This is a genomic window from Marinicrinis lubricantis (assembly GCF_042658665.1).
GTDB classification, from domain to species: Bacteria; Bacillota; Bacilli; order Paenibacillales; family KCTC-33676; genus Marinicrinis; species Marinicrinis lubricantis.
In genome coordinates, this window is record NZ_JBHSQV010000010.1 from 1 (window position 1) to 167,749 (window position 167,749).

A 167,749-nucleotide genomic window follows, 5' to 3' on the forward strand; every position below is an offset into this window, starting at 1 on the left:
AGCGTTCGTCCTGAGCCAGGATCAAACTCTCCAATAAAGTTTGTCTTGCTCATTTCGATGCTAAGCATCATTTGTTCCGAATGGTATTCGGGGTTCCCTTAAGGGAACGTAATAGACTTATTCGCTCACTGTTCAGTTTTCAAGGATCAATTCGCATCAATTACCGCACCTTCCGATGCTTATGATGCTTCTTTTTCGATCATCGCTTCAGGAGTAATGTCCTTGAGGCGACTTTCATAATATATCACATCTCAGCATTTCTTTGCAAGCACTTATTTTTTCCAATTCAATCTATACCGAAATGACTCAGAAACATNTCGTGACAAGCCGTTTGAAGCGGCGAGATATAATTTATCACAGGGAAGCTGCTCCTGTCAACGCACAAATTCAATCCATATTATGGATATGTTCGAATATACTCAGTGCCTGCCGTCAATAAGCTTTGTTCAGCTTATCATCTGTCGCTGGCTTAATCATTATCAAAGAAGCTTGAAGCGGCATGATCCGCTTCAAGCTTCTTATTTCAACATTAACAATTCAAACACGTGTAACAGATTTCCTTCTCTCCAGATGGCTGCTCTTGCAGAACTTCTTTCAAAATAGATCTCTTCACTAATTTATTCAAAATTAAGGACAACTCCACGTGCACTTCTTCCAAATCAGGGTGCTGCTTCAATTCGGCAGACGTCCATGGTTCCTCCCTTGAAGCGATGACTTGAAGCAGTAAACTGCAGCAGTCTTTCATTTTCGTCATCACCGAAAAGTCACATGCCAGCAACACAAGCTCAACTCTTTTATCCAGCGGCTCTTGGCTAGTAGTCAATTCCTCATACAGCTTATACACCCCTGGATTCAAGCTGTGGATTTGATTCCAAACCGTAATTTCCGGATGCTTGCCGGATTCTATTATAACGATCCGCGCCCAATGATTGATTGCCATTAATACGTGACTATATGCATCTAAGGATTGAGATTGTCCCCAATATTCCTTCGCTAAAAGAAAGCTTCGCAAAAATCGCGAAAACTCAATTAAAAGCTTTTCCTTCCGAAGCTCAACGGGGAAATTCTGAAGGTCCTTTTTAAAAGCCTGCAAAAATGAAGAGCGATCCAGCAATACCGTTCCATCCAGCATCCATTCAATAATATGTCTATTTTGCCCATTTAATATCCAGGTATAAAGTCCAGAGATATGAATCCATCGTTCTTGTACCCGTACATTTTCTTTTATATAATGAGATGTATGATTCGTGGGTTGTTTATCGTTTGTAATAACCAGAAGCAGCAGATCAAAACCATCCGTAACAGGAGCAAACCTGCTCGTATTCTGAACAGCAATCACACTGTTTACACGAGCATCCCTTTTAAATTTATCAATGCTGACAGCCGATTTCGCTGCAATAAAAGACATGATCATAACCTTCCATTTTTAAAAGTTAGTTCGTTCGTGATTAAATATTTCTACAAACAAATTAAAAATCCTTCTTCACTTGAAGTGAATTCACATGTTGGGAGACGAGATGAATGAAGTTTAAATCAGCAAAAATTAATGAGTTTCGCACTTGGGGACTCTTACTGACTTTAGCCGGTATGCTTGTGATGGTGCTGGGCACTGCTGGCGTGTTGCTGTGGGGAGACACAGGCAAGGTGCTGATGTTTTTTTGCATGTTCATCGGGTCCCTGCTTTTAATGGGCAGTATGGGGGTCTATTTTTGGGCAGGTATGATGTCGACGAGCGCATTCATGCTGGAATGTCCGGAATGCGGGAAACAAACAAAAATGCTTGGTAAAACGGATCGCTGCATGTTTTGCCATACGATTTTAACGATGGATGAAAAATACGCCGAAAATTCAAAGCCGCAGGATCTTTCTTAAAAACCAGCTGCTGTACAAAGATGAACGCCCTCTCCGCTTTAAGAGCAGATAGGGCGTTTTTGTTTTGCTGTCTTTCGCCAGAGCCTCAATAACTACTATCTCAATAACTACTATGCTGATACCGAAGTTTGCTGCAGGTGCTTCTGAAGGTGCAGCGTTTCGATGCCTGCCAGCATGACAATTCCGATACCATGTGTATCATTTAAATTCCAGTCCAGTTCGTCTTTATAGTATAACGGGGAAAATGAATATCCTGATCCGCGGCATACACCGTACACATTACCGAAGTGGTCGACGGAGGTTCTGCAAATTCCTTCCCAGCCTCGCATAACCGAACTAACATAAGGATCTGGGGTTTTCAGCCATCCATATCGTACCGCTCTGGCAAATGCATAAATAAACATCGAAGTTGCCGATGTTTCTTCATAGGAATCATGCATATCCAGAACTTGATGCCACAGTCCGTTTTTTCCCTGCTGAGCAAGGTATCCTTCACACAACTCTTCAAAAAAGTTGAGCAGCTCATCCCGCATGGCATGGTCGTCAGGCAAGACTTCAAGCAGCTCCGTTAATGAAAACAACACCCAGCCGTTTCCTCTTCCCCATGCCACTTTTGTTTGTTGATTAAATTTAAAGTCGTATACGTGCGACATTAGCTTGCGCTCGGGCATATATAAATATTTTTTGTACAACAAAAATTGCTGCGCCGCATCATCCAAATACGAACGGTCACTCGTTAATTGATAATATCGGCACAAAAATGGCGTGCTCATATAGAGGTCATCGCACCACATCGTATCCTGCATAAAATCCGTACTGCCATGTACCCGGTACAGCGCACCGTCAGACAAGCGATCCTGCACACCGCCGATATAGTCCGCAATATGATCTGCGGTTTCCTTCGCACCTTTGAGCTTCTTGTATTCATATGCGTAAAGCATCGTCGAAGCAAAAGAACCGCAGTCGTCCAAGCTGTCAATGGCGGATAATTGATGGTTTACTCCGGCAGCCCCAAATTTTATCTTGTCCCATAAGGAGTAAACAAAATATGAAGTACATAATTCGATATGATCCAGTACATACTGAGCATAATCATTTCGTTCCAACGCAGTACCCGTCTTAAGCAATCCATACAGTGTTACGCCAAGCGGATAATTCCACCTGCCGTAATGGGTCGTCTCTATGAATGGACGAACGAAGGTATTCGGCATATCGGCACGCCAATAGGTACCTCCTTCATCATTCTGAAATACGGTATCCAGCGTACAAACCGTTCGAATATCTGGGGTACATGAAGGATCAAAGGTCCCTGCAATCAGCCATTCTCCATGATAGCCGTGTACAGTTACGGGTGCAGACAAATGTATGTCACCTGGAAAGGAAGTAAATTGGAATCCCCATCTCGTTTCGGTACATACGGATCGCACGGCAATATCATGTTCACCGAAGGCAAGAGGCACACGGATTGAGAAAAGTCCCGAATGGTCAGATGAATATTTCAGATCACCATCGATAAAAATCGCTATGGAACCGTGATGAATACCCGTAAATGCAGCCTCTGAATGTTGAAGAGCGGAAACGCTTAGTTTCGACCAAGCCCAAGCCACCCGACCTTGTTCTGTGCCAAGGGTACGCGCAAAACAACCCGCTTCCTGCTCCTCCTGTGTCCAAGCCTGACGCGGCAGCCAGTCCAAGCCTGTATCCTCTTCCGATGTATTCTCGTTGGGAATAACCGCCAGCTCTTCCGCCTGTGGGAGCGTATAAATCCATCCTTCCTGTTCTCCTCGTTCCTCCGTCGGTACAATAAAGTGAAACGGATGCCCTTTTATTGAGCCTGTTCCAAAGCGGCAACCGCAGCCCGTACCTGTTTTAATGAAATGCAATACAAAATGATTCCATCCTCGCTTTAAAGTCAAGCGAAACCAACTGGCGCGGTCAGGAAATACATCTTCTTGTATATTCGAGCGATAGACGCTCTGTCCATTGAGATATATTCGTGTCGGTCCGAAGCAGCTCAGACGAAAAGCTCGCACCTCTTCTTCCTCGCACCAAAGCTTCGCCCAAGCATATACATGATGTCCGTCCTCAATCTGGCCTATTTTGTCATCCACATTTATTTCATAACGATAATCGGAGCTTCTTTTAAATCCCGACGTATTCGATGCCCGAAATACGAATGGCTGCTTCGGCTGATGTCCGATATAGCGATCGCCGATAAGCTGCAATGTGTCGGCAACATCTCCCTGATACAAGTCATAGCTGCTTCGCTGCTGCGGAAAATAAGAACTGGACATATGCCTTCCTCCTCTACTCATATTCTCCACCAGGATATAAGGTTGAACTGTACAGCCGCTTAGACTGTGCGAGGGAATGTCCCGGCTTTCTTGCTTCCAGCGTCATTTTTTCATGCCCAAAAATATAGGCAGAGTCCGCATCATATATGATCACATGTTCAAATCCACATCCTGTCAAATCTGCATGTGCGGTGTATCCATCGACCGGAAAAGTGAGCACGGGATTCATATGCCCGTCATAAAGCGTCGGATGAACTCCTCCCCCGCGGCGGTAAGCTAGAATATAGTCTAAAGAACCGCGATCCCAATGGCGCAGCGTCTCGATAATCGTCAGCCAACCGGGGGTTTGCCTGTCCTCCTTCCACACTTCATTTCCCTTAGCATCCAACAGGAACAAGCCGTCCTTGCCACTTTGGCTGAACGTTCCTCCCGTATCTCCACGAACGATTCGGTCCAGCCCGGCGATTTGCAGACCGGGTAGATCATCGCGGAATTTCCCAAGGGCGATATGCTGCGATTCAATCGAATCTTCATAACGCCAAATTTCATGGCCCCGCACATCGTACATGACCGTAACACTACCGCCGACAACAATGCGAACTTCGTCTGACGCGGGTCCATCTACCTTCCCGAACCATATACAATCAGCATGATCATCCAAGTCACTGCAGGACCAAAGCTTCGTTCCGTCGTGATCCAATAGATCATAACCAGCCATCACTTCATCATGGCCGTCCCCATCGATATCATATACCCACGGAAAATGTCCAGTATTCCCCTCGTGTGTCCATAACACGTTAAATTGATGATCCATTACCCATAGCTTGCGATAGCGGTCTTTCAAAATAATGTCCTGCGGATGGCTGTTGCCGCTCACGTTCGCAATAAGGATACAATCGTGCGCATGTTCTCCAGGAAGACCGAAGGACTGCTTCGTTTGTCCGGTCCGGCCATCGAGTACGAGAAAACGCTTATTCATGACACATAAAATCTCGTTATTCCCATCATGGTCCCAGTCATAAATTTGGGCTGGGTAATCGGATCCCGGTCCCCCAGCGTTAGGATCCGGTGTGCCCACTTGCCACAGCAGTGTTCCTTCTAAATCATAAGCAGTCAAGCACTGTACCTGGTGAGGAACATATCGATCATCAATGCCTCCATCTGCCTGAACCATAACCAATTCCATTCGGCCGTCGCCGTTAATGTCGCCAAGCAGCATTTTGGTACGCAGGCCTGCTTTTGAAATATCTATTTTTTGCAAGAGTACGGGTGAATCGAAGCTGGTATTCAACATTCATGCCTCCTATTGTGTTTGGGATGGAATAAACCTCCAGCACAATTCATACTTATGCTGGAGGCTTTGCTTTAACGACGTGAATTCAAATTAATTTCCTTTAGCAGCCTGATATAATTCGTTGATTTCGGCGACGTAATCGTCACCGCCGTTTTCTCTCCAAAGCTTAAACTGATCCTGCAGCTGATCCTCGTTTATTTGTCCAACGATATATTGGATGCGAGCGTCAGCGATGATATTGTCAAGCTGCTGGCCTTTTAACGCATACACTTCAGAAACAAGCGGCTGGGCTGGATTGCCTACGACAATATCTTCATTGGCTTGATAGACCTCTTCAATTTTTTTATTGATATCTGTTTGCTCCAGTGGAATGAGACGATCATTCGGAATAAACATCAGCATTTGATTCAGCGATTCCAGCTCGCTCACTAACGCCACATCATCCGGTGTGGTCAACGGATTCACATGGCCGTCAACCAATTCATAGTGTCTTCCTTCAATACCGTAGGACAGGAGCATTTGCATTTCCTGATCGTTTAATTTATCTAAAAATTCCAATACACGCTTTAATTCCTCTTCTGTTTTTACGGTCGATTTCGAAATGGCCAGCATGGAGCTGTATCCGGTCGTTGGCATATCCCGATGGCCTTTAGGACCGACAGGCGCTTGGAAAACGTCCATGTAAGACTCATCCCGCTCCGCCTTTTCCTGCATTCTGCCGTCGATTCTTCTGGAAATATCCGCAACGTCTACAATGACTCCTGCTTCCTCATTCACCATTGGATCCATCCAGACCGCTGAATCCATTACTGCAAAGTCGGAGTTGACCAATCCTTCGTCATACAGCTTTCTAAAGAACTTTAAGGCTTCCATATATTCTGGTGTTTCGTGGGCAGGGACCAAGTTACCATTCTCATCTTCTCCCCATCCGTTCGGTGCTCCGAACCAGACCTGCATGATGTCCCAAGGACCTGCATATTTCGTTATGACAATACCATACGTGTCATCTTTTCCATCTTGATCCGGATCTTGTTCTTTGAATGCCTTTAACAGTTCATAAAACTCATCGATGGTTTTTGGCGCATCCATGCCAACGGCTTCCATCCAATCCTTATTAATCGTAACCCCCATCCGGCCCAATGTCCGCGTACGGTATACACCGTAATTCCGGCCATCGATCGAAGAGTTGTTAAGAACGACCGGGTTAGCCATGCTTAAGTTTGGATAGTCATCCAAGTAATCTGTTACGTCCCAAAATGCGCCAGAACGAGCTGCATTAATAAAGCTTGGTGTCTTATCCGCAACCATGAGAGTCGGCATTTGGCCTGAAGATAGTGTAATATTCATTTTGTCCGGGTAAGAGCTGTTCGGTACGAATTGGACTTCAATATCTGTGTTCGTATACTCTTCCAGCTTCTGAATGACCGGGCTGTCGTCATCTGGGAGTTCTGTGTTGAACGCAGGCAGCATGATACTGATTTTCATGGGCTCCTCCGCTTTCGCATCTCCCCCATTGCTCGAAGAATTTCCATTTGTTTCGCTGTTCCCCGAGTTGGCTCCGCCGTTATTTCCGCCATTTCCGTTATTTCCGCCAGAGCAGGCCGTCACGATGGACAGCATGAGGATCAAGGCGGTGAACAATAACATTCCTTTTTTGATCATATTTTCTTTATCCTCCCTTTTTTCTTTTCCGCATCCATTCGCAGATTAATCTATATAGAATTCAGTTCCTTCAGGTCACGCAAAGAGGATCAATGCCTATTCTAAAGAACCGAATATCTACCGTTTCTATTACCCCTTAATAGAACCTAGGAGTACTCCCTTCGCAAAATGCCTTTGCAGGAAAGGATATACGCATAGGATAGGAATGGTACCGACGACAATCACAGCCATCTTTACCGCTTGCTCCGGCGGCTTAACAAAATTCGGATCAACGTTCGACAGATCTCCTACCGAAAGTTGTGAAAGCATGACCATTTCACGAAGCAAAACCTGCAGCGGCCACATGTTATGGTCATTCAAGTAGAGCAAGGCGGAGAAGAAGTTATTCCAATGACCTACAGCATAAAATAATCCGAATGTTGCGATAACCGGTTTGGACAGCGGCAATACAATCCGCCAAAACACGCCGATATCTGTACAACCGTCAATGCGTGCCGATTCCTCCAACCCTGCTGGGAGCTGCTGAAAAAAGTTTTTAATGATGATGAGATTGAAAGCACTGATCGCTCCTGGAAGGATAACCGCCCAATACGTATTGATCAAATGAAGGTCTTTTACGACGATGTAGGTTGGGATCATTCCACCGCTGAACAGCATCGAAAAAATGACTAGATTCATAAACAGGTTTCGACCCCACAGTGTTTTTCGAGATAAGGCGTAAGCCATCGTGAGTGTAAAAGCCAAATTCACCAATGTACCAATAACGGTAATATAGATGGATACTCCAATGCTCCGAAACACAGTGTCAGAGGAAAAAATATATGTGTACGCATTAATCGAAAATTCTCTGGGAATCAGAAAAAAGGCACGTTCTGAAATCTCCGCCTCTGTGGCAAAAGAAGCGGAAATGATATATATGAATGGAATAACGGTTACAAACGCAAACAGTGCTAAAAATAAGTAGTTAAATATATCAAATGCTCGTTCACCGATCGAGTCATACTTTGACCTCATTGCTATGTCCTCTCCTTTCCTAAAGCAGCCGCAGCTTTAAATAATCCCTTCTTGTCCGAATCGTTTGGCGAGCCAGTTGCTGCCGTAGATGAGGATGATGCCGACAACTGATTTAAACAGCCCGATAGCCGTACTGTAACTGAATGCGCCCTGCGTGATCCCAACGAAATACACATAGGTGTCAAATACATCAGCGACGGAACGGTTCAACGAGTTGGTCATCAAGAAAATTTGCTCAAATCCGTTATCGAGGAAATTACCCAGTCTTAGAATGAGCAAGATGACAATCGTACTGCTGATCGCAGGCAAAGTGATGTACCAGAGCCGCTGAAAACGATTGGCTCCATCCACGATGGCCGCCTCGTACTGTTCCAGATCGACAGAGGCCAGTGCGGCCAAGAAGATGATCGTCCCCCACCCAGTTTCCTTCCACATGATTTGCAAGATGATCAACGGTCGGAAATAATCCGGATCAGCTAAAAAGTTAATTTCCCTGCCGGTAAAGTGGGATATCAGTTCATATAAAACACCCCCGTTCGGGGTTAAAAACACATACGTCATACTCGCGACGATCACCATCGATATAAAATGCGGGACATATACCATCGTCTGTACAACCCTCTTGAAGATTGCAATCCGCACCTCGTTCAACAGCAGCGCAATGATAATCGGTGCCGGGAAAAAGAACACCATGTCATAAACCGCCAACATCAGCGTGTTTTTCAGCAGTCGGAAAAAGTCCGGGTTGTTAAAGAAGTTTTGAAAGTGCTCAAATCCAACCCATTCACTATTCCAGAAGCCTAGAAATGGCTGATAGTTTTGAAAAGCGATCAAGACACCCCACATCGGCCAATACTTGAATATTAAGAAATAAATAAGTCCGGGCAGCAGCAGCAAATACATCCACTTATCCTGCAATATTCGTCTTACCCAAGGTCTTTTCTTCGATGACTTGGGTAAGGCTCGGTCCGTATCGTTCTGTTTCAACGCTGTCGTTGAATTCATCTCCCTCTTCCTTTCCTGTAAAATCGAGCTGATCTCTTTTCACAGCCCTTTGGCCAAATCGACCAATCAGGCTGTTCCTTGCGCTCATCTCTTACGCAAAGTATCCATTTTACTGTAAGCGATTTCAATTCTACATTTTTGCAATACAAAAAGCCTTGATATCAAAGGCTTTTTGTACGTGTTGGAACTTTTTAATGGACTGCCGCATTTTTTGCTTGTTGATTCATCTCCCTATACTGACTCGGCGTAAGTCCGATTTGTTTTTTGAAAATTCGATTAAAATACCTCTGTTGATAACCCACCTGATTTGCAATGTCCGAAATTTTGTCATCCGATTCCCTGAGGAGCTTGCTGGCCGCTTCAATACGCGTATTTGTCAACCAATCAATAAAATTAACGCCTGTGACCTGCTTAAACCATTTGCTGAGCGTATAAGAGTTGATGCCCGCCAGATCGGCACAGTATTCCAATGAAATATCCTGCTTCATATATTCCTGTTCAATAAGGTCAACCGTTTGCTGGACAATCTCCTTGATCTGCCAATCAGCTCGTGCCTCTCTCTCATCTAAAAACGGAGCAATGACATGACTTACAAGCCAACTGTGCATATTTCCGGGCTCACGAATTTGCGACAACTCCTCGAACATGTTTCTCCCGTGAAACAGCTTGAACGGATCAATTCCGGATTGGCGAATCATGTGCTGAATACTAGCCAGCAGCTGCAGCATACTTTGCTGCACTTGATTTTCTTTGGCATCCATAGCCAGCAGCTCATGAATAAATTGACTTACTAACCGTACGGCTTCCTGCTGCTTTCCACCACGCATCGCTTGTATAATGTCCAATTCCAAGGAGAACGGATAGTGCGCTTCCTGATTCATCTGCTCGATACCTAAGCGTTCAACATCCAGAATTTGATTTTGATTCACAAATTTCCTAAAGCCCGCTGCACGCTCGACCTCCATGTACATCTCAGCAATGGAAGATACCTTGCTTGTTGGACGGCTCATCGTGAGAGTAATCTGAATACCCAAGATCCGATTAATCATTTGAATGGTTTGCTCCGCAAATTGCCGCATCAGCTCCGGCTCCATCGATTGTGGAGGTGACATGATGAATAACCCGACAGATAGATTTTGAAAATTCATGACACCGAATTGCGGAAAAGCCGATTCCGCTAACTCTTCGACAATATTGGATGCTGCAAAAGTGATGAGTGCCTCCTCCCCTGGCGGAAAGCGATGGGCTAGATCACTGTATCCTGTCAGTTGAATGTGCAAAATTTGATATTGGCAATCGGACACATCCCATCCGTACTGAATCATTTGCTCTCGCAAATCTTTTTCCGTGTAATGGGATAAGTGGCCTTGCAGCAGCTGCAGCAGAAATCCCGTGCGAAGGCTCGGAAGCTGCTCCTTCAATTTCGTTTGTAAATGAACATGTTCATGCGTCGTTTTCGCCCATTGATTTTCAATAAACGCAAATTCATCCAAGCCTTTAAATGCCGGCTCACTCTCCGAACTAAAGCGACGAATGAGTTGATGAACCGGGGAATACACTCGGCCCGTAGCCAGCCACGACAATAGGAGAGCGAACAAAAGGCCAATCGCACTTACCCATAAAATCAGATTGGACAAGACCACGACTGGGGATGTGATTGCCGTTAGCGGAGCGGCCGAAACATATGTCCAGTCCGAATCTAACCGTTTAATCTTTCCGAAAGATACAGAATATTTCTTATCTTTATCCGTCCATACGAAGGTGCCGGTCGTCCTGCCACTCGTCAAAATTTCCTCTTGCAGTCGGTTCATCGGTGTTTTTTCGCTATTATCGGAAAAAATCATTTGACCGCTGTCATTCATTAAAAAGGTCAACCCTTCGTTGTAAGGGGTCATCGTTTTCAGCAAATTAACGACAAGCGATTCATTCAGAGTGATCACAAGTACTCCATAAGGGGAAGAGCTCTCTCCGGGAATTTTATGAACTAATTGGATTTTTTTAGAATCCGAACCCCCGCTTGAACTTCCATTCGACCATCCTGTCCAATAAATATTTCGCTGATGCTCCAGCATTTGACGGTATGTTTCTATGAGCTTTGTATCCTTTAATTTGTAGTATTCCGTTTGAAATAAAACCGGCTCCTCTCGATCAATAAACAGCTTCACATCCTGAATGAGAGGATGTGAACCTTCCAGCACAACAAGTGATTTGGTAATGTCTCTTGTATTTTGGAAGTAATATTCAAAATCCAACCTTTTCAAGTTCTCATTAAACTGTGGATTAAACGCCCAATGGGACAAGTCCATTTCAAGATATGCAAATTGATCATCAATATTGTGTACCCGCTCGTTCATTTGTTTTTTGTGCATTTGGCTCAGGTCACGCTCAATGAAGTTTACACCGAATAAGTAAATGAATACACCGATGATCAGACCCGGGATACTGGCTGTTACTAAAAACAAAATTAAGCTTTTTCGATAATAAATGCCCTTCATTTGCTTAGATCTTTTGATGGAGGAATCATTGTGTCTCCCTTTGCGTACCTTGTTCCTCATTTTATTATCGCCCCCCTACTTATTTTAAAGCGCTTACAATTTGAATGTGTGTTTTGCATCTAATCAGCATTCAGGTTTGGGTTTAACGATAATCCGACTTGTGTCTACTATTATATAAGTTTTATTTCTGCCCGTGTTGCAATAACAAGACAAAATCCATGACTTTTCCGCTTTATTATAATCGTGTTCTATTCTTTTGCTACTCTATCATGGCCCTATAACGTCCGCTCGTTCAATTCCACATTTTTGCCAAAACATCTTACTGATGTTCCACTTTTTTGCGATTGTAGAACTGCTTTGCACATAAAAAAATAACCGCTTTCATCTTCCCTCATTCGAAGTCCTTCATTGGGTCCTACGATAAGGGGAGCAGCGGTTATCCTCTTCTCTCCTCTTCTTAATCCCGTATCCTATTGTAAAGTTAGTTATTATAAATGAAAAAGCCGCCCTATATTTTAGGCGGCTGCGATCATAGAACGCGATTGAATGCGAAACCTAGCTTATTTATTTTAGATATGATTCGATAAAAGGCCATACATTCTGCGATTCAAAGCCTCTTCTCCAGGAGGCGATTCCCGCGAGATTGTATTTATCAACGAGCTGCAATCGATTCTGTATCGAAGTTTCATCCTCGATCCAAATTCTTTTCAATGCGCCCTCTTCCGTATATTCCACATAATTTTGACCTGTTTCCTCATCGTAGACAGGTTTCAGCTGCTTTTCTTCGATAAGACTTTGAATGGTTTCCATCCCGACTGCGGAGGAACTGACCTCCTTTTTCCCATCCACGGTTTCCTCGGTCCAAATCCGCGTATAATAGGGAATTCCTAAAATCATCTTGGATGGCGGTACATCATCCAGAGTCAAGATTTGGGAAATCCCTTTCTCAACCCATGGCAAGGATGCGACGGAGCCCGCAACTGGACTGGATGCCCAATGCTCGTCATAGGCCATAACGATCATGTAATCGAGCACTTCTGCCAATCGTTTGCGATCATAGAACATAGACCACATTTCACTTGTACTGTGTACGGTCACGTCCATCGATATGACGGCGCCCTGTTCATGCAAAAATGGAGTCAGCTCTCGAATAAATTGAGTCAGCCGATCACGATCCTCTAAATATACATTTTCGAAATCGACGTTAATGCCTTGAAGATTATACATTTTCACAAACGCAGTAATCTGCCGAATCACTTTTATTCGTTTATCATAGGTTGAGAGAATTTCGGACGTTTTATCTGGATCTGTAAAATCATTGCTGAACAGCGCCCAAACTTGATAACCTCTTTCATGGGCCCACTTCACATACGCTTCATCCGCCTTATTGGACACATTCCCTTCTGTATCCGCCAGACTGAACCAGGTTGGACTGATTACATCCAAACCGGGCATCGGACCAATTTCAGAGGTATCAGGATTTCTGCTGTATACGTGTTCCCAGGTCATGTTGATTTTCTCGCCGATCGGCTTCCAGGGAATGTATTCCTGCGTATCCGAATGCTGTGTTTGAATCAGCTCCGGTTCCTGAAGAATGACGTGCTTTTTCTGCACATAGCCGATATGTCCGTTATCAAGCTGAATGCGATACCAGCCTTCGGCATTCTCTTCCCAGATCATAAATCGTTCTTCCTGCTTTAAATCATATAAGATTGGCGCTTTTATCGTTGCCTCGGTCCGTACAGGTACCGTGCCCTCCGTATCCGCGGGAGCTGCTCCCCAGTTCACAACATCTGCACTGCGATGGATGACCACCGCTCCCTCACTGGTCTCTTGTGCAACCATCGGCAAAATTTCCCGAATGGGTGTAATCGGGACATAAATTTCACCGCCAACCTTCTCGACGGGAAATCTCAGCTCCATCGGCTTGTCATTGACCATCGCCGTTAGTTGATCCGTTCGCATTTGCACGACTTTTTGTTCCGTCGTAAAAATGATAGAATCCGTCGCTTCATCCAAATATACGTTTGAATCTATCCATTCCTGAATGACGGAAAGCGGAATTTTGAGAGACTCCTGTTCACCTATAGCTGTAACCTGCGCGCTTTCTCCTTTATAAAAAATGGGCTTGTCCACGGAGAATTCCGGTGTGACATGCTCGTTATTCGGACGTTCTGCAATCAGAAATAAAGTAACGCTGACCAGCACTGCAGTCATCATGATCGACATCAACCATAACAATATCCTGCCCTTACGAGATTTTCTTTTTCTGGAGCCATACATGGTTTGCTGCAATATTTTCCCCACACCCTTCTTTCAGTCTAGCGATGCGCTTTCTCTCATTTTGTTATCTTCTAAAATACGACGACAAGCCGATCCGCTAAGTTGTTAAATCACAACCATCATTTCAGAATGCAATGGACGAATGAAATAACCCTTTCATGAAATATGAGCGATGAAGTTCAAAAAAGATCAAAACAAAAAAACGCGACTCCACTGAGTCACGCCCATTATAACATGATTTATTCGAAAAACGCCTTCGGAAAGCGATTAGTAAGTTTTTCTGGCTGCTGCACCATCATGCGTTACGCACAAATTAATGCTTGGTGATAGTTTGGCAATCCTTGCAAAGCCCGTATACTTCCATCCGATGAGAAGTTACTTGAAAACCTGTCTTTTCACTTGCTACTTTCTCTACAGAATGTAACGGTGGGTATTCAAAGTCTTCAATTTTGCCGCAGTTTGAGCAAATCGCATGGTAATGATCTGACATCTCCGCATCAAAGCGGCTCGCCCCATCTCCGTATGGAAGTTCTCGCACTAGGCCGGCTTCAAGAAATACTTTCAAATTGTTATAAATGGTAGCCACGCTCATGCTGGGAAAGTTACCTTCGAGATCACGGTAAATTTCATCTACACTCGGATGCTTTTTGGAATCCACAAGATAGGACAAGATCGCATGACGCTGCGGAGTCATGCGTACTCCAGTCTTTTTAAGCTTTTCCATTGCGTGTTCGATGCGAGTAGACATTCTCCTCACGTCCTTTCTTTATCATTTCGTTCTGTCGATTTATTATTATTTGAGAATCATTCTTACTGAAAATTAAAACCTTACCTCTATTGTAAGACTGTTACAAAATGTTTGTCAATTCGTTCACAATACTTTCCTATTATTCTGTTCGAACTTCATTGACTCCATCAAGCAGCATCATATCGTGAATGAGCTTCAGCAAATCCTTATCTCTTCCCCTTAAGGTAAACCAATAGGTTGCTGGAAACGTATGGATCTGTCCCGACTCGGATGAGGCTTCTCGTACTTTGACCCGCATATTGCGTACTTCCAAGTGATATTTGTCCATCATTTCGTGGAATTGCTCTAATCGCTCAACCGGAGCATCTGACTGCACACGCAGGATGGTATCTTTGCGATTTGTCAGCCATTTTCTTTCCACTTTATTTAATATGAGTAAACTGAACAGTACGAGCACCGTTACCATGACAGCAGGTATATAAAAACCAGCGCCAACGGACAGGCCTATTCCGGCTATCACCCATAAGGAAGCCGCTGTCGTCAGACCTTTTACGGAAATGCCCTTCGTTAATATGACACCCGCTCCCAAAAAACCGATTCCACTGATCACTTGCGCGGCAAGACGGGCCGGATCGAGCCTAACATTCGGTTCATCTGCGAATTCGCTAAAGCCATACATCGAAAGAAGCATGACCAAAGCAGATCCTAGACAGACCAAGATGTGAGTACGGAAACCGGCAGGATGATTGTTCTTCTCACGCTCGAGTCCAATCAATCCCCCCAACACGAAAGCTGCAAAGATACGAAGCAGCATTTCCAGAGGTTCAATGGTCCATGGATCCACGTTTTTCACCTTCCTTCCATTGTATTGATTCAGAATCCTTTACTTTTCGTAGCACTGCAGCCACACCCCCGGCGCAACCTCCTGCTTCATCCTTGGAACAAAGCCGACGCTCCTATACAGCTCACACGCAGGCGTATTCTTTTCTGCCGCCCATACGCTGAAGAGGTGCTCTGGGTAAAGAGCAAATACATGCTGCAGCAATCGTCTGGCCATTCCTTTCCGATGCCAATCGGGATGGACGACCACTCTTGCAATGTCTAATTCATTGTTATCTATAGTATATGACAACGCAGCGATTAATTCTTCTTCCGCAAATATTCCATATACAATTTCTTTACATTTAGAAAGGTCATCCATATTCTCTAAAAGCGGAGGAATTTGATCGAAGCCGATGAGGGCAGCCTCCAATCGATAGGCGATATGCTGAAGGTACCACAGCTGCTCCAATTGATCTTGATCTGTTAGCTGGACCTGTTTTATGGTTATATTCATCAAAATCCCGCCTTCCTTAGAAATGATGCATACAAAAAACGGAGGATTGAATTCTCCTCCGTTTTAGCTCCGTTTACTTGCTCAGGGTGTCCTTGATGAGCTTGTTCACTAGACCTGGGTTTGCCTTTCCTTTTGTTTCCTTCATGACTTGGCCGACCAGGAAACCGATCGCCTTTTCCTTACCGTTTCGGAAATCCTCAACCGATTGAGGATTGCTTGCGATCACTTGATCGACAATGCTTTGGATCGCGCCCTCGTCGGAAATTTGCACCAGACCTTTTTCCTCGACAATCACGGAAGGTTCCTTGCCGGTCTCGACCATTTCCTTAAAGACGGTCTTGGCGATTTTCGAGCTGATCGTGCCTTTTTCGATCAAACCGATCATCTCGCCCAAGCCTTTGCCGCTCAGTTTCGCATCGCCCGGCTCCAGATTGTTGGAGTTCAGATAACCGAGCAGATCCCCCATAATCCAATTGGATACCGCTTTAGCATCCTTCGCATATTGAAGACTCTCCTCGAACAAGTCAGCCAGCTTCTTAGAAGCTGTAATGACCTGAGCATCATAATCCGGCAGACCAAATTCAGATGTGTATCTTGCCTTGCGTGCATCTGGAAGCTCAGGAATGGTAGAGCGCACGCTCTCCTTCCAAGCATCGTCGATCATCAAAGAGACAAGGTCTGGATCCGGGAAATAACGGTAATCATGCGATTCCTCTTTCCCCCGCATGGAGAATGTCTTGCCTTGTCCGTCATCCCAGCGGCGTGTTTCCTGAACGACCTCTTGCCCGCTGCTGAGCAAATCCGCCTGCCGAATTTCTTCGTATTCCAAGCCTCTTTGAACGCCGCGGAAGGAGTTCATATTTTTGAGCTCGGCGCGTGTGCCGAATTCCTTTTGTCCATATGGTCTTAAGCTAATATTCGCATCACAGCGAAGCGAGCCTTCCTCCATCTTCACATCCGATACTTCACAGTACTGCATAATCGCTTTGAGCTTTTCCAAATACGCTTTGGCTTCCTCCGGACTTCTGAGGTCCGGCTCGGATACAATCTCCACTAATGGCGTCCCCACGCGGTTGAAATCAACCAGCGATGCAAATCCACCATCCACATGGGTCAGCTTGCCTGCGTCTTCCTCCAGGTGCAGCCGAGTGATCCCGATCCGTTTCGTCTCCCCATTCACTTCAATATCGATCCAGCCATTCGAGCCGATCGGTTTGTCAAACTGTGAAATCTGGTACGCTTTCGGTGAATCCGGATAAAAATAATTTTTACGGTCAAATTTCGTCTCTGTCGCGATTTCACAATTCAAGGCCATAGCCGCTTTCATCGCAAATTCTACTGCTCGCTTATTGAGTACCGGAAGCACGCCGGGATGCCCTAAGCAGATTGGACAGGTATGGCTGTTAGGAGGCGCTCCGAAGGAAGTAGAACATCCGCAAAATATTTTGGACTCTGTGTGAAGCTCGACGTGAACCTCCAGTCCAATGACGGTCTCATATTGATTTCGTACTGACATCGTTTATCCCCCTAAATCGTATGGAATCCATAACGCAAACGCATCACAAGGATGGCTTTTCTTTATGAAACTCTGTATGCTGTTCAAAGGCGTGTGCCGCCCGCAGCACAGTTGACTCGTCAAATGCTTTACCTATCAATTGGAGCCCGATCGGCAGTCCGTTCGTAAATCCGCATGGAATGCTGATGGCTGGCAGTCCCGCAAGGTTAATAGGGATCGTGCAAATATCGTTCAAGTACATCGTTAACGGATCGTTAATGATCGAACCAATCGCAAACGCAGGGGTTGGCGTCGTAGGTCCTAAAATAACGTCATATTGCTCGAAAATTTGATCAAAGTCCTGCTTGATGAGCGTTCTGACCTTCTGTGCTTTTAAATAATACGCATCATAATAGCCTGAGCTAAGTGCATAAGTCCCCAGCATAATTCTGCGTTTCACTTCCGGTCCGAAGCCCTCGCTTCTCGATTTCGTGTACAGCTCCAGCAAGTTATTCGCATTCTCCGTACGAACACCGTACCGCACTCCGTCATAACGGGCGAGATTGGAGGACGCCTCGGAGGAAGCCAGTATATAGTAGGCAGCCACCGCATATTCGGTATGCGGAAGAGATACTTCTTCCCATACTGCCCCTAAGCCTTCATATACTTTCAATGCATCCATAATGGACTGCTTCACTTGAGGGTCGATACCTTCTCCTAAATATTCCTTCGGTACGCCGATTTTCATCCCTTTAACATCACCGGTTAAGCTGCTCACGTAATCCGGAATATCCACGTTCGCCGACGTAGAATCCATCTTGTCATATCCGGCGATCGATTGCAGCACGTATGCAGCGTCTTCTACGTTTTTGGTCACAGGACCGATCTGATCGAGTGATGATGCAAAAGCAACAAGACCGAAGCGTGATACCAATCCATACGTCGGCTTCAATCCGACAACGCCGCAAAATGCTGCCGGCTGGCGAATCGAACCACCCGTATCGCTTCCGAGGGCAAAATAAACCTGTCCAGCCGCTACCGCCGCTGCGGAGCCTCCGCTGGAACCGCCTGGAACATGATTCAAGTTCCATGGATTGCGTGTTACCTGAAAGGCCGAATTTTCATTGGAGCCGCCCATTGCAAATTCGTCCATGTTCAATTTTCCGATGGTCACGGACTCCGCGCTCCTCAGCTTCTGTACCACGGTCGCATCATAAATCGGATCGTAATTTTCCAGAAAACGACTGGCGCAGGTTGTCTTCAGCCCTTCTGTCACAATGTTATCCTTAATGCCGGCTGGCAGACCGAACAACAAGCCTCTTTCGCCGCCTTCCGCCAATTGTTGATCCAGTCTAGCCGCAGACTTCTGTGCCCCTTCTGCATCTACATTCAAAAACGCCTGTACTTTCCCATCTGTCGCTTCAATTCGTTTCAATGATTCGTTTACCAGCTCCTGAACGGAGACGGTTTTATCCTTTAAACTCGTATGTATGTCCTGTAATCGACTTTGTAACAATGACAACGGAATTTCCTCCTTTTTCAAAACCTCTATGGTTACTCGAGTACTGCAGGCACTTTAAATTGTCCGTCTTCCTCGTCTGGTGCGTTCAGCATCACTTTGTCCATCGGCCAGGAAGGTCTGGATTCATCCTCCCGAACCACATTCATGATTTTCATCGCATGGCTCGTAGGCTCGATATGTTCCGTATCCAGCTCATTCAGCTTGTCCGCATATTTCAATATCGCATTCAGCTGTTCCGTGAAGGTTTGCTTTTCCTGATCGGTTAAATCTAAGCGAGCCAGCTTGGCCACATGCTCTACATCCTGAATCGTAATCGCCATTTGTACACCTCTCCTGAATTATGAAATGTATAGATGATGTGCCTGATAAGACACTTTGTTCATAGGCTTGGAACATGTTCATTATTATATCTTACTCTATTATTGATCTCAATTCTTTAACGAAACGCGAAATCCCCCTGTATATAAGAAAAATATCGTTTCATGACAATAAAAAAGCACGTTCCTTCATCGGAAACGCACTTCAAACTTGTTCACGCTTGCATTAAATCCATGCCCGCAGGTTCACTTGCTTAATAAATTCTTCCCGGCTGAGCGGTTTTTGATGCTCTTCTACTTTTGGCTCTGAATCCAAATCACCATTCATGATCCGCTTGAACAGTTCCTCGTTCTTCGTTGCCAGGGCAAAATCAATTAGCGCTTCTCGCTGAACCTGCTCGGCCGCCTGCTCAAGCAGCATTTCCTCGCTCTCGATGTCACTGGCCGGAACACCGAAATGCTTATTGATTTTCGGAACTCGAATAATATAATCAAAGGCATTATCCGCATTCTTCTCTATGGCAATAATATAGCCGTATTCCCCTACCGGCATGCCCTGCTCAAAGCTATCTTTCATAATATATACTTTCTGTCTGAGCTTAAACATTGATATTCCTCCCCTCTAGACAGAATATCGTTACACTCTATGTTACTAGAAATTGCCCTATATGTCTATCCGCACACGGCCTATACAGTGGATCCCATTACAAGCTTTTCTAAGCTATTCCATATTCGGTATAATGCTTTCAGACACCCTATTTCAAGAAACCGATCCCACTAGAGAAGTTTCTCGACAATATCATCATATTCAATCCTTTACAGAGGTGAAATCATGCTAAGCTTCTATCAAAAATATTGGCGAACTGCTTTTGACATCGGCCTTATCATTTTAACGGTGTTTCTGACGATGTGGCTGTTTAGTTATTTGTATGCCATTGCTGCTCCCATTTTTCTTGCACTCATCATATTTTTCATCATTGAACCGCTGGCCCGCTTCCTCCACCGCAAAAAAATAAAAAAATCTATCGCGACAGGCATTTCTATGCTGCTGTTCATCATGATTATACTTGGAAGCATTATCGGTGCGAGTGTGATCTTCGTAGGTCAAATCACCAATCTTGCAGAACGTATTCCGGAGTACGGGCGCATTCTGCAGGAGCAATTCGGTGTTCAGCTGGAGGATTTGCAGCGTCAAATCAATGCACTGCCGCCGGAATTTACTGACAAAGCGAAAGAATACACTGGTGTCGTCACAGAAAAAGGCTCCGAGATCGCCCAATGGCTGCTAACGTATTTGGTCGGGATGCTAAGCTCCTTCTCAACGTTTATTATCAACTTTGTTATCGCGATCATCCTGGCCTACTTTTTAAGCGTGGAAATTGATTATTGGAAAAGAATCGCAAACGAAAAAACGCCGAGGACGTTCAAAACGGCATTTCTGTTTTTAAAGGAGAATGTGTTAAAAGGAATCGGAGGTTACCTAAAAGCGCAGCTCAAGCTGATCTCGATCACTTTCGTTATCATCTATATTTCGCTGCTTATTCTTCGTGTCGACAATGCCTTTTCCATCGCGGTGCTGGCCGCTGTGTTTGATTTGCTCCCGCTACTGGGCGTTTCAGCTGTATTTATACCATGGATCATCTATTTATTTATCGTTGGCCATATCAGTCTGGCGATATGGCTTTCCGTTCTCCTGCTGCTCGTCATCTTGTTCCGCCAAATTTTCGAGCCCAAAATCACCGGAGACACCCTAGGTGTTTCAGCCTTCACTACGCTGGCATTTATGGTCGTCTCGCTGTCCTTGTTCGGTGTGGCGGGATTAATCTTATCCCCCATCTTAATCATTTTGATTAAGGCATTGTATGATCAAGGCTATTTACATAAATGGATTCGGCTGCCTGAAGACGAATATGATGTATCGGATTCCACGAAATCATGAAGCTGCTGACCCGATTCTTAACGGCTCCCTCTGAATCCCGAGCATGAGTTCCGAGCGTAGGATAGGTGTGGGAAATACCTCCGGGACTCCTTTGCAGCCGTGCTCTTTTCATTAAAACTTGTGGTTATAACACGTCTACAAAAAGTCGCTCCTTCAGCATTTCCCACACCTTCTGATCTACGTTAGAGCAATAGGGTCATCCGCTCATAATCTTTTTCAAAAAAAGAGCGAGATTTCATGACAGCTGGCCATGAATCTCGCTCTTTTGCGCTGAATCAATGACTTTCAGTCATTTGCTTCAGGTACGTCTTAGAACGCCCAGTTTCCGTTGCGGAATACCGCTTCCTTCGTGCCATCCGCTAATTCGCCGTCGATCGAAAGATCGGCGGAGCCCATCATAAAATCCTCATGAATGAGCGAATCGTTGACACCATGTTTGTCTAGCTCCTCCCGGCTCATCTTGCGGCCCCCCTTAAGCGTCGTAGGGTAAGCAGCTCCAATCGCCAAATGGCAGGATGCATTTTCATCGTACAGCGTATTGTAGAAAATTTTGTTCGTGTTTGAAATTGGCGAATCGTAAGGCACTAAAGCAACTTCGCCTAGATAGCTTGCGCCTTCATCGGTAGCGAGCATATTTTTTAAGGCTTCTTCCCCTTTGGCAGCGGAAAACTCGACGATCTTACCATCCTTGAAGGTCAATCTAAAGTCATCGATCAAGCTGCCTCTGTAGTTTAACGGCTTCGTACTGCCTACAACCCCGTTGACACCCGTCTTTAACGGCAGTGTAAACACTTCCTCCGTCGGAATGTTCGGCACAAATGAAGTCCCTTGACCATTCTCGGATTGTGCGGAAAGCCACAGATGATCCTCCGGAAGCTCGATCGTTAAATCTGTGATCTGTGACCGGTAATGAAGCTTCTTATAACGTTTGTTGTTTAGCAGCTCACGGCGTTCCGCCAACACTTTAAGATGTGCTTTCCAGTCTTCGATCGGATTTTCGCCGTCGGCTCTGGCCATCTTAAGCACCAATGCCCACATTTCCTCCATCGCTTCATCCTCTGACAGGTCAGGGAACAGCCGCTTCGCCCATTCAGGCGAAGGGATCGAAATGAGACTCCAGCTAATATCGTCATTCATCATTTTCGTGCGGTAATTTCTCAAAGCCTGCTGCTTCACTTTATTGGCGGCAGCCACTCTGGCTGGATCTACACCTTCATAGAGATCCGGATTCGGAATATAGATCTGCAGCACGGCCGCACCCTCTTCAGCCAGTTCTTCCATCCCTTTGGCACGCCACATCGGGTACCACTCGAAGGCTTCGTCAGGAGCAAGCAAAAATTTGCTTCGGATAATCTCATCGCTGTCGATCCAATCGTTCATGACGACCATTGCGCCGGCTTCATACGCCTTTTTCGTAATTCGTGCGGCAAAAGACGCAGCGGTTACAGGTGCCTGCAAAACCAGCTTCTGTCCCTTCTGTACGTTGGCACCTACTCTAACCGCTAATTCCGCGTAACGGTCCAGCTGTAATTCACTAATACGCTTCATATTGATTCCTCCGCATCCGCATCATGTTTCTGTTACGAAAATATTATATCAGAACGTGACGATGATCCCAAAAACAGTACTGCACGCAGAAACTACAGCTCCCATATTTCTTCAGGCGTGACGGTCAGCTTTTCAAAGCCGTCATCCGTAATCAAGTAGCTGTTCTCGATACCGACAACCCCTTCTCCGGGAAATGTGAATTTGGGTTCTATGGCAATGACCATCCCCGGTCTTAAATCCATTTTAAAGCCCTTGGCGAGCACCGGCCATTCATCGACCTCCAGACCGATCCCGTGCCCGAGAAACTTCACCTGATCTGCGCCATACCCCATAAAATATTGTTTGAGACCTGCTTTCTCCGCTGATTTCAGTGCTTCTACATACAGCTCCTCACTGCACATACCCGGTTTTAGCATGCCTTCGATATCATAAAGAATCGATCTTGCTGTCTCGTAAGCACGTGCCAGATGATCCTTCAACTTTCCCAATACGGCCGTCCGCGTCTGATCGATGACATATCCCTCGATAGTACATCCAATATCCAGCAGGATCGGCTCGTTTCTTCGAATCGGGGAGAATGAAGCGCTTTGCGGAAACGAAGCATGAAGCCCCTTCCCTCCAGTCGGCCCGTCGAAGCTCCCTGGCTCTGTCATTTCCGCCCCCGAACCCAGCATACCGGTCACTAATTCTTGATTAAATCCTCTCATTCGCATTAATCCCAAGTGGCCGTATTGTCTTAATTCGAATTCCAATGCAGCTAACAGCCTCACCTCCGACCAGCCCTCTTGAAGCTGAGGCAGCACTTGCTTTAATGTACGATCCACTGCATGAGCAGCCTTACGGATCCTCTCCACCTCTATTTCTGTTTTAATCATCCGAAGCTCCTTCATCAGCTTGCTTCCATCGGTCCAGCTTGCTCCTACTGTGGTTCTCAATTTCTCATAAAGCTGTACAGGCAAAACATCAAAAGTCGTAGCGATGATCGGTTCCGCCTCGGAATTGAACAGCTTTGGAAAATCTCTATACAGCTGCCTGCCTAAATCTCTCATCGATGACAGCGGCAGGACGGCACAGTCCGATTCTTGAATGGCCCTTGCCACACTTCGCCGTACATAAAACACGGCCTCGCCCTGTGCAGGGATAAATAAAAACCCTGCTTGCATGGATCCGCATAAATAATAGCAATCCACATGTTGTACAATTAAAAAGCCGCCCCATTTTTGCTGCCTCAACATATGCTGTAGAGCCGCTCTTCTTCTGCTCAATTCCGTCATTAGGCCGTCCCCCTAAACGAAAAGATAGCATTGCCTGAACGAAACGAAATGGAATATATTAATAGTTGAAATGATGTGATACACATTCGGATGATTTTGCCGCAGCTAGAAAAGGTGAGACAAAATGAATTTACAAAGCTTGATGTATCAAAGCAAGAAAAAAATGAACTGGCACTGGATGAACCGAGTCCTCTTTATGATGCGTTCGATCTGGTATCCGATCGGCGGCTTATATTATTCAGTTCACCCTAGCTTAGGTAAAGTCCTTCCTTTGTATTTATTTATTCTGTGGCTAACATTAGCGTATGCGATTCCTCTTCTTTTTTGGAGAAAAAAATATATTCAAAGCCACCTATTTGCTTTGAGTGAGCTTCTGTTCAGCGGAGGTCTTACCCTCTTTATCCATGTGCATACCGACCTGAACCCGCTGATGTTTATGATCCCTACCTTGATTGTAGGCTTCTTATCTACTCAGGGCGCGTTGAAATGGACTGCCCCAGTGTTTATGATCGCTTTCCCCTCCCTTCGCGGCATCATCGGAAACCTGCAAGTCTTCGAGACGATCATCACGGCCATGATCAGCAGCATCATGTTTTGTACCGGTTACTGTATCCAGCGAATTGTCATTCTATCGGAGGAAAACCGTTCCCAGCTTCAATTAATAGAAGAAAAGAACAAACTGCTCGAGGAATATTCCAAGAAGGTGGAGCAGATGACCTTATGGGAGGAGCGCAATCGCATGGCTCAAGAGCTCCATGACACAGTCGGCCACACCTTCACAACGGCCATCATGGGCATGGATGCGATTTTGTACACGATGGAGCATTCTCCGGAACAAGCAAGGCAAAATCTATCAAAGCTCGCGGAGATGACCCGCGGCGGTCTCGAAGAGATGAGAAACACGGTACACCGAATGGCAGCCCGGAAAGAGGAGAACGGAATCGATAAAATGTCCGGCATCTGCAGAGCGTTCTCAGAGCATACGGGCGTTGAGGTTGGCTATGTGCCGGATCCTCAAATCAAACTGCTGCCAAACGATATCCAGCATGCGTTCATGCGGTGTCTGCAGGAATCGTTAACCAACGCGACTCGGCATGGGCATGCCACGAGGGTTCAAGTGAGCGTGCATGCCGCGGATCGAAACATAGAACTGCGTATTCAGAATAACGGTAAGCCTATCCCCCACCTGCAGTTCGGCTTCGGTCTGCGAACGATGGAGCAGCGGCTAAAGGAAAAAGGAGGCATGCTAAAAGTGGAATCTGGAAAAACAGAAGGCGTCGTCATTCGCTGCATTTTGCCTATGGGGCATTCCATACGGGAGCAGGCTTAATCAGTGAAAGAAGGTCATGCGTTGATTCCTGCAAATAAAAAAACTCCTATCGGAGTCCTTCTAAGGAGAGCGACTTTTCAAGTTAGCAAAGCAAACGGCTTCGTAAACATTAGCAGAGTCAAAGCCTCAACCTTCATGCATGTCATGAAGGCTGAGGCTTTGTTCAACTGTCAGTATGGGAAAACGAGCTCGGAGGCCCCTTTGATCTCCCACTCAATCGGCTCCAGCAACCGAAAAGCACGAGGATATTGAACCCCGATCACCATCACGACGCCGGGCTTCTGCAGTGTGACCGAGTAATTGTATTCAGGTGCTCTGTACGTATATGGAAAAGAATACGTTTCGTTAATGACTTCAAACAAAAGAAGCTCAACTTCATCCTCCAGCATCGTGCCTGTCAGCGGATGCAGCTGTTCATCGAGCCGAAGATTTTTCTGTAAATACTGCTTGGCGACACGCAGCGCCTCTTCTTCATCAATGGACACAATCCCTTGGGCCAGCTTCGCCTCATCCAACTGTTGAGCCGCTGCATGAGCAGCCCGATTCACTCCCCGCTTCCCTTCAAACAGTACTTGCACGGCGGCTTCCTCATCCGTCTGCAGCGCCATCAGCATCGTCCAGACCACGCACAGCATCATATAAAATATCATTTTATACATAATAGGCTCTTTCCCGCTTTACGGCACATATTCGCTCATCTGCAACCCCGTTGCACTCATGGAGCCGCCGTCATCCGAAGATGATATGCCGATCAGCTTGTCAATCATAAACAATCCATCGTATGGATACGATATGGTCAGCTGAATTCCATCCCCCCTAAGTATAGGGGCAGCTGCATTATCCGCGGGCTGTCCGCTGACTGAAGAAACGACATAGTTCAATTCACTTGGCTCAAATCCGTGACGTTCAAGACGCTCCTTCGATTCATTCAGCATCGAAGCACTAATGTAGCCGTGACTTGCATTCGTCCCTATCTCGAGCAAGTAGTCTACTTCCTTCTGAATCATCGCCTGTCTCATAATAAGCACATGCTTATAAATGGGAGAGAACAGCAGCCAGCAGAGCAGTGCAGAGAATAATACAAAAATTAAAATTTGCTTCACCTGCGATCCTCCTACGGATCAATTTCCATGATCGTCTGCGACATGCTTTTCGATTCATCCGTGATGATCTCTTGCACACTTTCCGGTCCGACCAGCACCGAACCGCAAATGACGACAATCGTAATGATCAAAAGTATGGATATAAGCAGTTGTCTCATCGTCTATGGCGTTAATGAGCTGATTTTTGTTTTTGCATTCGTACCCTGTGTTTGAATTTGCTCCTTCACGCCTCCAGTTCCGGACACGATATTCACAAACAACAAAACTACGACTAAAATCATCATCACCGTCATTAATATGTTTCTCATGAATTTAAACTCCTTTGCATTATGGATTTAGTGAATCAAATAATCGCTGCCCTTCTTGAACCCAAGGGTAAATAAACACTCGAAACGTATTCAAAATCGGAATACCTGCAAGTACAAATAAAATATAAGATCTCGCTTCCTTCTGCTCCTCGCGGTCCAATTCCGTTTTTTCTTTATAGTCATCAATTCTCTCTCTTAGCAGCGAGTAGAAGGAAGGGATATCCTGCAAGTGCATCGCTTTGAGAGTTTCCGCGAAGCTGTGGGCTTCGTTCGTACCCAGTCGATGCTTAAACTGTTCCAGTGCGTCGCTCGCAGAGTAATACCATTCATTAATGAGCTCATACCACTCATTCTTAATCACCCGTGTAAATGGGAGGCACCTGACCAACTTCGTATGTAAATTCAACCTGGACCCTTCATAGTACAATAGGTGCTGGCTGACCTGATACAAATCATAGGCGATTCTTCGGCCTCTCCTTTTGTGCAGGTATTCCAACAGAAGGCGATCACACATTAATAAACCCAGCAGTACTACCGCGAACACAACGCCGAGCCATTTCGTCCAAGTCCCGAACCAAACGACTCCTCCAGGTGCAAGTCCGAGTAGGATCAGTGCGATACCCATCAGCTGCAGCATCCTTCGCATGAGACTGTAAGACATCACTTGAATCGGAATACCCGCTCCTGTGAGCAGAAGCCTGTACTGTTCCATCCACGGACTGTCCGGCGCAGGAATGAATAAGATATGCCTGATCCATGGCGTAAACACCCATTCCTTCCCCCATCCGTTATACCAACGATACGGTGAACGTCGTCTTGCCACCCACATGATCAAAAAATAAGTACAAATGAAAACCATGATGACATACACGCCAAGGATCAAACCGTTCAATACTTCAAGAGGTACGTAAGTCATACTGCTACATCCTTTTCACAGATAAATAAATCCCCATCACAAATGAGGCAAAAATAAGCCACACGGCATCGAGCAGCATCCCCCTGCCGCCAGGATCCAAAAAGTAAAAACGGTACGATTGCTGATCATCCAAATAAAAATTGATGCCAACGAACAAGATCAAAAACAGCATCGGAGAAAAGCTTGCTATTCGAATTTCAAGCAGCCGGTTACGGTCAATCAATGCTGCTTTCTCCGCTTTTCGCATATCGGTAATGAGCTGTTTCAGGTTATCCCTAATGTCCACCCCCTCCTCCAACGACATTTTGAGCATCTGTGCGAAATGCTTCGACCAGGTATGCCCCAGCGAAATTACGAAGATCCGAAAGGCCTCATCCACATGATTTTGGGTCATAAGATCTCTGTACAGCTGCTCAAACATACGCTTCATGGAGAATGTCATATGACCGCCCGAAACTGCTTGATGAAGCGTATTCCTAACATTGCCCGGCATGGTCGTCACATAACATTGATAAAACACTTCCAAGGCGGGTAAAAATTCTTCTTTGCGGCGCATCTGAAAAGAAATCAACCGAACCCTCAATGTCAAATACGGCAAAGAGGTCAGCATGAATGTCAGCAGCAGCGTTCCTTTCAACTGTTGGAACATGAGAATGCCCAAGCTTAATCCTAAGCATGCAAGCACTGCCGTAAGCGTATAAAACCATTTGACGGAGAAGGAACTGTGCACGCTTCTGAGTAGATCGGATATATGCTGAACTGCTTTTTGCTGCACCTTCGAATTTCGCCCAACTGCAGTATCAAGAGTCTGCTGTGATTTCCTTCTGCCTCGGAGCCGGCTCTTCTGCTTATTCTCCCGGTATATTACCAGCATGAGACTGTAAACCGCCGTAAAGGCAAGCAGCAGAAATAGCAATAACAGTGCCGCTTGAAGCAATATGACCATCACTCACACCACCCCAACGCTCGCAGCCGTTCAATCGAATCCGGATGATGCTTGGCAATGCGCTGAATCGCTGCGGCAGATAACGACTCGTTCTGCTTCCAAATTCCTTCCTCATACGAAAAATAAGCAAGCTCCCGAACGTGAATATGTTCAGAAACACATTCATATTCCACCATTCGAAGCACCTTCCGCTGATGACCTACGATTCCCATTTCAACACCAATTTGCGCCACATAGGCTGCGACTCTTTTTCGCAGCCGATTCGGATCCATCCCCCTGCGATCCAGCATGCACATGTCCGTAATCACATCAGGCACATCCTCCAACGTATTGGCATGAACCGTCGTCATACTTCCATCATGTCCTCTAGTACACGCGCGAACGTAGGTATTGGCGTCCTCATCCCTAATTTCAGCATGTATAATCCGTTTCGGCGATTGTCTGAGTGCAAGCTTGAACGCTCTTTTGCTGTCATGCTCCGGATCATCTTCCTCTACCTCGTATTCCACGATGTTCTTGTGCGGAAAATCTCTGCTCAACATCAGTTCAGACCTCGATTCAATCGTCACAATTCGTTCATCGTCCTTCATTTCACGAATCATAGCTTTCATCAGATGGGTCTTCCCTGAATTCGTCGCACCGATAATAATGAAATTGAAGTAAGAACGTATCAATGCCTTCATCAGCGTGAGCATCTTTTGATCCAGCGTGCCGTAGCGCTCATCTGCGAGGGAGGATAAACTGAAATGCTGCAGCGGATAAAAACGGATCGTGATCGTCGGTTCTCTTGTATAACCGTATCCGGTCAACGTAACCCTGGAGCCGTCCACAAAACTGACCTCCGCCCATCTTTTACGCGGACTGAACCGGTCGTTATTGAACAGAACTAAATTTTGCTGAATGCGTTCAACTTCTTCAATCCTTTGAAACGTATATTCGGAGCGATGCGCATATCCGTTTCGAACTTCATAAATTTTAGTTCCTACGACTTGGATTTCCTCAAGTCCCTCCCTTCGCTTGAGTACAGCCTCCAATACGTTCATTCCTACCAATTCAGCGAACAGATCTTCGGCCGTTCTTTTGTAATCACTTGTACCTAACAGATTCTTTTGGAGAAACATTCGTTTGGAAAGCAGCAGTTCTTCGATCATGTGGAGGATGTGCTGCCTTGCTGCAGGATATCCTAACACCGCACGATTGAGCAGCTCGGTATGCGCCGTTTTTTCTTCTTCACTCTTGCCTTTGCTATCCACCAGTTCAGCACGGATCATCTCAGCAAGCTCACGAAAGGCCTCGCCCTTTTCCAGATCGGCGCTGCCTGCAGTGACGTTGGCTTCGCTTTTTTCATTTTGGAGTCCGCGCACATATTCAGCAACAGAAAAACGAGATGGGTGTTCCTCCTGGCTCACCTTTTACACACTTCCCTTCATCTCCTTTTGTTGTTTCATGAACGCCGGTCTTTTTTTACCTATCCATTTGGACAGCTTGGTTCCTCTCCGCTGCTCGTTCACCGGGATCCAGTTCATGAGATGAAACAGCTGCTTCAGTCCGTCCTCCATATATCCTGACCAAGTGCTTTCCTGCACGGCGATGTCTAACTTTCCTTCATGAACAGATTTCGCAAATTTTCGGTTCGCTCGCAGTGCGCCAATCATCGGAATGCCTAGTTCCTTTTCGATTTGCTTCGCACTGTACCCTCCTTCACCTTCAAACGACTGATTCACCCACAGCAATAGCTTCTCTCTCGAGATACTGTACAAGGACACTCCCTGCTCCAACCAACGCTGCACATCCTCTTGAAAGCAAGCCAATTCATCGTTCGTCACCAGGATAGCCCGCCTGCACTCTCTCATGCCAATAATAGTAGCCGCATTGTCCCAATATGCGCTCACATCTAATACGCAGATATCAAAGCATTCACGGGCGGTATCCAGCAGATGTTCCACGTGTTCAGGCATATACAGCTCCGCCTGCTCTCGGAGCATATTGCCGAATAGTACTGAAAGCGAGATTTGCTTATAAGGACGGAAGCAGCTTTCGTATAATTTGGCGGGCGTCAGTGTTCCCGATCGCAAATCAGCCCGAAGCTGATCCAGAGTAACCTCAGGCTCGTCGACCCCTAAGTAGCGATGAAGCTTGGAGCTTTTCAAATTCAAGCAGATGTACCCTACTTTGCTGTTCAACCTTTCGGCCAGCATATAGGCAGCCGAAAATGCGGTCACCGAAGTGCCAATGCGGGGTGTCGAACCGATGAAAGTAATTAAGGTGCCGCGATCATCCTTCATTCGCTGTCTGCCTCCTTCATGCCTTGATCGGTAAACGATGATTGATAAGCAATGACCAGCTTGCTGCTTTCGTCTTTGCACAGATTATCGATCGCGAGCCACTGCTCCTCCGTCAAATTTAAATTGATATATTCGATGCTGCCATTCGGTGTCATCCTTGAGACATATAGCTGCTGTTCATTTCCCTCCGCGATCGAACTTGCCAGCGAGTGCTCTGAATCGTCTACTTCCACATTGGCGGATGTTCTAACGGAAGCGACCGTAACGGGCTGTTCAAATAATCTCTTCGATTCCCCGCCAGGACTTGAGCTGTAAATGATGACCCGATCTCCTGCACGGATTCCGTTAAATACCGACAGCACATATTCTTTAGGAATTTGAAACGTAGACTGATGATGCAGCGGATATAAATGCAGCCGGTTCATTTTCCATGCCAGCAGCGGCTCCCCCTTCCCCAGAGGGATCCAGTTTTCCATTCCCAGCACTTCATCCATGGATGAAACCATCCCCTTCTCAAAGGAGGAAACTTCAATCGGCTTATACTCCAGCATGCTTTCATCGAGCACCGTGCTGGAATCGATAAATTGTGTCGGAACGACAACCTGAACCGTCTCCTGCAGCGCTACATGACGAATTTGAAACCAGTACAACAAATAAGCCATACCGATCGCCACGAATGCAGCGAACAGCGCGATGACCAAATGCTGCTTTTTGCTCATTCACTTCACCTCTTGCTTCAACTCAATCTGAACCTCCATTTGAATCTTGCTGTAGAATACAAAAAAACGCAGTTTACAGGTTCTTCAACCTATAAACTGCGTGCTTCGCAATTTCAAATGTGATGTCATGCTATTGTCGAAAAAAATTATAGCATAACTGCATCTGCGTTGTCTATATCCCTTGTACCGTGTCGAACCTTCCTCGATCATGTAATTTACGGCATTAAATATTGATGCCATTAATGAACGCGAAGAATGATTTTACCTGTATTTTCGTTGTTCTCCATTATTCGATGCGCTTCTACAATGTTCTCCCAATCGATCACACTGTGGATGAGCGGGGTGAAGCTCGAACTGCGGAGGAGACTACCGAACCTATTCTGAAACTGTTCGATCAATGCTGCTTTTCGAGTAATGGGCTGATTTCTGAGTGTACTGCCAAACATGCGAAGACGTTTGGACAGCAGCAGGTTCAATGGAAATTGCTCTGCTTTTGCGCCGCCCATAAATCCGATCACGGCCATTCTTCCGTCCATACGTAAGGCCTTCATATTATCCTGTAAATATGGCGCTCCCACCATATCGAGAATGACATCCACGCCACTGCCGCCTGTCAGCTCTTGAATCCATGGCAGAAAGGAACCGCTGTGATAATTCCATCCGTTCGCAGCTCCCATGCTCAGGCATATATTGATTTTCTCTGTACTCCCAGCTGTAACGTAAGCATCCGCGCCTATCTCCTTTGACAAATGGATGGCGGCAATACCGACGCCGCTCGCCCCGGCATGAATGAGAAGCTTCTCTCCCTTTTTTAGCCCAGCGAGCTCGATGACGTTAAAATAAGCAGTAATATAGGCTTCTGGGATCGCCGCACCCTGCTCGAAGCTCATATGCTCCGGCAGCGGAATGCACATCGCTTCATGAACGACAGCGTACTCTGCGTATCCCCCGCCGGCCAGCAATGCACAAACCCGATCTCCAGGCTGATATTTGCCTACCTCTGTACCGATCGCTTCCACTTCTCCCGAAACTTCCAGCCCCATAATGGGTGAAGCCCCCTGCGGTGGCGGATACAGCCCTCTTCTTTGCTGCAAATCCGCTCGGTTCAATCCTGCTGCTTTCACACGAATTCTCACTTCATGAGGTCCCGGCACCGGTTTGTTTATCTCTTTCATCTTCATCTCTTCCGGACCGCCGTACTTCTCCAGCACGATCGCTTTCATGTGATCCCTCCTTGTCCTGCGCAGTCTCCCTTAGTTCCTATACATAAGGATTATGCTGCTTCTCATAGCCGATCGTTGTACCCGGTCCATGGCCAGGATGAACTACCGTCTCATCAGGAAGAATGAATAATTTGTCGTGTATTGAATCGTAAAGCTCCTTGGAGCTGCCGCCCATCAGATCGGTTCGGCCGACTGACATTCGAAACAGCACATCTCCGCAAAACAGCTGATCGTTCCACAGCAAACTGACGCTGCCGGGCGAATGTCCGGGCGTATGCATCACTTGGAACGTTTCACCGAGAAATGTCAGCGCCTGACCTTCTTCTAACCATACATCCGGCGGATCGGTCGTAATTGGAGGGCCCACCTCCGGCCACAGCAGCGACCCGTTATATTCCGCATTTTCCAGCCATTCCGTTTCAATTTGATGCAAATAAACCGGGCAGCCTTTGCTTTTGCGAATCGATTCGACTCCTCCAATATGGTCAAAATGGGCATGGGTTAAGACAATCGCCTGAATATCCAAATCCTTGATGCGCTCAAGCAGCATATCCGGGTTCATACCGGGATCAATAACGATCCCTTGACCTAGTTCATTGGTTAACAGATAAGCATTGGTCGCCAAAGGCCCCAGCGTAAACTTCTCTATCTTCAGCATCACTTGATCACTCCTTAAAAGGATGAAAGCAGCTCACGAATTTCGGTAACAATCAGCGCTTGGTAGCCTGTACCTTCGCCATACCTCTTCTTGATCTCCTCCCGCGTCTGCTTCAGGTTGTCTTCATAGTCAGCCGCGCTGCGGTCCGGATTGTTCTGCTTAAAGCGGACCATCGGCTCTTGCACGTGAGCTGGTCGCGGCCCCCACTGTCCCAATACATAACCGCCGGTATCTACGAAAATGACAACAGGTATCGATCTTCCGCCCATCGTGAGAAACTGATCCATGACCTCCAGATGCTCCTCCATAATCAGCACTTCGGTCTCAATCTCCGCTGCTTCCATCAGCTTGAAAACAACAGGTACATTACGCACGACATCTCCGCACCAATCGGCGGCCAATATCAAGCATCTCAGATCATCTCGAAACTTCAGCGAATCATAAAATTCCCGGTCATCGTCGGACGGCCAAGCAAATTTTTCATACCCATCCCGAAAGGCCTCCTGATTCTTCGTCATCTGCTTCATAAACTGCTCTAGTTTTAATCCCTTACGTATGTATTGAGATAAATCTTTAGCCACCTGACATCCCTCCATTATCGTTTCTCACATTTTACCATAGTCCAATGCCGATATCGAAATACAGGCAGCGAGTCAAAGACTGGCATCTCTCGTCAATAACAACTTCATAGAAAATGTCCGCAAAGCTTGTTCTGTCGTGACAAGCCCCTGCATAACATGTACCAATAATGAAATCAAAGGAGAATGCATATGACGAAGATTATGATTATTAACCGCAAAAAAATATACTTGTATGTCGGTGCGGCGATCCTGCTGATTGCAGCAGTCATTTATTTCACCCGTCCATCCGCTGAACTGTTCAGTGCCGAGGTTGGCGCTAAGGCGGGTCAGGAAAGAATATTTGAAATGGTAACTGGCGAATTTTCCTCCGAGACGAAGGACGGCCAAAAAATTGAAGCCTACCGCTGGGATCCAGGTACTATCGTCGTAAATGAAGGGGACCTCGTTACATTGAAAATGTACGGAGTCAACGGAAGCAGCCACCCCTTCACCATTGAAGGCTATAACATTCAAGGAAATGTAGTGAAGGGCGAGGAGACCGTCGTCAGCTTCACAGCAGACAAAGAAGGTATTTTTAAAATCATATGTCACACGCATACGGATAACCAATCCAGCGGACCCATGGTCGGTTACTTGGTCGTCCAATAATGTTTTTTCACTAAAAAATGACGTCCCCTTCTTAGGCTGAGCGGCATATGTTGAAGCAGGAGGGGATGTTATGCAGCATGGACCACACGGACAGAAGGAAAAACACCAGCAAGCGCTGCCTTCCGCACGCAAAATCCGCCGAACCTGCAATAAAGAATTATATCGAACCGTCAAGAAGCTGGGGATTTGGATCCCTGCGGATAAGCTCGAGCAGGGCGAACAGCTCTATTTCCGCAAAGTTGCGAGCAATTTGATATGGGTTTTCGAAAACGGAAACAACCGAAAAAAGCTGGCGGATTGGTTCGAGGAAGCCGTCGCTCCTGAACTGGCCGATCTATGGGAAATCGACAAATCGAAGCTATCCGCTGCATTTCGTTCATCTTTCGGAGGATAAACTGCTGATCTTTAGCAGTTTATCTTTTTTTAATGGGTTTGTTTCGGCAAAGGTGACGATCTGGGATTGTTTACATTTTGATAAAGCGTTTTATTTCTTACATATATGAAGCAATTTCATTTGAGATAATGGCAAACTTCTTAAACCGCTGAAATCAAACTATTTTGATTCATTTTCAATTGATTTTCCTCTTTTTTCACGCTGTCTTCTCTCCTCCGCCGTGCTATAATGTGAAAATTGACATTAGAACGGCGGTGCACATCATGAAACAAACTGACCCTAAAAAACTCACATTATTCGCATTAACTTGGCCGATCTTTATCGAAATGTTCCTGCATATATTAATGGGAAATGCCGATACGATCATGTTAAGTCAATACTCGGACAACTCGGTGGCAGCCGTCGGCATGTCCAACCAAGTGTTAAATACGGTCATCCTGGTTTTCAGCTTTATCGTGACTGGAACCAGCGTACTCATCGCCCAAAGCATCGGTGCGAATGACAGACGCCAAGCCGAGGAAATCGCATCCGTGTCCATTACTGTGAACTTCCTTCTCAGCTTCATTGTGAGCGGCTCTCTGCTCCTATTCGGTGAAAGCTTCCTGAAAATGCTGAACACGCCGGAATCATTAATGGATGAAGCGCTTATATATTTGCAAATTATCGGCGGCTTCAGCTTTGTTCAGGCAATCATCATGACGCTGTCTACCGTTATCCGATCTCACGGCTTTACGCGTGATGCGATGTATGTCACGATCGGAATGAATATTTTGAATATTATCGGCAACTATCTCTTTATTTTTGGTCCATTCGGAATGCCAGTGCTCGGAGTGGAAGGGGTTGCCATTTCTACGGTCGTCTCCCGCTCTATCGGCATGATCGTGATGTTTATTTTGTTATATAAAAAAGTAAAGCATCCTTTAGGCATCAAAACGTATTTAAAGATTCCAAAGATACACATCAAGAATCTGCTAAAAATCGGCATTCCGTCCGCAGGGGAGAATTTATCCTATAACCTGTCTCAGCTGGTCATTACCTTCTTCATCACATTGATCGGCTCTGAGGATACGATCTCTGCACGGTACTATACGATGAATCTGATGTTTTTCACCATGATTTTCTCCGGGGCCATCGGACAGGGCACCCAAATATTAGTCGCTTATAAGGTCGGATCCGGGGATAATCAGGGAGCCTATAAAATGGGAATTCGGGGGCTTAAAATCGGCATGGCCTTCGCCCTTGTCATTTCACTGCTGCTCTACCTCAGCGGCGACATCCTTATGGGGTTCTTCACCGACAACCAAAACATTATCGACATCAGTACGTATCTGCTGCTGCTTGCGATTATGCTGGAGCCCGGCCGAACATTCAATATCGTACTTATCAGTTCCCTTCGAGCGGCAAGCGATGTGAAATTCCCGGTTTACATGGCACTCATTTTCATGTGGGGTGTCTGCGTTCCTGCAGCATACTTCTTCGGTATTACATTAGAGATGGGATTAGCGGGAATTTGGCTCGCTTACATCGCGGATGAATGGCTCAGAGGGCTGTTCATGCTGTGGAGATGGAAATCAAGAATTTGGGAGCGAATGATCTTTATTCGCAAACCGAACTCCCCTTCCGCAGAGGCCTGAATCGTCTATATCGCGTTCATGAATGCAGCTTTATCGGTTGACAAAGAAAACCTAGCGCCTCGGCTCTTTCCGAGTGTGATTAGGTTTTCTTTTTGTATGATGCTGCTGGAACATTTCGCTCGCTGAGCACGTCTATAGTGACAACAAAACCATCAAAGATGGAGGAGGTTATTTCTTTGAAAAAAGCTAGGTGGCCTATTATTTTCACGCTTGTTATTGGACTAGCGTTGATCCCTCTCGCCTATTCCCCTTCGAATGCGTCTGAATTAAGCACACCCGTTTACTTGGACGGAGCCGAAATGCCCCACATCGACGCGGTGCAGAAGGAACATGTCATCTATGTGCCGCTGAGAAGCTTCGGACTATTGTTTGGAATGGGCGTCGAATGGAACGCAACAGGCGGGACTACGATCATTGCGAAAGGAACTTTTCGCGCTGTGATCGCCCCGGGGCAGAGTATCGCCCAAGTAAACGGGGTTCAAGAGCCGATGTCCGGTACGGCATTCCTTTCCGAAGGAAAGCTGATGGTGCCGCTAAAATGGCTTGCAGAACATGTAGAAGTGGAATGGACATGGGACCCCGTGCAAAAATCCGTTTATATCGAAACGAATACCGATCCGCTGCCTACGATTCAATCTTACGCTCAGCTTAAAGAGCTGCTTAAAGCGTCGCAGGAAAGCCAATACGGACAACTTAAGCGAATCGCGCTGACGGATACTGCAGAAGTCGCGATGGAGTCCGCTGCCGCTGATACAGGCAGCAGTGAGGGCAGCCCCGGTTACTCCGAGACGAATGTACAAGTGCAAGGCGTCGATGAAGCAGACATCGTGAAAACCGACGGCAAGTATATTTATCAAATCAATGAAAATCGGCTGCTCATCTATGAGGCATACCCGGCCGATCAGATGAAGCTGGCGGGAGAGTATTCATTCGAGCCCGCTGCATCCGATGATGCAGAGCAGACTTTTCATGCCGTCGAAATGTATCTGGACAAAGAGAACAACCAGGCGATTGTCATCGGCACAAGCTATCGGTTGCTGGCACAGCCGATGTCCGGAAAGACCGATGCCGCTCAAAGCAAAAGCATGATCTATCCTCCATTTCAAGATACGAGTACAGTCCAGGCCATCGTGCTCGATATCGAGAATATCGCCAAGCCGAATCCGATCAGAACGGTGGAGCTGGAAGGCCACTATATCGATTCGCGCAAAATTGGAAGCTCTCTGTACCTCGTCAGCAATAAGTACTTAGACACTTATCATATCCTGCAGGATGATTACGTTTGGGACGGACCGCTTTATCGGGACAGCTTGATCGAGACCGACGTGAAGCCGCTGCCGATCCAAGACATTCAATACTTCCCTGGACCAGACTTGGAATCCAAAGTACTGATGCTTGGGGCTCTCGATTTGGCGCGGACCAATCAAGAAATGCAAGTAGAGGCGTTCATCGGCGCCGGGCAAAATGTATATGCCTCAAGCGAGCATCTGTATGTCGCCGTGCAGCAATGGAAGTCCTCGGGTCAAGGCATGGAAAAGAAGATCGCCAGCGATCAGATGGTTCCTTCCGCAGCTTCAGCCGTCACGAAGCTGTATAAGTTCAAGCTGGACTCGGGGCATATCGAATATACGACGCAGGGCGAGGTCCCTGGCACGATATTGAATCAATTTTCGATGGATGAACATGAGGGCTTTTTCCGTATTGCTACAACGACCGGCGAAGCGTGGAGAAGCGGAGAACAGACCTCACAAAATCATGTCTATGTGCTAGGCCCGTCCCTTGAAATCACCGGCAAGCTCGAAGGTCTTGCGCCCGGAGAGCGGATTTATTCCGTCCGATTTATGGGGGATCGAGGGTATGTGGTCACTTTCAAGCAGGTCGATCCCCTATTCGTCCTTGACTTGGCCAATCCTGCGGCACCACAAGTGTTAGGGCAGCTGAAAATACCCGGCTACAGCGATTATTTGCATCCTTACGATGAAAACCATATTATCGGTTTTGGTAAAGACACCGTTGTCGTGGAGCAAAAGGACGAGAATGGAAACCCAGTCGGCAGTGCACAAGCCTTCTATACGGGGATGAAGATGGCGCTGTTCGACGTTAGCGACGTCTCCCATCCGAAGGAACTTCATAAAGTGATGATCGGTGATCGTGGAACCGAGTCGGAGCTGCTGCACGATCATAAATCGCTGCTTTTTGACCGGGAACAAAACTTGCTTGCTTTCCCCGTCACTTTGATGGAGGTAAAGGGCGACAAAATCGATCCTTATGGATATCCAGCTTACGGAGAATTTGCTTTCCAAGGAGCTTACGTATACCATCTGTCACCTGAAGAAGGCTTTAAGCTTCGCGGAACCATCTCACATTTGGACGAATCCGATATGTCAAAGGCGGGATATTATGGATTCGACTACCGAAAACATGTGAACCGTATTCTGTATATCGGAGATACGCTGTACACCCTTTCGTCTGCCATGCTGAAGGCCAACGACTTGAATAGTTTGACGGAGCTGGGCCAAGTGTCCGTTCCAGCCTTATCACATAAGACAAAAGATAGCGATCACATTGTGATTCCGCTTAAGTAATGGAATGGCATTACCTGTCACCTAAAGAAGGAGCCCAAGGTTTCATCGGGTTCCTTTTTGTTTTACAATAATAAACGAAGGACGTTTCGAAAAGGAGGAAAGCACAATGTGCGGCAGATTTACTTTTGCACTGACTCCGGAACAATTCATGGAATATTTAGGCTTAACGGAACTCGGGTTTGATTATGAACCAAGATACAATATCGCTCCAAGGCAGCTTGTGACTGCTGTCATCGGTCATCAAGGCAAGCGCAGGGCCGGGCAGCTGCAGTGGGGGCTGATTCCACCATGGAGCAAGGACGAAAAAATCGCCAGCAAGCTCATTAATGCCAGGTCTGAAACAGTGATGGACAAGCCTTCCTTCAAGCAGCCTTTTCTCCGTAAAAGATGCTTGATCCCCGCAGACGGATTTTACGAATGGAAGACGGAAGCAGGCAGGAAGCAGCCGCTGCACATTAAACTGAAAAGCCGCCATGTGTTCTGTTTCGCCGGACTGTATGATACTTGGATCGATCCGGAGGGAGAAAAGCATCATACGTGCACCATTTTAACGACGAGTCCTAATGCATTCATGGAATCCATACATCACCGCATGCCGGTCATCTTAACAGAGGAAGAAGAACAGAAGTGGCTGGATACGAATGAGTCTCCTATGGAGCTGCTTAAACTGCTGGATGCGTATCCCGCTGACGACATGACCGCCATCCCTGTTTCCCCGCTGATCAATTCCGTCCATCAGGAAGGAAAACAGCTGATCGAGCCATTTTCCGAAACGCTGCTTTTTTAATGCAAATCATACCACATCAGGGTTTAACGCCGCCCAAAAGGCGTAAGCTATAGGAAGAATAATCCTAAGGAGTTGAACCATGAACTGGATGATGATTGGCACCATTGCAGTCATTAACATCGTGTACGTCTCCCTTTTTACTGTTCGGCTTATTTTTGTAATGAAGAATTACCGGTCACTTGCCGCTGCCATCAGTATGGTGGAAGTGTTCGTCTATTTGATGGGTCTCAATATTGTCCTGGATAACATCGATGAGCCGATCAACTTGGCAGCGTACTGTATCGGATTCGGTCTCGGCGTATTCCTCGGCAGCAAAATTGAAGAATGGCTTGCACTCGGATATGTAACAGCTCAAATCGTCGTGGATTCAGAATCTTCAAAGCTGCCCGCGGCACTCAGGGAAAGAGGCTTTGGAGTAACGAGCTGGCTCGCGGACGGACGCGACGGCCATCGTCTCGTGATGCAGGTGCTGGCCAAAAGAAGCCATGAAAAAAAGCTCATAGCGACAGTGAATGAAATTGCGCCAAAAGCTTTTTATATCTCTTATGAACCTCGGTTTTTTAAAGGAGGGTTCTGGACCCGCCGCCTCAGATAAATGTTCCGCTTCCAGCGGGTCAACCCCGTCAAAGCCGCCGAAGTGATATTCAATGCATGCCTACTTTGACGGGGGACTTTTTAAGTCTCGGTAGTTGGACACTAAGAGATCTAGACGCTTTAACTCCTGAGACAGCTCCATGATCGTTGCTACGACGGTTAAATAGCGAATGGAATCCACATGGAGCCCCCCCTCGGAGACCAGCTTCTCAATCAGCTGCTCGTTTTCTACCATAACCCGTTCATTACGGGTGCTGCTCTGCTTCACCTTTACATTGCCTTCGAACTTCAAAAAAATCATTTCATAATACTGGGTTAAGGCGAATATATTATCCTGGATTTCTGTTTCTAATTGCTTCTTTCCATCTCGCCTGAAGGACGTCAAGCTCTTCATTTCTAAATGAAGCACCTCTAAAAAATACTTATAGATGACCGCCTTTTCACTCAGCTCGCGCCGTTTTTTCTTCGTCCACCCTGTCTGCTCCTTTAACAGCTCATACAGATCATCCGCTTTTTTCAGCTCATGCTGCAGCCGTTCCTTCTCTTCCCGAAACGATTTTTCGTCGAATACACCCTCAACCATATTTCGCAGCAGCAAAGAAATTCGTTCATTCAACTCCTTAATCCGCTGAAGCATCGTTTTGTCGTAATTCGGGGGCAGAATTAAGGCATTGATCACGATCGCCAAAACAATTCCGATCATAATTAACAAGAACCGATTCAGCGCTCCGCTTGGCGCATCCATCACCGTAATGACGGTCAAAATCGATAAACCGATACTGGAATCAAGCTTTAAGAACAAATTGACAATGATGACGATGATAACAACCAGGCCGGTCACAACCGGATGACTGCCCAGCAAATAGACACCGACTAAACCGAGCACCGCCCCTACCGTATTTGCCTGCAGCTGTTCAATAAAATATTTAAACGAGCGATAGATCGTTGGCTGTGTCGTCAATACGGCCGCAATGACCATAATCAGAGGCGGCGACAGCTCGAGCCATTCACATATGTAAAGGGAAAGGACAACGGCCAACCCCGTCTTCAGCATTCTTCCACCCAGTCTCAATTGGCTTCCCCTCCTTGTTCCAGAAAACTGCATATGCTCATTATTATAACGGGGAATCGAAAAGGTTTCATCTCTTCAAAAGAAATGGGACACTCCCTTACTGGACGAGACACTTTTTAAAGTCAGCTGCACTTTTGAAAAAATATTCATTTTTGCTGGTCCGTTTTGGTACAATACTAGTATTCATATTGTTTCATGAACATCGAACTGTCATTCGCATACAATACTTCCGCTAGAAAGGAATGGTGCAAACGCATGGATTTAAACCAAAAGTCAACAGAGCATGCCCACTATATGATCGAGGAAATTAAAAAAAAGCTGAAAGTCGTGTCGCTCGCCGCCATCAAGCCATCCCATTTTGACGAAGAACAGTATGATGACCTGAAAGACATTTATGATATGGTTTCTTCCAAATCCAATTTTAGCATTTCCGAAATGGAAGCCATTGTATCCGAATTGGGACGCTTAAGGAAAACGTAGAACCCAACAGGCAGCGAAAAACCCCAGGCAAGCATCGCATGATGCAGAAAGCCTGGGGTTTTCGCTATTATACGGACAGCTATACTGTACAATCATCTCGTGGATAGGTCACTTCAGCTGTTCTGTCACTTCTACCTTCCACTTTTCCACGTAATTAGGCAGTGCCCAATGAGCCATAACCAGCTTCTCCCCTTCTTGCAGGGAAATATTCAACATTGGATCATTCACGATCCCGTTCTGATACGGATACACGATGATCTGAGTCTGAGTCAAAATCACCACGACATCCTTATCCGGCGAGGAGAGTGCATCCACCGCTGCAGGCTGAATTTGTTTTATTTCCTGCCATGAACAGCAAAGCACATCATAGGATACGAGATTGTATGGAAGCGGCACTTTCAGTTCCTCCAATACGATTTTCCTATCCTCTGAGCTTGTCGTCTCCATTTGCTTCAGTGCCTTCCACTTCCCTGGCTGCCTCGCGATTCCCCATGAACTGTCGGCATTCAAGGCAACGCTCTCTTCTCTGTTATTCCTCACAGCGTTTTTCATCCGCTGCAGGTCTGAACTGTATAGCAGCTCCTGCAAGGAAAGTCCTGACTCCTTTTCATGATAAGGGGTACGTTCCAAGCTGTTGATATCCAGAACCTTTAGTTTATGGTTCTTGGAGCCGTCTTTGGTTACCTTCGTCTCGGCAATCGAAATATACTGATTTCCGGCAAACAGAACTTTCTCCGAAATGCGGCTATACTCCGTCAAATCACTGGTCAGCGATACAGAAGCCGATGGTTCCTTCACGGGATATGCATTCAGCAATTCAAGCTGCTGGTCTTTCATGGGCTCCAGTACAGCATTGTCAATTCTCCAAAAATCCTGTCCCACGGGTACCAACAGACCGCTTCCTCCTGCAACCTGTTCTGCCTTATTCGATTTACCGGCAATCAGTATCGTACGATACGTGCTGTATTCCTGGGGATAATTTTCATCCGAAGGATGATCTGATCGCAAGGCAAGCAGCAATGCCGTTTTCATTTCAGCCTGACCCATCATCTGAGTGGATCCGGAAGACGCGTTCATCGTGCCAGAAGCGTTGATCGTCGTTAACGAGTCTGATTGAGGCTGCAGATACGGCTGAATGACAAAAATAGCAGCAAACAAAGCAAAGCATAGACCGGAAATAGCAAAAAGCCAAGTCCTTTTTTGCCGTTTTTGCTGATCAATCCGTTTTTCGATTTTATGCATGAGTTCTTGGGTAAACCCTTCTTTGCGAAGCGGTCCGGAAGACATTTGCTGTTTAATATTGATATCATGCCGATCCATGTATTTCACTTTCCTTCAATTTGATTACTTTCGCTCTTGCATGGTGAAGCCTTGATTTGACAGTTCCTTCACTGACGCCGAGAAGATCTGCGATTTCCCTCATAGACAGCTGATAGTGTCCGTATAAGATGAGCACCTCGCGATATTTGGGAGGAAGCTTTAACACCTGCTTCCAAATATCGTTCACAGCCATCTTCTCGATTACCTCCGCTTCGGCGGAAGATTCCGTCCCTTTGGCCGATATATAATCTACGAGTGTAACCCGGCGAAAAAAAGCAGACTTTTTATAATCAAGCACCGTGTTCCGTGTAATTTTGAGCAGCCACGTTTTCACGGATGCCTCATTTCGAAACGTAAACAGATTTTTATACACTTTGATAAAAACTTCTTGGGAAATATCGTCAGCAACCTCCCATTTTCTCGTCATGCTATAGGCATAGTTCCATACATCGTTGCCGTACTGTATCATTAATTCCCGCAGAACTTCCTTAGGATCCGCGGTATCGGATATGTAGCGTAAATATTCGCAATTCGCATTGGAATCCAACGTTTTCACCTCTTCCTACTTATTGACGAGACAGCTCCGTCTTCGGTTCGATCTCCTCATATAATTAAACACTATTTGCAGGAGAGAGTCTCGGTTCTTTCGTCATTATTTTTAAGTTTATTTTCAGTTATGAAGAGGTCGCCCGATGATTGAAAAAAAGCCGTCCGGTGATGGACAGCTTTCATTTAAGGTGATTTCAACATTGGATTCATGTCGTTAACGAGGGCCGCAGCTCAGATTTCACCGCTTGAATTCCCTGTAGCTGCTGATCAAAAAAAGCGATCACCTTCTCGGCATAAGTCTCTGGATCTGTTTCGTAGCTTTTGACATGTCCCCCGCAATCCGTCAACCACAGCTCAAAGTGCTCTGGGAAGGATTCAGCCATTTTGCGGCTCTCCGAGCAAGGGATCGCCGCATCTCCTTTGCCGTGAATGAACAATACTTTGCGGGGAATCAGCTTGTCAAGGACAGAAATCGGACTTGTTTCGTGCGGCTTCACTCCCGTCAATACCGGAATCGTCGACATCATCACTCGTGTAAAAGGAAAATGAGGCAAATTCGTCCACACCGGTAAATTTTCACGAAGGTAGCTTTTCAAATCACTGAACGGACTATCGGCTACAACTGCGATGACGGCTGGTTCCTCTGCCGCGGACAAGATGGACGTGGAAGCCCCCATTGAAATCCCGTATAGTCCAATGGGTGTGCCTGGATCATGACGTTTGACCCAATCGATCGCACCAAGTAAGTCCAGCTTTTCCTTCGTACCAATCGTAATCGTCTTCCCGCCGGATTCTCCACTGCGTCTAAAATCGAACAATACGACGCGGAAGCCTCGCCGTATGAAGCGCTGACTTAAAGACATGAAGCCCACATTAGGCTCAAGGCGATTGCCGGCATAACCATGGGAGAAAATAATTGTCATTTTCGCCTTGCCATCCAGCGGTTCGAGTACCCAGCCTTTCAAGGCGGTCCTGCCATCCCGGCTGAGAAAATGAATATCTTCGTAGACCATGCCATGCTTATCGGGATGGTCATCGATAGGTTTTCGCGGCTTTTTCGTCATGCGCAGCCCTACGAAGACGGAAATACCGATGGTTGCCACCGCCGCGACAGCGGTGAGCGCTGAAGCCGCGAAAGCAGCGGCTTTTCCTTTCTTGAAGCTGTGAGCATCCGTGCCAATGGAATCTCGTTCGATCATGATGATTCCCCTTTACTTCTTTTCCGTTATTTTACTACAAATTGAATTCACAGGTCGAATTGAGCCGGGTTTCCAGTACGTTAAGATTTCTTTACAGCTTTCACGTGCTGTTCGATGAGAAAATACGGTACCGGAGTCTTTCAAGGGGAAGCCTCCACCCAAGTCAGCTCAATCGCAAACGTTGTAATCATTCGCTTACCGTTTATCTTGTACTCATTTCCGGCAAAAAAACTGCACCTCCATGTTCGTTATGTGTAACGATGGGGGTGCAGTTCACACGGTCTGCAACTGTTTCCAACTTTATATGCAGTTTTCTATTCCGGCAATCAGCTGTTTTGAATGTAAGCCTTCGCCGATCAGCACCACAACCTCCGAAAGCTCTCCCTGCGGCTCGATTGCCATATAGTCCGTCTCACGATAGGCGTACTGAAATAAATACAAGCCTCCGGTCGTGTCTGAAAAACGGACAATCCCTTTTCCCCTGTACACATTCTCTGGGAGACTTCGAATAAACTGATCGAATTTCTCACTGTTCAGCGGCTGCTGCAAATAATGGGTAACCACCATCATATGCTCATGACTGCTGTGGGCATGAGTATGATGACCCTGATCTATGCCGCTTAACTCACCGCTTTCCAACTGCAGCGGGTCAGCATTCTCCCGGTGATTGTGCCATGTCTGACCTTTATCTTCCAGCCACTTAGACAGTTCAATTTCACAGGCGACCGTCTCAATGACCGGCGCTTTCGTCCCTGTTTCCTCGATTAGCTGCATCACCTGATCCTTGTCGCCTGATGACAACAAATCCACTTTGTTCAACAGCAGCAAGCTTGCGCAGCGAATTTGTTCCTTCATTAAGCGATAGGTCCTTCCTTTTCCTTTTGCAGCAAACTCCAGTAGATTTGGACCATCCACAACGGTCATCAACTGCCTCAGCTCCGCAGGCATGTACAGTGAAGCCTCGGTTAAAGCATCGACGATCTCCGTCGGATTGGCTGCACCTGTCGCCTCGATAAGGATCACATCCGGGTCATGCTCATCCACCAGCTGTTTAACAGCCAATGCTGCATCACCGCGCATCGTGCAGCAAATACAGCCGCTGAGCATTTCCTCCATCGGTATTTCAGCGCCAACATAGGCTCCGTCCAAATTGACGTCTCCCAACTCGTTCATAATGACAGCAGGCCGGCGGCCGGCCGATTTATAATATTCAATCATCTTGGTTAAGAGTGTCGTTTTGCCGCTCCCCAGAAAACCACTGAGCACGATAATTGGCACAATCTTTTGATTCATGTCCTTTCCCGCTCCTCGCTTTATTCCATTATGCTTCGGAATCATAGACGAAGTTGTGCGGAATGTCAACGATGAAACAAATACACATGATTTACCCCGTCTGTCTGTTATGTATGGTCCAAGCTAGAAGCTCCAACCTGCCTCGCATGAAGGATTATGTTAATTTTTCTTTTAACCATGCGTACGGCATTCCGTCTCCGATCTCATGCACCCCGTCAAACAAATGAAAATCCAATCGATCCATGGCACTCTGTTCAGTGTAAATCTCCTCTAAAACATGCTTGGCCATATGGACGTGATCCCTTGGAAACAGCGGATCGTGTGAACCGGAATCAATCAGCAGCGGTCTCGGCGCAATAAGTCCAATCAGCTCCGGCATTTCGGCCGCCGTGAGCAGACCCGGCACATAATTGTCGATGCAATGGTTCGTCCTCAAAATGCTTCCAAGGAAGGTGCTCGTGTAGCCGCATATGACAGCCGCGCGGACTCGCTCATCCAGTGCCGCTGTAAACGCGGCTACCATCCCTCCGCCGGAAAAGCCCATGATACCGATTCGCTCCGTATCCACTTCACTGCGGGTAAACAAATAGTCGAGCGTTCTTCTCGCCTCAAACACTCTCAAGCCGGCCAACGTTTTCCCATACATCAGCAAATGAGCGCTGAGAGCAAAGCATGAGTTCGCTTCCCTCGGTCCCTTCACTCGATCTCGATCCAATCTGCGCTGGCCAAAACCGGCCAATTCAGGGACGAACACCACAAATCCTTGACGAACAAGCTGTAACGCAAAATGTTTATGCCCGCTGGGGCGATCGCTTTCGCTGCTGCCATCCTCATTCAAGCCGACGGCCTCATTATGCCCGTACCCGTGCCCGTGACAAGCGAGTACCGCAGGAGCCGGTCCCGATAAATCTGCAGGAATGAGCACATAGGTCCTTATCCGGAGGTTTCGATCCGTCCGGTATTCGACAAGCTCTCTAGCATATTCTCCGCACTCATGCCGCTCAAGCACGGATGCCTCAAGCGGTCCCCCTAGGTCTGGGAAATCGCCTAGCTTCTGCTGCAGCGTCTGCTTAAGAAGATATGCTCTCTCGGCAAATTCCATCGACTGATTCAACAGATGGCCGGTTTTATGCGCTTCATATAAATCTTCCAAATAAGCGTCTAGTACATTCACGACCTGCTCCCCGCTTTCACCGTGTTTTTGTTCATCCTACCTGAGAGAAGCTTGCTTATCAACGGACCGTATACCTAAAATCGGTAAATCTGGCTGTTCCCTGTCCAACTGCATCCAGCCCAACCCGAAGACTTAAGAAACGGCCGAACGTATTATGATGAAAGCCTGACGCGTCGATCACCTTGTCGTACTTCTTCCAGCCTTCACCGGTGTCATAATGCATGGAGACGATATTCCAGTCGTTGCGAATGCAGAGGCGTACCGTTTCAGACTGGAACGGAATCGCTCGGTACGATTTAAAGGTACGAAAATGCCGTATACCCTGCTTGGAAACACCGATTCCAAAGTAAGCCGAATCGTCATAATATAAAATCAGCCTGCCTTCGGCATCTCCTTGTACACAGACTTCAATCTCCACTTCATAAGAAGGATGACCACTCATATAAAGCAGCGGCGAATTGCCATCATTCTCTTCTCTTCCTTCGATCTGGAGCCATCCATCCTGCACAGAATGCCGCTCCCTTCCTCTTCCCTTAACTAGCTGCCAATGGGTACCAAGCTCACCGCCGCGGAAGTTGTCCGACTCTGGCCATCCATGGGCGACTTTATATCCCCCTGGCTTGGGAATCGTCTGATCAGCTCGGACCCCTTCAGGAATGCGGAACCATCCATCTGGTGTCCATTCAACTGGCAGCAGCAGTGTTTGCCTTCCTAGACTATGCAGTCCTTTTTCATAAGCGTGAAACACCATCCACCAATCACCTTCCGGTGTATCCACTAAGCTCCCATGTCCCTGCGACCACCAATTTTCTTGTGCCGATTCGGTTCGTATGATCGGGTTGTGCGGCGAATGCTCCCACGGTCCCCAAGGCGTTCTAGATCGTGAAACTGCCACCATGTGGCTTGTAGGAGGTCCTGCCGTGCCCCCTTGAGCAACGGTTAAATAATAATATCCATCGCGATAGGTCAGCTTCGGTCCTTCCAGACTGAAGGCCTCAACGATCCAGTCTTCTGGATATTTCCATGGTTCGTAAATTTTACGCGCTTCCCCCACCGTAGTGATTCCGTCTTCCTCTAGCTCGATCATATACCCTCCGGACAAGTGCAGGTACCGTTTGCCGTCCGGACCGACCACATGACCGGGATCAATATATTTCGTATGGAGATTTACCGGCTCACTCCATGGGCCGCGCGGATCGTCTGCGGTAATGACCCAATTCGTCCGCTGCGATGGAAAATAAATATAATATTTACCTCCATAATGCACAAAATCCGGAGCCCATACGTCTCCGGTATACTTATGCAAAGCGCTCCCGATCGGCTCCCAATTCACTAAATCGTTGGAATGCCAAATGATAAGTCCAGGAATATACTCATAAGATGTGTGTACCATATAGTAATCTTCATTCACGCGAATGATCGAAGGATCTGCGTAATTCCCCCTTATTATAGGGTTGAGGAACGTTCCGTCTCCAAGATCCCCGCTGCGCATTCGATTATTTTCCATATTGTACCTCCAATTTGGTGGGGACCCTGGCTGCTCCCCTTTGGTCCGTCACCAGTTCGATGAACATCGTGACAGCGCGGTTGCTGACACCGCGTTCGGCGTATCTCTATATAATAAACAAGCTCGAAATAGGTCTTTAGGCGTTCCTTCCATAATATCCACGAGTGACATCCCGTACCAGCCTGCAGATCTCCCCTTAAATTACATGGGAGCAGCCGGTCCACAGATCAGACCATGGAGCTTTGCAGCTTTCATCCCAATTGTAAAATGATGTTTCATTACGTCGCATCCTTTTCCATTTTCCCCCGGTAGAGCCATTGTGCTTCCTTATCTTGCCCGGATCTACCGTCAATCACGAATTCAGTAAATCCTCACGCAGCGGATAAAATGTATCCAGCAGCCGGCTTTCCTCCAACGCCGTTACGCCGTGCTTGACATTTCCTGGGATGACGATCGTCTCCCCTGCCGTCACGATCGTAGGCACCCCATTCAAACGAAATTCCAGCCTCCCTTGCAAACAATAGCTTAACTGTTCATGCGGATGGCTGTGCTCGTATCCTTCCGCCCCCGGCTCAAAATGTACTTCCATCAACATCAAATGATGGCCTGGGGGGAATATTTTTCTTTTCACCCCGGGTTCTGCATCCATCCACTTGCCCACACTCATTTTGAATCCTCCTCTTCAATGGGTTCGTGCTGCACCAGCCAAGGCACCAGCAGCTGTGCGAGCATCACCGCAAATAAAATCCATGGCAGAAGCGGTGTGTCCAAATCCGTGGAGCACACCATAAATACGATCACCCCGATCGCCCTTCCCGCATTAATGACCGATTCACGAAGGACGATCGATTCAATTCGAAAATGGCGCTTCAAGGGCAGCATACCGATCCACCGATAATAATGAGCCGTATAGGCGTTGGCCTGCACGGGTTTAAATAAAGATTGGATGCACATAAACGTGATGACCGACCAAAGCGCCACCTGCCACAGCAGAACCGAGGAAGAAACGAGCAGCCCGGCTCCGGCAATCCATAGGTACAATCCAGTCTTCGCAACGGATGCCGTACGTGACAGAACATAGCTGACCACAACAGAAATCGCCATAAAACATACATTCATATAACCAACAAACGATTCATCCGGAAATACTTGAAACAGGATGATTTGAGGAAGATATAACAAAATCCCTTGGGGCAGTCCCACAATAAGCCATCCCAACAGCGTTTTAAGAAAATAGGTGTTCTTCCTCAGCATCATCGGCAGGTAGTTCAAATAATATTTACGATGATGGTCTTCGGCCTTCGTCATTTTGAAACTGCCCAGTGTAGCCAATGCATACATCACAAAGGACAACAGAAATACCGTCACGTAACCAGAAAGCTCGCTCGATCTGCTGATAATCCATCCGGCAGCAGCCGGTCCACCCAGCATCGCCAAATTGGTCACAATCGTATTCAGTCCCAAATAGCGATGCCGATTTTCGTCATTAGAGACGTCATACATCAGCGTAAAGTAGCCCAGCCAATAAAAAGCGGTCGATATGCCTTTCAGCAGGGCAAAAACGATAAAATATTTTACGATCTGTTCTTGTACGATCAAAATGCCCAAGTAGAATATCGCTGTAAGGAAAATGCCCGAGCGGTACGCCATGAGACGGTCTTTCTGCTTGGCGACCTTTCCAATCCAAATTGTTGCTAGCGGCGCTACTAGAAGTGAAATGAGCGTATACGCTCCGTTGAGCGCCAAGTCTTCGGTCAGCCGCCATAAATATAGATTGACAAAAACCATGGACATCGCACTGCCAAACTGAAATGCACAATGAATCCAAAGCGAAGTGACAGCTTGTTGTGATAATTTAATATGTGCAGGTCTCGATTTCGTCCGTTGTAGAAGCAATATTATCCCTCGGTTCTTGGAAGCATCTGATAAAAACTTGCTGCATCGTACTGGAGGGGGTTCTCTTGGACTCCAGCCAGTCTTGAGCACAGCTCTCTGATAAGCAGTGCCTGTGTTCCCGCATTCATGTCCCCTTCACGCAGGCCGAGCCCAAGATGTACCGGCTCAGGCATGTCCGGATAGTACTCTCCTTTTTTCACCTGTGCGACATTGGGGGCAGTAGGAGAATGCTCCTTCTCCCTGGAAAATCCTCCATCAGGGCGCTTCAGCTCTTCCATGTTTCGGATCGTGATGCCGATAATCTCCATCAGCTCTTCCTGCGCTATGTTTTTCTGGATATACGACAGCAGATGAATCGGATTGCGAATGTAGCACATATCCGCTGCTTCCTCTGTTCTCAAACCTCTTAATATACTTTGATACATCTCATCTATTCTTGGCATAGGTGCCCTAAACCTGGAGTAAAAGGTATGCAGCTTGAACGTACCGGAAATTCGGACGTATAGGCTGCCGTCCCCCCACAATCCCGTCTCAGGGTCTTGAATGTCTGCAAACCATGCCAGTGCCCTTTCCGCATATTCCTGCCGCTTCGCTTCCGGAAGCTGTACAAAATATACGCTCGTACTAGCCAGGCGATCACAGCCGCGCCAGCTGTTGCTTAAGTTGATACTGGCTAAATGCCGAATATAGGAGTCGGCACTTTCCATAAATTCGGGTGCCTTGTCTTCTTGAGGCAGCGGATACAGCGGGGCAGCGCCCAATTGCTTCAAGGAACGAAGACAGTATCCCATCGCTCTGGCTACCATCACCTCATCCTTGCGCATCGCCGGGTTTTCATCGATGAAGAAGCCGGTTGCCGGATCCTGTTTCTGCTGAAAAAAGTGAACAAGACCGCTTCGTACCTTCACCGGCATGTCCGGAAGCAAGCCGCTCCGCTCAATAATACTCAGCGCTTGAGCAGTCGACTCAATATCCGGTTTTGAACCTTCCATCTCTCTCGAGCTTTGAGCGTAATAGAATCCTCCAGACACTGCATCATACTGGTTGGCCAACCATTCATAAAATCGATCGAACAACGGATCGAACCGCCTGATCAAATGCTGCAATTCCCCTCTATCGTTATCCATATGGTTCTCCCCCTTGATTCATTACCCTTTTATGGAACCGAGCAGTGCTCCTTTGGCAAAATACTTTTGCAGGAATGGATATACACATAACACGGGTACGGTAGCTACCACGATCGTGGCCATTTTCACGGTCTGTTCCGGAGGCGGCACATAATCGTCACTAAAGCCCGATGAGTCGACACTGATGCCGCTGGCCATAATAACGATTTGTCTTAGCAAAATCTGAATCGGCCATTTGGCAGAATCGTTCAAGTATAAAATCGCACTCATGTAGGAGTTCCAATACGTTACGGCATAGAACAGCGATATCGTTGCAATCGCGGGCATCGATAACGGTATAACGATGCGGAATAAAATACCGAAATCGTTGCATCCGTCTATTTTCGCCGACTCTTCTAAGCCTTCGGGCAGATTTTGAAAGAAGTTTCTCAAGATAATCATATTGAACGCGCTGATGCTGGACGGAATAATTAAAGCCCAGTACGAATCAATTAATCCTAAAGTTTTTACGACGATAAACGTTGGAATCATTCCGCCGGTAAACAGCATCGTGAAAACAACTAAAAACATGATGAAATTGCGGCCGTCGATGTCCCTTCTAGACAATCCATAGGCCATAAGACAAGTGAGCAGCATACTAAAGGCGGTTCCCACTAAAGTGATGCCGATTGATACAATCAAAGACCGGAATATGGTATTCGTCGAGAAAATATATCGGTACGCATCCAGCGACCAATCCGTTGGAATAAGTACAAACGGCTTTTGAGCCAATTCCTGTACTGTGGTGAAAGAGCCGGCAACGACATGGACAAATGGCAGCAAAGTGACCAGTCCAATGATCGTCAGCAGCGTATAGTTGGTGATATCGAACAAGCGGCTCCCCAGGCTGCGATCTTTAACCATAGCAAGTTCCTCCTCGTGTAGTCCTATCTAGTGGCAGTTGTCTGCCGTTGTTTTTTAATAAATTCCTTCTTCTCCAAACTTTTTGGACAGCCAATTGGCCAGCATGACGAGGACTAAACCGACGAACGATTTGAAAAATCCGACCGCTGTACTAAAGCTGTATTGGCCCTGCCGCAAACCAGCCGTGTAGACGTACGTGTCAAATATTTCTGCAACCTCTCTGTTCATCGAATTCAGAAGCAAATAAACATGCTCGAAGCTCAGCTCCATAATGTCGCCGATTTTCAAAATGAGCAGCACGATAATGACGCTGCGAATCGCTGGCAATGTGATGTGCCACATTTGACGGAACCTGCCCGCCCCGTCCATTCGAGCTGCTTCATACAGCTGCGGGTCGATGGCTGCGATGGCTGCCAAATAAATAATTGTTCCCCATCCCGCTTCCCTCCAGATGACTTGGATGACGTACATCGGACGGAACCAATCCGGGTTGAGCAGGAAATTCACTTTATTGAAACCGAAGTAAACCAGCAGTTCATTAATAATCCCTCCATCCATCGTCAGCATAACGAAGGAGATGGAAACGACAATGACCCATGACATAAAATGCGGAATGTATACCAGGGTCTGTATGGTTCGCTGGAAAAATACTTTGCGCACTTCATTCAGCATGAGAGCTAATATGATAGGGACTGGAAAATAAAACAATACGTTAATAAAGAATAAAATCAAAGTGTTTTTGAAGATGGTCCAGAACATATCCTCCGTAAACAACCGGTGAAAGTGCTCGAAGCCCACCCATTCACTGCCGAGTACGCCCTTATAGGGCTGATAATCTTGAAAGGAAATAATGAGTCCCCACATTGGGATATATTTGAATACTAGAAAATACAGCAATCCGGGAAGAATCATGAAATAAATATATTTATTTTTGATCAGCCTTCTCATCAGCGTGGAGTTGTTCGTTTTTTTCGGCGGAGAAAGCTGGCGTTCCGTGATCGCATTGGACATAACGAATGACTTCCTTTCTTGGTGAGATGCGTTCTCCTTCTGAAGATTGGAGCTCGTATGAGAGAAGATAGGCTGTGGATGATCCGACAGCCTATCACTGGATATTCGTTCTTCACACGATTCGATTGATTAGAAGCATGAATTATTTCGACGCGTTATAGGCAGCGTTATATTCTTCGATGATCTTGTCTCCGCCGCCATCCTTCCAATTATCAACGGCTTTATTGAAGCCTTCCTCATCAATCGCACCGAGGATATATTGGTATGTTGCATCGATAATTAACTCTTGAAGTCTTGCTCCTCTTTCATTGTACGTTGGTGAATCAAGCGGAGCGGTAGGGTCGTGAATCAAGAAGTCGTTTGCTTCAATGATCTTGGCTTCCGCTTTTGCCTTGATTTCATAAGGGAAGTGTCCGCCCAGCATATCAATCGTGCTTTCACCGCCGATGGCCAAGGCTTCAAATGGCTTCACTTCGCGCTCTTTCTTTGCTGAATCCTCGGAAGCTTTTGCTTTGCCGTCCACTACTTCATAGTGCTCGCCTTCGACACCCCATTTGATGAGGTTCGCATTTTCCGGTCTCATCAGTTCATTGAAGAAGGATAAAATTTGCTTCAGCTCATCTTCCGTTTCAACGGCCGATTTCGGGAACATTACCATGTTGCCGTAACCTGGAATGGCCCAAATACCTGGCTGGCCGTCCGGTCCAAGAATACGGTTTTCAACATCGAACTGTGCATCCGGATTGATTTCGATCGTTTTGTCGCGCAGGCTCAGTACGTCACCAATCGAACCGATATACATACCCGCTTTGCCTGTATAGATCATATCCTGCTGATCTGTCTTACTTGTAACCGGGAAGTCCTGGTTGATAAGTCCTTCATCGTACAGCTTTTTGAAGAAATCGAGCGTATCCATATAGCCTGGGTGCATGAATTCTGGAAGCAGCTGTCCATCCAGTTCACCCCAGCCATTCGGTGTATCGAAATACGATGAAACCGTTTTAAATGCGCCGTACACTAAATCGGAGCGGTCTGCCAGTCCAATCGTGTCGTCAAGACCGTTTCCGTCTGGGTCTTCTTCTTTAAATTTCTTCATCATTTGATACAGATCGTCCGGTGTTTGAGGCGGCTGCGTAATACCTAACTTGTCCGCCCAGTCTTTTCTCCAAATAACCCCTTGTCTCGATAAAGGACGTTCTTGGTACAACGAGTAAACTTTTCCGTCAACCATCGTATTTCTCAATACATCCGGATTTAAGTTTTTCAAAAATTCATAGTCCTGTAAGTAAGGGCCGACTTCCCAAAATTGATCGTCGCGCATTGCATCTTTAAATTGTGCGAATGTTGTCTGATTCTTCATGTATACCGCCTGAGGCAAGCTTCCCGTAGCAAAGGCCGCATTCAGCTTTTCCTCGTAGCTTCCATCCGGCACCCATTGGAATGTGAGCTCCGTGTTTGTTCTTTCTTCCAGGATTTTTTCAATCTTGTCCGAAGGAACGTCTGGCGTATGGAGGTTAGCCATGATCGTCAATTCGAAAGGTTCCTTCTCTTCTTGGTTACTGCCTTGAGAATTGTTTGTCGAATCCGAGCCTTCGGTGTTACTTTCGTTGCTGCCGCCGTTACCATTGCCATTACCGCATCCTGCCGCGATCGTGAACAACAGTACCGCTGTCAAAAGCAGCATCAACATTTTTTTTCCGGTTGCTTTTGTCATGCGTGAAAGACCTCCTCATATATTTAATTCGCTTACATGCTCATCGTAAAACGTGCAGGTCCATTCCGTATACAATCATCATCTCACTCTTGAGCAAACCCTTGCATATCAAAGGTTAAGCTCGATTCATCTGAGTAATTGATTATCCATGTTATCGCCATGTATCAAAATAAAAAACGACAGCTGTTCAGCTGCCGCAGTAAGAAAGAATGACTGTGCTCGGTCAAAGTGAAGAAGGATTCTTCCAGTTGTGATAGGCCTCGTTGTATTCTTGAATGATTTGTTCGCCGCCAGCTTTTCGCCATCTTTCGACTTCTTCCCGGAACCCTTCTTCGTCTATGCTGCCGATCATAAATTGATAGGTCGCATCGGTTATCATTTTATGAAGCTCTGGCCCCCGTTCCTCCTCGGTCGGGGAATCGAGGTACATCATCGGGTCTCCCACGATAAACAATTCATTGTCTACGTAAAGTTTCTCAGCGAGTGCAAGCAAAGGCTCCCGGTTACCCATCGGCATAATATTCGGATTGCTTCGATCCGCAATCATTAAGGTATACAGGGTGTTGACCTCTACGGTTCTCAGTTCGCTCATCTCATCCGTCATATATATCTTGCCGTCTTTCACCACATGGTGGCGTCCTTCAAAGCCGTAACGCATTAAATTGCTAATATCCGCATCCATCGTGCGATCAAAAAAAGCCAATGCCTGCCTGAGCTCATCTTCCGTCTCAAGAGATTCCTTTGAGAACAAATACAATCCGCTATGGTTCGGAATAGACCATACATGATAGCCGCTAGGTCCTTTAATCCGATTGATGAGTGTAAATTCCGCATCGGGGTTGATTTTCTTCGCTTCATCCGCAAGCCGTTCCGCATCGGACATACTTCCAATATAAACGCCCGCCTCTCCATTGATCAGTCTCGACCTCTGCAGCTGCTTGCTGGCCACAGCAAAATCGCTGTTGATCAGCTGCTCCTCGTACAGCTTTCTCATGAACCTCATCGTCTCCATATAAGCTTCTGTAGCAAATTCAGGTATAAACTGCTCCCCATCATAGGTCCAGTTGTTCGGCGTTCCAAAGTAAGAGCCTACCGTTTTGAACGCTCCGAAGATTAAATCGCTTCGGTCCGTCAATCCGAAGGTGTCATCTTTACCGTTACCGTCCGGATCACCATACGTAAACTGCTTTAAGACCTCATACAGTTCTTCTATCGTACCCGGCAGCGGAAGTCCCAATGCGTCCAGCCAATCTTTACGAATAATAACCCCCTGTCTGGAGGAAGGACGTTCTGTATATAATCCATAAACTTTCGAATCCACTGCCGTCTGCATTAATATTTCTTGATTTAAATGCCTTAAATTCGGATAATCCTTTAAATAGGGGCCGATCTCCCAAAACAATCCTGAACGTATTGCACCTTTCGTATACATATAATCCGTTTGCTTGACATAAGTGACATCTAAGAGGGAGTCTGTAGCAATCGCGGTATTTAATTTTTCCAAATAAATTTCGTTAAGCACCCATTCGATCTCTAGATCTGTATTTGTTCCCTCTTCAATCGCTGCAACAATTTCTTTATCAGGTAAATAGGGTGCATGCAGCGGGGCCATAATCGTGAGCTTATGGTCGAGAATCTGATCCTCCCCTTGTTTTTGTTTGCCGCACGCGCTAAGCATGGTGATGCAAATCAGACACATGAGCCAAATCCTGAAAGAGCCAGGCTTTCTAAGAGCAGTTCTCACTTCGACCTCACCCTTTTCCAATAATTACATGCGACTTCTGTACTGATACTCTATTATATACTATAATAATATAACAGAAAACGCTTACACATATGTTTTGTTCCCTTATTTTCCTCAGGTGGTGGATTATGGGTATTAACAGCTTTTACAAAAAGATGATTGCTTTCGCTTGTATTTTATGTACGCTGCCCGTGATCTTTATCGGCACATTCTCGTACATTCAATCTTCCAATGAAATTCAGGATCAAGTCGGCCGAAGCAAGCTCCAGCTATTGAAGCAAACGAACTCGAATGTCGAGCAAATTTTAAAAACGGTGAATCATTCTACGGATCAGCTGATTATGTCGACGCTTATCGAAACCGCACTAAAACGTCAGCTGGATGCTGTCGATTTTCAGTTATATAACGATTTAAGAAGCGAGCTGAGCAATCTGCAAGCTTTTGATACAAAAGTAGAAGATGTAATCCTGCTGAATACAGATCAAAACTGGATCATGAAAAATTCCGGACTGTACAGACTGGATCAATACGAATACCAAGAGCCCTTGCAGACGCTGTTTTCACTGCCCGAAAACAGCAGCTGGACCGTTCTGCCCAGCAAGTGGTTCTATATCGGGGAAACGGTCAAGTCTATCAATTGCGATTATGTCGTCAGTCTCGTGAAGAAGCTGCCGGCACTGAATGTCAATAAATATGGCCTGGCGATCGCCAATATTCCGGTATGCGGTATTACCGATCTGCTGCAAAACAGCGCGGATGAATATACGATTATTCTTGATGACCAGTCTCGCATTCTCGCACATTGGAATCCGGAATTGATCGGTAAAAGTCTGACGGAAGCCGGATATGCCACACAGGAGATTCAATTTTCAGAGAAAGGCGGGCAGTTCAAAGTAACGCTGGACGACCGCCCCTTCACGGTCAACTATATTACATCGCAGTATAATGGTTGGACATATTTGTCATACACCTCTATTAATGCCTTAACGGAACAATCTAAAAAAATCGGTATCTATACGGCAGGCATGTGTATTCTCCTTGTGCTGGTATTTCTTGTCATTGCATGGCTCGGGTCCAAAAAAATGTATACGCCGATCCAGAATTTGATGCGCAAGCTGGCCGATAAGCTGCCGGATACGAATGTGAAAAAAACGAATGAGTTTCAAATTATCGACGAGCAGATGCAGCGTCTGTTTCAATCGCAATCGGCATTGGAATTGGAAGTGCAGCAGCATTTGCAGCAGGTGCGAACCTTTTTCTTGTTCAACTTATATCATGGAAAGCTAAAAAAGGCGGAGATTCAAGAAAAATTTGAGCTTTTCGGCTATGCCGAATACGCTTCAAGCTGGAACTACAAAGCGGTGCTCACGATACAAATCGACGCGTTGGAAAGTACACGTTATGAGAAGAAGGATGCGGAGCTGCTCCTGTTCGCGATCAACAATATGATGGAGGAGATCATCCCGCAGGATCAGCGTGTAAACCCGGTCATTATCAGTGAAACTCAAGTCACACTCGTTGGAAGCGATACTGAATCGCTGACCGATTTCCAAAATTTTATTTACAAGCTTACCGAGCGGATACAGCAGACGATCCAGCAGCTGCTTGAGCTTCAGATCAGCATCGGCATCAGCCTTCCATTCGAAACCTTAAAAAATGCATCGATCGCATACCGCGAAGGCCTTGAAGCTTTAAAGCATCGTCTTAAGCTCGGATCCGGCGTGATCATTCCTTACGAAAATATCAACTCCGGCAGGCATTTCCTTCATATGAAATATCCAAAATCCATTGAAGCTGATATGCTCGATGCGATCAAGCTTGCAGAGGAAGAAAAAGCGAAGGAACTGCTGCATGAATTTTTAGAAGCGCTCTTTGCTGCCGAGCTATCGCCGCAGGAATATCAAATTCCTCTGATCCGGCTGCTTAACAGCTTTCTGCTGGTCATTCAGGAATCGAGCATCAGCCTCAGCTTGTATACGGATATCAAAGGTTCGCTGTATGAGGAGCTGCTTGTGCTGCATACGACACAAGAGATCGAGCATTGGTTTTTCCACCGCATTGTTCAGCCGATGATTCAGACATTCCGCGACCGCCGAGATTCACAGTACCAGAACATTTCGGAGAAAATGATCGATATTATTCATCAGGAATATTCGTCGGACCTCACGATCGAAAAATGCGCCTCGATGCTGCACTATAACGCCAACTATTTGAGCAGCGTTTTCCGTAAAGAAACGAATATGACATTCAGCGAATATTTAACCGCATACCGGTTTAATAAAGCAAAGGAATGGCTTGTTTCCACAGACAAAACGGTAAAGGACATCGCAGAACAGCTGCATTACAACAACTCCCAGAACTTCATCCGTTCCTTTCGAAAGCTGGAAGGCATTACTCCGGGACAATATCGTGAAAAATATAAGCAGTGAAACTGCCCTCTTTCAGATCGATGCTCATGCATCGATTTTTTTCTTTTCAATATTTTTACAAAACATTTGCAATATCATAACATGCCGTTTATATTCGATCCTTATGCTAAAGAAAGCAGAAAAATTCACAGCATGACACGCTCTTTCGCTCTGCGAGCCATATAACCTTGAAGGAGTTGGTAATGATGCCTTTCGGTAATATCGGAATTGGCGGGCTGGTGCTGATATTGATTATTGCATTAATCATCTTCGGTCCATCCAAGCTGCCTGAACTAGGACGTGCATTCGGACGGACATTAAGTGAATTTAAGAACGGAACTAAGGAATTGTTGGGGGACTCTGACAGCAAAGAGCGCTTAGATGACCACACGAAGAAAGAACCGGTCCAAAACGCTGCAGAGCAAAAACAAGCTTAAACGAATTGAGTGATCCATATGGCTGAAATCGACATGCGTATGATAGAGCATCTGCAGGAGCTGCGAAAAAGATTAATGATTACATTCATAACATTCATCGTCGCTTTTGCCGCAGCATTTCTATACGTGAAGGATCTATACCGACTACTGGCCAAAGACGTTCCTCAGCAGCTGGCTATTCTAGGTCCGTCTGATGTCATCTGGGTGTACATTATGATCGCCGGTGTATTCGCCATTGCGGCAACGATCCCCGTCGCTTCTTATCAAACCTGGAGGTTCGTTCAGCCAGCACTAACCCCTGTCGAGCAAAGAGCAGCATTAGCTTACATACCCGCTCTCTCCATCCTTTTTATTGTTGGCCTCGCTTTCGGATACTTTGTCATTTTTCCGATGGTGCTGCAATTTTTAAACGAGATGGCGGAAGACAATTTTCTTACCTTTTATACGGCTGAGAAATATTTTAGATTTATGCTGCATATGACGGTTCCCTTCGGCATCTTATTCGAAATGCCAGCCGTCGTTATGTTCCTGACCAAGATCGGAATCCTGAATCCATTGAAATTGTCGCGAATGCGAAAAATGGCTTACTTCTTATTAGTCATTATCGCCGTGACCATTACCCCGCCGGATATTGTCTCCGATATCCTCGTCATCGTCCCTCTCTTCATCCTTTATGAAATCAGTATCACACTGTCCAAATGGGTGTATCGAAAACAGTTAAAGACGGATTCCGACGAAGCTGCCTCCTATTTCTAGAGGCAGCTTTTTTCTTTGCCGCCGCCCCATCTGTTATTATTTTCCTTTTGCCAATTGCTTTCCTTGCGTTATGATGAAACATGCACAAGGTTTGTTGAAGAAACCTTAACTTGTCATCCGATGCGCTTGTAACATTTTTATCTGCTGCATCGTCCGTAATATGACAATAAGAAAATGCGAAACTTAAGGAACTGATGGATGAGGAGGAACCCCTGTGTACCAAAAACACAAACGAATTGCAGCAGCACTTGCACTTGCCGCGCTTCTAACCGTAGGTGCAGGTTGCAGCATGAATGATAACGCGAACAGCCTTGACAATGGTAATGAATCGGCCCAAGGGAATCAAAATGAGAATCAGCCGTCCCCCATCGTTGAAAATTCAACTGGCGAGGATGCCTCAAGCGATAACAACGCAGGGCAAATCGAAGAAGAACCCGATGAGAAGGCTCCTTCCGAGAACGAATCGGAAACGGACTCTAACGGCGGCGGTTCATCCGGTCATCCGGGTACCGGCGGCGTAGAACAGCAAATTCAAGTCGCCTCGGAGCCGGAATCCGTTGCAGTGCTCGTCAATAAGCAATCGATGCTGCCGGATGACTATGAACCGGATGATTTAGTCTACCCTGATGTCCCTTTTATTTTTGATGAAATGCTGGATAAGCGTAAAATGCGCAAAGAAGCCGCTGAAGCGCTTGAAAGCATGTTTGCGGCTGCCGAGCAGGACGGCATCTATTTAGCCGGAGTCTCCGGATATCGCTCAAGAGCAACCCAGGAATCGCTCTATAACAATTATGTAGCCCGTGACGGCAAGGAAGCTGCAGACATGTACAGCGCCCAGCCTGGGCACAGCGAGCATCAAACCGGATTGGCAATGGATGTTTCCGGCAGTACCGGTCAATGTGCGGCACAGGATTGCTTTGGAGACACCGAGGAGGCCAAATGGCTCGCAGATCATGCGCACGAGCATGGCTTTATTATTCGCTATCCGCTCGGCAAAGAGGAGATCACCGGCTATCAATATGAGCCTTGGCATCTTCGCTACGTCGGCGAGGATATCGCAGCGGACATTTATGAACAGCAAATCACATTGGAAGAGTATTTGGGCGAAGCGGTTCCTGTAGATCACGCCGGATCGTAATTTCGGGGTGCCGATGAGAGAAGGGGGCTGTCCCAAAAGTAATGTCTACAGTCGTAGTCGAACTTTCTTGGCTGTTTGGGCTCCTATCTGGTTCCGGTTGCTGTTGAATGTGGATGCTCGGATTGAATTTATAAGGTTACCATCCACATTCAACGGCAAACGCTAACGCTCCTTCACCAGATACGAGACCCTTTGCTCAGATTTCGACTTGGCCTTACGACATAAACTAAAAAGGGACACCCCTTTTTTTAAAAAATAGAAACGCAAAAAAACCGTTTCTTGGTAAAATGGAAGCACCACACTGACCATTTACAAAAGGAACGGTTTCTTTGTATATCGAATATAGCTAGATCCTTTACAAGCTTCGCCTCCACCAATCTTTCACATAAGCAAAGGAGATCGTCCCTCTTCTTCTGCTTATTCCGCAAGCGGAGGTGTCACCCGGAACCAATCCGCGTCGGCATAACCGCCCTTCTCGCCTTCCCCTGCATGCAGGGCGAACAGTCCCATCTTGGCTCCGACCCAGTGCCCTTCTACTGCCTTGAACACCGGTGCCTGAACCGAATTATACGAATCGCCGTCCAAGCTGTACGCAAAGGTACATCCGGCTTGTTTATCTACCGTTACACGCAGATACAATGCTCCGCTTCCAACCTCAAGCCGCCATTTTTCCTGTTCTTGCTCCGCATTTCCATCCGCTTGAACGAGCACCCACTGCGTGGCCCCGTGCTGGGAGACCTCTCTTACGAGGGCTAAATACGCATAGCTGTAGCCGAATACAATGATGCCAGCGCGATCTCCTTCCACAAGCCCGTTCCCGTCCAGCTTCATCGTTGCTGAGAAGGTGTCTGCAGGAAATTTCTGCAGCAGCAGATGCGGCGCTTCGTAAATCGTTTTTGCTTCGTGCGGCTTTGCTTGAGCATTCAGACGCAGATCGCTGCTCCCTGCCCCAAGCTCGTACCATTCCTTCTTCGGGTTAGCCTGCCACTGCCACTGCAATCCAAGCTCAGCAGCATCAAATTCATCGGAAGCAGCTGGAGTCTCCACAGGATAGTTTTTGCCCACATCCGGCTTGCGATAGCGCATCACTGGCTCGCCAATGCCGTCTCCGTTACGGTCTTCCCCCATCACGGGCCAGTCGTTCTCCCAATGCATCGGCTGCAGATGAACAATTCTCCCGTAAGCATCTTTATCCTGGAAATGCATAAACCAAGACTCACCCGATTCAAGCTCGACCCATCCGCCTTGGTGCGGTCCATTCACCGGAGAATCACCCTGATGAAGCACGATACGGTCCTCATAAGGACCGAAGACGGACTTCGATCTTAAAATCGTCTGCCACCCGGTTGCGACTCCTCCAGCAGGCGCAAATATATAATAATAGCCGCCTCGCTTGTACATCTTCGGCCCTTCCATCGTGGGATGATGCTCTGTTCCATCATAGATGATCTGGCCTTCGTCCAGCAGCCTGCTTCCATCAGGCGCCATTCGGCACATTCTTAATATATGCTTGATGCCTGCTCTGCTTCTCGCGAAGGCATGCACCAAGTAAGCCTGACCATCGTCATCCCAGAATGGACACGGATCGATCAGTCCTTTCCCCTCCTGTACTAAGTGCGGCCCCGACCATTGGCCAGCAGGGTCTTCAGCTGTACACATCATAATGCCGACATCAGGATCACCGTAAAAAATCCAATACTTGCCTGCATGATAACGAATCGAAGGCGCCCATACTCCATTTCCGTGCTGCGGACGTTCATATCCTTCAAGCGGCATCCGTTGAATAGCATGGTTGATAATCCGCCAGTTGATCAAATCTTTGGAATGCAGAATCGGCAGTCCCGGTATGTGACCGAAGCTCGAAGCCGTCATATAGAAATCATCCCCGACCCGAATCACATCCGGATCTGAATAGTCGGCATGCAGCACCGGATTGATGAAGGTTCCGTCTCCTTGATCAGAGACCCAAGGCTCTCGTCTCGTCATTTTTTCTATCGATTCCATAGGTTGCCCTCCTATCGTGTTAAAAAGCAAAATTATAAAGACATGCCCATATCGGAAGGTGAATCAATCCATATGTAGTGACAACATTCATTCCCCTTAAGACAAGGCGGTATATTCAAACCAATCAAAATCAGCAGCATTACTGCTCAGCTCGCCGCATGCGCTCGCAAACAGCCCGATATAAGTCCCTGTAAACCCTCCCGCAACATCTGAGCTCAGTATCGTGCCATCCACTCTCTCCGCGAGGGGGTTCCATGCTTCAGCTTCGGTACCATAGTAGAAGCTGTAGCTCTGTCCCCACGCTTCAACCTTCAAATACAGCTTCTTCTGCCAACCCTGCACGCCTTCCAGGCGCTCTTCTGCCATTATCGTTTCTTCTCCGCCCCGCCGCTGGATCAAACGAAGGATCGGCTGATTCAGCGCACTCGTGACCTCCATTCGGTATTGGTAGTCGCTGTTTTGAAGCAGTACCAATCCGGCGGTCTCGTGCGGTGCCTGCGGCTCGAACTCCATCACCGTACGAACAGCAAAGTCCATATGCTGCTGTCTTCTGCCGATAAAGCTTGGATTGGCGAGGTCCGTTACGCGCTCTGGTTTTAGCCGCAGTCTCAAATATCCAGGACGCTCGCTGAGAGACCAGAATTCCCCTCTCGGTGTACGAATAAAACTCCAAATATCACCAAGCCGCTCCGATTCAAAATGGTCGCAGCTCGGCTGTGAAGGCCAGTGGTGCTCAGGAAGATCAGGCCCTTCCATCTCAAGCTCCACTATTCCTCTGCCCGGATTTACGACCGGCCAGCCGTTCTCCCATACGAAGGGAACGAGGAAAGTTTCCCTTCCAAGATTTCGGTAATAGCCTCCGTATGGCCTTGATCCCAGACAAACCATCCACCATTCTCCGGTTTGGGTCTGCACCATATCCGCATGTCCAACATTCACGATAGGAACGTTCCGCCCCAAATGGCGGTGGGTCAAAATCGGATTTTGCTTGCAGTTCTCGTATGGACCCGTCAGTTCGGCGCTGCGCGCGATCGTCACCGAATGGGTATGCCCTGTCCCGCCTTCCGCGATCATTAAATAGTACATGCCGTCTATTTTATACAGGTGCGGTCCTTCTTGAGCGTGAATTTGCTTCAATGCGCCGTCCCACAGACTGTACTTCGGACCGACCAGCTTACCCTGCCGTACATCGAGCTCCTGCAGCCAAATTTCCATATGCTTCGGATACTGCTGCCCTGCTGGTGGCTGGCGGTTAGCCATGCAGTAGCACCTGCCGTCATCATCAAAGAACAAAGAAGGGTCGATACCCGGTGCATCCGGTAGCCATATCGGATCAGACCAATCCCCCGCCGGATCCTCCGCGGTCACATAGAAGTTCCTTCTCGCCCCGGTGGCGCTTTCAACAAAGGTGGTAATCATATAAAACGTGCCTTCATGATAACGGATTGTCGCCGCATAAATTCCTTTCGAGCAAGGGGTTCCGTCCAAGTTCAGCTGCTCCGGACGATCCAGCACATGACCGATTTGCCGCCAATGAACCAGATCCTTGCTGTGGAAAATAGGCACTCCCGGAAAGTATTCAAAGGAAGACGTCACCAGGTAGTAGTCATCCCCGGCACGACAAATCGAAGGATCGGGATAAAATCCAGGGATAATCGGATTTCGAAACTGAGCCAAAACATCTACCTCCGTCCATATTCCAATAATTTTTCTTTCACATCGTCATAAAAAAATGCTGAATTCGTTTTCATTGTATCGTACGATTTGGATAAAATCTTCACAGAATCATGCTTTTTTGACAAGAAACATTGCTTTTCTTGCTCTATCGGCTGCGAAGTAAGACGAACATGACCGTCTCAAGTCATAGTGAAGCATCGAATTTAGGGCATGTCCCATGAGCCATGAGATTTCCGTTTACACCAACCAGATGAAAAGCAAAGAGGACGCCTTTTATTCAGGCGCCCTCGGGCGGATCATATTCAAATGCAGCCTATCTCGCGCGTCCACACTGATGGCAAAAGCGTTTGCCCGGAAATACAGGATGTCCGCAATGCGGGCACTGTTCACTGCGCTCCATATGCTGCATTTGCTGTTCGAACAGCTCTTCCTGCATCAGTGGATCGTCTTCATAGTTCGGAGGCTCCAGCATCGGCCATATTTTTGTGTCCTGTACCTCTAGCTTCGTGCCCATCGGATGTCCGCATTCCGCACAAAAATTAACGCCTCGCACATTGATTTGTCCGCAGGATGCGCATTTAGCCAAATGCTTCAGCTCGCGAATGCGTTCTTCGAGTGCTTCCTTCTCGGTAATTTTCCGATCGAGCTCCTGTTTTAAATCCACACACGCTCCGGGCAAGGATCCCTTCTCCCCTTTGCTCATATGCTGATACAGGGCATCGCCCATATACATGAACAAACGGCTGATTTCCTTCTGCTTCGTCTTAATTTGCATTTTGATGCGGTTGATCTCTACCGTTTCCTGCGCTTTCTTGCCCGCTCCGCGCGCGCCTTTTTTTATCTTATCAAAGAAATTGGTCACCTTCGGTTCCTCCTCTCTTTTGTACCATTTCTAGACACCGCCGATGCAAAATGCAGCCGGATAGCTTTTAATCTATTACATAGCATTCGATTTACTTGTCGATTTTTTGGCCCGCGTATTGATGAACGAAACGATAAATAAGATCAGAAAGACGACCATGATGATAGAGGATAATCGGTACATCATGACATAGCTCGTACCGGATGCAATGATGCCCAGCACCATAGCTCCTACCGCAATGCCAAAGTCTAAAGAGTTCAAGAACAGTCCGTTCGCGACGCCCCGCTTCTCAGGGCTTACCTTCTGAATCATCCAAGCCTGCAGAGAAGGCTGAATGAATCCGTATCCTGCACCGTAGCATATCGCAGCAGCTGCAAGTACGGACATTTCTGTTGCTAAGGACAACAATACCAAACCGGCGATCGTAAGCGCCGCGCCTGGAAGAAGTACGGCTTTAGGGCCTATTTTATCGAACATTTTTCCCGAAAAGGGTCTGACGATGATGATTGCAATGGCATTGATCAGGAAAAATGCCCCTACGCCCGACAAATGCACCTCTTCCCCAAATAAAGCCATAAAGCTAATAATTCCACCATACGTGACGGCTAACAAGAAATTCAAAAGCGCCGGCAAAAACAGAGCCCGCTTGACGCTGCCTTGAGGCTGTTCTACCTCACGTACCGACTTCTCGGGACCATGATGATTCGAGGCGGATTTACGGACGAGATAGGCGAGCGGGAAAATCACCGCAATCATCACAACAGCGACGGTCGTCAGCACTTGGAAATTGTAATGCTCCAACAAAAAAAGACCGACAAGAGGCCCTAGCGACATCGATATGCTGGTAGACAGTCCAAAATAGCCCATTCCCTCTCCCATCCGTTTCGCCGGTATAACATCCGAAGCCATCGTCGGAAAGACGGTGCTGGACAATCCAAAGCCGATACCGAAAATCATCCTCATGAACAAAAGCAGCAGCATTCCGCCGGTGATGTAATAACCCGTCGTTGCCAACCAAGCAATAATTAATCCGGCGAATAAGATCACGCTCCGGTGACCCTTGCCGATGGCTCGCCCAGCGTACAGTCTGGCCGCGATTGCGGATAGAGCGAACAAGCTGGTAAATAAGCTCACCATCATATCGCTTGCGTTATACTGCTCCCGAATATAGCCTGGATTTGAAGTAATAATCATTTGAAGCGTAAAAAACAATAACAAATTGCATCCGATCAAAATCAAGTATGGCTTGTTCCAAAGTTTCTCTTGCTGACTCATTTCTCCACCCATTCTATTTATATATGTTGTTTTGATGATCCTAATCCGGGCAACAGCAGGCTATATATTCCGCTCACTTAAGGCATTGACTGCAAGCAGCTGCATGATATTGTTTTCCATCGGCGGATTGTGCAGTCCCGCACGAACATCGCGGTAATAACGCTCTAGCGGCAAGGTCTTGGACAAACTGGCGCCGCCGACAATCCGCATCGCGATATCAACCACTCGAATGGCCGCATTCGTCGCAGCGTATTTCGCCAGACCCAGGTCTGGTCTCATCTGCTCTTTATGCTGCGTCTGTCGATCATAGCGGTCCGCTGTACTGTACAGAAAATTCCTTGCGATCCGAAGCTCGGCTTCCATCTGTCCGATGGATTGCTGAACCGTGGGCAGCTCTGCGATCGATCCAGACAGGCTGTTCGGCCGGTAGGACCCAGCAAAGTCCAATGCGAAATCCCTCGCGGCCCGGGCAATGCCGATATAGCATGCGGGTATATGCAGCAGCCAGCCCCCTGCGTCCTCTCTCCCCTCAGGGATTTGAGCGTCTATTCGTGCATCGCTTGAAACGAAAACATGATCTAAGACGACATCATGACTGCCTGTCGCGCGCATGCCTAGCGTGTTCCATGTCTCCTCGATCGAGACACCCTTTCCTTTAAACACAAGAAATTCAGAGACACGTTCTTCCTCCGGCACATAAGCACTCACTACGAATCGGTCGACAATGGGAGAAGCTGTGCTGAACGTCTTCCTTCCCGTAATCAACCATCCGCCTTCTGTTCTGACCGCCGTCGTCTCCGGCTTCCCGCCGCGGCTCGGACTCCCTGATGCGGGTTCGCTGGCAAAGGAATTGAAGACTATCCCATCTGAGACAATATCTTTGCAAAGCTGCTCATACAAAGCGCGCGGCCATTTGCCCGTCGCATTCAAATGCATCACTAATCCGATATGCCATCCCACGGCCAAAGCCGTTGAACCATCGCCGTAAGCGAGCCTATCCTGCAGAAGCACCAGCTCATACAATGAAATTTCATCTCCGCCGAGCTCTGCCGGCACCGTCAGCTTCAAATATCCTGCTTGTTTCAGATCTCCAAAATGATCAAACGGAAAAGACCCTTCCCGATCATGTTTCGCGGATCTTTCCGCGAACCGATCAGCCAAACGTTCGGCCATCGCGGCCAATTCGCTTTCCCTATCGTTTCGAATATATGGATCGGTCGATTGCTTCAATATTTGCCTCCTCCTCACGTGCACACTCTTCCTTGCTCCTATGGAGTTCTTAAACAGCAGCCTCGTATATAAAGAATGTATTATGCCCCAACCGTGTATCTATCATTATACTATGGCTGATACGCGATTGAAATGCCGAGGACGCTATCTCAGGCGTGCCAATACCCTCCATCCAGAACTTGCCATACCTGCACATATCACATATCATCAAATTAATTAAAGGAGGAGAACGCCATGGGTACGATCATTTGCTTGCCTGAATTCAATTCAGCTCAGCAAGCACGCATCCGCGAGTCAGCACAGGGTTGGAATGTGATCTTCGCACGCCCTCAGCAGCTCGATGAGGGAACATTCGGCGAAGCCGAAATCATATGCGGTTGGTCCCGATCCGCGGAGAAGGAAGCTTTGGCGGCTGAATCCAAGCTTCGTTGGGTACAGTCCTGGTCGGCGGGTGTGGATAAGCTGCCGCTCGATGCTCTTCAGCGAAAAGGCGTATATATAACGGACGCAAGCGGTGTGCATCCGGTTCAAATGACCGAGACCGTGTTTGCGATGATGCTTGCCTTTACTCGGAATGTGCACTTTTCCGTTCGAAGACAGCAGAGCGTAAAGTGGGATAAATCCGCAACCTACAGCGAACTGAGGCATCAATCGCTTGGCATCGTCGGTGCCGGAGAAATTGGCGTGGAAGTGGCGCGCATTGGCAAAGCATTCGGAATGAAAACGTTGGGCGTCCGCCGTTCGGGACAGAAGCAGCCCTATGTTGACCAAATGTTTGACATGAACGGAATGGAACAAGTACTGATGCAAAGCGACTTTGTCGTCAATATTTTGCCGCTTACCGAAGAAACTCAAAATCTGTTTAGGGAAGAACAATTTGCACTGATGAAGAAAACCGCTTATTTCATTAATGTTGGCCGTGGACCCAGCGTCCATACAGCAGCACTCACCGCAGCGCTTCAATCCGGTCAAATTGCCGGAGCCGGACTCGATGTCACCGATCCTGAACCGCTGCCGGAAGGACATCCGCTGTGGAAAATGGACAATGTCATCATTACACCGCATATTGGCGGGTTATCCGAGCATTATCATGAACGGGCGACCGATATCTTCATCGAAAACCTGCAGGCTTATATCCAAAACCGCATCCCTTCCCGCAATGTAGTTGATTACGATAAGAAATATTAGGAAGGCGAGCTGGTTCATCAAAGGAAGGGCTGCCCGAATGGGCAGCCTTACGTCATATCATCAATGTCTATTAGACTTTAAATTGAACATAACTCATACGAATCGGCTGCGACCATACAAGATTTCCAACCCTATACGAACAACCTAATAATTGGTCATATTTGGCCTGCACTTTTTCAGGTTTTGACTAGAGTGCTTATTCAGGCTCATGCTCGTCCAGAAATTGCTGAATGCAGTATAAGAATGATCGGCCGTATTTCTGAAACTTTCGTTCCCCCACGCCTTTAATCTCCATAAAAGCGTGCTCCGAAGTAGGAGCCATCTCCGACATTTCACGCAGCGTAGCATCGTGAAAAATGGTGAACGGAGGCGTTTTCTCCTGTTCTGCAATGGATTTTCTTAAAAGCCTCAGCTCCTCAAATAAAGCCTGGCTCCATGAAGAAATGTACGAAGGCGCATCTGTTGGGGTCTTCATCAGTCTCTGATACACTTTCTCCTGTTCCGAGAGCACCGGTTTTACTTTCGTCGTCAACGAAATGACCGGATACTGTGAATCCGACATTTTCAGGTACCCTTCAGCGGTCAGCACCTGAATCATCTGCACAATTTCCTTCTCCGTATACTCCTTCATCACACCATAGGTTGAGATGCGGTCAAAGCCAAACTGTTTTACTTTTTTATCTTGTGAGCCTTTGAGTACTTTGGCGGTCAGCGTCACGCCGAACCTCTGGTTCATCTTGAAAACGCATGAAAATATTTTTTGCGCCTCGATCGTGATATCGCTGAGATCCCGTTCATCCGTACAGCTGCTGCATTTGCCGCATGGCTCAAACTCCTCTTGGCCAAAATAACGTACGATATATTTCTGCAGGCAGTCCGGTGTGTGACAGTACTCGACCATCGTATTCAATGTGTTGTATTCCTGCGTCTTACGTTCCGTATCCGCATCCGACATTTCAATTAAATATTTCTGCGTCGCCGTATCCTGAGCAGCGTACAGCAGAATACATTCCCCAGGCTCACCGTCTCTGCCTGCTCTTCCCGCCTCTTGATAATAAGCTTCCAGATTTCTCGGCATGTTGTAATGAATGACGTAACGAACGTTGGACTTATCGATTCCCATCCCAAACGCATTGGTCGCTACCATGACGCGAATATCGTCATATAAAAACTGCTCCTGGCTTTCCATCCGCTCCGTATCGCTTAATCCCGCATGATACTTTCCTGCCTTGATTCCGAGTCTTGTCAAATAACGATGGCAGTCATCCACTTCTTTGCGCGTCGAAGCATAGATGATGCCGGATTCCTCCTGACGGTGCTTCACATAGTCTGAGATAAACTTCCGTTTGTCTATTCCTTTATAAACGGAAAAGGTCAAATTATCTCGTGCGTAGCCAGTTGTGACTCTTTCCGGACCTAATAAACCTAAGCAGCGGACGATATCGTCCTTGACCTTATCGGTTGCCGTAGCCGTAAACGCGGCGATTACCGGTCTTGGCTCAATGCTCTGCACCAGCTTACTGATATGTAAATAGCTTGGCCGGAAATCATGCCCCCACTGCGAAATGCAGTGCGCCTCGTCCACAGCAATAAGAGGAACATGAATCTGTTTCAGCATATGAATAAATCTGCCCGAATCGAGCCTCTCCGGAGCAATATACAGTACCTTATAATGCCCTTCCCGTATTTCCTTAAAGCGCTGGTCTACTTCCTCTGCCGATAAGGAGCTGTTAATCAGTGTCGTCGGAATACCAATCTGATTCAGCGTATCAACCTGGTCCTTCATTAATGAAATGAGCGGTGAAATCACAAGCGTGACTCCATGAAGAATCGATGCCGGAATTTGGTAGCATACCGATTTCCCCGCTCCGGTCGGCATAACCCCCAATGCATCCCTTTGATCCAATATAGCCGCTATAAGCTGCTCCTGTCCTTTTCTAAACTGCTCATAGCCAAAATACTTCTTTAAATGCTCCCTCGCTTTAGCAATCATCGGGTTCCTCCAACTTCTATCGTTCTATGAAAGCTGGCAATGGTGCGGGTCTCGCACCCTTTCGCCATGCAGGTTTGTGATCTTCTCTACTAATAGTAACATTGTGCGGACAAAAACGGCTACCGTCCATGGCTGGACAAAAAAGGAAACGGCCTCTAAGTGGAGAGACCGTTTCCGGTGCTGCATGTTGAATTTTGCTTTCCTTCATTATATTTTAAATTTGCTGATGACCTCCTGCAATTGCTCTGCCATCTTGGATAAGGAATTGGCAGAAGCCGTAATTTCTTGCGAAGCGGCAAGCTGTTCCTCTGTCGATGCGGAAACGTTCTGCATTCCCGCCGAGGTCTGTTCTGAAATACGGATAACAGAATCAATCGCAGTGACGACATTTTTCATTTCTTCCGTCATTTCCTTAGAGGACGCAGACACTTCTCTTAACTGTCCGGAAACCTCAAAAATTCGCTGCTGGATATCCGCGAATGAAGTTCCCGCGGTATAAGCTACATCCTTGCCTTCCCGCATTTTAGATGTAACCATCTGCACTGATTCGACGGCTTTCTGCGTCCTATTTTGGATGCTGCCGATCAGCTCTGAAATTTGATCCGCCGATCCTGTCGTCTGCTCCGCCAGCTTACGCACCTCGCTGGCTACGACGGCGAAGCCCTTGCCATGTTCCCCAGCCCTCGCCGCTTCAATGGAGGCATTCAGTGCGAGCATATTGGTTTGGTTCGCAATACCCGTAATGACACCTGTAATTTCTCCAATTTCTCTGGACTGCTTCCCTAACTGCTCAATTTCATTGGACAGCTCACCCGCGATCACATTCATGGTTTCCATCTGCCGAACTACTTCTTCAATGACCACGCGGCCTTTCTCGGATTTCTGAGATGCATCAACGGAAACGTCAGCCGCCTGTTGGGTTTGCTCCACAATTTGCTGCGCCGATTGATCCAGACTGCCGATCACACCGGAGGTCTTCTCGACATATCCAACTTGGCTTTCGGTCCCTTCGGCGACCTGCTGGATCATATCGCTGATTTGTTCATTCGTCTTGCTGCTTTGCTCCGCACCCGCCGCTAGTTGCTGTGAGGCAGCCGCAAGCTGCTCCGATTTGTCATTCACTTCCGTAATCAATTGGAGAAGCGACTCAATCATCCCGTTAAAGCTCGTTCCAAGCTGTCCTAATTCATCATGGGAATTCAGCTGCAGCTTCTGCGTTAAGTCTCCTTCACTGACCTTTTTCGAAATTTGGACAAGCGTCTTTAATGGTCGGTGAATGGAACGAATGATCAAAAAGATCAGTAAAATACCCACGACGAACGAAATACCGAGCACAAGCATGGTCACATCCACGATGGTTGAGGATTCATCATTAATTTCACTGACAGAGAACGTTCCGGCAAGCTTCCAGCCTGTCAGCTCATTCGTCACAAAGGCCATTTTCTTCGGTGTGCCATCTTTAAAAATATATTCAAACGTTCCGGAATGGCTTAAGTACAAGTTGTCATTTTGCACATTTTTTAAAGCCTCCGTACCGATCTCCGCTGTTGGATGCACGACGTAATTTCGATTTTCATCCAAAATGTAGACATATCCTTCGTTTCCAATCTTTACACTGCCTGCGATTGTTTGAAATTCATTCATCAGAATATCCACCGCGGCTACACCAGATCCATCTGCTGTCGTTGCAGCTAAAGTTACCACTAGATTGCCAGAACCTTGGGATACGTAAGGCGACGTAACAATCACTTCACCGGGCTGTGCCACGGCCTCGGTATACCATGATCTTGTTCGCGGATCGAAATCGGGCGGAAGCTTTATATCTCGATTCGAAAGCAATGACAATCCCGTATCCGTACCGATAACAACGGCTTCGACCTCAGGATGAATTTTTTGGTAGCGATCAATCTCCATGCTGACAGCTGAATTTACTCCAATATTCGATCCTTCCCGTTCAGCTGTAATCTCTTCCGCTGAGATCGAATCGGAAATCAATTTGACATCTCCAACCTTGCTCTGAATATAATTTTGCAGCAGCTCATCCAATAGAGTCACATTCTCCTCCGCTGCGCCAATCATTTGCTCTTCAATTTTATTCTTTGCGGTCTGGTAAGAAGTCACGGAAATAATGATCGTGGGAATGATTAAAATAAATACAAATGCAATAATAAGCCGGGTACGGATATTAAAATGCCTCGACCACTTGATGTTTTTTAGTTTTTTCATAGATGTCCTTCCCTTTCTGTGATGTAAATTGTTATGTATATATTTCTTTAAAAACGGTTAGCCATAAGAATTTAACCCCATGCAACACGAGATGGACAGTGATTGATTTTTCCCTTTCAACTCTTACATTACCGACATATTTTTACTGAATTCGACAAAAAAACTCGATAAAAAAAAAGCCCTTTGGGCTTCATCGAATCGAACAGAGCATAGATACCTCATCGGTTCAGTCAGTCCATCTTCCAACATGGCAGCCTTATAGTCATTTTCCTGCTGTCAATTTTCAATATGTATGTATAGTTCCTTTTTCCTATTTGACTACTATATCATTTCGATGAGGCATGTTTCAATCACTTTTTGCGAAGCTTCGCAATGACAGCGTAATCATATAAATCAACCTCTATCATAAAAAACCAACGAATCTAAATGTGTTCATAAAAAACACGATTCGTTGGCCTCCTGTCATTATGACCGGGATGAGATTACACGCCCATCCGCTTTCTTTGATTGTTCGGTTTCTTGGTGAGTTGACTTTTCATCGTCTGATTGCTGCTTTTTTGATGCTTGCCTTGTTGACCTGCTGCCGTGGCTTGTGCCTGCTTTTTTTGAGCAAGCATTTGCTTCGCTGCTTCCGCTAACGATATTTTTTTTGATGATTCGGTCATTTAAGCGACACCTCATTGGAAAGTGAAATGAGAAACTCTTCCCTTATCATACCCATTCGTTTGCAGCTGTCAATGCTAATATGTACCTATCCCTCAGCGGCATCAAGAGCTGATCCCCCCCAGTAGCAAGTAAGCGATTGCAGGTGCTTCATTGTTCCGATAAGATGAGTATTAGACCGCATCGTTTAACAGCAGACGTCACGCACAGGCTAGATTGGAAATGCAGTTATCTTTATTCATAAAGGAGTCATCGTTATGGGAATTGTATTTGATGAACAGCTTCGAGCATTTCATTTAACCGCCAAGGATATTAGCTATGTGCTTCAGATTGTAAAAGAAGGCTACTTGGCCCATTTGTATTTCGGAAAAAAATTAAGGCAGTTCCGCAATTCTAATCCGATTCGGTTCTTGGACAGGGCGTTCTCACCGAACCCGATTCATGGAGACCGAAGCTTTTCATTAGACACACTGCCCCAAGAATATCCGGCATACGGCAATTCGGACTTCCGTATACCCGCCTATCAAATTCAAGCGGCAGGTGGATCGACGATCTCCGATCTCAGGTACAAAAACCATCGCATCTTCGCTGGTAAACCGAAGCTCGAAGGTCTGCCCGCAACTTATGTGGAGTCTTCATCCGAAGCGGACAGCTTGGAGATTGAACTGTGGGACGAATTTCTCGGCTTAAAGTGCATTCTGCAGTATACGGTCTACCATGATTTTAATGTCATCACCCGGTCGGTCCATTTCGAGAATAGAGGTGAGCATCCGATCAAGCTGCTTCGAGCACTCAGTGCAAGTGTCGATTTTCGTGATGATCAGATGGATCTAATACAGCTGTCTGGTGCTTGGGGCAATGAAAGAAACTTGTTCAGACGGTCGCTCATTCCAGGAAACCAAGGCTTCGAAAGCCGCCGCGGCGCAAGCAGCCATCAGCATAATCCGTTCCTGGCTTTAGCAAGAAGAGACGCCACGGAGGATCATGGTGAGGTGTACGGCTTCAGTCTCGTATACAGCGGAAATTTCGCAGCCAACATTGAGGTGGATCAATTCCATACGACGCGCGTGTCCATCGGTATCAACCCTTTTGACTTCTCGTGGCTGCTGGAGTCGGGTGAGACTTTTCAAACTCCCGAAGTCGTGATGGTGTATTCCGATACCGGGCTTGGCGGCATGTCGAGAACATACCATGAATTGTACCGAACGCGTCTTTGCAAGGGAGCATTCCGCGACGAGCCGCGGCCGATTCTGATCAACAATTGGGAAGCAACCTACTTCAACTTCACAGCAGATAAAATTGTGGACATTGCCAGCAAAGGCCGAGAGCTTGGGCTGGAGCTGTTCGTGCTGGATGACGGCTGGTTCGGACATCGCGATGATGATACGACTTCTCTCGGTGACTGGTTCGTAGACCGAAGCAAGCTGCCGGATGGACTTGAGGATTTGGTTCGCCGTGTTAAAGAGCTTGGCATGCAGTTCGGATTATGGTTCGAACCGGAAATGGTCTCCGAGGACAGCGAGCTGTATCGCAAACACCCCGACTGGTGTCTTCACGTCCCGCATCGCCACAGATCAACCGGACGGGGTCAGCTCATTCTCGACTTTTCACGCAAGGAAGTTTGCGACGCCATCATTCAGATGATGACCGACATTCTGTCCTCTGCACCGATTACTTACGTGAAATGGGATATGAATCGGCATATGACAGAGATCGGTTCCGCCGCTCTCCCTCCCGAAAGACAGCGTGAAACGGCACATCGGTACATGCTGGGTCTTTACCAGGTGATGGAACAAATCACGACCCGTTTCCCGCACATTTTGTTCGAGAGCTGCTCCGGAGGCGGCGGTCGTTTCGATCCCGGCATCCTCCACTACATGCCGCAAACCTGGACGAGTGACAATACGGATGCCGTATCCAGGCTTAAAATTCAGTACGGCACCAGTCTCGTCTATCCCGTCAGTACGATGGGTTCGCACGTCTCGGCCGTACCGAACCACCAGGTACACCGTATCACCTCGCTCAAAATGCGAGGCGATGTCGCGCTGTCCGGCAATTTCGGCTATGAGCTGGACTTAACGAAGTTTAGTCAAGAAGAACAGGAACTGGTCAAGCAGCAGGTCGACTTCTATAAGGAGAATCGCTCTCTCATCCAGTTCGGCACCTATTACCGCCTGCTCAGCCCATTCGAGGGCAACGAAGCCGCGTGGATGTTCGTGTCCCAAGATTTGAGCGAAGCATTAATCGCATACTTCAAAGTGCTGGCACAGCCGAATGAGCCTCTCTCCACTTTGCGTTTGAAAGGTCTTGATCCGAACGCGGATTATACGATTGAAGGTGAGGAGGGATCCGCAGGCGGCGATGAACTGATGTATGCCGGTTTGGCGGTGCCTCGGCTGACCGGAGACTTCCAAAGCGTCATTTGGAAGCTGCGGAAACTATAAAAGACAGCCTATCGGCATGCAGCAAGCAAATGGGGGCGTACCTCTTTCGACCGATGTGCGCCCGCTGCAGTATCTCAACAAACCTGTAAACACCGAAGAGCCCCTCGCTGCTTTTTCAAAGCACGAGGGGCTCTTCCTTAATCTATTCCATTAATGGGCTACCGCATTGTAGGTCATAATCCAAATCGAACCGACTACGACGAGCAGTAAGATGATAATGCCAAGCAGCAGCGCCATCATATTCCACCGCGCATTCTCCCCTTCTTTCAGGTGCATGAAGAATACGAGCTGAACAACGAACTGCAAAATCGCTGCCCCAAGCATCACCACGAGGCTTGCCGTACGGCCCATCATGTCATTCAACACGACAACGAGCGGAATAATCGTTAAGATGATGGAAAGCAAAAATCCGATGACATATGACTTGAGCGATCCATGAGATTCACCATGGGTATGCTGCGAAGACGAATTCGTTTGTGCCATCTTACATCACCCCCATCAAATATACGAACGTAAATACGAAAATCCATACGACGTCCAAGAAGTGCCAATATAAACTGAGAACGTCAACCTTGCGCTTCGTCACCGGCGTAACGCCGCGTTGTTTAAGCTGGAGCATGAGTCCGATCATCCAGAACAAACCGATCGTTACGTGCAAGCCATGGGCACCGACCAGAGCGTAAAATGCAGACCAGAACGCACTCGTACTTATCGTTGCCCCTTCATGCACCAGATGCCTAAACTCTGTGATTTCCAATCCAATAAACGAAGCCCCTAATAATGCTGTTACGATCAACCAGCCGAGCATTTGATTCTTCTGTCCCTTATTCATCGCCAGTACGGCCAATCCGCTCGTAAAGCTGCTGGTCAGCAAAATGAAGGTTGAGGCGATAATTCCAGGCATCGAGAACAGCTCTTCTCCCGTAGGACCGCCGCTCGTATTGTTTCGAAGAACCATATATGTCGCAAACAATGTAGCGAACATAATCAAGTCCGTAATCAGAAAGATCCAAAAGCCAAACGTCTTCAGCGATTCATGATCGTGATGCTCATGTGCGTGAGCGTCATGCGCTCCGTGTGCTGTAGATTGTGCCATTATACCGTCAACCCCCTTGTCGCGGCTTCCGTTTTCTTCACTTCATCGACAGGAATGTAATAATCCGTATCGTACGAGAACTGCCGTACAATCATGCAGATCAGTACACCGATCATCGCAGGAATGTAAAGCCAAGCCCATTCCCATACGAAGCCGAATCCGGCAAAAAACCAGAGCGCCGATTTGATAAATGGAAGTCCGGAGTTCTTCGGCATATGAATCGGTTCGTATTGTGATTCTGAAGCGGCAGCTGGAGCCTTTCCCCCCAGCTTTTGCTTCTTCTCCCACCAATCATCAATTTCATCCACTTTCGGAAGAACCGCAAAGTTGTATACAGGCGCCGGAGATGGTATGGACCATTCCAATGTACGTCCATCCCAAGCGTCACCTGACGTTTCTTTCTTATGATGCTTAATGCTGTATGCAATCTGCCATACTTGGAAGATGAACGCAAGCCCCATCAAGAACGCACCGATCGTAGATACGAGGTTAAGCGACCCCCAGCCCATATCAAAATCGTACGTATAAGTCCGGCGGGTCATACCGTCCAAGCCGACAACGTACTGCGGCATGAAGCAGACATAAAATCCGATATTCCAGAACCAGAATGCCCATTTACCTAGATGCTCATTCAATTTGAAGCCAAACATCTTAGGCCACCAGTAATACAAGCCTGCGAAGTAACCAAACACAACACCACCGATCAATACTTGGTGGAAGTGCGCAATCAGGAAGTAACTGTTATGGAACTGGAAGTCAGCCGGAGCTACCGAAAGCATAACCCCCGTCATCCCGCCGACGACAAAGCACGGAATGAAGGCAATCGACCACATCATTGGCGTCGAAAAGGTGATGCGCCCTCGATACATCGTAAACAGCCAGTTAAATATTTTCACCCCGGTCGGGATGGCAATAATCATGGTCGTCACAGCGAAGAACGCGTTGACGTTCGCTCCGGAGCCCATCGTAAAGAAGTGATGCGCCCAAGTCGTAAAGGAGACGATACTAATACTCATCAGAGCAAAGACCATCGATTTATATCCAAACAATTTCTTTTTAGAGAATGTCGCGACAACCTCCGAGAAAATACCGAACGCAGGAAGTACGACAATATATACCTCAGGGTGACCCCACATCCAGATCAGGTTAATATACATCATCGGATTGCCGCCGCCGTCTAATGTAAAGAAGTGTGCTCCGGCAAAACGGTCAAGCCATAATAATACCAGTGTAATCGTCAAAATCGGGAAGGCGAAAATAATCGTGACACAGGAAGACAGAACCGACCAGCTGAACATCGGCATTTTCATCAGCTTCATGCCTGGCGCACGCATTTTCAGAATCGTGACGATAAAGTTGATTCCTGTCGCCAAGCTTCCGATCCCTGAAATCTGAATTCCCCATATATAGAAGTTCTGGCCTACACCAGGACTATGGGACAATTCCGATAACGGTGGATATGCGAGCCAGCCCGCATCCGGAGATCCCCCGATAACGAACGATACGTTGAACAGCATCGCTCCGAAGAAGAACATCCAGAAGCTTAAGGAGTTCAAGAACGGGTAAGCCACGTCTCTTGCTCCGATTTGCAGCGGTACGATAATATTGAACAAACCGAACATGAGCGGCATCGCCATAAAGAAGATCATAATGACGCCGTGTGTCGTAAAGATCTGATTATAATGGTCGGCATGCAGAAATTCCATTTCAGGCATTGCCAGCTGCAGCCGCATTAAGAGCGCATCTACGCCTCCGCGGAACAGCATCAAAATGGAACAGATAATATACATAATACCAATTTTTTTATGATCGACTGTGGTCAGCCATTCGCGCCACAGCCAGCCCCATTTCTTAAAGTACGTCAGCACGAACACGATCGCCACCATGGCTAGCGCAATACTAACCTGCGCTCCCAAGATCAGCGGATCGCCAGTGACAAAAAACTCGGATGCAAAATCCTTGATTTTATCCAGCATGAAGGGGCCTCCTCTCAATGATGATCTGCGTGTTCATCAGACACTGCAGCTTCAGCTTCATTTTCTTGTTGATCCATCGATTCATGATCCATATGATTCATCTCAGCATCGGCTTCTTCCGCCTCAGCGTCATCTGCTTCTACTGCACCGTGTCCACTGTGGGCACCATGTCCATCCACCGTATATTTCGTTACGATTTTCTCGAACAGTCCTTCTGGGAAAGTAGAATAGAACTGCGGCTCTGACGTGCCTGGCTCGGCCAATGCTTCGTAGCCCTCCATTGTTAATGGCTCGCCCGTCGCCTTCACTTCTTCCACCCACTGATCAAATTCTTCCTGCGAGGTTGCATGAACTTCAAAATTCATATCCGCAAAGTGCTCGCCGCTGAAGTTTGCTCCGGAACCATAGTATACGCCCTGCTCATCTGCCTGCAGATGAAGCTTCATCGCCATGCCGGACATGGTGTACATCTGACCGCCCAGCTGCGGAATCCAGAACGAATTCATCGGTGCATCGGACGTCAGCTCGAAACGAATAGGAACATCTTCCGGAATCTGTACGTAGTTTACCGTAGCAATATCTTGCTCAGGATATTTAAACAGCCATTTCCAATCTAATGATGTCGCTTGAATAACCAGCGTTTCCTTTTCCGATTCGATCGGCTTGGAAGGCTCAAGCGCATACGTTCCTCGCACGGTTATGACGGCAAGGATTATAATGACTACAATCGGGATGCCCCACCATACGGCTTCCAGCGTATTGTTATGAGACCAATTCGGCTTGTACGTAGCTTTACTGTTTGGTTTATCTCGATAACGGAAAACAATATAGGCCGCAAGTGCAAGTACCGGAACTAAAATAATGCCGCACAAAATCATCGTCTGAATTATAAGGTCCTTTTGGCTTTCCCCGATCGGCCCCTTCGGGTCCATGACCATGATGTCGCTGCATCCGGACAACAACGTAATCATTAGCACGAATAATAAGGGCAGTGCATAGCGGAATGCCTTTTTCGGTTGTTTCATGTCAATCCTCCCCTAAGTAGTCCCACCTTGATCTATTCGCTTGTTACGCTCAGACGCGGTGTTTGTAATCCTAAGATAACAGATTAAGTGATATTTATCTGCGGACTTAACAAATACGTCAAGAAGTCGACTTTTTTCTGTAAAAAAGTTTTCACCGAAACGACAAATGTGTTTTCTCGGCAGCAAAAAACCCCCTTCAAGACACGGTCTTAAAGGGGGTTCCGGGTATCCATCTATGATAGGGCTCCGTTCATTCTCTTAATGGAGCTGCCCTTCTGCTTCTTCCATCTTCTCTTCCCGACGATGCACCAGATCAATAGCGGTGCGAATGACATAAATATGAACACTGCCTACCATAAAGCCGATACCGACCATTAGTGACGTATTCCGATCACTAAAATGATGAAGATTCATTAAACTGAGCAGCAATCCAAAGCCTAAAGCAATCCAAGCCGCACCCGTCATAATTCGTACGAGCCGATTGACATCCCGCTCACTTCTCTGGTTTCTATTTGCCGCAGCTGTTTTGGTCGTCATGCTCAACACTCCCGATTCGTTTGTAAGTGCTTTCCTGTCACCATTATAACACAATTCGATCGGATTTGTTCAAATTTTGTTCAATTTTTGATCAAAAAATGTACAAATTTGTGGAGAGGAGCATTTCTTGATCCGCTTGCACCTTTACACCGTTACTTTCTGCTTTGAAGATACCAGTGATTTCCTTTCCCAAATTTTACTCTTCCAACGCCAGCAGAGGATGATGCCCCGCAGCCATTCATCCACGATAAAGGCTGCCCAAATCCCGACCATCCCATAATCCATATGGATCCCAAGCCAGTATGTCAGCGGTACGCTGAAGCTCCAAGTGACAATAATAGAAGTCAGCATCGCAAACCGTGCATCCCCTGCCGCTTGAAGCGATTTCTCGATAATGACATTGCAGTTTCTACCCGGCTCCAGCAGAAAGGACATCAGAAGCAGCGTTGCCCCAATCGAGACGATGGCTGAATTCCCGGTAAACAAGTGGAGCAGGGGCACCCTAAATACAAAGATGATCGCCACGGCGGACAGCGTAATGATCATGCTCCGTCTTAAATTTCGGAAAACCTGTGTATATGCGTTTTCCAGTTCCCCCGCGCCTACGAGATGGCCGACCATGATCTGCATGCCCTTCCCAATGGATATAACGAGGATCGTCACCATAAATTGAATGTTGGATGTATATATTTTAGCCGCCAGCATTTCGGCTCCAAGCGTTGCGATGATTGCGGTTGTCACCAGCTGATTGATCGAGTAAGACATCGTTACTGCTGATGATGGAAGCCCCACCTTCAGCATTTTGCCGACATGATCTCGTCTAAAGTGAAAGAGCTGCTTCCATTTCATCCGTACATGAACGACCTTCGTCAAGACGATAAGGTTCATAATCAGCGCAGCCAATTGACTAAAGGCCGTAGCGATCGCAACCCCTGTAATTCCCAGCTGCGGAAAGCCCCAAGCGCCATAAATAAAGACGTAATTCCCCAAAATATTAAGTGCGTTCATCCCAATCGTTACGAACATCGTAAATTTCGTATAACCATGAGCTTGAATAATGGCAATGACCGCAATGAGGAGCGCCTGTATGAACAATGCCCCTCCCGCAATATACAAGAAAGTTTGGGCTTGCTTCAATAACTCGGTCTCTAATCCGAATATCCTTAGCAGCGGACCGCTGAAAATTGTAATCATTAGACTCATCAGCAAGCCGAATATGAAATTGAGTGCGATGCCTGTCGCTGCCATTTGACCGATTTCGTCTGTTTTTCGAGCTCCTAGATACTGCATAATGACGACGGAGGAACCAAGAGAGACGACATTAAAAATCAAGATCGTAAACATGATCAGCTGATTGGCGACACCGACCGCAGCGACAGCGGAGTCAGACAATCGGCTCAGCATGAACGTATCGGACGTGCGCATCAGCATTTGCAGCGCCGATTCAATAAAAATCGGCCATGTGATGGCAAACAAGGAAAGCTTGACGGCCGATGTATATGGTTTCTTTCTCACGTGATCTCCTTCAGTCCTTCAGCGTAAATGCTGTCTTCATCCGCTCCAAGCCGTGTAAGGCCACATCGAGTGGAGACTGTGTGCCATAGTCCGTAATAAACAGCTCAAGGGACAAATAACCGCGGTAATCCTGCTCATAGAGCAGCTGCGTAAGCTCAGTCAGCGGCGCGACTCCGTCACCGGGAAATACACGATCCTTGTCCGCGATGACATCCTGCGGCGGTGCTGATGGATAGTCGTTGGCATGAACGATCCCGATGCGGATGCCGTCTAATTGTTTGAAGTCGGCTACTCTACTGCCCCCGGTATACATATGGAATGGATCGGCCAAAATCGCTGCATCCGGAACACCGCTCAGCTTGGCGACTTGAATCGCATCCTTCAAGGTAGACAGCTGTTTCGCTCTTCCCCAAAATTCCAAATACGGCTGAATGCCAATGCCGTGCGCGATCGCTGCCAGCTCCGCAAAACAGTCCGCCATCTCCTCCAGCGTTACACCTTCAACGTTCCCGAAAGGGGGAGCAGCTACGGCATCGCAGCCTAACTGTGCGAGCATCTCCATCTCTCGCTTCGCCTGTTCAAATCCATTTTTACGCTCTTCCTTATCGGCATCTGCCCATTTGAAAAAAGCGATCGCATTCACTAGTGAAATTCCTGTATCCGAAATATACTTTGATAACTCCTGTACCGTGCCGCCTCCTGCCAAGAAGGCTTCGATATCTCTCACCCACAATTCAATACCTTCGTACCCCGCTTCCGCGGCGATGCGAATTTGTTCCTTCACATCTAATTGGAAGGGAAACAGTGTGGATGCGTTCAATGCCGTTTGAAAAGGAAACATCATTTCGGGTGCACCTGCCTCTATTTATTGTTGTTTCATGGTTCTAAATGAAAAGCTCCGGCACCGTGGCCGGAGCGTTCGCAGCAGCCTAAACTTCTACTGCATATCGACGATGATCGTTTTTTGTTCCGCGGCGCTTTGGTATGCCAATTCGATCAAGCGAATCGTCATCCGAGCCTCTTCTGCTTTCACAGCAAGCTCAGATTGGCCAAGTATGTGCTCCGCGACGTTTTGAAAGTAAGCAGGATAGCAGCCTGCATGGGTCTCAATGCGCCCTTCCATATGAAGCGCGCCTACATTCGTATTCAGCTTCCCCCACAGCTCCGGCGCTTCCTTGCCCCAATTCACCGCATCAGGAGTTTGCCCGGCTATGAGAGCCGCCTCTTGTGGATCAATGCCGTATTTCACGAAAGAGCCTTTCGTTCCGTGCAGCACATATCGAGGCTCTGGCTCGCGCACCAGCATGGACGACTTCAAGCGGACCTTAAGTCCGTCGTTGTACATCAGCTGCACATCGAAATAATCGTCTGCTTCCGCTCCGTCCCGCTGCTTTCGAATATCTGCGTCGATCGCTGCCGGAACGCCGAATAGATTCAACGCTTGATCCAGAAAATGAACGCCTAAGTCGTAAAACGTACCCGATCCCTTCTCGGCGCTTTCACGCCACCTTGCCGGGTTCACCAATGGTCTGTACCCGTTCCACTGGAATACCGCTTCTTTCACCGTTCCTAGAAGCTGCTGCTGGACGATCTCCTTTAGCGTGAGAAAGTCCCCGTCCCACCTTCGATTATGGAATACGCTGAGTACTTTTCCCTTTTCCTTGGCCAATCGAATCAGTTCATCCGCCTCGGCCGTCGTCGTCGTAAACGGTTTTTCTACGATGACATGCTTTCCTGCCGCAAGCGCATCCCTGGCAAATTCAAAGTGATTCGTGCTCGGTGTTGTAATGACGACTAGGTCGATGGTTTCATCCTGATACAAATCTTGAACGTCACGTACGATCTCCACCCAAGGATAGCGCTCCTTCAATGTATTCCCGGTTCGTTGGACAATTTTGGCGAGCTTCAGCTGTGGAACGGTGGTGATGACCGGTGCATGAAACGTGCGTCCGGCAAAGCCATAGCCAATAAGTCCAACTCGAATTTGATTGGTTTGATTCATTCGCTTCCTCCCCCATTTCTCATATGATGCGACGGCTGAAAATGATGGAATGCATGCTAATCAGGGACTTGATCTGGTCTTAACGCCAGTCATCCTTACTTAGGGCTGAACGAAGATCCAGTTCATTGGATACAAGGAATCGCCTTTTTTCACCGGATACAGATCCCGATAGCTGTGATTGAAATATTTCTTTCTAAACTGCGTCGCCGTCATCCCTTTGACCGTCTTGAACACTCGGCTGAAATAATTCTCATCGTTAAAACCGACGGCAAAGGCTACATCCTTGATGCTCTCATCACTATATAACAGCAGCTGACATGCACGCTCGATGCGGCGTTGGATGATCATCTCCCTTGGCGTCCGGCGGATGTGACGTACGAACGTACGGGAAAAGTGCTCATGTGTCCAGCCCACCGCATGCGCTAAGCCATCGACCGTGATTGGATCGCTCAAATGCTGTTCGATATACTCAAGCGCCCTCGTAATTTGCGGAGGGATACCGATCGCTTGCTCCGCCGGCGATGGTTCGGTTACGGTTCCGCTGATCTCCTCCAGCAGGGCTAATAGAAGCGTGCTTCCCCGCTGCTGCAGCCGATTCGGATACGCATAAGCAATATATAAGATTTGCTTCATCATCCCGAAAAGCAGATCCCCTTCGATGGGGAAATAGCTGGGGCCGCCCTGCTGCAGGATCGGCCACGGCGGATGATCCTTAAAAGAAGGGTCTGAAAAATCAAAATGGATAAACAGATGGCGCGATGGCTGAATTGGATCATACGCATAAGTGTGCTGCTCGCCGGGGCGGGTAACAACAAAGCACGGCTCGCTCAGAGTATAAGCTCGATCCTCAACACAGTAAACGCTTCTGGTGCTGTCTGGGAAGTAGAGCAGCTCGTAATCTCCGATTTGGCGCGGGCCGAGCCCTGTACCACTTTTCTTCACCACATCGCCAACCACGTTGATTTTAGGAAGCAAAATATGAGGATTTGGCTGCACCGTATCCTGCACTTGTGAAGACACCTGCTCCCCTTTTGCTTTTTCCATTTGATCTGTCGCTTCGGTTCTGCTCATTCAAACCCCTCACTTACTTCTCTATTACTCAATTAAGCCCATCTTCGCCAAATTGCGTTGGCTGATTTCCAGACTTTCGAAGACAGGTCTGCGGGATTGATCCTGCTCTACGACAAGCCATTCGGTTCCAATCTGTTCCGCAACGTCTGCAATTTCCTTAAAGTCTAATATACCTTCACCGATTTCCGCAAAAAATTGCTCTTCTCCCGCTTCCACATCTTTAATATGCAGCAGCGGACAGCGGTTTTTCAGCTTTCTTAAGTATTGTGCCGGTTCTTCCCCGCCGCGCTTCACCCAGTACGTATCCAGCTCCAGCTTCACAAGTTCCGGATCTGTTTCTTCCAATAAGATATCAAGCGCGTATTTGCCGTCAAACTGAACGAACTCCCAATGATGGTTATGATACAGAAATTGGATACCCTGCTTTCGGCAGTTTTCGCCGATGCTGTTAAACTGCTTCGCCTGATCCAGCACCTCTTGCTTCGTATCGAATTTTGAGGACAGCGTTACGTATTTTCCGCCTACGGTGTGCAAATAGCTGATGATGCTGTCCAGATCGTTCGTTAACTTTTCCAAGCTTCCGTGACTTCCAATCACTTGTAAGCCGAATTTGTCCAGATGGCTTTTCTGTTCCTCAATCGTCATCCCTTCCGGAGGAAGTCCCAATTCGACCCCTTGATAACCAAGCTTCGCTACTTTCTCAAGCGATCCCAAATAATCTGATTTCAGTTCCTCGCGAATCGTATACGGCTGCAGAGCTAAAGGAAATTTTTTCATTGATCTTCATCCTTTCTTATTTATGGAATGGATATAAACCTAGCGGATATGGAATTAGTCCAAACTGTTATATTTCAGTCCCAGCGGAAGCGGTGCTGGGCGTTCGCAATCGGTAGCGATGTGAACATGCCTGTCGGTCTGAGACGCTTCAAAGATACTTAGAGAAATATCAAGGATATGACGCGCCAGCTTTCCGCTTGCCCGGTGCGGTCTGCCGGAACGAATCGCTGCAGCCATATCCGCAATGCCTATGCCGCGGCTTTCTTCTGCAAATGTATGCGTCAGCGGGATTTCCTTCGTTTCGCCGTTTGGCTGTTTGATGGAAACCGGTCCCCAGAAGAAGTTTGGATCCGGTACGTACAGAATTCCTTCCGTTCCGTATACCTCCAATCTTGGCGTATAACCGAAGCTTTCCTTCGCCGCCTGCAGGCTGGCGATGACCCCGCTCTTAAAATCGATCGTTGCCGTTACATTCGTCGGCGCTTCGACTGGAACGGTGTCGCCAAACCGCGGTGACGCCGGATTGTTCACCGTAATTTCTTGATTGAGCTGACCGGCGGATCCCGTTACTCTACGGGCAGGACCGAGCAAGTGGACAAGAGCCGTCAAGTAATACGGACCCATATCCATGATTGGATCGCCGCCCAGCTTTAAGAAGTTTTGGAAGTTCGGATGCATGCCGCCGGATGCATTTCCCATTAAGATCGTCCCGCTTGCCGCATATGGTGTGCCAATCCAGCCTTCGTCGATCAGCTTGCGGCACGTCTGCAGCCCGGCACCCATGAACGTATCGGGAGCGCATCCCACACGCAGCCCTTTCTCCTCCGCGAGGGCAAGCACCTCGTCTGCATCTTCCTTCGTCAAGGCGAAAGGCTTCTCCGTATATACATGCTTGCCGGCCTGAAGCGCTTGTCGGTTAATAAGAGCATGTGCAGCAGGTGCCGTTAAATTCAGTACAATTTCGATTTGCGGATCTGCCATAAGCTGCTCCACGGTATATACATGAGGCACATCAAACTCTTCTGCCCGTTTCTGTGCAAGCTCAGGCACCAGATCAGCGACGGCATGAACCTCTATCATATGACTGAACATCCCTGTACAATTCTTCAAATAAATATTACTAATTTGACCGCAGCCGACAACTCCGATTTTGACCTTATCCACGTGCAATCATTCCTTCCTATTGAAAATATAATGGCCTTTCCGCATTTCATGTAATCGCTGTCAATGTTGCGGCTGTCTGTATTAAGTTTCATATCAGACAGCCGCATTTTTCGTATCTCCCACGATCATTATTACGTAATCGGCTTGTAACCTCAATGGATGAAAATGTGATTTTTCTGGATTTATTTGATTTCCATATCGGAAAAGAAAAACGCCCTTTTCAGGGCGTTTATTTAATAAGGAATATCCAAGCCAAACTTGTCAATCAGCAGCCTTGTGTACCCTGTATGTGATGTAACGGAAGAGCTGTTCAAGAACAGCACTTCATCCACGTTCGAATCACGAACAAATTGAATCAAGTCGTCCTCATAATATCGCATGTCCGCAATATAAATATGCTGATAATGAGGCAGCAGGAACGGGATAAACGGATTGGCATACGAATCCTTCACGATCAGCAGGCTCTTTCCATTCTCCACTTCGGTCTCGATTTCCGCCCACGGGGAATCTCCTCCGAGAAAGACGGCGAACTTTCCGTAATCGCTGGCATAATCCGCATCTACTACTTGGCCGGACAGCATTTTCCCATTCTTCTCCCGTAAGTACTCATAATCCACGAATGGCTCATATACCGTAATCTGATCCGGGTTTTCCGCAAGCTTAGGCTGCAATGTCGCATTGTACGTTGTACCTAAAAAGTCTATGATCGACCAGCTCTCATAATCCTCTAGTGGAACAGGCTGCTCTTCCCGCTCGTTCATGAAAGCTTCATAGGCGTAATAAGCACCTAATGATATCCAGTGATGATCGGTTCGGAAATACGTATATTCGTCCTTGTGATCGTTCAATAGAGCATGCGCATCGATTCCTGTGACGCCTTCATTGAAATGATCATAGGTGTATTGGATCGCTTCCTTCTGAGAGGGCGACAGCTTTCGGACATCCGGATTGTCAATAAAATCCGTCAAGGTCGGTACAATTAATGAGTAAACCGGAATATCCTTACCGAGCTTCGCCTGGAACTGATTCATCGTTTCCGCATAGGTTTCGGCTGCCAGAGGCGTATAATAATATAGGAACACGGCCTTGTTGCCAACGACGATGTAATTATCAAACAGCTGGCTTTCCGTCGGTTCCTGCTCCTCACCGCCGCCCGCCGGCGCCTGCTGCTGACCCGGATTGTTGTAGACGATCTCTACCCCCTCCTCACCTATACCTCCGCGCAGCTCTCCTAGGAAGGTGCTCAGCTTCAAAAAAGGTTCTCTAAATACGAAATGATCGGCTACATAATTTTCATAGTCTCTAAAATATTGACCTGACCATAAACTGTCCCATGTCAATACCGGTCTTTCCTGCAGCTTGCGCATTTCCAAATCAGAAACATCGCTTTTTCCGATCCCTGCTAAAAACAAAATAAACAGCAAATATAGAGGCGCCAAAAACAACAATACATTCCATTTTCCGTTTTTCAGCATATGTTAAGCCCCCCTTCTAGAACCGGAAATAAAGAAACGGATTATACGTGCTGCCGACAAGCAGCGCCGTACATACGACTAATATGAGCAGATTGAACGCCGAAACGACTAAATTGCGAACCGCAGACCCTTGAGCTGTTCGTTTGAACAGCCAGCTGACGGCGACCCGAGCGATCGGAGTCGATCCAATGGCTGCGGCAGCAATCAAGTACAGATTGTCCTTGATGTACAGCCACGCCTCTAGATTATATAGTCCTCCTGTACCGAGACCAAAGAGTGTCTGGAAAAAGTCGATCGCTCGTTCGAGATCGGTAAAATAAAATAACACCCAACCCAACAGCATCATCAAAACCAAGTATGCATGAGACACGATACGGGGGAGCTTGTTCAGCAAGCGCAGCAGGAACATACGCTCCACATAAATAAGAACCCCGAAGTACAGCCCCCAGAAAATAAAGTTCCAGCTGGCACCGTGCCACAAGCCTGTCAGAAACCAAACGACAAATAGGTTTCTGATATAAAAACGACGATTCCCGCCAAGTGGGATATATACATAATCTCTGAAGAAGCTGCCCAGCGTTAAATTCCACCTTCTCCAGAAATCCGAAGCTGAAAGCGAAATGTACGGATACTTGAAGTTCTCCGGAAATGTAAAGCCAAACATTTTACCTAAACCGATGGCCATATCGCAGTAACCGGAGAAATCAAAGTAAATTTGCAGCGCAAACAGTGTAATACCCAGCCAAGCTCCCATCACGGACAGCTCTCCTAGGTCACCATCCAAAAATAATGTTGCGCCTTCTCCGACCATATTGGCGAAGATGACCTTTTTACCTAGACCGATCAAAAACCGGGTGATGCCTTCATTAAATCCGAAAAGCGTCACACGTCGATTGTCTATTTCTTTCTCTATATCGGTGTACCTTACAATGGGACCTGCAATCAGCTGCGGGAATAAGGACAAGTAGAGCAGCAGTTTGACTGGAGATCGTTTCGCTTCCAAATCCCCTCTGTACACGTCAATCAGATAGGATATCGCCTGAAACGTAAAAAACGAAATTCCAATCGGCAATCCCGGATCATTATAAGGGATGTCCATTCGCAGCAGGTCGCTTACCGTATCCACGAGAAAGCCGACATATTTAAAGAATATGAGCATGAGGAGGTTGATACTTACAGATAAGGCTAGGATGAGCTTGCTTCGGTCTGTGCCCCGATACTTATCAATCCACAGCCCGGACATATAGGCAATCAAGGCGCTTACAGCCAGCAGCGAAACCCACACCGGCTCCCCCCATGCGTAGAACAGGAAGGATGCAATAATCAATATCCAATTTCGGTAGCCCGTATGCTTAAAGCTAAAATAGAGCAAAAACAAAACCGGCAAAAATACGTATAAAAAAACGAGACTCGAAAATACCAAAAGGGTTGCCTCCTACGTTGAAATAGATCCATTCTTCATAGATTCATTCGAATGTGCTCTTCGACAAATTGTTTGACTAAACTATTATATCAGGAGTCTGCTGTAAAACGAAGCGATGCAGGTATTCAGCGTAAAGATTCCTCGACCTTAGAACACTTCATTCGACATGTATTTCTATTTTCCTACCGACAAATGGTGTGCACCCTTCTTGTTTCTGATCGAACTATAAAATAAAGGACACGGCCTAATTGGCCATGCCCTTTATCGTTTATCCGTTATTTAAGCTTCAGCGACTGCAGCAGCAACAGCATCGTTTCTGCGCCTGTGACCGGCTCATTGAAAGCGAGACGATCATCCTCTCCGGCAGTGAATAGCTGATGGACTGAAGCTGTTGCTGCATAGCTTTCGGCCCATTTGGGCACCTGATCAAACCCCGTCAGATTGTCAGCGGTCGCTTCAATAATCGGCCATTGCAGTGCTTTCACGAGCATCGCGGTCAATTCTGCGCGGGTAATCGGTTGATCTGGTCGAAAGCTGCCATCACTCCAGCCGGCCGCAATCCCTTCCTGCACAGCTGCCCCGACTGCGTCGCGGACGCTGGAATCGATCCGATCTGCATCCGTAAAGGGAAGCTCCAAATGAACATCACCCTGAAGCTCGAATGCCTTGGCAAGCAAATAAACAAATTCCGCCCGGCTCACCTCTTGTTCCAAATCAATGACTTCCCCTTCGGGCCCAATGAATAGATCGAGGGGCGGCAGCATCGTCTCTGTATTACCGGCTTCTTCGTACACAATATAGCCAGGCAGCCCAGGTGTCCTCCTTTATTCCCCTATTCGGCTCCACTCGAAGGAAGCGGAAACGTTCTGCAGCTGCCAAATATCATATAATGAGTACTTTCGGTCACCCTTTTCGTCCAAAACCATCCAGCCAGTCGCCCCTGCGTACATTTCAGACAACGAAATCAGCTTTTCCTTCAGTTCAGCAGAATCACCTGGCTGCTCCATCTGTTCAAACACCGAAGCCAGCATCCACGGAATATCATAGGCGAAGATGGCTTCCGGAAACACAGCTGAAAGGGACTGGTCTGGATCGCTGTCGCTATCAACAGCCGTAACGCTTAATCGAAAATCAGCTACAACAGCACCGCGCCATTCTCAGGCGGAAGAGCTTCGCAAGGAAGGGATTCAAATTATTATCGCAGGGTCTAGTGCAGAGGTGGAGCGGTTGAAGGATGTTCAGACCGGAACGCAGCGGTGGTATTCGTTCACTACAGAAACGGCCGTCTGAATGGCGGCTTCTGTCATCATACCCTTCGACGCCAGTTCCCCGGTTAATGGCAGAACAGCCCCAATCGATACGACTTTCGGTTCCGATCCTTCTGCTGCCTCGTTGTTTGCTTCAGCCAACGATGGAGTTATCCGTAACGAGACGAGACATAAAGTAAAACAGAATGCGATCGTCAGCACCTTTAGACATCGTCTTATTCCTTGGCTCACGAGCGGCGGTCGCTCCTTTCTACCTGCATCTTCATCGCATATTTCCGATGATATTCGATTGTAACTCCTGCATCTTTCTTTCGCATCATGTCGGTCATCAACTCAAAGGCTTCATTCCGTTTGTTCGTAAGAGATTGAAGTCGAATCATATCCATCTGACTCGCATTGCTCAATTGATCGATTTTCGCCTTCAGCTCCGATAGCTTTTGTTCATCCCCCGCTTGCTGAGCTGCGATTAATTCTTGCTGCAGTCTAGAAATTTGCTCATTCCGTTCTTTCACCGCATGGACTTGCTGTTCTAACTGTGCTTCCAGCATACTGCTTCTTTGAGATTGAACCATCGTCATTAAGGTTTCGATATCTAGCTTCGATTTCGTTAAATCGATCGGAGCGAAAGATATGCCGATTTGTTCTAAATTCCGTTCATTCTGCTCAAACTGCGCATGCAGCTGAGAAGCCAGAGCTTGATTCCCTTCATTTTGGGCCTCCGACATTTGCGAAAGCAGCTGCTGCTGCCCATCCTGAATCTTGTTTACGGTTTGAAACATTTGTTCTGCTTCACCGACATACGAATCTGCTGCTGCGGTCATCGCGAATGCCGAGAACGCAACCATCCCCTTAAAGCCACCGAGCAAAGCCATTTCTTAGGATCACGCATGATCGTGTTCCTCCTTTACTTGTTTATTCAAGTACAGATGAAGTCTGATGGTATAAATGCAGGTAAATTATACCATAGGGCTTTACCCCCAATTGCTTAAATTTATCTAATTTTTTCCAATTTTCTACACGGTTTACATCGTTCTGTTTGCGTTAAAAAAAAGACCTTCGAAAAGGTCAAAATGAATAGATCGTCCTTCCCTTCCGGTCAGGAATGCCGCTCTTGCGGTAAAAATACGCATTGATGATATCGCGCCACTCCTTGGCATGATCCGCTTGCTCAATAAGTCTTTTCAGTACATGCTCGAACCGATCGTGATCGATTTTCCCTTTCAACTTCGTCCACTCGCTAATCATCTGTTCCGCTTTCTCCGCACCTTCAAAATGAGTATCGTAAATGTGCTGAATCACCGTTTTTCCTGACTTCAGCGGATGCGTGTAAGGGACGTGATGGAAAAAGAGCAAAAGCTCATCGGGACAGCTTTCGGGTGATTCATACATGGACGCGTTCGGTTCGTAGTATTGAGCAGTGTATCCTGTGCCTGTTTTTACCGTCCTGTCTACGCCGATTCCGTCACGATCGGCAAAATGGTAGGTTCCCCAGCGGGAATATTCGTATCCGTCCACATTCGGTCCATAATGATGATCGGGATTCACCATCCATCCGACGCCTAATGGAGCGGTGTAATCCTCATACGTACGCCAAGATTGAAGCAGCAAGCAGCTGATGATCGATCTTGTTTCCGTGTCCTCGCCGAAAGTCATCCGCACCCATTCATCTGTAATTTGCTCACTCGATAACCTGGGATCCCATGCCAAACGCCCGAAGCCGAACAAATTTGCCTGTGCCAGCAGATGTCCCGTCCAGTTCTCGTCATTTCCGATGTTCGATACAGCTGCGATGCCCCCATGCGGACGCCCAAACAGCTTTCCGCTGACGATTTGGTCTACTGTACTTCCTTTCCAGCGTGCGTAAGTATCGAACGCAAGCACTTCCTTCCACTGCGGTATGAGGTAACAAAGATGCCGCTGCTGGCCCGTATACTCCTGTGTAATCTGCAGCTCCAGCACCTCATTTGTCTTCTTCAGCGCTCCGAACAAGGGAGATACCGGCTCTCTCACTTGGAAATCCATCGGGCCATTCTTTACTTGAAGCATTACATTGCTGTGAAAACGACCGTCGAGCGGTTGGAAATGATCGAATGCAGCCTTGGCCCGATCGGTAGAACGGTCTCGCCAATCCTGCATACAGTTATAGACGAAGCATCTCCAAATGACGAGTCCCCCATAAGGTTCAAGGGCTTCCGCCAGCATGTTGGCGCCGTCCGCGTGATCTCTGCCATATGTAAAGGGCCCCGGCCTGTGCTCCGAATCGGCCTTCACCAGAAACCCGCCGAAGTCGGGAATATGCGCATAGATTTCTGCGGCTCTGCGCTTCCACCACTCACGCACACGTGGATCAAGCGGATCAGCCGTATCGATTCCGTCCAATTGAATCGGGCTGGCGAAATTAATGCTGAGGAATAAGCGGATTCCGTAATCTCTAAAGATTCCGGCGAGTCTAGCAACGTCTGGAAGGTCTTCTGCCGTTATAAGCTTCGTTTCCCGTTCATGCACATTTACATTGTTGATTGCGATCGCGTTGATGCTGGTGGATGCAAGGAGTCTTGCATAATCTCGTATTCTCTGCTCATCTGCTGTGAAGCGGTTTTGATCGTAAAATATGGATCTTCCGGCATACCCCCGCTCAATGCTTCCATCCATGTTGTCCCATTGGTTGATCATTCTAAGTTCATTCGCTGGATTTTCCACCATATTCAGTCTTGATAAATCTTCATTCATACAAAGCCGTCTGATGAAATGGAAGGTCCCATACAGGACGCCCCGATCGCTGCGACCTGCAATGATAAGCTTTCCTTCAGTTTCCACAGTCTTCATTAAATAACCTTCATCCGTCAGCTTGCCTGCTTCTTCGTCCTGAATCCATCCACCCAGCTTGGATAAGCTCTCCGTCGTTCCTAGAACAATTGCGCATGGAGTATCCAGGACCGACGTGACCGTCGGCATATGACCTAGAATACCGGAAATCGCATGCTTAAGCTCCTCAACGGCTGAATGTACGATATCCGTTTCCTCCGCAACCACGATATGCTCGAAGCATTGCCTATACGGGTTCGGTATTTGCACGTCACCCCCCCGCTGCGAATAACTGAGCCACGCTTCATATGCGCGGCCGCTGCCCCGCTCTCCCATATCCTCGCTCTCCTCCCTAATTAAACATAACCGTTAGCCAGCCAGCCGCCGTCCGCTTTAATAATAGTTCCCGTCACATATTCGGACAAGGAGCTTGCCAAAAAAACAGCAGGTCCTGCAATGTCCTCTACTTCACCTAATCTTCCTGCAGGAATCCGAGCAACCATTTTTTCCGGCTTATGAATTCCCTTATCAATCAACTCCTGAACGATTTCCGTTCGAATAAAGCCAGGACTGATCGCATTGACCCGGATGCCGTGCGGCGCCCATTCGACCGCTAAATTTTGTGTCAGCTGCATGACGCCGCCTTTACTTGCCGCATAGGCCGCTCGCTGGGGAATTGCCGCATGTGCCACAATCGAGGTAATATTGATGATTTTGCCGCCCGTCCCTTGGCTGATCCACTGTTTGCCGACCATCTGGCAGCAGAGGAAGGTGCCGTCCAAATTGATCGATAAGCAGCGATGCCAATTCTCTAGTGACAGCTCCTCCGAGGGAGATACCATCGTAATGCCGGCACAGTTGACTAAAATATCGATTTTCCCAAAATGCTGTATCACCTGTTCCACCATCGCCTGTACTTGAGCCGGGTCGCTTACATCACATGGAACCGCCAAAACCGGAACACTGTAAGCTTGGCGAATATGCGCGGCCTGCTCCTCGATTTGCTCCGCGGTTCTGCTCGATACAACGATCGAAGCGCCCTCCGCCGCAAACCGCCTGGCAATCGCAGCACCAATGCCTCTGCCGCTTCCCGTAATGAGTGCAACTTGGTTTGCTAACAACATGAACCGATCACCCTCTCCCTTATGTGTTCTCAAGCAACAAAGATTGCGCTTACATTTTAAACGTTCCTGATATGCATCAGAAGCTGATATAGCTATTGCAGCACAATCATATGACTAGTCATACTAGTCATATGATTTGCAATTATTATAGCCTGAAGCATTTTCTACTTCAACAATGAATTTCGTGCCTGTCGGCTTTATTTAAAATAGGTTGGATATTTCTCCTCCAGCTCTTCTTTCTCCACGACAACCAGTGACAGATGCTCCATCGCCACGCGCTCTGCCCGATCCGCATCCTTCTCCCGAATCGCCTGCACCATGTCTCGATGCTGACTGAGAATAATATCCCAATCATAATTGGATGCAAGCCGTAAAATGCGGAGTCGGTTCAAATGAGTGCTCATTTGCTGCAGCATGTTCCACGAGCGCTGCTTTCCACAGCCGATGAATATCGCCTGATGAAATTCCTCGTCCAGCTGAAACAAGCGCTCGTAGTTTTTTTGCTCCGCGCAGTATTCCTGCAGCAGTATCAAATGCTGCAACTGCAGCACCTGCTCGGGTTCAAGTACGCTGCAGGCCGATCTCGCAACAGCTCTCTCAAGCTGTTCGCGGACGAATCTCGCTTCCTCGACATGATTCATATCGATGAGAGAAATGAATGAACCCTTTTGCGGAATCGTCTCGATTAGTTCCTCTTGGGATAAGCGTACGAACGCCTCCCGAATCGGGGTTCGGCTCACCTTCAGCATTTCTACTACTTCTTTTTCTGATATGAATCGCCCGGGCTCCAGCCTAAGCGTCATAATATCGTTCTTCAGCGTATCGTGTACATAGTCCCGGATCGATCCCTTTTGTTCCTTTGCTTCATATTGCTGCATCGCCTTCGTTCGCCTCCACTGATGGTTTTGGTATGACTAGCATACCAGTCTTCAATCCCGCTATTCAACTGAATATATGCAAAATAATTTGTCTTGTTCGCTCCATAGTCCCTATTTCATCGTTGACAATGACATATCCCGACCATAAAATACATACTAGTATGATTAGTCATATCAGTTGTTTTGGGTCATCGTAGAAATCATCATAAAAATTTTTCCTCCTCGTTTTTTTAATTTCAAATGATCGGGTGAACGCTATGAAAATTACAGATTTGAAAGCTACAACGGTGACCGTACCGCTGGAAGCCCCGCTGCGCCACAGCAATGGCACGCATTGGGGGCGATTTGTACGCACGATTGTAGAGGTTGTCACAGATGAAGGGCTTATCGGATACGGTGAAATGGGCGGCGGCGGGGAAAGCGCCCAGATGGCCATCGCTGGACTTAAGCCTTACTTGATCGGGCACGATCCCACCCAATTGGAAGCGCTTCGATTTAAAATTTGCAATCCTACAGCGAGTCTGTACAACAACCGGACACAGCTGATGGCCAGTATTGAGTTCGCCTGCCTGGACATTATCGGCAAGCAAACCAGACTTCCGGTCTACAAGCTGCTCGGAGGCAAGCTGAGAGACTCGGTGCCGTTCGCCAGCTACTTATTTTTTCGGTATCCGGATGAAGCCTCCGGAGCTGGTGAAGTGCGAACGATCGAGCAGCTGGTGGAGCATACGCGTAGCTTGAAGCAGCAGCACGGCTTTACGACGCATAAGCTCAAGGGCGGCGTCTTCCCGCCTGCTTATGAGCTGGAATGCTACCAAGCTTTAGGGGCCGCCTTTCCTGAGGATCGGCTGCGGTTCGATCCGAATGCAGCTTACAGCGTGGAGCAAAGCATCCAATTCGCCAAAGCGATTGAGCAATTTAACAACGATTATCTCGAAGATCCGACTTGGGGCATGAACGGAATGCGAAGAGTCAGGGAGAAAGTAAGTCTCCCCCTCGCCACAAACACGGTTGTTGTGAATTTCGAACAGCTGGCGCATAATATACTCCAGCCTGCCGTCGATGTCATCCTGCTCGATACGACATTTTGGGGCGGCGTGCGTGCATGCCACAAAGCCGCCGCCGTATGTGAAACGTTCCAATACAGCGTCGCCGTCCATTCTTCCGGCGAGCTCGGCATTCAGCTAGCTTCCATGATCCATCTTGGGGCCGCGGTACCGAACATGCCTTTTGCGATTGATGCCCACTACCACCAGTTGAAAGACGATATTATCGCAGGCGGCAAATTTAAATATGAAGGCGGCTCGATTGCGGTCCCAGAGAAACCCGGACTCGGTGTGGAAATCGATCGCGATAAGCTGAACTACTATGCAGAGGAATACGTGCGTTTGGGAGGCTACGCATACGACCGCGACCCGAAACGACCGGAATGGTATCCGATCATTCCAAACGATCGCTGGGCCGATCCAAGCAAGGGCTAATTCATATCACTAGGCTGACATAATACAAAAAATCCGCTTCGCTCGTCTTTTAAGACCCGCGAAGCGGATTTCCAATCCAATATAAGATTTATTTCGTCAGAAGGTTGTATATCACCTGCATCGCTTCCGCGCGAGTCAGCTGCCCCTTCGGATCGAACAATTGGTTGCCCCGGCCGCTCACAAGACCGATTTCATATGCGGCCTGAACGGATTCCTTCGCCCAGGCACTGATGCGATCCTGATCGGTAAACGCTGCAGCGTCAGATGCTCTCCATGCACTTCCATTTAAATATTCATAGGCGCGCACAACGATCAACGTCATTTCCTCTCTTGTCAGCGTATGATTCGGTGAGAATAATCCTTCGCCTTGTCCGCTCACAATTCCCGCTTCATAGGCCGCTGACACATCCGAAGCATACCAGCTCTCGTCTGCATCGACATCCGTGAAAGATGTCGGATTGCCAGACGCCTTTAATCCCAGTCCTCGCGAAATGAATGATACGAATTCCGCCCTCGTAATCTCTTGATTCGGTGCGAACGAATTGCCGCTCACTCCATGGGCAATCAGTCTCACGGCCATGTTTTGGATCGCTTGATAAGACCAATGAGAAGGCGCTACATCTTCAAACGATTTATTGAATTCAAGCGCAGCATAGGTGCCCTCTCCTGCAACCTTCGCGGATATCCAGCCGTTCTGTATGACTCCACCTGCGTAGGTGAGGATCCCATCTTCTCCGATCTGATATAGAGCAGTAATCTCCGGGTCTATCTCTTCGCTAATTCGGAAGGTTAGAACAGCAGGGGTGTCGTGCTCGGCTAACATCTCTTCCTTCCCGCCTGGCGTGACGATGGATAGAGTGAATCCATACAACTCAGAGGCAGGAACGATGCTGGATTGATGGACATCCATCGCCGATTGCAGCAGCTGCCGTGCATTAGATTCCTCGGTGCCTGCTATGTGAATCACAATATGGGCATCTTCCCGCTCCTCTTGCGAAACAAGCTGTTCCAACTGGACAAGCGTTGCGGATGGAATTTCCAATGTATACTGGTCACTCGCCAGCACAACGGAGCGGCCGGTCGCTAGCTCGGATACTTGAGGTGGCAATTGAATGGATTCGATTCCTTCCTGTAGCGGTATATGAACTATCCCCTGCTCATTCACGGTTATATCCGAAGCACGAACCTTTTGAACGGCATCTTCAGCTGGGTTCCCAGGCGAAGGTACGTATGGAACTGTTGGCTGTCCGGGTTCCGTTGGTTCCTCTGGTTCACCAGGCTCTTCCGGATCTACTGGTTCTTCAGCAATCTCCACCGTATAATCAAGCTTGGACTTTCCGTCCGTGCCCGTCACATGAATGATTACCTTATTCTCTGCTGCACGCAAATCTTCGATCGTGACCACAGCGTTCGGCTGCGTGGGCACCGCTTCAAAGACAGCCATATCTGAAAGAGATGCTGTATAATTCAATACACCTGACGAGAAGCCTTCAAGCAGCTGTCCATCCACAGTCAGCTTGGATAACGTAGCGTCAGTTTCCGGTACGGCAATTCGCGACAAGGATGCACCGGCATTCGGAGCATAATAAATGCTGCCGTCGATACCGAGCGTCATGCTGTTCACAAATTCATCCACTACCACTTTATGCTGCATCGTTTCAGGATCGATGGCGATCACTTTGCGTGACAACGTCGTATACAGCGTGCCATCCGGTGCCCATTCCAGCTCGTAAGGCAGCCATTTACTCGAGTTGTACATGCTTGGGCTGATCATTTTACTTTTCACAATTTGTTTCGTCTCCACGTCCATCGCAAAGAGGGTACCGTCGACGACTCCCCACAGCAGACCGTCCGGTCCGAAGGAGATCGACCCAATCATTCGCGGAGCTTCATCAATTATTAATCCGTCGAGCGTGAACTCATCGATTTTTTGACCTCTCTCTACGTCCCACACAAACAGCTTTGCTTCCGGTTCGGAAGGCTCGATGCCCAATCCGCCCCATACCGTTGTGCTTCCGTACAAGAGACCATCCTTATAAGCCAAGCCGATAATGCTTTGGTTCCTGACGACTTCCTCATGGTCGTACTGCTTCCACGTATCCGAAGCTTCATCATATATAACCAATGCGCCGCCTAAATAGCCGTAATCCGGCACAGTTCCTACGAACAGCTTATTATCTCCGGACGTGATCGCAAACGGTCGATCCTGATGCTCGATATCAAACACGAGTTTGGGGTTTTCATTCAATACTGCCGGCAAGGATGGATCATATTCGTACATCACCGCTGATACATAAGTTCCATAATAAACGCGATCGTTCATGAACCCGATGCCTTCCGGTTGGGCAAAGGAAGAGATGCTTACGTCGAGCTGATCAGTAAACGGATTATAGACACTCATTCCGCGCTGATATCCGCCCATATACAATCTTCCATCAAATCCTCTTTTCAAAGACTGAATATTGACAGGCTGTGCATCGATATCAAGCTCAATGAACGAAACCGATGCATCATCAGGGTCGATGAGCATATATTCTCCATACTGCGTGACCATCGCAAGCACGGTTTGCCCCGCCTTCTCCCCTTGCTGCAGCTTAATCCATGCCATGTCCTTTACGCGTGTTGTATCCGGCAGCGGAAACGGAAGAATGATTTCAGTCGATTGCTTGGTACTCATGTCGTACTTATAAAATTGAGTTAAGTACTTATAGTAGATCACGTCCGGTTGGTCCGGCGACGGTTCTGAAATCATGTTGCTGTATTGAAAACTTGCATCGACCTCTCCGGTTTCGATATCAATGACGACCATATTGACTGTGCTGACCGATACGAACAGCTTCCCGCCATGTACGAAGATATCTGCAACCATCCCTGTTTCACCGGAATAACCGGGAACATGAATTTCGGTTTTCTCGCCCGTGACACGATCGATCTTATACAGTCGAAGTGTAGTTCCCAATCCGGCATAGATATAGTCCTCATCAACCGCAATACCTCGAACATACTGCTGGCCGTCCTCTACGACACCATAGTTGCGAAAGGTTTGATTCGTGATGTCATACTCGAATAACTTGCCATCTGTCGAACTATTGAAAGTTCCGCCATAAATTTTATCGCCTATGGCTTCCAAATCCCATGTCCAATTGTCCGTTTCGTTATAACCAAGGTACTCTATTTTTTTCTCCAGCGGCAAATAGCGATACAGCTTGCCGTCCTCAGTCCCTGAAAAATATACATTTTGGTCCGGTCCAATCGTCATCGCCCAAGTCGCGATCGTATTCGGAATCACTTCCTGGAACTTCAGCGCTCCTGTTTCTCCATCGACGACAAAGAAGCTTCCCGGCTTGCCGTTCGATACAAAATAAACCTCATTCTCTCCGGCCGCATTCGTTTGAACGGCCCCCGCCTGCCCTAGATTGACATATACCATATCGCCAAGCGCATCGGGAGATTCATAGCTGCGATCAAGCGGTATATCAGGAGCAAGCACCGTCAAGGATACATCATCAAAATAGGCCTCGGTTAAGCTGGGAGCACCTGAATATAAAGCGACCCTGGCATATACCGCATTCTCAGGCACATTGGACAGCACCCTCATGGCGGACCACTTTCTACTCCCCAAGGTTACGTCCGAGAACAACGCTTCATCGACGCCTACCTGCTCATTATCCGCATTATAATAATACATTTGCGTGACAATATTATGCGTTTGCTCGATCACATACACATGGGCTTCAACGACCATCGCATCACCTGCTGTTACCGCGACCTCATTGCTGAGCACACGCAAAGAAGTCTCGCTTGAGGAATCCTTGAAATACAGGCTGGCCGCTCCGCTTCGATAATTTTCCGTATTCACGTCCATCACGCCTGTTGTCAAAGGATCGATGCTCCAGCCAGGAATATGCCCTTCATCTAGTGCCTCTTCAAAACCCGGATTGATCAATTCTGTTGAAAGGGACGGATCCGGTGTCACAGACTCATCCGGTACAATCGTCACTTTCGCGTCGTCTACATATACTTTGGTCAGGCTAGGAAATCCGGAATACAGACCGACTCTAACATAAGACGTGCCCGCGGGGGCTTCTGCAGTTACCGATATCTGAAACCATTCACCGACCGGAATAGCTGTGCTGCCATAATTCACAAATTCGTTCGGCAGTATCTCCGTTCCCGCTTCATTGTAATAATGAATAACAGGCTGAAGGCCATGACTTTGATCTTCCGCGGCTGCTTTATGTACATATACGTCGAAAGTCACCGAATCACCCTCGGAAGCCGAAATCTCATGACTTAATATTCTAAAATGACCTTCCGGCTTCGTGCCTGCCGTCTTATCTTCAAACAACAAGCTATAGCTGCCTGTTCTCACTAAATCGCTATTGATGGATGCTGTTCCGAATGATGCCGTGCTTGGATCTACGCTCCAGCCTGGAATATCCCCTCCCGCAAGTTCTAGTTCAAACCCAGGATTCAATAATTGCGTTTCCCATTCTTGGCCTTCAGATGCTGCAGCCGGCATAATTGGGAGCGCTCCCAGAATTACGAAAAAACAAATCGCGAGGATCGTCCAACTTTTAACGCTCTTACGTTTCATTAGGCTCACTTGACACCGCTCTCCCTCATCGCAAATTTGATCATGCAATTGCCTCTCGGATCTCTCCCTCTACCGCGCAAACGAAACAGAATCCCTCCCTTCTTCTATATCATATCTATATCATATTAATGGTATTATTGTATGTAACGTATCGGAGAGTGTCAAGTCAGAAATGCTAACATTAAATGAAATTGCCCAACAAATTTCCTGCTTAGATTCAAAATGGGAAACAAATTTTCCGATATGAACTTTATACGTTAAAATGAGTGCATAGAAATCCAATTGAAGCCAATCAGAAAGGGAGACCGAGACTTGCAGGAAAAACCAAGCCGAACGACATTCCGCGAACGGCTGGATGACATGATCCATTCGCTGCGGGATGAGATTGTTACCGGCAAATTAAAAAGCGGAGCATTCATCCCCTCTTTAAATCAATTGAGCAAGCGGTTTAAGCTAAGTATCAATTCCGTACAAAAAGGACTGGAACAGTTGGTCTCGGAATCCTTAATAGAAAGAATTCCGCGTGTCGGAATCCGTGTGAAGGATTCGGCTGTGCCCGCCACCGTTACGATCTCTGTTGGGGTTTATCCTTCGCTCATCAATGACATCGATCTGAACCAACTCATTTTTCATTTTCAAAAGAGCCATCCGCACATCCATATCAAAACGGTTCCTCTTCCATACTTAAACTACGATGAGATTGTCCATTATTACATAGAAAATGAAATCGTTGATGTCATGGCTATCAACCATTTCAATTACAATCAACTTCGCAGCCGCCACCCGGATCTATCAGACCTGTTCGAACCTCTCGAGCTAGAGTCCGGGGTGTATCCGTACTTATTGCCGCCATTTATGGAGAAACAAAATCAAATGTTTGTACACCCTATTACCTTTTCGCCCGTCATTTTATGCTTCAACAAGCAGCATTTTGCCGAGTGTCAAGCGCCTGTGCCTGCTTACAATTGGAAGTGGACGGATTTTATGGCCTGTCTGGAAAAGCTGGAAAGCCAAGAGAAGAATCGATTGTCCTTCTATTTCTATCCAAGTACAACCAACCGTTGGCCAATCTTTATGCTGCAGAGCGGAATTGATTTTGCGGCGGGCGATTCGAATAAAGGCCTATGGGCTTCCGAGCGAATCATGGACAGTATCCAAACCTGTTACGATATCATCCACCGGCAAAATTTGTTCTCTCTCTTATTGTCCGAAAATGATTTCAATGTGGAAAAACGGTTTGCCGAGCAGCAAGTATCGGTAATGATCACTTCATATTTTAATTTGAACAAACTTCGAGATGCCGGACCTCCATTTGATATCGCTCCGCTGCCCCATGTTCATGTTCCAAAAACACTGCTGCTAACGATTGGATTGGCTCTAATCCGCCGCTCCAAGCAAAAGGAAGCCGCTAGAGCATTTATGGAGTACATAGCTTCCTATGAAGCCCAGCTTCACATCCGCAAGCATACGTACAGCATTCCTGCACTGCAGCAGGCTGCGGAATGGGAGGGAGATGAGATCGGATACCGTCCAGCTGGATTCGGCATATACCGTGAAATCAGCGATACATTCGCTACCTTGAGTGATCTGAACTTATCACCGGAGCGGATGGAACAGCTTCTGTCCACGATGAACCTGTATTGGATGGGCATTCAAAGCAAGGAAGCATTGATCACCCAATTATCGAAACTTTAAACTGGTCAGCAAGGGCTTCCTCTCCTTGACCCTTTGCCCCTCTCCTCATTCATAAACGAAGGAACCGGCAATTGGCCGCCGGATGTTTTCTTCGTAGGAAGCTGTATTAAAAAAAACCTATACATATTGAGGGTTGAGGTGTGCCGGAGTGTCGACGTTTGAAAAGGTGATTTCTCCATCATACCGTGTTAAAAAAACACCTTGTCAACGGGAGACCGAGGCACACCTCCCCTCTTAACATTTCCTCTTCATCCCAACTTACTCCCGCACAAAAAAGAAGCCGGCGTACATCCGCCGGCTCCTTCGTTTCTTATTTCACCGAATCATACCATTCATTCACTTCTTTTGTAATTTCCTCTCCGCCTGATTTCAGCCAGTTGTCTACCATTTTATCGAATTCATCAGCAGAAGCTTGACCGTAAATAATTTTATTGTACGTTTCATTGAGCATTTTGTTCAGCAGCTCGTTCTTGCTTTCCATCGTCTTGGTCAGTGGACCCATATAATAGTTTTTCATCCGAATGTCGACTTGATCCATTACGACCTTCATGGCATCGATGTTTTCCTTCTTCCGGTAAGAAGCGAGCGACTTCTCATATGGAGTCTCTGCTGTACCGCCTTCCGCCAGCTTCACCATCGCTTCCGCATACAGCGTCGGAATGCGGGCACCTTCATACGTCAACGTATAGTACATCGGATTGACCACCTGAGAGTCTACGTTGCCAGGGAAAAGTTCGGGATGTGCAGCCGGATCGCTTGTTAACGTGCCATCCTCTAATATGGCATAGTCGTACCCTTCAGCAAAGCCGTTCTCAAACTCCGAACCTGGCTGAGGGTTCGCCATATTGTCGAAGAACCAATTGTAGTAATGCAGAATCGCTTCCGGATGCTCCGCATCCTTATTGATAAAGATATATCCGTTCACCGGCGGGTTGCCGCCTGCCGTACCAATCTTTCCATTCGGTCCGCTTGGAATTGGATAGGCCTTATACTCTGCATCCGGTACATTGCTCTCCAAATCCGGGAACGGCCAGTCCGGAAGCCAGTTTGGACCCACCATCATACCGGCTTGCCCCTTCGTGAAATACTCAGAGCCTGTCGTTTCATCTTTCAATGCTGCATCCTGATGGATGTAGCCTTTCTCCAGCCATTCATTCAGCTTCAAGAGCGCTTCCTTCGCTTCCGGCTGTATGGAGCCGTGCTCCAATTTTCCGTCCTCTCCCATGTTCCATTGGCCCGGCATTGTACCATATGCACCGAAGAGGAAACCGATATCCGTCATCCAGTTGTTGAAGCCGTTTTTGAAGCCCGTGGCCAATCCAATCGTATCGTCTTCCCCATTTCCGTCTGGATCTTGAGTAACGAACGCTTCCATCACCTGCTCCATTTCTTCAATCGTCGTCGGTGCTTTCAAGTTCAGCTTTTTCAGCCAATCCTCGCGAATCCAAAGTACGTTGTCCCCATTGTAAGCGTAGTCAAGGATCGGCAAAGCCATTTTCTTTCCGTCACGAGTGATTGGATACCAGATCGTCGGATCTAAGTCCACGCCCTTTTTATATTCTTCGCCTGCATATTGTTCGAACAGTTCATCGACGGCCATAAACTGACCGGAATCAATGAGCAGATTAACTGTTTCCGAATCGCCGCGGTACATGACGACATCAGGCATTTTTTCACCGGATGAAAGCATGAGTCTCAGCTTATTTTTATATCCGTCATTCGTGCTGGTGACTACCCAGTCATATTTGATGTCGATGCCAAGGCGTTCTTTTATCAAGCGTGTATGAACATTATCCTCTACCGTTTCGCCTTCTTTAAATACCGAAGCATTCTGATCCAGCCCCTTCACCGTAGTCAGAGTAATAGGCGGATCATATTTCCCGTTCGTGAAACTGGACTGCTCCGCGCCCTCTCCTTCTTCGTTATTTCCGTTATTCCCACTGTTTCCTCCGCTGCCGCACGCAGCGACTGTGAATAACATGACCGCAGTCAACACCAAAGCAAGCCATTTCTTCATTTTCCTTCCCCCTACTTTAGCAAGATTGGTTTTACATATATACTGTAATTGCTTTCATTTTTTAGGGAAATGCCATAAATTTTGTATTGATGCTTATTTCTTTTGATGTGATTATTCTTTCACTGCTCCCAATACAATTCCTTTCACAAAATATTTCTGCAGAAATGGATACACCAGCAGGATCGGCAGTGTGCCGATAAAGATTTGTGCCGATTTGACCGTCCGCTGTGATATATTTTTCAGTTCATTTACATCGGGATTAATCTTATTGAAATCCTGCTGAACGATAACCGTCTGCAGGAACGTCGCGAGCGGGTATTCCCGATAATCTGTAATATATAGTAAACCGTCAAACCACGAATTCCAATGGAACACCATAGTAAATAATGAGATTGTAGCAATTGCAGGTAAAGAAATCGGTAAATAAATGCTCCACAGCGTCCTGAAATGACCTGCACCATCGATATGAGCCGCCTCTTCCAGCTCCTTCGGCACGTTTCTAAAGAAGTTCATCAGCAGCACCATATTGAACACATTCACAGCAACCGGGAGGATAAGCGCCCAGATCGAATTCATGAGTCCAAGGTTGCGAATCAACATATACGACGGTACAATCCCGCCATTGAACAGCATGGTAAACAGGAAAAACCATGTGTAGAAAGTGCGGCTTCTAAAGCTCGCTCCATCTTTGGACAGCGCGTAAGCAGCCAGCGTAATGAGTGCCATCCCTACAGCCGTTCCCAAAAGCGTCCGTTTCACCGCGATCCACAGCGCACTGTGAAAGTTCTCATTATCCAGCGTCTTGCTGTACGCATCCAAGTTGAAGTCTATCGGCCATAATTTAACCAAATTCGCATTCGCCGGCGCGCTCCCGCTAAAGCTGACCGCTAAAATATGAATGAGCGGCAAAATACAGGAAATACAGATGAGGGTGAGCAGTGTATAGTTAAAAACCGAAAACAGCCTGTACCCTTTCGATTTGTAGTACATGTTCTTCTCTCCCCTCCTTAAAACACCCGATAATTCGCATATTTGTACGCCAGCCGGTATGAAATGATAATGAGGACCATGCCGACGAGCGACTTAAACATACCGACGGCCGTACCAAAGCTGTACTGCCCATTCAATATCGCTGTCCGATACACGAACGTATCGATAATATCGCCTTTGTCATAAACGAGCGGCGTATACAAATTGAAAATTTGATCAAATCCCGCATTCAATATATTGCCTAATGAAAGTGTGCCAACTACAACCGCAATCGGGATCATGGCCGGAATCGTAATATGCAGTGTCTGCTTCCAGCGATTTGCTCCATCGACCTCCGCAGCCTCATACAAGGACGGGTTGACACCTGCCAGCGCGGCAAGGAAAACAATCGTGTTGAAGCCGAAATTCTGCCAAATATCACTGACGACGACTGTAAAACGAAACCAGTTTCCGTCACCAAGCCAGAAGACCGGTTCAATTCCCATCGCCTCCAGCGTCGTATTCACAATGCCGTCACTGCCCAGCATATCCGTCAAGATCGCCCCGAGAATGACCCACGAAATAAAGTGCGGCAAATAAACCAATGTCTGCACCACTCGCTTAAACAGCATTTTTCGGATTTCGTTCAGCAATATGGCAAAGACGAACGGCACAATTAAGCCAAAAACAATTTTTAATCCTGAAATGATCAGCGTATTCCAAATGACCTGCTTGCTGTCGGGGTACTCAAACATAAACTTGAAATGATCGAATCCAACGAACGGCGATCCCCAAATGCCCTCATACGGCTTAAAATCCTGGAATGCCATGATAAGTCCGCCCATCGGGACATACGCGAAAATAATGACCGTAATCACCGCGGGCAGCAGCATCAAATGAAGAGGCCATGTGCGCTTAAACCGCTCACGCGGATTCCTTTTCTTCTTTACCGGGACGTGCTCGTTAGGCTGTACTGCAGCTTTCAAAAGATTCCCTCCTATTCCACCTATTTTCTAATTTTTTGTTGAACTATGAAAGCGCTTCTGTATTATTAATTGTATCAGCGTAAGCCCTGTGGTCTATAGACCAAGGTTTTTGGAAAGATGCCACTTTATTGACTTTTACGAGGGTAAAGGAGCCGAGATCCATGCGTTTAAAGTACAGCACGTTCCGAAGAATTACATTGTTTATTTTCCTGCTGCTCATCCCGATTATGGTGCTGTACGCCATGTCCAATCGTGTCAGTGTCCAAGTTCTTACAGAGGAAGTCACCTCCTTGAAACAGAAAGACCTGGACTATTTTGCGAACGATATCAATAAGACGGTAGACAGCATCTCGACTCTAGGCTTCATCTTAAGCCAAGACATTCACATACAGAAGCTACGCCACCTCCACTTACTGGAAACGAAATATGAGCTTACGGAGGAAAAGCTTCGAATGCTGGAGCGTCTTCAGCTGCTCAATGTGACAGGCACCTGGGATACGCAGTACAGCATCATGTCACCTGAAAATGAGCAGATTATATCCACGAGTTCGACGTTGTTTTCCTACGATTTGGATATGCTGCGGGAAAGATACAGTCCCGTATGGGAATACAAAACGTTAACGTTCATGGGATCGACTGGCAAGTGGTTTTTGCGCCATATAGTGAAGCCGGTCATTGATCAGACCGAGCTGGAGAACGCCGGTCTCATCGTAGAGCTTTCATTTCGAGAGGAGGATCTCGTGCGCGAGCTGGATCAGTTCAAGGTGGGCGGCAGCGGAGATCCATTCTTGTACGGTCCCGGCGGTGAGGTCATTTTGAACCGAACGGCAAATAGTGAAATGGTAGAACAGATCACCCAGCGTATCCGCGAGGAAGGCGCACTCGCATACAGCAATCGCATAACCGAGTTAAACGGTGAAGATTATTTGATCGGCAGCCGGGAAATCCCTTCGCTCGGCTGGTACGTCGTTGACTACATTCCGCTTCAAAGCATCGTGCAGCCGATACATAAAAGCCGAAATTTATTTTACGGTTCCATGGCCCTGCTGCTCGTCATGAGCGTCGTCGCCGCCTATTTGCTGTATAAAAATGTCCAGCGGCCGATTGTGCAGCTCATTCGCGGCGTTCAGAAGCTGAAAATGGGAGATTACTCCGCTAGAATAACCTCGGACCCGAAAAATGAGTTTACGTTTTTATTCCATCGGTTCAATGAAATGGCAGCAGAAACGGAGCAGCTCATCCAAAAGGTTTACGTCGAAGAAATCCGTGCACGGGAAGCGAATTTGAAGCAGCTGCAGTCGCAAATCAACCCGCACTTTCTTTACAACTGCTTCGCCCTGATCCGAAGCCTGACAAGACTGAATAAGAAAGATTCTGTGATGGAGCTTGTCCTCCATTTGAGCAAATATTACCGCTACACAACGAGAGTCGAAAAGCAATCTGCGTCGTTAAAGGAAGAGCTGGATCTCGTGGAAAGCTATTTGAAAATCCAGCAGCTTCACATTCAGCATCTGCGTTTTGAGATGCACGTCCCTTCCTCGATGTGGAATTTGGAAATTCCTCGTTTGCTGCTGCAGCCGCTTGTGGAGAACGCAGTGCTGCATGGTGTAGAACCGGCGGATAGCGACGGTCTCGTGCAGATTTTGGGAGAAGAGTCGGAAGCATTTCATTGCATCCACGTTATCGATAACGGCGTCGGCTTGACGGAATCGGAGCTGGTCAAGCTGGAAAAAGACATCCATTCTGCGCCGACAGAGGAAACCGGATGCGCACTGTGGAACATACAGCAGCGATTGCGTCTTCAATTCGGCGATCAGGCCAAATTACTATTCAAGCGAAGAGCCGAAGGCGGTCTGAAGGTGACCGTACAATGGCCGAAAAGTCCCCATTCTATCCAGCCACTCGAGATAGAAAGACAAGGAGAGAACTGAGCATGCATCAATTGTTAATCGTAGATGACCAAATCGATTTAGTAGATGATTTAGCTGATATGCTGCCTTGGCATGAGGCTGGAATTGATAAAGTGCATAAAGCCTATTCCGCACAGGGGGCACTAGAGATCGTACAAGCACAGCCGATTGATATCGTCATTACAGATATCCGTATGCCGGGCATGTCCGGCCTCGAGCTGATCGAAAAAATCCGTGCTTCCTGGAAAAATATCAAGTGCATACTTTTATCCGGCTATTCCGACTTCGAATACGCCCAAAAGGCACTGCAGCATCAAGCGAACGATTATTTGCTCAAACCGGCGGACGATGAGCAGCTTCTGGATGCGGTACGCAAAGCCGTCCGGCAAATGGAGGAGCAGTGGGGCGAAATCAGCTCCCGGCAAAAGGCACTCGTTTCGCTGAAGGCGCATATACCCGTTCTGCGCAACCATTTGCTGCTGGATTTGCTCAGCAAGCGGCGTTATACCGATGAATCGATTGCCGATCAATTAGAATTGCTGGAAATCCCCTTCTCCCTCGGTCACCCCGTCCTCATGCTGTTCCTGCGGATGGAAGGCCAGTTTTACCGATACGACTCATCGGATACCGCCCTGATGGAATTTGCGGTTACGAATATGGCGGATGAGATTTTTTCAGACGAATTCCATCTATGGGGTACCAAGGACGCTCATGATTATATGGTCTTTCTCATCCAGCCCAAGCAAGCGGAAGGCCGCGGCAAGGACATTACTACCGATGAAATTGAACGAAAAGTGTCCCAGCTGCAGCATTACGTTAAGCTGTACTTAAAGGGAACGGTCTCCGCTTTTCTGCATCAAGCGGGCCGCTTTCCTGCAGACATCGGAAATATGTATGATACCGCGCTGCTGCACTTTCTTCAGCGCATCGGCAGCGAAAGAGAGCTGCTCATCACCTACACGGGAGAAGCAGGGAGAGGAACGGCTAACTCGCTAGGTCAGCTGTACGAGCCTCCTCTTCTTGCCCATCTACTAGAGGCTGGTCAGTGGGAGATGGCAGCGAGCAAGCTGAATTCGATCTTTGATGAATTAGAGCAGCATTGGGGCGAATCGCATGAACATATTCTGGAGACCTACTTTACGATCATCAGCATGTTCAGCCATTCCGTTCATAAGAGTAAAAGGTGGCTTGCAGATATTATGGGCTCCGAATTCGACAAGCTGGTCAGCGGCGTGCATTTTCATACCGTGCAGCAGCTCCGCGAGTGGACCTTCCACATCCTTCAAAATTATGCAAAAGATATGTCCAACGAACAGAAGGATACACGAAAGGATCTCGTCAAGCAGGTACAGGAATATGTCACTTCCCATTTGGACCAGGCCACCTTGCAGTCCATCGCTTCCCATGTCTATTTGAATCCTTCCTATTTGTCGAAGGTATACAAACTGGAGACGGGCGAAGGCATCAGCGAATTTGTATTCCGAATGAAGATGGAACAGGCAGCGCATTTATTGCAATCCACAAATGAGAAAATTTATGAAATCGCTGAGCGTCTCGGCTATCAAAAAACGAGCTATTTCATTAAGGTGTTTAAGGATAAATACGGCCTGACTCCACAAGAATATCGAGACAAAACGAAATAAAAAAAGTTCATGCGAATGTTCATTATTCCCACGAGATCCAGGTCAAATATTCATAAATATAGCGGAAAATATAGGAAGTGGAAACAGAGACTAAGCATTCATGTCGGATCATGTCAATTTTCCCTCTGTTCTAATTTAAAAATATAGAGTATATTATTAGAAGAATTTATCATTTGTCGGAAGGATGAACAAATATGTTTTGCAGCAACTGTGGAAGCCAGATGTCAAACGATTCGGCTTTCTGCCCAAATTGCGGTACAAAAGTAACACCAAGCGCGATTCCGCAAACAACGGATACACCGAATGAGGTTGAACCGTCCAACACAGCACAGCAGCCTCCAATTGCACCACCTGCAGCACAAGCGCCATATGCTGCCCCTTCACCAAGCAGTCCGGTAGGAAAGCTCTCTAGAAATCAATTAATCTCCATCGTCGCCGGCGCTGCTGTCATTGTGATTATCGCCATCATCTGGCTGACAGGAGGAAAAGATCAATCTTCTCCTGAAGCTGCTGTAAAAAGCTTCATCGAAGCAACCGATGATGCGGATGCGGAAGCTATGCTTGAGCTGTTCCATCCAGATTCGATGCCCGGCGGAGATGCGACTAGAAAGCTTGCCGCTGCGGCTTTACAAGCACAGCTGGAAGAAAGCGAAATGGACGTAACCGATTATGAAATTCTTGATGTCGAAGAAGATGGCGATTACGCTTCTGTAACGTACCGCATCGAATATGAGCAATTTGGGGAAAAAGATGAAGAAGAGGATACCCTGGAACTAGTTAAGGAAGATGGCAAGTGGTATCTGGACGAAAATTTGGGATTTTAATCCTTTGATAAAAAAACGCCGCAAGCCTGAATAAGGGGCTGCGGCGTTTTGTAGTTAGATTCGTTATTCATCATCGCTATGGCATCATCGGCCAACCATCACAAGACAGTTCACCCTTCGGTCAACCAATTTTGCAAAAGCTCAGCAAAGCGCTTCTCTCCTTGAGCGGAGCGATGAATCCAATCGATAAAATCTGTCGTTTTCCACTCTATATCCATCTGGTTAAAGTCCCGGAAGCGAACATTGTCCATATCTTTAAACAATGCCTCCATTTGCTTGGTGTAATTCGCCAGCTGGGGAGCACTTAAACAAGTATTTTTTTCAATTTCAGTAAGCATATACGGCGGTACATAAATATAAAACAGCTGATCGGGTCTAGCAGCGATCCAATTTTTAAGCTCTATTAATCTAGCTTCTAATTCAGGGTCCATAGCAGATTTCGGTATAAATAACGGTTTCAGCTCATCGATTCTTCTGGCCAGCGCCTCAGGATCCCTCGCCGTGTAATCGGCAAATGATGGCTTTAAATATTCATCGTCCTGATTCATGTCCATGCCAAGCGCCGCCAGCCCCGTGCTGTAATCCGGAATACTGGCCGTTAAGAGCTCCTTGAGACCTGTGTATTCCTTTGAGTCTCCCCAAAAATACTGCAGCTGAATCGCAACCTGCGGCTCATTCACATCTTGCATTACATATTTCATGAATGGAACCATGTGCGTCGTTGTGAAGCCAGGTACTCCGAAGTTAAACGTCTGAATTCCCGTCGTCTGTTGAATGATCGAAGAGGCAGTCTCCAGTCTTCCCATATAAGAACCCCATGTGGTCGAATCTCCGAAGAAAACGATCGAATTGGCATCCTGATGTTGTTTCAAGTAAGAAACCCATGCCGGTACCTTCTCCATCATGGCTGCATGCGGAAGAGTCAAACGATACTGGCTGACGAGCTCCGGGGTTGCCGCCCAATTTTTCGTGCTTTGACCGCTTAGAATCGTAATCGTTTTTGTCTGCGCATCATACTGTACATTCGCACCTAATGATTCGCTGATAAAACGCAGTGGAACGAACGTCTGTCCCTGCACGATGCGTCCCGGGGTTGCTGAAAATGTCACTTCCCTGCCGTTCTTGAGCGCCTCTGTTTCACCGATCGTATACATAATTTCTGTCTGGTGCTTCACTGCTGTTACTGTCTGGGTAGCGTTATCCCAGCTTGTTATCGTCGCGCCCAGTCCTTCGAAAATTTTTCTCATCGGAACGAGTGTCGTACCTTGAATTGCGACCGGCGGCACATCAAACTGCAGCGTCTTTCCGTCTAATATTACTTTCAGCGCTGCCTCCTGCGCGTTGACCACGGTCCCGCCCCAACCCGCGAGCGGAAGCAAGGTCACCGACAGGGCAGCTAACGTCATTCGTTTCATCCATCTCAATGTGCACCCCTCCTTCTGTTATTTTACATAGAGAATAAGTTCGGCACAATCTTTAGGACCCTTTATGGCCTAAATAGCGAAGACCGAATAGGCTGAATAGGACAATATCAAGTTCTCATAAAGTAACAAAGGAGGGGATGCATAATGAAAATTACCGTTCAATATATACCCCTAAGCAAAATACACCCCGTCAAGAGCGACATTCCGATGACTTCTTCTTTACGCAAGCTTCGCACCTATATGTTGGACTGTATGCACTTATTGGTCGTCCGCAAAAATCAAAAGGACGGCAGCTATACGTTAATCAGCGGCTTTGACCGGTATGTGTATCTCAACAAGCATTCGAACCAAAAGCTAGCTCCATGCATCGTTGAAGATAAGAAAAGATCAGGACGGGGGAAGGAGAAATCATGGTTCCAGCGGTGGAGAAACCGATCTGTTCAAAAGCACATTCCTTCGAAATATGCAAGCCGCATGACACCGGTCAGCTGGTCGATCCTGCGAACATTCTTCAAGCAGGAACGGCGGCGCTATAAGCAGTTATCCCGCAGCCAACAGCTTAAAGTGCTTACTTTGGGGATACGCCATAAAAGAACGGTCCTCCGCTCGATGAAATCAGAGATCGACAAAATGCTGTCTAAATAGCTTGCGGCAGGCGAGAGGCTGTTTCGTTCAGCGAATGCCTATGATCGAGGCCGGTTGTTCAGCTGCTCTTGAGCGATGCGAATCATTTCCTTCACCATTCTTCCACCGATCTGGCCTCCTACTTTTCCCGCATCTTCCGTCGTCAGATGCCCATTGTCGCCAGGTCTAAGAGGAACGCCCACTTCCCTTGCTGCTTCATACTTCACATCATCAGGACGATTCGGATCTACCGGATACCCCGCCCTGCTCATCACATCCGACTTCAATTGTTTCATTTCCTGCTCCACGCCGGGTACGGCATATCTTCTACTTCTACCTCTTCTTGACATCCTTATCACATCCTTTGTAAATACTGATGTTCTCTCTTTTAACTTTCCCTGCCATTTGTAAGAACATCCAACTCTGCTTATTTTGCCAAAACCAACTGGAAAACTATACTATTCCCCACTCTGCAGGTTGTCGAAAGCGGCCAAACATGATAACCTTTTATCTGGAATGTTACAAGTAACCCACCAAAGTGAAGCAAAGCTCCGAACCCTAATCGTCCGTGTGAATGATTTCATTCGATCCGGCGTCAAAGGCATAACCGCGTTTCGGCCGAGCTTTGACATGACGTTGATGGGACCCATAACCACCACAAGGTTATGAAAGATAGCTTTCTTTATTATCAAGAAAAGAGGAATTGGATTCATGAAGAAAATTGGTCGTAACCAACCTTGTCCCTGTGGGAGCGGAAAAAAATATAAAAAATGCTGTCTTGAGAAAGACCAGGCGAAGCTTTATAACCGCCCTGCTGCTATCGCACAAGCTGAGGAAGCATCGGTTTCTGCTGTCACATCTAAGCCTGTTTCCGACTTGGACATGCTGCTCGAACCTGCCCATTGGGAAAACGAATCGTATCGTGAAGTGGCCCAGCTGCTGGTCAATGAACTGTCAGATCGTTACTCGTCTGAGTTTGCCGAGAAGTCTGTTCGTCTATGGAGCGATTTCTCCGAGAAAACGCAGCCGCAGGTCAGAAAAGTTCAGGTATATGCCGCTGCGATCGAATACTATATTGCAACGAACATGGAAGGGCAATCGCTTACGCAATCCGAGTTAGCGGATCGCTACGGAGTTTCCTCCGGCACCATTTCGCAAAAAGTAAAAGCGTTGAACGACTTCAGCGAACAGCATCAAGCTGTCAGCTAGGTTGAATCCCCCTTACCTCCTATTTTCAACTGACAAGGTTTGGGATGATATTGTTATGCAGATCAACGATGGACAATTCCGATCATCATGCATCTACATGGACGAAGGACCCCGGTTCACGATGATGATCACGTGAAACGAGGTCCTTCGTGCGTTTTTCTTGGTTTAGGCCAAAATTTCCTTACTTTAACGGCTATATGGAAACCGCTGTATCCCCCAGCAGCGTATGGACATGCACATACTCCGTACCATGTGCGTCAGCGACGGCCTTATAGGTCACCTTTCCATTCATGACATTAATGCCTTTCGCCAATGCCTGATTGTCACGTGCCGCCTGAATGCATCCCTTGTTCGCGATTTGCAGCCCGTACGGAACCGTCACATTGGTTAAAGCCATAGTTGAAGTGCGGGCCACTGCACCCGGCATGTTGGCAACAGCGTAATGAACGACGCCGAATTTCTCATAGGTTGGAGCGTCGTGTGTCGTAATCCGATCGATCGTCTCTATCGATCCGCCTTGGTCAATCGCAACGTCAACGATCACGGAGCCCAGGCTCATCTGCTTAACCATTTCTTCGGTAACTAGGCGCGGCGCCCTGGCTCCTGGAATCAGAACCGCCCCCACCAATAAATCAGCCTGTCGCACCGCTTCCGCGATATTGTACGAATTGGACATCATCGTCTTCACACGGCCTTGGAACAAATCATCCAACTGGCGCAGACGGTCCGGATTAATATCGAGGATGGTCACGTCTGCCCCTAAGCCCATCGCCATCTTGGCTGCATTGGTGCCGACGATGCCCCCGCCGACGATCGTAACTTTGCCGGGAGCGACGCCGGGAACCCCGCTGAGCAGTACACCTTTTCCTCCATGTGCCTTCTCCAGAAAATGAGCACCGATCTGTATCGACATCCGTCCAGCGACTTCGCTCATTGGTGTCAAGAGCGGGAGGCTGCCGTTTGGCAGCTGAATCGTTTCGTATGCGAAAGCGGTCACCTTGCTCTCCATCAGCGCCCTCGTAAGTTCCGGCTCCGGTGCCAGATGCAGATAGGTATACAGGATCAATCCTTCTCTAAAATAACCATACTCCGCCGGAAGAGGCTCTTTGACCTTAATGACCATGTCCGCAGACCAAGCATCCTCCGCCTTCAATACGATGCGAGCGCCTGCCTGCATATAATCTTGATCCGTAAAGCCGATCGCATGGCCTGCATGTGTCTCTATAAGCACTTCATGCCCTGCGCTTGTGAAAGCATGAACGGCACCCGGCGTGAGTCCAACACGATATTCATGATTTTTAATCTCTTTGGGAACTCCGATTCTCATGATGTATACACCCCTTTTATTGTTGATAAATGACCTCTTTTAATGTGCGGACGATAAAGTCCACATCCTCATCTGTAGATGACAACGGCGGTGAGAGCGTCAATACATTGTTATATCCTGCAACGGTATCTCCATTCTTGCCAATAATAAGACCTCTCGCTTTGCAATCGGCAATTACCTTCGTCACGTCCGCAAGCGGCAGCGGATGCTTCGTTTCTTTATCGAGCACAAGCTCAATGCCCATCAGGAAGCCAAAACGGCGAATGTCTCCAACGAGCGGATGATCCAGCAGTTCTTGAAGCTCCGTCTGCAAACGTTCGCCAAGCATTCTGGAACGTTCAACTAACTGCTCCCTTTCCATAATCTCCAAATTTTTAAGCGCTAATGCGCAGGATGCGGGCGTCCCTCCGAACGTATTCACATGGCGCAAATAGCTGTAATCCGCTTGATCCTTGAATGCCTCGTAGATTTCCTTGCGGACGGCCGTAGCCGATAACGGTAGGTAACCGCTGGTCAAGCCTTTCGCCATCGTTACAATGTCCGGCTTGATGCCGAAGTTCAAATGGCCGAACTTTTCGCCGGAACGGCCGAAACCGCAAATGACTTCGTCGATAATGAGAAGAACGCCGTGCCTCTTGCAAATGCTTTCCACTTCTTTCATATATATCGGATCCGGTACTATGACCCCTCCACCGGTAATCGCCGGTTCCATGATGACCGCGGCAACCGATTCCTTGCCTTCCCACAGAATCGTTTCTTCAATTTCACGAGCGCAAAACCGTTGGAATTGCTCTGTACTCATTCCAGCAGGGCGACGGTAGCTGTCAGGCGGTCTCACATGGACAAATCCGTTCCCCAGCGGCTCGTATTTATATTTGCGCTGCGCCTGTCCCGTCGCTGCTAAGGCTCCCATGGAGTTGCCGTGATAAGCACGGTACCTCGAAACAAACTTATAACGGCTGTGCCCGCCGGTTTGCTGATGATACTGCCTTGCGATTTTAAAGGCTGTCTCATTCGCTTCCGAACCGCTGTTTGAGAAGAAAATGACATATTCGTCCTCCAGCCATTCATTCAGTTTTTCAGCGAGCTGGACGGCCGGCAGGTGACTTTGTGTCAGCGGATAATACGGCATCTTGGTAAGCTGTTCGTAAGCCGCCTTGGCCAGCTCTTCCCTTCCATACCCCACATTGACGCACCATAATCCTGACATGGCGTCTAAATACCGGTTGCCGTTCATATCCGTGATCCATGATCCTTTGCCTTCCGTCACGACCATCGGCTGCGATTGCTCGTTATACGGCTGCATCGCATGCCACAAATACCGCTTGTCTTTATCCGCGATCTCTTTTATGTTTTGATCATAAGACATAGATTAATCCTCTCCCTCGTGACCTTAATAGCGTGCCGTCACCATTTTTTTGCGGGTATAAAATTCAACCCCGTCTTTGCCGTTGGCATGCAAATCACCATAAAACGATTTCTTGTACCCCGAGAACGGGAAGAATGCCATCGGTGCGGGAACGCCTAAGTTAATGCCCAGCATGCCGGCATCGATTTCTTCGCGGAACTGACGTACCGCTTTGGCGCTATCCGTATATAAGCAAGCGCCGTTCGCAAACTCGGATTGATTGGTGATGTCGATCGCTTCCTGCAAATCCTTGGCTCGCACGATCGACAGAACCGGCGCAAAAATTTCATCCTTCCAAATTTTCATGTCCGTCTTGACTTGATCGAAGATGGTCGGACCGACGAAGTACCCTTCCTGCTTCACCGCCTCATCCTGTCTGCCGTCGCGGATCAGCACGGCACCTTCTTTCTCGCCGATCTCAATATAATTCAGCGTTCTGGCTTTATTCTCGTCACGGATCACCGGACCTAAGAACACTCCTTCATCCAGGCCGTTCCCGATCTTCATCTCATTCGCCGCCTGAACCAAGCGCTCAATTAACGGCTCGGCAGCCTCCCCTACGGCAACAACGACCGATGCGGCCATGCAGCGTTCTCCTGCCGAACCGAAAGCTGCACCGATAATATTCGTCACGGCATGATCCAAATCGGCATCCGGCATGACGATGGAGTGGTTCTTTGCGCCGGCTAACGCCTGCACTCGCTTGCCGTGGGCCGACGCGGTCTTATAAACATACTCCGCTACCGGCTGGGATCCGACGAAGGAGATGGCCTTTACTTTATCATTTTCAAGCAGTCCGGTCACAACGTCGTGTGCTCCGTGCACAATGTTCAACACGCCGTCCGGCAGCCCTGCTTCCTTGAACAGCTCCGCCAAACGATTCGCCAATATCGGCGTGCGCTCGGACGGCTTCAGCACGAATGTGTTGCCGCATGCGATGGCGAGCGGAAACATCCAGCAGGGGACCATCATCGGAAAGTTGAACGGCGTAATTCCGCCGATGACGCCCAGCGGATAACGATACATCCCGGACTCGATTCCCGTGGCGATATCAGGCAGTTGGCTGCCCATCATCAGCGTCGGGGCTCCTGCCGCGAATTCAACGCATTCGATGCCGCGCTGCACTTCCCCCATCGCCTCCGCATAGCTCTTGCCATTCTCCATCGTGACGATTTGCGCCAGCTCCTCCCAATGCTCTACCAGCAGCTGCTGGTAACGGAACAAGATCCGCGCTCTGCGAGGCACTGCCGTGCGCTTCCAGCTCTCAAAAGCCTGCTGAGCTGCTACCACCGCTTGATCCAGCTCTTCTCTCGAAGAGATCGGGACAACTGCGATCGTTTCCCCGGTGGCTGGATTCGGAACCGTCTCCGTTGTTCCAGAAGTGGACTCGATCCATTTTCCGCCGATCCAATTTTTCAATTTCGTATCATGATTCCATTGCAGTGGCTTCATTACATTCATTACATTCATTCCTTTCGATTCATGCTTGTTCAATAAGTGAGTTCTTTTCTTGTAATCACAGTATAATGGGCCAAAAATCCAAATACATTAGACAGGTTGTTAGGAAGAACCACCGATCTTTTTACATTCCTTTCATTCGGTCAAACAATTCGGTTTGCCGCTGTGAGCGGGCTGAAGATAGACGAAAACCGCGTCCCGAACAGGACGCGGTTTCCTACTCGCAGAAGGACGATCCTTCGGCAAACCGATGCCGCTGGCTGCAGCCAGCCGATTTATCTTAGGAATTTGTTTCGTTTGATGAACTGTCCGCTTCCGCTGCTTCCTACAAATTGCTTGTCTTTTACAACGAAGTTGCCGCGGCTGAGGACCGACACCGGCTCACCCGTTACTTTCATCCCTTCGAACGGATTGTAATCGGCGGCCATATGATGCGTTTTGGCAGAAATCGTTCGTTCCACCTTCGGATCGAACAGCACGATATCTGCGTCACATCCTACGGCAATCGTTCCTTTCTTCGGAAATAGGCCGAACAATTTTGCACTTTGTGTAGAAATCATGTCTACAAATTGATTTAAGGTAATTCTGCCTTTGCACACACCCTCTGAATACAACAAGCTGAAGCGGTCCTCAATGATAGGTCCGCCGTTTGGAATCTTAGAGAAGTCGCCGCGGCCCAGTTCCTTCTGTCCTTTAAAATCAAACGAGCATTGATCCGATCCGATCGTCTGCAGCTGTCCGGATTTTAACGCATTCCACAATTCCTCTTGATTCCACTTCTCCCTAAGCGGAGGAGACCAAACATATTTCGCTCCTTCGAAGTCGGGTTTTTCTAAATAAGACTGATCGAGCAGCAAATATTGCGGGCACGTTTCACCGAATACGCGGTAGCCTTTTTGCCGGGCTGCGGCAATCTGTTTCACAGCTTCAGCACAAGTGACGTGCACGACATACAGCTGCGAATCGGCCAGCGCAGTAAGGTAGGCCGCGCGCCCCGTCGCTTCCCCTTCCAATTCAGCCGGCCGGGTAAGTGCATGGTAGATGGGATCCGTATTCCCCGCGGCTAATGCCTCATTCGTTAAATATTCGATGACGTCGCCGTTTTCCGCATGAACCATAACGAGCGCCCCGTGTTCTCTAGCCGTCACCATCGTCCGAAACAAGGTGCTGTCATCCGCCTGGAACACATTTTTGTAGGCCATAAACACCTTGAGCGACGTGATCCCTTCTTCCTCAATCACCTGCGGAAGCTCTTCCAGCACGTCATCATTGATTTCCGAAATCATCAGGTGAAAGCTGTAATCAATCGAAGCTTTGCCTCGCGCTTTTTCATGCCATGTTTCAACCGCTTCTTTTAACGGCCGGCCTTTGGTCGTCAAGCAAAAGTCAATCACCGTCGTGGTTCCTCCGAATGCGGCCGCCTTCGTTCCTGTTCTAAAGTCGTCCTTCGTCGTCGTCCCTCCGAACGGCATATCTAAATGCGTATGCGGGTCTATACCGCCCGGGAACACATAGAGTCCGTCCGCCGAGATCACCTCGACTCCTGTTTCATCGAATGCTGTGCCGATCGCCGTTACGATTCCATTCTCAATGAGTACATCCGCCTGATACATATCTGCCGCGGTTACAATCGTTCCGCCTTTGATTAGCTTCTTCATCCTTTGCACTCTCCCATCATTTTTATGGTTTGCCTGCGATTACGACTTTGCAGCCATACGATACGCGGTGCGGTACAGCAGTTCAGTTCCCAAGGCTATATCTTCAGCAGCCGCGAACTCTTCCGGATTATGGCTGATGCCTTCTTTACAGCGAACAAAAATCATGCCGTAGTCGCATACATAGGACATTGTCAAAGCGTCATGGAAAGGGCCGCTCATCAGCTCCGGTACGGCCATCCCCATCTCAGAAGCTTCCTCTCGCATCATTTGCTTAATCCATTCGGCACAATACCTAGGATCGCTTTTCGTATCCTCGGTAATGGTGTATGATAGACCATGCTCCTTCGCCGCTTGATCAATGAGAGCGTAAAGCTCCATCTCCAGCCGATTACGGCGATCCAAGTCTATATCTCGTAAATCTACGGTAAAGACAACCCGCTCTGGAATGATATTGCGCGAATCCGGGAATAACGAAAGTTGACCTACCGTCGATACCGTCGGCGCCCCCTTCTCCCGTACAGCTAATTCGTTCAATCCGGAAATCACCTTAGCCGCACCAACTAACGCATCTTTGCGCATATGCATAGGAACCGATCCGGCATGACCAGCATAGCCCTTGAATTCCACCGTTAGCCAGATTGGCCCGGATATGCCGGTTACGATACCAATGGGCTGCCCTTGATCTTCTAATACCGGCCCTTGCTCGATATGCATCTCCAAGTAAGACCCGATACTACCCTCCGGATATTCGGAAGCGGCGAAATCATCCGGATCGCAGCCAAATTCCAAAAGAGCCTCCCGCCGCGTCATGCCGTTCTTGTCCTTCCGTTCCAGTTCGTCTTCTTCCAGCTTGCCCAAAATGCCCCGAACGCCGAATAAACCTTTATTAAACCTAGAGCCTTCTTCGTCCGCGAAGGCTACCACTTCTACTGGCATGTCGGGTACGAACTGCCGCTCAGTAAAGCTTTGAACAACCTCCAGCGCGCCGAGCACACCGATGACGCCGTCAAATCTTCCGCCATACGGCTGGCTGTCAATATGCGAGCCGAGCATAAGGATCGGCGCATCCGGATGTTTTCCTTCCAAGCGTCCGATCAAATTACCGAACGCATCAATGCGAGCCGTCATCCCCGCTTCCTCAAACCATCCTTTCACAAGCTCCACGGCCTGTCGGTCTTCCTTTGAATGAGCCAGGCGGCAAACCCCGGTCGTGCCGATTTTGCCGATTTGGGACAATTGTTCAATTCGCTGCTGCAGCCTCTCTGCATTAATGTGCATATCCTTGCTTCCCCTTCCCTGTCAAAGTATCCATCGTAAGCTTCTGTCATCAAATATGACGTTTGAAGCATACAAGCGGTGGAATTCATCGTTTATCACCCGATATCACACTATCGAATGTAATAATAATTTACATAATAACTTGATATCAAGCGACAAAAAAAGTTAATGTTAGGTTATATATCATTATATCATCATCAGAATGGCGGGCATTAGACAAAATGTCAAATAAATAGCCGAAAATTTTCACAGCCATGTTACACGTGCTCCAATGGACACTCGTTCCTTCCAGCAATCCTAACATCAAGCCCGTCTTACACTCTGCATGCGCCCTCCGAATCCGCGAGCTTATCCGGATGCAGCATTTGATAAGCTCGCAAAGCTACCTGCAGAGCCAAGCGATGCTCTGAATTCATGATTTCTTTCCCTAACAATTCGGTGATCTTCTCTAAGCGGTAATAAAGCGACTGCCGCACAATAAACAGCTTTTGCGCAGCCAGCTGCTTCGAGCCGTCGTGGTCCAAATACACCTTCAATGTCCGCAGCAAGTCGCCTCCTTTTGCCTCGTCATAATGAATCAAAGGCCCTAAATAACTGTCAATATACTGGTGCAGCACTTGTTTGTCTGTCAAATTAAATAGAAGTCTATATACACCCAAGTCTTCGAAAAACAAAATCGGTCTGCCGAAGCAAGGATAAAGCGCAAGCGCATGAATCGCTTCCTGATAACTCTGGTGAGCATGGACCAGTCCCGTTCTTGATCCTCCAACCCCCACCCTGAATACCAGTTGTCCTAACTGTTCATCCTTCTTCACCCGCTCCAGCGTCTCGAATACTTGAGCCAGTCCCTCCTTCGATGAACGATGCGAAAGGACATCCACCGCAACAATCACTAAGCCGTTTTTCTTCAGGGTCATGAGCGGAAGAAAGCCTTGCTGCTCAAAGGACGCACGAAGCACCATGGACAAATGCACGCCGGCGGAATCCGCTTCCAGCTGTGCTAGCTTCCATTCGTGCTCACTGGTGACATTATGCTCATATTCGATCAGACAAACCCGGTGACTGGCTTCATTCAGCCTATCAAATTCACTTCCAAGCAAGCTTTGGATTCTCTCCTCATCCTTCATCCGAAGGTGAAGCAGATCGTCTACCCACAAATTTTCGGTGTACAGCTTGCGCTCCTCCATAAACCTCGTACGCAGCAAGTCTTGGGCGATCGAAATTACAGCCGAGTCTAAAATTAAAACATCATACTCCTCTGGCGGATGATCCAGAACCATAACAACATGTGCCCATGTGCTCCCCAATGCACCGGCCGGCTGGATCAACACCTTCTGCAGCCCGTAATCCCATTCCTGCAGTTCCCCGTCTTCGCTTGAATTACTCTCTTGCAATTTTGTATATACGAACTCCATCAGCTTATATTGATCGTGAATGCGCATCGCCGGAGCAAAGAAAGGCTTTCCATCTGCAGGGAAATATGCGATTTGCGAAGAGGTGCTGGCGTGCAGCCGTTTGATAACCTTCGGGATCCCTTGTGACGTGAGCGTCAGCCTTTGAAATTCCCTTGATCTGCTCTCCAGCTCTTTTAGTAATTTATGATGACGATTAATGATCAACGAGTGAACGTCCTGCGTCAGATCCACGAAACGAACCTGACGAGGAAACACAATGAGCGGAAATTGCAAACGATCCGCCGCTTCTTTCATCTCCTCCGGTATGTCTGGAAACTGCTCGCTGATTTCGATGCACAAGCACGATGCATGCTGTCGAACGAGCCCTTCCACATAAGCGACAAGCGAGCCTGTATTCTTCGGAAAGGAAATGCCTGTCGTCAAAATCATCTCTTCTCCTCGGATTAGATGCTCCACATTCGACACTTCCAGAATATGAACCCACCTTACCCGGCGATGCAGCCCTTGTGCTCCAGCCGCCACATAAGCTTCCTGAAACAGCGGGCGGCGCAATACCTCCTGCACGGTCAGCTTGGATTCCATCTCCATGTCTTTCCCTCCCTTTTTGTCAAAATTGAAATAAAAAACCGTCCCTTTGGCAGGGACAGTCTAGACAAATTCACAGCAGCCAGCTATACAACTCTTTTCAAGAAATGTTCCAAAAATGACTTCTCGTCCACACCTACACACACTTGAATGTTAGGCGCTTGATCCGGCAGAGCGATCGTCTGACCTTTGCTGCTACCTTCCGTTTCCACGCGGACATGCATAGGCACTTCTGTGACAAACCCAGGACAGATGGCAGCTCCAACCGCTAATGGATCATGCAGTGCACAGCCGCCGATACCCGGATAAAATCCTTTATAGGCCTGTATATAAAATTCCGTCATGTCGGCGAAAAAACGGGAAACACTCGTATTTTGGGCACGCCAATGGTCCAGATGCCTCAGCGGAAGCAAGGTCTGCATCGTCACGTCGAGACCGACCAGCGTCAGTGGAATGCCCGAGCGAAATACGAGATCCGCGGCTTCGGGATCTGCATAAATATTCGCTTCAGCCACCGGCGTTACATTGCCGGGAACCTGCACGGCTCCGCCCATCACAATGACCCGCTCAACAAGATCCACAATTTTCGGCTCCTTCTGTATCGCTAATGCCAGGTTGGTGAGCGGACCTACCATAATGAGCGTCACCTCATGCGGATGTTGGCAAACTTGTTCCCATATAAAGTCGGGAGCATACTTGCGCTGTGCTTTCCGCCGGGGTGCAGGAGCGGCTGCGTTCCCCAACCCGTTCTCACCGTGAACGTGATAACTGTAAGGATGAGGATCGGTGCGAAGGAGCGGCTTTTCAGCCCCCGGTATGACCGGTGCGTCACTTCCCAGCAGCTCCAGAATATATAAGGTATTTACCGTCGCTAGTTCAACAGGTACATTGCCAAAGCATGTCGTGAAACCGAGCAGCTGAAGCTCTTCGGATCGGCAAGCGTAGGCAATCGCAAGTGCATCGTCCACTCCTGTATCCACATCCATAATGACCGATTTCATTCCAATCACGCTCCCCGCATCTTACGCCTTAGACGCAAGATGAGCATAGTTTTGCAGTGCTTCACAGAGCAAATCCCAGAATTTCGCATGGTCCAGCCCCAGCGCCACATTCACATTCGGCTCTTTGCCAGTAACGCCGAGCATATCGACGACCGTCATCCCATATGTAAACTCGCCCTTCGTTTCTACATCTACATGCAGTTTACGGCACTGGAAAATACTCGGATCGATACAATAAGCAACACTGCACACATCGTGTACAGGCGGATCTTCAAAACCAAACACATCTTGATAGGTTTTGCGGAAAAAGATCAGAAGCTCGCTGACGAAACCAGCTACCGGATTATCAATATCAGCGATGCGCCCGCTTACTTCCGGTGTTGCCAGCGCTTGGTGCGTGACATCGAGCCCCATCATCGTAATCGGAACTCCGCTCTCAAATACCACTTTGGCCGCTTCCGCATCTACAAAGATATTAAATTCCGCCGCCGGCGTCCAATTGCCGAAGGAGCCTCCGCCCATCAGTACAATTTCTTGAATTTTCGGTAAAATTGCAGGCTCCCTGCGCATCGCCATCGCAATATTCGTCAGCGGCCCTACCGGCACTAACGTAATATCCCCATCGGATTCCAGCAGCTTGCGAATGATCAGATCCACCGCATGATCTGGAACGGGACTTAATGCAGGTTGAGGGAGCACCGGACCGTCCATTCCGGAATCACCGTGGATATCCGCAGCCGTTTCACGTTTTCGTACTAACGGTTGACCTGCCCCCTGAGCTACCGGCACATTTCGAATGCCCGCAATTTCACAAACCTTCAAAGCGTTCAAGGTTGTCTTATCCAATTCGGCATTGCCTGCGACTGTTGTGATCGCCACCAAATCGATGTTTGGATTTCCTGCGGCCAGTAATATCGCTATGGCATCATCGTGTCCTGGATCACAATCGATAATGATTTTTCGTTTATTCTCTACGCTCATCGTTGTCATATCCCCTTATATCATGAATTTAAAACTGCTTTATCGTTCTTATGTTGGCAGCCAAGATCGTTTTGCTTCGTGCCAAGAACGAGGCTTACTATCCCTTACGCACGTTCAAGCTTGACTCCGACACTCTTGCGCTGCTTGCGAATAGCAAAGATGATGAGGGCAATAATGGTTACCACATACGGGACGATTTGCACGAATTGGCTCGGAATCGGACTGTCTGGTATCGTCTGCAGCAAGGTTTCAAACGTTTTGGCCAGACCGAATATGAACGAACCGATCAATATCCCGATCGGATTTCGATTGCCCAATAAAACAACTGCCAGTGCCAGAAAACCTGTTCCCGCCGTCATATCTTTGACAAACATGCTCGTCATTCCCATGGAAAGAAACGCTCCGGACAAACCGACGAATACACCGCTCCAAGCAAAAGCCGAATACTGCAGTCTGCGTACACGAATACCTACCGATTTGGCCGACTCCGGCGCTTCCCCAATCGCTCTCAAATGTACGCCGTACGGTGTACGGTACAGCATATAGAAACAGAACACGACGGACAGCAGGGCTATCCATACCATCAGGCTGTGCCCGCTCAGCAGCTTCCCTAAGTAAGGAATATCCTCCACAACAGGAATGTGAATCGTAGGAATTTTGCTTAAGTTTGTTGGATTGTAGCTTCCTGTCACATTGAAAATTTTACTCATTAAGAAGATCGTAATCCCGGAACCGAAAATATTGATGGCAAAACCGGTAATGATTATGTCGACTTTCATTTTCAGATGGAAAAATCCCATCGCATACGATATCAGCATACAGATCAGCACACCGCTTACAACGCCTAAAGCCCAGTTGTCTGTTACGGAAGAAACGGAAATCGAAGTAAAGGCGGAAATGAGCATGAGCCCTTCCAAACCGATATTCGTCACTCCAGTCACATCGGAGATCAGCCCTCCCAGTGAAGCGAGCAGGATCGGCGTCATCGAACGAAGCAGTACATAGATAATGGTAAGATCGGCAATCTGCATCCATAAATTAGACCACATTCGCATTCACCTTCTTTTCACGGTTTCGCTTCTGCTGCTTCAGCATCGCTCTTTGCTTCAAGTAGTTAAATACGGCTTGCGCAGACACGAACAAAACGAGAAGCACTTGGATGATGACCGACAGTTCCCTGGAGACATCGCTCTCCGCCTGCATGACTTGCCCGCCAACCTGAAGGTAGGCATAGAATAGTGCGGATAACAAGACGCCAAGCGGGTTGTTTCGCGCAAGCAAAGCAATGATAATGCCGTCAAAACCTAAATCCGCCGAGAAATTATCCTTATACGTGCCGTGGATGCCAAGCAGCTCCACAATACCTGCCAACCCAGCCAGCGCTCCGCTGATCATGACACTGTAAACGATGATACGCTTTGTCTTAATGCCGCCGTACAAAGCAAACTTATCGTTTTTTCCAACCAGACGAAGCTCATAGCCCAATTTCGTCTTATACAGAAGCAAATACACCACAATCACCGCTGCAACAGCAATAAATATGCCGTAATGGACCGGAAAAGAATTCGATATTTTGTGCAGCAGCAAGTCTTTATCAAAATAAGGCATCCTCGCATATCCGCCGCTTTCCGGATCCTTAAACACGTTATTCACAAAGTAGGAGGTTAAAATAATCGCCACATAATTCAGCATCAATGTAGTGACGACCTCATTGGCGTTCCAGCGCGCCTTGAGCACTCCAGGAATCGCCCCGAACAATGCGCCGCCTATCATCGCGCTGACGAGAATGACGGGAATATGCACCCACGGGGAAAGACCTGGGATATATACCGCAGACAACGCCCCGATAAATCCTCCGACATATAACTGCCCTTCCGCCCCCATACTAAATACGTTGGTTTGGAAAACAACGGCCAGCGCAAGGCCGGTAAAAATGAGCGGTATCGCTTTATTGATCAGCGTACTCACATTGAACGCATTGGAGAACGGACCTAGAATAAATGCACTGATGGCTTCAATCGGTTGTTCGCTGACAAACAAAATGATGATGAATCCGCACAGCAAAGCCATCACGGCAGCTCCAATGATGCCCATTAAATCAAGATACAGAAATCGCTTCTGATTCATCCGCTGCCGCCCCCTTCTTCTTGATGCCCAGCATGTAATAGCCAATTTCCTGCTCTGTCAACTCGCTTGTATTATTTAGAACAGCTACCAGCTCCCCGTTATACATCACACCAATTCGGTCGCTTAAGCTCATAATTTCCGATAGCTCTGCGGAAACAAGCAGCACTGCAGTGCCCTCATCCCGCTTTTTTATGATTTCTTTGTGAATGAACTCGATCGCTCCAATATCGACTCCGCGCGTAGGCTGTGAAGCAATGAGCAGCTTTGGATTTTTGGCGATTTCACGGGCGATGACCACCTTCTGCAAATTCCCTCCGGACAATGACCCGGCCATAATCTCCTCATTTTCTGCTCGCACGTCGAAAGTTTCCATTAAATCTCGAGCGAAAGCCTTCAGCTTTTTTCGATTCATAAATGGACCCGTCTTAAATTCCTTCTGTCCATAAACATCTAAAATGATATTCTCCTCTATCGTCGATGTTAGACACGCCCCTGTCGTCTGCCGGTCTTCGGGGATATGCCCGATTTTCATTTTACGGATCTCACCGATCGATTTGCCGAGAAGCTCTTCCTTTAAATAGGTGACATGCCCTCCGGTCGCTTGTTTCAACCCGGTGATCACTTCAACTAATTCCGTCTGGCCGTTACCTTCCACGCCAGCAATGCCAAACACCTCGCCCCCCTGAATCTGGAAGCTCACTTCTTTTAAAACCGGAAGTCCCTTTTCATTCACCGCACTTAAGTTATGGACTTCAAGAATGATATCCCTCAGCTGCGGCTCCTGTTTTTCCACTCGAAGCAGCACATCGCGTCCAACCATCAAGCGGGAAATCTCTTCCTTATTCGTATCTTTCGTCATCAGCGTCTGCACGGTTTGTCCTGCTTTCAGCACGGTGATGCGGTCGGAAATTTCCATCACCTCGCGCAGTTTATGCGTAATAAATATAATCGTATACCCCTGTGATACAAGCGATTTGATGGAATCGAACAGCTCGTCCGTCTCCTGTGGCGTAAGTACAGCGGTTGGCTCATCCAAAATAATCAGCTTCGCTCCGCGGTACAGCACCTTCAATATTTCAACCCGCTGTTTTTGGCCGACCGATATCGAATCTACCACCGCATTAGGGTCCAGCTTCAAGCCAAACTGTTCAATCAAATGGTGGATTTGGTTCAATTCGGTTTTTCGGTCACGAAACACTTTAAACAGCCCTTTACGCGGCTCGTCTCCCAATACGATATTTTCGGAAACCGTCAGTGAAGGAGCCAGCATAAAATGCTGATGGACCATGCCCAGCCCTTGATTAATCGCATCTCGCGGACCTTGAAAACGTACTGCCTCTCCTTTATATTTGATCGTTCCGCTTGTTGGATTTTCCAGACCAAATAATATTTTCATCAATGTCGATTTACCTGCGCCATTCTCGCCAACGAGAGCATGAATTTCCCCTTCGTGCACCTCGAGATTCACTCCTCTATTGGCCATCGTCCCATTCGGATACGTTTTATGAATATCTATCATTTCCAGCAATACAGCCATTGGAGCCAGCACCCCCGTCATTGGGATCTTTACTGCAGCCCGGGGAGGCAAGCCTCCCCTTTGCCGCAGCAGTCATGTTTTTACCTATTCTAGAATGGATTCCACTTGAATTTCGCCGCTAAGCATTTTACCTTCAATTTCAATCATTTGATCTTTAATGGATTGCGGAACATATTGATCGAAATGCTCATCTTTCGCAAGACCAACGCCGCCTTCTTGTACGCCTAACACTTCAACGGTACCAAATGGCAGTGTTCCGTCGATATACTTGGATAAGGCGCGAAGCACTGTCGTATCCAGATTCTTCATCATCGAAGTAAGTACGCTGCCTGGATACAGGTAGTTTTGATTGCTGTCTACGCCAATGGTATATTTACCTTCTTCACTTCCTGCCTCCAGAACACCTAGACCGGCTGCTGCAGCCACCTGATACGTGACATCTACATTTTGCGAGTTAAACTGAGCTAGTGTCAGCTCTTTCGCCTTTGGTGCATCAACAAAATCTCCGATAAAGGAGCTGACAACCTGAATTTCCGGATCCACATATTTCGCGCCTTGTTCGTACCCGGATCTGAAGTCGTTGATGACAGGAATGTCCATTCCTCCCACAAAGCCGATAACCTTATCTGGATTCGATGCTTCAAGTTCCGTGCTTGTTGTCACCAGTGCGGCGAATGCCCCCGCTAGGAACGATCCTTCGCTCTGGGAGTAAGTCATGGAATATACATTCGGCAAATCACTGATGGCATCGTCGAAGAAAATGAATTGTTGATCCGGGTATCTTTGTGCAAGATCCGCTACAATTTCCGTCGTTTGACTCGTTCCCACCAAGATGACGTCGTACTCCTTGCTCGCTACCATCGATTCAATACCAGCAGCCCAATCAGCCTGATTCGAGCCGCCCTCAATGGTTTTACCTTCGACGCCAAGCTCGATCTCTGCTCTTTCCAAACCGCGCTGTACGGAATCAAAGAAGGACTTGTCCCCCAGTGTGGCATTCACATAATAACCAACCTTAATCGCCTTTTCCGCAGCGTTGTTGCTTGAGCTGCCTCCCGAGGATCCGTTTGCGTTCGTGTTGCCGCCGTTGTTGCTGTTGTTCCCGCCGCATGCTGCCAACAATGCCATCACGGCAACTAAGCATACAGCTAACATCGTTTTCGCTTTTCTCTTCATACATCTCTCTCCCTTTTTTATGATTAATATAGAAACTTTATCTCGGCAATGCCTTGATAAAGGATTCTGTGAGTTGTCTATCTGGCATGGACGCTTGCGCCCCCGGCTTTGTGACCGTCAGCGCCCCAACAGCATTTGCGAAATATGCCGCATCCTTCAAGCTTCGCCCTTCTACCAAAGCGGTAGCAAAAGCTCCTGCGAAAGCATCGCCGGCAGCCGTCGTATCGACAGCGTCCACCTTCATTCCGGGAATGAAGATCGATCCGGATGCATCTGTTACAACAACCCCCTGGTCTCCCAGCTTGGATACGACCGTTCCAATTCCTTTATTTCGCAGCAGCAGGCTGGCTTCTATGGCACTCGGTTCGTCCATCACCTGAATTCCGGTTAACTGGGCGATTTCCGCTTCATTCGGAACGATATAATCTACCATACACAGCAGTTCATCCGGAAGAGGCTGAGCCGGAGCGGGATCCAGCAATATTTGAACCTTGTGGGCCTTCGCAATCCTCGCGGCCTCCATGACACACTCCAACGGAATTTCAAGCTGCAGCATCAGAATCTTGGCTTGCCTGATGACTTCCTCATATTTTCGAATTGTCGCAGGCGTAAAACTAAAATTAGCTCCCGGAGCGACGATAATGCTGTTATCCCCCTCGCTGTCAATTGTAATGAGAGCAACGCCGCTGGACTGTCCCTGAACCTTTTCCATATATCTCGTTTCTACCCGGGCATCGCTTAAATTATTTAGCAGCTGACCGGCAAATAAATCTTCTCCTAACTGTCCGATCATTGCGACGGAGGCACCCAATTTTCCGGCCGCATAAGCCTGATTGGCCCCTTTTCCACCGGGACTCATAAAAAAGTCCCTTCCCAGCAGCGTTTCACCTTGCTCCGGCCTTCGATCTACCCGAACGACCATGTCCATATTCAAACTGCCAATGACTACAATGTCTGCGATCATCTTGTTTGCTTTCCCCCTATGCACGTTTCTCTCCAGCTGAACGAATGCTCTAAAACGACTTGTTTCGCATCGTTCCTCACCCCTTTCATCCGGCTTTCCAGCAGTTCCACGGATGTTGCGCCAATCTGGTATGCCGGAACAGATATTGTACTAAGGGCGGGCTTATACATTCCCGCGAACGTAATATCGTCACATCCGATCACGGCAACATCGTCCGGCACTTTCATCCCTTTGCTCTGCAGCGCATTGATCGCGCCGAAGGCGATTAAATCATTGGCCGCAAATAAGGCCGAAGGCTCATACTCATTCAAAATGGATAGCATTTGCGAGTAACCTGCCTCATAGCTGAAGCTGCCGACTCGCACTACAGGGATAAGCCCAGCTGCCTCCATTGCATCCAGATAAGCCTGCTTTCGGGTTTCTGCTGTCTGTACCTTGACGGGTCCAGAGATGTGGCATATATGCTGATGCCCTTGGCGAATCAAATGCTCCACCGCTTCAAAAGCCGCACGATAATGGTCGATCGTGACAATATCAAAGGTGGTATTCTCAATCGTTCGGTCGCACAGAACAAACGGAATTTGCAGTGACTGCAATTCGCTCATCTTCTCCTCTTCCAGGATAGAGGAAATAAGAATGATCCCTCCTACCTGCTGCTGTGCCATCATCTGGATATATTCCTGTTCCAATCTCGGATCATTGTCTGTATTGCTGATGATGACCGTATAGCCGGACCGATGGGCTTGATCTTCAATCCCCCTGGCCAAAACCGGAAAGTATGGGTTCGTGATGTCGGGTAAAATCAGACCAATCGTATTCGACGTATTGTTAGCTAAATTTCTCGCGATCGCACTCGGACGATATCCCAATTGTTCTATCGCTTGTTCCACCCGTTCCCGAATATTTTTATCTACCTTAGGATTATGGTTGATCACCCTGGAAACCGTGGCCTTCGATACGTTCGCCAGCTTCGCTACATCTAGGATTGTAGGTTTCATCGTCATATCACCCCTTTAAGAAACCGGTTTCTTGATCCTCTAAAAAAATGGATTCGTTTTACCCTTTCGATGCCTTTCATCCTTCTCTTAAGAAAACAAATTTTCTATTGAAGCTTCTGAGAAACCGGTTTCCCAGTGTCTTAAATAAAAAAATGGAAAGCGGTTTCACAGACAGAATATCATCCTTTGTTTTAAAGTTCAACATTTTTTTATTTTTTCAGCTATATTTTTATCATTCTCCCTCTTTGTCGAAAGCAGCTTCATCATGTCTTGACTAGTTATTTTATGTCAATTATATTAACACCAATATATGAATTGCGCAACATTTTTTTGTTTTTGATATGAAATTTGTTGAAATACATCGAATTCGCGTGATAATATCTAACAATTAGGTGGTTTCATATACATCACTGGAGGTTTTGTGACATACAAACAAATATTAATGATCTACCTAAAAGATCCTTTTTTTAAAACAATGGATGATTACCCTCAAAAAAAAACCGAAAGCGTCCTCTTTCGATTCGCTTTCAGTTTCTGCATTTTTCATATGATATATTCACCTATGTTCTCCGGAAAGGATTTTTCCATTCCATCAGGCAACCGTAATTCAAGGATTGCTCATCCTCCAAGTAGTTTTCAATCACGGTAACGGGCGTCCTTCCACATCTCAGCAGAAAACTAATGACGGGATCTTTTAATTCCCCGCTTATCACCGCTTGAATGTACTCCTCCGCTGTCATCTCGGCTGCTTTTGAATAATATCCCGGCATCCGTCCGCCGCCCAACAGCCGATCCAGCTGCATGTGAACCACGACATCGTACATCGAGAACATCAGCCATTTGCCCAAACCGAGCTTCCGGTATGAAGGTCGTACACTAATATCGACGACATAGAGCGTATTCCCTTTCGGGTTATGATTGCGTATGTAGCCTTCATCCGTTATATCTTCCCATGTATGGCTGGGATGCATCGGGTCAAAATCGACGATAAGTCCCGTCATCGATCCGGCTACTTCTCCCTCCACCTCAATACAGAGAGCCCCCTGCGGAAACAGCGTCACATGATTGTTCAGCTGCTCCTCATTCCACCACAGCTCGGATGGAAAAGGGGGCGGGAAGCTTTCCTGCTGGATCCGAATAAGATCGGCAAAATCCTCTGCACGATAATTCCGAATCACTGCCTTAGCAGGACGATCTCCATTAAATACGAACAGTTCCTTTCGGTACATGCCATTTCCCCTTTCGTAAGGAAAATGATGATCCTTATTGCATTAGCTCCAATCCGTATACAGATCCGTTCTGCGGTCACGCCATGTTGTGACTGAACCGCGTTCACGCACTTGGTAAAGAAGCTCCAAATCCAAATCTGCGGTCACGACCATATCGTCATTGATTTCGCCTTCCACCAAAATGCCGCGTGGAGGGAAAGGGATATCGTTCGGTGTCAGAACGGCCGCCTGTCCATAATTCGCTCGCATAAAGTCCACCGTAGGCAGAGAGCCGACCGTTCCCGTCGTTACGACGTAAACCTGATTTTCCACCGTACGCGCATGACTGGAGTAACGCACCCGATAAAATCCGTGGCGGTCATCCGTACAGGAAGGGCAAAAAATCACATCGGCACCTTTCGCCTTCGCCATTCTAACGATTTCAGGAAACTCGATGTCATAGCAGGTTAACAGAGCGATTCGTCCCTTCTCCGTATCGAATACCTCGAGTCCGTCACCTGCAGTCATGTTCCATTCATGCACTTCAGTTGGCGTAATATGCAGCTTCGGCTGTTCGGCGATGCGTCCATCTGGGTAAAACAAATGCGCCGTGTTCAGCAGTCGATCCCCTTGGCGCGTAACATGTGTACCGCCAATGATATACATCCCCGTCTGATTCGCCAGTCTCGTGAATAACTCTCGATAAGGCTCTGTAAAGCTTGGCAGATCGTCTATGGATAACGCCTTGCCCTGACCATTACCGATCGACAGCAGCTGTGTCGTGAAAAATTCGGGAAACAGCACGTACTCCGCCCCGAATTCTTCGGCAGTTTTAACGTAATGCTCTACCTGCTGGGCAAATTCTTCAAAGGAATGAATCGTATGCAGATGATACTGTACCGCGGATACTCTTAGTTTCATGGGCTCCCTCCCTGTTTGGCTTTATCGCTAACCTTCTATCATTATGACCTGTATGCCCGATATCCCGCAACAATCAATTATTCCGCATCTCGAGCAAAGCTTCCGGAATAAGATGATCCCATTTAGTTCTTCTCTACCGCATGTCCGCCGAACTCGTTGCGCAGAGCGGCAACCACTTTACCAGTAAACGTGTCTTGATCCATCGAACGATATCTCATCAGCAAGGACATCGCAATAACCGGCGTTGCCGTCTGCAAATCCATTGCTTCTTCAACCGTCCATTTTCCTTCTCCGGAGGAGTGCATGATGCCTTTGATCTCATCGAGCTTCGCATCCTTTGAGAAAGCACGCTCTGTTAGTTCCATAAGCCAAGAGCGAATGACGGAACCATTGTTCCATACGCGGGCAACCTTCTCGTAATCAAAATCAAATGCGCTCTTCTCCAATACTTCAAAGCCTTCTCCAATGGCAGCCATCATGCCGTATTCGATGCCATTGTGGACCATTTTCAAATAATGGCCGCTTCCTGCTTTACCTGCATAAAGGTACCCATTCTCCACCGCCGTATCTCGGAAAATAGGCTCGACAATGTTCCATGCCTCTTCATCGCCGCCAATCATATAGCAAGCACCGTGACGCGCTCCTTCCATACCGCCGGAAGTACCTGCGTCCATAAAGTGAACCCCGGCTTCCTTCAAGCGGTTGTATCGGTCAATGGATTCCTTGTAGTGGGAATTTCCAGCCTCAATGACAATATCACCCTGATCCAGGTGCGGAAGCAATTCCTCTAGCACGGAATCTACAGCAAAATGGGGAACCATCACCCATACGATGCGCGGAGACTCCAGAGATGCCGCCAATTGCTCCAGACTGAATGCGCCTTGTGCTCCGTATGTCTGCATTTGCTTTACCGCATCGGTGTTCAAATCAAAGGCCACAACCTCATGCTTGTGGTCCATCAAGTTTTGGCCTAAGTTCAAGCCCATTTTACCTAATCCAACTAAACCAATTTTCATCTGATGTGTCCTCCTAAGTTGTGTACTGCTTTTATCAAACCGTATGAATCGATAAAAAACGACAAACTCTATTATATTACAAATGTACAAGAATGAAAGTCCATTGTGTGAAAACTTCTGCCCGGAATAGATTCGCAAGCCAGGCTGTGTGGCTGCTGACGCTTTAGGATTAGAGGGAAAATGGGGCCCGTATCCATCCTTCAAGCGGTCCATTATTTGACAAAAAGAATCAAGGCTCGACAGGCGCCATTCGGGATTATTATGCGCAGCGTCGGCACACCCTATGAAATGCTTGGCTATTCATTTCTCATGTAAAGCACTAAAAAGGTATCGGAATAAATCGACTGCCTTGTCAGTTGGGATAAAGGGTGATTTTACCACAGCCAATGAGACGGTCAGTATTCAAATTTCTTGGGATGATGGGATTAACACGGGGAACAAACGTGCAATCTACTTAAGAGCACTGTCCTGAAACTCATAAATGCTAATATGGCAGAACCACAGGAGGTTTTTTTGTATGAAAGCAAACATGAAAGCATGGATTCAAATGGGCTTTCTGTTCATGGCGGTCCTCATCGTCTTGGCCGCTTGCGGAGGAAATAACAACAATGCAAACGTCAATAACGAAGGCGAAGCCGGCGGTCAAACCGCTGCACCAGCCAACCTCTTCGAAGAAATGAAGCAGTCGGGAAAAATTCGCGTCGGCCTGATGGGAACGTATAAGCCATACAACTTTATGAACGAAAATCAAGAACTGGACGGGTTTGACGTGGATGTAGCGAAAGCTGTTGCCGAGCATATCGGCGTAGAACCCGAATTTATTACCGGCGAATTTTCCGGCCTGATCGAAGGACTGCAGGGTGAAAAATATGACGTTCTCATCAGTCAGGTCACGATTACCGAGGATCGCAAGAAAACGATGGATTTCTCCGATCCCTATGTTAAAAACGCGGTCAACATTGTTGTGAACGATGATAATACAACGATTCAATCGCTTGAAGATTTTAAAGGCAAAAGAATCGGAGTCGGACTCGGTACGAACGATGAGAAATATTTGCGTGACGTTGTGATGCCGGAAGTGGGAAATTTCGAAATCGCTACGTACAACGATGTGATCACTTCCTTGATGGATTTGAACAATGGCCGAATCGACGCTACGATCAACAACGTGTTCGCCATTCAGCCGCTGATCGAGGAAAACAACTTCAAAATTAAAGCCGTCGGCGAACCGATCAAGGAAGACTATGCGGGCATCGCCATGCGCAAAGACAACCCTGAGCTATTGGAAGCCATCAACGGCGCGTTGGAGGAAATGAAGACGGACGGAACGTTCCAGGACATCTTCCAAAAATGGTTTAAGGTAGATCCGAATATTTAAGAAAGTATAACCGGGAGGACGCGCGAATGGACCTCGTATTACAAAATCTCGACTTTTTACTGAGGGGAGCATGCTACACTTTACAGATCACGATCGTTTCCATGTTCTTCGGACTCATCATCGGTCTCGTCGTCGCGATCGCAAGATTGAAGGGGAACCTGGCGATCAGAGGTCTGGCCCGGGGGTATGTTTCTATCATTCGCGGAACCCCGATTATCGTGCAAATCTTTATTGTTTATTATGGACTGCCGGATTACGGCATCAATCTAGAGCCGCTGACAGCAGCTTATATTTCACTCAGCATTAATATCGGTGCTTATTTGTCGGAGACATTCCGCGGGGCTATCCTTTCGGTGGATAAAGGACAGACGGAAGCGGCCTTGTCGCTGGGTATGACCGGATGGCAGACGATGCGCAAAATCATTCTCCCTCAAGCAGCAAGAGTTGCTATCCCGCCTATGGGAAATACGTTTATCGGCATGCTGAAGGAAACCTCGCTCGTCTCCATCGTCACCGTTACAGAGCTGCTGCGTTCAGCGCAGCTGCTGATTGCCCAGTACTATATCGCCATGCCATTCTATATTGCGATCGCCTTAATGTATTGGATGATGAGCATGGTGTTTTCCTATATTCTCGACCGTATAGAAATGAAACTAGCAAAGGCTTACTAAAAGGAAGTGGATCCATGATTGAGCTGCGCCATTTGAGCAAGCAGTTTGACGAATTGACGGTGCTGCATGATATTGATCTCCGTATCCGTTCGAATGAAATTGTCGTGCTGCTTGGACCGAGCGGATCAGGCAAAAGCACGCTGCTGCGCTGTATTAATTTGCTGGAAGACCCTAGCTCCGGATCCATGCAAGTAGGCGATGCCCTGTGGGTTCATACGATGAGCGCGGCGGAGAAGAAAAAAGCCGTACGAGAAATACGCAAACGAACGGGAATGGTATTTCAATCCTTCAACTTATTTCCGCACTTAACGGCGATTGAAAATGTTATGATCGCACCGATGACTGTAAAACAGATAGCCAAAAGCCAAGCGTATGAAATCGCAGAATCGCTTCTTGCCAAAGTAGGGCTCGCGGATAAGAAGGATGTCCATCCTTCCCGGCTTTCCGGCGGACAGAAGCAACGTGTCGCCATTGCCCAATCACTCGCGATGGAGCCGCAAATCATGCTGTTCGACGAACCGACGTCAGCTCTCGATCCTGAATTAACCGGAGAGGTGCTGTCGGTCATGAAACAGTTGGCATTGGACGGGATGACGATGATCGTCGTCACACACGAAATGAAGTTTGCTAAAAATGTAGCCAATCACATCATCTTTATGAGTGACGGCGTGATTCAAGAGGAAGCACCGCCTGAGACTTTCTTTGCTCAACCGAAAACAGAGCGCGCACGAAAATTTCTGCATCAGTTGACCCACATTTGATCCACAGACATACACATAAGGAGTGAGACCGTGACTCATATCGATCCGCACCATTTGCACACGGTAGGCGAACGTGCCCAAGCCATCATGGAAAGACAGCAAATCGACGTTCTCGTGGCATCAAGCCCCGAGAATTTTTATTACTTATCCGGCTATCCCAGCGCATTCCTATATACGCTTCGCATGAGCGACATCGGGCTGGCGGTCATGTTTCGCGACCCTGCTCGCAAAACGCTGCTCATTATGAGCGATTTCGAAGCGGCGGGCGTTCCGGAACATCTACCATGTGAGGTGAGGACATATCCCACATGGGTCGATGTGGATGATCCGCTGGCTCTGCGCGAGGGCATTTATACCGGCGGAAGGCCCGTCGTTCCCCAAGTGAAAGAGATGTTCGGCGTACTCTCGGATGTACTCTCTGAATACAGCCTTGCCAAAGGAAAAGCGGCGGTGGAGTTTAGTCAAATGCGTTATCCTGCCGTGCTGGCGCTTCAGGAAATATGCAGTAGTTTGCAGTGTGTTGACGCTTCCGGTATCTTCTCTGAGCTTCGTGCCATCAAGACCGATTGGGAAGTTGAGCAGCTTCGCAAGGCTTGCGCCTATACGGAAACCTGCATCGAACAGACGGTGGCGGGGATCGGTCCAGGCGTCATGGCTGCCGAGCTGGTGCAGCGCTTTAGAACTGCCGTAGAAGGGCTAGGTAGCGGCGCGACACCTCGGTTTCATATGATTTCTGCTGGTTCCCTGTTCGCTCCCGTTGAACAATATGATACGGCCCCTGCTGAGAAAGGCGATCTAATCAAATTCGACGTCGGCATCGACGTGAACGGATACGGCTCGGATATCGCCCGCACGTTCGTTATCGGTCCCTCATCCGCATTAATCGATCGAATCTACAGCGCCCTTCGCGCAGGGCACGATCATCTGCTTCAATCCGCGGAGCCCGGCCTGCCGATGAGTCGTCTTTTTGATGAAGCGAAGACGGTCATCCGGCAGACCGGTCTGGAAAACTATAATCGGGGCCATCTGGGACATAGCGTTGGCTTGGGTTTATCGGCAGAGGAGCCCCCTTTCATCAGTCCTTCGGAAACCACCCTGCTTGCGCCGGGTATGGTGCTCTGCTTAGAAACTCCATACTATGCCTACGGCATCGGTTCGATCATGATTGAAGATATGATTGTGATCACGGACAGCGGAAGCGAACGGCTGAACCGCCTTTCAAGAGATTTGATATCTATTCCGACATAAAAAAACGCCAAGGCTTTGTCCTTGACGTCCTTCCATTCTTATCCGAATTGTTCTGCTGTCTTCGATATTTTCGGCAGTATAATCAAGACCGAGGTTCCCTGCCCTTCCTCGCTATCCACTTTTAGTCCGTATTGCGGACCATAATGCAATCCGATCCGCTGATGCACATTGCGAAGTCCAAAGCCTCTATTGACTTCCTCGTCGTCCTCACGATCTAAACCTGCACGCAGCTTCTCCAGCTGCTCGGCCGACATCCCTACCCCGTCGTCATACACCTGAAAGACGATATAATCAGCCGATTCGTATGCCTCAATACGCACATGGCCCGGCTTCGCCCTTTTGCGTATGCCATGAATGATGCTATTCTCGACAATAGGCTGCAGAATAAACTTAATCATCTTCTCGTTCCGAAGCTCGGGTCCAATATTCAGTTCCCACGTCAGCTGGCTGGCAAAACGAATGCCTTGAATTTTCAAATAATAGCTTACATGCTGGGTTTCTTCCTCGACCGTAATCAGTTCCCTGCCTTGATTCAGACCGATCCGGAACAGGCGTGACAGCGAGGTGACAATGTCGCCGATCCGATCATCTTCATATTTCCTGGCAAGCATGTTAACGGAATCGAGCGCATTATACAGAAAATGCGGATTAATTTGATATTCCAGCGTCTGCAGCTGAATTCTTCTTCTCTTCGATTCCTCTTCCCGATTTTGGCAAATCAAGTCGATAATTTCATCAGACATCTGATTCAAGGTGGAAGCGACTTGCCCGATTTCGTCATCCCGCACAACCGGTACCTTCAAACCTAGATATCCTCCGCCCATCTGCTTCATTGTTTTTTTGATCATAATGAGCGGTTTTGTAATACGATGGGAAATATAAAAAACCATGATGACCGAAAAGATGAGCAGCGTGACGGTAGCAAACAAGATCGCACCGAACATTTTTTTAATCGGCTGAAAAATATACCCTTCTCCAACCCATGTCGAAAGGACCCAATCCCCCATTTTCATTTTATAATACAGCTGCGATGCCCCTCCGTAATCGAACGTGCCGTATGCTTCATAAGGGTGATTCGAAGCGTCCTTAAACACAGGGAAATCTTGGGTGGGCAGGGTCGAAATTCCGAATACGCCATCCGGGTCATATAACGCAAACTGCTGCCCCTGATCAATCGTGAACTGTTGGAAAATGTGGTGAAGCTCCTTGCGGTCCAAGACAAGGAAGACATAACCGATTTTTTGATTGAGGTCAAACTCGTTATCGTTTAACTGCCTCCCGATGATGACCGTAGAATCCGTATATCCCTTATCCCAGAAAGGGATTCCGTTGATTTGTTCCACAGCGGAAATACGTTCATTCACATAGGCTGGAAATTTCTGATCTATGGCTGTACCATACATGTTCATCCGTGGATCAACGACAATGACGGATTGAATAAAATCGTTATACTCGGAATAATTCACCAGAACATCTCGAAGCTCTAAGCGAAGCCCCAAACTTTCGATCGTTGCTTCCCCTTGCTCCAATTTCAAGAATTGCTGGACCGTACGATCCCCTGCGATGCGCAGGGTTAAATCCTCATATGTTTTTTTCCATCCGATTAATTCATGAGCAAGCGCCTCGGTTGTTTGCGTTTGATGCCTCGTATAGCTTTCCTTTAGATGATTTTGCACGATAAAAAATATGTACACTGCACTTAGAAACAAGGGGATGATAATTAATATCGAAAAAAACGATATCATTTGCGAACGAATGGATAACGATTGTTTTTTCATCTGACTCCCTGTCCCTGCTTTTCTCTAAACTCACTGGGGGAGCAGCCGAGATGTTTTTTAAATAACGTGCTGAAATAATGCGAATTCATATAACCGACCTTCTCCGCAATTTCATAGCTTTTGAGGGAAGTGTGGGCAAGCAGCTGCTGCGCTTCCTCCAGCTTGAGTGTCGTCATATATTCCACACAGGTCACCCCGGTTTTTTGGTGGAAAATGCGAGACAAGTAATTCGGTGTAATACATAACGTTTGTGCGATCGTCGCGACCGTCAATTCAGGATCACGATACCGCTCTTTCATCATTTTCTGTGCTTGATCTACTAACTGATCTACAAAACTGGATTGTTTTTTATTTTTATACTCCACAAATTGATGAAACAATTCATGAAAGAAATGAACGATTTCCGCCCCGGCATCCAGCTCGGTTAAGCGCATACAGCTTTCATAAAATGAAGGAATCTGTCCTGCAGCGTCATATTCGTCTACAATCCGATAAAACCCGCCCAACAGCTGAAACAGCATCAGCTTTTTCATTTGCGAAGAAGCAGGATGCTGCTCTAGAGCTTCCAAAAACGGCGTCAGTACGCGGGCATCTACATGCCCCTTGAAACGCAGCACATCCAAAATTTCCTTCTCCCTCGCATACGGATAATCCGCTCTTTGCTTCTTCCAGTGAGGGAGCTCCTGATAGTGCATATAATCAGATCGATCCATCCATTGCAGCGCATGGACCGCTTCCAGAGCTTCATTCGCTGCCCGGGGAAGGTCCTCGATCGCTTCGTAGCAGCTGCCCACACCTACCCAGACATGAAGCTTTAACAAGGTGTAGATCGACTGGATCACCTCATCCAGCTTGGCAGCATCCAGCTCTCTTCTCACAATACATTGCAGGATGGAAATATCGGTTTCGACAATGTATATTAAATCATCATGCAGCAATTCCTCGACCACATTGCGAACGGCAAACTTAATTAGAGCAGTATCCTCTTCTCCGTACCTTTCTACAGTTTGTTTCATGGGTACCTTGACCGCCGCACATGAATAAGAAGGGTAGGCGATGTCGATATTCAGCCCCTGAAGGCGCTTTTGAATATCCTGCGCTTTGAAGATCATGCCCGTCACCAGATCAGACCAGAACTTTTCGACAATGACCGGCTGATACTGAGCCAGTTTGCTGCGCGCTTCTTCGCTCCACTTCTGCTTGCTTCTCTCTTCATAAATATCCCGCACGATTTCTTGTACCGTCTCCTCTAACTCACTTGGAAAGATCGGCTTGACCATATATTTGGCGACACCAATTTCAACGGCTTCCTTCGCGTATTCAAATTTTTCATAGCCCGTCAAAATGACTAAACGAACCGAAGAGTTCAGAGCTTTCACCTGCCGCGCAAATTCGATACCCGACATCTCCGGCATAAATATATCCGTAATAATCAAATCCGGCTGCCTCGTTTGCAGGATCCTTAATGCTTCAACGGCATTTTCGGCCTCGTCAAATTCATCGAAGCCTAAATCCTCCCAACGGATCAACGTCCGCAAGCCTTCTCGAATGATCGATTCGTCATCTACAAACATGATTCGCAAAGTATTGCCCCCCTCGTGTGGTTAGCTCGTACAAAGCAGCCTTTCTACCCATTTGTTCAGCGGAGCTTTATTTCACAGCACCGGCCGTTAACCCGCCGATGATTTTTTCACTTAAGAATGTATAAACCAATATCGTAGGCAAAATCGCAATAATCATCGCCGCAAACGCATACGGATAATTGGCATTGAAAGTAGACAGGAAGAAACGGATAGCCACCTGCAGCGTACGTGTCGTCTCGCTTTGTGTAAGCAAGTTTGCAAACAGCAGTTCATTCCATGCTGTAATCATTAAGAAAATAGAAGCCGTTACGATGCCCGGATAACTGATTGGCAGGATCACCCGGGAAAATGTCTTGTGAATCGAAGCCCCGTCAATAAACGATGCTTCCACAATTTCATACGGAATGGTATCCATGTACGTTTTAATAATGATGACACTGAGCGGCAGCGATACCCCCGCATAGACAAGTGCCACACCAAACAGTGTATCATACAATCCAAGCCAGTCTACGATAAAATAATAGGGTACCATGAAGGCATTGGTTGGAATCAGGATACCAAAGGTGAGCAGCAGCAGCCACTGGTTCTTCCATTTAAAATGATAGATAAAAATGTAAGAGGCCAAGGTAGAAACAATTAATGCAATGACCGTTGAAATAACCGCCACGAACACGGAGTTATAAAAATATAAAGGAATCGGATGGCTGTCAAAGACAGACGCATAGTTATCGTACATCCACTCCGTTGGCAGCCCGAAGGGATCGCGAAACAATTCCTTATTCGTTTTGAAAGATGCCATGAGCAGCCACAGCAGCGGTACGACCGTAATGCAGGTAAATGCCGTCAATACGAACCATTTGATCCATTTCATGATGCTCACTTCCTATCCGAGGCGCGAATAACGCGGAGTACAGTACCCATAACGAGAATACCCAAAGCAATGGTCAATAGTCCGGCTGCCATCGATACTCCGTAACGATTCGCGGTAATCATTTCTTTGTAAATGTATAAGGACATATTCATCGTAGAATTCGCAGGCCCACCGCCTGTCATGAGAAACGGATACTCAAACATCCGAAGACAGAAGGCGACGTTAAAAATGACGTTAATCGCAATCGCGTTTTTCACGAGCGGAATCGTAATAAACCGATCTTTCTGCCACGAGGTCGCACCATCCAACTCCGCAGCTTCATATAAGTCCGGTGAGATCGTTGACATTTGGGTCAAGAATATCACCATCGTAAAACCGACATATAGAATAAAAGGCAGCTGATTGGCCATTAAGGCGGTGCCCAGATCGCTCAGCCATGGCCGGGTCAGTGATTCTAATCCGACCAGCTTCAGCACACTGTTGACCAAACCTAAATTGACATGCAGTACGAAGTACCATAAGAAAGCAAGAGCTGTCGTGGAAATTACATTCGGAAGGAAAAACAGCGTTCTAAAAAACTTCCATCCCCTAGGCCTTCTATGCAAAATCAATGCCAATCCTAAGCCTAACGGCATATGTAAAAATATCGCTGAGAAAATCCAGACTAACGTATTGATGATGGCTTTCTTAAACACGGGATCGGCAAACAAAGTCCTAAAGTTGTCCAACCCAACAAACGTCATCGCACTAAGTCCATCCCACTCCTGAAGACTGACAATGACCAAAAATATAAATGGAAAAATAAAAAATACTGCCGTAAATAGGATCGCGGGAGACAGATACAGCAGAACGTTGCGTTTTGCACCCATGTGGATGATTTCCCTCCTATTAGAAATGGGAGGTTGCCCTCCCATTGTTCTAAGCTGTTATTATTCGTTCGCTGCCTGCAGCTGAGCTGCAAACTGTTCTGCACTAATTTTTTCGAAGGCTAAAGACTCAATCAGAGAAGGCATCTTGGAAATTGCCGTTTGCTTCAGAATACGAGAAATTTGAACCAAGTCCGCCGGCGCATCGCCGCCGATCGTAATAAATTGACCTAAAATCGGTCCGGAGCTTTGAAGTTCTTCTTCTGACATATCTAGATGCGGCGATAATAGAATGCTGCCGTTTAACGTTAATGTCTTCGTGCTTTCATTCGAAGTTAAATATTTCATAAAGTCTACGACCGCTTCTTCTTTTTCCTTCGACTCTTGTTTACCCGCCGACCATGGCGTATACGTATCGGTAATGATAAATCCTTCCGGTACGGTACCGTCACCGAATGTCGGTCCTGGAGCGACACCAATCGAATCCATCATCTCCGGATCCAATGAACCGATCAGCCAAGGACCGTCAATGATCATCGCCGTATTCCCAAGAATAAAATGATTGGAGCTGACGGCATAACCTGCTCCCAGCGCATCTTCCGTCGTATATTCGAACAACTTTTTCAAGTTTTCCGCTGCTTTGATAACAGCCGGCTGGTCTAACGACTTACCCATTTCGAACACATCCGTACCGCCTGCTCCTGCAGCCAGATAAGTGAAAGCATTCGTCGCGTGCCAAGCATCATCGGCGGTCATCAGTGAAATCGGAGTGATTCCACTCGCTTCGAGCTGCTCGCAGACGGCAAAGAATTCGTCCCATGTCTTAGGAAACTCCGTAATACCTGCTTGTGCAAACAAATCCTTATTGTAATAAAACAGCACGCCGGCTTTCTCAAAAGGAATGGAAGTCAATTCTCCATTAATCGTCAGCGCCTCCAGATCGCTTTCATTGAAGCGCGCCTTCCACGCGTCGTCCATATAAGGATTAAAATCTAACAGTTTCCCGGAATTTTGGCGGGATAAATCATTTGGATTAAAGTTGTAATTAAATAAGTCTGGTGTTTGATTGACCGAAATCATCGTTTTAATTTTTTCTTGGTACGTTGGCCAATCCGGTGTAATATCAACATTAATTTTGACTTTACCTTCATTTTGTTCGTTGTAGGAATCGATCACCTCTTGCAGTGCCGCACCGCGTTCGGTATCGGTACTCCAGCTGCTCAGCATCGTAATTTCAATCGCGGATGCCGCCCCCGAGTCATTGTTATTCCCTTCATTGCTGCTGTTTCCACCAGAACAACCTGTAATAACCAGGATTATGCTCAAGATGATTCCAAGCCAAGTTTTCTTAAGTTTCATCTTCCTTTTAAACCTCCCCTTCGTATCTAAAGTGCTTACATTTCCATTTTAAAATCTTTATACCTTATCGAACATTCAGAAATGTTGTCGATTAGGTTCGAATTTCTATCGTGATGTCCCCAGCTGTTCTAAATACAAACCTAATCCATGAATGCCCGCCGAGTAGATCCAGCCCAGTGTGCCCCAAATATCCCCTTTGGCAATCATTCCTTCGTCCAATCCTTGGTTGCATACGCCAAAGCCTTCGGGCTGCATCCCGATATCGGCAAATCCCATCATATCTCCGGGATGAGAGAGCACCTGCTGCGTTCCGACGGCAATCCAGGCGGCCATCTCTTCGTAGAAGGAATCTCCGACCGCTGCCCCGAGCTCATGCAGTTCTCTTATAAAGAACAAGGAATAAATATCGACGACACCGCCACCCCATATCGAGTTGATTCCTCCATTACCCACGGTTTGGAACCCGTGCCGATGAAGGTCCGTGCCAGGAAGCAGCGGAGCATTCCAAATATAATTCCACGTAACGAAAATCTGAGCCGCACGCTCCGATCCCCGCAAGTATTTCTCTTCCCCGGTATGCTTGTACAGAGTATATAAAGCAGCGGTCGTATACTGGGCGGCTTCTTTATCAATGACGTTCGGATTGTCCAGTGTTCCGCCTTGATAGTGATCCTTCTCCACATACGTTTTCAGAACGAAATTTGCCGCCCGCGTAGCCGCCTCCAGATAAGCTGCGCCCTGCTCGGGATATTCCTGCCACAACGAGAGCAGGAACATCATTGGAATCGCGCTGGCCGATTTGGCAGTGAAGTCATCATGTCCGAATCCCGCCGCGTTCATCAATGGTGTACCGTCCGGCTCATAAGCCCGATACCAAGATCCATCCGGATTTTGATGCCGAAGCAAAAAGTCTGCAAATCGGCGCACCGCCTCCATCCAGTCAAGCTCCAGTCTATCATGCTGTCTATACAGCTGCACACTCAGCAGCAAATCAAAGGCAGGCTCGACCATCAAGCGCAAATAGTTGCCGCGAACGTCCCCTTGTGAAATATAGTGCAGCTTCGGCGCTTCGGGGTCACCGAACGAGTAGAACGGCTCATCCTTTTTCAAATCATACAGCGTATACATCCAACCGCTCGGAAGAACGCAGCGATCCACGAAGAAATCAATCACTTTCTTACCTTTATCCAGCCACTCCGCACCTTCCCGCTTCGCCAATATGTATGCCGCATTGACCTGCCTTCCGGTAAATCCGTATTCCAAAATCGACGTATAGGTATCGTGCGGAATATTATTAAACGAGGTCCCAAAGCCGGAAGGAGCGGACTCATATCCGTATCTTGGATCAAAGTGAAAGAAAAACCCGGCTGCTCCGCTTTGTAATTCACGATACGATCTTTTCAGCGACTCACTCCGATATTCAATCGACTGCTCTAACGTAAAAGGCAAAGATACCGGCTGCGGCGGCTGCTGCTTAGCCATTTCCTTGAACGATGCGTATACCGCCTCGGAAAAATGATCCTTCCTGTACACATGCAGCTGATAAGCCGCAGTCAGCTCGAAGCTGTCGCCTTCTAATGGATAAAAAGCCGATACCGGCGTGAGGCTCGCGTCGAGAGCAACGCTTTGTTCTCCCTCAAAATAAGGTAAATAGGCCTGAAAAGATACGTAATCCTCTTGTCTTTCATAACCGATCGATCCGATATTCGTTGCTTGCAAATACTGATTTTCTTTGCCTTTCCTTCTGGGTACTTCAGCGAAATCGGCGAGTTGAATGCGGCTCAAGGAGACGGCAGCTTTCGTGTTCGGCTGGTATCCGACAATTTGAGGGTACGCTAATCGATCATCCATATAGACACGGACAACGCCGGTTTCCATCCGCTGTTCCTCTGTAGAATAAAATGCAGCCGGCGCGCTGAAGCGCCATGATTGATCCGCTACGGATGGATGAATCAAATTAAGCCGCAATTGGATGCCTTCCATCCCTTCCGGTGCCGATGCCTCGCTGCGCTCCGTGCGCATCCGCCGGAAGAGAGAAACCCGGCCTTCCTCATCCTCCTCCCAATGATCGGTCAGCCTGAACACGTATCCCGCTTCAATCCATGAGCAGCGGGCTTCCCATTTGCGGTCGCTCACCTTCTGAAGCTCGTCGTACTGCCACTTTTGATGCCTTCCGGACAAATAAAACACTTCAACCGGACTTGAAATATAAAGCGCGCCTAATGCATCGCTTTGAATTTTTAAACAGTAGTCTTCTTCTAGTTGAAAGTTAATTTTTAGCATCGCATTTGTCCCCTCTCTTGGTTGATTCACGAACCAATGGCTGAAGGCCGTTTTCGGTCACGATGATGCTTCTGATCATTTCACCGTCCGCTGCAATTAACGAATGGTTTCGGTCAAAGTAATAATAAGCCCTAGGATATGCCGCGTAACTGGTAACCACGGTCCTGCCGTTCAGCTCTTCAATAAAACCATTCGCGCAGCACAGCTGACCATTTTTCTCATATAGAAATGTTTTCGTTCCGAATCCGTGCAAATACGCGGCGAGTTCAGCACCCATGTCCCAATCGTCTCCCGTCGCGTTGTCCGCTAACAGCTCGATATCATCCTGAAATACCGATTGGCCGAACCGATTGTGAGAGAGCTCAGGCTTATTCAAATTCGGGCTGGCTACGCAGAACGTTGAAGCCGCTTCTCCCCGCTCCAGCACTTTTTCTGTTGATCGGATATGCCAGTCATAGCAGGAGAAAATCGCCATCATCGAGCGGTAGGCTGCTTGGATATAGTCCGGCGACTTAAAGTGTTCGTAAGCCGTTAGGCAGGCGCCGGCTACAAGCCCTCCCCACAGCGAATGTGTCATATATGCAAGCGCTTCCCACCAACGGTCGGGATTTTGCGCCCTGTAATCATTGCTAAAGCCGATATTGGCCAATATGAGCTCCCCGTACTTCTCTGCCTCATCCCTTCTCCCCATTAAACAAAGCGCTTCGCATGCGGGGCCGAAGCCGGCATTGTCATAATAGTGCTCCGTAATTGCCCCGAGATACTGTTCACTGCCGGCCGCGAGCATCTTCCCAAAACGTTCATACTGCTCTACAACGTTTTGCCCAAGCTCCTTCAGACCGCTTCCTTTCAAATCGTTCAGCAGGTCCTGAATATAGAGCGTGAATACACCTGTCAGCTTCGTTTCACGCCGTTCCCGTTCATCCTCATGCCGCGTCTCATCAAATCGCAGCAGCATCATTTCCGCGGCCCACGCCAGATAAGTCTCTGGTGAATGAAGCTTTAACTGTGCCGAATCAAAGCGAGATAACAAATAAAACACATACCCGATATAATCGAAATCGAATATTCGATAGAAGGAGCCATACAGCTTCTTAGGCTTATGGAAATCCCCCTCCTCGAACCATCGGTTCTTTACGTCGTAGACCGCACACTGCTCTACCTTCCATACTTGATCCGCATCGAAGGGGCCGATCCGGTTCTTCTCCAAAATCAAGGCCAATTTCCCTAACGATTCCCCTTGATTGGACACCGGCTTGAAGGCAAAAGGGTGAGAAGCATGCTCATCCTCCTCAAAGCTGTGATCACATAAATACTGTACCCTCGCCTCAATCATGTCCCGAACCCGTTCCAATACGCTAAATATCACCATGTCCACTGAGCCGTCATCCAGCATCACGGTGAGTTGATGTTCGCCTGGGCGATCTAGAAGCAGCCGCAGCTGATAATCTGCTGCGGATAAAGAACGGAGTTGATCCGTCACCTCGTCTGATATCACGGAGAGAGGGTCGGTATAATGAAGCTGAACAGACTTAATGGTTCGCCCTTCCGGAAGCTTGATCGCTGCCTGAAACTGTCCGCCTGCCACCAACACAGGGGTGTACTCGATCCAAGGAAATTGCAGCATATTCGCTTTCTCCATGTATTCAGCTTCATCTTGATAGGGCACCATCACATATTCCCAGCACGTCGCTTCTTCCGGATCCAGCATGACAGCTCCTTTGAGCGGCTTATACATCCAATCTGTAAGCGGGTTCCGTCCTGGGTTCTCCGTTCCGTCCGCAAGTACCAAGCAGTGATGAAGCATTCCGTCCAATGAAGGAGAAACCTGCTCTAGAAACTTATTCTCGTACCGACAAAATGTCCCGATCGATTGGGTTCTCCCCTTCGTGTTGAATATGCCCAAATGCATTCCCCTATGATCCCTCCTGACCGCCGCCATCCGCGTATAATCCGGAGAGATGGAAGGAAATATCGCACACGATTCACTCATATTACGGCGGACGTTAAGATCCCGAAACATGACGTAAGCAGCGGAAAACCAAGCTTGGAATTGATCGATCTGCAGCCGATCACGGCTGTGATTCCTGCATTCCATCGTCCACTGAAATTGGCCTTCCTTCGATGTTGAATAAATATAGGTCACCGTGAAGCTGGTGAACCTATAACCGACTTGTATGCACTGTGTCTCGTGCTTGATGCTCAAATCGGCATCCGCACTCGAATAACTTTTCCCGTTAACCACCATCTTAAAGTTTCCCATCAGTTTATCGTGATCCGGATATCCCACCTCATCCAAATAGGCCGGTTCGATAAACCAATTCATTCGGTGCGGATCCCGTCTAAGTGAAACGTGGTTGACGATTCCTTGCCGATCCACATCGACCGCGAAGGTTTCATTATGGATGTGATACATGCGCCTCCTCCATTCCCTGAAGCATAGATGTTTCACCCATTATAAGCTCCTTGCGGCAATTGTTTCGATTCAATAAATACGCTATTTTGATTTGTTAAAATGCACGAATCAAGACTAGATGCCCGTATCGAAAGATTCAATGGATCAACATATGATGGAGTACAAAAAAAAGCTCGTCCCTATAAAATCGGGATCGAGCTTTCCAACTATATATTAAGCGTTCTTCGAGTCGGGACCCAGGAGCTTTAGGAGCGCATCAGGGATGGAAAATTTCTGATTGTTAATCACAAGCTGATTCATCAATTCAACCTCTTCTTCTTCTTGTTCTTCCTTGATGACCTTCACCTCACGATGAATGCGCTCCATCTGGCGATCTAATGCCGCAGCAGCGTCCGCCGCTTCCTTTAATTCACGCAGCAGATGGCTGGGGACGGCCTGGTTGTACTTATAATAAATTTTGTGTTCTAGGCTTGCCCAGAAATCCATCGCAATCGTTCGAATTTGAATTTCAACACAGACGCGTTCCTCGCGATCCGACATAAATACAGGAACCTCCACCAGAAGGTGCAGACTGCGATAGCCGTTCGGCTTGGGGTACTCGATATAATCCTTGACTTCAAGTACGGTCAAGTCTCTTTGGTTTTTCAGCATGTCGCAAATGCGATATATATCTGAAGTAAATGAACACGTAATTCGCAGCCCAGCGATATCCTTTATGTGTGATTTGATGCTGGACAGGGAAATATCGATTCCTTTGCGGTAAAGCTTATTTAATATACTTTCCGGCGATTTCAGCCTCGATTTCGTATGCTCGATCGGACTGTAATCATGCAGCATTTGAAATTCCTCTTGCAAAATTTCAATTTTCGTCTCCACTTCATTCAAAGCAAATTTATACATCATCATAAATCGGGTGATTTCATCACGAATTTTTTTGAACTGCTGAACCTGATATGTATTCATCCTTAGCTTCCTCCCAGATATAACTTTCGATTCGTATCATGACCATTGCAACGATGTCTTACTTCCATTATAAGGTTTCCGGGAGAAATTCTCCAAAAACTCCAAGATACATAAGGGATACGCATGAACACAATGATCGTTCCATAGCGGCTGCAGCAGGTTGAAAAAGAAAGAACCCCGTCCAACGATCGGTTGGTCGAGGTTCATATCGGTTTAACGGTTCTCCCACCATTTTAGGTAAAGGTACGGATCCATCGACTTCCAAGGATTCACATTCGTATCGTACATCGTGAAGTGCAGGTGCGGCAAAAACTTGCCCGAGGTCCCTTGAGGCCCGTAGCCCGTTGATCCGACGTAACCGATAAGCTGTCCTTTCTTCACGGTGGCTCCATTTTTAATTCCGTTGGCATAGCCGCTCATATGCGCATAGTAAAAGGCAATTCCATTCGATGCTTTTACCGTCAGCCGCCAGCCCCCGAGCTCACTCCACCCGTAACGGACAACGACGCCGTCCTCTACAGAGAAAATCGGTACCCATGATTTTGCCATAATATCGTTGCCTTCATGCACTCGCGAGGTTTCCCCGGCTGCATATGATCTTGCGTCACCGTACGTATTCGTAAACGCATCGTAGGTCTTGTCGATGAGTGGAAAGATCCCTTCGGAGAACATGTTTGGCTGAGCTACAGAGGGCTGTGGTGGAATATACAGCCTTTGACCAAGCGTTAGTGCATTGCTCGTCAGGTTGTTCGCTTGTTTTATTCCTTGTATGGTCGATTCGGTCTTGTTTGCGATCGAATACAGGCTGTCGCCCGCTTTGACCGTGTAATACGGGTCGCTTGTAGCCAGATGCTGTCCAACGTAAATCATATCGGAAGGAAGGGAGTTCCACTGCTTCAATTGGTTGACTGTCACACCGTAAGCGAGGGATATTTTCCATAACGTATCGCCGGGCTTGACCAAGTAATGTTTCTCCCTTTTCTGATCCTTTGCAAGTGGATATACGGCGTAGACGGAAATTCACGCACTCAACTGGCTAAAGCCATAATACAAAAACACACCTTGAGACAACTCAAGGTGTGCTTCATAGCGGAATGAACTTCTATGTCATGACGGGTTCTTTTTTGGACTTGATAATTTTCGTCATCAGCTGCGTCCGGTCGGTCACGCCCAATTTATGAAATAAGTTGCTAATATGGTTTTTAACCGTATGCTCACTGATAAACAAAGCTGCGGCGATATCTCGATTGCTTAGTCCTTCCATGATCAGCTGAAGCACTTCTTTTTCGCGATTCGTTATATTTTTCAAATCTAAACCGATATCCAATTCCCCGCTCGGTTTGAGCGCCTTACCGATCAAAAGCTCATTATTTTGCGGTATATGCTTCACAATGAATTGAATAAAAGATGACTTCTCCTCTTCAAATGGAATATGCTTCTCCAGCTGCTCGATTCGACCATGATGCGTGACAAAGCAATTCGCCATCATAAAGATTTTACTTTCCATCGATAGAGAAGAATCTAATCCGGACTGTGCTTCACGTACAATCGTTAAGACGGGTTCTCCCTTCATCAATTGGCCTTGCTGCAAATGTTCTAATGGATAACAGGAAAGTATAAAAGCGGCTTGGATTCGTTCAATTCGTTCTTCGTCCAATCCTAAGTATTTCGCATAACCTACGGCCACCAGCTCCGCTTTTACGGCTTTCTCATATCCTTCCGGATTCCAATATTTCAGCGCTTTGCGGAGGACATCCAAATGATCCTCTTTCGATCTTGTCTTTGCTTGTTGAAGAATATGAATGAAGGTAGCACTCATCATCGACAGCGCTTGGACAAAATCAAGCTGTTCCCTGCTTACTTGCCCGAGCTCCGACATTTGTACATATAACACACCTTTAACGATATTTCGATAATTCAAAGGAATCTCAAGCATTCGCTCTCCCCAAGGTGTGATTGAAAATGCAATTTCTTTCAAACTGTGACGGCTGTGCATTCGCTGCGTGAAAAAAGTGCCAAACGAATCCACTTGTGAGGAAGTCATTCCTCTAGATACAAATTGAACTCTGCTGTCCCTATCAAGCTCCTCTTCCGGAAATAATCCGACAATCGCAACGGAGCAATGAAGCAGATTCAAGCATGTATCAACCAAAATATATAATATTTGCTTCTCATCCTGCAGCGACACCATCGTCTGATTGATTTCGTACAGCGCCGTCAAAAAATATTCCCTTTGTGACACTTTCTTTTTCATATTAGCATTCAAGAATGCTATGCCAATAACACCCGCAATCGTTTCACACAGGGCTTTAAATAATATGGACATATCCGAAGATTGCATGCTTCCACCGAACAAAATCATCTGCACTCCCTGATTCTCTTGTTCGATCGGACAGCAAAAAAGTCCCTTAGGGACAATGCCTTTCTCCTGAAAAAATCGTATTCGCGGGTCCTCTTCAAGCGGTGACCAATATCCTGGGATCCCCGTGATGGCCGTTTGACCCAAATACCCTTGTCCTAGCTTGAAGTATTGATCTTGAAAAGCAGTTATCCCTTCCATACACACTTTAATTTTAAAGTCTTCTTCACTCGTCCTTTCCGCTAATCCTAGAAATTCAAGGTGCGGATGAAGTGCTTCCAGGAGTCCAAACAGCAAATTCAAATTGGCAGACCAGTTCGATGGATGACTTCGCAAATTCTCAATATTGTGCTTCAGCTGAACAAAGATGTGTTCTTGATCCAGGCTAGAAAATATCGCACCCAGCGCTCGGGACACCCAACGAATTTCCTCAATAAGCCGAGGGTCCTCTTCACGTATTGACCCTACACAAATACATCGATGAGTTAGAGGAATTTTGCATGCCGCAGCTTTTTCGCCGGTATTGCTTTCAAATAATATGGGGTGATTCATAGAGATGAGCTTTGGATCGATATGCTCCTTCAACATCTGTACGATGGATGGATGCTGGGCTTCATCCGACAGAGGCGATCCGTGCAGATCGGTAATAATGACAGGGTGTCCCAGCGCTTTCGAAAATAACCCCTGAACTTGCTGAATCCATTCTTGATTTCCGTTAATGGTATCATTCCTCATTTAGTTCGGATGCTTACACTGTTTCTTTCATTTTTTCACCGCTTCCCTTCAAATATGCTGGAAACAATATCGTCTATGGATGCAGCACAAAGAAGAAACCCCAATAAACAGGCCTTTAAGCGTGTTTACTGGGGTCGAAAGAGATCGTTATGGAGTCGTTCCTGGCTCCGGTGTTACTTCTGCAGGCGTATCATCTGCTGGGGTTGGATCGGTCGGTGTATCATCTATAGGTGTTGTATCATCCGCTGGCGTTGTGTCATCTGCAGGTGTTGTGTCATCTGAAGGTGTTGTATCGTCTGTTGTATCATCCGTTGGATCCGGAATATTCAAATATCCGTTCTCAACCAAGTTGACAATCAGTTGAACAGCTTCCGCACGTGTCAGTGGTTTATTCGGTTGGAATTCTCCTCCAGGCATACCAATGGCTACGCCTGTATCCTTACTCCACTCAACCTGCTCGGTAAACCATTTTCCTTTTGGAACGTCCTTGAACGTACCTTTGTATTCTCTCTTGCCTTGTCCTAATCTTTTTCCATTTTGCGTATCATCTGCCGGAGTGGTTCCATTCTGGGTATCATCTGTTGGCGTTGTATCCGTACCGTCTGTTGTATCATCTGTGGTGTCTGTACCATTCGTTGTCCCCATATCATCTGTTGTATTATCGTCGGTTCCCGTCTCAAACGGACGATAATCACCGAATCCCAAACCTCGGAAGTCATTATCACGATTCATGTCTCGGTCCATCTTACCGAAATCGCCGATTCTTTGGCCTGTTCCACGATTATAAGGACTCACGGAACCAATACGATTCGCTCGATCTAAGGATTGGTTCTGCACTTCTCCATTGTTGTTGTTCGTGTCGGCGCAAGCCATCAAGCCCGCTGACATTAGAAGCACAACGCCTGTAATGAGTAGTTTTCTCACAAAATAACCTCCCCTTGATGATTAGATGATTACGATGTTAATTTGCTGCGATTCACGCCGCTTTATACTGTGATCATTTGTCGTGTATAGGGGGTTATGGATGAAGTTTTTTTTATAACTGTAATCGAAGAACATATGGATGAACTGGCATGGTACGAGCAGCATTCCCGTCCCCTGGGGCAGTGTTTTCTTCCCATTAAACCAAGCAAACGCGAAAAAAAGGTTCCACATCTTTGGATTTCCAATTGCTTTCCTTCAACAATGTACACCAAAACTAAAAAACCAATAACAAAGGGGATCCTATACATGATAAAAAAAGCATTATTCATGGAAGAAAAAGGCCATGTTCGCTTATGCACGAGATCGAGTCGCTTCTGATCTTTTTCGCGGACTCATGAACGCGCTGATCCAAGCAGATCAAATGGGGATCGGCATGTCACAAGTGCTGCGCGCGCAAACCACTCGTATTCGGGAGCAGCAGCGTCAGCACGCGAAAGAGCAGGCGATGAAAGCGCCGATGTAACACCATACAAAGCTCCCATTAAAAAAGCCTGCGCCTTCAACCCACTAGGGATTGAAGACGACAGGCTTTTGGGGCAGGAGTCATTACACCATGATCTCGCAGATTTCGTTCGTAAATGTGACAGGATCCTCAATGGGCAGTCCTTCAATTAAGAGAGCTTGATTATACAGCAAATGAGTGTACAGCTTCAGCTTTTCTTTATCATGTTCTAGGGCGGCCTGCAGTGATTGAAACACCTTATGGCTGGCGTTAATTTCGAGCACCTTGTCAGCTTTCACGTCTTGTCCGTTCGGCATTGCTTTTAATATTTTCTCCATCTCAATCGTCAGCTCGCCTTCTGCGGTCAGGCATACCGGATGAGATTTCAGTCTTTTGGACGCTTTAACCTGCTTCACCTTGTCGCCCAAGATTTCTTTCATCGCATCGAACAACTGCTTATGCTCTTCCTTGTCATCCGTTTCGTTCTGATCTTGATCTCCTTCAATGCCTAAATCTCCGCTGGAAACGGATTTGAATTCCTTCTCTTTATAGTTCATCAGCATTTTGATCGCGAATTCATCGACATCGTCTGTAAAGTACAGGATTTCATATCCTTTATCCGCAACGAGCTCAGTTTGCGGCAGCTTCTCAATCCGTTCAATCGATTCACCCGCGGCATAGTAAATGTATTTCTGATCTTCCGGCATACGGGAGACATACTCTTCCAAGGTAACCAGCTTCTTCTCTTTCGAGGAATAGAACATAAGCAGATCCTGAAGGTCCTCTTTATGCATGCCGTACTCGTTATAGACACCGAACTTCAGCTGTCTTCCGAAAGCGTTATAAAATTTCTCGTACTTCTCTCTTTCGTCCTTCAGCATGCTTTGCAATTGACTTTTGATCTTATTCTTAATATTTTTTGCGATCAGTTTCAGCTGCCTGTCATGCTGCAGCATTTCGCGAGAGATGTTGAGCGACAGGTCCTCGGAATCGACCATTCCTTTGACGAAGCTGAAATAGTCGGGGAGCAGATCAGGACATTTGTTCATGATCAGTACTCCGTTCGAATACAGCTCCAAGCCCTTCTCGTATTCCTTCGTATAATAGTCGAACGGCGTGCTTTCCGGAATAAACAAAATGGCGTTGTAAACCACCGCTCCATCCGCACTGATATGGATGTGCTTCAACGGTTTATCGAAGCCGTAGCGTTTTTCCGCATAAAATTTCTCGTAGTCTTCATCCGTCAGCTCGTTTTTATTTTTACGCCAGATCGGCACCATGCTGTTGATGGTTTGTTCCTCGGTATATTCCTCGAACTCGCCTTCGCTGCCTTCCATAGGGCGCTGTCCTTTGACATCCATTTTTATCGGATAGCGAATGAAATCGGAATACTTCTTAATAATGGATCGCAGGCGATACTCTTCCAAATATTCATCATACTGCTCGTCGTCCGTGTTCTGCTTGATGTGCAAAATAATGTCCGTACCGACCGACGCTTTCTCGCTCGGCTCGATAGTATAGCCGTCCGCACCTTTCGATTCCCATTTATATGCTTCCTCGCTGCCTAAAGCTCTGCTGATAACCGTCACCTGATCTGCAACCATGAAGGCAGAATAAAATCCAACCCCGAACTGGCCGATAATGTGATGTCCGTCCTTCAGTTCGTTCTCGTTCTTGAAGGCAAAAGATCCGCTCTTGGCAATGACACCGAGATTGTTCTCCAATTCTTCCTTCGTCATGCCGATGCCCGTATCGGAAATCGTCAGCGTTCGGCTGCCTTTATCCGGCGTAATTTTGACATAGTAATCATCCTTATTGAAAACCAAGCTGCTGTCGGTTAACGCGCGATAATAAATTTTGTCTATGGCATCGCTCGCATTCGAAATGAGCTCTCGAAGGAAGATTTCCTTCTGGGTATAAATCGAGTTGATCATCATTTCCAATAATCTTTTGGATTCCGCTTTAAACTGTTTCTTGGCCATAAATAGATCTCCTTCCGATCATGTAATGGAACCGCGACGCTTCGTTCGGCATTCACTCATACATTTAGCACTCTACAAACTAGAGTGCTAATACTATATTTTATATACCATATCCCATTTTTTGCTGTCAACCAAGTTTGAACCGTATAGACAAACTTATATCGTTTGCTTCACACGGTTCAAGACGGGAACAATCTCTTCATGCACGACGATATCAAACAGCTCATCCATCATCGTCGGCTCCTTATTGATGATCGCTTTCGTAATGCCGCGGTCATGGCGAATGTAGTTTGGAAGCTCCTTCACGGGGTACACAGTAAGCGAAGTCCCCAGAACGATGAACAGCTCACAGCCGCATATCGCATCCACCGCTTCCTCCATATGCTTCACCCGCCCCTCGAACAGAACAACATCGGGCTTGAGAATCACATCGTGTTTCCTGCATCGCGGGATTTCCTCTGCGAGCAGATCCTTCAGACCATATTCTTCATGGCATTTGGGACATCTCGCCTGATCCAATGAACCATGTACCTCAAGCACACGGCTGCTGCCGGCTTTACGATGCAAACCGTCCACATTTTGGGTAATGATTGTAACCGTCTTCCCCATCGCTTCAAGCTCCGCCAAGAACAAATGGCCGGCATTCGGTTCAACCTCTCTAATCTGCTGAAAGCCGAAAATTTCTTTGAAATATTTCCAAAACAGCTTCGGTTTAGAATGAAAATACGATTCCGATAAGATCGCCTCTACGTTCAATTCCCGGTCGTATAATCCTCCGCGCGATCGAAAGTCGGGGATGCCGCTTGCCGTACTCATGCCCGCTCCTGTCAACACTGCAACCTTCCCTGCCTCTTTCAGCGCTTCAGTCAGCTTCTGTACTGCTTCCAAACGAATCACCTCTCGTACAGATTTAACCTTCCGTTCACTTCCTGATGATCATTTTTTCCTATTCTCTATGAAGCATAACATCCTTCCCGCAGCGCCAGCAAATGCGTCCGACAAACTCACTCCGCTTTTGATTCAAACGGATGAAAACAAAACAACCACCAGCCCCTAAAGCAGGGGTCTGGTGGATGCTCTGGCCAGCAGTTCCGCTGGAAATATGCGATGTGTATGCTTCACTTTTTTATGGATCATATCGAACAGGATGCGGATGGTCTCCTCCGCCATTTCCTCGACCGGCTGACGAATCGTCGTCAGCGAAGGATTATAATAGAAGGAAATATCCAATCCATCGTAACCGGCGACGGAATAATCTTCCGGCACACGCTTGCCATCCTCGAATATCGCTTTGCAAGCGCCGATAGCCAAGCTGTCGGCAACCGCAAAAATCGCGGTAACGTCAGGATTGGCGCTTAACCGATGCTTGGTTACGGCGTATCCGTTATCCATACTGAAGCCTTCGATATCCTCTCTCATGTACCATGCCCATTCTTCACGGAAGGTGATTCCGTGATCCTCCAAGGCCTTCAAATAGCCTTCGAAACGGAGCGTTCCGACATCGACATGGTCTGGCGGAGAAGTAATGATCGCGATTTTTCGGTGTCCGAGACCGCACAAATAATCGACCATCTTGTAGCTTTCTTTAAAATCATCGACAGACACAGAGGAGTAGTTTTCGCTTCCGACTTCAGAGGTCACTCCGCCGGTACTCAATATGAACGGTACCGTTATTTGCTTAAACTTTTCGTTGGCATGAGAGAATTGTCCGCCCAAAAAAACGATACCCTTGAGCCGCTTCTCCTTCTCCAATTCAATGGCCACTTCGACCTCATCCTGATTTTCATCCACACGATGCAAGATGAACGAATATTTATTCTTCTGAATTTCCTTTTCGAACACCTTAATCATGTGATTAAAGAACGGATTCGTAATCCCTTTGATCAAAACAGCGATCGTCTTCGAAGCGGAGCGTTTTAAGTTTCTGGCGCTGTTGTTCGGAACGTAGTGGTTATCTCGAATCACCTGCATTATCATCGCTTTTGTTTCTTCACTGATGTCAGGATGATTGTTCATCGCTCTGGACACGGTCGTGACGCCGACACCGCACATCCTCGCAATATCCGTAATCGTTATTTTATCCGGTTTTTGATCAATCATTGTCCGCTGTTTCATACTTCTAACTCCTTGAAATGTTCATTTAGCAATTGCTTCATCTCATTTCCCCATCACAGCGTAGATGCTTACAAGATCATCCGATTCGTCGCATGCTTACTACCAAATATAGCAAATGAATGCAGATATAAACAAGATGTTACCCTTTGACCGCTCCCGCAACGACGCCCTCGATAATGTATTTTTGACAGAACAAGTAGAATATAACGATCGGTACGATTGCCAATACAAGCATAGCCATCATCGCACCCATATCAATGGAACCGTAGCCGCCCTTCAAGTATTGAATGGCAATCGGTATGGTCTTGTATTCGGTACCGATGACCAAATAAGGCAGCAGATAGTCGTTCCAAATCCACATAACGTTCAATATCGCTACCGTAATCGCAATCGGCTTCAGAAGCGGCAGAATGATTTTGAAGAAAGCTTGAGCCGGGTTGCAGCCGTCCATCATCACTGCCTCTTCAATCTCAACCGGGATCGATTTAACAAATCCGCTGAAGAGGAAAACAGACAATCCCGCACCAAATCCGAGATAAATGATCAAAATGCCTACCGGGTTATCCAAATGAAGCATATTGGCCACTTTCGTCATACTGAACATCACCATTTGGAATGGTACGATCATCGAAAAGACAAAGATATAGTACAGTGTATTCGTAAATTTCGTTTTTACTCTCGTAATATACCAAGCAGTCATCGCTGTAAAGAGAACAATCAGCAGCACCGAGCCAATCGTAATGAACAGCGACATTTGAAACGCACTGAAGAATCCGGTTTTTTCCAGTCCGCTGACATAGTTGTCAAGGCCGACAAAGGTGGTTGAATCCGGCATATCGAACGGCGCGTCGCTAATAAAAAATTTTCCTTTAAACGAGTTCATCAATACGATGAAGATCGGGGCTAAAAACAATACAGCCAGTATGATCAAAAGTAGTGTAATCAAGTAATCCTTTGCGCCTGTTTTCTGCATTAGTTTTCAACCTCCTTTCTTCTCGTAGCTACCAGTTGTATGAAGGCAATAGCCGCAACTAATACGAAGAACACAACTGCTTTCGCTTGACCCACACCCTCGAAGCCGACCTTACCGTAGAAGGTATTGAAAATATCGAGTGCCAGCATTGCGGTTTCCTTAGATGGTGCGCCGGCCGTGAGCGCCAAGTTTTGGTCAAACAGTTTAAATGAATTCGATAAGGTCAAAAATGTACAAATCGTAATCGCCGGCATGAGCAGCGGAATCGTAATTTTACGCAAAATCGTAAACGGAGTTGCACCGTCGACCCGTGCCGCCTCAAGCAATTCCTTCGGCACATTTTGTATGCCTGCAATATAAATCACCATCATATATCCAATCAACTGCCAGTTCATTAGAACGACTAATCCCCAAAATCCATAATCTGCGCTATAAGTCAATGTCACGCCGAATTTATACAGAATGCCGTTAAGAATGAGCTGCCAAATATATCCGAGCACAATACCGCCGATCAAATTCGGCATAAAAAATACAGTACGGAACAGATTCGTTCCTTTTCTGCCTTTCGTTAACAGCATCGCAAGCGCGAATGCCAGTACATTGATGGTCAGCATGGTGACAACCGTAAATTTAATCGTAAACCAAAGTGCGTTAAGAAATTCCTTATTTGAAAAGGCTTCAATATAATTGCTGAATCCAACCCATTTCGCATCCGTGACTGTAGTAAACTCGGTAAAAGACAAATAAACGCCTAATAGAAACGGGATTACAAACGCCACTGAGAAGGCCAGCAACGTCGGCAATGCAAAAAGGGCAAAATATTTCTTAATTGCTTTCTCCATTTGTCTTCTCCTAACTCCGTATTAAAATGGCGGGGTCATTCTCTCTTTATTCCCTCAACATTTGATTATGCCACGCAGCACCTTATTCGGCGCTCCGTGGCATAAACTTTTGAACCGACGAAACTATTTTTTTATCATTCTACTTATCTTGATTTCTCAGATTTCCAAGTATCGATAACGGTCGTTACAACTTCTTCCCACTCCATATTGCCTTGTGCGTATTGAAGCAGGGCATCACCGAATACGTTTTTGAATTCTTCACTTGGGAAAGCAGCGAATGTCCAAGGAACGGAAGTCACGTCTTTCTCCATCCAAGCAAGTACTTCTCTAGCAAGCGGATCCGCTGGCTTCTCAGCATCCGTGAACGTGCTGAACGGAGCGATAAAGCCAAGCTCGTTGGTTACATATTTTTTACCTGTTTCACTGGAGAAGAGCCATTCCAAGAATGCGATCGAAGCTTGCTGCTTCTCTTCGGATACTTTGCTGTTTACAGCAAAGTAGTTTTCCGTACCTACCGCAAGACCTTGCTGTTCTTCGCCTTCTACACCTGTATACACCGGTAAGAATTTGATATCTTCTGCTTTAACGACGTTGCCGTCCACTTCATTAATTTGCGACCATGCCCAGTTTCCGTTTTGCACCATTGCTGCCTTGCCTAATGCAAAGTCCGCCATGGAATCTGCAACCGTCTTCGCACCTAACAATCCGCCTTCTGTAACGGAGTTATTAATGTAGAGATCGAAAATATTTTTGAAGTTTTCGTTATAATTAAAGGAAATTTCGGTAGAATTGAGTCCTGCCATAACAGAGTTCTCGTATTCTGTGTTTTCATTGAATTCGTAGTAGAGCGGGAAGTTCGCCAAATGGGTCTGCCATCTCCACTGTTCTCCGGCAGCGAGGGAAGTGGAAGCGAATACGCCTTCAATGCCAAGCTCTTCCTTCTTTGCCTGCATGTCTTCAACGACAGCTTTCAGCGTGTCAAAGTTGTTGATTTCATCTACAGATGAAACCTGAACCGCTTTATCCGCCAATGCAAAATATTTCTGCATAATCGCGTCATTGTAAATAATACCGTAGCCTTCAACGACGTAAGGAATACCATAAACTCCGTCACCGTCTGTTACGGCCAAGCTTTGATCTGTGAGCGTTTTGTAAAGCTCTGTATCTTTCAAATCAAGCGTGTATTCTTTCCAAGATTCATAGCCGACAGGTCCGTTAATTTGGAAAATCGTCGGAGCATTGGATTTGGCAATCTCCGATTTCAAAGTCGTTTCATACGTACCGCTAGCTGCTGTAACCACTTTCACCTTCACGCCCGTTTCAGCTTCGTAGTCTTCAGCAATTTGCTCATATACTTGTGCGATTTCTGGTTTGAAGTTCAGGAAATAAATTTCTTTACCTCCCGATGCAGAATCACCCTCGGAATTGTTTCCGCATGCCGCAGCGATAACGGTAATCATGATTGCAGCCAGCATGACACTCGCAAGTTTTTTCATCTTGCCCATGGTTAATCCCCTCTTTTCTCTGTTGTTGGTGAAAACATCGATCGATAACGTTACCGGAAAAACAACAGGTAATTTAATTCGGTAACCTTTCCGGAAACGTTATCGGAAACGTTTTCAACAGAAAAAATCATATCACATTGCTTTTTTCATTTCAATACGTAATATATAAATTCATCTAACTTTAATATTTGAACCCCATCCACCCATTCATCGAACCTGTTTCCGGGAAACTTCAGTGTTAAACAGAAAAAGGGGTTCCGAATTAGCCGGCCCCCCTTAAATCGTTTCAACTTTATTTAACCGTTTGATTGTACTGACCAATCTTGGATGTAATTTCCTGCTCCGCCTGATTCAAAGCTTCTTCTACGGACTTCATGCCGTTAATCGCCTCTTCCATCGCGGTCTCTACAATTTGCCTTGCTTCAGGAAATACGCCCATCACAGCTCCTTTGGTCGCTAAATTCAGCTTCGTGCTGTGCAGCTGATCGACAGCTGTCTGAAACTGAGGATACTGTTCCATGTTATCCTTGACCAACTGTTCGTCATACGCTTTCTTCGTAATAGGGAAGTATCCAGTGTTCACATTCCAATATGCCTGCTGCTCCGGTGCGGCAAGGAATTTGATGAATTCCCATGCTCCCTGCTGCTCTGCCTCCGAGCGGCCGTTCATAATGTACAAGCTTGCCCCACCGACGATTACACCGCCTTCTTCGCCATCCGAAGGACGAGGCAGGAAGGCGGTTCCGACTTCAAATTTGTCGCCAACGCCATTTACAATTCCCCTTAAGGCCGCTGTCGAGTCCAAAATCATGGCTACTTGACCTGCAGCGAAAGCCTTTTTCTGTGAAAGCCGTATTTCCTCGTATTACCGTTGTCGCTGGAACAAAGCGGGGGCCAAGAACACTTGAGTCTAAAGAAGGCAACAGGATGCCCGGTAGAACGAATTTCGTCTACAAGGTATAA

General features: G+C 47.4%; 140 protein-coding genes and 1 pseudogene. 29 read left to right on the forward strand and 112 right to left on the reverse strand.

The annotated features are described in order from the left end of the window. Positions 1-529: 529 nt before the first annotated feature. On the reverse strand, positions 530-1,408 hold the full coding sequence (locus ACFPXP_RS01565; RefSeq protein ID WP_379891725.1) for a nucleotidyltransferase-like protein: 879 nt from the start codon (positions 1,406-1,408) through the stop codon (positions 530-532). A 113-nt stretch (positions 1,409-1,521) separates the two neighbouring features. Here ACFPXP_RS01565 and ACFPXP_RS01570 point away from each other — a divergent pair, with 113 nt between their 5' ends. Next, positions 1,522-1,872 carry a DUF2614 family zinc ribbon-containing protein gene (locus tag ACFPXP_RS01570; RefSeq protein ID WP_379891727.1) on the forward strand — a complete coding sequence of 117 codons (351 nt, stop codon included), beginning with the start codon at positions 1,522-1,524 and terminating at the stop codon, positions 1,870-1,872. Positions 1,873-1,982: 110 nt separating this feature from the next. Here the strand turns inward: ACFPXP_RS01570 and ACFPXP_RS01575 are convergent, their stop codons facing one another. The 14 genes from ACFPXP_RS01575 to ACFPXP_RS01640 all read right to left on the reverse strand — a co-directional run bounded on the left by ACFPXP_RS01575 (position 1,983) and on the right by ACFPXP_RS01640 (position 19,944). After that, positions 1,983-4,166 (reverse strand): glycoside hydrolase family 88/105 protein, encoded by a 2,184-nt coding sequence (locus ACFPXP_RS01575; RefSeq protein ID WP_379891729.1) that lies wholly within the window; start codon positions 4,164-4,166, stop codon positions 1,983-1,985. Between the two features lie 13 nt (positions 4,167-4,179). Next, a complete protein-coding gene (locus ACFPXP_RS01580; protein ID WP_379891731.1) occupies positions 4,180-5,460 on the reverse strand; it encodes a hypothetical protein in 1,281 nt (426 codons plus the stop codon). A gap of 90 nt (positions 5,461-5,550) precedes the next feature. After that, positions 5,551-7,122, reverse strand: coding sequence for an extracellular solute-binding protein (locus ACFPXP_RS01585; RefSeq protein ID WP_379891733.1), 1,572 nt, complete (start codon positions 7,120-7,122; stop codon positions 5,551-5,553). A gap of 129 nt (positions 7,123-7,251) precedes the next feature. Then, positions 7,252-8,136 carry a carbohydrate ABC transporter permease gene (locus tag ACFPXP_RS01590; RefSeq protein ID WP_379891735.1) on the reverse strand — a complete coding sequence of 295 codons (885 nt, stop codon included), beginning with the start codon at positions 8,134-8,136 and terminating at the stop codon, positions 7,252-7,254. A gap of 36 nt (positions 8,137-8,172) precedes the next feature. Beyond that, on the reverse strand, positions 8,173-9,141 hold the full coding sequence (locus ACFPXP_RS01595) for an ABC transporter permease (RefSeq protein WP_379891737.1): 969 nt from the start codon (positions 9,139-9,141) through the stop codon (positions 8,173-8,175). A gap of 191 nt (positions 9,142-9,332) precedes the next feature. Then, a complete protein-coding gene (locus ACFPXP_RS01600; protein ID WP_379891739.1) occupies positions 9,333-11,696 on the reverse strand; it encodes an AraC family transcriptional regulator in 2,364 nt (787 codons plus the stop codon). Positions 11,697-12,200: 504 nt separating this feature from the next. Continuing rightward, a complete protein-coding gene (locus tag ACFPXP_RS01605; RefSeq protein ID WP_379891991.1) occupies positions 12,201-13,865 on the reverse strand; it encodes a glycosyl hydrolase family 18 protein in 1,665 nt (554 codons plus the stop codon). A 367-nt stretch (positions 13,866-14,232) separates the two neighbouring features. Continuing rightward, complete coding sequence (locus ACFPXP_RS01610; RefSeq protein ID WP_379891741.1) at positions 14,233-14,667, reverse strand: Fur family transcriptional regulator; 435 nt, start codon at positions 14,665-14,667, stop codon at positions 14,233-14,235. Between the two features lie 139 nt (positions 14,668-14,806). Beyond that, a complete protein-coding gene (locus tag ACFPXP_RS01615; RefSeq protein ID WP_379891743.1) occupies positions 14,807-15,511 on the reverse strand; it encodes an MgtC/SapB family protein in 705 nt (234 codons plus the stop codon). 39 nt (positions 15,512-15,550) lie between these two features. After that, the gene (locus ACFPXP_RS01620) at positions 15,551-16,003 is read right to left on the reverse strand and encodes a GNAT family N-acetyltransferase (RefSeq protein ID WP_379891745.1); all 453 of its coding nucleotides are present in this window, start codon (positions 16,001-16,003) and stop codon (positions 15,551-15,553) included. A 73-nt stretch (positions 16,004-16,076) separates the two neighbouring features. Beyond that, positions 16,077-17,519 (reverse strand): Asp-tRNA(Asn)/Glu-tRNA(Gln) amidotransferase subunit GatB, encoded by a 1,443-nt coding sequence (gene gatB, locus ACFPXP_RS01625; RefSeq protein ID WP_379891747.1) that lies wholly within the window; start codon positions 17,517-17,519, stop codon positions 16,077-16,079. A 43-nt stretch (positions 17,520-17,562) separates the two neighbouring features. Next, the gene (gene gatA / locus ACFPXP_RS01630) at positions 17,563-19,020 is read right to left on the reverse strand and encodes an Asp-tRNA(Asn)/Glu-tRNA(Gln) amidotransferase subunit GatA (RefSeq protein ID WP_379891749.1); all 1,458 of its coding nucleotides are present in this window, start codon (positions 19,018-19,020) and stop codon (positions 17,563-17,565) included. A gap of 32 nt (positions 19,021-19,052) precedes the next feature. Next, positions 19,053-19,340, reverse strand: coding sequence for an Asp-tRNA(Asn)/Glu-tRNA(Gln) amidotransferase subunit GatC (gene gatC / locus ACFPXP_RS01635; protein WP_379891751.1), 288 nt, complete (start codon positions 19,338-19,340; stop codon positions 19,053-19,055). Positions 19,341-19,563: 223 nt separating this feature from the next. After that, positions 19,564-19,944, reverse strand: a complete 381-nt coding sequence (locus tag ACFPXP_RS01640) for an ATPase (protein WP_379891753.1) — start codon at positions 19,942-19,944, stop codon at positions 19,564-19,566. 225 nt (positions 19,945-20,169) lie between these two features. Between ACFPXP_RS01640 and ytvI the strand changes: the two genes are divergently transcribed. Continuing rightward, positions 20,170-21,276, forward strand: coding sequence for a sporulation integral membrane protein YtvI (gene ytvI / locus ACFPXP_RS01645; protein WP_379891755.1), 1,107 nt, complete (start codon positions 20,170-20,172; stop codon positions 21,274-21,276). A 309-nt stretch (positions 21,277-21,585) separates the two neighbouring features. Here the strand turns inward: ytvI and ACFPXP_RS01650 are convergent, their stop codons facing one another. Continuing rightward, complete coding sequence (locus tag ACFPXP_RS01650) at positions 21,586-22,824, reverse strand: aminopeptidase (protein WP_379891757.1); 1,239 nt, start codon at positions 22,822-22,824, stop codon at positions 21,586-21,588. A 92-nt stretch (positions 22,825-22,916) separates the two neighbouring features. Beyond that, positions 22,917-24,098, reverse strand: a complete 1,182-nt coding sequence (locus tag ACFPXP_RS01655) for a M24 family metallopeptidase (protein WP_379891759.1) — start codon at positions 24,096-24,098, stop codon at positions 22,917-22,919. Positions 24,099-24,222: 124 nt separating this feature from the next. On the opposite strand from ACFPXP_RS01655, the gene ACFPXP_RS01660 reads away from it, so the two are divergent. Continuing rightward, a complete protein-coding gene (locus ACFPXP_RS01660) occupies positions 24,223-25,428 on the forward strand; it encodes a sensor histidine kinase (protein WP_379891761.1) in 1,206 nt (401 codons plus the stop codon). Between the two features lie 170 nt (positions 25,429-25,598). Here ACFPXP_RS01660 and ACFPXP_RS01665 read toward each other — a convergent pair whose 3' ends face one another. The 12 genes from ACFPXP_RS01665 to ACFPXP_RS01720 all read right to left on the reverse strand — a co-directional run bounded on the left by ACFPXP_RS01665 (position 25,599) and on the right by ACFPXP_RS01720 (position 34,167). Further along, a complete protein-coding gene (locus ACFPXP_RS01665; RefSeq protein WP_379891763.1) occupies positions 25,599-26,087 on the reverse strand; it encodes a hypothetical protein in 489 nt (162 codons plus the stop codon). Positions 26,088-26,105: 18 nt separating this feature from the next. Next, positions 26,106-26,531, reverse strand: a complete 426-nt coding sequence (locus ACFPXP_RS01670; RefSeq protein ID WP_379891765.1) for a hypothetical protein — start codon at positions 26,529-26,531, stop codon at positions 26,106-26,108. Between the two features lie 11 nt (positions 26,532-26,542). Next, positions 26,543-26,689, reverse strand: coding sequence for a hypothetical protein (locus tag ACFPXP_RS01675; RefSeq protein WP_379891767.1), 147 nt, complete (start codon positions 26,687-26,689; stop codon positions 26,543-26,545). Positions 26,690-26,692: 3 nt separating this feature from the next. Then, positions 26,693-26,839, reverse strand: a complete 147-nt coding sequence (locus ACFPXP_RS01680; RefSeq protein ID WP_379891769.1) for a hypothetical protein — start codon at positions 26,837-26,839, stop codon at positions 26,693-26,695. Between the two features lie 19 nt (positions 26,840-26,858). Then, positions 26,859-27,755: a hypothetical protein gene (locus ACFPXP_RS01685; RefSeq protein WP_379891771.1), complete on the reverse strand. Its 897-nt coding sequence runs from the start codon at positions 27,753-27,755 to the stop codon at positions 26,859-26,861. Between the two features lie 4 nt (positions 27,756-27,759). Continuing rightward, positions 27,760-28,701, reverse strand: coding sequence for a hypothetical protein (locus ACFPXP_RS01690; RefSeq protein ID WP_379891773.1), 942 nt, complete (start codon positions 28,699-28,701; stop codon positions 27,760-27,762). Then, entirely contained in the window at positions 28,701-30,110 is a 1,410-nt protein-coding gene (locus ACFPXP_RS01695; RefSeq protein WP_379891775.1) for an ATPase, T2SS/T4P/T4SS family, read from the reverse strand. The genes ACFPXP_RS01690 and ACFPXP_RS01695 overlap by 1 nt, the downstream gene beginning before the upstream one ends. 3 nt (positions 30,111-30,113) lie before the next feature. After that, positions 30,114-30,986, reverse strand: a complete 873-nt coding sequence (locus ACFPXP_RS01700; RefSeq protein WP_379891777.1) for an AAA family ATPase — start codon at positions 30,984-30,986, stop codon at positions 30,114-30,116. After that, the gene (locus ACFPXP_RS01705) at positions 30,983-31,705 is read right to left on the reverse strand and encodes an SAF domain-containing protein (protein ID WP_379891779.1); all 723 of its coding nucleotides are present in this window, start codon (positions 31,703-31,705) and stop codon (positions 30,983-30,985) included. The genes ACFPXP_RS01700 and ACFPXP_RS01705 overlap by 4 nt, the downstream gene beginning before the upstream one ends. Before the next feature lie 239 nt (positions 31,706-31,944). Beyond that, entirely contained in the window at positions 31,945-32,928 is a 984-nt protein-coding gene (locus tag ACFPXP_RS01710; RefSeq protein ID WP_379891781.1) for an NAD(P)H-quinone oxidoreductase, read from the reverse strand. 37 nt (positions 32,929-32,965) lie between these two features. Further along, positions 32,966-33,586 (reverse strand): MBL fold metallo-hydrolase, encoded by a 621-nt coding sequence (locus tag ACFPXP_RS01715; RefSeq protein ID WP_379891783.1) that lies wholly within the window; start codon positions 33,584-33,586, stop codon positions 32,966-32,968. A 14-nt stretch (positions 33,587-33,600) separates the two neighbouring features. Continuing rightward, positions 33,601-34,167, reverse strand: coding sequence for a thioredoxin family protein (locus ACFPXP_RS01720; protein WP_379891785.1), 567 nt, complete (start codon positions 34,165-34,167; stop codon positions 33,601-33,603). Positions 34,168-34,356: 189 nt separating this feature from the next. On the opposite strand from ACFPXP_RS01720, the gene ACFPXP_RS01725 reads away from it, so the two are divergent. The 6 genes from ACFPXP_RS01725 (at position 34,357) to ACFPXP_RS01750 (ending at position 40,810) form a co-directional block, all read left to right on the forward strand. Next, positions 34,357-34,815 (forward strand): hypothetical protein, encoded by a 459-nt coding sequence (locus ACFPXP_RS01725; protein ID WP_379891787.1) that lies wholly within the window; start codon positions 34,357-34,359, stop codon positions 34,813-34,815. Positions 34,816-34,885: 70 nt separating this feature from the next. After that, entirely contained in the window at positions 34,886-35,209 is a 324-nt protein-coding gene (locus ACFPXP_RS01730) for a dehydrogenase (RefSeq protein ID WP_379891789.1), read from the forward strand. 263 nt (positions 35,210-35,472) lie between these two features. Continuing rightward, positions 35,473-36,843: an MATE family efflux transporter gene (locus tag ACFPXP_RS01735; protein ID WP_379891791.1), complete on the forward strand. Its 1,371-nt coding sequence runs from the start codon at positions 35,473-35,475 to the stop codon at positions 36,841-36,843. Between the two features lie 176 nt (positions 36,844-37,019). After that, positions 37,020-39,428, forward strand: coding sequence for a beta-propeller domain-containing protein (locus ACFPXP_RS01740; protein WP_379891793.1), 2,409 nt, complete (start codon positions 37,020-37,022; stop codon positions 39,426-39,428). Between the two features lie 106 nt (positions 39,429-39,534). After that, positions 39,535-40,215 carry an SOS response-associated peptidase gene (locus ACFPXP_RS01745; RefSeq protein WP_379891795.1) on the forward strand — a complete coding sequence of 227 codons (681 nt, stop codon included), beginning with the start codon at positions 39,535-39,537 and terminating at the stop codon, positions 40,213-40,215. A 79-nt stretch (positions 40,216-40,294) separates the two neighbouring features. Then, positions 40,295-40,810 carry a DUF2179 domain-containing protein gene (locus tag ACFPXP_RS01750; RefSeq protein ID WP_379891797.1) on the forward strand — a complete coding sequence of 172 codons (516 nt, stop codon included), beginning with the start codon at positions 40,295-40,297 and terminating at the stop codon, positions 40,808-40,810. 60 nt (positions 40,811-40,870) lie between these two features. Here the strand turns inward: ACFPXP_RS01750 and ACFPXP_RS01755 are convergent, their stop codons facing one another. Further along, positions 40,871-41,881, reverse strand: a complete 1,011-nt coding sequence (locus tag ACFPXP_RS01755; protein ID WP_379891799.1) for an FUSC family protein — start codon at positions 41,879-41,881, stop codon at positions 40,871-40,873. 255 nt (positions 41,882-42,136) lie between these two features. Here ACFPXP_RS01755 and ACFPXP_RS01760 point away from each other — a divergent pair, with 255 nt between their 5' ends. Further along, complete coding sequence (locus ACFPXP_RS01760) at positions 42,137-42,361, forward strand: DUF1128 domain-containing protein (protein WP_379891801.1); 225 nt, start codon at positions 42,137-42,139, stop codon at positions 42,359-42,361. A 108-nt stretch (positions 42,362-42,469) separates the two neighbouring features. Here ACFPXP_RS01760 and ACFPXP_RS01765 read toward each other — a convergent pair whose 3' ends face one another. The 13 genes from ACFPXP_RS01765 to ACFPXP_RS01825 all read right to left on the reverse strand — a co-directional run bounded on the left by ACFPXP_RS01765 (position 42,470) and on the right by ACFPXP_RS01825 (position 57,753). Next, a complete protein-coding gene (locus ACFPXP_RS01765) occupies positions 42,470-43,681 on the reverse strand; it encodes a hypothetical protein (protein ID WP_379891803.1) in 1,212 nt (403 codons plus the stop codon). Next, positions 43,668-44,228: an RNA polymerase sigma factor gene (locus ACFPXP_RS01770; protein ID WP_379891805.1), complete on the reverse strand. Its 561-nt coding sequence runs from the start codon at positions 44,226-44,228 to the stop codon at positions 43,668-43,670. Before ACFPXP_RS01770 ends, ACFPXP_RS01765 begins: the two co-directional genes overlap by 14 nt. Before the next feature lie 208 nt (positions 44,229-44,436). Then, positions 44,437-45,429, reverse strand: coding sequence for an alpha/beta hydrolase (locus tag ACFPXP_RS01775; RefSeq protein ID WP_379891807.1), 993 nt, complete (start codon positions 45,427-45,429; stop codon positions 44,437-44,439). A gap of 300 nt (positions 45,430-45,729) precedes the next feature. Continuing rightward, entirely contained in the window at positions 45,730-46,722 is a 993-nt protein-coding gene (locus tag ACFPXP_RS01780) for a CobW family GTP-binding protein (protein ID WP_379891809.1), read from the reverse strand. 154 nt (positions 46,723-46,876) lie between these two features. Then, entirely contained in the window at positions 46,877-47,896 is a 1,020-nt protein-coding gene (locus tag ACFPXP_RS01785; RefSeq protein ID WP_379891811.1) for a dienelactone hydrolase family protein, read from the reverse strand. Positions 47,897-47,954: 58 nt separating this feature from the next. After that, positions 47,955-49,403, reverse strand: coding sequence for a family 43 glycosylhydrolase (locus ACFPXP_RS01790; protein WP_379891813.1), 1,449 nt, complete (start codon positions 49,401-49,403; stop codon positions 47,955-47,957). Positions 49,404-49,755: 352 nt separating this feature from the next. Next, a complete protein-coding gene (locus ACFPXP_RS01795) occupies positions 49,756-50,070 on the reverse strand; it encodes a cupin domain-containing protein (protein WP_379891815.1) in 315 nt (104 codons plus the stop codon). Next, positions 50,067-51,299, reverse strand: coding sequence for an MFS transporter (locus tag ACFPXP_RS01800; RefSeq protein ID WP_379891817.1), 1,233 nt, complete (start codon positions 51,297-51,299; stop codon positions 50,067-50,069). Before ACFPXP_RS01800 ends, ACFPXP_RS01795 begins: the two co-directional genes overlap by 4 nt. Before the next feature lie 2 nt (positions 51,300-51,301). Beyond that, positions 51,302-52,426, reverse strand: coding sequence for a hypothetical protein (locus ACFPXP_RS01805; protein WP_379891819.1), 1,125 nt, complete (start codon positions 52,424-52,426; stop codon positions 51,302-51,304). A gap of 21 nt (positions 52,427-52,447) precedes the next feature. Further along, positions 52,448-53,329: a carbohydrate ABC transporter permease gene (locus tag ACFPXP_RS01810; protein ID WP_379891821.1), complete on the reverse strand. Its 882-nt coding sequence runs from the start codon at positions 53,327-53,329 to the stop codon at positions 52,448-52,450. 54 nt (positions 53,330-53,383) lie between these two features. Next, the gene (locus ACFPXP_RS01815; protein WP_379891823.1) at positions 53,384-54,340 is read right to left on the reverse strand and encodes an ABC transporter permease; all 957 of its coding nucleotides are present in this window, start codon (positions 54,338-54,340) and stop codon (positions 53,384-53,386) included. A gap of 142 nt (positions 54,341-54,482) precedes the next feature. Continuing rightward, positions 54,483-56,054 (reverse strand): extracellular solute-binding protein, encoded by a 1,572-nt coding sequence (locus tag ACFPXP_RS01820; protein WP_379891825.1) that lies wholly within the window; start codon positions 56,052-56,054, stop codon positions 54,483-54,485. Between the two features lie 223 nt (positions 56,055-56,277). Beyond that, on the reverse strand, positions 56,278-57,753 hold the full coding sequence (locus ACFPXP_RS01825; protein WP_379891827.1) for an extracellular solute-binding protein: 1,476 nt from the start codon (positions 57,751-57,753) through the stop codon (positions 56,278-56,280). A 173-nt stretch (positions 57,754-57,926) separates the two neighbouring features. On the opposite strand from ACFPXP_RS01825, the gene ACFPXP_RS01830 reads away from it, so the two are divergent. The 4 genes from ACFPXP_RS01830 to ACFPXP_RS01845 all read left to right on the forward strand — a co-directional run bounded on the left by ACFPXP_RS01830 (position 57,927) and on the right by ACFPXP_RS01845 (position 62,537). Next, positions 57,927-60,227 (forward strand): AraC family transcriptional regulator, encoded by a 2,301-nt coding sequence (locus tag ACFPXP_RS01830; RefSeq protein ID WP_379891829.1) that lies wholly within the window; start codon positions 57,927-57,929, stop codon positions 60,225-60,227. 185 nt (positions 60,228-60,412) lie between these two features. After that, positions 60,413-60,643, forward strand: a complete 231-nt coding sequence (gene tatA / locus ACFPXP_RS01835) for a twin-arginine translocase TatA/TatE family subunit (protein WP_379891993.1) — start codon at positions 60,413-60,415, stop codon at positions 60,641-60,643. 18 nt (positions 60,644-60,661) lie between these two features. After that, positions 60,662-61,399, forward strand: coding sequence for a twin-arginine translocase subunit TatC (gene tatC / locus ACFPXP_RS01840; protein ID WP_379891831.1), 738 nt, complete (start codon positions 60,662-60,664; stop codon positions 61,397-61,399). A 214-nt stretch (positions 61,400-61,613) separates the two neighbouring features. Continuing rightward, complete coding sequence (locus tag ACFPXP_RS01845) at positions 61,614-62,537, forward strand: M15 family metallopeptidase (protein ID WP_379891833.1); 924 nt, start codon at positions 61,614-61,616, stop codon at positions 62,535-62,537. Between the two features lie 417 nt (positions 62,538-62,954). On the opposite strand, the gene ACFPXP_RS01850 is transcribed toward ACFPXP_RS01845, so the two are convergent. From ACFPXP_RS01850 to ACFPXP_RS01870, 5 genes are all read right to left on the reverse strand, one after another. Then, the gene (locus tag ACFPXP_RS01850; RefSeq protein WP_379891835.1) at positions 62,955-64,541 is read right to left on the reverse strand and encodes a glycoside hydrolase family 43 protein; all 1,587 of its coding nucleotides are present in this window, start codon (positions 64,539-64,541) and stop codon (positions 62,955-62,957) included. A 96-nt stretch (positions 64,542-64,637) separates the two neighbouring features. Further along, on the reverse strand, positions 64,638-66,218 hold the full coding sequence (locus tag ACFPXP_RS01855) for a glycoside hydrolase family 43 protein (protein WP_379891837.1): 1,581 nt from the start codon (positions 66,216-66,218) through the stop codon (positions 64,638-64,640). Between the two features lie 313 nt (positions 66,219-66,531). Then, entirely contained in the window at positions 66,532-67,080 is a 549-nt protein-coding gene (locus ACFPXP_RS01860; protein WP_379891838.1) for a double zinc ribbon domain-containing protein, read from the reverse strand. Positions 67,081-67,155: 75 nt separating this feature from the next. After that, positions 67,156-68,355, reverse strand: a complete 1,200-nt coding sequence (locus ACFPXP_RS01865; protein WP_379891839.1) for an MFS transporter — start codon at positions 68,353-68,355, stop codon at positions 67,156-67,158. A 60-nt stretch (positions 68,356-68,415) separates the two neighbouring features. After that, the gene (locus ACFPXP_RS01870) at positions 68,416-69,588 is read right to left on the reverse strand and encodes an acyl-CoA dehydrogenase family protein (RefSeq protein ID WP_379891995.1); all 1,173 of its coding nucleotides are present in this window, start codon (positions 69,586-69,588) and stop codon (positions 68,416-68,418) included. A gap of 231 nt (positions 69,589-69,819) precedes the next feature. Here ACFPXP_RS01870 and ACFPXP_RS01875 point away from each other — a divergent pair, with 231 nt between their 5' ends. Further along, positions 69,820-70,773, forward strand: a complete 954-nt coding sequence (locus tag ACFPXP_RS01875; RefSeq protein WP_379891841.1) for a D-2-hydroxyacid dehydrogenase — start codon at positions 69,820-69,822, stop codon at positions 70,771-70,773. A gap of 196 nt (positions 70,774-70,969) precedes the next feature. Here the strand turns inward: ACFPXP_RS01875 and recQ are convergent, their stop codons facing one another. From recQ to ACFPXP_RS01890, 3 genes are all read right to left on the reverse strand, one after another. Further along, complete coding sequence (recQ, locus tag ACFPXP_RS01880; protein WP_379891843.1) at positions 70,970-72,766, reverse strand: DNA helicase RecQ; 1,797 nt, start codon at positions 72,764-72,766, stop codon at positions 70,970-70,972. 207 nt (positions 72,767-72,973) lie between these two features. After that, complete coding sequence (locus tag ACFPXP_RS01885; RefSeq protein ID WP_379891845.1) at positions 72,974-74,992, reverse strand: methyl-accepting chemotaxis protein; 2,019 nt, start codon at positions 74,990-74,992, stop codon at positions 72,974-72,976. A gap of 482 nt (positions 74,993-75,474) precedes the next feature. Beyond that, positions 75,475-75,657, reverse strand: a complete 183-nt coding sequence (locus ACFPXP_RS01890; protein WP_379891847.1) for a hypothetical protein — start codon at positions 75,655-75,657, stop codon at positions 75,475-75,477. A gap of 255 nt (positions 75,658-75,912) precedes the next feature. Here ACFPXP_RS01890 and ACFPXP_RS01895 point away from each other — a divergent pair, with 255 nt between their 5' ends. Then, positions 75,913-78,099 (forward strand): alpha-galactosidase, encoded by a 2,187-nt coding sequence (locus tag ACFPXP_RS01895; RefSeq protein WP_379891849.1) that lies wholly within the window; start codon positions 75,913-75,915, stop codon positions 78,097-78,099. A 150-nt stretch (positions 78,100-78,249) separates the two neighbouring features. Here the strand turns inward: ACFPXP_RS01895 and cyoD are convergent, their stop codons facing one another. From cyoD to ACFPXP_RS01970, 15 genes are all read right to left on the reverse strand, one after another. Next, positions 78,250-78,582 carry a cytochrome o ubiquinol oxidase subunit IV gene (gene cyoD / locus ACFPXP_RS01900; protein WP_379891851.1) on the reverse strand — a complete coding sequence of 111 codons (333 nt, stop codon included), beginning with the start codon at positions 78,580-78,582 and terminating at the stop codon, positions 78,250-78,252. Position 78,583: 1 nt separating this feature from the next. Next, entirely contained in the window at positions 78,584-79,195 is a 612-nt protein-coding gene (gene cyoC / locus ACFPXP_RS01905) for a cytochrome o ubiquinol oxidase subunit III (protein ID WP_379891853.1), read from the reverse strand. Further along, positions 79,195-81,171 (reverse strand): cbb3-type cytochrome c oxidase subunit I, encoded by a 1,977-nt coding sequence (locus ACFPXP_RS01910; RefSeq protein WP_379891855.1) that lies wholly within the window; start codon positions 81,169-81,171, stop codon positions 79,195-79,197. The genes cyoC and ACFPXP_RS01910 overlap by 1 nt, the downstream gene beginning before the upstream one ends. A gap of 14 nt (positions 81,172-81,185) precedes the next feature. Further along, a complete protein-coding gene (gene cyoA / locus ACFPXP_RS01915) occupies positions 81,186-82,196 on the reverse strand; it encodes a ubiquinol oxidase subunit II (RefSeq protein WP_379891857.1) in 1,011 nt (336 codons plus the stop codon). A 258-nt stretch (positions 82,197-82,454) separates the two neighbouring features. Then, complete coding sequence (locus ACFPXP_RS01920) at positions 82,455-82,733, reverse strand: hypothetical protein (protein WP_379891859.1); 279 nt, start codon at positions 82,731-82,733, stop codon at positions 82,455-82,457. A gap of 144 nt (positions 82,734-82,877) precedes the next feature. Further along, positions 82,878-84,248, reverse strand: coding sequence for an MATE family efflux transporter (locus ACFPXP_RS01925; RefSeq protein WP_379891861.1), 1,371 nt, complete (start codon positions 84,246-84,248; stop codon positions 82,878-82,880). A gap of 10 nt (positions 84,249-84,258) precedes the next feature. Continuing rightward, positions 84,259-85,092, reverse strand: a complete 834-nt coding sequence (locus ACFPXP_RS01930; RefSeq protein ID WP_379891864.1) for a sugar phosphate isomerase/epimerase family protein — start codon at positions 85,090-85,092, stop codon at positions 84,259-84,261. A gap of 93 nt (positions 85,093-85,185) precedes the next feature. Next, positions 85,186-86,250, reverse strand: a complete 1,065-nt coding sequence (locus ACFPXP_RS01935) for an oxidoreductase (RefSeq protein ID WP_379891866.1) — start codon at positions 86,248-86,250, stop codon at positions 85,186-85,188. Positions 86,251-86,349: 99 nt separating this feature from the next. Continuing rightward, positions 86,350-87,321: an AraC family transcriptional regulator gene (locus tag ACFPXP_RS01940; protein ID WP_379891868.1), complete on the reverse strand. Its 972-nt coding sequence runs from the start codon at positions 87,319-87,321 to the stop codon at positions 86,350-86,352. Between the two features lie 24 nt (positions 87,322-87,345). After that, positions 87,346-88,098, reverse strand: coding sequence for a sugar phosphate isomerase/epimerase family protein (locus ACFPXP_RS01945; RefSeq protein WP_379891870.1), 753 nt, complete (start codon positions 88,096-88,098; stop codon positions 87,346-87,348). 54 nt (positions 88,099-88,152) lie between these two features. Then, a complete protein-coding gene (locus ACFPXP_RS01950; protein WP_379891872.1) occupies positions 88,153-89,262 on the reverse strand; it encodes a Gfo/Idh/MocA family protein in 1,110 nt (369 codons plus the stop codon). Between the two features lie 233 nt (positions 89,263-89,495). Beyond that, positions 89,496-90,737, reverse strand: coding sequence for a DHHW family protein (locus ACFPXP_RS01955; protein WP_379891874.1), 1,242 nt, complete (start codon positions 90,735-90,737; stop codon positions 89,496-89,498). Between the two features lie 16 nt (positions 90,738-90,753). Continuing rightward, positions 90,754-92,160: an MBOAT family O-acyltransferase gene (locus ACFPXP_RS01960; RefSeq protein WP_379891876.1), complete on the reverse strand. Its 1,407-nt coding sequence runs from the start codon at positions 92,158-92,160 to the stop codon at positions 90,754-90,756. Positions 92,161-92,435: 275 nt separating this feature from the next. Beyond that, positions 92,436-92,954 (reverse strand): S-layer homology domain-containing protein, encoded by a 519-nt coding sequence (locus ACFPXP_RS01965; protein ID WP_379891878.1) that lies wholly within the window; start codon positions 92,952-92,954, stop codon positions 92,436-92,438. A gap of 30 nt (positions 92,955-92,984) precedes the next feature. Then, positions 92,985-93,179 (reverse strand): hypothetical protein, encoded by a 195-nt coding sequence (locus tag ACFPXP_RS01970; protein WP_379891880.1) that lies wholly within the window; start codon positions 93,177-93,179, stop codon positions 92,985-92,987. 34 nt (positions 93,180-93,213) lie between these two features. On the opposite strand from ACFPXP_RS01970, the gene ACFPXP_RS01975 reads away from it, so the two are divergent. Further along, on the forward strand, positions 93,214-93,450 hold the full coding sequence (locus ACFPXP_RS01975) for a hypothetical protein (protein ID WP_379891882.1): 237 nt from the start codon (positions 93,214-93,216) through the stop codon (positions 93,448-93,450). Here ACFPXP_RS01975 and ACFPXP_RS01980 read toward each other — a convergent pair. The 5 genes from ACFPXP_RS01980 to ACFPXP_RS02000 form a co-directional block, all read right to left on the reverse strand. Further along, positions 93,399-93,659 carry a hypothetical protein gene (locus ACFPXP_RS01980; protein ID WP_379891884.1) on the reverse strand — a complete coding sequence of 87 codons (261 nt, stop codon included), beginning with the start codon at positions 93,657-93,659 and terminating at the stop codon, positions 93,399-93,401. The two genes, ACFPXP_RS01975 and ACFPXP_RS01980, sit on opposite strands and share 52 nt — an antisense overlap. Then, complete coding sequence (locus tag ACFPXP_RS01985; RefSeq protein ID WP_379891886.1) at positions 93,656-94,300, reverse strand: hypothetical protein; 645 nt, start codon at positions 94,298-94,300, stop codon at positions 93,656-93,658. The genes ACFPXP_RS01980 and ACFPXP_RS01985 overlap by 4 nt, the downstream gene beginning before the upstream one ends. A gap of 193 nt (positions 94,301-94,493) precedes the next feature. Beyond that, positions 94,494-96,569, reverse strand: coding sequence for an alpha-glucuronidase family glycosyl hydrolase (locus ACFPXP_RS01990; RefSeq protein WP_379891888.1), 2,076 nt, complete (start codon positions 96,567-96,569; stop codon positions 94,494-94,496). A 20-nt stretch (positions 96,570-96,589) separates the two neighbouring features. After that, positions 96,590-97,357, reverse strand: a complete 768-nt coding sequence (locus ACFPXP_RS01995) for an SDR family NAD(P)-dependent oxidoreductase (protein ID WP_379891890.1) — start codon at positions 97,355-97,357, stop codon at positions 96,590-96,592. A 197-nt stretch (positions 97,358-97,554) separates the two neighbouring features. Continuing rightward, the gene (locus ACFPXP_RS02000; RefSeq protein WP_379891892.1) at positions 97,555-98,235 is read right to left on the reverse strand and encodes a GntR family transcriptional regulator; all 681 of its coding nucleotides are present in this window, start codon (positions 98,233-98,235) and stop codon (positions 97,555-97,557) included. A gap of 257 nt (positions 98,236-98,492) precedes the next feature. Between ACFPXP_RS02000 and ACFPXP_RS02005 the strand changes: the two genes are divergently transcribed. Further along, positions 98,493-99,716, forward strand: coding sequence for an enolase C-terminal domain-like protein (locus ACFPXP_RS02005; protein WP_379891894.1), 1,224 nt, complete (start codon positions 98,493-98,495; stop codon positions 99,714-99,716). 88 nt (positions 99,717-99,804) lie between these two features. Here ACFPXP_RS02005 and ACFPXP_RS02010 read toward each other — a convergent pair whose 3' ends face one another. Next, complete coding sequence (locus ACFPXP_RS02010) at positions 99,805-104,238, reverse strand: S-layer homology domain-containing protein (RefSeq protein WP_379891896.1); 4,434 nt, start codon at positions 104,236-104,238, stop codon at positions 99,805-99,807. A 387-nt stretch (positions 104,239-104,625) separates the two neighbouring features. On the opposite strand from ACFPXP_RS02010, the gene ACFPXP_RS02015 reads away from it, so the two are divergent. Then, positions 104,626-106,008, forward strand: coding sequence for an extracellular solute-binding protein (locus ACFPXP_RS02015; protein ID WP_379891898.1), 1,383 nt, complete (start codon positions 104,626-104,628; stop codon positions 106,006-106,008). 310 nt (positions 106,009-106,318) lie between these two features. Here the strand turns inward: ACFPXP_RS02015 and ACFPXP_RS02020 are convergent, their stop codons facing one another. The 3 genes from ACFPXP_RS02020 to ACFPXP_RS02030 form a co-directional block, all read right to left on the reverse strand. Continuing rightward, complete coding sequence (locus tag ACFPXP_RS02020; RefSeq protein ID WP_379891900.1) at positions 106,319-108,025, reverse strand: extracellular solute-binding protein; 1,707 nt, start codon at positions 108,023-108,025, stop codon at positions 106,319-106,321. A 111-nt stretch (positions 108,026-108,136) separates the two neighbouring features. Beyond that, a complete protein-coding gene (locus ACFPXP_RS02025; RefSeq protein ID WP_379891902.1) occupies positions 108,137-109,015 on the reverse strand; it encodes a carbohydrate ABC transporter permease in 879 nt (292 codons plus the stop codon). 17 nt (positions 109,016-109,032) lie between these two features. Then, positions 109,033-109,887, reverse strand: coding sequence for an ABC transporter permease (locus tag ACFPXP_RS02030; protein WP_379891997.1), 855 nt, complete (start codon positions 109,885-109,887; stop codon positions 109,033-109,035). Positions 109,888-110,141: 254 nt separating this feature from the next. On the opposite strand from ACFPXP_RS02030, the gene ACFPXP_RS02035 reads away from it, so the two are divergent. The 3 genes from ACFPXP_RS02035 to ACFPXP_RS02045 all read left to right on the forward strand — a co-directional run bounded on the left by ACFPXP_RS02035 (position 110,142) and on the right by ACFPXP_RS02045 (position 114,357). Beyond that, positions 110,142-111,911, forward strand: coding sequence for a sensor histidine kinase (locus tag ACFPXP_RS02035; protein WP_379891904.1), 1,770 nt, complete (start codon positions 110,142-110,144; stop codon positions 111,909-111,911). Between the two features lie 2 nt (positions 111,912-111,913). Next, positions 111,914-113,533, forward strand: a complete 1,620-nt coding sequence (locus tag ACFPXP_RS02040) for a response regulator (RefSeq protein WP_379891906.1) — start codon at positions 111,914-111,916, stop codon at positions 113,531-113,533. A gap of 194 nt (positions 113,534-113,727) precedes the next feature. Then, positions 113,728-114,357, forward strand: a complete 630-nt coding sequence (locus tag ACFPXP_RS02045) for an Rv0361 family membrane protein (protein WP_379891907.1) — start codon at positions 113,728-113,730, stop codon at positions 114,355-114,357. A gap of 110 nt (positions 114,358-114,467) precedes the next feature. On the opposite strand, the gene ACFPXP_RS02050 is transcribed toward ACFPXP_RS02045, so the two are convergent. Continuing rightward, a complete protein-coding gene (locus ACFPXP_RS02050) occupies positions 114,468-115,772 on the reverse strand; it encodes a stalk domain-containing protein (protein ID WP_379891999.1) in 1,305 nt (434 codons plus the stop codon). 153 nt (positions 115,773-115,925) lie between these two features. On the opposite strand from ACFPXP_RS02050, the gene ACFPXP_RS02055 reads away from it, so the two are divergent. Further along, the gene (locus ACFPXP_RS02055) at positions 115,926-116,426 is read left to right on the forward strand and encodes a hypothetical protein (protein WP_379891909.1); all 501 of its coding nucleotides are present in this window, start codon (positions 115,926-115,928) and stop codon (positions 116,424-116,426) included. Between the two features lie 38 nt (positions 116,427-116,464). Here ACFPXP_RS02055 and ACFPXP_RS02060 read toward each other — a convergent pair whose 3' ends face one another. Then, positions 116,465-116,755: a small, acid-soluble spore protein, alpha/beta type gene (locus ACFPXP_RS02060; protein WP_379891911.1), complete on the reverse strand. Its 291-nt coding sequence runs from the start codon at positions 116,753-116,755 to the stop codon at positions 116,465-116,467. Positions 116,756-117,116: 361 nt separating this feature from the next. Here ACFPXP_RS02060 and ACFPXP_RS02065 point away from each other — a divergent pair, with 361 nt between their 5' ends. Next, complete coding sequence (locus ACFPXP_RS02065) at positions 117,117-117,614, forward strand: SEC-C metal-binding domain-containing protein (protein WP_379891913.1); 498 nt, start codon at positions 117,117-117,119, stop codon at positions 117,612-117,614. Between the two features lie 193 nt (positions 117,615-117,807). On the opposite strand, the gene ald is transcribed toward ACFPXP_RS02065, so the two are convergent. From ald to gnd, 17 genes are all read right to left on the reverse strand, one after another. After that, positions 117,808-118,941: an alanine dehydrogenase gene (ald, locus tag ACFPXP_RS02070; protein ID WP_379891915.1), complete on the reverse strand. Its 1,134-nt coding sequence runs from the start codon at positions 118,939-118,941 to the stop codon at positions 117,808-117,810. A gap of 16 nt (positions 118,942-118,957) precedes the next feature. Then, positions 118,958-120,310, reverse strand: coding sequence for an aspartate aminotransferase family protein (locus ACFPXP_RS02075; RefSeq protein ID WP_379891916.1), 1,353 nt, complete (start codon positions 120,308-120,310; stop codon positions 118,958-118,960). 24 nt (positions 120,311-120,334) lie between these two features. Then, positions 120,335-121,810 (reverse strand): CoA-acylating methylmalonate-semialdehyde dehydrogenase, encoded by a 1,476-nt coding sequence (locus ACFPXP_RS02080; RefSeq protein ID WP_379891918.1) that lies wholly within the window; start codon positions 121,808-121,810, stop codon positions 120,335-120,337. Between the two features lie 272 nt (positions 121,811-122,082). Continuing rightward, positions 122,083-123,465 (reverse strand): dihydropyrimidinase, encoded by a 1,383-nt coding sequence (gene hydA / locus ACFPXP_RS02085; RefSeq protein ID WP_379891920.1) that lies wholly within the window; start codon positions 123,463-123,465, stop codon positions 122,083-122,085. A 39-nt stretch (positions 123,466-123,504) separates the two neighbouring features. Next, entirely contained in the window at positions 123,505-124,743 is a 1,239-nt protein-coding gene (locus ACFPXP_RS02090; protein WP_379891922.1) for a M20 family metallo-hydrolase, read from the reverse strand. Positions 124,744-125,057: 314 nt separating this feature from the next. Further along, positions 125,058-126,746, reverse strand: a complete 1,689-nt coding sequence (locus tag ACFPXP_RS02095) for a PucR family transcriptional regulator (protein WP_379891924.1) — start codon at positions 126,744-126,746, stop codon at positions 125,058-125,060. 83 nt (positions 126,747-126,829) lie between these two features. Further along, a complete protein-coding gene (locus tag ACFPXP_RS02100; RefSeq protein WP_379891926.1) occupies positions 126,830-127,744 on the reverse strand; it encodes a nucleoside hydrolase in 915 nt (304 codons plus the stop codon). A gap of 21 nt (positions 127,745-127,765) precedes the next feature. After that, complete coding sequence (locus ACFPXP_RS02105) at positions 127,766-128,725, reverse strand: nucleoside hydrolase (RefSeq protein WP_379891928.1); 960 nt, start codon at positions 128,723-128,725, stop codon at positions 127,766-127,768. Positions 128,726-128,829: 104 nt separating this feature from the next. Then, positions 128,830-129,774: an ABC transporter permease gene (locus ACFPXP_RS02110; protein WP_379891930.1), complete on the reverse strand. Its 945-nt coding sequence runs from the start codon at positions 129,772-129,774 to the stop codon at positions 128,830-128,832. Further along, positions 129,764-130,852 carry an ABC transporter permease gene (locus ACFPXP_RS02115; RefSeq protein WP_379891932.1) on the reverse strand — a complete coding sequence of 363 codons (1,089 nt, stop codon included), beginning with the start codon at positions 130,850-130,852 and terminating at the stop codon, positions 129,764-129,766. Before ACFPXP_RS02115 ends, ACFPXP_RS02110 begins: the two co-directional genes overlap by 11 nt. Next, the gene (locus ACFPXP_RS02120) at positions 130,824-132,389 is read right to left on the reverse strand and encodes an ABC transporter ATP-binding protein (protein WP_379891935.1); all 1,566 of its coding nucleotides are present in this window, start codon (positions 132,387-132,389) and stop codon (positions 130,824-130,826) included. Before ACFPXP_RS02120 ends, ACFPXP_RS02115 begins: the two co-directional genes overlap by 29 nt. Positions 132,390-132,473: 84 nt before the next feature. Next, on the reverse strand, positions 132,474-133,565 hold the full coding sequence (locus ACFPXP_RS02125; RefSeq protein ID WP_379891937.1) for a BMP family lipoprotein: 1,092 nt from the start codon (positions 133,563-133,565) through the stop codon (positions 132,474-132,476). 37 nt (positions 133,566-133,602) lie between these two features. Then, positions 133,603-134,529, reverse strand: coding sequence for a ribokinase (gene rbsK, locus ACFPXP_RS02130; RefSeq protein ID WP_379891939.1), 927 nt, complete (start codon positions 134,527-134,529; stop codon positions 133,603-133,605). After that, on the reverse strand, positions 134,526-135,527 hold the full coding sequence (locus ACFPXP_RS02135) for a LacI family DNA-binding transcriptional regulator (protein WP_379891941.1): 1,002 nt from the start codon (positions 135,525-135,527) through the stop codon (positions 134,526-134,528). The genes rbsK and ACFPXP_RS02135 overlap by 4 nt, the downstream gene beginning before the upstream one ends. Positions 135,528-136,087: 560 nt before the next feature. Next, positions 136,088-136,756 (reverse strand): GNAT family N-acetyltransferase, encoded by a 669-nt coding sequence (locus ACFPXP_RS02140; protein ID WP_379891943.1) that lies wholly within the window; start codon positions 136,754-136,756, stop codon positions 136,088-136,090. A 42-nt stretch (positions 136,757-136,798) separates the two neighbouring features. After that, a complete protein-coding gene (locus ACFPXP_RS02145) occupies positions 136,799-137,656 on the reverse strand; it encodes a carbon-nitrogen hydrolase family protein (protein WP_379891945.1) in 858 nt (285 codons plus the stop codon). Between the two features lie 122 nt (positions 137,657-137,778). Next, positions 137,779-138,672: a phosphogluconate dehydrogenase (NAD(+)-dependent, decarboxylating) gene (gene gnd / locus ACFPXP_RS02150; RefSeq protein ID WP_379891947.1), complete on the reverse strand. Its 894-nt coding sequence runs from the start codon at positions 138,670-138,672 to the stop codon at positions 137,779-137,781. 517 nt (positions 138,673-139,189) lie between these two features. Between gnd and ACFPXP_RS02155 the strand changes: the two genes are divergently transcribed. From ACFPXP_RS02155 to ACFPXP_RS02170, 4 genes are read left to right on the forward strand one after another with little or no spacing between them, the layout of a single operon-like run. Continuing rightward, on the forward strand, positions 139,190-140,050 hold the full coding sequence (locus ACFPXP_RS02155; RefSeq protein ID WP_379891949.1) for a transporter substrate-binding domain-containing protein: 861 nt from the start codon (positions 139,190-139,192) through the stop codon (positions 140,048-140,050). Between the two features lie 26 nt (positions 140,051-140,076). Continuing rightward, positions 140,077-140,721, forward strand: a complete 645-nt coding sequence (locus tag ACFPXP_RS02160) for an amino acid ABC transporter permease (RefSeq protein WP_379891951.1) — start codon at positions 140,077-140,079, stop codon at positions 140,719-140,721. A gap of 14 nt (positions 140,722-140,735) precedes the next feature. Beyond that, positions 140,736-141,482, forward strand: coding sequence for an amino acid ABC transporter ATP-binding protein (locus ACFPXP_RS02165; protein ID WP_379891953.1), 747 nt, complete (start codon positions 140,736-140,738; stop codon positions 141,480-141,482). Positions 141,483-141,512: 30 nt separating this feature from the next. Then, the gene (locus tag ACFPXP_RS02170; RefSeq protein WP_379891955.1) at positions 141,513-142,730 is read left to right on the forward strand and encodes a M24 family metallopeptidase; all 1,218 of its coding nucleotides are present in this window, start codon (positions 141,513-141,515) and stop codon (positions 142,728-142,730) included. Positions 142,731-142,768: 38 nt separating this feature from the next. Here ACFPXP_RS02170 and ACFPXP_RS02175 read toward each other — a convergent pair whose 3' ends face one another. The 11 genes from ACFPXP_RS02175 to ACFPXP_RS02225 all read right to left on the reverse strand — a co-directional run bounded on the left by ACFPXP_RS02175 (position 142,769) and on the right by ACFPXP_RS02225 (position 158,867). Beyond that, on the reverse strand, positions 142,769-144,508 hold the full coding sequence (locus ACFPXP_RS02175) for a sensor histidine kinase (RefSeq protein WP_379891957.1): 1,740 nt from the start codon (positions 144,506-144,508) through the stop codon (positions 142,769-142,771). Beyond that, complete coding sequence (locus ACFPXP_RS02180; RefSeq protein WP_379892001.1) at positions 144,505-146,082, reverse strand: response regulator transcription factor; 1,578 nt, start codon at positions 146,080-146,082, stop codon at positions 144,505-144,507. The genes ACFPXP_RS02175 and ACFPXP_RS02180 overlap by 4 nt, the downstream gene beginning before the upstream one ends. A gap of 76 nt (positions 146,083-146,158) precedes the next feature. Then, positions 146,159-146,962, reverse strand: coding sequence for a carbohydrate ABC transporter permease (locus ACFPXP_RS02185; RefSeq protein WP_379891959.1), 804 nt, complete (start codon positions 146,960-146,962; stop codon positions 146,159-146,161). A 5-nt stretch (positions 146,963-146,967) separates the two neighbouring features. Next, positions 146,968-147,831: a carbohydrate ABC transporter permease gene (locus ACFPXP_RS02190; RefSeq protein ID WP_379891961.1), complete on the reverse strand. Its 864-nt coding sequence runs from the start codon at positions 147,829-147,831 to the stop codon at positions 146,968-146,970. Positions 147,832-147,891: 60 nt separating this feature from the next. Next, positions 147,892-149,187 carry an ABC transporter substrate-binding protein gene (locus ACFPXP_RS02195; protein WP_379891963.1) on the reverse strand — a complete coding sequence of 432 codons (1,296 nt, stop codon included), beginning with the start codon at positions 149,185-149,187 and terminating at the stop codon, positions 147,892-147,894. 105 nt (positions 149,188-149,292) lie between these two features. After that, positions 149,293-151,470 carry a hypothetical protein gene (locus ACFPXP_RS02200; RefSeq protein ID WP_379891965.1) on the reverse strand — a complete coding sequence of 726 codons (2,178 nt, stop codon included), beginning with the start codon at positions 151,468-151,470 and terminating at the stop codon, positions 149,293-149,295. Next, positions 151,457-153,886 (reverse strand): hypothetical protein, encoded by a 2,430-nt coding sequence (locus tag ACFPXP_RS02205; RefSeq protein WP_379891967.1) that lies wholly within the window; start codon positions 153,884-153,886, stop codon positions 151,457-151,459. The genes ACFPXP_RS02200 and ACFPXP_RS02205 overlap by 14 nt, the downstream gene beginning before the upstream one ends. A 213-nt stretch (positions 153,887-154,099) precedes the next feature. Then, positions 154,100-154,849: a GTP pyrophosphokinase gene (locus tag ACFPXP_RS02210; protein WP_379891969.1), complete on the reverse strand. Its 750-nt coding sequence runs from the start codon at positions 154,847-154,849 to the stop codon at positions 154,100-154,102. Positions 154,850-155,062: 213 nt separating this feature from the next. Then, positions 155,063-155,812, reverse strand: a complete 750-nt coding sequence (locus ACFPXP_RS02215) for a M23 family metallopeptidase (protein ID WP_379891971.1) — start codon at positions 155,810-155,812, stop codon at positions 155,063-155,065. 139 nt (positions 155,813-155,951) lie between these two features. Beyond that, positions 155,952-157,943, reverse strand: coding sequence for a LuxR C-terminal-related transcriptional regulator (locus ACFPXP_RS02220; RefSeq protein WP_379891973.1), 1,992 nt, complete (start codon positions 157,941-157,943; stop codon positions 155,952-155,954). Between the two features lie 147 nt (positions 157,944-158,090). Further along, positions 158,091-158,867: an S-layer homology domain-containing protein gene (locus ACFPXP_RS02225; protein ID WP_379891975.1), complete on the reverse strand. Its 777-nt coding sequence runs from the start codon at positions 158,865-158,867 to the stop codon at positions 158,091-158,093. 343 nt (positions 158,868-159,210) lie between these two features. Between ACFPXP_RS02225 and ACFPXP_RS02230 the strand changes: the two genes are divergently transcribed. Next, complete coding sequence (locus ACFPXP_RS02230; protein ID WP_379891977.1) at positions 159,211-159,390, forward strand: hypothetical protein; 180 nt, start codon at positions 159,211-159,213, stop codon at positions 159,388-159,390. Positions 159,391-159,473: 83 nt separating this feature from the next. Here ACFPXP_RS02230 and htpG read toward each other — a convergent pair whose 3' ends face one another. The 7 genes and pseudogenes from htpG to ACFPXP_RS02265 all read right to left on the reverse strand — a co-directional run. Continuing rightward, entirely contained in the window at positions 159,474-161,351 is a 1,878-nt protein-coding gene (htpG, locus tag ACFPXP_RS02235; protein ID WP_379891979.1) for a molecular chaperone HtpG, read from the reverse strand. A 156-nt stretch (positions 161,352-161,507) separates the two neighbouring features. Continuing rightward, a complete protein-coding gene (locus ACFPXP_RS02240) occupies positions 161,508-162,248 on the reverse strand; it encodes an NAD-dependent protein deacylase (protein ID WP_379891981.1) in 741 nt (246 codons plus the stop codon). 156 nt (positions 162,249-162,404) lie between these two features. Then, positions 162,405-163,466 (reverse strand): LacI family DNA-binding transcriptional regulator, encoded by a 1,062-nt coding sequence (locus tag ACFPXP_RS02245; RefSeq protein WP_379891983.1) that lies wholly within the window; start codon positions 163,464-163,466, stop codon positions 162,405-162,407. 139 nt (positions 163,467-163,605) lie between these two features. Then, a complete protein-coding gene (locus ACFPXP_RS02250; RefSeq protein WP_379891985.1) occupies positions 163,606-164,439 on the reverse strand; it encodes a carbohydrate ABC transporter permease in 834 nt (277 codons plus the stop codon). After that, positions 164,439-165,281 carry a carbohydrate ABC transporter permease gene (locus tag ACFPXP_RS02255; RefSeq protein ID WP_379891987.1) on the reverse strand — a complete coding sequence of 281 codons (843 nt, stop codon included), beginning with the start codon at positions 165,279-165,281 and terminating at the stop codon, positions 164,439-164,441. The genes ACFPXP_RS02250 and ACFPXP_RS02255 overlap by 1 nt, the downstream gene beginning before the upstream one ends. 143 nt (positions 165,282-165,424) lie before the next feature. After that, positions 165,425-166,786 carry an ABC transporter substrate-binding protein gene (locus ACFPXP_RS02260; protein WP_379891989.1) on the reverse strand — a complete coding sequence of 454 codons (1,362 nt, stop codon included), beginning with the start codon at positions 166,784-166,786 and terminating at the stop codon, positions 165,425-165,427. Between the two features lie 292 nt (positions 166,787-167,078). After that, positions 167,079-167,627: pseudogene (locus ACFPXP_RS02265) on the reverse strand (extracellular solute-binding protein); the annotation flags it as partial. Positions 167,628-167,749: the final 122 nt, after the last annotated feature.

Bases quoted from the DNA above. Each gene is read 5' to 3' on its own strand.
- ACFPXP_RS01565 (WP_379891725.1), bottom strand. From the start codon at position 1,408: ATGTCTTTTATTGCAGCGAAATCGGCTGTCAGCATTGATAAATTTAAA.
- ACFPXP_RS01570 (WP_379891727.1), top strand. From the start codon at position 1,522: ATGAAGTTTAAATCAGCAAAAATTAATGAGTTTCGCACTTGGGGACTC.
- ACFPXP_RS01575 (WP_379891729.1), bottom strand. From the start codon at position 4,166: ATGTCCAGTTCTTATTTTCCGCAGCAGCGAAGCAGCTATGACTTGTAT.
- ACFPXP_RS01580 (WP_379891731.1), bottom strand. From the start codon at position 5,460: ATGTTGAATACCAGCTTCGATTCACCCGTACTCTTGCAAAAAATAGAT.
- ACFPXP_RS01585 (WP_379891733.1), bottom strand. From the start codon at position 7,122: ATGATCAAAAAAGGAATGTTATTGTTCACCGCCTTGATCCTCATGCTG.
- ACFPXP_RS01590 (WP_379891735.1), bottom strand. From the start codon at position 8,136: ATGAGGTCAAAGTATGACTCGATCGGTGAACGAGCATTTGATATATTT.
- ACFPXP_RS01595 (WP_379891737.1), bottom strand. From the start codon at position 9,141: ATGAATTCAACGACAGCGTTGAAACAGAACGATACGGACCGAGCCTTA.
- ACFPXP_RS01600 (WP_379891739.1), bottom strand. From the start codon at position 11,696: ATGAGGAACAAGGTACGCAAAGGGAGACACAATGATTCCTCCATCAAA.
- ACFPXP_RS01605 (WP_379891991.1), bottom strand. From the start codon at position 13,865: ATGTCGATCATGATGACTGCAGTGCTGGTCAGCGTTACTTTATTTCTG.
- ACFPXP_RS01610 (WP_379891741.1), bottom strand. From the start codon at position 14,667: ATGTCTACTCGCATCGAACACGCAATGGAAAAGCTTAAAAAGACTGGA.
- ACFPXP_RS01620 (WP_379891745.1), bottom strand. From the start codon at position 16,003: ATGAATATAACCATAAAACAGGTCCAGCTAACAGATCAAGATCAATTG.
- gatB (WP_379891747.1), bottom strand. From the start codon at position 17,519: ATGTCAGTACGAAATCAATATGAGACCGTCATTGGACTGGAGGTTCAC.
- gatC (WP_379891751.1), bottom strand. From the start codon at position 19,340: ATGGCGATTACGATTCAGGATGTAGAGCATGTGGCCAAGCTGGCTCGC.
- ACFPXP_RS01640 (WP_379891753.1), bottom strand. From the start codon at position 19,944: ATGTTTAAGCTCAGACAGAAAGTATATATTATGAAAGATAGCTTTGAG.
- ytvI (WP_379891755.1), top strand. From the start codon at position 20,170: ATGCTAAGCTTCTATCAAAAATATTGGCGAACTGCTTTTGACATCGGC.
- ACFPXP_RS01650 (WP_379891757.1), bottom strand. From the start codon at position 22,824: ATGAAGCGTATTAGTGAATTACAGCTGGACCGTTACGCGGAATTAGCG.
- ACFPXP_RS01655 (WP_379891759.1), bottom strand. From the start codon at position 24,098: ATGACGGAATTGAGCAGAAGAAGAGCGGCTCTACAGCATATGTTGAGG.
- ACFPXP_RS01660 (WP_379891761.1), top strand. From the start codon at position 24,223: ATGAATTTACAAAGCTTGATGTATCAAAGCAAGAAAAAAATGAACTGG.
- ACFPXP_RS01665 (WP_379891763.1), bottom strand. From the start codon at position 26,087: ATGTATAAAATGATATTTTATATGATGCTGTGCGTGGTCTGGACGATG.
- ACFPXP_RS01675 (WP_379891767.1), bottom strand. From the start codon at position 26,689: ATGAGACAACTGCTTATATCCATACTTTTGATCATTACGATTGTCGTC.
- ACFPXP_RS01680 (WP_379891769.1), bottom strand. From the start codon at position 26,839: ATGAGAAACATATTAATGACGGTGATGATGATTTTAGTCGTAGTTTTG.
- ACFPXP_RS01685 (WP_379891771.1), bottom strand. From the start codon at position 27,755: ATGACTTACGTACCTCTTGAAGTATTGAACGGTTTGATCCTTGGCGTG.
- ACFPXP_RS01690 (WP_379891773.1), bottom strand. From the start codon at position 28,701: ATGGTCATATTGCTTCAAGCGGCACTGTTATTGCTATTTCTGCTGCTT.
- ACFPXP_RS01700 (WP_379891777.1), bottom strand. From the start codon at position 30,986: ATGAAGGATGATCGCGGCACCTTAATTACTTTCATCGGTTCGACACCC.
- ACFPXP_RS01705 (WP_379891779.1), bottom strand. From the start codon at position 31,705: ATGAGCAAAAAGCAGCATTTGGTCATCGCGCTGTTCGCTGCATTCGTG.
- ACFPXP_RS01710 (WP_379891781.1), bottom strand. From the start codon at position 32,928: ATGAAAGCGATCGTGCTGGAGAAGTACGGCGGTCCGGAAGAGATGAAG.
- ACFPXP_RS01715 (WP_379891783.1), bottom strand. From the start codon at position 33,586: ATGCTGAAGATAGAGAAGTTTACGCTGGGGCCTTTGGCGACCAATGCT.
- ACFPXP_RS01725 (WP_379891787.1), top strand. From the start codon at position 34,357: ATGACGAAGATTATGATTATTAACCGCAAAAAAATATACTTGTATGTC.
- ACFPXP_RS01730 (WP_379891789.1), top strand. From the start codon at position 34,886: ATGCAGCATGGACCACACGGACAGAAGGAAAAACACCAGCAAGCGCTG.
- ACFPXP_RS01735 (WP_379891791.1), top strand. From the start codon at position 35,473: ATGAAACAAACTGACCCTAAAAAACTCACATTATTCGCATTAACTTGG.
- ACFPXP_RS01745 (WP_379891795.1), top strand. From the start codon at position 39,535: ATGTGCGGCAGATTTACTTTTGCACTGACTCCGGAACAATTCATGGAA.
- ACFPXP_RS01750 (WP_379891797.1), top strand. From the start codon at position 40,295: ATGAACTGGATGATGATTGGCACCATTGCAGTCATTAACATCGTGTAC.
- ACFPXP_RS01760 (WP_379891801.1), top strand. From the start codon at position 42,137: ATGGATTTAAACCAAAAGTCAACAGAGCATGCCCACTATATGATCGAG.
- ACFPXP_RS01765 (WP_379891803.1), bottom strand. From the start codon at position 43,681: ATGGATCGGCATGATATCAATATTAAACAGCAAATGTCTTCCGGACCG.
- ACFPXP_RS01775 (WP_379891807.1), bottom strand. From the start codon at position 45,429: ATGATCGAACGAGATTCCATTGGCACGGATGCTCACAGCTTCAAGAAA.
- ACFPXP_RS01780 (WP_379891809.1), bottom strand. From the start codon at position 46,722: ATGAATCAAAAGATTGTGCCAATTATCGTGCTCAGTGGTTTTCTGGGG.
- ACFPXP_RS01790 (WP_379891813.1), bottom strand. From the start codon at position 49,403: ATGGAAAATAATCGAATGCGCAGCGGGGATCTTGGAGACGGAACGTTC.
- ACFPXP_RS01795 (WP_379891815.1), bottom strand. From the start codon at position 50,070: ATGAGTGTGGGCAAGTGGATGGATGCAGAACCCGGGGTGAAAAGAAAA.
- ACFPXP_RS01805 (WP_379891819.1), bottom strand. From the start codon at position 52,426: ATGGATAACGATAGAGGGGAATTGCAGCATTTGATCAGGCGGTTCGAT.
- ACFPXP_RS01810 (WP_379891821.1), bottom strand. From the start codon at position 53,329: ATGGTTAAAGATCGCAGCCTGGGGAGCCGCTTGTTCGATATCACCAAC.
- ACFPXP_RS01815 (WP_379891823.1), bottom strand. From the start codon at position 54,340: ATGTCCAATGCGATCACGGAACGCCAGCTTTCTCCGCCGAAAAAAACG.
- ACFPXP_RS01820 (WP_379891825.1), bottom strand. From the start codon at position 56,054: ATGACAAAAGCAACCGGAAAAAAAATGTTGATGCTGCTTTTGACAGCG.
- ACFPXP_RS01825 (WP_379891827.1), bottom strand. From the start codon at position 57,753: ATGTGTCTGATTTGCATCACCATGCTTAGCGCGTGCGGCAAACAAAAA.
- ACFPXP_RS01830 (WP_379891829.1), top strand. From the start codon at position 57,927: ATGGGTATTAACAGCTTTTACAAAAAGATGATTGCTTTCGCTTGTATT.
- tatA (WP_379891993.1), top strand. From the start codon at position 60,413: ATGCCTTTCGGTAATATCGGAATTGGCGGGCTGGTGCTGATATTGATT.
- tatC (WP_379891831.1), top strand. From the start codon at position 60,662: ATGGCTGAAATCGACATGCGTATGATAGAGCATCTGCAGGAGCTGCGA.
- ACFPXP_RS01850 (WP_379891835.1), bottom strand. From the start codon at position 64,541: ATGGAATCGATAGAAAAAATGACGAGACGAGAGCCTTGGGTCTCTGAT.
- ACFPXP_RS01865 (WP_379891839.1), bottom strand. From the start codon at position 68,355: ATGAGTCAGCAAGAGAAACTTTGGAACAAGCCATACTTGATTTTGATC.
- ACFPXP_RS01875 (WP_379891841.1), top strand. From the start codon at position 69,820: ATGGGTACGATCATTTGCTTGCCTGAATTCAATTCAGCTCAGCAAGCA.
- recQ (WP_379891843.1), bottom strand. From the start codon at position 72,766: ATGATTGCTAAAGCGAGGGAGCATTTAAAGAAGTATTTTGGCTATGAG.
- ACFPXP_RS01885 (WP_379891845.1), bottom strand. From the start codon at position 74,992: ATGAAAAAACTAAAAAACATCAAGTGGTCGAGGCATTTTAATATCCGT.
- ACFPXP_RS01890 (WP_379891847.1), bottom strand. From the start codon at position 75,657: ATGACCGAATCATCAAAAAAAATATCGTTAGCGGAAGCAGCGAAGCAA.
- ACFPXP_RS01895 (WP_379891849.1), top strand. From the start codon at position 75,913: ATGGGAATTGTATTTGATGAACAGCTTCGAGCATTTCATTTAACCGCC.
- cyoD (WP_379891851.1), bottom strand. From the start codon at position 78,582: ATGGCACAAACGAATTCGTCTTCGCAGCATACCCATGGTGAATCTCAT.
- cyoC (WP_379891853.1), bottom strand. From the start codon at position 79,195: ATGGCACAATCTACAGCACACGGAGCGCATGACGCTCACGCACATGAG.
- ACFPXP_RS01910 (WP_379891855.1), bottom strand. From the start codon at position 81,171: ATGCTGGATAAAATCAAGGATTTTGCATCCGAGTTTTTTGTCACTGGC.
- cyoA (WP_379891857.1), bottom strand. From the start codon at position 82,196: ATGAAACAACCGAAAAAGGCATTCCGCTATGCACTGCCCTTATTATTC.
- ACFPXP_RS01920 (WP_379891859.1), bottom strand. From the start codon at position 82,733: ATGACGACCAAAACAGCTGCGGCAAATAGAAACCAGAGAAGTGAGCGG.
- ACFPXP_RS01930 (WP_379891864.1), bottom strand. From the start codon at position 85,092: ATGATGTTTCCTTTTCAAACGGCATTGAACGCATCCACACTGTTTCCC.
- ACFPXP_RS01935 (WP_379891866.1), bottom strand. From the start codon at position 86,250: ATGAATCAAACCAATCAAATTCGAGTTGGACTTATTGGCTATGGCTTT.
- ACFPXP_RS01940 (WP_379891868.1), bottom strand. From the start codon at position 87,321: ATGAGCAGAACCGAAGCGACAGATCAAATGGAAAAAGCAAAAGGGGAG.
- ACFPXP_RS01945 (WP_379891870.1), bottom strand. From the start codon at position 88,098: ATGAAAAAATTTCCTTTAGCTCTGCAGCCGTATACGATTCGCGAGGAA.
- ACFPXP_RS01955 (WP_379891874.1), bottom strand. From the start codon at position 90,737: ATGCTGAAAAACGGAAAATGGAATGTATTGTTGTTTTTGGCGCCTCTA.
- ACFPXP_RS01975 (WP_379891882.1), top strand. From the start codon at position 93,214: ATGGCTTCCGGAAACACAGCTGAAAGGGACTGGTCTGGATCGCTGTCG.
- ACFPXP_RS01985 (WP_379891886.1), bottom strand. From the start codon at position 94,300: ATGGCTTTGCTCGGTGGCTTTAAGGGGATGGTTGCGTTCTCGGCATTC.
- ACFPXP_RS01990 (WP_379891888.1), bottom strand. From the start codon at position 96,569: ATGGGAGAGCGGGGCAGCGGCCGCGCATATGAAGCGTGGCTCAGTTAT.
- ACFPXP_RS01995 (WP_379891890.1), bottom strand. From the start codon at position 97,357: ATGTTGTTAGCAAACCAAGTTGCACTCATTACGGGAAGCGGCAGAGGC.
- ACFPXP_RS02000 (WP_379891892.1), bottom strand. From the start codon at position 98,235: ATGCAGCAATATGAAGCAAAGGAACAAAAGGGATCGATCCGGGACTAT.
- ACFPXP_RS02005 (WP_379891894.1), top strand. From the start codon at position 98,493: ATGAAAATTACAGATTTGAAAGCTACAACGGTGACCGTACCGCTGGAA.
- ACFPXP_RS02010 (WP_379891896.1), bottom strand. From the start codon at position 104,238: ATGCCGGCTGCAGCATCTGAAGGCCAAGAATGGGAAACGCAATTATTG.
- ACFPXP_RS02020 (WP_379891900.1), bottom strand. From the start codon at position 108,025: ATGAAGAAATGGCTTGCTTTGGTGTTGACTGCGGTCATGTTATTCACA.
- ACFPXP_RS02025 (WP_379891902.1), bottom strand. From the start codon at position 109,015: ATGTACTACAAATCGAAAGGGTACAGGCTGTTTTCGGTTTTTAACTAT.
- ACFPXP_RS02030 (WP_379891997.1), bottom strand. From the start codon at position 109,887: ATGCTGCTGCCCGCGGTGATTACGGTCATTATTTTCGCGTATGTCCCG.
- ACFPXP_RS02035 (WP_379891904.1), top strand. From the start codon at position 110,142: ATGCGTTTAAAGTACAGCACGTTCCGAAGAATTACATTGTTTATTTTC.
- ACFPXP_RS02040 (WP_379891906.1), top strand. From the start codon at position 111,914: ATGCATCAATTGTTAATCGTAGATGACCAAATCGATTTAGTAGATGAT.
- ACFPXP_RS02045 (WP_379891907.1), top strand. From the start codon at position 113,728: ATGTTTTGCAGCAACTGTGGAAGCCAGATGTCAAACGATTCGGCTTTC.
- ACFPXP_RS02050 (WP_379891999.1), bottom strand. From the start codon at position 115,772: ATGAAACGAATGACGTTAGCTGCCCTGTCGGTGACCTTGCTTCCGCTC.
- ACFPXP_RS02055 (WP_379891909.1), top strand. From the start codon at position 115,926: ATGAAAATTACCGTTCAATATATACCCCTAAGCAAAATACACCCCGTC.
- ACFPXP_RS02060 (WP_379891911.1), bottom strand. From the start codon at position 116,755: ATGTCAAGAAGAGGTAGAAGTAGAAGATATGCCGTACCCGGCGTGGAG.
- ACFPXP_RS02065 (WP_379891913.1), top strand. From the start codon at position 117,117: ATGAAGAAAATTGGTCGTAACCAACCTTGTCCCTGTGGGAGCGGAAAA.
- ald (WP_379891915.1), bottom strand. From the start codon at position 118,941: ATGAGAATCGGAGTTCCCAAAGAGATTAAAAATCATGAATATCGTGTT.
- ACFPXP_RS02075 (WP_379891916.1), bottom strand. From the start codon at position 120,310: ATGTCTTATGATCAAAACATAAAAGAGATCGCGGATAAAGACAAGCGG.
- ACFPXP_RS02080 (WP_379891918.1), bottom strand. From the start codon at position 121,810: ATGAATGTAATGAAGCCACTGCAATGGAATCATGATACGAAATTGAAA.
- hydA (WP_379891920.1), bottom strand. From the start codon at position 123,465: ATGAAGAAGCTAATCAAAGGCGGAACGATTGTAACCGCGGCAGATATG.
- ACFPXP_RS02090 (WP_379891922.1), bottom strand. From the start codon at position 124,743: ATGCACATTAATGCAGAGAGGCTGCAGCAGCGAATTGAACAATTGTCC.
- ACFPXP_RS02095 (WP_379891924.1), bottom strand. From the start codon at position 126,746: ATGGAGATGGAATCCAAGCTGACCGTGCAGGAGGTATTGCGCCGCCCG.
- ACFPXP_RS02100 (WP_379891926.1), bottom strand. From the start codon at position 127,744: ATGAAATCGGTCATTATGGATGTGGATACAGGAGTGGACGATGCACTT.
- ACFPXP_RS02105 (WP_379891928.1), bottom strand. From the start codon at position 128,725: ATGAGCGTAGAGAATAAACGAAAAATCATTATCGATTGTGATCCAGGA.
- ACFPXP_RS02110 (WP_379891930.1), bottom strand. From the start codon at position 129,774: ATGTGGTCTAATTTATGGATGCAGATTGCCGATCTTACCATTATCTAT.
- ACFPXP_RS02115 (WP_379891932.1), bottom strand. From the start codon at position 130,852: ATGAATCAGAAGCGATTTCTGTATCTTGATTTAATGGGCATCATTGGA.
- ACFPXP_RS02120 (WP_379891935.1), bottom strand. From the start codon at position 132,389: ATGGCTGTATTGCTGGAAATGATAGATATTCATAAAACGTATCCGAAT.
- ACFPXP_RS02125 (WP_379891937.1), bottom strand. From the start codon at position 133,565: ATGAAGAGAAAAGCGAAAACGATGTTAGCTGTATGCTTAGTTGCCGTG.
- rbsK (WP_379891939.1), bottom strand. From the start codon at position 134,529: ATGATCGCAGACATTGTAGTCATTGGCAGTTTGAATATGGACATGGTC.
- ACFPXP_RS02135 (WP_379891941.1), bottom strand. From the start codon at position 135,527: ATGAAACCTACAATCCTAGATGTAGCGAAGCTGGCGAACGTATCGAAG.
- ACFPXP_RS02140 (WP_379891943.1), bottom strand. From the start codon at position 136,756: ATGTACCGAAAGGAACTGTTCGTATTTAATGGAGATCGTCCTGCTAAG.
- ACFPXP_RS02145 (WP_379891945.1), bottom strand. From the start codon at position 137,656: ATGAAACTAAGAGTATCCGCGGTACAGTATCATCTGCATACGATTCAT.
- gnd (WP_379891947.1), bottom strand. From the start codon at position 138,672: ATGAAAATTGGTTTAGTTGGATTAGGTAAAATGGGCTTGAACTTAGGC.
- ACFPXP_RS02155 (WP_379891949.1), top strand. From the start codon at position 139,190: ATGAAAGCAAACATGAAAGCATGGATTCAAATGGGCTTTCTGTTCATG.
- ACFPXP_RS02160 (WP_379891951.1), top strand. From the start codon at position 140,077: ATGGACCTCGTATTACAAAATCTCGACTTTTTACTGAGGGGAGCATGC.
- ACFPXP_RS02165 (WP_379891953.1), top strand. From the start codon at position 140,736: ATGATTGAGCTGCGCCATTTGAGCAAGCAGTTTGACGAATTGACGGTG.
- ACFPXP_RS02175 (WP_379891957.1), bottom strand. From the start codon at position 144,508: ATGAAAAAACAATCGTTATCCATTCGTTCGCAAATGATATCGTTTTTT.
- ACFPXP_RS02180 (WP_379892001.1), bottom strand. From the start codon at position 146,082: ATGTTTGTAGATGACGAATCGATCATTCGAGAAGGCTTGCGGACGTTG.
- ACFPXP_RS02185 (WP_379891959.1), bottom strand. From the start codon at position 146,962: ATGAAATGGATCAAATGGTTCGTATTGACGGCATTTACCTGCATTACG.
- ACFPXP_RS02190 (WP_379891961.1), bottom strand. From the start codon at position 147,831: ATGGGTGCAAAACGCAACGTTCTGCTGTATCTGTCTCCCGCGATCCTA.
- ACFPXP_RS02195 (WP_379891963.1), bottom strand. From the start codon at position 149,187: ATGAAACTTAAGAAAACTTGGCTTGGAATCATCTTGAGCATAATCCTG.
- ACFPXP_RS02200 (WP_379891965.1), bottom strand. From the start codon at position 151,470: ATGCTAAAAATTAACTTTCAACTAGAAGAAGACTACTGTTTAAAAATT.
- ACFPXP_RS02205 (WP_379891967.1), bottom strand. From the start codon at position 153,886: ATGTATCACATCCATAATGAAACCTTCGCGGTCGATGTGGATCGGCAA.
- ACFPXP_RS02210 (WP_379891969.1), bottom strand. From the start codon at position 154,849: ATGAATACATATCAGGTTCAGCAGTTCAAAAAAATTCGTGATGAAATC.
- ACFPXP_RS02220 (WP_379891973.1), bottom strand. From the start codon at position 157,943: ATGAGGAATGATACCATTAACGGAAATCAAGAATGGATTCAGCAAGTT.
- ACFPXP_RS02230 (WP_379891977.1), top strand. From the start codon at position 159,211: ATGTTCGCTTATGCACGAGATCGAGTCGCTTCTGATCTTTTTCGCGGA.
- htpG (WP_379891979.1), bottom strand. From the start codon at position 161,351: ATGGCCAAGAAACAGTTTAAAGCGGAATCCAAAAGATTATTGGAAATG.
- ACFPXP_RS02245 (WP_379891983.1), bottom strand. From the start codon at position 163,466: ATGAAACAGCGGACAATGATTGATCAAAAACCGGATAAAATAACGATT.
- ACFPXP_RS02250 (WP_379891985.1), bottom strand. From the start codon at position 164,439: ATGCAGAAAACAGGCGCAAAGGATTACTTGATTACACTACTTTTGATC.
- ACFPXP_RS02255 (WP_379891987.1), bottom strand. From the start codon at position 165,281: ATGGAGAAAGCAATTAAGAAATATTTTGCCCTTTTTGCATTGCCGACG.
- ACFPXP_RS02260 (WP_379891989.1), bottom strand. From the start codon at position 166,786: ATGGGCAAGATGAAAAAACTTGCGAGTGTCATGCTGGCTGCAATCATG.